The 230,686-nt window shown below is 42.5% G+C and carries 198 protein-coding genes, 8 tRNA genes and 3 rRNA genes (1 of these 209 cut by a window edge); 146 read left to right on the forward strand and 63 right to left on the reverse strand.

The window, feature by feature from the left end; genetic code table 11:
* From ileS to JMY05_RS00015, 3 genes are all read right to left on the reverse strand, one after another.
* Nucleotides 1–2,830 (reverse strand): isoleucine--tRNA ligase (gene ileS / locus JMY05_RS00005; protein WP_201613853.1); only part of this gene is annotated, 2,830 nt, incomplete at its 3' end.
* A 425-nt stretch (nucleotides 2,831–3,255) separates the two neighbouring features.
* Nucleotides 3,256–3,807, reverse strand: a complete 552-nt coding sequence (locus tag JMY05_RS00010; RefSeq protein WP_045443663.1) for a protein disulfide oxidoreductase — start codon at nucleotides 3,805–3,807, stop codon at nucleotides 3,256–3,258.
* Nucleotides 3,808–3,927: 120 nt separating this feature from the next.
* The gene (locus JMY05_RS00015) at nucleotides 3,928–5,565 is read right to left on the reverse strand and encodes a carbon-nitrogen hydrolase family protein (RefSeq protein WP_045443666.1); all 1,638 of its coding nucleotides are present in this window, start codon (nucleotides 5,563–5,565) and stop codon (nucleotides 3,928–3,930) included.
* Between the two features lie 582 nt (nucleotides 5,566–6,147).
* On the opposite strand from JMY05_RS00015, the gene JMY05_RS00020 reads away from it, so the two are divergent.
* Entirely contained in the window at nucleotides 6,148–6,777 is a 630-nt protein-coding gene (locus tag JMY05_RS00020) for a BLUF domain-containing protein (RefSeq protein WP_045443668.1), read from the forward strand.
* 95 nt (nucleotides 6,778–6,872) lie between these two features.
* On the opposite strand, the gene JMY05_RS00025 is transcribed toward JMY05_RS00020, so the two are convergent.
* Nucleotides 6,873–8,243, reverse strand: coding sequence for an FAD-binding oxidoreductase (locus JMY05_RS00025; RefSeq protein WP_227678198.1), 1,371 nt, complete (start codon nucleotides 8,241–8,243; stop codon nucleotides 6,873–6,875).
* Between the two features lie 556 nt (nucleotides 8,244–8,799).
* Here JMY05_RS00025 and serA point away from each other — a divergent pair.
* On the forward strand, nucleotides 8,800–10,026 hold the full coding sequence (gene serA / locus JMY05_RS00030; protein ID WP_109591030.1) for a phosphoglycerate dehydrogenase: 1,227 nt from the start codon (nucleotides 8,800–8,802) through the stop codon (nucleotides 10,024–10,026).
* Nucleotides 10,027–10,434: 408 nt separating this feature from the next.
* Nucleotides 10,435–10,866, forward strand: coding sequence for a hydroxyisourate hydrolase (gene uraH, locus JMY05_RS00035; RefSeq protein WP_201539760.1), 432 nt, complete (start codon nucleotides 10,435–10,437; stop codon nucleotides 10,864–10,866).
* Between the two features lie 109 nt (nucleotides 10,867–10,975).
* Here uraH and JMY05_RS00040 read toward each other — a convergent pair whose 3' ends face one another.
* Complete coding sequence (locus tag JMY05_RS00040) at nucleotides 10,976–12,061, reverse strand: rhodanese-related sulfurtransferase (RefSeq protein ID WP_201613855.1); 1,086 nt, start codon at nucleotides 12,059–12,061, stop codon at nucleotides 10,976–10,978.
* Between the two features lie 619 nt (nucleotides 12,062–12,680).
* Here JMY05_RS00040 and JMY05_RS00045 point away from each other — a divergent pair.
* Both JMY05_RS00045 and JMY05_RS00050 read left to right on the forward strand, forming a co-directional pair.
* Entirely contained in the window at nucleotides 12,681–13,061 is a 381-nt protein-coding gene (locus JMY05_RS00045; protein ID WP_201613856.1) for a hypothetical protein, read from the forward strand.
* 144 nt (nucleotides 13,062–13,205) lie between these two features.
* Nucleotides 13,206–13,562, forward strand: coding sequence for a hypothetical protein (locus tag JMY05_RS00050; protein ID WP_201613857.1), 357 nt, complete (start codon nucleotides 13,206–13,208; stop codon nucleotides 13,560–13,562).
* 111 nt (nucleotides 13,563–13,673) lie between these two features.
* On the opposite strand, the gene JMY05_RS00055 is transcribed toward JMY05_RS00050, so the two are convergent.
* The 3 genes from JMY05_RS00055 to metX form a co-directional block, all read right to left on the reverse strand.
* Nucleotides 13,674–14,255 (reverse strand): tetratricopeptide repeat protein, encoded by a 582-nt coding sequence (locus JMY05_RS00055; protein ID WP_045443681.1) that lies wholly within the window; start codon nucleotides 14,253–14,255, stop codon nucleotides 13,674–13,676.
* A gap of 561 nt (nucleotides 14,256–14,816) precedes the next feature.
* Nucleotides 14,817–15,434 carry a methionine biosynthesis protein MetW gene (metW, locus tag JMY05_RS00060; RefSeq protein ID WP_045443684.1) on the reverse strand — a complete coding sequence of 206 codons (618 nt, stop codon included), beginning with the start codon at nucleotides 15,432–15,434 and terminating at the stop codon, nucleotides 14,817–14,819.
* Nucleotides 15,431–16,789, reverse strand: coding sequence for a homoserine O-acetyltransferase MetX (metX, locus tag JMY05_RS00065; RefSeq protein ID WP_045443687.1), 1,359 nt, complete (start codon nucleotides 16,787–16,789; stop codon nucleotides 15,431–15,433). The genes metW and metX overlap by 4 nt, the downstream gene beginning before the upstream one ends.
* Before the next feature lie 488 nt (nucleotides 16,790–17,277).
* On the opposite strand from metX, the gene hemH reads away from it, so the two are divergent.
* Nucleotides 17,278–18,297: a ferrochelatase gene (hemH, locus tag JMY05_RS00070; RefSeq protein ID WP_060490449.1), complete on the forward strand. Its 1,020-nt coding sequence runs from the start codon at nucleotides 17,278–17,280 to the stop codon at nucleotides 18,295–18,297.
* A 199-nt stretch (nucleotides 18,298–18,496) separates the two neighbouring features.
* Nucleotides 18,497–19,336 (forward strand): BPSS1780 family membrane protein, encoded by an 840-nt coding sequence (locus JMY05_RS00075; RefSeq protein WP_045443692.1) that lies wholly within the window; start codon nucleotides 18,497–18,499, stop codon nucleotides 19,334–19,336.
* A 90-nt stretch (nucleotides 19,337–19,426) separates the two neighbouring features.
* Here the strand turns inward: JMY05_RS00075 and JMY05_RS00080 are convergent, their stop codons facing one another.
* Entirely contained in the window at nucleotides 19,427–19,762 is a 336-nt protein-coding gene (locus tag JMY05_RS00080; RefSeq protein WP_227678055.1) for a hypothetical protein, read from the reverse strand.
* A gap of 187 nt (nucleotides 19,763–19,949) precedes the next feature.
* Between JMY05_RS00080 and JMY05_RS00085 the strand changes: the two genes are divergently transcribed.
* Complete coding sequence (locus JMY05_RS00085; protein WP_201613858.1) at nucleotides 19,950–21,251, forward strand: right-handed parallel beta-helix repeat-containing protein; 1,302 nt, start codon at nucleotides 19,950–19,952, stop codon at nucleotides 21,249–21,251.
* A gap of 65 nt (nucleotides 21,252–21,316) precedes the next feature.
* On the opposite strand, the gene JMY05_RS00090 is transcribed toward JMY05_RS00085, so the two are convergent.
* The 5 genes from JMY05_RS00090 to JMY05_RS00110 all read right to left on the reverse strand — a co-directional run bounded on the left by JMY05_RS00090 (nucleotide 21,317) and on the right by JMY05_RS00110 (nucleotide 28,131).
* A complete protein-coding gene (locus JMY05_RS00090) occupies nucleotides 21,317–22,102 on the reverse strand; it encodes an SDR family NAD(P)-dependent oxidoreductase (RefSeq protein ID WP_201613860.1) in 786 nt (261 codons plus the stop codon).
* A 294-nt stretch (nucleotides 22,103–22,396) separates the two neighbouring features.
* On the reverse strand, nucleotides 22,397–22,945 hold the full coding sequence (locus JMY05_RS00095) for a hypothetical protein (RefSeq protein WP_227678056.1): 549 nt from the start codon (nucleotides 22,943–22,945) through the stop codon (nucleotides 22,397–22,399).
* Nucleotides 22,946–23,196: 251 nt separating this feature from the next.
* The gene (locus JMY05_RS00100) at nucleotides 23,197–24,357 is read right to left on the reverse strand and encodes a hypothetical protein (protein ID WP_201613864.1); all 1,161 of its coding nucleotides are present in this window, start codon (nucleotides 24,355–24,357) and stop codon (nucleotides 23,197–23,199) included.
* 172 nt (nucleotides 24,358–24,529) lie between these two features.
* Entirely contained in the window at nucleotides 24,530–27,520 is a 2,991-nt protein-coding gene (gene polA, locus JMY05_RS00105) for a DNA polymerase I (RefSeq protein ID WP_413786565.1), read from the reverse strand.
* A 197-nt stretch (nucleotides 27,521–27,717) separates the two neighbouring features.
* On the reverse strand, nucleotides 27,718–28,131 hold the full coding sequence (locus JMY05_RS00110; protein ID WP_201613866.1) for an organic hydroperoxide resistance protein: 414 nt from the start codon (nucleotides 28,129–28,131) through the stop codon (nucleotides 27,718–27,720).
* Between the two features lie 278 nt (nucleotides 28,132–28,409).
* Here JMY05_RS00110 and JMY05_RS00115 point away from each other — a divergent pair, with 278 nt between their 5' ends.
* From JMY05_RS00115 to rimI, 11 genes are all read left to right on the forward strand, one after another.
* On the forward strand, nucleotides 28,410–29,333 hold the full coding sequence (locus JMY05_RS00115) for a hypothetical protein (protein ID WP_045443704.1): 924 nt from the start codon (nucleotides 28,410–28,412) through the stop codon (nucleotides 29,331–29,333).
* A gap of 188 nt (nucleotides 29,334–29,521) precedes the next feature.
* Nucleotides 29,522–31,117: a peptide chain release factor 3 gene (locus tag JMY05_RS00120; protein ID WP_045453786.1), complete on the forward strand. Its 1,596-nt coding sequence runs from the start codon at nucleotides 29,522–29,524 to the stop codon at nucleotides 31,115–31,117.
* Between the two features lie 213 nt (nucleotides 31,118–31,330).
* Nucleotides 31,331–32,185 (forward strand): RsiV family protein, encoded by an 855-nt coding sequence (locus JMY05_RS00125; protein WP_201613868.1) that lies wholly within the window; start codon nucleotides 31,331–31,333, stop codon nucleotides 32,183–32,185.
* 123 nt (nucleotides 32,186–32,308) lie between these two features.
* Complete coding sequence (locus tag JMY05_RS00130; RefSeq protein WP_201613869.1) at nucleotides 32,309–33,475, forward strand: FHA domain-containing protein; 1,167 nt, start codon at nucleotides 32,309–32,311, stop codon at nucleotides 33,473–33,475.
* Between the two features lie 214 nt (nucleotides 33,476–33,689).
* Nucleotides 33,690–35,186 (forward strand): anthranilate synthase component I family protein, encoded by a 1,497-nt coding sequence (locus JMY05_RS00135; RefSeq protein WP_201613870.1) that lies wholly within the window; start codon nucleotides 33,690–33,692, stop codon nucleotides 35,184–35,186.
* Between the two features lie 182 nt (nucleotides 35,187–35,368).
* Nucleotides 35,369–35,444: transfer RNA gene (locus tag JMY05_RS00140), tRNA-Thr, on the forward strand.
* A 67-nt stretch (nucleotides 35,445–35,511) separates the two neighbouring features.
* Nucleotides 35,512–35,595 (forward strand) — tRNA-Tyr (locus JMY05_RS00145).
* A gap of 83 nt (nucleotides 35,596–35,678) precedes the next feature.
* Nucleotides 35,679–35,752 (forward strand) — tRNA-Gly (locus tag JMY05_RS00150).
* 119 nt (nucleotides 35,753–35,871) lie between these two features.
* A tRNA-Thr gene (locus tag JMY05_RS00155) sits at nucleotides 35,872–35,946 on the forward strand.
* Nucleotides 35,947–36,469: 523 nt separating this feature from the next.
* Nucleotides 36,470–37,660, forward strand: coding sequence for an elongation factor Tu (tuf, locus tag JMY05_RS00160; protein ID WP_055124836.1), 1,191 nt, complete (start codon nucleotides 36,470–36,472; stop codon nucleotides 37,658–37,660).
* Between the two features lie 180 nt (nucleotides 37,661–37,840).
* Entirely contained in the window at nucleotides 37,841–38,338 is a 498-nt protein-coding gene (gene rimI / locus JMY05_RS00165; protein WP_045447673.1) for a ribosomal protein S18-alanine N-acetyltransferase, read from the forward strand.
* Nucleotides 38,339–38,401: 63 nt separating this feature from the next.
* On the opposite strand, the gene JMY05_RS00170 is transcribed toward rimI, so the two are convergent.
* The 3 genes from JMY05_RS00170 to trxB form a co-directional block, all read right to left on the reverse strand.
* Nucleotides 38,402–38,836 carry a MerR family transcriptional regulator gene (locus tag JMY05_RS00170; protein ID WP_045447676.1) on the reverse strand — a complete coding sequence of 145 codons (435 nt, stop codon included), beginning with the start codon at nucleotides 38,834–38,836 and terminating at the stop codon, nucleotides 38,402–38,404.
* 96 nt (nucleotides 38,837–38,932) lie between these two features.
* Nucleotides 38,933–39,742, reverse strand: coding sequence for a leucyl/phenylalanyl-tRNA--protein transferase (gene aat / locus JMY05_RS00175; protein WP_045447679.1), 810 nt, complete (start codon nucleotides 39,740–39,742; stop codon nucleotides 38,933–38,935).
* Nucleotides 39,743–40,765: a thioredoxin-disulfide reductase gene (trxB, locus tag JMY05_RS00180; protein ID WP_045456114.1), complete on the reverse strand. Its 1,023-nt coding sequence runs from the start codon at nucleotides 40,763–40,765 to the stop codon at nucleotides 39,743–39,745.
* A gap of 589 nt (nucleotides 40,766–41,354) precedes the next feature.
* Here trxB and JMY05_RS00185 point away from each other — a divergent pair.
* Nucleotides 41,355–44,735, forward strand: a complete 3,381-nt coding sequence (locus tag JMY05_RS00185) for a DNA translocase FtsK (RefSeq protein WP_201613871.1) — start codon at nucleotides 41,355–41,357, stop codon at nucleotides 44,733–44,735.
* A 216-nt stretch (nucleotides 44,736–44,951) separates the two neighbouring features.
* Nucleotides 44,952–46,445: an amidase gene (locus JMY05_RS00190; RefSeq protein ID WP_201613872.1), complete on the forward strand. Its 1,494-nt coding sequence runs from the start codon at nucleotides 44,952–44,954 to the stop codon at nucleotides 46,443–46,445.
* A gap of 31 nt (nucleotides 46,446–46,476) precedes the next feature.
* Here JMY05_RS00190 and JMY05_RS00195 read toward each other — a convergent pair whose 3' ends face one another.
* The 8 genes from JMY05_RS00195 to dapC form a co-directional block, all read right to left on the reverse strand.
* Nucleotides 46,477–47,370: a DODA-type extradiol aromatic ring-opening family dioxygenase gene (locus tag JMY05_RS00195; RefSeq protein ID WP_201613873.1), complete on the reverse strand. Its 894-nt coding sequence runs from the start codon at nucleotides 47,368–47,370 to the stop codon at nucleotides 46,477–46,479.
* Between the two features lie 128 nt (nucleotides 47,371–47,498).
* A complete protein-coding gene (rlmH, locus tag JMY05_RS00200) occupies nucleotides 47,499–47,987 on the reverse strand; it encodes a 23S rRNA (pseudouridine(1915)-N(3))-methyltransferase RlmH (protein ID WP_045447690.1) in 489 nt (162 codons plus the stop codon).
* A gap of 301 nt (nucleotides 47,988–48,288) precedes the next feature.
* Entirely contained in the window at nucleotides 48,289–48,837 is a 549-nt protein-coding gene (locus JMY05_RS00205) for a DUF421 domain-containing protein (RefSeq protein ID WP_201613874.1), read from the reverse strand.
* Between the two features lie 147 nt (nucleotides 48,838–48,984).
* A complete protein-coding gene (locus JMY05_RS00210; RefSeq protein WP_045447693.1) occupies nucleotides 48,985–49,500 on the reverse strand; it encodes an ABZJ_00895 family protein in 516 nt (171 codons plus the stop codon).
* A gap of 43 nt (nucleotides 49,501–49,543) precedes the next feature.
* The gene (gene dacB / locus JMY05_RS00215; protein ID WP_227678057.1) at nucleotides 49,544–51,550 is read right to left on the reverse strand and encodes a D-alanyl-D-alanine carboxypeptidase/D-alanyl-D-alanine-endopeptidase; all 2,007 of its coding nucleotides are present in this window, start codon (nucleotides 51,548–51,550) and stop codon (nucleotides 49,544–49,546) included.
* A 119-nt stretch (nucleotides 51,551–51,669) separates the two neighbouring features.
* Nucleotides 51,670–52,275: a 3'-5' exonuclease gene (locus JMY05_RS00220; RefSeq protein ID WP_045447696.1), complete on the reverse strand. Its 606-nt coding sequence runs from the start codon at nucleotides 52,273–52,275 to the stop codon at nucleotides 51,670–51,672.
* Nucleotides 52,276–52,309: 34 nt separating this feature from the next.
* Entirely contained in the window at nucleotides 52,310–54,250 is a 1,941-nt protein-coding gene (locus tag JMY05_RS00225) for a DUF294 nucleotidyltransferase-like domain-containing protein (RefSeq protein ID WP_045447698.1), read from the reverse strand.
* 158 nt (nucleotides 54,251–54,408) lie between these two features.
* A complete protein-coding gene (gene dapC, locus JMY05_RS00230; RefSeq protein ID WP_060490472.1) occupies nucleotides 54,409–55,665 on the reverse strand; it encodes a succinyldiaminopimelate transaminase in 1,257 nt (418 codons plus the stop codon).
* Between the two features lie 257 nt (nucleotides 55,666–55,922).
* Here dapC and JMY05_RS00235 point away from each other — a divergent pair, with 257 nt between their 5' ends.
* Nucleotides 55,923–56,594, forward strand: coding sequence for a DUF1097 domain-containing protein (locus JMY05_RS00235; protein WP_045447700.1), 672 nt, complete (start codon nucleotides 55,923–55,925; stop codon nucleotides 56,592–56,594).
* A gap of 106 nt (nucleotides 56,595–56,700) precedes the next feature.
* Here the strand turns inward: JMY05_RS00235 and glnD are convergent, their stop codons facing one another.
* Both glnD and map read right to left on the reverse strand, forming a co-directional pair.
* Nucleotides 56,701–59,463, reverse strand: a complete 2,763-nt coding sequence (gene glnD / locus JMY05_RS00240; protein WP_201613875.1) for a [protein-PII] uridylyltransferase — start codon at nucleotides 59,461–59,463, stop codon at nucleotides 56,701–56,703.
* A gap of 216 nt (nucleotides 59,464–59,679) precedes the next feature.
* Nucleotides 59,680–60,471: a type I methionyl aminopeptidase gene (gene map / locus JMY05_RS00245; protein ID WP_372815769.1), complete on the reverse strand. Its 792-nt coding sequence runs from the start codon at nucleotides 60,469–60,471 to the stop codon at nucleotides 59,680–59,682.
* A gap of 297 nt (nucleotides 60,472–60,768) precedes the next feature.
* On the opposite strand from map, the gene JMY05_RS00250 reads away from it, so the two are divergent.
* The 12 genes from JMY05_RS00250 to JMY05_RS00305 all read left to right on the forward strand — a co-directional run bounded on the left by JMY05_RS00250 (nucleotide 60,769) and on the right by JMY05_RS00305 (nucleotide 78,245).
* Nucleotides 60,769–61,845: an esterase/lipase family protein gene (locus JMY05_RS00250; protein ID WP_201613876.1), complete on the forward strand. Its 1,077-nt coding sequence runs from the start codon at nucleotides 60,769–60,771 to the stop codon at nucleotides 61,843–61,845.
* Nucleotides 61,846–61,919: 74 nt separating this feature from the next.
* On the forward strand, nucleotides 61,920–63,032 hold the full coding sequence (locus tag JMY05_RS00255; RefSeq protein ID WP_201613877.1) for a lipase secretion chaperone: 1,113 nt from the start codon (nucleotides 61,920–61,922) through the stop codon (nucleotides 63,030–63,032).
* A 312-nt stretch (nucleotides 63,033–63,344) separates the two neighbouring features.
* On the forward strand, nucleotides 63,345–63,833 hold the full coding sequence (locus JMY05_RS00260; protein WP_055125201.1) for an META domain-containing protein: 489 nt from the start codon (nucleotides 63,345–63,347) through the stop codon (nucleotides 63,831–63,833).
* Between the two features lie 286 nt (nucleotides 63,834–64,119).
* Complete coding sequence (locus JMY05_RS00265) at nucleotides 64,120–65,124, forward strand: PD40 domain-containing protein (RefSeq protein WP_201613878.1); 1,005 nt, start codon at nucleotides 64,120–64,122, stop codon at nucleotides 65,122–65,124.
* Between the two features lie 182 nt (nucleotides 65,125–65,306).
* Nucleotides 65,307–65,972 (forward strand): hypothetical protein, encoded by a 666-nt coding sequence (locus tag JMY05_RS00270; RefSeq protein WP_045447704.1) that lies wholly within the window; start codon nucleotides 65,307–65,309, stop codon nucleotides 65,970–65,972.
* Nucleotides 65,973–66,222: 250 nt separating this feature from the next.
* Nucleotides 66,223–68,235 carry a flotillin family protein gene (locus JMY05_RS00275; RefSeq protein WP_045447706.1) on the forward strand — a complete coding sequence of 671 codons (2,013 nt, stop codon included), beginning with the start codon at nucleotides 66,223–66,225 and terminating at the stop codon, nucleotides 68,233–68,235.
* A 287-nt stretch (nucleotides 68,236–68,522) separates the two neighbouring features.
* Nucleotides 68,523–74,705 (forward strand): DNA repair ATPase, encoded by a 6,183-nt coding sequence (locus JMY05_RS00280; RefSeq protein WP_201613879.1) that lies wholly within the window; start codon nucleotides 68,523–68,525, stop codon nucleotides 74,703–74,705.
* A 249-nt stretch (nucleotides 74,706–74,954) separates the two neighbouring features.
* Nucleotides 74,955–75,125: a DUF2256 domain-containing protein gene (locus JMY05_RS00285; RefSeq protein WP_010196547.1), complete on the forward strand. Its 171-nt coding sequence runs from the start codon at nucleotides 74,955–74,957 to the stop codon at nucleotides 75,123–75,125.
* A gap of 45 nt (nucleotides 75,126–75,170) precedes the next feature.
* Complete coding sequence (locus JMY05_RS00290; RefSeq protein WP_201613880.1) at nucleotides 75,171–75,317, forward strand: DUF2256 domain-containing protein; 147 nt, start codon at nucleotides 75,171–75,173, stop codon at nucleotides 75,315–75,317.
* A gap of 95 nt (nucleotides 75,318–75,412) precedes the next feature.
* Nucleotides 75,413–76,186 carry an SIR2 family protein gene (locus tag JMY05_RS00295; protein WP_201613881.1) on the forward strand — a complete coding sequence of 258 codons (774 nt, stop codon included), beginning with the start codon at nucleotides 75,413–75,415 and terminating at the stop codon, nucleotides 76,184–76,186.
* A gap of 245 nt (nucleotides 76,187–76,431) precedes the next feature.
* Complete coding sequence (locus JMY05_RS00300) at nucleotides 76,432–77,955, forward strand: hypothetical protein (RefSeq protein WP_201613883.1); 1,524 nt, start codon at nucleotides 76,432–76,434, stop codon at nucleotides 77,953–77,955.
* Between the two features lie 71 nt (nucleotides 77,956–78,026).
* A complete protein-coding gene (locus JMY05_RS00305; protein ID WP_201613885.1) occupies nucleotides 78,027–78,245 on the forward strand; it encodes a hypothetical protein in 219 nt (72 codons plus the stop codon).
* A 173-nt stretch (nucleotides 78,246–78,418) separates the two neighbouring features.
* Here the strand turns inward: JMY05_RS00305 and JMY05_RS00310 are convergent, their stop codons facing one another.
* Together JMY05_RS00310 and metH are read right to left on the reverse strand one after the other, a co-directional pair.
* Nucleotides 78,419–79,348 (reverse strand): bile acid:sodium symporter family protein, encoded by a 930-nt coding sequence (locus tag JMY05_RS00310; RefSeq protein WP_201613886.1) that lies wholly within the window; start codon nucleotides 79,346–79,348, stop codon nucleotides 78,419–78,421.
* 208 nt (nucleotides 79,349–79,556) lie between these two features.
* Nucleotides 79,557–83,345, reverse strand: coding sequence for a methionine synthase (gene metH, locus JMY05_RS00315; RefSeq protein ID WP_201613887.1), 3,789 nt, complete (start codon nucleotides 83,343–83,345; stop codon nucleotides 79,557–79,559).
* A 566-nt stretch (nucleotides 83,346–83,911) separates the two neighbouring features.
* Here metH and JMY05_RS00320 point away from each other — a divergent pair.
* The 3 genes from JMY05_RS00320 (at nucleotide 83,912) to JMY05_RS00330 (ending at nucleotide 86,547) form a co-directional block, all read left to right on the forward strand.
* Complete coding sequence (locus tag JMY05_RS00320) at nucleotides 83,912–84,466, forward strand: fasciclin domain-containing protein (protein ID WP_045447723.1); 555 nt, start codon at nucleotides 83,912–83,914, stop codon at nucleotides 84,464–84,466.
* Between the two features lie 341 nt (nucleotides 84,467–84,807).
* Complete coding sequence (locus JMY05_RS00325) at nucleotides 84,808–85,758, forward strand: fasciclin domain-containing protein (protein ID WP_045447726.1); 951 nt, start codon at nucleotides 84,808–84,810, stop codon at nucleotides 85,756–85,758.
* 183 nt (nucleotides 85,759–85,941) lie between these two features.
* Complete coding sequence (locus tag JMY05_RS00330) at nucleotides 85,942–86,547, forward strand: fasciclin domain-containing protein (protein WP_087814347.1); 606 nt, start codon at nucleotides 85,942–85,944, stop codon at nucleotides 86,545–86,547.
* A gap of 359 nt (nucleotides 86,548–86,906) precedes the next feature.
* On the opposite strand, the gene JMY05_RS00335 is transcribed toward JMY05_RS00330, so the two are convergent.
* Nucleotides 86,907–88,454, reverse strand: coding sequence for an alanine/glycine:cation symporter family protein (locus tag JMY05_RS00335; protein WP_055125213.1), 1,548 nt, complete (start codon nucleotides 88,452–88,454; stop codon nucleotides 86,907–86,909).
* Nucleotides 88,455–89,654: 1,200 nt separating this feature from the next.
* Between JMY05_RS00335 and JMY05_RS00340 the strand changes: the two genes are divergently transcribed.
* The 4 genes from JMY05_RS00340 to JMY05_RS00355 all read left to right on the forward strand — a co-directional run bounded on the left by JMY05_RS00340 (nucleotide 89,655) and on the right by JMY05_RS00355 (nucleotide 93,536).
* Nucleotides 89,655–90,287 (forward strand): LemA family protein, encoded by a 633-nt coding sequence (locus JMY05_RS00340; protein ID WP_045447744.1) that lies wholly within the window; start codon nucleotides 89,655–89,657, stop codon nucleotides 90,285–90,287.
* Nucleotides 90,288–90,548: 261 nt separating this feature from the next.
* Nucleotides 90,549–91,727, forward strand: coding sequence for a TPM domain-containing protein (locus JMY05_RS00345; RefSeq protein ID WP_045447728.1), 1,179 nt, complete (start codon nucleotides 90,549–90,551; stop codon nucleotides 91,725–91,727).
* A 74-nt stretch (nucleotides 91,728–91,801) separates the two neighbouring features.
* The gene (locus tag JMY05_RS00350; protein WP_045456157.1) at nucleotides 91,802–92,326 is read left to right on the forward strand and encodes a TPM domain-containing protein; all 525 of its coding nucleotides are present in this window, start codon (nucleotides 91,802–91,804) and stop codon (nucleotides 92,324–92,326) included.
* 211 nt (nucleotides 92,327–92,537) lie between these two features.
* Nucleotides 92,538–93,536 (forward strand): adenosine deaminase, encoded by a 999-nt coding sequence (locus JMY05_RS00355; RefSeq protein WP_045447730.1) that lies wholly within the window; start codon nucleotides 92,538–92,540, stop codon nucleotides 93,534–93,536.
* A gap of 128 nt (nucleotides 93,537–93,664) precedes the next feature.
* Here JMY05_RS00355 and JMY05_RS00360 read toward each other — a convergent pair whose 3' ends face one another.
* A complete protein-coding gene (locus tag JMY05_RS00360) occupies nucleotides 93,665–94,465 on the reverse strand; it encodes an SIR2 family NAD-dependent protein deacylase (RefSeq protein WP_045447732.1) in 801 nt (266 codons plus the stop codon).
* A gap of 35 nt (nucleotides 94,466–94,500) precedes the next feature.
* Here JMY05_RS00360 and JMY05_RS00365 point away from each other — a divergent pair, with 35 nt between their 5' ends.
* Nucleotides 94,501–94,869, forward strand: a complete 369-nt coding sequence (locus JMY05_RS00365; RefSeq protein ID WP_045447735.1) for a hypothetical protein — start codon at nucleotides 94,501–94,503, stop codon at nucleotides 94,867–94,869.
* 340 nt (nucleotides 94,870–95,209) lie between these two features.
* Here the strand turns inward: JMY05_RS00365 and JMY05_RS00370 are convergent, their stop codons facing one another.
* Nucleotides 95,210–95,599 carry a contact-dependent growth inhibition system immunity protein gene (locus JMY05_RS00370; RefSeq protein ID WP_201613888.1) on the reverse strand — a complete coding sequence of 130 codons (390 nt, stop codon included), beginning with the start codon at nucleotides 95,597–95,599 and terminating at the stop codon, nucleotides 95,210–95,212.
* A gap of 468 nt (nucleotides 95,600–96,067) precedes the next feature.
* Here JMY05_RS00370 and JMY05_RS00375 point away from each other — a divergent pair, with 468 nt between their 5' ends.
* From JMY05_RS00375 to JMY05_RS00420, 11 genes are all read left to right on the forward strand, one after another.
* Entirely contained in the window at nucleotides 96,068–98,428 is a 2,361-nt protein-coding gene (locus tag JMY05_RS00375; RefSeq protein ID WP_201613889.1) for a type I restriction-modification system subunit M, read from the forward strand.
* Complete coding sequence (locus JMY05_RS00380) at nucleotides 98,428–99,774, forward strand: restriction endonuclease subunit S (RefSeq protein ID WP_201613890.1); 1,347 nt, start codon at nucleotides 98,428–98,430, stop codon at nucleotides 99,772–99,774. Before JMY05_RS00375 ends, JMY05_RS00380 begins: the two co-directional genes overlap by 1 nt.
* A 118-nt stretch (nucleotides 99,775–99,892) precedes the next feature.
* Nucleotides 99,893–100,504: a tetratricopeptide repeat protein gene (locus JMY05_RS00385; RefSeq protein ID WP_201613891.1), complete on the forward strand. Its 612-nt coding sequence runs from the start codon at nucleotides 99,893–99,895 to the stop codon at nucleotides 100,502–100,504.
* A gap of 424 nt (nucleotides 100,505–100,928) precedes the next feature.
* Nucleotides 100,929–101,660 (forward strand): hypothetical protein, encoded by a 732-nt coding sequence (locus JMY05_RS00390; protein ID WP_201613893.1) that lies wholly within the window; start codon nucleotides 100,929–100,931, stop codon nucleotides 101,658–101,660.
* Nucleotides 101,661–102,171: 511 nt separating this feature from the next.
* Entirely contained in the window at nucleotides 102,172–102,924 is a 753-nt protein-coding gene (locus JMY05_RS00395) for a hypothetical protein (RefSeq protein ID WP_045446524.1), read from the forward strand.
* A 125-nt stretch (nucleotides 102,925–103,049) separates the two neighbouring features.
* Nucleotides 103,050–103,808 (forward strand): hypothetical protein, encoded by a 759-nt coding sequence (locus JMY05_RS00400; RefSeq protein WP_045446527.1) that lies wholly within the window; start codon nucleotides 103,050–103,052, stop codon nucleotides 103,806–103,808.
* Nucleotides 103,809–103,843: 35 nt separating this feature from the next.
* Nucleotides 103,844–104,464, forward strand: coding sequence for a hypothetical protein (locus JMY05_RS00405; RefSeq protein ID WP_060490496.1), 621 nt, complete (start codon nucleotides 103,844–103,846; stop codon nucleotides 104,462–104,464).
* Between the two features lie 34 nt (nucleotides 104,465–104,498).
* Nucleotides 104,499–104,621, forward strand: a complete 123-nt coding sequence (locus JMY05_RS13940) for a hypothetical protein (protein ID WP_265089044.1) — start codon at nucleotides 104,499–104,501, stop codon at nucleotides 104,619–104,621.
* A gap of 141 nt (nucleotides 104,622–104,762) precedes the next feature.
* Nucleotides 104,763–106,073 carry a tetratricopeptide repeat protein gene (locus JMY05_RS00410; RefSeq protein ID WP_201613894.1) on the forward strand — a complete coding sequence of 437 codons (1,311 nt, stop codon included), beginning with the start codon at nucleotides 104,763–104,765 and terminating at the stop codon, nucleotides 106,071–106,073.
* A 452-nt stretch (nucleotides 106,074–106,525) separates the two neighbouring features.
* Nucleotides 106,526–109,801 carry a type I restriction endonuclease subunit R gene (locus JMY05_RS00415; protein WP_045446533.1) on the forward strand — a complete coding sequence of 1,092 codons (3,276 nt, stop codon included), beginning with the start codon at nucleotides 106,526–106,528 and terminating at the stop codon, nucleotides 109,799–109,801.
* A 40-nt stretch (nucleotides 109,802–109,841) separates the two neighbouring features.
* Nucleotides 109,842–111,092 carry a hypothetical protein gene (locus tag JMY05_RS00420; protein ID WP_045446536.1) on the forward strand — a complete coding sequence of 417 codons (1,251 nt, stop codon included), beginning with the start codon at nucleotides 109,842–109,844 and terminating at the stop codon, nucleotides 111,090–111,092.
* A gap of 1,026 nt (nucleotides 111,093–112,118) precedes the next feature.
* On the opposite strand, the gene JMY05_RS00425 is transcribed toward JMY05_RS00420, so the two are convergent.
* The 6 genes from JMY05_RS00425 to JMY05_RS00450 form a co-directional block, all read right to left on the reverse strand.
* Complete coding sequence (locus tag JMY05_RS00425; RefSeq protein WP_201613895.1) at nucleotides 112,119–114,605, reverse strand: DUF927 domain-containing protein; 2,487 nt, start codon at nucleotides 114,603–114,605, stop codon at nucleotides 112,119–112,121.
* The gene (locus tag JMY05_RS00430) at nucleotides 114,606–114,917 is read right to left on the reverse strand and encodes a helix-turn-helix domain-containing protein (RefSeq protein ID WP_201605500.1); all 312 of its coding nucleotides are present in this window, start codon (nucleotides 114,915–114,917) and stop codon (nucleotides 114,606–114,608) included.
* A gap of 3 nt (nucleotides 114,918–114,920) precedes the next feature.
* The gene (locus JMY05_RS14035) at nucleotides 114,921–115,160 is read right to left on the reverse strand and encodes an AlpA family phage regulatory protein (RefSeq protein ID WP_201615303.1); all 240 of its coding nucleotides are present in this window, start codon (nucleotides 115,158–115,160) and stop codon (nucleotides 114,921–114,923) included.
* Complete coding sequence (locus tag JMY05_RS00440; protein WP_045446542.1) at nucleotides 115,054–115,830, reverse strand: coiled-coil domain-containing protein; 777 nt, start codon at nucleotides 115,828–115,830, stop codon at nucleotides 115,054–115,056. Before JMY05_RS00440 ends, JMY05_RS14035 begins: the two co-directional genes overlap by 107 nt.
* A gap of 153 nt (nucleotides 115,831–115,983) precedes the next feature.
* A complete protein-coding gene (locus tag JMY05_RS00445; RefSeq protein WP_045446545.1) occupies nucleotides 115,984–117,447 on the reverse strand; it encodes a tyrosine-type recombinase/integrase in 1,464 nt (487 codons plus the stop codon).
* A 172-nt stretch (nucleotides 117,448–117,619) separates the two neighbouring features.
* Nucleotides 117,620–117,696 (reverse strand) — tRNA-Arg (locus tag JMY05_RS00450).
* Between the two features lie 358 nt (nucleotides 117,697–118,054).
* Here JMY05_RS00450 and JMY05_RS00455 point away from each other — a divergent pair.
* From JMY05_RS00455 to JMY05_RS00480, 6 genes are all read left to right on the forward strand, one after another.
* Nucleotides 118,055–118,687 carry a c-type cytochrome gene (locus JMY05_RS00455; protein ID WP_109591522.1) on the forward strand — a complete coding sequence of 211 codons (633 nt, stop codon included), beginning with the start codon at nucleotides 118,055–118,057 and terminating at the stop codon, nucleotides 118,685–118,687.
* 232 nt (nucleotides 118,688–118,919) lie between these two features.
* Entirely contained in the window at nucleotides 118,920–119,882 is a 963-nt protein-coding gene (locus tag JMY05_RS00460; RefSeq protein WP_201613896.1) for an ABC transporter ATP-binding protein, read from the forward strand.
* A 29-nt stretch (nucleotides 119,883–119,911) separates the two neighbouring features.
* Nucleotides 119,912–120,685, forward strand: a complete 774-nt coding sequence (locus JMY05_RS00465) for an ABC transporter permease (RefSeq protein ID WP_045446727.1) — start codon at nucleotides 119,912–119,914, stop codon at nucleotides 120,683–120,685.
* Between the two features lie 63 nt (nucleotides 120,686–120,748).
* On the forward strand, nucleotides 120,749–121,573 hold the full coding sequence (locus tag JMY05_RS00470; protein WP_045446548.1) for a hypothetical protein: 825 nt from the start codon (nucleotides 120,749–120,751) through the stop codon (nucleotides 121,571–121,573).
* A 63-nt stretch (nucleotides 121,574–121,636) separates the two neighbouring features.
* Nucleotides 121,637–122,521 (forward strand): NADPH-dependent 7-cyano-7-deazaguanine reductase QueF, encoded by an 885-nt coding sequence (gene queF / locus JMY05_RS00475; protein WP_201613897.1) that lies wholly within the window; start codon nucleotides 121,637–121,639, stop codon nucleotides 122,519–122,521.
* 82 nt (nucleotides 122,522–122,603) lie between these two features.
* The gene (locus JMY05_RS00480; RefSeq protein ID WP_045446550.1) at nucleotides 122,604–123,005 is read left to right on the forward strand and encodes a lysozyme inhibitor LprI family protein; all 402 of its coding nucleotides are present in this window, start codon (nucleotides 122,604–122,606) and stop codon (nucleotides 123,003–123,005) included.
* Between the two features lie 87 nt (nucleotides 123,006–123,092).
* On the opposite strand, the gene JMY05_RS00485 is transcribed toward JMY05_RS00480, so the two are convergent.
* Nucleotides 123,093–124,811, reverse strand: a complete 1,719-nt coding sequence (locus JMY05_RS00485; RefSeq protein WP_045446553.1) for a proline--tRNA ligase — start codon at nucleotides 124,809–124,811, stop codon at nucleotides 123,093–123,095.
* A gap of 569 nt (nucleotides 124,812–125,380) precedes the next feature.
* Between JMY05_RS00485 and JMY05_RS00490 the strand changes: the two genes are divergently transcribed.
* Entirely contained in the window at nucleotides 125,381–126,118 is a 738-nt protein-coding gene (locus JMY05_RS00490) for a DUF4230 domain-containing protein (protein WP_045446556.1), read from the forward strand.
* A gap of 170 nt (nucleotides 126,119–126,288) precedes the next feature.
* Entirely contained in the window at nucleotides 126,289–126,450 is a 162-nt protein-coding gene (locus JMY05_RS00495) for a hypothetical protein (protein ID WP_201613898.1), read from the forward strand.
* Between the two features lie 96 nt (nucleotides 126,451–126,546).
* Here JMY05_RS00495 and JMY05_RS00500 read toward each other — a convergent pair whose 3' ends face one another.
* Nucleotides 126,547–128,229: a cryptochrome/photolyase family protein gene (locus tag JMY05_RS00500; RefSeq protein WP_201613899.1), complete on the reverse strand. Its 1,683-nt coding sequence runs from the start codon at nucleotides 128,227–128,229 to the stop codon at nucleotides 126,547–126,549.
* A 210-nt stretch (nucleotides 128,230–128,439) separates the two neighbouring features.
* Here JMY05_RS00500 and JMY05_RS00505 point away from each other — a divergent pair, with 210 nt between their 5' ends.
* The 9 genes from JMY05_RS00505 to JMY05_RS00545 all read left to right on the forward strand — a co-directional run bounded on the left by JMY05_RS00505 (nucleotide 128,440) and on the right by JMY05_RS00545 (nucleotide 139,682).
* Entirely contained in the window at nucleotides 128,440–129,123 is a 684-nt protein-coding gene (locus JMY05_RS00505; protein ID WP_045446559.1) for a phosphoribosylanthranilate isomerase, read from the forward strand.
* Nucleotides 129,124–129,224: 101 nt separating this feature from the next.
* Nucleotides 129,225–130,499, forward strand: a complete 1,275-nt coding sequence (gene trpB, locus JMY05_RS00510) for a tryptophan synthase subunit beta (protein WP_227678058.1) — start codon at nucleotides 129,225–129,227, stop codon at nucleotides 130,497–130,499.
* Nucleotides 130,500–130,628: 129 nt separating this feature from the next.
* Nucleotides 130,629–131,453: a tryptophan synthase subunit alpha gene (gene trpA, locus JMY05_RS00515; protein ID WP_201613901.1), complete on the forward strand. Its 825-nt coding sequence runs from the start codon at nucleotides 130,629–130,631 to the stop codon at nucleotides 131,451–131,453.
* Between the two features lie 269 nt (nucleotides 131,454–131,722).
* Nucleotides 131,723–132,685: an acetyl-CoA carboxylase, carboxyltransferase subunit beta gene (gene accD / locus JMY05_RS00520; RefSeq protein WP_201615304.1), complete on the forward strand. Its 963-nt coding sequence runs from the start codon at nucleotides 131,723–131,725 to the stop codon at nucleotides 132,683–132,685.
* Nucleotides 132,686–132,919: 234 nt separating this feature from the next.
* Nucleotides 132,920–134,323, forward strand: a complete 1,404-nt coding sequence (gene folC, locus JMY05_RS00525) for a bifunctional tetrahydrofolate synthase/dihydrofolate synthase (RefSeq protein ID WP_045446565.1) — start codon at nucleotides 132,920–132,922, stop codon at nucleotides 134,321–134,323.
* Nucleotides 134,324–134,581: 258 nt separating this feature from the next.
* Complete coding sequence (locus JMY05_RS00530; protein WP_201613903.1) at nucleotides 134,582–135,772, forward strand: SPOR and LysM peptidoglycan-binding domain-containing protein; 1,191 nt, start codon at nucleotides 134,582–134,584, stop codon at nucleotides 135,770–135,772.
* Between the two features lie 298 nt (nucleotides 135,773–136,070).
* A complete protein-coding gene (locus tag JMY05_RS00535) occupies nucleotides 136,071–136,601 on the forward strand; it encodes a DUF2726 domain-containing protein (protein WP_045446569.1) in 531 nt (176 codons plus the stop codon).
* A gap of 243 nt (nucleotides 136,602–136,844) precedes the next feature.
* Nucleotides 136,845–138,302, forward strand: a complete 1,458-nt coding sequence (locus tag JMY05_RS00540) for a hypothetical protein (RefSeq protein ID WP_201613905.1) — start codon at nucleotides 136,845–136,847, stop codon at nucleotides 138,300–138,302.
* A gap of 117 nt (nucleotides 138,303–138,419) precedes the next feature.
* Nucleotides 138,420–139,682 (forward strand): DUF5723 family protein, encoded by a 1,263-nt coding sequence (locus tag JMY05_RS00545; protein WP_201613906.1) that lies wholly within the window; start codon nucleotides 138,420–138,422, stop codon nucleotides 139,680–139,682.
* Nucleotides 139,683–139,750: 68 nt separating this feature from the next.
* Here JMY05_RS00545 and JMY05_RS00550 read toward each other — a convergent pair whose 3' ends face one another.
* The 7 genes from JMY05_RS00550 to gatC all read right to left on the reverse strand — a co-directional run bounded on the left by JMY05_RS00550 (nucleotide 139,751) and on the right by gatC (nucleotide 145,706).
* Entirely contained in the window at nucleotides 139,751–140,707 is a 957-nt protein-coding gene (locus JMY05_RS00550; RefSeq protein ID WP_045446579.1) for a DUF1853 family protein, read from the reverse strand.
* 101 nt (nucleotides 140,708–140,808) lie between these two features.
* Nucleotides 140,809–140,988 carry a hypothetical protein gene (locus JMY05_RS00555; protein WP_045446582.1) on the reverse strand — a complete coding sequence of 60 codons (180 nt, stop codon included), beginning with the start codon at nucleotides 140,986–140,988 and terminating at the stop codon, nucleotides 140,809–140,811.
* A 133-nt stretch (nucleotides 140,989–141,121) separates the two neighbouring features.
* Nucleotides 141,122–141,895 carry a hypothetical protein gene (locus JMY05_RS00560; protein ID WP_045446585.1) on the reverse strand — a complete coding sequence of 258 codons (774 nt, stop codon included), beginning with the start codon at nucleotides 141,893–141,895 and terminating at the stop codon, nucleotides 141,122–141,124.
* Between the two features lie 214 nt (nucleotides 141,896–142,109).
* Nucleotides 142,110–142,186 (reverse strand) — tRNA-Pro (locus JMY05_RS00565).
* A gap of 114 nt (nucleotides 142,187–142,300) precedes the next feature.
* Nucleotides 142,301–143,827 (reverse strand): Asp-tRNA(Asn)/Glu-tRNA(Gln) amidotransferase subunit GatB, encoded by a 1,527-nt coding sequence (gene gatB / locus JMY05_RS00570; RefSeq protein ID WP_045446588.1) that lies wholly within the window; start codon nucleotides 143,825–143,827, stop codon nucleotides 142,301–142,303.
* Nucleotides 143,827–145,323: an Asp-tRNA(Asn)/Glu-tRNA(Gln) amidotransferase subunit GatA gene (gene gatA / locus JMY05_RS00575; protein ID WP_045446591.1), complete on the reverse strand. Its 1,497-nt coding sequence runs from the start codon at nucleotides 145,321–145,323 to the stop codon at nucleotides 143,827–143,829. Before gatA ends, gatB begins: the two co-directional genes overlap by 1 nt.
* 68 nt (nucleotides 145,324–145,391) lie before the next feature.
* On the reverse strand, nucleotides 145,392–145,706 hold the full coding sequence (gatC, locus tag JMY05_RS00580) for an Asp-tRNA(Asn)/Glu-tRNA(Gln) amidotransferase subunit GatC (RefSeq protein ID WP_045446594.1): 315 nt from the start codon (nucleotides 145,704–145,706) through the stop codon (nucleotides 145,392–145,394).
* Between the two features lie 642 nt (nucleotides 145,707–146,348).
* Here gatC and JMY05_RS00585 point away from each other — a divergent pair.
* From JMY05_RS00585 to rplQ, 34 genes are all read left to right on the forward strand, one after another.
* Entirely contained in the window at nucleotides 146,349–147,377 is a 1,029-nt protein-coding gene (locus JMY05_RS00585) for a rod shape-determining protein (RefSeq protein WP_083475748.1), read from the forward strand.
* Between the two features lie 189 nt (nucleotides 147,378–147,566).
* Entirely contained in the window at nucleotides 147,567–148,427 is an 861-nt protein-coding gene (mreC, locus tag JMY05_RS00590; RefSeq protein ID WP_087814671.1) for a rod shape-determining protein MreC, read from the forward strand.
* Entirely contained in the window at nucleotides 148,417–148,602 is a 186-nt protein-coding gene (locus JMY05_RS00595) for a hypothetical protein (RefSeq protein ID WP_045446597.1), read from the forward strand. Before mreC ends, JMY05_RS00595 begins: the two co-directional genes overlap by 11 nt.
* Nucleotides 148,589–149,074: a rod shape-determining protein MreD gene (mreD, locus tag JMY05_RS00600; RefSeq protein WP_045446600.1), complete on the forward strand. Its 486-nt coding sequence runs from the start codon at nucleotides 148,589–148,591 to the stop codon at nucleotides 149,072–149,074. The genes JMY05_RS00595 and mreD overlap by 14 nt, the downstream gene beginning before the upstream one ends.
* Nucleotides 149,075–149,205: 131 nt before the next feature.
* Entirely contained in the window at nucleotides 149,206–149,871 is a 666-nt protein-coding gene (locus JMY05_RS00605; protein WP_045446603.1) for a Maf family protein, read from the forward strand.
* Between the two features lie 178 nt (nucleotides 149,872–150,049).
* Nucleotides 150,050–151,660: an Rne/Rng family ribonuclease gene (locus tag JMY05_RS00610; protein WP_045446606.1), complete on the forward strand. Its 1,611-nt coding sequence runs from the start codon at nucleotides 150,050–150,052 to the stop codon at nucleotides 151,658–151,660.
* Nucleotides 151,661–152,115: 455 nt separating this feature from the next.
* Nucleotides 152,116–152,427 carry a 30S ribosomal protein S10 gene (rpsJ, locus tag JMY05_RS00615; RefSeq protein WP_010196670.1) on the forward strand — a complete coding sequence of 104 codons (312 nt, stop codon included), beginning with the start codon at nucleotides 152,116–152,118 and terminating at the stop codon, nucleotides 152,425–152,427.
* 48 nt (nucleotides 152,428–152,475) lie between these two features.
* Nucleotides 152,476–153,114 carry a 50S ribosomal protein L3 gene (gene rplC, locus JMY05_RS00620; RefSeq protein ID WP_055125271.1) on the forward strand — a complete coding sequence of 213 codons (639 nt, stop codon included), beginning with the start codon at nucleotides 152,476–152,478 and terminating at the stop codon, nucleotides 153,112–153,114.
* A gap of 14 nt (nucleotides 153,115–153,128) precedes the next feature.
* Nucleotides 153,129–153,731 carry a 50S ribosomal protein L4 gene (gene rplD / locus JMY05_RS00625; protein WP_045446611.1) on the forward strand — a complete coding sequence of 201 codons (603 nt, stop codon included), beginning with the start codon at nucleotides 153,129–153,131 and terminating at the stop codon, nucleotides 153,729–153,731.
* Nucleotides 153,728–154,078 carry a 50S ribosomal protein L23 gene (gene rplW / locus JMY05_RS00630; RefSeq protein WP_010196677.1) on the forward strand — a complete coding sequence of 117 codons (351 nt, stop codon included), beginning with the start codon at nucleotides 153,728–153,730 and terminating at the stop codon, nucleotides 154,076–154,078. Before rplD ends, rplW begins: the two co-directional genes overlap by 4 nt.
* A gap of 11 nt (nucleotides 154,079–154,089) precedes the next feature.
* Nucleotides 154,090–154,917, forward strand: coding sequence for a 50S ribosomal protein L2 (rplB, locus tag JMY05_RS00635; RefSeq protein ID WP_055125272.1), 828 nt, complete (start codon nucleotides 154,090–154,092; stop codon nucleotides 154,915–154,917).
* Between the two features lie 12 nt (nucleotides 154,918–154,929).
* Nucleotides 154,930–155,205 (forward strand): 30S ribosomal protein S19, encoded by a 276-nt coding sequence (gene rpsS / locus JMY05_RS00640; protein ID WP_010196682.1) that lies wholly within the window; start codon nucleotides 154,930–154,932, stop codon nucleotides 155,203–155,205.
* A gap of 10 nt (nucleotides 155,206–155,215) precedes the next feature.
* The gene (gene rplV, locus JMY05_RS00645; RefSeq protein WP_045446615.1) at nucleotides 155,216–155,545 is read left to right on the forward strand and encodes a 50S ribosomal protein L22; all 330 of its coding nucleotides are present in this window, start codon (nucleotides 155,216–155,218) and stop codon (nucleotides 155,543–155,545) included.
* 3 nt (nucleotides 155,546–155,548) lie between these two features.
* On the forward strand, nucleotides 155,549–156,277 hold the full coding sequence (rpsC, locus tag JMY05_RS00650) for a 30S ribosomal protein S3 (RefSeq protein WP_045446618.1): 729 nt from the start codon (nucleotides 155,549–155,551) through the stop codon (nucleotides 156,275–156,277).
* A gap of 3 nt (nucleotides 156,278–156,280) precedes the next feature.
* The gene (gene rplP / locus JMY05_RS00655; protein WP_055125273.1) at nucleotides 156,281–156,694 is read left to right on the forward strand and encodes a 50S ribosomal protein L16; all 414 of its coding nucleotides are present in this window, start codon (nucleotides 156,281–156,283) and stop codon (nucleotides 156,692–156,694) included.
* On the forward strand, nucleotides 156,694–156,891 hold the full coding sequence (gene rpmC, locus JMY05_RS00660) for a 50S ribosomal protein L29 (protein WP_011279794.1): 198 nt from the start codon (nucleotides 156,694–156,696) through the stop codon (nucleotides 156,889–156,891). Before rplP ends, rpmC begins: the two co-directional genes overlap by 1 nt.
* Entirely contained in the window at nucleotides 156,888–157,160 is a 273-nt protein-coding gene (gene rpsQ / locus JMY05_RS00665) for a 30S ribosomal protein S17 (protein WP_045446623.1), read from the forward strand. The genes rpmC and rpsQ overlap by 4 nt, the downstream gene beginning before the upstream one ends.
* A 181-nt stretch (nucleotides 157,161–157,341) precedes the next feature.
* A complete protein-coding gene (gene rplN / locus JMY05_RS00670) occupies nucleotides 157,342–157,710 on the forward strand; it encodes a 50S ribosomal protein L14 (RefSeq protein WP_010196702.1) in 369 nt (122 codons plus the stop codon).
* Between the two features lie 8 nt (nucleotides 157,711–157,718).
* Nucleotides 157,719–158,036 carry a 50S ribosomal protein L24 gene (gene rplX, locus JMY05_RS00675; protein WP_045446626.1) on the forward strand — a complete coding sequence of 106 codons (318 nt, stop codon included), beginning with the start codon at nucleotides 157,719–157,721 and terminating at the stop codon, nucleotides 158,034–158,036.
* Between the two features lie 21 nt (nucleotides 158,037–158,057).
* Nucleotides 158,058–158,594, forward strand: coding sequence for a 50S ribosomal protein L5 (rplE, locus tag JMY05_RS00680; protein ID WP_011512858.1), 537 nt, complete (start codon nucleotides 158,058–158,060; stop codon nucleotides 158,592–158,594).
* Nucleotides 158,595–158,606: 12 nt separating this feature from the next.
* On the forward strand, nucleotides 158,607–158,912 hold the full coding sequence (gene rpsN, locus JMY05_RS00685) for a 30S ribosomal protein S14 (RefSeq protein ID WP_021813378.1): 306 nt from the start codon (nucleotides 158,607–158,609) through the stop codon (nucleotides 158,910–158,912).
* Nucleotides 158,913–158,923: 11 nt separating this feature from the next.
* The gene (gene rpsH / locus JMY05_RS00690; RefSeq protein ID WP_045446631.1) at nucleotides 158,924–159,322 is read left to right on the forward strand and encodes a 30S ribosomal protein S8; all 399 of its coding nucleotides are present in this window, start codon (nucleotides 158,924–158,926) and stop codon (nucleotides 159,320–159,322) included.
* Nucleotides 159,323–159,497: 175 nt separating this feature from the next.
* Nucleotides 159,498–160,031 (forward strand): 50S ribosomal protein L6, encoded by a 534-nt coding sequence (rplF, locus tag JMY05_RS00695; protein WP_045446634.1) that lies wholly within the window; start codon nucleotides 159,498–159,500, stop codon nucleotides 160,029–160,031.
* Between the two features lie 11 nt (nucleotides 160,032–160,042).
* A complete protein-coding gene (rplR, locus tag JMY05_RS00700) occupies nucleotides 160,043–160,393 on the forward strand; it encodes a 50S ribosomal protein L18 (protein ID WP_021813381.1) in 351 nt (116 codons plus the stop codon).
* Nucleotides 160,394–160,395: 2 nt separating this feature from the next.
* Complete coding sequence (rpsE, locus tag JMY05_RS00705) at nucleotides 160,396–160,911, forward strand: 30S ribosomal protein S5 (RefSeq protein WP_010196711.1); 516 nt, start codon at nucleotides 160,396–160,398, stop codon at nucleotides 160,909–160,911.
* A gap of 20 nt (nucleotides 160,912–160,931) precedes the next feature.
* Complete coding sequence (gene rpmD / locus JMY05_RS00710) at nucleotides 160,932–161,111, forward strand: 50S ribosomal protein L30 (protein WP_010196714.1); 180 nt, start codon at nucleotides 160,932–160,934, stop codon at nucleotides 161,109–161,111.
* Nucleotides 161,111–161,551, forward strand: a complete 441-nt coding sequence (gene rplO, locus JMY05_RS00715) for a 50S ribosomal protein L15 (RefSeq protein WP_045446637.1) — start codon at nucleotides 161,111–161,113, stop codon at nucleotides 161,549–161,551. Before rpmD ends, rplO begins: the two co-directional genes overlap by 1 nt.
* Nucleotides 161,552–161,570: 19 nt before the next feature.
* Nucleotides 161,571–162,902 carry a preprotein translocase subunit SecY gene (gene secY, locus JMY05_RS00720; protein WP_173936727.1) on the forward strand — a complete coding sequence of 444 codons (1,332 nt, stop codon included), beginning with the start codon at nucleotides 161,571–161,573 and terminating at the stop codon, nucleotides 162,900–162,902.
* 32 nt (nucleotides 162,903–162,934) lie between these two features.
* Nucleotides 162,935–163,051 carry a 50S ribosomal protein L36 gene (gene rpmJ / locus JMY05_RS00725; protein WP_010196721.1) on the forward strand — a complete coding sequence of 39 codons (117 nt, stop codon included), beginning with the start codon at nucleotides 162,935–162,937 and terminating at the stop codon, nucleotides 163,049–163,051.
* Nucleotides 163,052–163,304: 253 nt separating this feature from the next.
* Nucleotides 163,305–163,661 (forward strand): 30S ribosomal protein S13, encoded by a 357-nt coding sequence (gene rpsM / locus JMY05_RS00730; RefSeq protein WP_021813384.1) that lies wholly within the window; start codon nucleotides 163,305–163,307, stop codon nucleotides 163,659–163,661.
* Between the two features lie 20 nt (nucleotides 163,662–163,681).
* Nucleotides 163,682–164,071, forward strand: a complete 390-nt coding sequence (rpsK, locus tag JMY05_RS00735; RefSeq protein ID WP_045454458.1) for a 30S ribosomal protein S11 — start codon at nucleotides 163,682–163,684, stop codon at nucleotides 164,069–164,071.
* A 48-nt stretch (nucleotides 164,072–164,119) separates the two neighbouring features.
* Nucleotides 164,120–164,761, forward strand: a complete 642-nt coding sequence (gene rpsD, locus JMY05_RS00740) for a 30S ribosomal protein S4 (RefSeq protein WP_010196731.1) — start codon at nucleotides 164,120–164,122, stop codon at nucleotides 164,759–164,761.
* 80 nt (nucleotides 164,762–164,841) lie between these two features.
* Nucleotides 164,842–165,849: a DNA-directed RNA polymerase subunit alpha gene (locus tag JMY05_RS00745; protein ID WP_045446643.1), complete on the forward strand. Its 1,008-nt coding sequence runs from the start codon at nucleotides 164,842–164,844 to the stop codon at nucleotides 165,847–165,849.
* A 19-nt stretch (nucleotides 165,850–165,868) separates the two neighbouring features.
* A complete protein-coding gene (gene rplQ / locus JMY05_RS00750) occupies nucleotides 165,869–166,228 on the forward strand; it encodes a 50S ribosomal protein L17 (protein WP_021813387.1) in 360 nt (119 codons plus the stop codon).
* 78 nt (nucleotides 166,229–166,306) lie between these two features.
* On the opposite strand, the gene JMY05_RS00755 is transcribed toward rplQ, so the two are convergent.
* Together JMY05_RS00755 and JMY05_RS00760 are read right to left on the reverse strand one after the other, a co-directional pair.
* Nucleotides 166,307–166,927 carry an L-threonylcarbamoyladenylate synthase gene (locus JMY05_RS00755; RefSeq protein ID WP_045446647.1) on the reverse strand — a complete coding sequence of 207 codons (621 nt, stop codon included), beginning with the start codon at nucleotides 166,925–166,927 and terminating at the stop codon, nucleotides 166,307–166,309.
* Nucleotides 166,928–167,145: 218 nt separating this feature from the next.
* Entirely contained in the window at nucleotides 167,146–167,886 is a 741-nt protein-coding gene (locus tag JMY05_RS00760; protein WP_045446733.1) for an elongation factor P hydroxylase, read from the reverse strand.
* A 185-nt stretch (nucleotides 167,887–168,071) separates the two neighbouring features.
* Here JMY05_RS00760 and JMY05_RS00765 point away from each other — a divergent pair, with 185 nt between their 5' ends.
* The 6 genes from JMY05_RS00765 (at nucleotide 168,072) to lysM (ending at nucleotide 172,647) form a co-directional block, all read left to right on the forward strand.
* Nucleotides 168,072–168,665: a YceD family protein gene (locus JMY05_RS00765; RefSeq protein WP_045446650.1), complete on the forward strand. Its 594-nt coding sequence runs from the start codon at nucleotides 168,072–168,074 to the stop codon at nucleotides 168,663–168,665.
* A gap of 337 nt (nucleotides 168,666–169,002) precedes the next feature.
* Nucleotides 169,003–169,185, forward strand: a complete 183-nt coding sequence (gene rpmF / locus JMY05_RS00770) for a 50S ribosomal protein L32 (protein WP_011512869.1) — start codon at nucleotides 169,003–169,005, stop codon at nucleotides 169,183–169,185.
* A 437-nt stretch (nucleotides 169,186–169,622) separates the two neighbouring features.
* A complete protein-coding gene (fabD, locus tag JMY05_RS00775; RefSeq protein WP_201613908.1) occupies nucleotides 169,623–170,591 on the forward strand; it encodes an ACP S-malonyltransferase in 969 nt (322 codons plus the stop codon).
* Complete coding sequence (gene fabG, locus JMY05_RS00780) at nucleotides 170,588–171,316, forward strand: 3-oxoacyl-ACP reductase FabG (RefSeq protein ID WP_045454442.1); 729 nt, start codon at nucleotides 170,588–170,590, stop codon at nucleotides 171,314–171,316. The genes fabD and fabG overlap by 4 nt, the downstream gene beginning before the upstream one ends.
* 282 nt (nucleotides 171,317–171,598) lie before the next feature.
* On the forward strand, nucleotides 171,599–171,835 hold the full coding sequence (acpP, locus tag JMY05_RS00785) for an acyl carrier protein (RefSeq protein ID WP_025652201.1): 237 nt from the start codon (nucleotides 171,599–171,601) through the stop codon (nucleotides 171,833–171,835).
* A 302-nt stretch (nucleotides 171,836–172,137) separates the two neighbouring features.
* Nucleotides 172,138–172,647: a peptidoglycan-binding protein LysM gene (gene lysM / locus JMY05_RS00790; RefSeq protein ID WP_201613909.1), complete on the forward strand. Its 510-nt coding sequence runs from the start codon at nucleotides 172,138–172,140 to the stop codon at nucleotides 172,645–172,647.
* A gap of 108 nt (nucleotides 172,648–172,755) precedes the next feature.
* Here the strand turns inward: lysM and queG are convergent, their stop codons facing one another.
* Complete coding sequence (queG, locus tag JMY05_RS00795; RefSeq protein ID WP_045446739.1) at nucleotides 172,756–173,985, reverse strand: tRNA epoxyqueuosine(34) reductase QueG; 1,230 nt, start codon at nucleotides 173,983–173,985, stop codon at nucleotides 172,756–172,758.
* 192 nt (nucleotides 173,986–174,177) lie between these two features.
* On the opposite strand from queG, the gene JMY05_RS00800 reads away from it, so the two are divergent.
* Nucleotides 174,178–175,917: an NAD(P)H-hydrate dehydratase gene (locus JMY05_RS00800; RefSeq protein WP_201613910.1), complete on the forward strand. Its 1,740-nt coding sequence runs from the start codon at nucleotides 174,178–174,180 to the stop codon at nucleotides 175,915–175,917.
* An 8-nt stretch (nucleotides 175,918–175,925) separates the two neighbouring features.
* Here the strand turns inward: JMY05_RS00800 and JMY05_RS00805 are convergent, their stop codons facing one another.
* Nucleotides 175,926–176,423: a DUF4124 domain-containing protein gene (locus JMY05_RS00805; RefSeq protein WP_045446657.1), complete on the reverse strand. Its 498-nt coding sequence runs from the start codon at nucleotides 176,421–176,423 to the stop codon at nucleotides 175,926–175,928.
* Between the two features lie 982 nt (nucleotides 176,424–177,405).
* On the opposite strand from JMY05_RS00805, the gene JMY05_RS00810 reads away from it, so the two are divergent.
* The 8 genes from JMY05_RS00810 to JMY05_RS00845 all read left to right on the forward strand — a co-directional run bounded on the left by JMY05_RS00810 (nucleotide 177,406) and on the right by JMY05_RS00845 (nucleotide 185,185).
* Entirely contained in the window at nucleotides 177,406–179,118 is a 1,713-nt protein-coding gene (locus tag JMY05_RS00810; RefSeq protein ID WP_201615305.1) for an acetolactate synthase 3 large subunit, read from the forward strand.
* Entirely contained in the window at nucleotides 179,118–179,615 is a 498-nt protein-coding gene (ilvN, locus tag JMY05_RS00815) for an acetolactate synthase small subunit (RefSeq protein WP_087814659.1), read from the forward strand. The genes JMY05_RS00810 and ilvN overlap by 1 nt, the downstream gene beginning before the upstream one ends.
* A gap of 147 nt (nucleotides 179,616–179,762) precedes the next feature.
* Nucleotides 179,763–180,779, forward strand: coding sequence for a ketol-acid reductoisomerase (ilvC, locus tag JMY05_RS00820; protein WP_045446660.1), 1,017 nt, complete (start codon nucleotides 179,763–179,765; stop codon nucleotides 180,777–180,779).
* 270 nt (nucleotides 180,780–181,049) lie between these two features.
* Entirely contained in the window at nucleotides 181,050–181,475 is a 426-nt protein-coding gene (locus JMY05_RS00825) for a hypothetical protein (RefSeq protein ID WP_045446663.1), read from the forward strand.
* Nucleotides 181,476–181,855: 380 nt separating this feature from the next.
* A complete protein-coding gene (locus JMY05_RS00830; protein WP_010196799.1) occupies nucleotides 181,856–182,068 on the forward strand; it encodes a cold-shock protein in 213 nt (70 codons plus the stop codon).
* A 253-nt stretch (nucleotides 182,069–182,321) separates the two neighbouring features.
* Nucleotides 182,322–182,885, forward strand: a complete 564-nt coding sequence (locus tag JMY05_RS00835) for a DUF421 domain-containing protein (RefSeq protein ID WP_045446667.1) — start codon at nucleotides 182,322–182,324, stop codon at nucleotides 182,883–182,885.
* A gap of 466 nt (nucleotides 182,886–183,351) precedes the next feature.
* On the forward strand, nucleotides 183,352–184,101 hold the full coding sequence (locus JMY05_RS00840) for an electron transfer flavoprotein subunit beta/FixA family protein (protein ID WP_045446670.1): 750 nt from the start codon (nucleotides 183,352–183,354) through the stop codon (nucleotides 184,099–184,101).
* 151 nt (nucleotides 184,102–184,252) lie between these two features.
* Entirely contained in the window at nucleotides 184,253–185,185 is a 933-nt protein-coding gene (locus tag JMY05_RS00845; RefSeq protein ID WP_045446673.1) for an electron transfer flavoprotein subunit alpha/FixB family protein, read from the forward strand.
* A 96-nt stretch (nucleotides 185,186–185,281) separates the two neighbouring features.
* Here the strand turns inward: JMY05_RS00845 and JMY05_RS00850 are convergent, their stop codons facing one another.
* Both JMY05_RS00850 and JMY05_RS00855 read right to left on the reverse strand, forming a co-directional pair.
* Nucleotides 185,282–186,076 (reverse strand): TrmH family RNA methyltransferase, encoded by a 795-nt coding sequence (locus JMY05_RS00850; RefSeq protein ID WP_045446676.1) that lies wholly within the window; start codon nucleotides 186,074–186,076, stop codon nucleotides 185,282–185,284.
* A gap of 103 nt (nucleotides 186,077–186,179) precedes the next feature.
* A complete protein-coding gene (locus tag JMY05_RS00855) occupies nucleotides 186,180–187,163 on the reverse strand; it encodes a class 1 fructose-bisphosphatase (RefSeq protein ID WP_045446677.1) in 984 nt (327 codons plus the stop codon).
* Between the two features lie 416 nt (nucleotides 187,164–187,579).
* Between JMY05_RS00855 and JMY05_RS00860 the strand changes: the two genes are divergently transcribed.
* The 3 genes from JMY05_RS00860 to JMY05_RS00870 are packed head-to-tail and all read left to right on the forward strand — an operon-like array spanning nucleotide 187,580 to nucleotide 190,466.
* Nucleotides 187,580–188,653: an aspartate carbamoyltransferase catalytic subunit gene (locus JMY05_RS00860; protein ID WP_045446679.1), complete on the forward strand. Its 1,074-nt coding sequence runs from the start codon at nucleotides 187,580–187,582 to the stop codon at nucleotides 188,651–188,653.
* A gap of 60 nt (nucleotides 188,654–188,713) precedes the next feature.
* The gene (locus JMY05_RS00865) at nucleotides 188,714–189,925 is read left to right on the forward strand and encodes a dihydroorotase (protein WP_201613911.1); all 1,212 of its coding nucleotides are present in this window, start codon (nucleotides 188,714–188,716) and stop codon (nucleotides 189,923–189,925) included.
* Nucleotides 189,918–190,466 (forward strand): DUF2127 domain-containing protein, encoded by a 549-nt coding sequence (locus tag JMY05_RS00870; protein ID WP_227678060.1) that lies wholly within the window; start codon nucleotides 189,918–189,920, stop codon nucleotides 190,464–190,466. Before JMY05_RS00865 ends, JMY05_RS00870 begins: the two co-directional genes overlap by 8 nt.
* A 118-nt stretch (nucleotides 190,467–190,584) precedes the next feature.
* Here JMY05_RS00870 and JMY05_RS00875 read toward each other — a convergent pair whose 3' ends face one another.
* The 4 genes from JMY05_RS00875 to JMY05_RS00890 form a co-directional block, all read right to left on the reverse strand.
* Nucleotides 190,585–191,859, reverse strand: a complete 1,275-nt coding sequence (locus JMY05_RS00875; RefSeq protein ID WP_045446746.1) for a cation:proton antiporter — start codon at nucleotides 191,857–191,859, stop codon at nucleotides 190,585–190,587.
* Between the two features lie 99 nt (nucleotides 191,860–191,958).
* Nucleotides 191,959–193,566: a DUF2254 domain-containing protein gene (locus JMY05_RS00880; protein WP_227678061.1), complete on the reverse strand. Its 1,608-nt coding sequence runs from the start codon at nucleotides 193,564–193,566 to the stop codon at nucleotides 191,959–191,961.
* Nucleotides 193,567–193,751: 185 nt separating this feature from the next.
* Complete coding sequence (locus JMY05_RS00885; RefSeq protein WP_413786577.1) at nucleotides 193,752–196,871, reverse strand: M66 family metalloprotease; 3,120 nt, start codon at nucleotides 196,869–196,871, stop codon at nucleotides 193,752–193,754.
* A 165-nt stretch (nucleotides 196,872–197,036) separates the two neighbouring features.
* Entirely contained in the window at nucleotides 197,037–198,578 is a 1,542-nt protein-coding gene (locus JMY05_RS00890; RefSeq protein ID WP_045446753.1) for a YihY family inner membrane protein, read from the reverse strand.
* 424 nt (nucleotides 198,579–199,002) lie between these two features.
* On the opposite strand from JMY05_RS00890, the gene wrbA reads away from it, so the two are divergent.
* Both wrbA and JMY05_RS00900 read left to right on the forward strand, forming a co-directional pair.
* Nucleotides 199,003–199,620: an NAD(P)H:quinone oxidoreductase gene (wrbA, locus tag JMY05_RS00895; protein ID WP_045446682.1), complete on the forward strand. Its 618-nt coding sequence runs from the start codon at nucleotides 199,003–199,005 to the stop codon at nucleotides 199,618–199,620.
* Nucleotides 199,621–199,682: 62 nt separating this feature from the next.
* Nucleotides 199,683–200,159, forward strand: a complete 477-nt coding sequence (locus JMY05_RS00900; RefSeq protein ID WP_201613913.1) for a hypothetical protein — start codon at nucleotides 199,683–199,685, stop codon at nucleotides 200,157–200,159.
* An 88-nt stretch (nucleotides 200,160–200,247) separates the two neighbouring features.
* On the opposite strand, the gene JMY05_RS00905 is transcribed toward JMY05_RS00900, so the two are convergent.
* Entirely contained in the window at nucleotides 200,248–201,018 is a 771-nt protein-coding gene (locus JMY05_RS00905; protein ID WP_045446684.1) for a DUF3108 domain-containing protein, read from the reverse strand.
* A 538-nt stretch (nucleotides 201,019–201,556) separates the two neighbouring features.
* Between JMY05_RS00905 and JMY05_RS00910 the strand changes: the two genes are divergently transcribed.
* The 4 genes from JMY05_RS00910 to JMY05_RS00925 all read left to right on the forward strand — a co-directional run bounded on the left by JMY05_RS00910 (nucleotide 201,557) and on the right by JMY05_RS00925 (nucleotide 206,483).
* Entirely contained in the window at nucleotides 201,557–201,850 is a 294-nt protein-coding gene (locus JMY05_RS00910) for a co-chaperone GroES (RefSeq protein ID WP_041757514.1), read from the forward strand.
* A gap of 104 nt (nucleotides 201,851–201,954) precedes the next feature.
* On the forward strand, nucleotides 201,955–203,604 hold the full coding sequence (gene groL / locus JMY05_RS00915; RefSeq protein WP_109591437.1) for a chaperonin GroEL: 1,650 nt from the start codon (nucleotides 201,955–201,957) through the stop codon (nucleotides 203,602–203,604).
* A 551-nt stretch (nucleotides 203,605–204,155) separates the two neighbouring features.
* Nucleotides 204,156–205,814, forward strand: a complete 1,659-nt coding sequence (locus JMY05_RS00920; protein WP_201613914.1) for a hypothetical protein — start codon at nucleotides 204,156–204,158, stop codon at nucleotides 205,812–205,814.
* 366 nt (nucleotides 205,815–206,180) lie between these two features.
* Entirely contained in the window at nucleotides 206,181–206,483 is a 303-nt protein-coding gene (locus JMY05_RS00925) for a hypothetical protein (RefSeq protein WP_201613916.1), read from the forward strand.
* A gap of 60 nt (nucleotides 206,484–206,543) precedes the next feature.
* Here JMY05_RS00925 and yaaA read toward each other — a convergent pair whose 3' ends face one another.
* Nucleotides 206,544–207,344 (reverse strand): peroxide stress protein YaaA, encoded by an 801-nt coding sequence (gene yaaA, locus JMY05_RS00930; RefSeq protein ID WP_045446694.1) that lies wholly within the window; start codon nucleotides 207,342–207,344, stop codon nucleotides 206,544–206,546.
* A 483-nt stretch (nucleotides 207,345–207,827) separates the two neighbouring features.
* Between yaaA and JMY05_RS00935 the strand changes: the two genes are divergently transcribed.
* From JMY05_RS00935 to JMY05_RS00965, 7 genes are all read left to right on the forward strand, one after another.
* Nucleotides 207,828–208,979 (forward strand): Re/Si-specific NAD(P)(+) transhydrogenase subunit alpha, encoded by a 1,152-nt coding sequence (locus JMY05_RS00935; RefSeq protein ID WP_045446697.1) that lies wholly within the window; start codon nucleotides 207,828–207,830, stop codon nucleotides 208,977–208,979.
* Between the two features lie 128 nt (nucleotides 208,980–209,107).
* The gene (locus JMY05_RS00940; protein ID WP_201540922.1) at nucleotides 209,108–209,446 is read left to right on the forward strand and encodes a proton-translocating transhydrogenase family protein; all 339 of its coding nucleotides are present in this window, start codon (nucleotides 209,108–209,110) and stop codon (nucleotides 209,444–209,446) included.
* On the forward strand, nucleotides 209,443–210,843 hold the full coding sequence (locus tag JMY05_RS00945; RefSeq protein ID WP_045446703.1) for an NAD(P)(+) transhydrogenase (Re/Si-specific) subunit beta: 1,401 nt from the start codon (nucleotides 209,443–209,445) through the stop codon (nucleotides 210,841–210,843). The genes JMY05_RS00940 and JMY05_RS00945 overlap by 4 nt, the downstream gene beginning before the upstream one ends.
* A 169-nt stretch (nucleotides 210,844–211,012) precedes the next feature.
* Nucleotides 211,013–211,576, forward strand: coding sequence for an acyl-CoA thioesterase (locus JMY05_RS00950; RefSeq protein WP_045446706.1), 564 nt, complete (start codon nucleotides 211,013–211,015; stop codon nucleotides 211,574–211,576).
* 130 nt (nucleotides 211,577–211,706) lie between these two features.
* Nucleotides 211,707–211,916, forward strand: a complete 210-nt coding sequence (gene iscX, locus JMY05_RS00955) for a Fe-S cluster assembly protein IscX (RefSeq protein ID WP_021812734.1) — start codon at nucleotides 211,707–211,709, stop codon at nucleotides 211,914–211,916.
* Between the two features lie 74 nt (nucleotides 211,917–211,990).
* Entirely contained in the window at nucleotides 211,991–212,491 is a 501-nt protein-coding gene (locus JMY05_RS00960; protein WP_045446712.1) for a GyrI-like domain-containing protein, read from the forward strand.
* A 232-nt stretch (nucleotides 212,492–212,723) separates the two neighbouring features.
* A complete protein-coding gene (locus tag JMY05_RS00965) occupies nucleotides 212,724–213,866 on the forward strand; it encodes an HNH endonuclease (protein ID WP_201613918.1) in 1,143 nt (380 codons plus the stop codon).
* Nucleotides 213,867–213,950: 84 nt separating this feature from the next.
* On the opposite strand, the gene dapE is transcribed toward JMY05_RS00965, so the two are convergent.
* Both dapE and JMY05_RS00975 read right to left on the reverse strand, forming a co-directional pair.
* Nucleotides 213,951–215,165 (reverse strand): succinyl-diaminopimelate desuccinylase, encoded by a 1,215-nt coding sequence (dapE, locus tag JMY05_RS00970; protein ID WP_201613920.1) that lies wholly within the window; start codon nucleotides 215,163–215,165, stop codon nucleotides 213,951–213,953.
* 98 nt (nucleotides 215,166–215,263) lie between these two features.
* Entirely contained in the window at nucleotides 215,264–216,019 is a 756-nt protein-coding gene (locus tag JMY05_RS00975) for a 2OG-Fe(II) oxygenase (protein ID WP_045446716.1), read from the reverse strand.
* Between the two features lie 140 nt (nucleotides 216,020–216,159).
* Here JMY05_RS00975 and JMY05_RS00980 point away from each other — a divergent pair, with 140 nt between their 5' ends.
* The 11 genes from JMY05_RS00980 to JMY05_RS01030 all read left to right on the forward strand — a co-directional run bounded on the left by JMY05_RS00980 (nucleotide 216,160) and on the right by JMY05_RS01030 (nucleotide 227,268).
* Nucleotides 216,160–217,035 (forward strand): 23S rRNA (adenine(2030)-N(6))-methyltransferase RlmJ, encoded by an 876-nt coding sequence (locus JMY05_RS00980; protein WP_045446718.1) that lies wholly within the window; start codon nucleotides 216,160–216,162, stop codon nucleotides 217,033–217,035.
* A 42-nt stretch (nucleotides 217,036–217,077) separates the two neighbouring features.
* A complete protein-coding gene (gene pssA, locus JMY05_RS00985; RefSeq protein ID WP_227678062.1) occupies nucleotides 217,078–217,980 on the forward strand; it encodes a CDP-diacylglycerol--serine O-phosphatidyltransferase in 903 nt (300 codons plus the stop codon).
* Nucleotides 217,981–218,769: 789 nt separating this feature from the next.
* Nucleotides 218,770–220,308 (forward strand): 16S ribosomal RNA (locus JMY05_RS00990).
* Nucleotides 220,309–220,383: 75 nt separating this feature from the next.
* Nucleotides 220,384–220,460: transfer RNA gene (locus JMY05_RS00995), tRNA-Ile, on the forward strand.
* 9 nt (nucleotides 220,461–220,469) lie between these two features.
* Nucleotides 220,470–220,545, forward strand: a tRNA-Ala gene (locus JMY05_RS01000).
* Nucleotides 220,546–220,891: 346 nt separating this feature from the next.
* Nucleotides 220,892–223,753, forward strand: a 23S ribosomal RNA gene (locus JMY05_RS01005).
* Between the two features lie 191 nt (nucleotides 223,754–223,944).
* Nucleotides 223,945–224,059 (forward strand): 5S ribosomal RNA (rrf, locus tag JMY05_RS01010).
* The 16S, 23S and 5S rRNA genes sit together here with 2 tRNA genes alongside, the layout of an rRNA operon.
* Before the next feature lie 170 nt (nucleotides 224,060–224,229).
* A complete protein-coding gene (locus tag JMY05_RS01015) occupies nucleotides 224,230–225,600 on the forward strand; it encodes a hypothetical protein (protein WP_201613921.1) in 1,371 nt (456 codons plus the stop codon).
* 102 nt (nucleotides 225,601–225,702) lie between these two features.
* Nucleotides 225,703–226,113, forward strand: coding sequence for an OsmC family protein (locus tag JMY05_RS01020; protein ID WP_201613922.1), 411 nt, complete (start codon nucleotides 225,703–225,705; stop codon nucleotides 226,111–226,113).
* Nucleotides 226,114–226,149: 36 nt separating this feature from the next.
* A complete protein-coding gene (locus tag JMY05_RS01025; protein WP_201613923.1) occupies nucleotides 226,150–226,614 on the forward strand; it encodes a flavodoxin family protein in 465 nt (154 codons plus the stop codon).
* Nucleotides 226,615–226,626: 12 nt separating this feature from the next.
* Nucleotides 226,627–227,268, forward strand: coding sequence for a DUF938 domain-containing protein (locus JMY05_RS01030; RefSeq protein ID WP_201613924.1), 642 nt, complete (start codon nucleotides 226,627–226,629; stop codon nucleotides 227,266–227,268).
* 94 nt (nucleotides 227,269–227,362) lie between these two features.
* On the opposite strand, the gene ppc is transcribed toward JMY05_RS01030, so the two are convergent.
* Both ppc and JMY05_RS01040 read right to left on the reverse strand, forming a co-directional pair.
* A complete protein-coding gene (gene ppc / locus JMY05_RS01035; protein ID WP_201613925.1) occupies nucleotides 227,363–230,152 on the reverse strand; it encodes a phosphoenolpyruvate carboxylase in 2,790 nt (929 codons plus the stop codon).
* Between the two features lie 94 nt (nucleotides 230,153–230,246).
* A protein-coding gene (locus tag JMY05_RS01040) for a dienelactone hydrolase family protein (RefSeq protein WP_201613926.1) crosses the window boundary here: on the reverse strand, nucleotides 230,247–230,686 show its 3' portion. Its footprint extends 352 nt past the window's final position; only the last 440 of its 792 coding nucleotides appear in the window; its start codon lies off the right edge, out of view; its stop codon occupies nucleotides 230,247–230,249.

Below are 230,686 nucleotides of genomic sequence, written 5' to 3' on the forward strand. Positions count from 1 at the left end.
CCTCACCATCACCGCTGACGTTAGTCACGCAGCGTGCGCATAGTTCTGGATGTGCACTATCGGTACCGATATCATCACGGATATGCCAGCAGCGTACGCACTTGGTGCCAGTTGCGGCGCTCACCTTGACCACTAAGTCTACTGATTCATCCGTGCTGGCGTCAGTTTGCTCATCTGTGTTTGTTTTATCGGCAGGAGCGTCGCTCATTGGTTTCAAAGTTGCGCTACTAGTGATTAGTACAAAGCGCAGCTCTTCGCCCAGCTTGGCCAAGCTTTCATGCATTGCACCGTCAGCATATAGATTAACATCGGCAGACAAGTTAGCGTTGATGATTTTTTCACCACGTGCGGTCTCGATATGTTTATTGACCATATCCTTTGCCAACATGATACGTTGCCAGTCATCGTTGCTGATCGCACTTAGCTCAAATTCTGGAAATTTGTACCATTCTTCAGTAAATACATAACTGTCAGCGCCATGCAATACTTCCCACGCTTCTTGTGCCGTGAATGACAAAATCGGCGTAATCCAGCGAATGAGTGCCTGAACGATATGGTAAATCGCCGTTTGCGCAGAGCGACGCGGTTGTCCATCAGTCTGAGTCGTATACTGACGATCTTTGATAATATCTAAATAGAAACTGCCCAAATCTTGCGAACAGAACGCAGTAATATGCTGGGTGACTTGGTGAAAATCCATCGCATCATAAGCACTGATGATTTGTGCTTGCACGGTTTGCGCGCGCTCAATGATGAATTTATCAAGGCTGACCAGCTCATTGATATCGACGCTGTTGGTCGCAGGATCAAAGTCATCGGTATTGGCAAGTAAGAAACGCAGGGTGTTACGGATACGGCGATACATATCGATTGCGCCTTTAAAGACCGTTTTACCCGCGCTCATCTCATAACGATAGTCGCTTGATGCAATCCACAAACGCAGCATGTCCGCGCCTGTTTTGTTGATCTCTTCCTGCGGCGTGATGATATTGCCAAGTGACTTACTCATCTTGCGACCGTTTTCATCAACCACAAAACCATGCGTCAGTACTTGCTTAAATGGTGGGCGACCGTACATGGCTTCTGAGGTCAATAATGAAGTCTGGAACCAACCGCGATGTTGGTCAGAGCCTTCCAAGTAGATATCAGCTGGATTGGTCAATTCATCGCGTTGTTCAAGTACGGCAAAATGCGTCGTGCCAGAGTCAAACCAAACGTCTAAGGTGTCGGTTGCTTTGTCATAGTCCGCGGCTTCCGCCCCTAAGAAATCTTCACAGCTGGCATCAAACCAAGCTTCCACACCGCCCGCATCGATTTTTTGTGCAGCGACTTCCATCAGCTCAAGCGTGTTTGGATGCAGCTCGCCTGTTTCTTTATGGGTAAAGAAAGTAATCGGCACGCCCCATGTACGCTGACGTGAGATACACCAATCTGGTCGACCCGTCATCATGGCTTCGATACGGTTTTGTCCCCATGCTGGTGTCCAGCTTACTGCTGGGATATCAGCAAGTGCACGCTCACGCAGACCTTTGGTTTCCATATTGATAAACCACTGCGGCGTTGCGCGGAAAATAATCGGTGACTTATGACGCCAGCAATGCGGATAGCTGTGCTCAATCTTGGTATGACTGATTAGATGTCCATTGTCATGCAGTGCGGCGATGATTTTTGGATTGGCCTTATAAATGTGCTCGCCCGCAAATACCGCTGCGCTGTCCAGATAAACGCCCGTACCACTGACTGGGTTTTCAACGGGTAAGTTATATTTAAGACCTACGATATAATCGTCAAGACCGTGACCGGGTGCTGTATGGACGAGGCCAGTACCACTATCTGTGGTTACGTGATCGCCTAGGATTAATGGCACTTGACGGTCTGCAATCAGTGGATGCTGAGCACGCAAGCCTTCAAGCTCGCGCCCAGATACGGTAGCTAACACACCCTGATTGCTAAGTTTAAGTTCAGTTAATGCTGTTTCAACCAAATCCGCGGCTAGTAGTAAATTACCTTTTTCAGTCGCCACCACACTATAGTTATGCTCAGGATGTACAGAGATGGCTTGGTTAGCAGGTAGCGTCCAAGGGGTCGTCGTCCAAATAACAGCGGCGATATTGCCTGCTACGTCAGCCAACGAGGCAACCTTATCGGTATCCAAAACATCGAAGCTCACATAGATAGCATCAGACACTTTATCTTGGTATTCCACTTCCGCCTCAGCCAGCGCAGAGCTACAGTCTAAGCACCAGTTGACCGGCTTCATACCGCGAGTCACATGACCATTGTCATAAATTTTGGCCAATGCGCGCACGATGTTGGCTTCTTGGTGGAAGTTCATCGTTAGATAAGGATTGTCCCAATCGCCAAATACGCCTAGACGTTTAAAATCCGCCTTTTGCAATTCAATCTGGGTACTCGCATACTCGCGGCACAGGCCACGGAATTCAGTGGCGGAGACTTTTTGACCAACCTTGCCGACTTTGGCTTCGACCTTTTGCTCGATAGGCAGACCATGACAGTCCCAACCAGGGACATAAGGCGCATCAAAGCCGGATAGCGTTTTTGACTTCACGATAATGTCTTTGAGTACTTTATTAACCGCGTGACCCAAGTGAATCTGACCGTTAGCGTAAGGAGGGCCATCGTGCAAAATGTATTTGGTCGCCCCAGCACGTGCCTGACGAATTTTGCCGTACACATCATCCGCTTCCCAAGCAGCAAGCCAATCTGGCTCGCGCTTGGCAAGGTTGGCACGCATCGCAAATGGCGTATCGGCAAGGTTTAGCGTGTCTTTATAATCCTGGCTTGGCGTATCAGTACTTTTATCAGTCATAGAAGGTGTCTTTTTAGAAAATGGATTAAAAATCGATGTAAAGTCAGATGTGACATTTAGGGTAATGCTTAGCTGGCTGCTTAACCGTTGATGATCGCTTTCTCACTTATAATATATCGCTGTGCATCAACGTCATAAATATGCTCACGTCAATAATAAATGCTATCGAGACGAATGCAACATAAAATATGCTTATGGATAATAAAATACCGTGATAGCAATAAACTAAAAAGAGGCAATGAGATTGGCAGCTATTATATGACAAAAAAGCTAGGGTAAAAAGAGCTGGTCAGTATTGTCCTTATTTTAGCCAAAACCAATTATTTATATGAGTGATGCATCACCTATTGAATCATACGGATGGCAAGTGCCATTGTCTACCGACTGGACTCTAAATAATTGGACTCTAAACAGCAGGCTAAGCATTAAAAAACGGATGATAACCATAAGCGCAATTTAAGCGACCATAAGGGTTGAATGCCCGTCAAACCTTGAGTCATCTCGCCATTCTTTAAGATGACATACGAAGGCGTCACTTGTCCTTGCCAATCAGCGAAGATGCTGCCTTCTTGATCATTTATCGTCGTAAAGCGATAGCTATTTTCATTAAGGTAGCGGTGCAGCTCTTGGTCAGTGCCTGATTTAATGGCAATCGTAACGACCGGATAATCATTTGCGGCGGCAAGTTTGTCTATGGTCGGCGAGGTGATACTACAAATGGGACACCACGTGCCCCAAAAATACACCAGCGTTGGTTGTTCATTGCTCAGCGCCGCTAAGTCAACAACTTGCCCTTGATGATCGGTCAGTTGCAATTGCGGGTTGGCTGGCATGATAGGTTGTCGCCACCAATTAATAGCGGTATAAATAACAGCAAATACCAAGCCATATATGAGGAGATTTTTAGCGATAGACAACCCCTTTTGCTTGGGCGTTTTCTTTGGCTTTTTAATGGATTTTTCAGTATCAGTTGTCATAGTGGCTACTTTTCTACTCTACATATTTTTGATAGATAAAAATAAACGGCTGAAATGTCAGCCGTATTACTCATAAATTTTATTAAACCGTGTTCAGTGTTGGTATTTTAAAGTGACTGATTAAGGTTTTTGCGCACGGTTTTGTAATGGGTCACCGAGCAGGACACTACCAGAGTTTTCGAGGCGCTCATCATCGCTTAGCTTACTGGCTGATACTTTAGATTTTCTTTTCCATTTCAAACTATACAAGTCATCACGGCGATCAAGCAGATTATGTACCGAGCCTTCGTTACGGACATGAATAAGCTTGTCTAAGTTCACATCTGAGAAGAATACCATCTCAGTGTTGGCAGTGGTTTCTGCCATAATCGCATCATGCGGGAAAGCAAAATCTGATGGCGAGAAGATAGAGGACTGCGCATATTGAATATCGAGACTTTCAACCTGTGGTAAGTTACCAACCGAACCACAAATCATCACATAGCATTCGTTTTCAATTGCACGTGCTTGGGCGCAGTGGCGCACGCGTAGATAGCCGTTTTGCGTATCTGTCCAAAAAGGCACGAACAAGATGTCCATGTCATCAAGTGCCATGAGGCGGGCAAGCTCAGGGAATTCAACGTCATAACAGACCAAAATACCAATACGACCGGCATCGGTATCAAACACCTTAACCTCGTCACCGCCTTCGATGACCCAAGCGCTACGCTCATGCGGGGTAATATGGATTTTGCGCTGCTCTTCGACCGTACCATCGCGGCGGCACAAGTAACTGACATTATATAACGTATCGTTCTCGTCCAAGTACGGCATCGAGCCTGTAATGACGTTGACGTTGTAGCTGACCGCTAAATGCGATATCTCATTTTTAAACCATTCGGTATAACCGGCTAAAAATCGAATAGCGACGTTTTGATCCGTCGATTCACACAGACCCATCAGCGGTGCGTTAAAGAACTCTGGTAAACAAGCAAAGTCAGAGTTGTAATCAGCCATAATATCGACAAAGAATTCGACTTGTTGCAGCAGCTCTTCAGGTGACTCGACTTCACGCATTTGCCATTGGATACCACCAATACGCACCTCAGACTTACGAGTGTTTGGCTTATAGTCTTGCGGCTCGTAATAAATATTTGCCCACTCAAGTAGAGTAGCAAAACCTTTAGATTGTTTATCATCAGGCAGATAAGCCGTTAAGATACGCTTGACGATAAAGCCATTTGAGAGTTGGAAAGACAATGCAGAATCATGAATTTCACGAGCCGCGACGGCTTCAATATATTCGCCAGGTGTGAGATCTTGATGGTTATGATAGTTCGGGATACGACCACCAGCCAAAATAGCTCGGAAGTTTAACTGGCGACACAGCTCTTTACGGGCATCGTATAATCGACGTCCTAGGCGATAACCACGGTATTCAGGGTCGATCAGCGCATCTAGACCGTAAATAGCATCGCCTTCAGGGTTGTCTCTGATAATCTCTTTATGACCAATCAAGTCGTCGTAGGTGTGCGGGTTAGAAAACGTGGCATAATCAACACGCATAGATAATACGATACCAATCAATTGATCATGATCAAATAAAGCGATCTGACCTTCAGGGAAGGCATCGATTAAGGTATTGATAGTGTTCTTTGACCATGCACCGCCCAAGTTGACATAGACACGATCCATCAGTGCTTTTAATTGTGGATAGTCTTTTTTCTTGATTTCAGCGATGGTTAGATGAAAGTCGTCTAGTTTTTCTATTTTGCTCATAATGTTCCTGTTTTGGATCTTTATTAATTTTAGTGATATCAAATAGCATGCGTTGCCACAATTTGGTTGGCAATTTTTTGTGTAAAAAAAGTGATAAAAATATTCCAATCATAAAATATTACCGTTACAATCAATTATCATTGTATTTACAATAAGTTATGAAGATAATTTATCTTATAACTTCTGTCAGCTTTGGCGTTACTGACATGTTTTTTGAACCTCATATCATTTTAAAGTAGCTATAAATTTAAATTAAAGTGACTATAAATTGAAGTGACTATAAAATTTTTCATAATGTTCACAAACATTCGTTGGGGTTAATACAAGCCAAGTGTTTGGTACAGCTTCTAACCTGAGGGTGTCAGTACAGATATTCTGTTAGCTTAACATTATTTTTAAATAGCATATCTTAGGGCGCTTCGTTTTGGTCTATTTGTTTTGCTCGTTATCATAACAAGCTACTCAAGTAATGACAGTTTAACGTGGTAACTATTTGCTACGTTTTTGTGAGTCGCTGTCTTTTTTCATTGGGGCATCGTTTTGTTTAGCCGTATTTAATCGGTTTTTTAGGATTTTTTTATTATGCCCTCAAGTCACAACAATAGAGTCAGTAGCTGGGATGAGATAGAAGACTCAGCGCTGGTTCAATTGGTGTATGTTAGTAGTTTGACGCTTGTTTCACGTTTAAGCGCCTCTATATTTGATGAAGTAGAATGTCATGCGCGTAACTATAATCAACAGCATGGCATTACAGGTACTCTATGTTATGGTAGTGGTCATTTTTTGCAATGCATCGAGGGTGAGAAAGCGCACGTATTTGCCTTAAAGCAACGCATATTTGCGGATAAGCGCCATAAGAATACTGAAATATTGCTGTTGCAGACGATAGAACATCGCCGTTTTGCGGATTGGCGTATGCGCTTATTATTTTTAGAGCGTTGGTTATGGTCACCAGCGAGCAAAAAGCAAGCCGCACAGTTATCGCCATATTTGCCATTTGCGCCGCATAATTGGTCGCCTGATGGTACCGAGAATTTTTTACAAATCATCAAAACCTTTGATACGCCGCCACATATCAAAGCGGCCGGTATTACCTACAATGCACTGGGCAACATGTTTCGTCATATCGCCGCCCCGCATCAAGCATTTTTAATCGTTCAAGGTGTTTTAAGTGTGTTATTAGTGGTAGCGCTAGTGTTGTTATTTTTATAAATAATCGCTTTTATAAGCCAAAAAAAGACGCTAAACCATCACGTTTAGCGTCTTTTTCATACTCTTATTTATTACTTTAATTATTAAATAAGCACTTACATATCAAAAATCTTTCCACGGTTCATAATATTATTTGGATCAAAGACCTTTTTGACCTCGCGCAAATATTCAATCTCAATCTCGCTGCGGCTATATTGTAAATAAGGCTTTTTAGTCATACCGACGCCATGCTCAGCCGAAACCGAACCGCCATATTTTTGCACGGTTTCAAACACATACTTATTAACAACCTGACATTCAGCAAAGAAATCATCTTTGCTCATGTTTTCAGGCTTTAGAATATTAAGGTGCAAGTTACCATCACCGATATGCCCGAACCAGCAAACCTCAAAGTCAGGGTAGTTGCTGCTGACGATGTGATCAATATCGGTGATAAACTCAGGGACATAGCTTATCAGTACAGATACATCGTTTTTATAAGGCGTAAATACTGAGATGGTCTCGGAGATGTATTCGCGCAATTTCCACAGCTCTTCAGCCTGTGCCAAGCTCTGGCTCATGACACCATCGACGACCCAGCCTTGCTCCATACAATGCTCAAATATCGCCATGGCTTTATCCATGATCGGCTCGTACGGCGCTTCGAACTCTAATAGCGTATAGAACTTGGTGCGCGACTCAAAGGGCTCTTGTACTTGACCATGTGCCATCAGCTTATCAATAGCCACATCATCAAAGAATTCAAAAGCGGTCAAATCAATCTTCGCTTGAAAGGCTGATAGCACATTCATCACATCGTTAAAGCTGTCCATGCCCAGCACCATGACATTTAAGTCTTGTGGCTGACGCTCAAGCTTGATTTGCGCATGGGTGACAAGCCCAAGCGTGCCTTCGCTACCGATAAATAATTGGCGCAAGTCATAACCAGTAGCGTTTTTGACCATACCGCGATTGAGCTGCAAGATATCGCCTTTACCAGTGACCACTGTCAGCCCCATGATCCATTGACGAGTCATGCCGTAGCGTATGACTTTGATACCGCCTGCATTGGTGCCAATATTGCCACCGATTTGACTTGAGCCAGCTGAGGCAAAGTCAACAGGATAATAAAGGTCTTTCGATTCAGCAAATTGCTGCAACTGCTGCGTGATGACGCCTGCTTCGACTTCAACTATTCGATCGGCTGGATAAAACTGTCCGATATGGTTCATCTTATCCATACTGACGACAATCTCGCCATTGGCGGCGACAGCACCAGCAGATAGACCAGTACGACCGCCACTTGGCGTTAACACCACATTGTGCTCATTGGCAAGCAATACAATCGCTTGTACTTGCTCAGTAGTCTTCGGAAAGACGATGGCAGCAGCAGCAGGCGCAAAATGCTTAGTCCAGTCTTTGCCCCAATGCTCTAAGCTCTCAGGGTCGGTTTTGATTTGGCTGGCGTCAAACTGATGGGCATCCATCAAAGTGCTCAAAATAGTTTGAACAGCAGCTGTTGTATGGGTTGCAGAGGTGCTTTGGCTAGATAAAGAAGTCATGGTCAAATCTCGGTATAAACGTAAGCGCTATGCCTAAAGGGGATTATTATATCGCTAAATGGATATAAACATAGCCACATAGGTATGTTTATATAGTACGTATTTATATGATTATAAGTGAGCCAGTAAAGCAATGATAGAAAGATGTCATGTTGCGTGCTTATATGGCGGTAAATGGTAAAAAATAGTTTAATAAACGTCGAACAGCGTGATTTACTATAGCATAAAAAGTTTTCAGGCTTGATAACCAATAATTCATCTAATCTGCTAACATCGCCGCCCAATTTTGTGTAAGATATCCAGACTGTTTTCGTTTCACCCACCCTATAGTTAAAGCATTGGTAAGTGGTTACGACGTTAACCTCATTTAATGTACTCAGTGTATGGTTTGCGCTTGGTTACTTTGTACCTACTTTAAACGGCTTCGACTACAGATTATCCCTCAGATAATTTCACAAGACAATTATAGGACAGTTCTCATATGGCGTTATCACTACAAAAAGACAAAATCCGGTTTTTATTGCTTGAAGGTCTACATGACAATGCTTTAAAAGTATTGGAAGGAGCTGGTTATCATAATATCGAGAATATCAGTCACGCATTAGATCAAGATGAGCTGATCGAAAAGATTAAAGACGCTCACTTTATCGGTATCCGTTCGCGTACGCAATTGACACGTGAAGTACTTGAGCACGCGCACAAGCTCATCGGTATTGGCTGCTTTTGTATCGGTACTAACCAAGTAGACTTAGACGCTGCACGTGATTTGGGTATTCCCGTCTTTAACGCGCCATACTCAAATACCCGTTCGGTGGCTGAATTGGTATTGGCTGAAGCCATCATGCTATATCGCGGCATTCCTGAAAAGAACGCGACCGTACATCGTGGCGGTTGGGGCAAGTCTGCGACCAATTCACATGAAGTACGTGGTAAGACTATCGGTATCGTCGGTTATGGTTCTATCGGTTCGCAACTGTCTGTCTTAGCAGAAAGCTTTGGCATGAAAGTCATTTATCATGATGCTGTGACCAAATTGCCACTAGGTAATGCGGTACAAGTAAGTAACCTAGAAGAGCTACTATCAACGGCTGACATCGTGACTTTGCATGTACCTGATGTGCCAAGTACTCGCTATATGATGAAAGCAGAGCAGTTCGCCCATATGAAAGACGGCAGTTACTTTATCAATGCCGCTCGTGGTACTTGCGTAGAGATTGATGATTTAGCCGCTGTGCTTGAATCTGGTAAAATCTTGGGCGCAGCGATTGACGTGTTCCCGAAAGAGCCAAAATCAGCTGATGAAGAGTTTGAATCACCACTGCGTAAATTTGATAACGTCATCTTGACGCCGCATATCGGTGGTTCAACTCAAGAAGCACAGGCCAATATCGGACTTGAAGTCGCTGATAAGTTTGTTAGATACTCTGACCAAGGTGACACAGCGACAGCCGTGAACTTCCCAGAAGTTTCTATTCCATTCAAAGAAAATTCGCATCGTCTATTACATATCCATAGAAACGTGCCAGGCGTGCTATCTCAGATCAACCGTCTGTTTGCAGAAGCAGGAATTAACATCCTAGCACAGAGCCTAATGACAGAAGGCGATGTCGGTTATTTGGTCATGGATGTTGATTATAATGATTCAACAGCCGCGCTAGATCAGTTAAAAGACGTAGAAGAGACGATTCGCGTGCGTATTTTGTTTTAAATAATATTTGCATGCAAACATAATTTTTAGCATAGCAATAGCAGACCATCATTCAGATAGTCTGCTATTTTTTTGTCTTAAATCAAGCAATTGCAATGTTCAATCATGGCATTGATGCTTTTTATTTATAAGTAACCCAAATTATAGCGAATGTAAGTTTTACATTCACTATACTCATTTTTATATAAGTTAACATTATCTTAATTATAAGGTCTTATTAACAATATAAACTACACCAGTACATTAAGCCTATAATGATGAATATATTTTTAATGAACAACATGATTGATTATGTTTTTGAGGTAAATCACGGTTATTTTCTGCGGATAAGCATATTTAAAAATGGTAAATAGCTTGCTGAAGAAGGTAATTTATTTAACACATACAATTGACTGAATAGGATGATTCATGAAAAACAACTTACTCAAGGCAGCTGCATTTGGTAGCGTATTAGCTATGACTGCAACGGCTAGCCATGCTGCTGGTGATCAAGATAAATATCAATTATCTAGTCATATTTTAGATATTAGTACGGGCAAACCAGCACCAAACGTCAATGTAAAACTGATGATGCAAGAGAAAACTGGTAGCTGGAAATTGCTTAATGCGCAAAAGACTGATAATAATGGTCGTATCGGCAACTTCTTACCGAATCAAGACGGTGTTGAGCATGACGGTACTTATAAGTTGATTTTTGAGACGACTCCTTATTTCCGAAATCAAGGTCTAGAGTCTTTCTATCCATATGTTGAAGTCAATTTCAATATCGAAGGCGATAATCATTACCATGTGCCAATCACTTTATCTCCATACGGCTATAGCACTTACCGCGGTAGCTAAGCCATATTACGTACTAAGTAAGTCATAAGTTAGTACTAATAAAGCAGAAAAGGACGCCCCAATCAAATATTTGATTGGGGCGTCCTTTTTGCTTTTATCAAGCTTAAATTTATTCAGCGTTAGCTTTATTGGCTTCTTCTGCTTGACGACGTGCTTCAATTTTAGCGGCTTTGCGTTTCTCAATCACATCAATCACATCGCTACCAATATGCGCTTCGCCACGTTTCTTTGCCAGCTGCATTTGATGCTCGCGCTCACGAAAGCGTGCTTTTTGCTCGTCGGTCGCTTTATCAATGCAGTGTGGGCATGACTCGCCTTTGATGTAAGCGAGGCTTTGCATGTCATCGACAGTAATGGGCATACGGCAGGCGAAGCATTGCTCATAGTTGCCTTTTTCTAAGTTATGATTGACCGACACGCGGTTATCAAAAACGAAGCAATCGCCTTGCCACATAGAGTCGCTGGCTGGAATTTCTTCTAGATACTTCAAGATGCCACCTTCTAAATGATAAACCTCTTCAAAGCCTTGCTCACGCATATAAGCAGTAGACTTCTCACAGCGTATACCACCGGTACAGAACATCGCGACTTTTTTATGTTTGGCTGGATCCATCTCTTTTGCCACGTACTCTGGGAACTCGCGGAACGTTTCGGTATTTGGATTGACGGCATTTTGGAACGTACCGATTTTAACTTCATAATCATTACGGGTGTCGATAAGAATGACGTCAGGGTCTGAGATTAACGCATTCCATTCGCTTGGTTTTACATAGCGTCCAACTGATTGCAATGGGTCGATATTTTCAACGCCCATGGTAACGATTTCTTTTTTGAGCTTCACTTTGGTACGATAAAAAGGCTGAGCATCGGTATAAGATTCTTTAAAGGTAAAGCTGCCAATCGCTTCGATACTGCGCAGATACTCAAGGACGTTATCAATACCTTGGCGTGTGCCAGAAATCGTACCATTAATGCCTTCATTAGCAATCAATAACGTGCCTTTGACATCATTATCGAGCATATTATTTAAAATTGGCTCGCGGTATTGCTCGAAATCGCTAAAACGCGTGAACTTATATAGAGCGGCAATGACGATGTTATTGGTGACACTATCATAGGCTGGGGCTGATTTGTTGTCGGTGACAGTGCTGTTTTGGATATTGCTATCTGTATTGTGGTCTTGAATGGTACTCATGTTTTTCTCCTGCTGGCTAGGTCGCAAACCTAGTGCGTTGGGTTTAAGGTGCTTTTTAAAATTAACGGTTGAAACTAATTGATAAGATTCATAACAATAGCGCGATTGTGGAATTGGCTAATGCGGGCGTAGTGTAGCAAATTTTAGGGAAGTTTTGGAGGTTTTATGAAGAAGAAGAATATGAAAGCCTGTGAGTTTATATCAGTTACGATGGTTTCTTGATCAAAAAATGCTATTAGAACAAGTAGTCTTTTATTCTTTACAGAGTTACTTATTAGTTAGGATGCAAGAATAAAGCATGGTATTAAGCGGAGCATAAAAGAATATATTACTACCTTACTCAAAAAACTCCCCAATGCTGAGAGTTATTCAAGAAACAGGTTGTATAACACGTATAATATGCGATTATAATCACTAAAAAAATTACTGCTATTGTTTTGGTTTGTTGAATATAATATCAGCTATAACAAACATGCAGTGAATGCAAGATTTTATATTATGGTGCGTAAAACGTAGAGATCTTCGTTTTCGTCAAGAAAAAATCAGTAGCTTTAAAGTTCGTTTTTATCTAAGCTATAAGTATAGCCTATCTAACCTACAGAGAAGTAAGAAACACCTAATGCATAATAATGAAGATTTTGAAATGCTAAGAGATGATACTAAAGTAAGATTTCCATCTAGAGCTAAATGGATAACTGTAATATGGTTATTTCTCTGTTTGATAGGCTATTTTATTTGGTTAAGTTTCTTATACAATGCTGATTTTAATTCAATTTCACTAGGTGACCTTGGTGCATTTCTATCAGGGATATTTTCTTTTTTAGCTTTTTACTGGTTTGTAGAGGCCTATTTAATTCAAAGCCAAGAGCTTAGATTGCAGCGGTTTGAGCTGAAAAGGTCTATTAAATCACAACAAGGTTCAGAGCAGGCATTAAAAGAACAGTCAAAAGCGTTGCAAGCTCAACTTGAAATTACTCAGATGCAGTATGAAGACTATTAAAAACAAATTGAAGATAATAAACCTAAATTTGAAATAAGTTCAAAGCTCGAGACAATATTAACTTTTCTTTCAGTAAGTGAGAATTTTAATATTTCGCTTTTATTGATTAATAAAAAAGGAAAAGCCGATATTACAGATGTGTATTTGGAACTGCCTGAATATAGTAATAATGAAATGATAAAATATATGATAAATAAGTGTGACTTTAAAGATTATTATGTTTCTACTGAAAGTAATATCCATCGTATTGAAATGTTTTCAAAATTGAAGTTTACGGTAGTGCTTGATTGTTTTCATAATCAAGGTTGGATAAATATAAGTGAAGAATATGGATACGGAGTTGCAAAGAAAGATTTGATCATATCTCTTTTAAATGTCTGTAATTTAATTATTTATTATGATTCTCTTCGGTCAGGTATGAATGCTGATACTTATAAATTTGACTTTAGTAAGAGTAATATCCGACTAGTAAGACAGAAAAAGGAATCTCAAAAAGATTAATATGAAATTAAAACATAAATAATAAAATTTCGAGTAATGCAAAGAAACACAAAAAATCCAGCGCAAAGGCTGGATTTTTATTTTTAAACTAAAACTGTATATTGCTAAATATTATTTACTCTGGAACCAAGTATCCGCTTTGCTGCGGGCGCTAGCGATATCTGAGCTTGATAAGTTCAATGCCAACTGACCGATTTTACCGCGTGCTTTATTACGTACTTTTTCATCAAGCATGCCATCACGGGCAGCCAAATCGTACCATTTATAAGCATCGACTAGATTTTTTTGCTTTTCATCGAGCAATGCAAGCGTATAGCTGGCACGGTTATCGCCGCGCATTGCGGCTTTTTCTAACCAAACTTTCGCTTGTTGCAAATTAGGCTGCACACCTTCACCGCGCAAGTACATGATGGCAAGATTCAACTGAGCAGGGGCAACGCCTTGCTGAGCCGCTTTGGTATACCACTGGATAGCTTGCTGGGTATTCTTTGCAATGCCTTCACCCTTCTGTAAGCGCTTGGCTAAATAAAACTGAGCGTGATCGTTACCTTGGGCAGCGCGGTTAGACAGTTCACTAACTGGCATTAGCTCAAAACGTGACGTATCAAGTGGTACGTTTGATATTAACTCAGCGTTTGCTAGACCTGCACAAGAAAATAAGGCAGTAAACAACGCAGCTTTTAATAATTTCATAGCAGCTCCAAAATTAGGCAGTTAATAAGCAAAAAAAGTTGCACCGCTAAAAGGGTTTAGACGGCGATAACAATTAGGTGAAATCTTGCGATACCAACTTACCTAATCATTAGCAATATAATTAATCGATGTAGTGTGGCAAATGCCTTTAATCGAACCGATAAACGGTCAGAATCAGGGTGCGATTGACACTATTTTGCTAGCTTAACACCCAAACTTACGAAACTCAAATACTAATTACATGATTTAATGCTTATTCATACCTCATTGTCCTCAATAAAATCATAGAGTTACTTAAGCGTAAGAACAAATTAATAAGTTATTAAGGTTGAAATTTATATTTATGAGCCGTGCTACCGCTTTCAACCAATGCCTAAGGCATGTCCTCAATTCAATCGATTATCCTCTAAATGGGCAAAAAATGGTTAAATTTTGCCAAACATCGTCAAATAGCTTAGCAATATTTCAATATTATTTGCGCTATTTTCCTTATTTGACGGCAATTTATCTCATTTTTATCACCATTTTAAAATAAAGATACGCCCCAAGTAGATAAACCTATTATTCAGGTTTTTGTTTGGTGACACGATAGATAGCGACGTCTGCCAATAGGTTGGGTGCTTGGCGTATCAATGCTTTCATAAGTGGCGTATGACCTTTTTCAGAATCGCTGACGGCAAAGCGGTTGACGATATGAATATCATGCTGTGCACAAAGCTGCTCAAAATCTTTAAACGTACACAGATGAATGTTTGGGGTGTTATACCACTCATAAGGCAATGCCTCTGAGACAGGCATCATCCCTTTAAGTCCTAAATGAATGCGGTTTTGCCAATGAGCAAAATTGGGAAAGGTGATGACGGCTTCGCGAGCAACACGTAGCATGTCAAGTAAGAGCACATCAGGCGATTTCACCGCTTGCAGCGCCCGTGCCATGACGACGGTGTCAAAACTGTTATCAGCAAAACGTGCCAGACCATCATTCAAGTCTTGCTCGATGATAGATAAGCCTTTGGCGATACCATCGTTGATTTTTTCTTCGTCAATCTCAAGTCCGTAGCCAGTGACGCCGCGATTTTGTTGTAAATGCGCGAGTAGCTCACCATTGCCGCAGCCCAAGTCCAGTACATGTGAGTGCGGCGCAATCCAGCGCTCAGCCAATTGATGATCCATTCTCATGAGCGTGCTCCTGATTTTTGCTGGCTGCTTTGATTTGTGCTTTGTGCTAGTTGTTTTGATTTGCTGTCGGTGATAAATGGCGCAGTCAAAAATCCTCGGACGGCACCCATATAACGGGGAATATCAAATAAGAAAGAATCATGACCATGCGGCGCATCAACATTGATGTAGCTAACTGGTTTGCCAGTCGCCATCAGTGCATCGACAATCTCTTGTGAGCGCTCCGGTGCAAAGCGCCAATCCGTGGTAAATGAGACCACTAGATATTGGCATTGCGTATGGGCAAAGGCGGCTTTGAGCGCAGACAGCTCTTGCTGACGATTCTGTTCACTCTCATCTATTGTTGCCACCGTATTTTCTAACGCAGGTTGCGTGCTTTGTTTACTAGATTCGACTGATGTGGTGATTGAGTCCTTAAGCTGCGCCGCTGATTCTGTCGCATCTGTTGCCATGGCTGATGGATAGTCACGTGTTGGATCAAAATAATCTAAGGCTTTGGTCATGAGCAAATAAGTATTGGCATCGAAATTTTCGCTAAAGCGCTCACCTTGATAGCGTAAATAGCTCTCCACTTGGAACTCAACATCGTAGCCATACATAAATTTGCCAGACTTTAAATCACGACCAAATTTCGCCTTCATCGCGTCATCGGTTAAGTAAGTGATATGCCCAACCATCCGAGCCAATATTAGCCCGCGACGAGGGTAGGTGCCTGCTTGTAAATAGCGTCCCTCTTTGAAGTCAGGGTCAGACAATATCGACTGCCGCGCCACTTCGTTAAAGGCGATATTCTGTGCTGAGAGCTTTGGCGTGCTGGCAATGACCACGCAGCGTTTCAACCGATTTGGATAATCAACTGACCATTGCAGCGCCTGCATACCACCCATAGAACCACCAACAATGGCATGCCAAACGTCAATACCGAGACGATCTGAGAGCATCGCTTGGGTTTTTACCCAGTCCTTAATAGTGACGAGTGGAAAGTCAGGACCATAAACTTGCGGTTCATTGCTATTTGGATTAATGGTCGTTGGACCGGTAGAGCCGAAACAGCTGCCGATGTTGTTGACACATACGACATAAAACCGATTGGTGTCGATCGCTTTATTAGGGCCAATCATATTGTCCCACCAGCCGGCTTTTTTATCATCATCGCTATGAAAACCGGCGGCGTGATGACTGCCTGATAGCGCATGGCAAATAAGTACCGCGTTTGATTTGTCGCTATTTAGCGTGCCATAAGTTTCGATGATTAAATCAAACGATGGCAAAGTACGGTTACATTCTAACGTCAACGGCTCAGCGAAATAAAAAATCTGAGGCGTGATAATGCCGACTGAACCGACTGTGTCCATGGGATTAACTAAGCTGGCCGAATGAAGCGTATCTGTCGGGGACTGGTCACTGGTATTATTAGGGCGTGCGTTCAAAGCTACCTCGCAAGACAACAATCATCAATAAAATAAAAAGGGCAAACTGTCGATAGGCAGTGTTGCCAATACTGCTTTGCCGACACTGTTTTCTAAATGTTTTTCTTACAATGTGCTTGCCTATTGTATGGTGATGCGCGTAGGAGTACAACCGTCGAGCAAGTCTTTTGAGCATAGTCTTTTAAGCATGGTTTTTAGGGGCGATGGGTAGTAGGCAGAGAAGGGTTGGAATGAGTCGATGATTGATGACTAGCAATAAATAGCAGCTAAGTATCAAATTGTATAAGTGTGCTTTTACCATGCGTTATTAATGGATAAAATGCTACACTAATAAAGCATTCAATCAATCATGACTTAATAATCTTTTATCGCATATTCTTCTTTAACTAACCTAATAATAAAATAGTGCTGCTATGAAACCTGAACTGCCTCCCCGTATTGCCGTCCTATTAGTGAACCTAGGTACGCCAGATGAGCCAACAGCGCCTGCCGTACGTCGTTACTTAAAACAGTTTTTGTCTGACCCCCGTGTCATCGAGATTCCGAAATTCTTGTGGGCGATTATTCTCAATTTGTTTGTATTGCCAAGCCGCCCTAAACGTGTGGCAAAAGCCTATGCCAGTATTTGGGAAGGCGACTCACCGATTCGTAAGATACTAAAGAGCCAAGTGGAGCTATTGGAACCACGGCTTGCAAATAGTGCCGCACCATTTCGGGTTTCTGTCCATCCGGCGATGAGCTATGGCAATCCTGGTTTGCCTGATGTGATGGATACCTTGCGCGGTGAAGGCGTTGATCACTTTGTTATCTTGCCATTATTTCCACAGTATTCCGCTTCCTCTGGTGGTGCTGTTTATGATGCGTTGACAAAGTGGACGCTCAAGCAGCGCAATTTGCCGAACTATACTATTGTCAAAGATTACTTTGCGCATCCGCTGTACATTCAAGCATTGGCTGATTCGATTCGCCGCTTTCAAGCAGAGCATGGCAAGCCTGACAAGCTGATGTTTAGCTTCCACGGTATCCCGCAGCCTTATGCTGATAAAGGTGATCCGTATCCTAAGCGTTGTAAATGTACCGCTGCACAAGTGGCTCACGCGCTTGGTCTAAAGGATGACGAATGGATTATCAGTTTTCAATCACGCTTTGGCAAGCAAGAATGGGTCAAGCCCTATACCGATGTGGTACTAGAAGATTGGGGCAAGTCAGGTGTGCGCTCGGTACAAGTCATTAGTCCGGCTTTTTCTGCTGATTGTCTGGAAACGCTAGAAGAGCTGGCCATCGAAAATCGTGAAAACTTTCTCCACGCGGGTGGACAAGAATATCACTATATTCCCGCATTGAACTTGGATGAGGCGCACATTGATTTGCTCGAAGCGCTCAGTGCGCCATTGGTTAAAGGCTGGGCGGGAACGCTAGATGGTTGGGCTTGATTGACTATATTTGTAAATCATAAAAAATACCGGACATGATGTTCGGTATTTTTTTGACTAAATGATTTTAATGAATTTTATTAAAATAGAATAAAGTTGGGATTTTTTGTGACTGATATGTAAGACTATGCCAAATAAACTTTTGTTTTATTGTCATTGTTAATTTTACGTTTGCTTAACTTTATTTTTAAGGATAAACATGTCCAACCCTAATAGTCCATACGCCAATGTGTCATTACAAAAATCAGATGGTCAGCCACCCGTTTTGCCGCCAACCGATGAGTATGGCAGTGCATTACCGCAGTTGCTAACCAGTCCACGTAAGTGTGATGCAGCGGCTGGCATGAGCTGGATTATCAAAGCCTTTGGATTGTTTAAAAATCAGCCGTTATTATGGTTTGGTATCAGTGTGACATTCTTAGTAATTGTTGGTATTGCGTCTTCAGTGCCTCTACTTAACGTCCTTATCATACCCACTATATTTATGTTTATTGCGGGTATTATCAAAGGAGCAGCTGCGCAATCACAAGGAACTGAGCTACGTTTTGATCACTTGTTTTCAGCGTTTAAAAGTCATTGGCAGCCACTACTCATCCTTGGCTTACTATATTTAGTCGGTATCATTATTGCTATGATTCCGCTATTTATCGCTATGGGCAGTATGATGTTTTCTATGATGTCAGGTGACATGGGCAATAATTATGGGGCGATGAATGATATCTCCTTAGGCGGTATTTTCTTCGGTTACCTGTTGACTATGCTGCTCATGATACCGCTCTATATGGCACTTTGGTTTGCCCCAGCGCTGATTGTTTTGCACAATCTTGAGCCTATCGCTGCCATGAAAAAAAGCTTTGAAGCAGGTAAGGTAAACATCGTTCCTATCTTAGTTTATGGCTTAGTTTGTTCGTTGTTATTGCCTATTTTAATCATCTTAACGTTGGGACTGGGTGCATTTTTAGTGCTGCCTGTTATGTTGCTCACTTACTACACCAGTTATCGTGACGTCTGGACTGACCAGCCGTTGTCAGTAATGTAATCAATATTTTATAGTACAAAAAAAGCACGCCCATTATATCGAGCGTGCTTTTTTATTGTTTGAGAGCTTTTTTATCATGAGAGAGCTTAGTTAAAAGTCGTCATCATTACTACGTTCCGCCGCGTCTCTATCAGCGATATCGATAATATCTGGATAATCGCTATCATCCAAATTATCGTCCACTAATACTTCATCGATTCGCGATTCGTCTATATTTTGATGATGCATAGGGGTTAGCCCTTGAGTCGCATCACTGCCGGCTTGCGAGTTGTCAAATCCTGCGCTATTGTCAATCACATCATCATTATCAATGGTATGCAACATAGGATCAGCCAAATCAATTTCTTGGCTGTTATTATTGACGTCCGTATCACCTTCAATGTGATCCATGGCTTCTGGTAATGGGCTTTTTGAATGGTCCATCATGGTTTCCTTATTATTGATAGTTATCATTAGGGAGTTAGCAATCGTTATTGTTGATTTTATTTATTAAGATTCATTTATCAAAGTCAGTGTGACGCGTTATGATGTTCACCGATAGTAGTAAGGTGTCACAGGATGTTCAAAAAATGTAAGACAAGTACAAGATAGACATAAAAATAGGAAATATACGATGGTATCAAGTAGTAGGTTGTTCGTCACAATATCCTTAATCAATGCCACAATAGGTTTGACGGCTTGTGAAGGTGTACTTTTTTCTGGTAGCAGCGCCCATAGCAGCTTGGATAATGCTGATTTAAAACAGCCGTTAATTATCGATGCCAAACTGCCAAAAGCCACGACAACCATAGACTGCGCACAATTAACACCGAAGCAAATATTTAAGGTAAAAGGTCACAGCGTACTCAGTGCAAGCTGTGATTTGACAGCCAAGTCGATACGCTTTGAGTTGAATGATTCGCATAGTTCACTTGATTGTCAAGGCACACTACTCAGTACTCGCGCTGATGATGCATCAAAGGTTAGCGCCATTATAATTAAGCCCAAAACAGATAGCGCTATCGAAGATATTACCGTTGCCAATTGTCATGTGGATGGCTATGGTCATGCGCTACATATTCGCCAATATAGCCAGCCCAATCAGCGTTATGCGCGCGGCTTGATAGACCCTGCTGCCAATCGTGCGCTTGCACCAAGCGATATTCGTGTGATTAATGTGAGTAGTCAAAACAGTATCAATAGTGGCATGTTTGTCGGTGATCATGTGCATGGCGTGAGCTTTGATAAAGTCCGTATTCAAAATGCAGGCACTGTGGGGCTATATCTGGAATTTGGTAGCCGCGATAATGTGATTCAAAATTCGGTGTTTGTCGGTAATGGTTTCCGTACCTTTAAGCCCAATCGTGAGGCCATTGCCGTGGATTCGTCGAGCAATAACCGTATCGAAAACAATCAATTTATCCATAATGGGGCAGGCAGTATTTTGCTGTATCGCAATTGCTTTGAGCATGCCGATGACAGTACGCGGGGCAATCATTTTAAGCGTACCGAGTCGAGCCGTGACAATATGATTCGTGGCAATACTTTTAACGACGAGCCAGTCGGGGTTTGGGTAGCGTCAAGACAGTCGCGCAATCTCAAAGGTTTTGAATGCGGTGCTTATTTACTGAAACAAACGCCATTTGCCAGCTACCATTTAGACAGTGCTAAGGACAATCAGATCATCGATAATCGTTTTGAGCAAGTCGAGCAGGGCATTATCGTGGAGGACGATGGCACGCTAATAGCTGGTAATCAATTCGCTGCTGATGTGAATTTACCGATTAGCGTTGGTTCTGAGATTCGAGAAGAAAGTGCGGCAGGGGCAATAAAAAATACCGTTATTAAAAACAATATTTTTACTGGTAAAACTGTTGAGCAAGCGATAAAGGTTCGAGCGGCAAGCAAAACGGCTACTCATATTGAGCAGCCGTAAGTGTGGCTTTATATTAAATAAGCGTTATCGGTAAACAACAGTATAACGAATAGGTGATATTGCTATTAAGCACCAACCTTGGTATTGACCCAGCGGATTACAGAATCTGGCGTGACTTGTGAGACTGCTTGAAAGAGTTTTGCTGGCATGCCCACAGAGTAATGCGTACTTTTGAGTTTACGATTGGGACTGGTCGTCAATTTACACAATGTTTTGGCGACATCGTTGACCGTTAGATGGATGCCCAAGCGATCCATACTGGTCACTTCGATATCGGCAGTCATGTCAGATTTGACCCACAGCGGCATCACATCGATAACCTTGATACCCAATTTTTCGTACTCAATATTAAGGCCTTCTGTGAGACCTCGCACAAAAAACTTGCTGGCCGCATAAGTCGCAACTTCGGGTTGACCATAGATAGCAGAAGCAGAGGACACATTGATAATTTTGCCGTCTTTGCTATCAGTCAGATAAGGCGCCAGTTTATGACAGCCAATCAAAACACCTTTACAGTTGACGTCAATTAAAGCCAGTTGCTCATCCAAGTTGGTCGTTGGTAATGCGCCACTGACCAGCACCCCAGCATTATTAATGAGTGCATCAATACCACCGAAATGTTCAATCATTTGATTGATCGCATTGTCCCACGAGTCAGGCTGGGTGGCATCCAGCTGACCTGTAATAATACGCTGTTGTTTGACGGCTTTCTTAAAAGATTTGTCTTTAATGGCGCTTTCAAGTGTGGCAGTATTGGTCGCAAATAACCCAATATTGTGGCCTTTTTCCGCCAGCTTTTTGGCGGTGGCCAAGCCGATACCACGTGATGCGCCTGTAATCAATATATTCATAATAAGTGACTTAATCGTTATTAATCATGAGTAAATCGAGGTCGTATATTAGGATGCTTATCCCTCGGACTTATTATTATAGCCATTCCACTATAATAATATTACTGCGTTAGCCTCGCTTGAGGTATTAAATATACATCTACACTCGGTTGCCTTGTACTATTTTTAAATTGAACCGACTATAGTATAACAAATTCGTCTAAATGTATTTTGCTAGAGAGTATAACTATTGATGTAGAGCGCATGGTGATTAATATAACAAGTAGTTATCACTGTTAGCAGAGACACTCTGCGTTAGTGTGAAGCCGTTTGACAATGCAGCTCGCTCGTCTCTTCTACTTGACAGTCGTACTCGTTTAAGTTTAAGCGCCACAAATAAATCAAGGCAATGCCATAAATAGCAGTCTCTGACAGCTCTTCTGTAATGACGCCCAAAGCTTCGGGAATCATAATGGCGTTTTCGCCCATATATTCTAATAATGCCAAGGCGGCGACGCTAAAATACAAAGAAACGGGTACTTTTTTTAATATTGCCCAAAGATAACGCCATGAATAAGCCAATAAACCAACGATCAGCACATAAACGATGGTCAGGACGAGGTCTTCCCACCAGTCATAAGAATGGCTGAACAACACAAAGTCAGTGGGAACCAATAAGTCTGGTAGATAATTTAACTCACGGCGTATCACAGCAAAGAATACCAGCACCGCTGCCAACCAAAAAGCTCGAATCTGTTTAAATGTATTTGTGGCAGAGCTCTGTAGTAAATACTGCACGCAACGTAGCAGACAGGCGAATAAAATAATAATGCCAGGGATTTCGATGATGCCATCTGAACTCAAAATAAAAACCTCCTGATTTTTTAAAATAAAAAAAGTGAGCACAAAGGCTCACTTTAGACCGAACATTATCCAATGACATATAACGCAATAAGCTGCTATTATAACGCCAATGTCAGCGCTATAACGTTATTTAATATAACTAATGAGTCATATGTCATTGTTAATACTAGCAAACAAATGCTCTTTCTTGTGCACATTGCTATCGGCTATTTATACCTATGATGATACAACCAATTCAATAGATGGCAGGGTTAAAATAACGCTTCCATCCGCAATAATGCCGACGGATAGTGGTCCTTATTTGCTGTTTTATCATTGTAGTAATTTAGCTCTGTTTGTACATAAAGCCACTCTCGCCAAACGGGTTGGCGGTAGCTTATAGCAGGGCCATAGCTGTTTAATGTTGATTTGTCATGGTCAAAGTAACCGCCAGTAGAGACACCATAAGCCAGCTGTTTTTCATTGCCCAAGTAGTGTACTTGTCTGAGATCATTGCTCCAGTCTGTGCTTTCTACATTGTCTTGATTGCGATAACGGATGGCGGTACGATTATTGATGAACCGCTCAGCATTTGTACCATATTGCAGATTTAGCCCGCCTTTTGCATAGTGCTCACTATCGAGTCCATAACGATAGTAACTATCACTAGTGAGAGTCCATTTTTTGTTGTCATACCAGTCTTTATCGACGCTCACTTTTACGTATAAGTCATCGAGCGAGCGAACCCCGACATCGATATCTGTTTTGACCCCTAACTGCTGCTCAACCTCATAACTAAAACGTGACCAACGAAGGGCGATAGAACCATTGTCTTCCCGCGTTTTTCTTCTGTTGACGAGTCCATCTTGGTTATTGGTACTTGCTTGGTAAGTATCGCCCTTCACATTCTGTTTTAAGAAAGTATCCTCATCCAAATCCTCATCACCGATAATCAGGCTCAACCTTTTTTCTAATACTGGCAATCGTAAGCGGCCGCGAATCCTAGGTTCAACGCTCACGTCACTGCCTGATTGTGGATCGTTGACCCAGCGGGTATCTAGTACAACTCGTAAACTGGCTTTGGCGGGTTTTTTGGGATCTGGTTCGCCGAACCAACCGTCCATTTTGTGTGCCCATTCATGCAGCTGCTCTTGGACATCTTCACGGCGTTCGTCCGTCCAGTTTTGTGCTCCTTGTACTGATGGAGCAGACTGCTCGGCAGATGTTTCGGTAGATTGAGGTAGATAGCCAAATTGATTGAGGTTTTCATCTCGATTAGAGTTAGCATCATGAGATAACGAAGCCGTGTCAGATTTTAGCGGTTCGACTTTCGGCTCTGTGGTGGGCGTAGTATCCGCCCATGCTTGCGTGCATAAACTTAAGCTGGCAAGTATGTAAAGGGTAATGGTGTTGAGATTTGCTGGTTTAATCATGGAGAGCTTCAATTACTTTGGGTAGCTAAAAAGGACAAACAAAAGTATTATGCCATAGGTCGTTAAGCATAAGAAGGTCGTGATGTGAGATGCTTTAAATCTACTAATAATAAAAAGGCTAGACATTGTGCCTAGCCTTTTTCAATCTCATTTATTCATCATTCGCAATACTTTAATGCGCCTCATCCCAATTCTCGCCAGCACCCGTCTCAACCAATAAAGGCACGGCAAAATCCACGTTCCAGCCTTTTTCAACAGCAGTGGTCGTTAAGACGTCTTGCATTGCATGAGTAATGAGTTGGCTAATCTCATCTACCTTGTCACTATCCACTTCAAACACCAGTTCATCATGGACCTGTAGCAGCATTTTGGCTTGCGCTTTTGGCAGTACTTTATCGACGGCAATCATAGCCAGCTTAATTAGATCTGCCGCTGAGCCTTGTAGTGGTGCGTTAATCGCAGCACGTTCAGCGCCTTGTTTGACCATGCGGTTGCTGTGAGTAATATCAGGCGTGTAGAGCTTACGACCCAATATCGTCTCGACATAGCCTTGCTCGTGAGCACTGGCGCGAGTATTGATCATATAGTTTTTGACACCCGGGTAGCGATCAAAATACATATCGATATAATCTTGTGCCTCATTGCGACTCATTTGTAGCTGCTTGGCAAGTCCAAAGGCGCTCATACCGTATAGCAAACCAAAATTAATGGCTTTGGCATTACGGCGCTCGGTCGAGGTTACGTCGGCAACATCTTTGCCAAGTACTTCAGCGGCAGTCGCAGCGTGAATATCTAACCCTTCGTTGAAGGCGTCAGTTAAGTTTTTATCGCCTGAGAAATGTGCCATGAGACGCAATTCAATTTGTGAATAATCCGCCGCCAAAATAACGCGACCTTCTGGGGCGATAAAGGCTTGGCGAATCAAGCGGCCAGTCGCAGTACGAATAGGAATATTTTGTAAATTGGGATCAGTCGAAGACAAACGCCCAGTACTGGTCAGTGCTTGATGATAGCTGGTATGGACGCGATCAGTTTCGCTATCTGCGACATTATCAAGCGCATCGGTATAAGTGCTTTTGAGCTTAGATAGACCGCGATATTCTAAGGTAATATCGACCAATGGATGATCGATTTTTGACAGCACGGCCTCACCAGTAGAGTATTGACCTGATTTGGTCTTTTTGCCACCCGGAACGCCGAGTTTTTCAAATAGCATCTCACCGAGCTGCTTAGGTGAGCCGAGGTTAAACTCTTCTCCTGCCACTTCATAAGCGCGTTTTTCTAGCGCGATAATTTCTTCATCGAAGCGTTTCGATAGCTCATTTAAAAATGGGCGCTTAATAAGAATGCCGCTTGCTTCCATTTGACAAAGTATTTCGGCGGTTGGTATTTCTAGCTCGTGTAGCAATTTGGCATTATTGGCATCGTTCGCCAGCTCGACGCTGAACACCTCAAATAGCTGATAAGTAATGTCAGCATCTTCACAAGCATAGTCGCTAGCAATATCGATGGCGACTTGGTCAAAGGTGACTTGCTTAGCGCCTTTGCCAGCAACGTCTTCATAGCTGATGGTTTGCGTTTGTAGGTAATGGCGTGCCAAATCATCCATGCCATGACGGGTAATCGCGGCATTAATCACGTAGCTGGCAAGCATGGTATCCATCGCCCAATTATTGGGACGAGCATGAATGCTGCCCAATAAATCGATATCATAATGACTGAGAATATGGGCGTCGTACTTTAAATGCTGGCCAATTTTACCGATATTTGGGTTTTCCAAAATAGGCTTTAGACGTGTTAAAACGGTATCGCGGTCGAGCTGTTTAGCCGTCAGCTCGTCACCCTCTAGCGCATGAGTCAGTGGTATATAATAGGCTTCTTGCGCTTGTACCGCAAAAGACAAACCGACGATTTGTGCTTGACGCCAATGTATGCTAGTGGTTTCGGTATCAATGACAAAATGCGGCGCAGACTCTAATAATTCAATCAAACTGTCAAACGCATGCTCATCTAAAACGGTGTGCCACGCTCTATCATGCTGTTTGCCGTTTTGGACATTCTCAATACTGCTTGATTGTAGCGACTTAGCGATTTGTGCTTGTGATTCAGCATCTGCTTGGCTACTTGCAACACTTTGTACGCCGTTCCCATTACCATTGGCTGGATGGTTTGGGTGGTCAAGAGAAGCAAGCTCATTTCTAAACTCAAGCTCGCTATACAGCTCGCGCAATTCATCTATATGGGCACAAGGATTGGTATCGATTTTCAAATCATTCCAGTCTTGACCGATATCTAAGTCTGTGACGATAGTGGCCAGTTTGGCATTGAATGGAATTTCCTCTGCATGCTCAATCAAGCCTTTAGCGCCGCGTCCTTTAATAAAACCGATGTGCTTTAACATATTGTCGATATCACCGTACTCAACGAGCAAGTCTTTCGCCGTCTTTTTACCGATACCGGGCACGCCTTTAATACCGTCAGAAGCATCACCCATTAAGGTCAAAAAATCAATCATTTGGTTTGGATTAATACCGAATTTTTCGATGACCGCTTGGGTGTCTGTCACTTTACCCGTGAAGCTGTCTTCCAATATGACGCAGTCATTGACCAGTTGCATCATGTCTTTATCGCCGGTTGAGATAACCACATGATGACCTTGCTCGACCGAACGGTGCGCCAGTGTGCCGATAATGTCATCCGCTTCTGCACCTTCGATGCGTAACAATGGAATGCCCAAAGCGGTTACCAAGCGATGGATATAAGGAATTTGCTCCACCAGCTCTATGTCGATGGGCGGACGAGCCGCCTTATAATCAGCAGACATATGATGGCGAAAAGTAGGTGACTTGGTATCAAAACAGACCGCCATATGGGTGGGATGATATCGACGCATCAATTTTAATAGCGCATTGAGCGTGCCACGGATGGCATTCGTTATCAGCCCTTGCGAGTTTTGCATGGTCTTTGGCAAGGCGTGATAAGTGCGAAACAGATAATAAGAGCCATCAACCAAAATAAAAGGTGGCTGATTTTTGTCCACGTGACTGGTGTCCATAGTCGCTACGTTGGGCATGGTATCAAAATTTGGTAAGGCTTTAGGGTCAAGCGCTTGATGCGAGTTGTGGTTATTGTCTACGGAGGAGTCGGTCATATGGTCAGTCATAAAAGTCACTTATTATTAGGTATCAGATAGAGTCAATATCAGATAAAACGATGCTTCCATTATAACGATAAAATCAGACCTTGCCGAACTTCTCGATAGTTATGATATTTCTACTGCTGATAGATGCTCATAAAAAAAGAACCCAGTATTCACTGAGCTCTCTTATAGATAAAGCCGATATTGTTATTGTTAAAAATCTATCTCACTTCTGAAGTCATTTCACTATCGATATTACCGTGAGTCGCTTTAGAATATGGGCAAACTTTATTGGCTTTTTCGACCAACTTTTGGAACTCATCCGCTGATAGCTCTGTGTTTTCAGCAGTGACATGAATTTTCACGGCTAATTGAAAATCTAAGCCTTCACCTTTCATTAAATCTACTGATACTTCAGTAGTAGAATCAAACTTTGCTTTTTCTGCCCCTTTGACCGCAGCAAGTGCGCCATCAAAGCAAGCTGCATAGCCCATCGCAAATAACTGCTCTGGATTATTACCGTCTTTATCAGAGCCGGGTGCGACCATATTAATCGTCAAATCACTGTCTTGCAGACTGGCATTACCTGTACGACCGCCAGTGACTGTTGCTTTGGTGGAATATAGTGTTTTCATAACATATCCTTTGTTGTGAGTTTTTATGTTTAAGCAATAAATTTTGATAGGGATTCAGCATAACAAACCAGTGCATGAGCAATATAGGTCAGTCGTAAGTATATACTGTGGATTTGTAAGTGAACTGTTAGTAGAATCTTTAGCTGCATTTAACTATCGCAGAAAAAGCTTAATCGCTATAAGTAACAGAAGTATTAATGTAATATAGGAATATAGCTATAAAAAATAAAGTTATCAAAATAGATGATAAAAAATCTAACCAATAAAGGTCTTATTCGATGAATAAATCAATGGTGTTACCTATTGCACTTTCTTTGCTAACATTTACCCTTGCTGGCTGCGGTGGGGAGGATGATGGTATTTATGGTTCGGGTAATAATAAGATTACGCTGACCAGCTTTGACAATAGCTATGATAAGCAAGCGAAAGATAGTGCCATTGCACGCATCGATGAGACCTACCGTACTGGTGAGCGTGAAATCAAAATAAAAAATATCGTTAATAATTATAGTAATCAAGGTTTGAATACTTTGGACAGAACGGTATTGGCAGACAACTTTGAAGGGCGACTGGAAAACAAAAACATTGAGGTTGATGGCCGCACTGTCAAACGTCCTATTTATGAAAAAAACAGTAATAACAAGCTAGACTATGAAACCAATTATAAGACGCTTAATCTATCAGGCTTGCAGGCAAACAGTTATAGTGCGGGTACTAATATAAATAACAGTCGCGGTATTCTCACGGATTTAAATAATTATCCTAAGATTCCAGCCAATGCAGAGTTTCCGATAGGTTCTGTTTGCTATATTCCAGTAGTCGAGAGCGAACGCTCGTTTTTAGCCTTTAACGACAAAAACAAGACGGGATATACATCGCTCGATAAGTGGATTGATGCAGCTGAAGACCGCTTTAGCGATGATAGAGGCTACAGAACTTCTGAGTTTGGTGTAGGCATAGGTAATAAGCAAAAAGCGGCACAAGTGACGTTCTTTGAATACCTGAATCAGCCTGCTTATCAGTACAATGGTGTCGAATATAATGATGGCACGAATGATAAAAATGCTATTTATGAAGCAAATTATGTTACCAAAGGTGTGATAAATCCGAATACCAACAGTATTCGCGGTGTGGTGGATTGTACGATAGTCAATGAAGTCGCAGGAGATTTCTTGGCCGCACAAATCAAACGCTACTATTAATCATAAAAACGCATCATGTTAAAAAATTGACCAACACTCTCTATTTGACTATCTAGGGAGTGTTTTTTTATGCGCTAATTCTGCACCTTGACGCTAAATCCGCTACAATACGCTCATTATTTATTCTATTTAGTTAGATTACTGTCTAAAAGACAGCCTTTTTGAAGTTAAGGTTGAAGCCAAAAATTATGAGCGTAGATCCAAAGAAATTAAACAAAGAAGTGGCTAAACGCCGTACTTTTGCCATTATCTCGCATCCCGATGCAGGTAAAACCACCATGACTGAAAAGTTACTGTTATGGGGTCAGGCAATTCAGGTAGTAGGCGAGGTCAAAGGCCGCAAAACTGATCGCCATGCGACATCAGATTGGATGAGTATGGAGCAAGAGCGTGGTATCTCGATCACCACTTCTGTCATGCAGTTTCCTTATCAAGACCATGTGGTCAACCTATTGGATACACCGGGTCACGCCGATTTTAGTGAAGATACCTATCGTACCTTGACCGCTGTCGATAGCGCACTGATGATGGTCGATGGGGCTAAAGGGGTTGAAGAGCGAACCATCAAGCTGATGGAAGTCTGCCGCATGCGCGACACGCCAATCATCTCATTTGTCAACAAGCTGGATCGTCAAATTCGTGAGCCGCTTGAGCTGCTTAGCGAGATTGAGGCAGTGTTAAAAATTAAATGTATTCCAGTGACTTGGCCTATCGGTATGGGACAAGATTTCGTTGGTGTCTACCATCTGACCGAAAATAAGACCTACCTTTATGAAAAAGGTAATGGCGGCAAGATGACAGTCTCTGAGACCCGCGCGGGCTATGATTATCCAGATATTCGTGAGCGTTTGGGTCAATTGATGTTTGATGCTTTCGAAGAGTCACTTGAGCTGGTACAAATGGCGTTAGAAGAATTTAGCGTTGAGGCGTTCTTAGCGGGCGAGATGACGCCAGTATTGTTCGGTACAGCATTGGGCAACTTTGGCGTAAATATGGTACTTGATACCTTGATCAAATATGCACCGCCACCCAAGTCGCATCCGACCAATGAGCGTGAAGTAGCGGCAACAGAGACGGATTTTAGTGGTTTTGTCTTTAAGATTCAGGCCAATATGGACCCACGCCATCGTGATCGCATTGCATTTTTACGCGTGTGTTCAGGCAAGTATGAAAAAGGCATGAAACTAAAGCATGTGCGTTTGGGTAAAGACGTACGCATTGCCGATGCACTGACCTTTTTGGCAGGTGATCGCGAAGCGTTAGAAGAAGCGTATCCGGGTGATATCATCGGTTTGCATAATCATGGCACTATCTCTATCGGTGACAGTTTTACCGAAGGCGAGGAGCTGAACTTTACGGGTATTCCGCATTTCGCGCCTGAATTGTTCCGCCGTGTCATTCTAAAAGATCCGCTCAAATCGAAAGCCTTGCAAAAAGGGCTACAGCAGCTAAGCGAAGAGGGCGCGACACAGGTCTTTATGCCGCAGATTAATAACGATTTAATCTTGGGTGCAGTTGGTGTATTACAGTTTGAAGTGGTCGCGCATCGTCTCAAAGAAGAGTACAAAGTACAGTGTATCTTTGAGCCAGTATCGATTGCGACCGTGCGCTGGATTCATTGTGATGATGAAGTGGCATTAGCGAAATTCAAACGCAAAGCCCATGACCAGTTGTCGCTAGATGGCGGTGGTTATTTAACGTATCTTGCCCCATCACGGGTCAACTTGCAGCTGATGCAAGATCGCTATCCAGAAGTCACTTTTAGCAATACTCGTGAGCATTAAAATCCATCATTTCACGAGTTAGTTTATCTTTTAAGACACGCCAGCCGTGTCTTTTTTATTAGCTTAGATTTAGGCATTAAACGAGAGAGGGTAGGTAGCTATTCGTTAGCAGGAGACAGCAAAATCCTAAAAACACAAACAGTGTTCCTACAATACATCGTCATTGTTACGGTAGAATATCAAGTAACATCTTATGTTTATAAAAGAGGATATATGAACGCTGCGAATCAAATTGATATCAATCAGCCAACAATGAATCCGCATTTATCGATGACAGCAAGTCGTAGTTGTCTGCTGAGACTGCTTGCCGGCAGTTTACTGCTAGGTAGCATCGCGATGCCTGCAAATGCAGGTAATCTCATCAGTAGCACGGATTATCTAGAATATGAGCTGCCTAAAAAAGTGCAAGCACAGTGTGTTGAGCGCGATAACTGTCCAGAGATTGACATCAAATATCTGAAGACCAATCACGGTTGGATCAATGATATCGCCAATGCGCGTATTAATAATTTAGTCGTCAATAGTAAACCGACTGAATCTGCGCCTATCAAAACGAACGTCAATCAGACAATGGTGAAAGCCGCCATTGATGACTTTGCTAGCTCACAGTTTATAGATATGCCAGAGGGCAGTTCATGGGCTTATAGCCTAATGGTAACGCCTGAGTATTTGGGTCATGTCAGTGATTTTGAACTGTTTGAAATCAATACTTATGTCTTTACTGGTGGCGCTCATGGCATGCCTTATAGCGAATACTTGATATTTGACCTTGGCACCAAAAAACAAATCACGCTTGAGGATATGCTTCAATCAGGCAAGGAATCACGTTTTAAAACGCTTGCTTATGATGCTTATAAAACTTGGGTCAAAACGGTTGACGACGATGTCAGCAGTTATGAGAAAAACTGGCCATTTACCTTAAGTGATAATGTGACACTAACGGACAAAGGCATCGATATTCGTTATCAGCATTATGCTATCGGCCCATATGCCTACGGTATGCCGGTACTTAGTATTCCGTACAGTAAGCTCGACGGTGTCATAAAGCCGCACTTTATACCTAAATAGTTCGGATGGTCATTGCATAACTTATTACGGTTTATATTAAAAAAATCGTAAAATCTCTTAAAAAATTGGCAATGATTTATCTAAAACCATTTGAAATTTAATAAAAGAATAAGGAGTTACCGCATGACGAACAATACAGATAGTATGAAGGCGACAGTCGACACAGAGACTTGGCAACTTAATGCCTTAACAGAAGCGCTTGGTGACCTAACGTTGACGGTCAATGACAGCCTGTCTGTTGGTCGTGGCAGCGACAATGACGTGGTACTTGGTAGCAAGCAAGTATCGCGTAATCATGCGGTGTTAAGCATCTTAGATGGTCGATTGTATGTCAAAGATTTAGACTCATCGAACGGCACATTTATCAACGAGCAGCGTATCGAAGGCAATACATCGAGCCTTTTACAGGTAGATGATACCATTGGATTTGCCAGTTTCATCTTTCAGGTAAACGCGCCACTTGCTGCTACAGATACTGATGTATTAGCGCCCGTAGCAGTAGAGGATTCAGTGGCTGAGACTGAGACAGTGGTTGCTGAAACGACTGCCGAAACAAAGGCTGTCGAAGACTTGACGGTGAGTGAACCTGTTGTGCATGAATCAGTAGCAAAAGAGCCGATTGTTAAGCAAACGGGCGTCGAAGCTATACTGCCTGTGACAGCTGATGTGAAGGCAGTACCTGTTGATACAGCCTCGGATAGAGTAGCAGACTCAGTAGGGGTAGCTGAGACCAGTGTTAATGAAACAGTTGAACCAGTCTTACAGGAGCCGATTCAGGAGCCGATTGTGAAACAAACGGGTATCGATGAAGTCTTAACGGCTATAGATAATACCGTGTCCGACACAACTGACGCGGCACCAGTCGCTGCTGCAACTGTAGCAGATGCACAACCTGCTGTAAGTCAGCCAGAAGCCGTCACAGCGACAGAGGCGGCACCGACAGCACCTGCTCATGATACGTTATTAGTAGAGCAGTCAGCTGTACATGAAAAGCCAGCAGTTGAATCAGAGCATGACAAAACGACTAAAACTGCTCTACAAGAAGAAGCAGATCCCGATATTCTACGAGCTAAGCAGGCGGCAACCGCACAATTTTCTGGCACTGCCAATTTAGGTCAATCTCGTGATCTTGGGACAGAAGGTAATAATGCGATGGATCAGGCTATCAGTAATTCAGCCAATGCAGGACAGGCAGAGAAAAAACCAAGCGGTGGTTGGTTTATTTGGGTGTTTATTGCCATCATCATTATTGCGTTAGCATTGTGGTTATTTAACATGGGCGGTGCGTAACCAAGTACTGACCAGTGCGTTTGAGATACTCTAATCCAATCGAGCTTTGGTATAATTATTAGCCAATTGTTAGCTACTATCGGCTAATAGTCCAGTAACTCTTACGAATATGCCACTTTGATAGCGTCAACATTCAATAGAGTGTTGACGCTATATTTTATTTAACAGTCTGCTGTTTTATCTTTTGCCAATATTTTGTTAAGAGAGCATTATTATGATGAACTTTGAAGAGTATCAAGCTTTTAAAGACCGTGGCTTTAGTCATGCCCCACTGATAAAAAAACGTCTAATGGACGCACAGACACCAGTATCTGTATTTTCTAAAGTACGTGATTTAAGCGGCTCTGCATATTTATTTGAGTCTGTCGTAGGCGGGGAGCGTTGGGCACGATATTCGATGATTGGTTTAGGTAGTGATCTCATTTTGCAGTATGCCGATGGTAATATGACCGTCAAAAAAAATGACCATACCGATGTCGATGCAGTCGCTGACCCGTTTGACTATATCCGTCAGCTAATGGCGCAATATAAGATGCCAACAGTCGAGGATATTGCAACGCTACCGAGCTTTAGCGGCGGCTTAGTAGGTTACTTTGGCTATGACATGGTGAGGGTTATCGAGCCAAGCGTGGGTTTATCAGATGCCCCCAATTCGATGACAATGCCGGATATGTGGCTGATGCTATCAATGAGCGTGATTGTTTTTGACAGTTTAGAAAATACGTTATCTATCATCGTTTATGCTGATTGTCACACTGAAGATGGCTATAGCAATGCCATCCGCGAGCTAGAAAAAATTGAAGAAAAACTGGCAGAAATGCCAAATCTGAGCGCACCCGTAATGCCGACGCCGACATTTACCTCACAAACAGGCGCGCAGAAATATTGTCATGATGTCAATAAAATAAAGGATTACATTTTAGCAGGCGATGTCATGCAAGTCGTTCCTGCGCAGCGTTTGACGGCCGATTATACTGGCGACTCATTAGCAGTTTATCGTGCCCTACGATTCTTAAATCCATCGCCTTATTTATTCTTGGTGCATGGTTACACCCTCGATGATCACAAGCGTTTCGACATTATTGGAGCATCCCCTGAGATATTATCACGTATCGAAAATGGCAAAGTGACGGTACGACCATTGGCGGGTACTCGTAGACGCGGACAAAATGAAGCGGAAGATTTAGCGCTTGAAGAAGAGCTGCTGAGTGATAAAAAAGAGATCGCCGAGCACTTGATGCTTATCGATTTGGGTCGTAATGATATTGGCCGCGTTTGTGAATATGGCAGTGTCAAAGTCACCGAAAAGATGTTTGTCGAGCGTTATTCGCAAGTGATGCACATTGCTTCTAATGTTGAAGGGACGATATTGCCCAATAAGGATGCGTTGGATGTTTTTTGTGCGACGTTCCCCGCTGGTACGCTATCAGGTGCGCCCAAAATACGCGCCATGCAAATCATTGACGAGATAGAGCCAGTCCGCCGAGCGGTATTTGGCGGCTCAGTCGGTTATCTGGGCTGGCATGGCAACATGGATACCGCCATTGCTATTCGTACTGCCGTGATGCGCCGCGGCAAGATACATATCCAAGCGGGTGCTGGGGTTGTTGCTGATTCTATTCCAGAAGCAGAGTGGGAAGAGACCAACAAAAAAGCATTGGCATTGGTAAAAGCGGTAAAAATGGCGTGTAATGGTTTACGGATTCGCTAGGGACTCCAGTCATAAAAACACAGTACGCGGTTATTGTGGAAAAACCGCCTATTTTTTTATTTAAAAAACATCATTATAATCAATCAGTTATATTTTTTTATTGAAATAATCATAAAAAAGGCAAAAAAGGGCTTGCGTCTTTCAAAAAATTTGATAGAATAGCCACCACTTTAAGAGAACAAGCCGACTTAGCTCAGTTGGTAGAGCAACTGACTTGTAATCAGTAGGTCGCCAGTTCGATCCCGGCAGTCGGCACCATCTCTCTTAAAGTAGCTTTTTATGAATCTGTCTTAAACTAAAGCCATTTTTGTTTAAAGCAACCTAAGGTGGGATTGGGGAGCGGTCAAACCCAACAGACTGTAAATCTGTCGCGAAAGCTTCGAAGGTTCGAATCCTTCTCCCACCACCATATTTTTTAAGTTTGTCATAGCGCCAAGCATACTCTTTATACTTCATGACTCTCGATTAGAGTCTTCCTGAATAAGAGTAATTGCGGGTGTGGTATAATGGTAACACCTTAGCCTTCCAAGCTAATGACGCGGGTTCGATTCCCGCCACCCGCTCCATATATACAACATCGCAAAGATTATCAATAAATCATCACGACAGTCAGTTTTAGTATTGCTGTATCGTGATATTTTTTTTAGTAAATCCATAAGTTGTTTTTTGTGGTTATTAGAAACATGCTCATATAGCTCAGCGGTAGAGCACTCCCTTGGTAAGGGAGAGGTCTTGAGTTCAATTCTCAATATGAGCTCCATTTATTGTTTAAACCTCTTGTGTTTGCTTTGCCATCTTTAAACAGTTTGTGTCGATATCGAAATTACAAAATATTGAAAATTATAAATTACAGTGTAGCAAATAATATTTAAGGGTGACACTGAGGTGTTGCCTTTTAGTGCTGTCAATTTATCAAGTTATCAATACATGAGTAATTATCTAAAAGTATCTAAGATGAAATTGTTTAAGATAAAAGTATCTAGGTTCGGCAGGCTCCAATATTATTAATGATTTACACTAAGATAAAGTAGTGCAACAGCGATAATGTATAATATCTTGCAATGTTCACTAGATTGAAAAATACGTATAATGCTTAAACTTATGTGTGCAGCATTGAAATGCATGATCTGAGCACATATATACAGTCGTAAAGTGATCAAACAGTTTTAGTAGATAAGCCATAGCGTCAACGGTTTGATGGTTCTGTATGTATCATGAGCCGTCAAACAGCTATTCACCGATCTTTGATTGATAAAGATTCACCAAAAAAAGAGGAAATACCCATGGCAAAGGCCAAGTTTGAACGCGTAAAGCCACACGTCAACGTCGGTACAATCGGACACGTTGACCACGGTAAAACAACCCTAACAGCTGCCATCGCAACGGTAGCAGCAATCACTTCAGGTGGCGAAGCCAAAGACTACGCGTCTATTGACTCAGCACCAGAAGAAAAAGCACGTGGCATCACCATCAACACCTCACACGTAGAATATGACACCCCAGCACGTCACTACGCTCACGTCGATTGCCCAGGTCACGCCGATTATGTTAAAAACATGATCACCGGTGCCGCTCAGATGGACGGCGCAATCCTAGTCGTATCAGCAACTGACGGCCCAATGCCACAAACCCGTGAGCACATCCTGCTTTCACGTCAGGTTGGCGTACCGTACATCATCGTATTCATGAACAAATGTGATGTTGTTGATGACGAAGAATTGCTAGAACTCGTAGAAATGGAAGTTCGTGAACTTCTTAATGACTACGACTTCCCAGGTGATGATACCCCAATCATCCATGGTTCAGCGACTGAAGCCCTAAAAGGCTCACAAGAAAAATACGGCCAACCAGCGGTTGTAGAACTTCTTAACGTTCTTGACACCTACATCCCAGAGCCAGAGCGTGACGTTGACAAAGCATTCCTAATGCCAATCGAAGACGTATTCTCAATATCAGGCCGTGGTACTGTTGTAACAGGTCGTGTTGAATCTGGTATCGTACGCGTAGGCGACGAAATCGAAATCGTCGGTATCCGTGACACTCAAAAAACCACCTGTACTGGTGTAGAGATGTTCCGTAAACTGCTTGACGAAGGTCGTGCAGGCGAAAACTGTGGCGTACTACTACGTGGTACCAAACGTGAAGATGTACAACGTGGCCAAGTACTTGCTAAGCCAGGTTCAATCACTCCTCACACCAAGTTTGACGCTGAAGTTTATGTGCTTAGCAAAGAAGAGGGTGGTCGTCACACACCATTCCTAAACGGCTATCGTCCACAGTTCTACTTCCGTACCACTGACGTAACTGGCGCAATCCAATTACAAGACGGTACTGAAATGGTCATGCCTGGTGATAACGTTGAGATGGGCGTAGAGCTTATCCACCCAATCGCTATGGACAAAGGTCTTCGCTTCGCTATTCGTGAAGGCGGCCGTACTGTAGGCGCTGGTGTTGTTGCTAACGTACTGAACTAATCTATCCGTCTCAGTAATGAGCTTGTAAGTTAGTCATAAAAAGCCATCCTTGTTTAAGGGTGGCTTTTTTTTGGCTACAAAACAGATAACGGCATAATCAATATTATAATGATAAATATTTGAAATACAGTAAGTATTATTGTATTTGGGTTTGTATAAATAATAATAAGAGGATACATAATGTTGATGATAAAGATTTTACCAACCCATAGTGCAGATTTTGAGCAAGTGCTGCAAGCAGTAGCGGATATTGAAGCCATCGTTCAACCGCAAGATGCCTGGGGCTATCAGACATTGGTGGAATCACTCAAACAAGATAGCATGCATATGCTGATCGTTTATGAGCAAAAAGACAATATTATTATTAATAATACTGTGACAGGCTATTGTCTATATCAAGTGATTTTTGAGCAAGCAGATATTTTACGTATTGGCACGCATCCTGATTATCAACGTCAAGGTATCGCCTCACAAATTTTTGCCAGATTGAATACAGAATTGAGAACGCATCAGGTGGAGAGCCTTTTATTAGAGGTGCGCGCAGATAATACGCCTGCGATAGCCTTATATGAGCAGCAAGAATTTGCTCTCATTCATAAGCGTAAAGGGTATTACCAAACTCCACATCAACCAGCTATTGATGCACTGATTATGCAGCGCCTGTACGTCCGAGAATAATGAATGGCATCGAATAGAACCAAATAAACCCGCAGAATAGTAGATGGGTCGGCACTTTTATCATTATTGAGTGGGTATTTTCTTTTTGCAGATTTCAATATTGAGTTTATAGTCATTATCTACCTTCATACGCTCAAGAACATCGATACGTTCGCTTAATAGCTCTACCATGAGGCTGATATTGGCTTGCTGTTTTTGTATTTGCGCCAATTTTTGCTGAGTAAGCATCAGTTGTAAATCAACATCCAATTGACCATCGTAATAATCATTCAAGCTGTCTCTGATTTCAGTGAGTGTAAAGCCAATCGCTTGCGCACTTTTGATTAGCTCAATACGTTCGATACATTCTGGATGAAACTCGGTATATAAACGGGAGCCTGCCTGACGCTTACGAGATTTTAGCAAGCCCAGTTGGTCATAATGACGAACGGTGTCTTTGGTTGTTTGAGCTTTTGTTGCCAGTGTTCCAATCAGTAAGAACGATGTGTCGGGTGCCATGATAACCTCGTCGGTAGGTAGCAGTTGATAAGGTACGAGTTAATAAAGTAGCGATTAACAAACAGGCATAAGCCATCAATCACTTCGCCATCGTATTTATTTTAATCTAAGCTGCCAAGGTTCTATGGTATCAAGTAATGATACGGCGAGCGATTTGTGAGAGTTATTTTGCCATTTGACAATATTATTAGCCGTCAAGAGATCCAATTGAGTGAGAAATTCAGCACGCGGTAGCGTGGTTGCACCCAAGCTCATCAAATGCTCATTTGGTAGCTGACAGTCGACCAGCGCCACATGGCTTTGTTCACATAAGCGCATTAAACCCCAAAATGCGAACTTTGAGGCGTTAGAGGCGATATGAAACATCGATTCGCCAAAGTAAATGCTACCTATTTTTAGACCATAAAGCCCGCCAATGAGTTGCCCTTTATCATTCCAAACTTCAATGCTATGTGCAAATCCTTGTGCATGCAGTTCGGTATAAGCCTCAATCATTTCTTCATGAATCCAAGTATGTTCGCCCTCGGGCTGTTCATTATTGAGGCGATCACTGCGCGGTAAACTACAGGCATGAATAACGTCATCAAAAGCTTGATTCAGGGTTAATTGCCAACGCTCGCGGATGGCTTGCTTACGCAGCGACTTGCTTGGCTTATAATTGGTTGGCACCATCACACAGCGCGGTTCAGGGCACCACCATGCAATTGGTTCATCTTCATTAAACCAAGGAAACAGACCCTGCGCGTAAGCAGAAATCAATGTTTCGGCTGCCAAATCTCCTCCGATAGCGACGATACCAATGCCGTCAGGATCAACCATCAAAGGGTCAGGAAAGTCATAACGCCCAAGACTTTTTAAGGTCTCAGGCGTGATGTGCTCATTGTTGTATTGAGAGAAATTACCCATTTAGGCTTCTTTATCAGCAGTCAATGTTGACGCATAAGTATGGTCAGCGGCTGTAGCTTCGCCAATCGCATCCAAGTATTTTTCAGCATCTAGCGCAGCCATACAGCCCGTACCAGCAGAAGTGATTGCTTGACGATAGACATGGTCTGCGACATCACCTGCGGCAAATACACCTTCGATGCTGGTTTGTGTGGCATTGCCGTCTAAGCCGCTTTTGACAATAAGATAGCCGTCTTTCATATCCAGCTGACCTTTAAATAAGTCTGTATTCGGCTTATGACCAATCGCGACAAACATGCCAAACACGTCTAACTGTTTGGTGCTGCCATCAATCATAGATTCGATGATTACGCCATTGACGCCCATGTCATCGCCGACGACTTCTTTGACTTTATGATTCCACTCGATTTTAATATTACCGTTTTTGACTTTTTCAAATAATTTATCTTGGAGGATTTTTTCAGAGCGTAAGCTATCACGGCGATGTACCAAGGTCACTTCAGCAGCAATGTTAGATAAGTATAGGGCTTCTTCAACGGCAGTATTACCACCACCGATGACAGCAACTTTTTGATCTTTATAAAAGAAACCATCACAAGTTGCACACGCTGATACGCCTAGGCCACGGAATTTGGTTTCTGACTCCAACCCCAAATACTGTGCTGATGCGCCAGTCGAGATAATAAGCGCATCACAAGTGTAGCTACCATTATTACCCGTCAGCTCAAAAGGGCGCACGTTTAAATTGACTTCATTGATATGGTCATAAACCAATTCAGTACCAAAGCGCTCGGCATGGGCTTTCATGCGGTCCATCAATGCAGGACCTGTTAAGTCATGCGCATCGCCCGGCCAGTTATCGACTTCAGTGGTGGTAGTTAGCTGTCCACCTACTTCCATGCCCGTGACCATAACAGGTTTGAGATTGGCACGTGCTGCATACACAGCCGCTGCATAACCAGCAGGGCCTGAGCCTAGGATAATGAGTTTTTCGTGACGTGGAGCGGTATTGTCAGTTGCCATGAGTTATTCCTTGCTAAATATAAATGTTAAAAATACGAGTGAGCAATATAATAAAAAACAGTCTTCAAAATTGATGCTAATAGGATTTTCTAATCGCTGCGTGATAATAACATAAGGGCATTGGACGAAAAGTACAAGTTTGCTAAAACAAACACAGGTATGATTACAATCAAAGTATATTTTTCTTGAAATATTATGGTTAGAAACCGCTGGTATTTTATAGCCCTTGTCTAATATGACTGTCCTTGTTCTGTTCGTTATATTTTGCAAGTGACATAGGTTTTTGCTTAAACCGTATGATTTTTGCCTAAACCGTATACAGACTGATTTTATTGCACGCTTTCTTTGTAAGACGGTCGCCACTATCCCTATGTATTTGTTATTATAAGAAGTTATGCCAAGTGTGCCAAAGGCAAAAAGAAGGCTGTTGTATATCGCTTTTATAATAGACAATGTTTTCTGTACACTTCGCTAAGTGCGTTTGTATCAGCACTTTATATCCAACCCTTTATCAGCGCTTTATGTCAGCATGATTAGGCTTAGTCATGCATTGGCGACCATTTAGTATTAATAACAAGGCAGATCTTACGTGATATCAGCACCGCTTATTGAGTATTTAAAAAAGGGAATATTTACCCTCCTTGGGTTAATACTGGCCGTCTATCTATTTGTCATTTTGATGACATATACCAGTAATGATCCTAGTTGGTCGCATATCAGTAGCGATATGACCACGATTAATAATGTAGGCGGCGAATCGGGTGCTTGGTTATCTGACTTGCTTTATAGCTTCTTTGGTTTTGGTGCATGGTGGCTGCTGGCGTTTGTGGTTTATGAATCTATCCTTATTTGGTGGGACAACAAGCCAACGTTTTGGCTGATGCGAGTGGTTGCTTATGTGTTTTTATTATTAAGTGCCAGTGCTTTGTTTGCACAATTGGTGGCGTTAGTACAGCAATTGACCAATCCAGGAACGCTAGGACTGGAAAGCGTGGCTGGTGGCATAATTGGGTTTGAATTACAGGCGCGTTTGGCACAGCTTTTATCGCAGTGGGGGAGTGTAATTTTCTTGACAGCATTCGTCATTATTACCGCGACCTTTGCCTTTAATATTCATTGGCTAGCGATTTATGAGAAGGTTAAGGCGCTATCGTGGCTTGGCTCAGGGGTGAAGCGTCAGGGTAGGATGCACGATAGCGTGTCAACCACGCCAGAAAATATCAATGCCAAGCAAAATGATGAAAACATAGCCAAGAGTAACGCGAAAAAAGACGCAGCCGATCACGAGCAGTTACCACTTGAGTTGCAAGTTGCTGGCAATGCTCAAGCCGTAGACAACAGTGGTCGGTTCAGCAATGTGTTGTCAGAGTTCTTGGCAACGTCAGGGTTGGCTGAGAGCGTTAAAGCTTCTGTAGTTGCCGCAACACAAGCGGCGATGCCTAATTCAGCTGCTAAATCTAGTCGTGAGAATAGTGAGCCTGTCCCTGTCTCAGTAGAAACACCTAGCAGTACTGTTCAAAATCTAGCAAGTCATACGAATACATCGACGCCGTCAAGTCCTGCCATGACTGCTATCCGTAAAGTCGAGCCAAGCTTTGCTTGGAACGATGCCAATACTGTCGATGACTTGTTAGCCAGCGAGCAAATGGCTTATCACGCTAATAATATGAACACTTCTGATTCAGCTGCTACTATTTCTGTATCTGCTGATAGCAATACTGAGTCGTTAGAGACAGTGGTGCTAGACTCTACAGCGATATCAGCCGTAGATATGTCCGAAACTCAATCAACAGAGAACTTGCCTTCAATAGCTCAGCCATCAATAAATGAGCTGGTATACGGTGAGACGGCTGACGAAACGGATAATGAGCCTAAATCGTTCGAGTTAGAGGATAAAGTGGAGGCCGTTGATATACTGGCCGATGCATGGTTGGCAGAGCATGCTGATGTCTCAACATCTACAGCTATGCAGTCTGTAGAAACAGGGCAACCTACAGGAACAGTGCAAGCAGCCAATATGACTGAGCTGCCCAGACAAGCAGTAGTCACAGCGCCTGCGACAGACTCATTTAATAGCGAAATGGACGACTTTACTGATAAATGGTTTGATGAAGAGCCTGAACTGTCAGAGGATTTCGAACCTTCTTATATATCTAATGAAGCGAGTGTCGCCAAAGCAGTAGACGTGGTTGAACCAGTTGCGCCAGCCGCTGATATGACGCCGACCAATACGCCACCGTCTAATCCTAAACTGCCGCCTACGGTAGAAACCCGCGTCACAGCGTCAGCTATTGAACCAATAGTCGCGCCTAAACCAACGGTAAGTTTTGCGGTACCTGAGGGCGATAGTAGCAATCATATCACTGACATGATGCCAGAGGATGATAGTGCTGAAGATGTCAATGCGCCCGTTATGCCAGATATTAGTGATGATGCCGCCTTCAGTCAAAAATCACGCTCGATGCAAACAGCTGCCTATCGTAGTAGCCTAACGCCTATTCCAGAGATTTCTATTTTGGATAAGCCAGACCCTGATCGTAAGCCCAGTTATACCGTCGCCGAGCTTGAGCAATTATCAGAGTTACTAGAGATTAAGTTACAAGAATTTAATGTAAAGGCGAATGTGGTCAACGCCATTCCGGGTCCTGTTGTTACCCGCTTTGAAGTGGAGCTTGCTGCTGGAGTAAAAGCCAGTAAGGTTACCGGTATTTCACGTGATTTGGCGCGCTCGTTATCGATGGCGTCTTTACGTGTGGTTGAAGTCATTCCGGGTAAGCCATATATCGGTATCGAAGTACCCAATAAGCAGCGCGAAATGGTACGTTTGATTGAGCTATTGAATACCGAAAAATTCCAAGATCCCAAAGCTCAAATCAGCATGGCGATGGGTAAGGACATCGGTGGTAATGCCATCATTACTGACCTTGCGCGCGCGCCGCATATGTTGGTTGCTGGGACTACAGGTTCGGGTAAATCGGTATTGGTCAACTCGATGCTACTATCGATGCTACTCAAATATACGCCAAATGAGCTGCGTCTCATCTTGATTGATCCAAAGCAGCTCGAGCTTGCCAACTATAATGATATCCCGCATCTGTTAACACCAGTCGTCACCGATATGACTGAAGCGGCCAGTGCTTTATCATGGTGCGTGGCAGAGATGGAACGTCGCTATCAACTGATGAGTTTACTCAAAGTGCGTAAGCTTAATGAGTTTAATAAAAAGGTCATTGCTGCTGAAAAATCGGGCAATCCGATGCTTGATCCTTTGTGGCGACCTAATGACAGCGTGAGTATCAGTCAAGCGCCGAAGCTAAAAACCTTGCCGATGATTGTCATTGTCGCGGATGAGTTTGCCGATATGATTATGCAAGTCGGTAAACAAGCCGAAGAGCTTATCACCCGTCTTGCACAAAAATCGCGGGCAGCTGGGATTCATTTAATGCTGGCTACCCAGCGTCCATCGGTCGATGTCATTACTGGTCTGATTAAAGCCAATATCCCCGTTCGTGCAGCGTTACGTGTGAACTCAAAAGTGGATTCGCGGACGATTCTGGACAGTGGCGGTGCCGAAGACATGCTGGGTAATGGTGACATGCTATTTTTAGGACCTGGGCAAATTGAGCCAGATCGTGTGCATGGTGCCTATGTCGGCGATGAAGAGGTCAACCGTGTTTGTGATGCGTGGCGCGAACGCGGTGCGCCTGATTATATTGACAACATGGCAGGTAACTTTGAACTGTCTAGTCCTAGTAGCGGTGGTAGTACGGCGAATGCATCTGGTGAGGACGACGACCTTTATAACGATGCTGTGGCCTTTATTATGGAGACGCGGAAAGTTTCTGCTTCTAGTATCCAGCGTAAATTTAGCATCGGCTATAACCGTGCCGCACGTATCGTAGATTCTATGGAGGACGCGGGGTTGGTCAGCTCAATGGGCAAAAGCGGTAAGCGTGAGCTATTAATGTAGCATTTAGATTATATTAGACAATAAAAAAGACGAGTCACGAGAGTGGTTCGTCTTTTTTATCGGAAAAATATGATAACGCTCATGTCTGAGTGACCAATCAGTTTTTTTATCAATTATCAGCACTCGTTTTTTATACTAAACTGACCTCTGTTGATAGCATAAATATCACTCAATTTTTAGAAGTCTTAGGTTCATTACTCAGCAAGGAGGCAAGTTATGTTTAAAGAATATACTCAATATGATGCCATAGCATTGGCGGCATTGGTCAATTCAGGTGAAGTCAGTGCTAAAGAGTTGTTAGATGCTGCCGTCTATCAAGCCAATACACTCAATCCCAAATTAAACGCCATCATCCATCGTTTTGATGACCGTGCTTATCATGCTGCACAGGCGGGATTACCCTCAGGTATATTCAATGGTGTGCCTTATTTACTCAAAGATTTGTCATTTGGCTTTGCCGATGAGCCAATCACGATGGGCAGTCGTAGTGTTAATATCATCTCTGAGAGCGACAGTGAAATCGTCAAGCGTATGAAAGCCACAGGTGTGAATACTTTTGGCAAAACCAATACGCCAGAATTTGGTTTGATCATTACCACTGAACCAAAAGCCCATGGTGCGACTCATAACCCTTTCAAAAAAGGTTACAGCTCTGGCGGTTCATCGGGCGGTAGTGCCGCGTCAGTAGCAAGTGGTATCGTACCAATGGCGGGTGCGGGTGATGGTGGTGGCTCGATACGCTTCCCTGCTGCTTGGTGCGGCGCTTTTGGACTTAAACCCAGTCGTGGTCGTAACCCGATAGGCCCTAAATTCGGGGAAGGCTGGGAAGGTGCAGTCGCAGATCACGTGATTACCCGCAGCGTACGTGACAGTGCCGCGATGCTCGACGCTACAAATGGCGCAGAGATTGGTGCGCCTTATGTCATTGCGCCACCTGATGGCACATTTTTGCAAGCAGCGATGCGCGCACCAAGGCAATTAACCATTGCCTTACATCAACAGCCATTGATTGCCAATACTGTGGTGGATAAAGAAGTGTTAGCCGTATTAGAGCAAACGGCTAAGCAGCTGGAAGCCATGGGTCATCGTGTCATACCCGCCGAGCCGAATATCAATATCGAGCAGTTTTGGCATGACTTTATGGTGGTGGTCTGCACCCATACCGCTTTTACCATTGATAATATCGAGCGTGACTTTGGGGCAGAACATATCAAAAACCTAGAGCCGCAAACCTACAATATGGCATTGCTCGGTCGCTCATTATCAGCCGTTGATTTGGCGCATGCTAAGCATGGTTGGCATCACAGTCAGTATCAAACGGGTTTGCTACTTGAAACCTATGACATGATTTTATGTCCGACTGTGCCGACACCTGCAGTTAAGCATGGTGTACTGCCACCAAGTGTTATGGATGAAATGCTCATGCGTAGCGCAGGAGTGCTCAATAAGGGCATCGATATGGGTAAGTATGCCTTTAGCTCAGGTATGATCGAAAAGCTCAGTCAGCCTGTACTGGGCAAAATGGCCTTTACACTACTGGGTAATATCACAGGATTGCCAGCGATGTCATTACCGGTAGGAATGAGTAAAAAAGGTTTGCCAATTGGGATGCAGCTGATTGGGCGTATGAATGATGAAGCGACATTATTCAGTGTGGCAGGGGAGATGGAACGAGCAGGGTTGTTTACCAAGGCAGCCTTTGAGAAGTAGGTTTGCATTCTATCGATTAAGTAATGATTACTTAATCAAATCGATAAATATCCATGCCTAAGCTATGATGCGCCATGCTTTGATGGACAACTGAGACACGCTGACCTGTACCTAAGGCAAAAAACAATGGCAACAGATGCTCGTCACTCGGATGAATATCTTTATAGTCAGGATATTGCTGCCAATCTAAAGCACTAGGAATGTCTGTTTTGAGCTGTTGTAGCAGCCATTGCTTAAATGCTTTAGCCGTTTGGTCAACACTATCTGCTTGCCAGCGTAATGCTTGCAGATTATGGGTAATGTTACCTGAGCCAATGATCAGTATTTGCTCTTCACGTAGGCGTGCTAGCTGCGCACCCAATTGATAACAGGCGATACTGTCATAATGCTGCGGTAGAGAAACCTGTACGATAGGTATCTCAGCCTCTGGATATAAGTGCCTGAGCGGTGCCCACACCCCATGATCGCAAGCCCGCACCGGATTGACGCTACAAGTAATACCGCGTGCAGTGAGCTGCTGGGCAAGGGATTCAGCAAGTGCTGGCTGACCAGATGCAGGGTATTGGAGCTCATATAGCTCAGGCGGAAAACCTGAAAAGTCGTGCCAAGTCTTGGGTTGAGGATTACTGCTTATTTCGAGTTTGGCGGATTGCCAATGCGCTGACATAATCAGGATGGCACGTGGTTTTGGTAAGTTTTGCCCAATACGTGCCAGTGCACTGGTCGTGGCAGATTGTTCAATGGCAAGCGTGGGTGCGCCATGCGAGATAAACAATGCTGGTAGCTTAGCCACATTTGATCCTGAAGCAGGTGCATCTGTCCAAACGCCAGTCGCTGTAATAGGCGTTGGCGAATGAGAGTACGAGTCATCAGGCTGATGAATTGAATGAGGGATGTTAGGTGTCGCATGTTTTGGATATTTCATGTAGCGTTTATTAGGGCGCGCCGCGATTTTTCAATCGCTTCTATCATTGATATTGTTGCCCATAAACTATCAGCACAGCATATCGGCAAAAAATATTAGCACAGAGTATAGCAGTGTTTAATGATTGCTTAATTGCCACGATGATAAGGATGGTTATTATTGATACTCATCGCACGATACAATTGTTCCATTAGTACAACACGTACCAACGGATGCGGTAATGTCAGCGCTGATAGTGACAATTTTACATCAGCTTTGGCTAATACTTCTGGCGATACGCCGTCTGCGCCGCCGATCACCAGTGCAATATCATCGCCTTGCTGCATGCCATCAGCTAATTTATCAGCCAGCCCTTCTGTGGAAATCATTTTACCTTTGACATCCAGTACCCATAGTTGCTCACGCCCTGAAGCATTATGAGCGGCTAATATTGCCTGTCCTTCTTGCTCACGGTATTGTGCCAAATTGGCATCAGAAGGGTTTTTTGCACGCTTTGCGGCAGCAATTTCCACGATTTCTGTGCTGAGCATAGGCTGGATACGCTTAAAATACTCATCGAACCCCGTCTGTACCCATTTAGGCATTTTATTACCGACGGTTAAAATCCTTACTTTCATAGCCAGTACCACTTTAATTTTAGTCATTAGTAAAATGTAACAAAAGAATTTTACGCTGAAGTGAACGTAACAAACAAGATTTTACGAAGCTTTTTTTATGCTTTACTAGGGCATGTCCTCAATTTAATCGGGCATTCTCTAAATGGGCTAAAGATGGCTAAATTTTACCAAACTGCGTCAAATAGCTTATGAATATCTCGATATTATTTGCGCTATTTTCCTTGTTTGGCGGCAATTTATCTCATTTTTATCACCATTTTTAAAATGAGGGTACGCCCTAATCTTCTATAAACAATAGGTCTTACATCAAAGGCTGTATGGTTTGCGAGACAGTATCTTCTGTATTTTGGTCATTATCGCTGGCATCAGTTGGGCTGGGTTTTGGAATAATAGTAAGCTTGGCATCAGACTCAAAAACGATGGCTTCAATATCATCGAAACGATGCACTCCTTCAGAGCGCATCGCACATTCAATCTCTTGACGAGTCAGCCGCTCAGCGCGCATGGCATCTGGCAAAAACTGCCCTTGATAGAAAACAATACGCGGCTCTGACAAAATAAAACTGCTAAATTGCGGTGAGATAGAGGCGTATTTGGTGACTAAAAACTGCAATAAATAAAGTACTAAAATCGATGAAACCCCTTCGACAAAAGGAATGTCTTTGAGCAGAATAGTACTGGCACCAAGTGAACCGATCATCACGGTGACGATCCAATCAAAATTATTGAGCTGCGAGGTGGAGCGTTTACCTGAAATTTTGGTCACCAGTACGATCAACACATAAACCATGACTGTCGTCAAAACGATGCGTCCAAGCTTGTCTATATTGTCAAAAAAAACCATGTCCATGATAAATGCTCCTATTAAAATATAAAACCGTTAATCACCCACAATCATCCAAAAGGTTACTCATTAAAGTTAGCCTAACGGATTTTATGTATTAATAGGGAGAAAAATTTGTAGCACCTTGTAGAGGTTTGGCTGAGACTTCCTCGCTCACATAGTTTTGCGTTTAGGGTCAAGCAGGCGATTGATCGCCCAAAGACTGATGCGAGCACTGACCAGTGTCAGCACCAATATCATCACCAGCGATGAGACCAATGGCAGTGGTTGCTGGACGGCCATCTCTAGTAGGACTTCGCGATTTACCGCATCAAACAACCAAAACCATATGGCTAAGAAGTAGATGACAGTCAGTAGCCAGACCACCGCGACGCCGCCAAACATTAAGCGATTGATTTCACCGCTATTCAATGCGCGCTGCTGATGTTTGACAAATTTACGAACCGCGATATAAGCCCCGATAATGATAGACAATACCGTTACCAGTTGCGAATTCACAGCAAGCTTGGTTTGAATCATCATAAATATTGCGCTGGCAAGCGTATAGCCAATCGCGAAATATCCTACATATTGTGCCAGTTTAGGCTGCGCTGACTCATGGTTTTTCGGCAGCGGCTCGCCACCTGAATGAGTCTTGGATTTATTGAGGTTGGTTGTCTTGCGTGACATAAGTAAACCTTTATAAAGGTGGAAAATAGGATGTGAAAAACACTTAATGCTGCGCCGTCCAATCAAGCATTGCATCTAGCACAGGTCTGGCTGTATAAGCGTTATGTGCTTGCTCACTATTGATGAGTCCAACCACGACATAATCCTGTCCCGACAATCCTTTGACATAGCCTGCCATCGAGGTGACGTTGTTTAAGGTACCTGTTTTTATCCACGCACGACCAATGGCTGCTGATTCTGGTAGGCGTTCACTATGAGCGGTAATGGTGCCACTGACGCCAGCGATACCTAACGAGTTGACGTAAGCGTTAAAACTTGGATGGCTATAAGCATAAGTTAATAGCTCGCTTAGGTTGGCAGCTGTGATGGTACAGTCGCGGCAGAGTCCTGAACCATTGGTCAAATGGGGCGGCGGTGTGCTTAGATTGGTCTGCCACCATTGATTAATAGTATGCAATGCGACAGGATAGCTCGTCGCAGTCGGCGTGCCAAATTGATACAAGCTATGTGAACCATTAATAGCTTTATCGAGTGTTTTATTATCAACTTTGTCATAAACACCAATCGATAACGCCACTTGCTCAGTCATCACATTGTTTGAAAAGTGATTGATATCGTAAATCTGCTGCGTCAAATTCAATGATGGGTAGCTGACAATAGGCAGCGGTGATACAGGAAGTGCTGCCAGACCATGCGTTGATTTGGTGCTTTTCGTTGTAATATAAGGTGCTTCTTGAGTGATGACACTACCACTCAGCGTATTGCCTAGCTCTTGCCATTTTGCGGCAATAACGCGTGCTGCAAAATCTTTGGCATCAGGATAAGCCACATAAAAAGCATGCTCTTGGCAGCTATTTGGCAACTGAGTATTTAACACCAATTGTTTTGTTTGCCACTCAGGTGCGAGACTATAACGCGCTTGCCCACAGGCCGCCGAACGCGTATTTATGATGCTGGGCAAATCATAATTTGCTAATTTTGGTGTATAAGTCAGATTTGCTTGGTCATCGTTTAACGGATAGCTTTTGATACCGATGGTACTAAAATTCACCAAAAAACCATCGGGACTGGCGTTATAAGGACGCAGTGGCGAGTTATCAAAGGCAGCAGGGTCTTTACTGACATTTTTAAAGACGCCACTGTCAATGATAATATCACCGTCAATATGATGGATACCGGACGACTGTATTTTGTAAAGGAGCTGTTTTAAACGCTCGTGGGTCATTTTTGGATCGCCGCTGCCTTGAATAATCAAATCGCCATGCAGACGGTCACCGATAACAAGGCCTGTATGATAGACACGGGTATGCCAGACAAAATCAGCGCCTAGGGTGTCTAAAGCAATAAAGCTGGGAACGAGTTTCATGGTGCTGGCAGGCGTGCGAGCGATATCGGCTTGATGGTTCAGCAACGGCGAAAATGAAATTTTTATGGAGGGGTTATCAGTACTGATGTCATCAGTTTTATCATTATTAGCATTGGTGTTAATGATAGCTGTTTTTGCTTTATCACCCAATATCGTTGGGATGCTTTCTAAGCTTTGATAAGTATAAGGATCATCGGTGTAAGCATGCAGTTTTTTCTCATGCTTTTCAATGGTACGCTGCTCAATAGTAATCAGCGTACTCTGTTGGCGCACATGGTTATTATTGGTTTTGTCATTATTATTTTGCGTGGCTTTTTGAGAGTTACTTTTTATATCAGCATTTATATTGGCAGTCGGTTTTGTCTGAAGAGCGGGTTTAGATGAGCGGTGTGTGCTGCTATCAATAACCTGAATGGGGGCGGGCAGGTGACTGGCATTTTTATCACCGACTGGTGTGACGATAATACTAATATCAGCTTCTGTTAAATCGGCTAGTGATAATGCTGCTTCGATGGCTTTTGGTAGTGCTGCTTGTGCATGGATGGGCAATAGTGTCGCCGTTGCTAATAACGCCATGATAGGTACGTATTTAGCAGGCGGCTGCGACGGTCGCTGATAACGACAGAAAGGGAATAACTTGGCAGTAAAAGCAGAGGAATGACGGAGTTTAGAGGTGGGTCGCATGAGCATCTTTCATCAGGTGGCAAAAACAGCCTATGGTAACATGAGTTGCCGTTTTCGCGTAGATGGCAGGCGTAGATGAAAACCTGTTTTTATCTGAATTTGCAAAATGCGAACGCACGTTAGCGCACATGTAAAAATGCCATGGCGGTCATGATTGCGTCGTTATAAGCATCGTGAGCGCCTAGATCGGGTATATTATAGTGCGCTAAAATATTGGTCAGATGCTGCGCTTGGCTAGATAGCCCTTGGGTTTGACCACTCATGCGCCGACTATATAAATGGCGCAAATCGATGACTTCGTTGGGTAATGCTGTGCCCATATAGCGTTTGACCAGGGGGTTTAAAAACGCTGTGTCTAAACTCGTACAAAACCCCACAATTGGGCGATTACCTATAAATGGCAACAGCAGCGCCAGCATCTCATCGTAGCTCATACCATGCTCAACGTCGGCAGTACGTAGACCGTGAATCACAATGGTGTCACGGTCTGGCATCACAGGTGGTCTGCATACGATATGCATGCCATTGCCAGTGTCGATTGTATTGTCATTGATATGAATCGCGGCGACAGACAATAAATGGTGATTTTTTGGATTGAGTCCCGTCATTTCGCAGTCAATCGCTACCCATTGCTTAGCCACAGGTTTGGTAAACATCGATGCCAATTCTGGGCGCTGTAGCTGCGTTTTTTGCCAAGCGCAGGATAACTGTGTTAGCCAACTCATAGTTGTCGCTCATCCATTTATGCGATTGTTTTACTTATGCGAGTTCTAGTTGATAATGCTGACGTAGCTGATTTTTAAAGCTTTTAACAACGGCCAAACACTCTTTTAATAAGTCGCGCTCAAGCGCGGTCAAGGTCATTGGGTTTACTTGCCGCGCATGTTTATCATCGGTTGATAGAGCGACTGATAGGCGCTGTGCCATAAAAAACTCCAAGGCTTCTAGTAAAGTATCTGCGCGCTCTTGGGTCAAGGCGCGCGCTTGTACCAAAGCTTTAAGACGATTTTTACTACTGGGCAGCTCTAAGATATCGTTTTCTAACGCCAAGGTACGAATGCCATGAACCAGTGGAAAAATACCGGCTTTCTTTAGATCAATGTCTTCTGACCCGGATTTACCACCGAGCAAAGGCACGAATTTTTGCCACCACTGATTGACATCACCGAACTGTAGCGCGGCGCGCGCGAACTGGCGTACAAACATAGGGTCTGACTGCCTGTGGGCAACCTTTAAATGTTGACGCACCTGAGTCAATAATGACTCATCTCCGCAGACATATTCGCCATCGAGTATGGCAGACAAATAAATACCATGCATGGGATCCGTATTTCTAAACCATAAACCAATCTGGGCATTAAACTGTTTTAGCGGCTGTCGCCACATAGGGTTGGTCATCATGATATTACCATCGCACAGTGGATAACCGAGGTCTGCTAAATGCTGATTAAAAGTATCCGCAAATTGTGCCAGATCAGGGTGAGTATAGCCGTCACGTAAGATGAGCGCATTGTCTTGGTCAGTACGCATGATTTGCTCACCGCGCCCCTCGGAGCCCATCACGATCAGGCAGGTATTTGTCATGACCTCATCAGGCACGATAAGTTGCCAGAGCTTGGTAAATACCTGTGCATTCAAGGTCTGTACCATGCGGCTGATATTACCGATTTTGACACCGTTTTGATGTTGTGCGCGAATGTAACGACCGATAAGCTCGACGGCAGTATCTAAGCTCGATAAGTCTTTTGCTTGCTCGATTTGGATACTAATGAGCTGTGAATGATGACCAATATGCGCAAGCATATCGCTTTGTCCCAATATACCGACGACATCCCCATTTTGATCCATCACTGGTAGCCGATGGATGCGATAGCGGGTCATGGTCAATAATGCATCGCCAATCTCATCACTGGCTTTGATGGTACGCAAGTTGAAATTAGCATAGCGCTGGCAGCGGGTAGTGGTTGGATCTTGCTGGTCACTCACGGCGCGGCAAATGTCGGTATCGGTCAAAATACCCAATAGATGACCAGTACCATATTGCACATCTCCCTCGTGTTTTAGGTGGTCTAAGGGTTGCACCAGTACATGTTTTAGCCCCGCTTTCGTCATGATAGACGCGGCTTCGTACAAGCTGTTATTGGCGTTGACGATATGGACTGGCAATAGATTGACATCAATGACGGGCTGCAACATGATTTGCTGCACTTCTTGTTGATCATTGTAGCTGGCAGAGACTATGGATTTATTATTGCGGCGCTGCTGTAATGCTTTTAGCCGTTCGGGCAATTTGTCTGATAGCATTTGGCGCACTAGGTGATTTTGGGCGCTGATTTTATCGACTGTGCTACCAGCGACTTGGAGCAGCAAGGTATCCTCAGCGGCTCGAAACTGATAGGTCTGCAGTGCTTCAGTATTAAGGCTATTTTCAGTCAATGATTCAGGCAGACGACGGCTGTCGAACCAGTCGTTATTATTGAGATGGTCGGAGTGATTACTACCCAAGTAAGAGGCAACAAACTCACCATCAAGCAATTGCTCAATCTGCCCTTTAATGACCACATACAGATATTGCAACTCTTCGGCAGTTAGATTCTCATTTTTGGCAAGGTAGCGGATTTGGGTATTTTTTCTGATGCTTTGACGTTCAGCCAGACTCAATACGTCAAAGGGCGGCTGGGTAAAATCAAGATGGGTCATGGCATCATCCTTGATGGCATATTTGGTAAAAGATAATCGATGATAAAAGACACTTTACTATAGCATTATTAAAGCAAAAAACCTCTAATAACCACAGTAATATTGTGGCTATTAGAGGTTGCTGTTTTTTTTGAAAATTTTACGTATAAAGCGACTGCTTATGCGCCTAGTAATTTTCGAATACGGTTTATCGCTTCGCGGCTTTCATCAACACTCGCAACGAGCGCAATGCGCACATAGCCTTGCCCAGGGTTTTTGCCATCAATATCACGTGACAGATAGCGCCCTGCTAGTGCGTGAATATTGGCCTGCTCGTACAGTGCTTTGACAAACCGCTCATCATCCCCATCGAATGGCTCAGGGACTTTTATCCAAAAGTAGAATCCAGCCTCAGGCATTCGTAACTCTAGTAGCTCACCAAGCTCAGACATCCACAAGGCAAACTTTTCTTGATACAGAGCGCGATTGTGTGCCACATGCTTTTCATCTTGCCATGCAGCGATCGAGGCGAGCTGATGTGGTATCGGCATCGCACAGCCTTGATAAGTACGATATTGCAGATAAGCTTGCAAAATATTGGCATCACCTGCCACAAACCCTGAGCGCAAACCAGGCAGATTTGAACGCTTAGATAAAGAGTGAAAGACAATACAGTTTTTGAAATCATGACGACCGAGGGCAGCGCAGGCTTGCAATAGTCCAATCGGTGCCGTATCAAAATACAGCTCGCTATAGCACTCGTCACTGGCAATAATAAAATCGTACTGATCTGACAGACGAATGAGATATTCCCAATCCTCCATCGTCATGACCGAGCCCGTCGGATTGTTCGGACTACAAACAAACAGCAACTGCGTGCGCGCCCAAACATCTTTTGGTACGGCGCGATAGTTACCTTTAAAGTCATCGTCCAGTGTGCAAGGCACAAAATAAGGCTTGGCTTGCGCCAGTATCGCTGCACCCTCATATATTTGGTAAAAAGGGTTGGGCATGACTATTGTAGGAGCAGCCATAGGAGAAACGGCAGATAACGGGTCAGAGACAGATAGAGGACTACTCTCTGTATCGCTTACTTTATGATCCACGACTGCTTGTACCAGACTAAAAATAGCCTCGCGTGTGCCCATTACTGGCAATACTTGCGTATTGGCATCGACATGGTTCAAAAAGAAGCGTTTTTCTAGCCAATGCGCGATGGTTTGGCGCAGCTCAAACATGCCATTAGTCGTTGGATAACGACTTATTTTGTCCAAATTTTCACGTAGTACGTCCAGCACCAACGCTGGTGGCTCATGTTTTGGTTCACCAATACCGAGCTTGATTTCACTGTAGTCATGGGCTGGCACACTGTTAGCAAGCAATGTCGCCATCTTTGCAAAAGGATAAGGATGCAGGTACGTTAAGTTGTGATTCATAAGTAGGGTAACTATAATAGACAATTAATAATAAAGTTATAAAGAAAAATTACATTTAAGCAGTGTAGCACTTCTCTTATTTTTTGTCTTTTACTTCTCATGCTCAAGCTGCTTAGCTATTTAACCATAAATTATAATAACTAATGAAGCCGTCACAGATTTAAAAATCCTAAAAAAAGCTTATCAATTGATAACTTATAACAATACAAAAAACTGCTGTCAGCCCTAATGATAGATTATGGCGAGGATAATTTGATATGCCTAGTATCTCAAAAACTAATGATCTTAACGCGACAGACATTCAAGATGAAAATTTTGATGATGCGCAACAGCGAGCCAAATTGTACGAGCTATTAAAACAGCGGGAGCAAAGCTGGTGGCAAGCTCGCCAGCAATTAATTAGCCATAAAGAACGAAAAATGTTTTGGTACGGTGAAAACAGCTTGATGATGTGGTTACTGTGGCAACTGGTCAGTTACGTGATCGTTGCGATGGTGCTGATGTTGCTTAGCAATCAGCTCGGTATTTTACTACCCTTATGGCAATATATTGCCTTGTTTGTCGTACAGACAGTAATTTTTGTGGCCATGCTCGCGTCCAAAAGTCGAATGGCAGACAGCTTGCAACGTAAAATTGATAAAGATGAGTTGATGCGCGAAGAGGCACTGAATGAGATGATTATCTTAGCAGAGGACAGCCTTTATCCCGATGTGCATGCCAAATCGCCTATTTCTCTAAGACAAATCTATGAGTGTTTTGGCAGAGATTTTCATTTAGCAAGTTTGCATTGTTTGCTGCAAAAAGAGGTCAACGCTGGGCGTTTAATACTCACGCAAAAACAGATAGAAGCAGAGATTCTGCCACCAGATCTTGCGGATGATGAGCTCAATGAGCATGCTAGCGAAATGATATATAAAAGCACCTTATAAAAGGTGCTTTTGATATTAACGGGTTAAAAAATACAAAGCATGCCATCAATGAATGGATGATACACACTGAATATTTATCTTAGACTTATCTTGTAAGCCCATTTGTTCAATCACATTTGCTGTAAGCAGCAGGCTGCTCTCTTTGCATACTGAGACTGGCCATCAAGGCGGATCGTAGCGCTTCAAGTCTAGCAGCAGATAGCGGTTCATCATTTTGATCGCTGATATAAAACATATCTTCTGCACGTTCACCCAAAGTGGTGATACGCGCCGCATGCACCTCAATTTTCTCCTGCAAAAACACCTGTCCTACTCTTGCCAATAGTCCCGGCTGATCAAGGGTTTCTAAGCTCATAATATGCTGATCAGAAGCCTCATTAAACTCAAAATTAATCACCGTGGTCACTTCAAAATGTCTAAGCTGACGCGGTATACGCTTATTGGTAAGCTTCAGTACTGTCGGGTCTTTAAAGGCATTGATTAGGCGCTGTTTGAGCTCTTGTTGACTGTCCTCATCGACCAATAATGTGCCACTGGGATCAAGCAGTACATAGGAGTCCAAAGCAAAATCGCGGGTAGCAGTAATGATACGGGCGTCTAAAACATCCAAGTTCATTTGATCAAATACAGCCATGGTGACTGCAAACAGGTTCGTCTGATCTTGGGTATAAACAAAGACCTGTACCGCATCAAGGGCCAACTCGCGATGCTCACGTAATACCACCAATGGCGGGCTATCTGCATTAGAAGCAAGACCAATCGGCGGATGGTTCAAAATGGCTTCGGTATGCCATAAGATGTCTTCAGGAATTTCTCTCAAGAAATATTCATCACCCAAATCATCCCATAGCCTCAAGACCTCATCGCGGTTCATGTGTTGATTGTTGACATTATCGAGCATCGCTAAGGCTTGGGTACGAGTGGCACTGATCATATCTTGGCGGTTAGTAGGTGCATCGATATCAGCGCGCAAGATGCGCCGAGTTTGTGAGTATAACTGTTTCATTAATGTGGCACGCCAGCTGTTCCACAACTGTGGATTGGTCGCATTCATATCCGCAACAGTGAGCACATATAAATGATTGAGGTGGGTGACATTACCGACTAAATTGGCAAAAATAGTGACCACTTCTGGATCTGAGATGTCTTTTTTCTGAGCAGTCATTGACATCAATAAATGATAGCGAGTGAGCCAACCGACCAAGTTGGCATCTGCCAGACTCATACCATGTGCCAAACAAAATTCAGTCGACTCGGTTTGACCAAGCTCACTATGGTTGCCACCGCGACCTTTGGCAATATCATGAAACATGGCGGCCAGTACCAAGATTTCCTTGCGCTCGATACGTTGAAAGATAGAGCTGACCAGTGGGAAATCTTCATAAAATCGTGGGTCGGTGAAGCGATGCAAAATCCGAATCAAAAATAAGGTATGCGCATCAACCGTATAACGGTGAAATAAATCATATTGCATCAGACCGGTCACCTGGGCGAACGCAGGAATGTAGCTGCCTAAGACGCCGTAGCGATTCATGGCACGCAGGCGATGAAACAGATAATTCTGCTCTTTTAAATTGGCTAAAAAGAGCGCTTGGTGAGCGGGGTTATCACGGTAGACTTGATCGATGCCACGCGCGGCGATTTTTAGCGCACGCAACGTATGAGTACGCACGTTTTTGATACCGTACTGACCCATCAGTAAAAACATCTCTAGGATAGAGTCAGGATGCTGGGCAAAAACCCGATGATGCGCCATGGCGATTTGGTCACCAACTTGGTTAAAGCGCGCGTTGATTGGCTGCTTTTTCGGACGCTCATCATCAGGTAACTGCGGCTCTATAATCGTTTCATAGTAGTGATTGGTCAGCATCTCAGACAGCGTCGATATCTGCATGGCACAGCGATAATAGTCGCGCATAAAACGCTCGACCGCGGCATTTGGCTGATCGTCTGGCTGCGTCTCATAACCCATCAACTGGGCAATTTCACGCTGATAATCAAACAGCAGCTTGTTTTCGTTGCGACCAGTCAATACATGCAGATAATGACGTATTTGCCATAAATAACCTTCTGCAAAGTTCAGCTCATCGAACTCTTTTTCAGTCAAAAAGTTTTGTTGTACTAAGTCATACAGCTTACCCACTCGAAAATAGCGTTTGGTTACCCAGCCGATGATATGAATGTCGCGTAGACCACCAGGGGCGGTTTTTATATTGGGTTCAAGGTTGTACTCGGTGGCATTGTGCTGTAAGTATCGTGCTTTAGCTTCTGCGATTTTTACTTCAAAAAACTCACGTGGCGACCACTGTTTATTGACAATTTGAACCGGCACATCCTGTAGAGCCTCATTACCAATTAATAGCCGAGCTTCTAGCTGTGCACTGGCAATGGTGTGATCGAGCGACGCTTCTAAAGCATCATTGACACTACGTACCGAGAGAGCAGGCTCTAATCCTATGTCCCACAATAGCGCCACCAACCGATCTATTTTCCCACTGGCATCAGCGCCAATCTCATCAGGGGAGAGCAATAAAATGTCGATGTCTGAATAAAGCGACAGCTCGCCGCGACCATAACCACCTGTGGCAAATAAAGCCAAATCTGTTTTATCCAGCTCAAACCAGTTAAACAAGGCAATCAGTAATTCGTCGATCGCCCCAGAGCGTGCCGCGACCAATTGACGAATATTGACACCGCGTTCAAGTGCACGGTTAATATCGTGATTAATTTGAGTCAACCAGTGAGGAATATCCAGTAGTGACTTTTCAGTGACAGGGGTGTCCGCTAGCAGTGACGCGTTTGTCGCTATATCTTTTGATAATAGAGGTAAAGGTGTCAGATCGATAGAAGCGACATCACAAGTAAACATGAGTGTTATCCCGTTAAGAGTTTAAAAATAAAACGTTTCAGCTGAAAAGCGTAGAATCACCAGTGTGCTGGTAGCTGATAAAAGCCACAAATATAAGTTACCAATATAATTTATTAAGTCATCAGAGTATAAAGATAAAAAGCGGGTGAGCACAATACTCAATATGACCTAATTATTGGCCAAAAAAAAGACCGCCTAGGCGATCTTTTTTTGATATTACTGGGTCAAAAAACTTAAATCTTCTTCAGGGCGAGTGGTAAACACCTCACAGCCATTATCGGTCACGACCATCGTATGCTCCCACTGTGCTGACAGCTTACGGTCTTTAGTAATCGCCGTCCATTCGTCAGGCAAAATCTTGGTTTGCCATGTACCTTGGTTAATCATCGGTTCGATGGTAAAGGTCATGCCTGTTTTTAGCTCAAAGCCCGTGCCTTTTTTGCCATAGTGCATGACTTGTGGCTCATGGTGAAACTCATTACTAATGCCGTGACCACAGAACTCGCGGACGATACTGAAACGTTCAGGCTCGACCACTGCTTGGATAGCAGCACCGACATCACCAAGACGCGCACCGTTTTTGACGACACTCATACCAGCATAAAGGGCGTCTTGTGCCACTTTGCAGATACGCTGTGCCATGATAGAGCCGTTACCAACGATCCACATTTTTGAGGTATCGCCATAGTAGCCATCTTTTATCACGGTCACATCGATATTGATGATGTCACCATCTTTGAGTAGCTTGTTTTCGGCTGGAATACCATGACAAACCACATGGTTAATCGAGGTGCAAATTGATTTTGGGAAGCCATTGTAGTTAAGCGGTGCAGGAATAGCCTGTTGCACATTAACGATATAGTCATGGGCGATTTGGTTAAGTGCCTCGGTACTGATGCCCACTCGAACGTGCTCATCGAGCATGACAAGGACATCACTGGCAAGTTTACCGGCCACGCGCATTTTTTCTATGGCTTCTGGGGACTGGATAAGAGATTTTTTAGTCATCATTATATTACTTATAGTTATGGAATTAATGGCTTAAATTATAACATAAATGAAGACGCCGCTGTTTTACGTTAAGTGATAGTGAACCTATCATTATTATTGATAATAATTGCTTTACAGCGAAGTAGGGACAGTTGTGACCCTCTAGTCACGATAATATATTCATATTTTGACAATTTAGTTGAATGTTACAGAAGATATAAGTAATGTAATTTTGCATGCTAAAGGAATTAGCAGCAATCTTTGCCGATATTATGAGGTAAAGATAATCAAATTAATGATAACAAGGAAGTTATTATGACGCTAAAATCTTCTCTAGCTTCGGCTTTCACGCCCAGCGCATTTCTCCCCTCACTTGGTGTTATCGGTGCCGGTGTACTTTTAATGGCTTTACAAACCACCTCAGCTCAAGCTGCTGGTCAATACTATAATTGTGCCAATTCAACCGGATGCAAGCTGGTCAGCAACAAATACTGGACGTCAAATCATACTGATACAAAATACCCAATTGTTATGGCACATGGTCTTGGCGGCTTCACTAACTTGTTTGGAATTATCGACTACTTCAATGGCATTCCTCAAGAGTTGATGAAAGGCGGCTCAGAGGTATACACCACCAAAACGTCAGCCGTCAATAACAGTGAGATTCGCGGAGAGCAGCTGCTGCAACAAGTCAAAACCATCACTGCCATTTCAGGTGAGGCTAAAGTCAATTTATTTGGACACAGTCAAGGCGGTATAGATATCCGCTATGTTGCTGGCGTCGCGCCAAAATATATCGCATCAGTTACGGCAGTCTCAAGCCCAGAACAAGGGTCAAAAACGGCAGATTTTGTCAAAAACACCCTTGAGCCAAACAACACCACAGGTAATCCATCCAATGTCACAACACAGCTAGTCTCAGGCGTGTTCAATTTGATTGGTGGCTTTACAGACGTTGGTTCAGGTATCAGTTTTAAAGAGATACAAGAGCAAGATGGCTGGCAAGCGCTCGTGGCTCTATCAACCGATGGTGCGGCTAAGTTCAATGCCAAATTTCCTGCGGCAATGCCAAAGAACTATTGTGGTCAGCCGACCAGTACTGCTGTCAATGGCATTAAATACTATTCGTTCAGCGGGGTTGGGCAAATAACAAGCGCACTTGATCCTAGTGATTATTTATTAGCAGCAACGAGCGTGCCGTTTGCAGGCGATTCTAATGATGGGTTGGTGTCTGCTTGCTCAAGTCGTCTTGGTTATGTGATTCGGGATAATTATAGAATGAACCATTTGGATTCAGCCGACCAAGTATTGGGTCTGACGGCATGGGGCGATTCTGAGCCAAAATCTATCTATCGTACTCAGGTCAATCGTCTTAAAAACGCTAACCTTTAATAATGTCAGCTTTTAAGAACATACGCTTTTAAAAACATAAGCCTTTACGCTGACTTATAAAAGAACCCTCATTTATGTCGAATAATCGCCGCCCAGCCTATCTACCAATAGTTATAATCGCCGTGGTTAGCATAGCCATAACGGCGGCGGTGATTATGTGGTTCAAACCTGATAATACACGTATGGCTACAGCGCAACCAGTATCTAGTGCCCTCACTAATGAGGCTGATGCTACTCTATCAACTGCGCTGGATAATGGCCAAGTAGTGCAAACAACTGCCGCCCAAAACCAGTCTCTATTTGTCACTGGGTTGGAGCGTTTGCCGCGCTCATTACAAGGCACGCAAATCGACGGCGAAATCATCATTGATGAAAATAAGCAGTTGGTCGTCACTGAAGGTCTACGGCGTTTATTCGATTATTTTTTGTCGGCGCTGGGTGAAGAAGATGAAGCGGTTATTTATGCCCGTGTTGAAAGCTATATTCGTCACCACACGCCAGAGCCTGCCGCTAGTCAAGCGGTCGCTATATTTGACCAATATATTACCTATCTTAAAGCCATTTCTGAAATAGAACGACGTTACGGTAATCTGCAATTACAAGCGGCAAAAAGCGGTGAGCTGGATCTAAATGTCGTCGCTCAGCAAAAGCAAGATGTAGCCAAGTTGCGTCAGCAGTATTTTACTAAAGAAACCATTACCGCCTTCTTTGGTACAGAAGAGGAGTATGGTAATTATAGTATGGAGATGGTCAGAATTAACCAAAACCAGCAGCTAACGGATGTGCAAAAAGAGGCAGCGCGGCAGAACTACATAAGCCGTATGCCGGATAATGCGCTCAAAGCCGGTATCACCCAGCAAGCCAATCTGAACGAGCTGATGAATCGCACAAAACAGATGCAAGCAAAAGGGGCAACGGCTCAGGAACTGTATAACATGCGTCGTGATCTGGTAGGTGCTCCAGCCGCCGCACGCCTTGCGCAAGTCGATGCAGAAGATGCTAACTTTGCTCAACGTTTCGACCAATATCAAGTCCAAAAACAGCGCTTATTAAGTCAAAGTGCAGATAAAACGCAAGCACAAACCCAAATCAATCAAATCGAACAGCAGTTATTTAGTGAGGCTGAACGCAAACGTTTGGTAGGCTATGCTGCTTTGCAACAACAGAACAGCGCCAATCTAGAGTAATGCCTAGCATAAATGAGTAAAACGGTAATTTTAATGAGAAATTATCGGTTTTTAGAGTATATTCGAGAAGTTATAGAAAAAGTGTTAGCAGTTAATGTAACGTCTAACAATAGAGGTTAGCAAAAAGACTATAGAGCGCAACAAATAACAGGGTAATCATACACTCAATCTATAATGACAGTTAAGCTCCAGTTGTGCATAATGACCGCATTATTGAGAGTAATGAATAAAACAGTAAATTAATCATAATAAAAACGAATGTTTAGGATAAGAGCTATTTTTTATTCTAAAAAAACCACTAGAGGAGTTTATATGAAAAACATGACTAAAATGATGATGGCAGCAACGCTTGCAGTAGGTACATTGGCTGCTGGTTGCCAAACCACCCCTAGCGTAACAGCGCCAGTGACTCAACCAATTACTTCTAATACGCTACAAGCATATGATTGGCAGCTGGTTGACGCCAAACGCAGCAATGGTGATAAGGTTAGCCAATTGTTCTTTGATCCAGCGAAGCCATTGACGCTAAAGTTCTTCAAAGACAGCGGTAGTGACCGTGTGACCTTTATGAACACCTGTAATAACATGGGCGCTGACTACAAGGTTGTGAATGGCAATGTCGTATTAGGCAACGTTTTATCTACTATGATGGCATGCCCTGAGCCACAAGCAAGTTTTGATACTGCGACTTTAGCGACCGTACAAGGTAAATATAGCATCAGTAAAAATGCCAATAACACGCCTATCTTGACCATTACCAATAGCAATCAAGTTGCCCATTTCAAAGCCGTTTCTAAATAATTCAGTCATTACAAATGGTTTTTAAATAGTATTTGCTAAAAGCAATATTCGATAAAAGTAACGTTGAATAAAAGCAGTGTTCTATAAAAGCCAGATGTAGTTTTAAAAATGCCTCACTATCTAGTGGGGTATTTTTTTGTCCAAAATTTGGCATGGTTTACGCTACACTGTCATTTGCTATTAAGTAAAGTCTTTAGGCTAGGATATTTTAATGCACTCAATCTTTTAGCCTTGATTGTCAAGATTCTCAGTACGCAATAATCAATACTTTATTGGACGTTATTTTATGTCAAAAATGCTTGTATCAAAATCATTCGTCAATATACGAATGATAACTAATATCACCGCACTAACGACTTTTATTTTGTTGACGGGTTGTCAGACCTTGCCTAGTACGATGTCTAAAACGATGCAAGCACCTGCTAATAATATGAGTGCGAGCAATCCACTAACGGCGCGAATGTCAGCGATAGATCGGCAAGGGCGCATTGCCTATGTCGAGGAGCAAGGAGTCGGAGCTGAAAAGATGTCGACGCTTTATAGCATTCGTCCTGATGGTAGTGATCGTCAGTTAATCGATCAGCTTAATGGTTATATTTATGCGCCAGCGTGGTCAGCTGATGGGCAACTGCTGGCATATAGTAAACAAGCGCCGCGCCAGCATCCTAAGATTTATATCTATGATCGCAAAAGCAACATCCGCAACCTTGTGGTAAATGCTGAAGGCAGCAATATGTCAGCGTCGTTCTCACCTGATGGGCAAAAACTTCTCTATAGCTCAACTGTCGGCGGCAATGCTGATATCTATGAGATGCGTCTGAGCGATGGTAAGACCACACAGCTCACTACGTTACCGAGCACGGAAGTACAGCCAAGCTACGCCAGTGATGGGCAAAGTTTTGTCTATACCAGTGATAAAGTCCGCGCTGGACGTCCACGTATCTATCGCTATAACTTCGAGACTGCTAGTGCCACGCCGGTGCTAACAAGTGGCTATGTCGCCAGTCCGCAACTGAGCTTGGACGGTCAGCGCATGGCATATCTCAATGGTCGTAAGGCTGCGGTGATGACGCTGGCTACAGGGCAAGTTATCAATCTAGCAGAGACTGGATTGGATGAACCAGCACGTCTGTCACCATCTGCACAGTATGCTGTCTATCCGACAAAGCTTTCACAAGTGGGCGGTCAAAATGGCGGCAGCTTGGTCATTCACTCATTATCTGGTAATACAAGTTATGCGATCGGCAGTAAGGTGGGCGGAGTTGTGCGCTCGCCGATATGGGGACGCTAAAGGCAAAACCTATGTATTATGTAGTGGAATGTATATATAATCCTTGATAAAGCAACATAAGTTGATTTAAAAAATGTAAACTTGGCAGCATTAATTCGAGTGAGCATCATCCACATAATACCAATTTGCATAACCAAGTCATTGAGCTAATAGATTGGGTGAGCAAAAGGAGAATACGCGCAATGCAAGAAGCTTTTTTAGTCTTTATCACTAAAATCAGTTTATATCCCACGATTATTTTTACGGGGCTTGTGATGTTCGTCACCTTATATTGGGTTGTGTCTTTACTCGGCATGACAGATATGGATAGCGTAGACCTTGGTGAGTCAGGCGGTGATGCTGAGGTCTCCACCTTATCATCGACTGGTTTTTTCACCGGTCTCATGCTCAAATTTGGTCTTTACGGTGTTCCTTTAATCATCATACTAAGCTTAATTAGCTTGATCGGTTGGTTGCTTAGCTATTTATATACCAGCTTTTTACACCAATATTTTGATTCTGGCGTTCTGTATTATTTATTCGGTACAGGGGCACTCATTTTCGTATTGGTAGTTTCCATGTGGTTGACAGGTATTATTATTTCGCCGATTCGCAAAAATATCGCCAAAATTCCCAAACGTAATTCGTCTAATAATGTGGGTAAGATCGCTGTTGTGCGTACGCTTAGTGTCACAGATAAGCATGGCGAAGCAGAGCTAAATGATGGCGGTGCAGGATTGATATTAAAGATTCGTTCAGACACCAATGATGGTTTGCTAAAACAAGGTGATAGAGTGATGTTGATAGAGTATTTAGACGAAGCCAATACCTATCGAGTTGCTGTCGTCGAAGATAAAAAAATATTGTAAAAGTATGAATAGAGCTAATTGTTTTAGAAGTAATTGATTGTCAGAAATAGCAAGTTTTTAGAAATAGCACGAATCGTTTTAAATTTGGTTATAGTCGGTTCAATGTAGTTCAGATATCAGAATGGTGCGTGACAGTGCTATAAAGCGCACATGCTATAAACAGTGCTATAAATAGTAGAGTTAGCTGGCTTGATAGCGTATTTGATTTATATTGAATGGATTATGGAATGTTTTAATTAAAGGAATGGATATGGACACACTCATTATCGTCGGCGTGGTTGTAGTGCTGGCGTTTGTTTTTATGATGGTCGCACTATTAATGCTCAAAGCCTTTTACTTTAAGGTCGAGCAGGGCAAAGCACTCATTATTAACGGTGTGAGTAAAATTGCCGTACGTTTTGATGGTGGTTTTGTTTGGCCAGTCATCAACAAAAAAGAATTGATGCGCATATCGCTCATCACGTTAGAAGTGGACAGACGCGGTAAAGAAGGTTTGATTTGCGCAGACAACATGCGTGCTGATATCACCGTGGCATTTTATTTACGCGTCAATGAAACCGAAGAAGATGTGCTAAAAGTCGCCAAATCGGTTGGGGTTGAGCGTGCATCAGATAAAGTCGCTGTCAACGAGCTGTTTAATGCTAAGTTCTCAGAAGCCTTAAAAACAGTTGGTAAACAGATTGATTTCGTCAAACTGTTTGAAAATCGCAGCGAGTTTCGTGACAGCATCGTTCAAGAAATTGGTAACGATCTGAATGGTTATGTCTTAGAAGATGTGGCGATTGATTACTTAGAGCAAACGCCAAAAATATCGTTAGACTCAAGTAATATCTTAGATGCTGAAGGTATCAAAAAGATTACTCAATTAACGGCCTTTCAAAACGTCATCACCAACGAGCTTGAGCGTGATGAAGAGCTGGCTGTTAAGAAAAAGAATGTCGAAACCAGAGAGGCGATGTTAGAGCTTGAGCGTCAGCAAGCCGATGCCGAAGCCAAACAGCAACGTGAAATCTCGTCAGTGATTGCACGCGAAACAGCTGAAACTCGCAAGATTGAAGAAGAAGAGCGTAAAAAGTCTGAAACGGCTGTTATCTCGGTTGAGCAGGATTTGGCCATTCAGCGTGAGAATCAGCAACGTGAAATCGAAGTAGCAGGGCAAAATCGTCTGCGTGCGGTCGTCATTGAAGAAGAGAAAGTGACGCGTGCCCGTGATTTAGAAATCGTCTCTCGTGAGCGTGAAGTTGACTTGCAACGTATCGAAGCTGAACGTGCGATTGAGCTTGAGAAAAAAGAAATAGCCAACGTCATTCGTGAACGTATCGCAGTGGACAAAACCGTTGCGCAAGAAGAAGAGCGTATCAAAGAAGTCCGCGAAATTAGCGAAGCTGAGCGTTCTAAGCAAACACGTGTGCTAGCAGCAGAAGCCGATGCGGAAGAAATCAAAGTACGTCAGGTGAAAAAAGCCGAAGCAGAAGAGCTGTCTGCCAAGCATAAAGCCGTCGAAATCACTACGCTTGCTGCTGCGAATCTTGAAGCATCTGCCAAAGATTCAGAAGCCAAAATTAAAATGGCCGAAGGTATCAAGGCAGAAGAGTCAGCACATGGCTTCGCTGAAGCGGCTATCCAAGAAGTTAAAGCGGCTTCTTTGGAAAAAGAAGGCATTGCGAAAGCCAATGTTATCAAAGCGACTGGACAAGCTGAAGCACAATCAGATCGTGAAAAAGGCATGGCAGATGCTGAGGTTATCGCGGCTCGTGGCGAATCTACCGCTAGAGCTGAGCGTGAAAAAGGCATGGCAGATGCTCAAGTCATCGCGGCTCGCGGTGAGTCAAATGCCAAAGCAGAACGTGAAGTTGGATTGGCAAAAGCCGAAGTTACTCGTGCACATTTCCAAGCCGAAGCAGATGGTCTGGTTGAGAAATTCAATGCCATGGGTAGCATGAGCAAAGAGGCACGTGAGCACGAAGAGTTCCGTATGAGTCTTGAGACAGCCTTGCAAGAAGCATTGGCATCAATTGATGCTGGTAAAGAAATTGCGAAAGAAAATGCTGAAGTATTGGCAGTTGCGTTACAGAAAGCCAAAATCGATATTGTTGGCGGCGAAGCGCATTTCTTTGACAACTTTGCCAAGTCACTGTCTATCGGTAAAGCCATTGATGGCCTAGCGGGTAAGTCAGACACATTGAGCGGTATCATCAATGGTGTGATGGCCAGTCAAGCCATGAAATCAAACCAGAAAAATGATGATAAAACGACTTATTAATAAGGTCTAAATGACTAGCCTTAATAGGTAAGTATTAGTGAGCAAGTTTTTATCTAACAGTATGAATGAGTAATATTTTCTAAAATAAAGAATCTGTCGTGTAGGCGGCAGATTTTTTTGGCTAACTTAAGGTGATTCAGAACGACGAATTATAATGAGTTGGTTAATCTAAAAAAATAGCAGTGACCACTCGTTTTTTTAGATTAGCCAAGTGCTTCTTTACTTTTAATGATTCTTTATTGCCCAAAACTCTCTTATTATGTAAAAACAGAAACGGACGAGCAACGATGGCGGACACGCAAAACTCAACAAATTCAGACAGCAATGATAATGCTAATCAAGCCAACCAAACCGATCAGGCAGTTGCTTCAGGCAATGCTTATGAGCTCATCAAAAAACGTCTGACAGAACAAGGCGGCCGTTTAGAGCAGCAGACACAGACGCTAAATAATGCGCGTCTCGAAGAGTTCGGCAGCACCCAAATGCAAGTCATCGCCCGTACTCGTATTCGTACCGAGTACAACTGTGTGGCGCAAGACATGGTACAGGTTGGTGATTATTTGCTATTTGGCTATAACGTTTTTATGGGGCTTAAACGTGCGAGCAATATTAAGGATGTATTGTCGCTATACCGTCTGAATGAGCCAGTTGGTAATGAAGAAGAGTATCAGCTTGAAGAGGTTGATTTAAAAGGGACTTTTTTGGCTCAAGACGCCTTTGTCCAAGACTTCAATGAGCTGTATCGCTATTACAAACAAACGCGCCTGATTCAAATAACGGTGAAAGACAGCAAATTGCTGTTGGCGTTTCAGATTGGCGAGCGTATCACCGATATTCGAGTGTTCCGTTTTGCGCTAGATTTTAGCCAAGGTACGCCAGAGTCGGCGCAAGTCGCTTATGTGGACAACCGAGGCGAGCGTGATATTGAGCTGCCGCCTGCTTATGATTTTGACTGGATTGATACCACCCGTGATCAAATGGTGAATGGCAAATATCCGCATATGAATATCTTAGACACGATATTTGTGGAAACAGTCGGTGGTGATTTGACCATCAAGATTGAGGACAATACGCAGTCCGGTCAGGGTATTTATAGCGAACCGGTCAATGACCGTACCCAGTCGCTGACGGATGCTGAGATTGCGTATGCCAAAGTGGGCAGTCTAATACTGCTTAAGATATTGCCTTATCGTGAAGAGGATTACCGTTATTTCGTTTATAACACCTTGACCGAAGCGGTGCTGCGTTTGGATGCGATTGGACAGTCGTGTGTTCAGCTACCAGAAGACCACGGCATCATGTTTCCGGGTGGTTACTATCTACAGACGGGTGAGTATAAGCTATTCGAGGCCAATAACGTTGGCGCTACTGACTTACGGTTTAAGCGTAAAATTGTATCGCCGAATGGTGAAGATGTTTTATTCTTATTTTACGACAGAGACTTGGGCGTCACGGGGCTGTTTCCTTATAACTTGATTAAAAAGCAATTGGCAAACCCTATCTATTGCAACGGTATGGCCTTGGCTGAGAATGGCCGTTTGGTGCTGTTTAGTGACCAAAGTGAGCCATCTCGTATTCATCCAATGCAGATATGGCACACGCCTTATGCCTCACACGAGTATGTGAGTGAGTTGCCAGAGAGCACGAGTTTTTATGGCAAAATCGGTAATAAAGAATTGGTGCGCGGTATTTCAGATCTGTATAGCATTACTCGCCTGATTGATAATCAAAGCGTCTCTCAAAAGCTCTATGAAGAGCTTACCAATAATACCAGCCGACTCTTTGATAGCTATTATTGGTTGTCTGAGCCTGAACTGAGCGAAGTCGCCAGTAGTATTAAAGAAGTGACAGCCACGGCTGAGCTGGTGATTGATGAGTTCGCCAAAGTACAAAGTATCCAAAAGCAAACCCAAACTGCGCTAGCCGATACGGATACGCAGCAAAGTGAGATTTTGCGGCAGATACGCGTTACTAGCTTTGAGTCGGCCAGTGATTATGTCGATCAGCTGTCAGCATTAAGACGTCAAAAAGGCCGTTTGGTTAGCTTGGAGGATTTGCGCTATTTAGATGCCGATAAGCTACAAGCATTGCAGACGCAGTTAGAAGAAGCTGAGAGCGAGCTGACTGAAAAGACTGTGCTGTTCTTAAGTGGGGAAGAAGCGCTTTCAAGTTACCAAGGTATATTGGTCGATGTCAGTGAGCGTTTAAATACGGCTGAAACCAATGCTGAACTAAAACCCGTTCTAGAAAAAATCGATGAAACAGCGCAAGGGTTAGATTTATTGACCGAGTTGCTAGGCACGCTAGATGTGGCCGATGCTACGGTACGTACGCAAATCATCGATGACATATCGACCATTTATGCCAGCCTGAATCAAAGCAAAGCCAAGCTCAATCATAAACGCAAAAATCTAGGCTCGGCTGAGGCTGTGGCGCAATTTGGTGCGCAGTTTAAGCTGTTTGGGCAGTCGATTGCCAATGCGTTATCCATTGCCAATACTCCTGAGAAATCAGATGAGCAAATGGCAAAGTTGCTAGTACAGTTAGAAGAATTAGAAAGCCAGTTCGCTGATCCAGAGACCAACAGTGGCGATCAGTTTTTGGCCGATATCATCAGTAAGCGTGAAGAGATTTACGAGACCTTTGAAAATCACAAGCAGCAATTGCTCGATGCTCGTAACCGTAAAGCGCAAAACTTAGGTGATGGCGCGCTGCGAATGCTCGAAAGTATCAAGAAGCGGACACAAAGCACTGGCGTCACAGGCTTTACCGAGGAAGAAGCGCTCAATACGTATTTTGCGGCTGATGGTCTGGTACAAAAAGTCCGTAACATCGCAAAAGAGCTACAAGCGATGGACTTTAGCGTCAAAGCCGATGACATCGACGCGCGCCTAAAAGCCATTCAAATCGAGAGTTATAAGAGTCTAAAAGACAAGTCGGATTTGTTTGAAGATGGCGGTCAGATTATTAAACTGGGCAAGCACCGCTTTTCAGTTAATACTCAGCCACTTGATTTGACTTTATTGAGTCGTCAGCAGTCAGATGGCAATCGTGTTTTAAATCTACATCTAACGGGCACAGATTATTATGAAGTGCTTAATAATGCTGAGCTGAACGCCTTACGCCCGTATTGGGATATGAATATTGCCTCCGAGTCTGACAAGGTATATCGCGCCGAGTACTTAGCCTATAGCATTATCGAAAGTGCTAAGAGCAGTCAAGACGGACTAACCGAAGAACGTTTATATCAATCATACGATGCGACGGTTATTACCCTCGATATTAATGGTGATATTGATAATGACAGCCCATTGTCCAAACTGGTCAAAGCTTACGCCACTCCTCGCTATCAGCTCGGCTATGACAAAGGCATTCATGACCATGATGCTACGTTGTTACTGATGCAAATACTACCAACGCTGCGCGAAGCAGGGCTGCTGATTTATACCCCGCAAGTACGTGCGTTGGCGCAGTTATTTTACTGGCAGCTCAATATCGTACAAGCGCTGGGCTTAGACAGCTTACGCCAGTTTGGTTATGACGCTTGGTTAAATGAATCCGTGCTGACGCGCGCGAGCAACTGGACGGATAGAGCTGCGACCGCCGAGCAACTGCGCCGTGCATTGGGCAGTGATACGGCTAAGTCTTTACTAGTCGAAGATATGAGCCAAGTGATGCTTGACTTTGTCGCCGCTCATAATGATGGCAATATTGGTGGTGATACCGGTGCTAGCATCGATAAAGGTAGTAGCGTTGATAATGGCGCTAATATCTTCAAACCAAGCTATGTCCAGCTTGCTTGCGAGTATTTAGTGAGCGTGATGGGGCAGTCGGCTGAAACTAGTGCAGGCGCAAACAGCACAGTAAACTGGCAAACCAGCCAGCAAGCGCAGCAGTTATGTGAGCAGCTAAGCCAAACGCTAAATAGCGCCTCAGGTAGCATACAAGCAACGGCCAGTTTTGATCAACTACAGTCTTCTATTAGCAAGCTTGGATTCCAACTCAAATCAGCCTATGAGCTATTGGCAACCTGGTTCCATGCATTACTTGAGAAAACTTATGGTGGGAATGAATCGGCTAACGTAGCGACTGATGGTACCAATGAAGCAGGTGAAGCACTCAGCGAAGCTCAGCTTTCTGAGATTGAAGAACAAAACACGCTACGCAAACAGCAGTTAGAAAGTGGCCGTCATTATGTGCCGGAGGCGATAGCCGTTTTACTCACTCAATTGAACGATGCTCAACGTGAAGCTTTGGTGCAACGATTGATTGATTCAGGTGCTAGCTTCAATAAAGGGGCTTTTAATAAAGGGCTAAGTGCTAAAGGATTGGGCAATCAAGGTTTAAACAGTACAGGCGCAAGTGCCACGCCATCTGCCTTATCATTTTCCTCAATTACCTCGTCGGCTACGTCACCGCCTTCATTGACCAGTATCAATAACCCGCTCAATCAAGTGCAAAGCTTTGAGCGTAGCACGGGTAAAGTATCGCTTGAAATACAAGTGAATCATCTACTAGGTGAGCATCCGCGTATTCATCAGCAGACCTTAACCTTTGCCGTTGATGACTTCTTAAATCGTCTGCATCATCATGATACCCAAGTCATCCCTGCCTATAGACGTTATTTGGCCATGCGCTCAGAGATTTTGCATGATTCAAAAGAGACGTTGCGACTGGACGAGTTCATGCCACGTCCATTGTCTTCATTTGTGCGTAATCGTCTGATTAATGAGAGCTACCTGCCACTCATCGGTGACAATCTTGCCAAACAGATGGGTACGGTCGGCGAGGATAAGCGTACCGATTTGATGGGTATTCTCATGATGATATCGCCACCAGGGTATGGTAAGACCACCTTGATGGAGTATGTGGCAAACCGTCTGGGCCTTATCTTTATGAAGATTAACTGTCCGTCACTCGGTCATGATGTGACGTCTTTAGATCCCGAAAAAGCGCCCAATGCCACCGCACGAGAAGAGCTGAATAAAATCAACTTAGCCTTTGAGATGGGCAATAACGTCATGCTCTATCTTGATGATATTCAGCATACGCATGCGGAATTTTTGCAGAAGTTTATCTCATTGGGTGATGGTACACGTCGTATCGATGGCGTCTGGCAAGGTAAAACCAAAACTTATGACATGCGCGGCAAAAAGTTCTGCGTGGTCATGGCGGGTAACCCGTATACCGAGAGCGGCGAAGCTTTTAAAGTGCCAGACATGCTCGCCAACCGTGCCGATATCTACAACTTAGGCGATATCATGAGCGGTATGGAAGAAGTGTTTGCGCTCAGTTATATCGAAAACTCGCTCACTTCTAACACCGTTCTCGCGCCACTCGCCAACCGTGATTTGGCAGATGTGCATCGTCTCATCAAAATGGCGAAAGCGGACAATGCGAATCTTGCCCAAGCCCAAAGCGGTGATTTGACGTATCCGTATAGCACTTCAGAGATTAATGAAATTGTCGCGATCTTGCGTCATATGTTTAGGGTTCAAGAGGTTATTCTAGACGTTAACCAAGCGTATATTGCTTCTGCCTCGCAAGATGACAAGTACCGCGTTGAGCCGATATTTAAGCTGCAAGGCAGTTATCGTAATATGAATAAAATGACCGAAAAGCTGTCGGCGGTCATGAATGAAAGCGAGCTGAACCAGCTGATAGATGATCACTATCTGGGCGAGTCACAGCTACTGACCCAAGGCGCAGAGAGTAATCTGCTCAAGCTTGGTGAGATGCGCGGCGTCTTGACCGAAGAAGAAATGCAGCGTTGGGTGCAAATCAAAGCAGACTTCTTGCGTAACAAAGCCATGGGCGGTGAAGATGGCGATACGGGCGCGCGTATCGTTGCCCAGTTGGTCGACTTGGCCAGTGGTTTCAATGCCATCAGTAGCCAGTTTGAGACATACTTAACCAAAAATGACCCAGAGCAAATCGCTCGCTTACGAGAAGCAGGTCAACAAGCACAACTCGATGCCCAGCTAAACGCTCAATTAGAGTCACAAAAAATACTCGCCGATAGCGTGATCAATAATGCCAAAGTCGTTAGCGATAGTATCGACAATGGCTTTGAGAAAAGTCTGAATCAGCTGATGCAAATATATAAGAATGATCACAATGCTGAAAAGGCAGAAGGCGAGTATCTTAAGCAAAACCAAGACGTACAAAAAGCACTGATGGTGCAGCTGGTCAATGCCGTTGAAGAGCTAGCACAGAAAATGGCGAATAGCTTGTCTAGTAGTCTGACTGAGAGCCTGATTAAAAATGAAGAGCATCAAACCGTAGATAGCGATGCGCCTGACATCACTCAGCAGACCGCACTGATGGCAAACGCATTAAAAGAGGCGCTTGCACCGCTGACGATGCGGATGGATGAGAAGCTGGCGATTGATACCAGCACAGATCAATCTGGTAAGTTAATCGTCAATAGTCTCAATCGCCTAAATAAAATATTTGACGACTATGATTAGTAGCTATGATTAACAACTAATTATTAACGCTTATGAGCAATGCTGATGACTTGCACTTATGAACATCACTTATGAATAGCACTATAAATAGGGCTTATGATTAAGAGACAATGGTAATATAGTCGGCAACAGCTACTTTGGGTACGATGACGGCGAGTAAAGTTGCTACAAACAGTAGGTGAAGCGAGCCTAATACCGTATCCGATGATAGTGAATCGACTATAGATTAAACAAACCAATGAGAAAATTATGGCGCACAAAAAGAAGAACGTCCGCAAAAAACTCTGCCCTGTCTGCGAGCGCGAGTTTAGTTGGACTAAGAAGTTGGATAAAAACTGGGAGAGCATGGTCTATTGCTCCGACCAATGCCGACGGGTAAAAAAATATGAAGGTCTAGATCATCAGAAAGAAGATAAGTAGTCGTTAGTAATGAAGTAGAGCTATATAGACATAAGGGAGTAGACAATGGCACATAAAAAGGTAAACCTACCGCAAAAAACCTGCCCCGTCTGTCAGCGACCGTTTACGTGGCGCAAGAAGTGGGAGAAGGATTGGGAGCAGGTGATTTATTGTTCTGAGCGGTGTCGGCGAGGGAAGGATAAGGCAAATTGAGTTTAGAGTATTCAGCTATTTGGAACAAAGTACTATAATTTGAGTCTGGATTATAGAAGTTATATTTATCTGTATAAACTATAACAGAGGATGATATGCAATTTAATCAAGCACACATAAATACAATTATTAATGCAAGAAATAACGACAATTTAGTTGTTTTTGTAGGTGCAGGGGTTTCTAAATTTTCTGAGACAAATAGCCTGAATTTTCCATTCTGGGGAGATATAATAAATGTCCTAAAAAAAGACCTAGATACAGAAGAAAGCGACTATTTAAAAGTTGCACAATTATACTATTTACAATTCGGTGAGTATTCACTTTATGAGAAATTGAAATCTTTAATTCCACTGCATGCTAGCTCATCTGAGATTCATGAAAGAATATTTGAATTAAATCCTAAATATGTCATCACAACTAACTGGGATAATATCTTAGAGAATACAATAGAACAAAATGGTCATATTTACGACATTATAAAAAGTGATGCTGATTTAGTTAAGTCTATATTACCTAGGAAACTTTTAAAAGTGCATGGTGATTTTTCCAGCCACAACATTGTATTTAAAGAAGATGATTATTTGCAATATAGTGATAATTTTCCTTTGGTAGAAAACTTCTTAAGACATATATTGTCATCTTATACTATATTATTCTTAGGATATTCATATAGTGATTACGATCTAAAAATTATTTCTAAATGGATTGAAAGGCGCTCTAATATAGCTCCGCCAAGGTTTATTTTGTCAATCAGTGAAAATGTTATAGAAAGTATGTATTTGAAGAGTCACGGAATACAATCAGTTTCTCCAATAGCTATAGATAATGAAAAGTTTTTGAATATAGGGATGTATACAAGACATTCTTAGATAAAGTTAACTCTGAATATAATATTCCATATAATCTATTATCTGTAATTGAAGGTAAACATAGTAATAAAGAAATTGAAATTAGTAGCCAAATTAAAATAGAAGTCGTCAACTTTTTATATGAACACCTTAAAGGTTTACTAGAATTTAATGCTTTATTACCTGAGCAAATTACTAATGTACTGTCAAACTGTTCAATTGAATATCATCTTAATTGTTTCAGATTATGGTTCCACGATGGAGCAATGACGACGGACTACGAAGAAAGGCATCGAAAAATATACAAGATGTTCTTTCACATCATTAAGAGCTATGATAATTATAGTGCTCTAAAATACGATAACGATATTTCTATAAAAATGATAGCAATATTTAAAGTTTTTTATCTAGCTAATTGTTTATATCTTACTAATAACGATAAGAAAGATTGGGTAGAAGTTAGAAAATTCTTATCAGAAGCTGATATTTCTGAATTAGAGGCTATAGATTTAAACTATGAGAAGTACTTAACATTCTCCCATCAAAATAAAGAAATGATGGGTGTGATAAAAACAGTTGAGAGTAATATCTCTGAAAATTTAATAATCTATGAAAGTATCATAGATAAATATAACAGTGAGATTCATCGAAATTTAAAGAACAAAGAATTTTATAAAGCAATAATTTCCATGTTTAACGTTGATCTCATAATAAGAAAAATAAGATATAATTTTCAAATCAAACCTGAAGATCAACAAGAATTTGATAATTTAGAAACCAAGTGGAGAAGTAAGCTTGACTTGTACCCTGCAAGCGTTAAGAAACATATAAAAGGTTTATATGAATTTTTAAATTTTGAAGTTATTCATGAATTTTATTACGACGCAAATAAAGAGTTTCTGGATTTAGAAAAAAATTATTTAATTAATGCTAATAAATATCGCTCAAATGATAGAAGCTTGCAGATATTACGTTTTTTTATAATAAATGAAATAATGATTGATGAGTATGGTATTTTCAAAGACTTAATGAGAATATACGTAGAACTAAAGTTCAGATTAATAATTAAAAATAATAAGAGCGAGACTAAATTTTTCCAGTTCCATCTATCAAGCACTCATAGAATAGAGAAACATGACCTATTTATTTTAGTTAAATATTTTGAATTTAAGAAATTGAATGAATTAATTCATAATATTTTAGAGTACTATAAATCTAGTGGTTCTTATATAGATTGTGCTGAACATACTCAGTATTTGCTAACCACATTTGAAAATTTAGTGTCATTGTATGACAATTATCGAACGGGAATTTTTAGTGATATAGTTGGGAAGGCAATAACAAATTTAATCGTTGTAAACTCAATAATAGAATGGAAAAATGAAGATTTAGATAAGTTAGTTAAGCTAATTTCGTTAAGTTTTATGAATAAAAATTTGCCTTCGGATGCGTACAAAGCATTAAATAAGTTTATATACTATAATTTCAAATTATTTAGTATTTCGAGTGAAAAAATAAAAATCCTATTAGACATACCTCTTAGAAAAATTCTATCAGGAGGATTAAATGGTTTGGAGTTTCATTCGGTTAGTAATGATCTAGGTAATTTATTTGGGATATTAGCCGAGACTGACGTTAAATATGAAAATGATATTTTGATTAGTCAGGTAATTGGTTCACTGAAACCTATGGAAGATGTGGATCATCAGCGTAAAATATCCAAAAATATTCTTATTAAGTATTTATATATTGTCAATAAAAAACAGTTAATCAGCTTCATAATTATATAGATTCTATAAGAATAAAAGATTGGTCTAATGCAATTAGTAATGAACTACTATTTGAAGAGCTCACATTCAACATGTTTGGGTTAAAGGTCAATAATAAATTTATAAATTTTTTAGCTCGTAGTATGGAGGATTATAAGAGAGTAACAGAAGAAGTTGGTCCGAGAACTCGAGAACAACAAGAAAATCTATCAAGAATTTTAGATATTCCTATTTTATTTGAGTTTATAAGTGCTTTATCTAATAAAAATATTCCTGAATATATCGAACTTCAAAAGAAAATTCCCTCATAGATAAGGACGCCTATTACATTAATAGGCGTTTTCACTGACTTCCTACAAATTCAAAACTTTGCAGCAGTCTTCGTATTCCGACCTTCATATTTAGTATAACTTCTTAGCTGGTCATAACCGATTTTAACAAAGTTAAAATACTCATAACTAACCCACAAACAATAAAACCACCCCTACTTAGCATCTCTCTTAGCAAAGATATTCGCAACCAACGCACCACTGAAGTTATGCCATACACTAAATATTGCACTAGGTAAGGCAGCGACAGGGTTAAAATAAGTTGCCGCAAGGGCAGCGCCTAGACCAGAATTTTGCATACCCACTTCTATCATGATCGCGCGGCGTTGTCTCTCCGTAAAACCGGACAAGCGGGCGATCAAATACCCCAAGGTATAACCGGTCATATTATGTAAGGCAACTACGATAAACACGATAGCACCGCTATCCAATATAGTCGCTTTAGACACTGCAACCACTGCTGCTATAATGATGGAAATACCCAATACCGATACCATTGGTAATACCTCAGTGACGAACTCAATCTTTTTACCCAAAAATTTATGAAAGATAACACCGAGTAATATGGGCAAGATGACGATTTTTGTAATGGTAATCATCATACTGGCCAAATCGATATCAATCAGTTGACCCGCAAAAATGCTGAGCAGAATAGGGGTCAGAAAAGGCGCAAGTAGGGTAGAGATAGAGGTAATAGCCACACTCAATGCCACATCACCTTTGGCCAAGAATGTAATCACGTTACTAGAGGTACCGCCGGGGCAACAGCCAACCAAGATGACACCGACCGCGATTAAAGGATCAAGGTTGAAAATTACTGTTAATAAGTAAGCAATGAAAGGCATTAGCGTGAACTGCGCTAACAGACCTACCAGTACAGGTTTGGGGCGTTTGATAATCTCTAGAAAATCTTCTGTTTTGAGCGTCATGCCCATCCCAAACATAATGATGCCAAGTATGGGAACGATCAAGAAAGCCAACGAGGCAAAGAATTCAGGAAAAATAAATCCCAAAACAGCACTGACCAGTGCCCAGATTGCAAAGGTTTTGCCAATCCAACTAGAAAGTAATGCAATCTGATTCATAGCCTGTCTCACAATAATAAGAGTAATAGAATGTCTAGTAATTTAGCATGGTTATTATTAGCAAATGATAAAAGTATTTTGTTATTAAGCGAGCAATAAGTTTGCTTATTTAACGCAAATGACTACCCCATAAAAAATGGCTTACCCATATCAAATGAGTAAGCCAAAAAACAACTATTAGGTTTCTATAACTTAATGGGTCAATCTACTATAAGTTCGGATTTAACCACTTCTCAGCAGTCTTCATATCCCAGCCTTTACGCTCAGCATAACTCTCTAACTGGTCGCGGCTTATTTTACCGACGTTGAAGTATTCACTATCAGGATGCGAGTAATAGAATCCGCTGACCGATGACGCAGGCCACATCGCATAGCTTTCGGTCAAGGTCGTACCAATCGCCTCTACCGTACCGAGCCAATCAAACAATTTGCCTTTTTCCGTATGCTCAGGACAAGCAGGGTAGCCAGGTGCAGGGCGGATGCCGACGTATTTCTCTTTAATCATCTCATCATTGGTGAGTGATTCAGTTGGTTGATAGCCCCAGTATTCTTTACGGATGAGCTCATGTAAATGCTCGGCAAACGCTTCAGCTAAGCGATCAGACAATGCCTGTACCATGATGGCATTATAGTCATCACCTGCCGCTTTATATTGCTCAGCCAGTGCTTCTGTACCGACGATAGAAACGGTAAAGCCGCCCAAGTAATCGGTATGCGTCTCTGATGGCGAGATGAAATCCGCCAAGCTAAAGTTTGGCTTGCCGCTAGCTTTATCGCTTTGTTGACGTAAGTGCTCGAATTGATATTCTGCTGCGCCGCCTTTAGTAGCATGGTCATAGACAGTAACGGTATCGGCACCCGTACGGCGAGCTGGCATAAGTTTAAACACCCCTTTGGCGACGATTAATTTTTCATCAATCATCTTTTGCATCAGCTCATTGGCATTATCGAACAAATCGCGTGCCGCTTCGCCCACCACATCATCTTGTAATATCTTTGGATATTTACCGACCAGTCCCCAAGAGATAAAGAATGGTGTCCAGTCGATATAAGGTAGTAGGTTAGCGATTGGATAGTCATCAAATATCACTTGCCCCAGCTTATTGGGGACTGGTGGCACATAGTTTTCCCAATCATACTGAAAACCAATTTTGACCGATTCGGCATACGTGACCTTCGCCGCTTTTGGTTGACGCTTGGCAAGGCGTTCACGTACTTTGACATACTCTTCGCGGGTTTCATCGATAAGCGCTTGACGGTGTTCTTTTGAGAGCAGTTTAGTGACTACACCGACTGAGCGTGAGGCATCTGATACATAGATGACGGCATCATTTTGGTATTGTGGCTCGACTTTGACCGCTGTATGCGCTTTGGAGGTCGTTGCACCGCCAATCATCAAGGGTAGCGTCATGCCGCGCTCTTGCATTTGTTTGGCGACATAGACCATCTCATCGAGACTTGGGGTAATCAGACCTGATAAGCCAATGATATCGACTTCTTCTGCGATAGCGGTATCGAGGATTTTTTCACACGGCACCATGACGCCCAGATCGACGATATCATAGCCATTACAGCCCAGCACCACGCCGACGATGTTTTTACCGATATCATGGACGTCACCTTTGACCGTTGCCATGAGGATTTTGCCTTTCTTTTCACCCTCGACTTTTTCTGCTTCGATATACGGATTTAGCCATGCAACGGATTGTTTCATCACGCGAGCTGATTTCACCACTTGTGGTAAGAACATTTTACCGGCACCAAATAAGTCACCGACGATATTCATCCCGTCCATGAGTGGGCCTTCGATGACTTCTAGCGGCTTGGGGTATTTCTCCCATGCTTCTTTGGTATCCGCTTCGATAAAGGTGGTGATGCCTTTGACCAGTGCATGAGCAATGCGTTCTTCTACCGTGCCTTCGCGCCAGCTCATATCAACGGTGCTGTCTTTTTTCTTGCCACCGTTTTGGTAGTTTTCAGCCACAGTCATCAGACGTTCGGTGGCATCTTGACCGCTCTCACCTTGGTTGCGGTTGAGCATCACATCTTCGATAGCGTCACGAGCTTCCTTTGGAATATCATCGTACAGCTCAAGCATGGCAGGGTTGACGATACCCATCGTCAGACCGTTTTGAATCGCATGATAGAGGAATACGGAGTTGATGGCTTCACGAATTGGGTTACCACGGAAACTAAACGAGACGTTAGAGACACCACCCGATACCATCGCATTGGGCAAGTTATCGGTAATCCATTTGGTCGCGTTGATAAAGTCCGCACCGTAGTTGTTGTGCTCAGTGATACCAGTGGCAACGGCAAAAATGTTCGGGTCAAAAATAATGTCTTCTGATGGGAAACCAACTTCATTGACCAACACATCATAGCTGCGTTGACAAATCTGAATCTTACGCTCGTAAGTATCGGCTTGACCGTCTTCATCAAATGCCATGACGATAACGGCGGCACCGTAGCGCATGCAAAGCTTGGCACGCTCAACGAATTCAGTATGACCTTCTTTTAATGAGATAGAGTTGACGACGGACTTGCCTTGGATACGCTTAAGGCCTTCTTCGATGATGTCCCATTTAGACGAGTCAATCATCAGCGGTACGCGGCTGATATCAGGTTCACCAGACACCAAGTTGACGAAATGAATCATCGCTTGCTTGGAGTCGAGCATGCCTTCGTCCATATTGATATCGACGATTTGCGCGCCGCCTTCGACCTGATCTCGCGCCACATCGAGTGCTTCGGTATAGGCTTCGGTTTTAATCAAGCGTAAAAACTTTTTAGAGCCAGTAACGTTGGTACGTTCACCGACGTTGACAAACAAGCTATCTGCATTAATAGTAAATGGCTCAAGACCTGACAAACGGCAGGCAGGTGGGATATCTGGAATGACGCGCGGTGGATAATTTGCCACCATTTTAGCGATTTGGCGGATATGCTCAGGCGTCGTACCACAACAGCCACCAACGATGTTTAAGATACCCGCTTTGGCAAAACCTTCGAGTAGGGCAGCGGTTTGTTCAGCTGTTTCATCATATTCACCAAACTCGTTGGGCAGACCTGCGTTCGGATGCGCTGACACATAGGTATTAGCAATGTTCGATAGCGTTTGGATATGCGGACGCAGTGCATCAGCGCCTAATGCGCAGTTAAAGCCAACCGATAATGGCTTGGCATGGCGAATTGAGTTATAAAAGGCTTCAGCGGTTTGACCTGATAGCGTTCGACCTGAGGCATCGGTAATCGTTCCCGAAATCATAATTGGTAGCTCAAAACCAATATCATCAAACACGCCTGTGATGGCAAATATCGCTGCCTTGGCATTTAGCGTATCAAATATTGTTTCGATGAGGATGAGATCAACACCACCTTCTATCAGGCATAAAGTTGCTTCACGGTAATTTAGTACCAATTCGTCAAAGGTAATGTTACGAAAAGCTGGGTCATTGACGTCAGGTGATAGCGAGCACGTGCGTGAGGTTGGCCCCACGACACCAGCGACAAAACGCGGTTTCTCAGGCGTTTTTGCCGTAAATTCATCCGCCGCTTGACGGGCAATCTTGGCTGCTGTCTTATTCAGCTCAGGCACTAGATACTGCATATCGTAGTCAGCCATCGACAGACGCGTACCGTTAAAGGTATTGGTCTCGATGATATCGGCACCAGCTAGCAGATGATCGTGATGAATGTCTTTAATCATGTGCGGCTGTGTCAGTACCAATAAATCATTGTTACCGCGTACGTCTTGATTGATATCGGCAAAACGCTCACCACGATAATCCGCTTCTTCTAATTTATAGGTCTGAATCTGTGTACCCATCGCCCCATCTAACATCAAGATGCGTGATGCCATTTGCTCGGTGATACGTGCACGTGCCGTCAGTTGCTGCTCTTTATAAGGAAACACGGCAGGTGGCGTTAAAATAAAGTCATCAGCGGATGATGGACTAGAAGTAGGAGCAGATTGAGAAGTCATCGTTTGAGTCATAGGAGCGCTGCTTATATCGTCAATGTTATAAAAGGGGAAGTAATAAGAATAAGAATAATAAATAGCGTGCAACATTCATAAAAGGCGTGGGCAAATCCGCATTATTCTAGCATGAAAATCATACCTCACGTGGGACAGTACTTATTCCTCTTTGGCAATATGCTAGACAAAAAATCTGCCTGTTGATTGAGTGAGCATGATGTTCAAAGTTTATGCCATTAAGCGATTAGGAACAAATGAATATCATTTCGCTTAAAGATTACATAAAGCTTTGTTTCTGCAAATGAAAGCACAACGATTGTGCTTAAAAGTCAGACAGAGTTTACACCTGTACTACAAAAAGTTGCGTAAAGAGGAATTGATAAAGCTTGGTTATATGTTAATTTAATTTCAGAAGGATTGGCGTTTCATAAGCAATACTTACTAGTAAATGTTAATAGTTGTATTAGTGACATCTAACATTTACCACTATTATTAGCGCTAGTATTTGCTATAAGGGAAGACGATCTAATCTGCAAGACAGTTATAGAACAGTCAATAAATACTCAATCATTAAGGATAATGTTATGAAGCTTACTAAAATTGCTACCATTGGTACATTAGCACTCTCAATCGCTGGTTTAAGTGCTTGTAATAATATGATGCCAAGCAAAAGCGCAGCCATGAAAGCGCCTATGCACAGTCAATCTATGGCAAAAATGAACGTGGTACAAGTTGCCCAAAGTAATCCTGACTTCTCGCTACTGGTCGAAGCCGTCGTAGCGGCAGATTTGGCGGGTGCTTTGTCTAACCCGAATGCAAACTATACAATATTTGCGCCGACCAATGCCGCATTTGTACAAGTCCTGCAAGAAACAGGCATGAGCAAAGCACAACTATTTGCCAACAAGCCACTATTGACTAAAATTTTAGGCTATCACGTGATTAATGGTGCTGCGCCAGTATATGCGAAAGACGTTAAACCGGGCAATATTACTATGTTCAGTAAAGATACTCTGATGGTCACCAATCAGGGCAAATTGATGGATGAAAATGGTCGTACTACCAATATCATAAAAACCGATATTGCTGCTAATAATGGCGTAGTACATGTTATTGATAGAGTATTACTGCCCAAATAAGATTGATTTCAAAATTACAGTTAAAGAATTATATCCCTATTACTTTGTATGATGAAGCTGGTATGAGTACCAGCTACCGTCTTTGATGACATGATTGTTAAATACACGCTATTTTAATTGCCAACTGTCTTAGATGAAGCTCCTTTAGATGACACTGCTGGCATTTAGAATGTTTGAGATATTTTTAAGCGTGTCATCATTATTGTTTAACACTACGACAATAAACGACAGTCATCTTTGTTTCTTGTTGAAAGCTTTGATCATTTAACAATTTCAATCATTCGACGGATGCTACTGAAAAAGTAGATGGTTCATCTGAACTCATACATAAGGATATACTCATGCTAAAAAGAACCCTATTATCTCTGGCGCTTGCCATGACCGTTTTGCCGCTAGCCGCTTGTAATGACGACGACAATGATTTTTCAGTTGTTGTAGAAGCGCCAACACAAAATATTGCAGAAATTGCTGCTGAAAATAAAGATTTAACCATTCTTAACGCTGCGCTAAAGGCATCTGGACTTGATAAAGTTTTGATGTCATCAGAGGACGAATTTACTGTATTTGCACCTACTGATGCTGCATTTGCTGAATTATTGGAAGAGCTTGATGTGACATCAGAAGAGTTATTGGCTGACAAAGAGCTATTAACCATGGTCTTAACTTATCATGTTATCCCCAATATGACAGTCAAAGCTGCTGACATTCCTTATGGCGACAGTATCGAAACAGTCAATGGTCAAGCGTTCTCTATTAGTGATGCCAATGTCATTATGGATGCAAGTGGGGATACCTCTAAAATTATCAAAACAGATGTATTGGCCACTAATGGCGTCATTCACCTCATTGACGATGTATTGCTACCTACTGACAAGTCTATAGTCGATCTAGCCGTTGCCACAAAGGATCTCAGTATCCTCAAAGAAGCGGTGGTAGCAGCAGGATTGGCTGACGCCTTGGCTGATGAAGATGCTGATCTTACCGTTTTTGCACCAAACAATGCCGCTTTTGCTAAATTATTAGCTGAACTTGATATAAGTAAAGAACAGCTATTACAAGATAAGCCGCTGTTGACGAAAGTGCTCACCTATCATGTGATTGAAGACGACCGCGTCTTTGCCTCTGAAATTATGGCAGGCAGTCAAGAGATGCTGGAAGGCAGCAGCATCACATTTGACGATAAAAAACAAATTACCGATGGGAGAAATCGTACCTCTAATATCGTGACCGCGAATATACAAGCGAACAATGGAGTTGTACACGTGATCGATACAGTGTTGCTACCTAAGTAAGCATTAATCCGAAATTAATCAGTTAAAATTATAGTTATTGGTATAGCAGAGGCGACATTATTACTATTGTTTAGTTGCTATCATTTGCAACAGATAAGTGGTTCGCTGTTATATACATTAACTGGGTTAAGTTATTTGTCAAACAATTCACTTAACAGACCATCCCTTTATAAGGAAATACTTATGTTGAAGAAAAACTTACTTTCTATTGCTGTCGTTACAGCTGCTATGTCATTAGCCGCTTGTAATGATAAAGAAGCAGTTACTGATCCTGTTGAGCCTGAAGTGACTACTGAAGAAGTGGTTGTAGAGCCCGTTGCCGAAGTTGAGCCAATGACTGAAGCCGATCCAATGGCCGATACTGCTGCGACGCAAAGTATTGCTGAAATAGCCGCTGGCAACGAAAATCTAACGATTCTAACGGCTGCATTACAAGCTGCTGGCTTAGATACAATGATGATGGATGCAGGGACCTATACGGTATTTGCACCAACTGATGATGCATTTGCTCCTGTGTTAGAGAAGCTAGGCGTTACTAAAGAAGAGCTATTAGCCGATACAGATCTACTGAAAAAAGTACTTCCATATCACGTAGTGCCTATGGTTGTTATGGCAGCTGACATTCCTTATGGTACTGATGTTGCTACTGTAAATGGTGCTACTATCAATATTAGCGATGCTAATGTCATCACTGATGCGACTGGTAACACGGCTAATATTACTGGTACAGATATCATGGCAACGAACGGTGTGGTTCACACTATCGATGCAGTATTGATGCCTGAGTAAGTTGTTTTGATAGTCTCTTTATTTATGATTAATTAATTATTTAAATAATGACGTCGAAGAAGCCTAGCTATTGAGCTGGGCTTTTTTGCGTTTGGGAGATACCTAATGTTTACCATAGCATTGATATAAGTCAGTCGCATGAAAACGGTTCAATGTAGTGGAGAGTAAGATAAATGAGCCTCTCATTGGTTCACACTAATGCAAGTTTAAAGAGTAATGATGACTTATGTAAGATATCTATTGAAGGCTTATGAATGCAAAGGTTTGAAACAGAAAAGCCCGAAACGACTGTTTCGGGCTTTTGCTTTGGAAGTTTGAATAACAATTATGTTAAAGAATAATAGCTACGTTATAGAATATTACTTATGCTCTTTGCGTAGTGGATCTGCTGCCATTCTTTGTTGCTCTTTTAGATGACGCTCTTCCCAATAAGGGGCGTTTTTGATGCCGAATTTTGCAGGATCAAAACTGTAGCGCTCAACACCTGCTTTACGCTGTGCTTCATAGTCTTTTAGCATAGTAAGTGTTGGACGAGCCACAATGAAGATGACCAAAATACCAACGATGTTCAACCAAGCCATAAGCCCAACACCAATATCACCAATAGCCCAAATGTAGCCAGCTGAGTTTAGGCCGCCGTAAGCAACCATCACCATGATTAAGATTTTGACTAAGAATAGACCAGTCTTGTTGGCACTGCGACCGACAAAGCGCGTTAGATAAGCAACGTTCACTTCAGCGATGTAGTAGTAAGCCAAGATAGTGGTAAAGGCAAAGAAGAAGACAGCAATAGCGATAAAGGTGTTACCAAAACCACCATAAACAGATTCCATCGCCATTTGCGTGAATGCAGGGGCGTTGATTTCAGTGGTAGCAGCGACGTTCTGTACGATGAACTGACCGTCTGGTAACGTTCCTTGAATGTTGTAAGTACCCATGGTTAGGATCATGAAGGCAGTAGCAGAACATACTAATAGGGTATCGACATATACTGAGAATGCCTGAACTAAACCCTGCTGTGATGGATGCTCAACTTCAGCAGCAGCAGCAGCATGAGGACCTGTACCTTGACCTGCTTCATTTGAGTAAATACCACGTTTTACACCCCAACCAATCGCTGCACCAAAACCTGCTTGAGCAGTAAATGCGTCGCTAACGATTAGACCGAATACTTGTGGAATCATATCAAAGTTGGTAAACATGATGATCAGTGCAAGAACGATATAGCCCAATGCCATAAAAGGAACGGCATACTCGGTAAACGTTGCGATACGCTTGATACCACCAAAAATGATAATACCTAATACCACAAGGATAATGGCTAAGGCTACTAGACGCATTGAGCCAACTTCTAAGGCGCCAATGCTCATAACAGACCCTTCGCCCATTACCTGTGCGAAAGCATTGATAACGCCGTTTGCCTGTACACCTGGTAAAAATATACCACAAGCGAGGATAGATGAGATTGCAAAGAGGATGCCATACCATTTTTGGCCAAGTGCGCGTTCAAAATAGTAAGCTGGGCCACCGCGATATTCGCCAGTGATGACATCTTTTTCTTTATAAATCTGTGCGAGCGTAGACTCAACATAAGCAGTAGATGCGCCTAAGAAGGCCACGACCCACATCCAAAATACGGCACCTGGGCCACCGAAGCCGATAGCCGCAGCTACCCCAGCGATGTTACCCATACCCACGCGTCCTGCGAGTGATACGGCAAGTGCCTGAAATGATGAAATACCTTGATCACTAGATTTACCAGTAAAAAGTAACTTGATCATTTCACCGAACAGACGCACTTGTACGAAGCGCGTCATAATGGAATAAAATAGGCCCGCGCCCAAGCAAAGATAGATCAGTGCGGGGCTCCAGATAATTCCGTTTACTAAGTTAACTAAACCTTCCATATGTATATTCCTAGTACTGTCTCAAAGTGGCTCTGTATGCTAGGAGTAAGCTAACTGCTTAACTTACTTATTTAAGTTAAGCAGTTAAATTATCTACATCGACTCATGTATATCCGTTAAGTCTCATACGCGCTTAGCCACTAAGAATGGACTGTAGTTGTCTGTCGTTATCCGCTTGGTTTATCAGTAATATTGACAGTTTGCTTATGCTTATTACCGATGATATGTGTATCAGCATAGTTGCAAGGCGTAAGCTGTCTCAATTACTGCGACATTTATCTTATCAATTAATATCTGAGATGAATGTTCAGTAGACCGGTGGATAAAACAGGCGGTTATAATATTAAATACTTATCATGCCGATAGCATTCAACTTTTTGTGAGCGGTATCGATTGACTACAGGGTTGGTGTGGCTGATTGAAACTATTAAGCGAATCTCTAATAACTGAGTAATATTTTACATAGAAATCAACAACTCACTAATACTAATCAAGCCATAAGTCCACTACCAAATGTATTCAAACCGTACGGCTACGTAACTGCAATTTGCCATATTTTTGTAGTAATTACTAGAATTTTCTTTGTACAGAAGCATATATATTCATATTGAGTCAGGAAGATATGACTACAAATAACGATAAAATATCGCATGTTTTGACCGTTGTTAGATGTCGAATCAATAGATAAAGCCACATCGACTACACAAAAACAGAGCGGTCATTCATCGCTTATCTGTCACTCCTCTATACTGGACAAGGTATGGAGTAAAGATAATGCCAGTGGTTCGATGATATTTGTGAGGTAGATGTTATCAATGACAGGTAATAAAAACGAGCAATAGTCATGGGATAGCAGTGTGGTTTTGCGGTTGTGTTTTGGTAACGGCTAATTGTAAAAATACCGAGATAGCGCCATCATTGTGTAAGATATCTTATCCTATAGGTTCGTTTCGTTGATAAGACGAGACTCTAGTAGAGCGGCATACGATTGCTATCGTACTCATTAACTGCTGTTTTTATGTTTAGTGTGGCTTTAATATAAGTGATGTGCCTTTAATTATAAAAAATATACGGCTCTAATACTTAAATAGACATACATTTGCATGACCTCATGTATCAGCTTCAAAATACAAGCTTTAAAAAATTATTAAAAAAGTGTTACTGGTTATTTATTATTTACCATTATTAGGAGAAACAATGATGACGCGTCAATCAATTGTAAAACCCATATTGCTCGCAGCCGTGTTAGCGACGTCTACCGTTGGTCTAAGCGGTTGTGGCTACAACAACCTGCAAGCTCAAGATGAGCAAGTTACCGCGTCGTGGTCAGAAGTGGTGAACCAATATCAACGCCGCGCTGATTTGGTACCAAACTTAGTCAAAGTCGTGCAGCAGTACGCTGAGCAAGAACAAGAAGTGTTTACTCAAGTAGCTGAGGCACGCTCTCGTGCTGGTAGCATTACTGTGACGCCAGAAGTACTGAATGATCCAGAAGCGATGGAGCGTTATGCAGCTGCACAGGAACAGATGACAGGTGCATTATCACGTTTGATGGCTGTCTCTGAACGTTATCCTGAGCTAAAGTCAGATGCTTTGTTCCAAGACTTACAAGTCCAGCTCGAAGGCACTGAAAACCGTATTGCCGTTGCTCGTAACCGTTATATTCAAGAAGTGCAAAGCTATAATACAACGGTGCGCCAGTTCCCAACCAACATTACAGCAAAAGTATTTGGTATGAATGCCAAGCCAAACTTTAGCGTGGCGAATGAAGACGCTATTTCAACCGCACCAAGTGTTGACTTCGGTGATGATAAGTCAGCGACAGCTGAGTAGTGGTGATTAAATAGAGATGAAAACAGAGCGGGATTTGTCGCTCTGTTTGTTTACATTTTTATCGTTTAGCTTAGTTAGCCACTAGTTTGCTTAGCCACATTTTTAAAGGTATTGATGGATATAAATGCCTATTAAATGAATATCAAATCCAAAAAGTACGATTAGCTATGTCAAATTTGGTTTCTTTGCTATGCTAATTTTTGTGAATGGTATCACGTAGATTCACTCAGTACAGATGTCACTTGAGGTGGTATAGATTAGATGAACAATTCAAAAGCAATCCTATCAGTATTACTGTTCACACTCAGCGTCAGTAGTGCGCCTGTGTTGTATGCTGCGCCTAATGAAGCCATTGATAGCACCTCAGACATGCAAAGTCGTAGTGTTGAGGATTTGGTAGTGATTGCCAAAGCGGGCGAGTCTAATGAAGCGATCAATGACGCTGTATTGGGTAATGATGCAATCAATGATGCCATTTTAGGCAATGAGGCGATCAACCCTAATGCCGCTAATAATGAGGCAACAGTTGGGTCAACAGCCGCAAATCCTTCTCCTATACAGTCAAATGTACCCAGTGTCGATGCCGATAAGCTCATATTAAATAATCCTGTGGTAGATCAGGCCAATATTCTAAATCCGCAAGAAAAACAGCGTCTAGAGGCGCAGCTTAGAAATATTTATCAGCAAGGTCTTGCCCAAGCAGCGGTGGTTATCGTGCCTACGACCAATGGCGTCCCTATCTTTGACTATGCTCTACAAGTAGCTGAGAAGTGGCAGCTGGGCAATAAAGACATCGATGATGGCTTACTCATGGTAGTCGCCGTCAATGACCGTGATATGTATATTTTGACGGGTTATGGACTAGAGGGTGTCTTACCAGATGCTGCCGTCAATCGTATTATTCGTGAAGATATCACGCCGTTATTTAAGCAAAATAACTATGGCGCTGGAATAATAGCTGGCGTTGACGCACTCAAAACGCGGCTGACTGCTGATCCTGAGGTATTGGCTCGTGCTGATGCGCAAGCAGCCGAGCGTAGTGCACAACAAGGTTCAGACGAGCTACCATCGCCCATATTTTTATTCATTATGGCAATGATATTTGGAAGCTTTATTACCAGTATTTTTGGTCGTGTATTTGGTTCTATTATTACTGCTGGTGGGTTTTTTGCGGGATCGTTAGCCTTAGGCGGTGGGTTTTTTATGACCGTTATCATGGCTATCTTCTTATGGCTATTTTTGATTTCACGAGGTGGCGGCGGTGGTGGTAAAGGTGGGTCTGGCGGCGGTCGTAGAGGCGGCGGTATGATATTCCTACCTGGTATGGGCGGTGGCGGCGGCTCTGGCGGTGGTGGTTTTGGCGGTGGTGGTTTTGGCGGCGGTGGCTTCGGTGGTGGCGGCGGTGGTTTTGGCGGCGGCGGTGCTGGTGGCTCGTGGTAGACGCTTGGTAGATGCTTAAGTAAAAACGGATACTAAACGACCGTCAGCAATGACGTATTTGAGGAAATAGTAAAATGTCAGAAAACAACGCGTCAAATCCCAGTTTTGCCCGCTGGTGGCGTCAAGTCTTATTTATTCCTATATTGCATAGTAAATGGTTAACAGCAGCAGCCAAAGCACGTTTGACAGACGAGGTGACCCGTGCAGAGCGAGGGCATCGGGGTGAGGTGTTTTTGATTGTAGAAAACCATCTGCCGATTCAAGAGGCGTACTATATTGGCTGTCGCGAACGTGCGATTGAGCTGTTTAGTGAGTATCGAGTTTGGGATACTGAAGAGAATACGGGCGTCTTGGTGTATGTCAATATTTGCGAGCATCAGTTAGAGATCGTAGCTGATCGTGGTATCAGTGCTCATGTCAGCCCCACCGTTTGGCGGGCGATGTGTGATAAGGCCGTATCAGGTATTGCCAATCAAAAAACCGAAGAAAGCTTGGCTGAATTGTTAGATGAAGTTGGGCAAGTGCTGCGTCAGTATTATCATTTGGAGCAGGATCCAGCGGGTAACGAGTTGTCTGATACTGTGGTGTTTCTGAAGTAGCGTTGATGAGGGAATCTGATGGCTTGTTATTTTGCTAGCATCGTGTTCTTTTATGGGGTTTTGGCATTAATTACAATATAATAGTGCCTCTAGAAATCGAGGGTGACTGATATATTTCTCAAGCGTCTATACAGGCTTTGCATTTATAAAGGCACTTCTCAAAAGCATTTCTCAAAAGTACTCTACTACAAAAAGCCGTCACTGGAATCCTATGATTGATTTAATAAAGAAATTACCAAAAGCTGAGCTGCATTTACATATTGAAGGCTCACTAGAACCTGAGCTGATGTTTAGATTGGCCAAAAAGAACCAGATAGAGATTCCTTATAAAAACATAGAAGATGTGCGCAACGCCTACAACTTCACCAACTTGCAAACCTTTTTAGATATCTACTATGCAGGCGCAAATGTCCTGATCACTAAAGACGATTTTTATGATTTAACGTGGGAATATATACTTAAGTGTGTTGAAGATAACGTCATTCACACAGAGATATTTTTTGACCCGCAGACGCATACTGAACGAGGTATACCTTTTGAAGTGGTGATAACAGGCATCAAAGAAGCGCTTGCAGATGCCAAAGAAAAATATGGTATCACCTCTTGTATTATCATGTGTTTCCTAAGGCATTTATCACAAGAAGAAGCGTTTGAGACCTTAGAGCAAGCACTGGTATTCAAAGATGACATCATCGGTGTCGGTCTTGATTCGTCAGAGCTGGGCAATCCACCATCGAAATTCAAAGATGTCTTCAAAAAAGCTAAAGAAGCAGGTTTTAAGCTGGTCGCCCATGCTGGTGAAGAGGCAGATTTTTCGTACATTTACGAAGCACTGGACTTATTGAATATCAATAGAGTCGATCATGGTGTGCAATCGATAAAAAGCCCAGAGTTGATGCAAAGACTAAAAGATGAGCAAATGCCGCTGACCGTTTGCCCGAACTCAAATATTGAGCTAAAAGTCTTTGATAATTACAAAGAACACAATATCAAAGAGCTGCTAGATTATGGTCTAAATATCACCATAAACTCAGACGACCCAGCCTATTTCAAAGGTTATATGAATCAGAACTTTATAAATATATGCGAAAATTTACCGCTGACAGAAGATGATGTTGTTACTTTGGTAAAGAATTCCTTTAATGCCTCATTTATTAGTGATGAATTAAAAGCAGTATATTTGGCGAAAGTTGATCTGGCACTAAAGTAAATTAACTATGATTAGGTTTTAGTACCCGAGGCTTAACGGTTGATATCAATCGTTAAGCCTTTTCTTTTTTACACGGTATGCTTTTTAGGTTCAAGCGACTTAGGTGCAAGTAACTTAGGTTCAGGCGACTAGAGCGCAGTGATTTTCTGGATTAATAACGGCATAATCACACCAGCTTTTTCTGCTAAGGTGATATCCACAATAGTATTCGGCGTTGGATTGGGATTTATCTCAATAATTTTGGCACCATTTTGCTTCGCTAACTGTGCGAGTCCAGCGGCAGGATAGACGAGACTGGAGGTGCCAATACTGATAAATACCTCACAATTTGCCGCCGCGTCTTCTGCTGTTTGCCATGCTTGTACTGGTAATGCTTCGCCAAACCAAACGATATCTGGTCTGATATAGCCATCGCAATGGCGACAGGTCATCAGTGTGTCATCAAAATTGATTGTATCCTCGCTATGATACGAACCCCTCGATTGACTTTGGTAGACTGTCTCGCATTGACTACAGCGGTTATGCCACAGATTGCCATGCAAATGAGTTACCGTACTGCCAGCTTGCTCATGTAAATCATCAACATTTTGAGTGATAAGCGTTAATGATTGATTGGACGACTGAGTATGGTATTGCCACTGCGCTAAGGCAAAATGTGCAGGATTCGGTTTTTTATCTGCGACCAATTGCCTGCGCCATTGATACCATGACCACACCAGTTTTGGATCACGAGTGAAAGCCTCAGGTGTTGCCAAGTCTTCCACACCATAGTTTTCCCACAAGCCTGTTTGCTTATCTCGAAAAGTTGGAATGCCACTTTCGGCTGAAATCCCTGCACCCGTTAAGATGCAAATATGCTGTTTGGATGTCAATAATTTAGCAGCAAGTTCTACTTCTGCTATTAACGCTGGTGATAATTCTGCTAACATGAGCCAACCCTTGCTAATAATGGATATCTCTTCTAATGATAGATGGAATTTGGTGGCTTGTCATATTGTTTGCCGTTATTGCCGCTTTATGGTTGTTGGCAAAGTCACGCGGCGTAAAAGTGGGTGAGTCAATTCACAATAAATCGTCTAAAAGCGTGAAAAAACCTATTAATGACGACCTGCAAAAAACATCCGTGCTGATCAAACAGTATTTTCCTGATTATCGAGTCACACGCAAGACCAATCATTTATTGCTCAGTAAACAAGATAAAAAAATTGCAATGATTACGATGGATAAGAAAATTGCTTCAGGTCAGCGCCTGTTGGGTAACGTGCCCGTGATTAATTACCATCGTGTGCCTAACCGTGCCCAGCTAGCAGCTAATTTGCAGCAAGCAGAGTAGGCGAGTGTTATAAGCGAAATGCCTATCATATAAGAAAACTGTCTATCAATAGACGAGCACGCACGGCGAAATCCGCAAATATTTTGAGCACGGAGTTGATAGATATTCAAGATTTAGGGTAATGCTAAGGAAGGATAAAACAAATATTATAAATACGATGATTGGTGCGCTCGGCGGGAGTCAATCATTTATGGTAAGTATTTGATATTAAATAGTTTTAAGTAAATTATTAATTATATGTACAACGTTATGTACAACATTTTAATATCGTTACTCTCGGCTTATAACTTGGAAGCTTACTCATAGCTACTTACAAAATAATTATGCTGATGAAAGTCAATTATCTAATTTCAGCCATTAGCGTCTTATAAGCTGACTCAATCCATGCTTGCTCACTAGCATAACCATTTAATAATGGATCGAAATCAAAAGTATTGTTTTCAAAAACTTTTTTTGCTAAATCATTGGCCAATATATACTCGAGGTCTTGAACTAAGCTATTTAAGATATCTAGATTTTCCTTACTCGCAAAATGAATGAGAACATCTGCGTCATTCACTTTAGGATCAGAATACTCTGCCCACCAATTTTGATACAAGTAGGCATTCATCAGATATATAAATGTATTAATCACAATATTTCCCAGTACATAACATTCATGAGTGTAAGCAGTCGCATTTTTACTTTGAAAGGCGTTGGGTTTCAATCTCCAATAGCTATCTAGTTGCATTTATAGGTCGGTCACTGTGAGTAAATCTGGATTCCTTTCTAGTGTACTATCCTACATTTAAAGCCGCTACTGTAGAATGTTAATTATTCCACTTTCTGCTTCCTGAGAATTTTTCCGCTTCCAACGTCAGCTATTTATTTTATTAGCTTAGAGGTGGTTTTCCACTTTGAAATAAAGGTATAAAAAAGCGCATTTTTATTCCTGTTTTACTTGCTTCCTCATTTTCTTGCTTCCAAAAGCACTATCCAGACATTAAAAGAATTCTTTTATTTAAATAAGAATACTTTTATCCAATAAAAGCCTTAATTGCGTTTGCAAACTAGCGTTCATATCCTCTACTATCATACAATAATTTTTATAGACCGTCATAAGTCGATATATTCCATCGCAGTACGTGTTAGCCAATTTTTAAGCCTGTCATATCATCCAAAGTATTTATCCTTGCTCAACAAACAATAAGACGAACCTATGACCAAAAACTTCTCTCAAACAGCGGCTTTCATCTGGTCTGTCGCTGATCTATTACGTGGTGACTTTAAGCAATCTCAATACGGCCGCATCATCCTGCCATTTACACTACTGCGCCGCCTAGAGTGCGTATTAGCAGACACCAAAGCTGCTGTGGTGGCTGAGAGTGAGCGTATCGCTGAAAAAGGTCTGCCAGAGGAAGCACAAGAGAAGTTCATCATTCGTGCCAGCAAGCATGCGTTTTATAATACCTCGCCCATGGATTTGAGCAAGATGGGTCAAAGCGATATCAAAGATAACCTTAATACCTACGTGCAATCCTTCTCAAAAGACGCGCGTGAGATATTCGAGCACTTCAAGTTTGAAGAGTTTGTCGGTCAGCTAGCTGATGCCAACCTGCTATATAAAGTGGTGCAGAAGTTCGCCAATACCGATCTTAGCCCTGAGGCTATCTCTAATCATGAAATGGGCTTTGTCTTTGAAGAGCTGATTCGCCGCTTTGCTGAAAGCTCAAACGAAACCGCAGGGGAGCATTTTACGCCGCGCGATATCGTGCGCTTAACTACCTCGCTGGTATTTATGGAAGATGATGACGCGCTGACCAAAGATGGCATCATTCGCACCATTTATGACCCCACAGCAGGTACGGGCGGCTTCCTATCCTCTGGTATGGAATACGTGCTAGAACTGAACCCTGATGCGGTCATGCGTACCTATGGGCAAGAGCTCAACCCTGAGTCTTATGCCATCTGTAAAGCTGACATGCTGATCAAAGGGCAAGAGGTGAATAATATTAAGCTGGGCAATACTTTGTCTAGTGATCAGTTGGTCGCTGAGAAATTCGACTACATGCTGTCTAACCCGCCATTTGGGGTAGATTGGAAAAAGATATCAGGTGAGATCAAAGACGAGCACGAGCAAAAAGGCTTTGATGGTCGTTTTGGCGCTGGCTTGCCACGCGTATCTGATGGCTCGCTATTGTTCCTCATGCATCTGATTAGCAAGATGCGTCCGATTACTGATAATGCTAAAGATGCAGATAACAGCAGCAATCAGGGCAGTCGTATCGGTATTATCTTAAATGGGTCACCGCTATTCACGGGCGGCGCAGGGAGTGGAGAGAGTGAGATTCGCCGTTACATCCTTGAGGCTGATTTACTAGAGGCCATTATCGCTCTGCCTACCGATATGTTCTACAACACGGGGATCGCTACCTATGTATGGGTATTAAGCAATAAGAAAGCCGCTGAGCGTAAAGGTCACGTGCAATTGATCGATGGCAGTAACCTATACGGCAAGATGCGTAAATCACTTGGCTCTAAGCGTAATGAGATGAGCGATGATGATATCAAGACCATTATTTGTAGTTTTGGCGACTTTGAAGTGGTTGATGCGCGTGTGCTAGATAAGCCTGAAGAGATGAAGTCTAACCGTGGCCGTCAGTCTGCCAATCCTAAAGCTGAGCCTGCCAAGACCTTTGCCAGTAAGATATTTGCTACTCATGAGTTTGGCTATCGCCGTATCACCATTGAGCGTCCGCTACGTCTATCCGCTCAGCTATCTGACGATTCCATCGAAACCTTACGTTATGCCTCTAAACCGTTTGATATGGTCATGCCAGCGCTGTATGAGGCATTTGGTCGTAACTGGACGACTGACAGCTATGGCGACTTATCAGCGGTCACCTTAGAAGCGCGTGCAATGATTAAAGCCGACTTCTCTGAGCTAAAAGAAAAGCAAATTAAAGATGTGCTCGATGCCAATCTTTGGCAAGATCAGCTTGAGATCATGAATAAAACTAAAGCCTTGCAAACGGCTATTGGTAACGGTCAATTCGATGATTTCAATGAGTTTGAAAAGGTGCTCAAGCAAGCGTTAAAAGATGCTGATGCCAGTGATGATATGAGCCTTGATGCCAAAGAGAAAAAGCAGCTACTAGACGCGATCACTTGGAAAAACCCTGAGGCAGAACCCGTCATCAAAAAAGCAGTCAAGGTTGCCAATCCGCTCTATGGTGCATTTAGTTATACTGATCCTGCCAGCAAGACCAAAATAGTTGAGTTCCAAACAGACAGCGATTTACGTGATTATGAAAACGTACCGCTAAATCCTGAGGTGACCACCACTGAGTTGATTGAAAGTTACTTCGCCCGCGAAGTGCAGCCGCATGTGCCTGATGCGTGGATTAATAGCGACAAGAAAGATGCTATAGATGAAGAGATTGGCATCGTGGGCTTTGAGATACCGTTTAACCGTCATTTCTATGTGTATGAGCCACCGCGCGCGCTTGCTGATATCGATGCAGACTTGGATGCTGTTAGCAGCGAAATCATGCAGTTATTGGGTGAGGTGCATTCGTAATGGCGAAGTATCAACAATATGCAGAATATAAGGATTCAGGGGTTGAGTGGTTGGGAGAGATTCCTAAAGATTGGGGCGTTACTCATTTGAAGTTTGTAGCTTCTATAGTTGGTAGGATTGGATTTCGTGGTTATACAGTTGATGACATAGTTAATGAAGGACAAGGAGCTATAGTCTTAAGCCCTTCTAATGTACGTGATGACCAGTTTTCTTTAGAGAAAAAATCTTATCTAAGCTGGGCTAAGTATTTTGAGTCTCCTGAGATTATGGTGGAAGAGAATGATATTTTACTAGTTAAAACTGGTTCTACTTTTGGAAAATCAACAATTGTTAGAGAGGTTGGAGAACCTATGACAATCAATCCACAAATGGTGTTAATAAAGAAATCTAGTATAGATTCTAGATTCCTGAGCTATTTGTTTAATTCTTCTTTAATTAAAGCAAAAATTGAAGTAAGTAATACTGGCAGTGGAATGCCTACCATGACGCAGGAAAATATAAATAACTTTCCAATTCCTTTGCCTGCTACAAAAAGTGATATCAAAATCGCCAACTTCCTCGACCATGAAACCGCGCAAATCGATACCCTAATCGAAAAACAGCAAACTCTAATTCAACTGTTAAAAGAAAAGCGCCAAGCGGTGATCAGTCATGCCGTGACCAAAGGTTTAAACCCCGATGCCCCGATGAAAGATTCGGGCGTTGAATGGTTGGGGGAAGTGCCTGAGCATTGGGAGGTAGGTAGAGTTGGCTATTACGGACAGGTTCTTAATGGTTCAACACCAAGTAAAGCGAACTTATCTTATTGGCATCCCAAAGAAGTTGCATGGTTATCTTCTGGAGAGGTTAATCAATACTATATTGAAAGTCCAACGGATTATATTTCTTATAAAGCTCTAAAAGAGTGCTCCGTAACCTTATTGCCAGTCGGTACGTTGGTGATGGGTATGATTGGTCAAGGTAAAACACGTGGAACGTCTGCTGTGACAAAAATTGAAGCTACAATAAATCAAAACCTTGCAGCTGTTATACCCAATGAAAATTTATACTCAAACTATGCTCATCTTTTTTTTCAGGCTGCTTATAAAGAATTAAGAGAAGATGCTAGAGGTGGGAATCAAGCGGCTCTCAATTGTGAAATAATTAGAGATTTTAAAATAACGATACCTCCAATAAATGAACAAAAAGCAATATTTATTGAAGTCAATAAAATTTCAGACAAGTTCGACATCCTAATGATAAAGGCAGAACAAGCCATTCAACTTATGCAAGAACGCCGCACCGCTTTAATATCTGCTGCTGTTACGGGCAAAATTGATGTGCGGGGTTGGCGGGTGCCAGATTAGCTGTAAATAGAGATTAAACGCATATTGTATTTGATAAAAGGTTTAGCTTAAGCTTAGGAGGATAGAGAGTTTGGGATTGACCATCATTAGCGATAATTGAAAGGTAGTCAGTAAGTTTATGAGAAAGTTAATGTTAATATTATCAATATTTGGAATAAGTACAGCCCAAGTGAATGGTGCTGTCGAAAATACCTTTCAACCAAATAACACTTTGACCCACACGACTAGCAATGATTCTACTTCTGCAAGTTATGGTTCTAGTCGCAATCTCTATCGCACTAAGAGCGGTGATCATATATATACTAATGAAGAAATCAGTAAAGCGATTGATAATTTAAGTGCTCATGCAAAGCAACAAAAATATCAACTTGCCTCGCTAAATAGCCATGTATCTTATGAGAATAAATACTCTGATGCTAAGGATAGTTTGGCTGATATGAAAAAATGGGCAAACCAAGGTAATGAAGAGTACCAAGTTAAGGTTGGTATAATATATTACAAAGGTGAAGGTGTTCGTCAAGATCTTGTGCTGGCAAGAAAAATGTTTCAAAAGGCAGCAAAACAAGGAAGCATACAAGGTCAAGGGATGCTTGGATACTTTTATGAAGAAGGTTTTGGTGGTCTTAAGAGAAACCGATCTACAGCAAAGGAATGGTATGGGAAAACCTGTGATCAGGGTTTCCAAGCGGGCTGTGATGAATATAGAAGATTAAATGAGCGCGGTTATTAATGGACGCCCACACACAATAGCAGAAGTGAATAAAGTGTGGTTGATTAAAGTAAAGCAATGAGACACAACATATTCTATGGTAAGCACATAGCGTTAGATAATCGACCCAAAAGGTAGGATGATTTTTTATTATTAATGTACAATTGTTTTGTTTTTATGCTAGCATCGTCCAGCATGCTTTTATACTAAAGATGCTATAGCAAATAACATAGTATTGGTTATTTAAAAAAATAGACTGTATAAAAAGGCTAGGGCGTGTCCTCATTTTAAAAATGGGGGTAAAAATGAGATAAATTGCCGTCAAACAAGGAAAGTAGCGCAAATAATATCGAGATATTAATAAGCTAGTTGACGATGTTTGGCAAAATTTAGCCATTTTTAGTCCATTTAGATAATAATCGATTGAATTGAGGACACGCCCTAGATGATGTTTGGGTTTTTAAAATCTAAATCTGCCAAAATGGCAGGAAATGTTCAAAAACTTTTTCTTAAAAATAGTTATCATGAGGCCATTGAACTGGCTGATAACCTATATTGTCAATACATTGATAGCGAAGATTCACAAGAGCGCACCCATGCCAAAGCTGCTTTAACATGGAAAACAACAAGCCTTATTATGCTTGAAGAATATCAAGATGCTATATCAGTTTGTGAAAAAATTATTGATATTTATACTCATGGAAATCTTCCTGAAGATATTCATGATGGCTATAATAAAAAAATTATAAGAGCGGCATATACTGATAAAGCCAGAGCACTATATGGATTGAAAGAATACAATAAATCTTTAAAAATTATAGACTCAGTAGTGGATGAAGGGATTGATTGTACCGATGAATTGACAGAGGTTGCAGTAATTGAAGCATTATTATTAAAGTATGAGATTTTTAAAGAAACGGATGCGAATATTCCTGATAAATTGACAGTACTAAATAAAATATCTTTTCGTTTTCAGCTGAGTGATAACCCTAAGATTTTGGAGCAAGTTATTCCTGTCGTTAAAGACATGATGCTTATATTTATAGCACTTAAGGATATTAAAAACCTACATATTGTTCGTCGTATTCTTGAAAATATTAGTATCAGATCAAAATCTGAAGAAGTTCAAATTTATCTGTCATACATAGATAAATTTGAAGAATCGTTTAAAGAATAGAAATAGCAGTTATCGGCTATATATAATATATGGAACATACAAAAAACTTTGCCAGCACTAGCTGTATATTGCTGATATTTTGTCTGCTATATTTATATACCGTTTAACAAAAGTAAAAATAAGAAAATGCCATGAGCCGCGACGTCACTTACGAATCTGTCTTCCAAACTGATGATGTCTGTTATACCGCGCAAGGCTAGCAGTTGAATCAGTTCTCAAAAGATATTTCACGCGCTACCAATATTAAATTTAGCGGATAGAAAGGCCTAATCTTATCAATCATGATGAGATTAGGCCTTTTTTGCTTAATAACTAAGGATAGCTTTCTATGTATCTCGTCAATTGTGTATTATTTTGATACTATTGCCAAAACTAATTTTATATCAACTATAGTTAGGAAAATAATATTTTTCTAGTGCTCAATTGCTGATGCAGTCATTTGAAGCGTTCTGTGATTTATAAAGGACGACCTATATTCTAACGAATGTTTCTATACCCATAAGGATAAATAATGTTTTGGTCTGCAAAATCTAAAGCTTTAAGAATGGCAAAAAAATTATTAAAACTAAATAGACTTGGTAAGCTTGAAGCTGCTATTGAAGTAGCTGATAAGCTGTATAGCCAATATATTAATAGTGAAGATCAACAAGAACGTAGTCATGCTAGACTTGCTCTAGTAGGAAAAACGCCAGGTTTGTTCTTGCTTGGTAGATACAGAGAAGTCATAGTACACGCTGACCACACTATCAAAGTTTTTACAGATAGCAAACTATCTGAAGATATAGAAGGAGAGGTTGTATCTGATTATTATATTAGAGAGCTCAACAGAAGTAAGATAAAAGCACTCCATGCTTTAGAAGAATATGATAAAGCACTCTTACTTATAGACTCAGTTTTAGATGACTTTATTACTCACACACAGCATGGTTCAGAGTATATAACTTCTGAGATTCTATTATTAAAAGCCGATATCTTTAAAACAAAAAAATATGATATCAATGATAGGCTAGCTGTGTTTAATCAAATTATTGATCGCTATCGTAAAAGCAAAGACTTTAATGTTTTAGAAAATGTTCTACATGCTCTTACCGAGATTCTGATTGTATGTGTTGAACTTGATGACCATGAAACGGCGCTTACTATTAGTCAAACAGCTAAAGAACTTGATAGTAGGGCTGATCAAGTCAAAGTCCAAAGGATATTAACGAGTGTGGAACAGTTTGAAATGTTATTAGAGGCGAATAAAAAAGGACTAATGACCTAAGTTTTAGCATTGTAATCAGTGATGACGGGTAATAATTTGCAAGGCTGACAAGTATCTAAGTCGTCATAAATCGAGATTAATCGCATTACTTCATGTTTGAGGAAATTGACAAAAGGGCTTACTTTATGAAAGCAATGACCATAGCTGCCATCTTTGTCTCAATGACAGTCACCACTATCGCCCAAGCCGAAGTCTACAAATGGCAAGATGATTTATGCGATATGCAAGGCGAGTTCGATAATAAAAAGTATAGCGCCAAGCAAATCAAAAATTCCCATCTCGTATTGGATCGTTTAACCAGATTAAATCTGGAAAGCTTCTCTTCACCCATGAGTGTTGATGCGCTAGATAAACTATCTATGAAAGACTTAGATGTCTCGACCGAAGAGTATAAGCAAGTAAAGCGTGATACTGAGCGTCTTGATGTTGTACCTGAAGCGAAAGGCTATAAACGAAACTTACTCAAAACGATTGACGCAGAGTATGAAAAAGATCGATTAGTCATTTTAGGCTATCTAAACCCTAGTGAAGCCCTCAAACAAAGCCCTCAGATGTGTAAAAACTATATTGAACCTTTCATGCAGAACGAAGCGGCGGTGCAAAATAGATGGAAACAGTTTGTTGAAGAGCAAATTCTGGAAACAAGCGAGTATGGGGCTGATGAACTAGAACGATATCGTAAAATTGCGACCCAGCGCTATCAGGAAGAAAAGGTAAGTAACTCTGCTAAGTATGCCAGAATAAACTTGATAACTTTTGGCTTTGGTAATTGCGTGAATGATCAGGTTTATCATGCTGACTCTGAAAAAGTCTTTAAAGACTCTCAAGCGCTGAATAAGACGTTATTTGGTAAGAGCCTGACGATGGTGTGTGAGGAACCGTAGAGTTGGTTTAAGCGTATCAAAAAATAGAGTGAGCTATGAAAAATAATGTCATAAAATATCGCAAAATAAGAGGCCTGAACCGCCGTAAGCGCGCTATTGAAAAATGGGGCGAAGCTAATAAAGTTCTTGATGTTGATCTGTTAAATCAAGAAAAGCGAGATTACGTTAAGTTTTTGGTAGCTCCATGGTCACGCTTGTCTTTGATTAATAGTATCTATCCTGAGCCAATGGGCGACTGTGAATATCTATTGATTAAAAATGTGCAAAATATCTATCAGTCATGGAAAGATTCGCTAGAAAAGTTGCAAACCCCGTATTATTTACAAATCTGGTTATTTGAAACGTACATCAGTCGCTCACAAGTAGTTTGTGCGATAGAGGATTACAAAGACTTTTATCAAAATACGTTTGAGCCAATAGATGAGCAGCCCGAAAATGGTATTCAAAGCTCTATTCACTATAATTCAAAAACCGCTGAATACTTAGATCATTTTGAATGGAAACTTTATCGAAGGCTTGACTATTATGATATGGCTGATGAAGAAGATGTAGAGATGTTGCAAGACATTGACCCTATTAGATTTTTAAGAAAAGAAAGCATTGAAGGGCAGGAGCAACAGATCGTTGAAATCGATAAAGTGTGGTTGATCTCATAAGCCCAATTCATAACTTAATAATAAGAATCTCACCATGACTCAGACAAGTACTGCTATTAACGCGCATAACATCACTTACGAATCTGTCTTTCAAGCCGATATTGTCAGCCAAATGCAGGCGCAAGGTTGGCAGTTGAGTCATGCCAGCGGTTTATGACTATAGTATTAAGCAACGGGAATGCCCTTATACAATAACTTGATATAAATAAAATACCCTATATCCATTCCGCCCTAATATGTAGAGGACAAAATGAAAGTGTCAATCGTACCGCTAAGAATCAGACACAAAGTAATAGCTTTGAGCGCTGCTTTAGCGCTATCGTTATCCGCGCATGCAACCAGTTTTAGCAGTACCAAAGCGCTGGCGGAACAAGGTCATGCCGCCGCTCAATATAGCATGGGCGCGATGTATGAGATGGGCGATGGTGTGCCCCAAGACCCTAATAAAGCGGTAGCGTGGTATAAAAAAGCCGCTGATCAGGGCGTGGCGGCAGCGCAATACGATATGGGCGCGATATATATGACAGGCGAGTATGTGCCGCAGGATTATGCTACCGGCGCAGAATGGTTCCAAAAGGCTGCCAATCAAGGCGACAGCATAGCGCAATATAATCTTGGCGCGATGTATCAAGAAGGCTTAGGGGTAGAGCAAGATTATGCCAAGTCGCTCGCATGGTTCGAGAAATCTGCCAATCAAGAGGAGCCATTCGCGCAATATAGCATGGGCGCGGTGTACCAAGAAGGACTGGGCGTGACGCCTGACTATGCCAAAGCGGTCGAGTGGTATCAACGCGCCGCCGCACAAGATAATGTGATGGCGCAGTACAGTTTGGGCTTGTTGTATCAAAGCGGCATTGGGGTCGATCAGGATTTTACCAAAGCCTATGACTGGTATCAAAAAGCCATTGAGCAAGGAGATCTTGACGCTCACAATAACATCGGCGTGATGTATGAAGCAGGCTTAGGCGTGACGCAAGACTATAGCGAAGCAGCCAAATGGTATCAAAAGGCTGCCGATCAAGGACATGCAATTGCCCAAAACAATATTGGACAGTTTTATATAAAAGGCTTAGGTGTGACGCAGGATTATACCAAAGCACTGTATTGGCTACGAAAAGCCGCCGCGCAAGGTGAGGATTTGGCGCAAAATAATTTAGGCTATATGTATGAGAACGGTAATGGGGTTGCGCGTGATTATGCCGAGGCTTTTAAATGGTATGAAAAGTCTGCCAACCATGGCAATGCATTGGGTATGGGCGGTTTGGGCTGGGCATACTATAGTGGTCAAGGCGTTGAGCAAAACTATGTTAAAGCCTTTGAGTGGTCACAACAATCTGCCAATCAAGGTGAAGCTGCTGGTCTAAACAACCTTGCTGTGATGTACTTAGAGGGCAATGGCGTACCGAAAAATTATGCCCGCGCCATGACGTTATTTAAACAAGCTGCCGCCCAAAATCATCCGTTCGCCCCGCGTAATCTGGGGCTGATGTATATGAAGGCGCAAGGGGTAAAGCAAGACAACGTGCAGGCTAAGGAATGGTTTGATAAAGGCTGTGGCAATGGCGACTTGCAATCATGTCTTGGCTCTAAACTGTTAAATATGCCTTAAAATGACTTCCGCATATTAATAGATATAATTATGAATCATCCCGATCCAATTACTAAGTGCTACAAGCAGCTATTCTGGGCGCTCATTTATAGCCCTATTATTGCTTATCTAATAAATGCTTACTTAACTTACAGCGGGTACAAAAAGCACGACTCGAATTATACTGTTTCTTTAGAGTTTTTTAGTAGTACCGCTAAGTATATGCTGGACGATATTACCATTACTTTAATGTTCCTTTGGATTCCCTATGTTTGGATTGTAATTATTCCTTATCTGTTTATTTCTTATAAGGCACTTACTTCCAAAAGAGCAGTCGCTGAGAAATATAGAACGCTACTATTAACGTTTCTGCTAGTGCTGCTTTTTATATTTGCTAGAGAGTATTCAGACCTTATAGCGCTTTCGACCTAATTATTTTAAGCAAAATAATAATAAAACTAAACGGACTTAACATGACCAACGCCCACGATATCGCTTACGAATCTGTCTTCCAAGCCGATATCATCGACCAGATGCAGGCACATGGCTGGCAATTGGGTCATGCCAGCGGCTATCAGGCAGAGACTGCGCTGTATGAGCAAGATGTGCTGGACTTTGTGCAGACGACCCAGCCACAAGAGTGGGAGAAGTTCTGCCGCACTTTTCCTATCGACTCTGAACGCCACTTTATCACAGCATTGGTTAAGCAGCTGAATAAAGCGGATGAGAATGCAACTGATAAAGCCTCGCGCACCTATGGCACCTTAGGCGTATTGCGTCATGATCTCAAGATCCGTAACGCGCGCTTCTCTTTATGCCAGTTTAAGCCTGAGCATAGCCTCAATCCTGAAATTATGGCACGCTATGAGGCCAATATCTGCCGTGTCGTTCCTGAGGTGGTGTATAGCCCGCATGCTAGTTTAAAAGACAGCACTGACGGCAAGGTCGCTAAGCGTAACCGTATTGACGTGGTTTTATTCGTCAATGGCTTACCCGTGACGACGATGGAGCTAAAGTCTGAGTTTAAGCAATCGGTACAAAACGCTATTAGCCAGTATAAGAAGACACGCCTGCCAAAAGACCCTGATACTAAAAAACCTGAGCCGTTGCTAATGTTTAAGCGTGGCGCATTGGTGCACTTTGCCGTCAGTCAGTATGAAGTCTATATGACAACCAAGCTGGCAGGTAACAGCACCTACTTTTTACCCTTTAATAAAGGCACTAAAGATGGCGGCGCGGGCAATGATACGCCTAGCGATAGCAGCCGTTATGCCACCGATTACCTCTGGAACGAGGTGCTCACGCCAGAGAACTTGCTATCGATCCTTGGGCATTTTATGCACTTGCAGATAGAGGAAGAAGAAGACGCAATTGGTCGTAAGTCTAAAAAAGAAACTATGATGTTTCCGCGCTATCATCAGTGGGATGTGGTGACCAAATTGGTCAATGCGGCCATTACTGAGGGCGCTGGGCAAAAGTATTTGATTCAGCATAGTGCAGGGTCAGGCAAGTCCAACTCTATCGCATGGACAGCGCATCAGCTATCGACCCTATATAACAGTGACGGTGATAAGCAGTTTCATTCAGTGATTGTTATTACTGACCGTACCGTACTTGATGACCAGCTTCAAGAGACCATCTATCAGTTTGAACATGCCGATGGCGTGGTGGGCAAGATTAATAGAAAAGAGGGTGATGGCTCAAAGTCTGAACAGCTAGCTAGCGCACTGGTGAACTCACAGCCAATTATCATTGTGACTATTCAAACCTTTCCCTTCGTGCTCAAAGCGATTGAAGATTCAAGTGTGCTCAAGTCACGCCGTTATGCCATCATTGCCGATGAAGCGCATTCCTCACAGACAGGCTCAACGGCACGCCAGCTCAAAGAAGTACTGATCTCTGGTGAGATAGAGATTGATACCGAGAAGCAAGCAGATGATGAAAAGCCGCTCTCTAGTGAAGATATGCTCGATAACGTCATTGCCGCACGCCGCAGCAGTCCTAATCTCAGCTACTATGCCTTTACTGCCACGCCTAAGCCGAAAACCATCGAGCTGTTTGGACGTCTGCCTAATCCTGATTTGCCAGCCTCAAAAGATAACCTGCCAGCCGCTTATCATGTCTATTCCATGCGCCAAGCCATTGAAGAAAGCTTTATCCTAGATGTGCTAAAAAACTACACCAACTATAAAGTGGTCTATCAGCTCAAGCAAAAGCTTGCCGCTGCTGATGACGAAGTCGATGCTCGCCGCGCCAAGATTAAGCTCAATAATTGGGTACGCTTGCATGAGCATAATATCGCCCAGAAAGTGAAGATCATCATTGAGCACTTTAATGACAACATCAAAGGCTTACTTGGTGGCCAAGCCAAAGCGATGGTGGTGACCGGTTCACGTAAAGAGGCGGTACGCTACAAGCTCGTCTTTGATAACTATATCGCTGAGTACGGCTATAGAAACATCAATGCCATGGTCGCGTTCTCAGGGGAAGTGACCTTCAATGACAATGACCCTGACAGCGGCGCATTACTTGGTGAGAAGTTTACTGAGCACAATATGAATATTGGCCTAAAAGGCCGCGACCTACGTAAAGCTTTTGACAGTGATGACTATCAGGTGATGTTAGTGGCTAATAAGTTCCAGACAGGCTTTGATCAGCCCAAGCTATGCGCCATGTACGTTGATAAGAAGCTAACGGGTGTGGACTGCGTACAGACCTTATCGCGCTTAAACCGTACTTATAAAGGTAAAGCTGAGAGTGGCACGTTTGTGCTCGACTTCTTTAATGACCCACAAGATATTTTAGAGGCCTTCCAGCCATATTATGAGACTGCAACCTTAGCGGATGTGTCTGACCCTGATCAGGTGTTTGACCTTTATGAGAAATTGCGAGCATCTCAAATTTTCTTATGGCACGAGGTCGAGCAATTCGTTGAGGCCTTCTACAGCAAGAACAAGTCTAACGCCGCCATCAGTAATATCTGCAAGCCAGCGGTTGAGCGTTGGCAGAAGCGCTACAGCCAAGCACGTGAACAAGCACAGCATGCCAAAGTGATGCTAGAGCGTACCAAGGCCACGGGCGATGTGGTACTGATGACTAATGCTGAGAATGACTACAAAGGTTTTAGGGCCGATCAAGACGCGCTGGAAATATTTAAAAAGGACTTAGGCACCTTTACCCGCCAATATGAGTTTATGTCGCAGATTGTGGACTATGACGACAAAGAGCTAGAGAAATTGAGCCTATACGCGCGTAACTTACAGCCGCTATTACGTGAAAGCGTGGACAACGAAGATGAGGTTGATCTAAGTAACATCGTTATGAGTCATTACCGCGTCTCAAAGCTGCATCAGCAAGACTTAAAGCTACAAGAGGGCAAGTCTGAGTATCAACTAGATGGTGGCAGTGGAGCGGGCACGGCCACGCCTAAAGACAAACAAGAAGCACTGCTATCACAGATTATTGATAGATTAAACGAGGTTTTTGCTGGTGAGGATTTTACCGATAAGGACAAAGTGAACTTTATGAATACTATTTGGAATAAGGTCACTGAGAATGAGCTCGTGGTCAAACAGTTTACCAATAATAGTGTTGATCAGATTATGCTGGGTGGTTATCCAAACGCTGCCGAGGACGCTATGTTTGATGCAAAGGGTACGTTTGAAGACATGACTATGCATCTACTGTCTAACCCGAATCAGTTTAAGCAGTTTATTCGATTGATGCTCGATACGAAGCTGGGTGCTTAAGTTTTAGGATAGGTTATACAGAGAGTAAAGGGTACATAGTATGACGGATAAGAATATTAACCTTTGTGATACTGAAGATGAGAAATTGCGTTATAACATCAGTATGCTACCGTCCTCGCTTCTTTTGAAGAAAGGTATGCCTGAAGGCAAAGCTTTAATGAGGAAGTTGACAAAAGAGCTGTCTAAAATACCTAGAAAGCAGAAAGTTCAGGTTGCAGATATATTTAATAACTTAGCTACGACGCAGGAAAAAGGAAGTATTAAACCAGAAGATATAAGCTTAGAAGAAGGAGAGCTATCCAAACATCCTTATGAGTCATTAGTACGTACGCTGCTTGGTGCTGAAGAATCAACCCACTTACTTGAGCATGCCAAGATTGTAGATGACAGTTTGAGTCAGAAATTTAATAGTAAGCTTATTATAAATTTTAAGACTTACTTATTTAAGACTTTTAACTATGAAGATGAGGCGCTTAATATAAACATGCCAATAGGGGATTTCTATTCGTTTATAGTGCTTAGCTTTATCGCTAATCTTGATGCTCTAGTTCATGCAGCTTTTTATTCAAAAGATATTAGGCCGATTAGTCTGGGCTGGTTGTTTATGCATAAACGAGATCCAGATAAATGGGAATATGACACAGTAACTTCAAAATACAAGCTAACTAACAAAAATGGTAATCCTTTCACTTGCACCTCACGATCGTTCATACACTTTATATTAACAGATCTTTATTTTTATAGTAGCGAGAAAACTAAACAAGTCCGTAAAAAAACAAAGCCCAAAGAAATGCCAAAAGGTCATTATGGTCTTCGAAATGAGATTAATTGGAGAACGGATGATGAAGATGGTCAGTTGTATAGTTTTTTAGATAGAAAAAGCGAACGTGATAGTAAGAAAAACTGGATTAGTCTTGAAGAGTTTTATTGGTTGTTGGGTATGGAAGAGTCTCTAGAAGATGAGCCTGACAAAGCATTAGTTAGTTTCCAGAAATCGTTTGTAAGATATATAAAAAATGAAGATATAAATGAACTTGGTGGACTTCCTCCTACTGCTGAAGGTATGACTTGGTTCATATATGCTTTCTTTCAAAGTATTTATGAGCACACGGATAAACTCAACAAGCAGACCAAAAAACAACATTGTGTTATCTGTGATGAGTATTATGGATTGTGGGAATCAATGACGGCCAAGTACGAGAAGATGATCAGTGAGCATGTAAACAATCCACGGGTCGAATGGCCGGATTATTTGAAGAAACAAGCCACACATATTGAACGTATGGCTTGAATATAACTGGTAATTACCAGCTAGCTACCTATTTGCTTGATGGGTTATTGTCACGGCCGCCACCTGATGGGTTGCCTGTTGTGCTCGGCCAGCCTGCGCCTTGACCACCATTGTTCATATGAATTTTCATAGTTGTTACTCCGTTAAGTGTTTAGGTTATATAGTCAGTTGCTTACTGCCTACAACCAATATATTAACGGTTCACAAAAATTGAATCTCCCCCAAAAATAAGGATTTTGGTCAAAAGTTATACAGTTGGTTAAATACTATTAAAAATGGGTAGGATCACATAAAAAATGATACTGCTCTCACTGCCAAATCCGAATCGCTATTTGAAATTAAATAGACTTATGTTTTATATTAAGTTAGGTGTTTGGACGTGAATCAGGTTTTTTGACGAGGCTTTTAGGCGTTGTGCAAGATGATGAATAAATCGATTTTCCCAAAATTTTTTGTTTCCGTTTCCTCTGATTTTTCCATCTTTGTTTCCATAAAGGGGCTTGATTTATTTGGTCTAAGAGTCAATTTTTCTTGTTTCCATTTTACTTGGAGATAGGGCATCTTGTTTCCATTTTTTCCTGTTTACTGCGTTTTGTTTCCAAGTCTGTTTCCATATATTTGGTAAAATTCTTAAGAGAAACAGAGAGAAAATAACAATTTTGTACTTATGTATTTGATATTTTAGCTAAAAAAAGTTGGGTTTAATGGCATGTAACTCTTGGGTTTAGAATACAGTTCAGCCATCTCACAACCTATAATGATAATCTAAAAAATTTACCATATTACTTAGTAGAGGGGTTTTGTTATCAGAATAGTTTATAAAGCTTCCTGATTTTTCTATGCTTCGCTATTTTACTTGGGACAAACGGGACAAACGGGACAGACGGGACAGCGCTTAATTGGTATAGCTTACAGCCGTCCCGTCCCGATTTTTAGCAATGGGACAGACGGGACAGAAAAGCCAAAATATAAAATCCTGTCCCGTTCGACCCGTTATGGTTTCTAGCAGTGGGACAGCGAAATCCTTTAATACATATGGCCTGTCCCGTTCCTCCCGTCTGTCCCGTTCTTTTTCATAGGTTCACAAGAAAGTATGTTAGCAGTAACCGCGTAAACAGACGGGCGATGCTTACCATTAAATAAAGTATCAGGCGTTTTATAGATTTTACGATCACCTTGATTGAGCAGTAGTAGGTCGGCTTCCTCTAATACTTGTAATACTTTCTTTTTACTAAAAGGCGCACATACGCTATCAAAAGTTTCTTTAGAAAAATAATAATCCCCCGTGTCCATATTGCGATAGCCTATACGGTTTGGTGTCCTCTCTTCAAAGTTTAAGCGCGTGTTTTTATAGCAAGGCTGAAAGCGACTTGATCCATGCTGTTCAATAAATGCCTTGATATGCTCTATGATTTGGCGCTGCTCATGCTCACCATCACGCCCATAGTTATCAAGCCAATTATCTAAACATGTCATCACGGCTGTGGTTGCTTGTCCTACTTGCCAGCCTGTTATACCTGCACTTGTGGCCAGCTCTCCAGCTGCGCTTACGATAGCGAACCGTTTAGCCACTCTATGCGCCTGTGCTTTCAAGTCGCTGTACTGACTCATAAAGTCACTGATAAGCTGTTTAGCGGTGGCGGTGGTCGCTGTTTTGTCAGTGGTGATATGTTCTAGCCATGCGATACCTGCTACACCATGATAAGCGTGTGATAACTCGTTGATCTTGTCGGCTTGGGCTTCGCTGGTGTCTGCCAGTACCAAACTGTCAAAGGTTTTCAACCCCTTGCCAGCATCAGCATCAATATGCGCCACTCGAACCTCAATACCTGCATTGGTTTTCTGCCCTGCTTGTGCCATGAAGTTCTGTAGCGACTCCTCACCATTAGATAAAAAGATAATGCGCCACTCTTTGGCTTTTCGGTTATGTCCTGTGGTAGTGCTTCTACCTTTACCGTGACCATTAGCCAGCATGTAAACGGTTTTGCCTACTATTTTTGGGTCACATTCGCTGATCTCATCAAGTGGCAGAAAACTGTCGTTGTGCTCGCTTGCTGTGCCCTCTAGGGCGTTATCAGTGCTGCGCCATGTTTTAACATACCTGTCAGGGTTGCCCCATACACTAGCAGCCAATTTAAGCGATAATGACTTGCCCATGCTTGATGAACCTAAGAGGTGAAAACCGCCCCCGTCATACTCTAATAACTCCAGTAATTGACCAGCGAACGCGCAAGCAATAGAGAAAACGAATCGGCTTTGTTCGGCTAGTGGTTTGCATAAGTTATCACGCCACTGGGCTAACGCGCCTTGCTGGGTTAGGGTGCTGTTAATACTGTTTGCAGACTGATAGACGATTAACTGCTTACCATCGCTACCTATGGCTCTGTCAGGTAATATATATTGCTTATCGTGCCAGCCCAGCTTATCCACGCATAACGCCCGTTTGTGAATAGGGTAGTTTTGAATATAGGTGTCTAAGTAATTGCGCTGTTTGGGGTTGGTGGTAATGTTCAAGCCTTGACTGGCTAACTCTTTGCGGTATTCACGGGCATCACCTTGCAGTAGTGCTAAAGGCATTGACCACGTATGGGGCACACCATCATCATCACGCCATTGTAATAACCGCCCCCATGTGGTGCTACCTGTGTCCCTTGTCTTAGCGATAACCTCTATCGGTGAACAAACAAACGCCTTAGACTTGAACGTAATATTTGCTGGGTCATCATCATTATATTTCACGAAAAATAACCCATCGTGGTATAGCTCAAAACGCCCATCACTATAGATCATCGGTTCATTCAGCTGGGGATCATCACGCCATTCAGGATAGTAGGCAGTATCTTGCAAATTGATAAGCTGGGTGTCACTGTCTGCCAGTATCGCTTCATAGCTGTCATGTTGTAGCATCGTGACGATATGAGCCACCGTAACCAATGCTTGAGCCTTTACACCTGCCAGCTGGTTCATCAAGCCTTTATCGTCAAGTGTCATCGGTACAGTGACTTGTGATCCACTGCTCCAGTGCTGCACCATCTTTTTAAGGCATTGCTTTGTTTTGTGAGGGCTAATGATGATCGTCTTATCACTAGCCATTAGGTGCATATAAACATCAATACCGCTATCAGCGTCATTAAAGGCTATCACCTCATTGGCTTTGTTTGGCTCACCAATGACGATAGCGCCATAACCTGTAGGATCAATGACAATAGGCTTTGCTTTGCTGTTTGGTGTGTAGAATACCGCGCCTACTGTATCGCCTTGCTTGTCGGTGATTGCTATGGCTATCGTGTTGGCTGTGGGTTCGGTTTTGCCAATTTGTTCACCATGATATATAGTGGTGTCGTCTGTAGAAAATAGCAGCCGTTCAGGTTCTAATATGTCACAGATTTTGATTAAAAAAGTATCGCCTACCAGTTGCTCCTGCGTGGCTGGTTTGCAGCCTTGTAATATAGTGTCAGCGCCCGTGTTCACAGCACGGGTTTTTTCATGTATATCTGTTAAGGTAGTATTCATCTAGTCCCCCTCGTAGACGATTGGGCATAAAGGGGTATCACCTGCCTTGAGTGTGCCTTGCGTATTGTGGTCATTATTAGTTATGGTGACGGTTTGTTCTATCCAATACGATTTGTATCGCTTACCATTTTTTTTAATCATTTCATCTTGAATGACTATACCTTTGGCTCGTAATTCACTAATGCGTTTCAAGCAACAAGTCATGCCGTACTGGTCATAAGCCTCCATATTTGAAAGCCTTTTACCTGCCAGCAAATGATTAAGTATTATTTGGCTATAAGTTTTCTTGGTAGATTGCTTTGAGGTGGTCATAGTTTATACCTCGCCGCTATTAGTAGTGTTGTGGCTATCTAGCCAGCTATTTATATCAGACAAGCGCCATAGGCTGGCACGCCCAATTTTGATCGGAGCGGGGAATTTATTTTCATTAATCAGATGATAGATATGCTTAGCAGAAAAACCAGTGATACCGCGTGTGGCGGCTTTGGAGGTGATAGCACGTTGCTGACCTGATCTGGTCGTAATTGGTATTAGTTGGCCTATCTGCTTGGTTATTTAATTGGTCATTGAGTTTATTTATGTCTTGCTCTTGCTGTTTGATCAGGCTATTAGCGATTGCGAGTTCTTCAAGCTGCTGTGTCAGGCTAGCGTTTTCAGACTTTAGTTTTTCGTTCTCGGACTCTAATTTTTCGATTTTAGACTCTGCTGCTTCCATTTTGATTTCATTCTCCATAGTCTTAGTCCGCTTTTTATTTAAATGCTCTTCTAAGTCTACCTTGAGCACACCGAATTTATTACTCTCAACCTCTATACGAGCGTGATAGCCGAACAGTGGTGAACGTCCACCAGTTTTAAATGAAATGATATCACCCTCTTTAGGTTCGAGATTATCAATTGGATTACTATCTATATCGAGTGGGTTCAAACGATAAATTCTAGCTCTCTCTATTACTATCTTCTCTAGAAAACCTTTAAAAATTAAAATGGCTTCGACGTTGTTTTCGATACTAAAGTAACCTTGTAATTGTTTGTGGTGCGGCTGATATTTGCCTTCACTTCTAAATTCCCATGTTACCCATCCTTTATATTCAAAAACTATTGGTATATTTCTTTCCTCTATAAATTTGATGACTTTACCTTGATTGAAGTTTCTTTCTGTCTTTTTATTTAAATACTCAACCACTTCGTCAATATCCATTAAATGACTATATTCGTCCATAACCATGCCTCTACACCTATAAATAAGAAAGACGCAAAGCATTAACAGCTAAGAGTACGGTTGCTATCATTCGGATTGTTAATCCTAGCCTTGCGATTTGATATGACAGCGATTGAGGCTATCAAGTCCGACTTTTCAGTCTAATACTGAACATACTAATTATATTTGTTTGGCAAGCTGCGCCAATAACTCAGGTGATACGCCTTGCGCTTTCAAACTATTTATCAAAATATCTTTATCTTGCAGTGCAATGTCAGTCGCTTGCTGGTTCCTACTATTCATTTCTTTAGTGACTTCGTCAGGTGTTAATAAGTCAAAGCTAATCCCTTTGTCAGCTCGTAAATCATCTAGATAATTTGCCCATTTATTCATCATCATTTGACGCTGTGCTAAATGTGCTGACAGATCATAACGCTTTTTGACGCTCGATTGCTCAAGGTGCGCTAACTGTATTTCGATGATGCTTTCGGAGAATTGCAGTTCGTATAATCCAGTGCTGGCAAGCTGTCTAAATCCATGACCTGTCATTTTAGGGTAGGGATCACCACTATAGCCCATTCTATTCAACGCCTGATTGAACCATGCTTCACTATATGGCTTGTTTGACTCAAAGTTATAGAAAACATAGCCAGTACTTTCTGTTAGTGGCCTTAAGCTTTCAATAATTGCCATTGCTTGGGATGACAACGGGATAATGTGATCTTGACGCATTTTCATTTTATGAGCTGGTACACGCCAAACGCTTTTATGATAATCAATCTCTGACCACTCAAAAAACCTCAATTCTTTAGTCCTAACAAAACATAGCGTCATTAGCTGTAAGCCAGCGACAGTTTGTTGATGACCGTTTGGATGATTTTCTATATAGCTGTCAATATTTCGAAGTAGTTCAGGGAATTGGTGCTGCTCAACGGCTTTCATGCGCTCAGCTTTATGAGGTCGTAATGCTTTATTACGTCCGCTGGCAATGTTAACAATGTCATAGCCTAGCGTGTTGATAGCATAGTCAAATATGGAGCTGATAAGTCCCATGCATTTATGAGCGGTTTCAGAGGTATGTTTGCCTTGCTGCTCAAAAGTAGCTTGAATGGCAAGTCCTGTCTTAATAATATCTTGCGCGGTGATTGCACCAACAGGATATTCACCTATATGCTTTAAAATATGGTTATCTAGAAACCCTTGCAGCTTTTGCACGTTCTTTGATGTAGTTTTTGATTTTTCTGACATATAGCTTTTAGCTATGACTTCGAATAAATCTTTTTGTTCGTAGCTGTTTTTATGTCTGTTCTTATGCTCGTTGGGATCGATACCATCATTAATTAGTTTTTTGGCACTATCACGCTCAAGCCTTGCTTGTTTCAAAGAAACTTCGGGCTTAAAATTAGTATCTATCACTTGCGAGGAAAACTTGTAAGTACCTATATGATAAGTTTTTTGCTTTGGCTCAATATCTTTGTCAGATTGGTAGCGATAAGACATTACCCAATAAAGCGAACCTTTAGGATCATGAATTAAGGAGAGGCTGTCACCGTCACTATGTCTGGTGCGTTTAGTAGGTGCTGACTGTTTGGCTATTGCTTTTACACCATTGTCAGTTAGTAGATAGTTTTTGCGCTTATTCATCATCACACCTCTAAGAGTCATAGAATAGCAATGTTGTGTATGTACAACACTATGTACAACATTCTATAGGTGCTACTAGGTAATGACAAGTTATATCAAAAGACATAAAGCGACTAATATAAAGGGGTTTAAAGGTTTTTGGTAATACTAGGGAAGGCTGTAATATGATGATTGGTGCGCTCGGCGGGAATCGAACCCACGACCCTCGGCTTCGGAGACCGATACTCTATCCAACTGAGCTACGAGCGCATAATAACAACGGCGTACGGTATTATCAACATCATGCCTAAACGAGCGTTATGAGCAGTAAAGATGTTGAAAAATAAAGACCGCTTAGTCTAACAAATAAAATCCATAAAGCCAATGAATGAAGACAGTGATTGATGTTTTTTAAGAAAAAACAGGATAGTCATTAAACAGGCATGGCAATCTACCTGCCTTTTCCCTTATAATGACAGGGAGAATTCATATTTATAATCACCGATTACAAGTGTGCTAGTACGCGGGATGGCTGTTTGCTATTGATAACTATTTGGTTGTCAAAGGAGGACAAGCAGAATGTCTGAGCCGTATAAGCCTTTGTATATGTAATAAGAGAACGTGACGAATGAGAAAAGTAGTTATGTTATCGGCAGCTGCCATTCTAGGAATCGCTAGTATCGCGGTGAGCCAAGCTGAAAGTGTTGTAGATACTCCTGTAACTGTTTCTGATGTAGCAGCAGCGCAGGAAGTGGTAGCAAATGCGCCTGAGCAGTTGGGTGATGATACCCAAGCTGCTGCAGATACGACTGATGGCGAGGCACCTGCCGCAGAAACTGCCGCTGCCGCACCTGCAGTTGATGAAGAGCCTATTCCGCAAGATACGCCGCAAGTGCAAAAGCTGATTGCTTTGTATCCTAACTTAATTGCTCGCATTCAGCCAGTTGCTAAAGTGTGCTTTGAAGACGATGAAGTTTGTGATGTGACGGCACGCGCCGCTGGCCCAGCAGCGGGTGACGGCCCTCGTGATGGCAAAGCAGTATACAACGCGGTATGTCAGACTTGTCATGCGGCAGGTCTACTTGGCTCGCCAATCTTAGGTGACGCTGGTGCATGGGGACCACGTATCTCCAAGGGTAAAGAAACATTATATACTCATGCTATCAATGGTTTTAACGCCATGCCTGCTAAAGGTGGTGCTGATATCCCTGATGAGGAAGTTCAAAACGCTGTCGATTATATGGTTGGTGAAGCAAGCTAATTGTATTGAATATCTGGCTAAGCCTTTTACCCTATATATCAGTGGAGCGCCTATTTCATTAAATGAGATAGGCGCTTTTTTAATGATGAGTATTATCAATACGGTACTTCTAAGGCATTACAGTTGAAATCCACCGACACTAGCCTCACTTTATGACATTACACAGTCTCTTCTGTCTATTTATATTCTAAAAACGATTTTACATAAATTTATAACCAATAAAGAGGTTTTCATGTCTGAGGTACCAGCACTTGCTATCCAGAATTTATCCAAAACCTATAGTAATGGGTTTTCGGCACTCAAAGATGTCAGTTTAACCGTCCCGCAAGGAGGTTTTTTTGCGTTGCTGGGGCCAAATGGTGCTGGTAAATCAACCATGATTGGTATTATTAGCTCGCTTTTTAAACCAACCACTGGCAGCGTAAAGATCTTTGGCACCGACTTACTAGAGAATCCGTCTGTTGCTAAACAGTATCTTGGTATCGTCCCACAAGAGTTTAATTTTAATATGTTCGAAAAAGTCGAAGATATTTTGATTACACAGGCCGGTTACTTTGGTATTCCTGCCAAAGAAGCACGCCCACGGGCAAAACGATTATTAATGGCGCTAGGTCTGTGGGAGAAGCGCAATAGCAAGTCACGTGAGCTATCAGGTGGTATGAAGCGCCGGTTGATGATTGCAAGGGCGCTGATTCATAAGCCAAAATTATTGATTTTGGATGAGCCAACCGCTGGGGTAGATATCGAGTTACGCCGCTCTATGTGGGAGTTTATGCAGCAGATTAATATCGAAGAAAACACCACGATTATTCTGACGACTCATTATCTTGAAGAAGCGGAGCAGCTGTGCAAACGCATTGCAATTTTGGATCATGGTGAAATTCGTATTAATACTGAGATGAAGGACTTGCTAGCGCAGCTATCGGTTGAGACTTTTGTTTTTGATTTGGAGACACCGCTTACGCGTCAATTGGTTTTGACAGGAGTGACAGACACATCGCAGCCTGATGATCAGACGCTTGAAGTCACACTGACTGAAGGCGAATCGTTGAATGGTGTTTTTGACCAGTTATCGGCGCAAGGTATCACGGTAGCCAGTATGCGTAATAAAGCAAATCGACTGGAAGAGCTATTTATGCGTTTAGTAGACAAAAATATCCAAAGTGCAGACAGCATGAAGGAGGCAGGATTGTGAGTCAAGAAATGATAGATCCTAATAAAACCATGTCATGGAATAAAAAGTGGATTGCTTTTCGCACCATTTTATTAAAAGAGGTTCGCCGAATTCTGCGTATTTGGCCACAGACCTTGCTGCCACCAGTTATTACGATGAGTCTCTATTTTGTCATCTTCGGTAAGATGATTGGCTCGCGTGTGGGTGAAATGGGCGGCGTACCATACATGCAGTTTATCGTGCCTGGCCTCATTATGATGTCGATTATTACCAACAGTTACTCCAATGTGGTATCGAGCTTCTTTAGTGCCAAGTTCACCTCCAGTATCGAGGAGTTGTTGGTTTCGCCAGTTTCCAAACATGCGATTTTAATGGGTTATATCAGTGGGGGTATCTTTCGTGGACTGGCCATTGGTATCATCGTCTCAATAGTCGCACTATTCTTTACTGACCTTGGCATTGAGCATTTATTTGTGACGGTATTTACCGTACTGGGTACGTCTATCTTATTTTCACTTGGTGGCTTTATCAACGCCGTGTTTGCTCGCTCATTTGATGATATTTCTATCATTCCAAGTTTTGTGCTTACGCCATTGACTTATCTAGGTGGTGTGTTCTACTCGATGGAAAACTTGTCACCATTTTGGCAAAATATTTCGCTATTAAATCCTATCGTTTATATGGTGAACTCGTTCCGTTACGGTATTCTCGGTTATTCTGATGTGAATGTCTGGTATTCGATGGCCGCTATTTTTGTCTTCTGTGCGGTATTCTATACCATCGCCTATCGTTTACTCAGTAATGGCTCACGTGTGCGCTTGTAGATTAGTTTGTAAAATGTAGCTTGTCACCTTATTATAAGAGTCCAACATTGTTGGGCTTTTTTTATGCAAAAAATTTCAATAAGGCATAAGCTTTTGATAATAGCGGTATTAAGTGGCTTTTCCAATGCTGCTATTGCGGCATCGTTTGCTAATATGGATGATTATGTTTGGGAGACTATAGAAGCGCCTATTTATCCTAACTGGGGTAAGGATTGCAATAGTGAGGATGAGCGGATTTATCAAGATTGCTTAGATAAAAGCTTGATGATTTATAATCAAGACCTCATCGAAAAACTACAACTATCAAAATATATTTCTCGTCAGCTAAACCAGACCACTATTACGATACCCAGTCATGAATCTCCCATCATATTGACCGATAAGCCTGTACAAGACGAAAACGGGGATGGCCTTAGATATGTTTATCTTATAAATAGCTATGATAAAAATAAAAACTGGCTTTATCTATCTGGACAAGTCTATGAAACTAATAACACAGTATTGGTTGATCTAAACACGGGTGTTATACAAGAGTTTGAAGGATCGCATTTGACATTTTCACCAGACATGACTTATGCAGCTACGGTTAAAGTTGAGTTTCCAGAAGAAGAAGAGGTTATCATTTGGAGGAAGGACAAGTACGGTAGCTATCAGTATGATAAAAACAATATGGATTATGGAAATTTTCGGCAACATTTCAAGTTTTATGACAGTCGGAAGTATAGTCCAATGCCTTATAGTGCAAAGCTTGAATGGGTTACCAATGATAGCTTATTGGTAGATTTTTATTTTAATATGAATGAGCATGACACTATTGCTTATCGAGTACGATTTAATTATGTGAAGACAGAGCCCACATCAGACTGGCAAATGATTCCCATAAAATAGCCCATTGCTGTAAAATGACTGGTTTTTATTTCATTATATTTAAGCATGAAAGGTAAGTAACTTATGAGTATTCACGGTATTTTGGGTGAAAAAACCACTGACTATCCAACCGAGTATAGTCCAGAGACCTTGTATCCTATCGCTCGCAGTATGGGTCGCGATGTCATTGGCTGGCAAGACGATAAGTTAATGGTTGGCATCGATTGGTGGCAGGCATTTGAGATGTCTTGGTTAAATCAACAGGGTATCTCGCAGGTTGCGATAGCACGCTTTGGTATTCCGGCCAGCTCGCCATTTATCGTTGAATCAAAGTCACTTAAGCTTTATCTAAACAGTATCAACTTTACTGAATTCGCTAGTTGGGCAGAAGTACACAGGCTGATTGCTAAAGACTTATCAGCCTGTGTACAAGCAGAAGTACAAGTTGAGTTGTTTGGCTTAAATGACGACTTGCATAATAAGACATCAGGGTTATTGGTGGCTCAACCTGAGGGTGTTTGTATTGATGACGCGCTTGCTAATACTAGCGAAAAAGTCGCATTGTGTGAGCATCCTGATGCGTCATTGCTAAGTATTGATAAAGATTTAAACAGTAGCTCTATTTTAGAGAATACTGGCACTGAGCCTTATACTTTTTATTCTAATTTGCTGCGTAGTAACTGTCCGGTGACCAATCAACCAGATTGGGGAACGTTGGCAGTATCGATTATGACGGATAAGCCCATTAATACGGCTAATATACTGCGTTATATTTTAAGTTTCCGTCAGCACAATGGTTTTCATGAGCAATGTGTCGAGCAGATATTTGCTGATCTGAGTCGATATTATGAGCCAAGTGAGCTGATGGTTCGCGCTTGGTATACACGCCGAGGCGGTATCGATATCAACCCTTGCCGTGTGAGTGATATAACCTTGCTACCTAAACCAAGTCGTTTGATTCGCCAGTAGATTTGGTGCTTGCTCATACTCATCAAATGCGTTTATATACTCATATAGGTAGATGTTATTTTGCTTTGACTCGGAGGTATATATGAAAGGCGCCACTGGTTTTTTGACGGTGCTAGCGGCAGCTGCTTTGTCTATTTCTCTCATGCAATCGGCACAAGCGGAGTTTATTGAAAATCAATATAACTGTGAAAATGCTTATATGGAAGTGGCTTATGATTGTGGTAACGATGCGATTGTAGTCGAAAAAAATCGCCTTAATAAAATTTATATGAGTGCTTATCGTACTTTGAATACGACACAACAACAGCGCTTGGATAAAGAACAGCGTATATGGTTAAAGGATCGTAATGATAAGTGTGACTTTGAATATGACGGTCCAATGAATAATTCTGTGGTATACGCCCAGATTAGCGCTAATGTTTGCACCGCTAATGAGACACAGAAACGCAGTAAGGTCATTGCTAAAAGATATAATATTAAGTAGTTTTTTTTAGCTATATTACACGCGAAAAAGCGCCTATCTCATTTAATGAGACAGGCGCTTTTTATGGCACAGTTTTAACGAGTAAAACTATTTGCCGCTTACTATTGCAATGACTTCTTCACGGCTTAGCATTTGCTTTTCTGTCTCACGGCGATTGACGTATTCGTACTTGCCTTCAGCCAAGTTACGGTCTGAAACCACGATACGATGTGGAATACCAATCAATTCTAGATCAGCAAACTTAACACCTGGACGCTCGTTACGATCATCAAGAAGCACATTGATGCCTTGTGCTTTTAACTCTTCATAGAGTGCCGTCGCTGTCTGCATGACGGTCTCTTCTTTTGACTTCATCGGGATGATAGCGACTTCAAAAGGAGCGATTGAATCATTAACCGTTGGCGTTTGTGGCCACATGATACCGTTTTCGTCGTTGTTCTGTTCGATAGCAGCGGCAATGATACGGCTCACACCAATACCGTAGCAGCCCATCATTAGGGTCACAGGCTTACCATCTTCACCAGATACGGTAGCATTTAACGCTTGCGAGTACTTATCACCCAACTGGAAGATATGACCGACCTCGATACCACGTTTGATTTTTAGGCTGCCTTTACCATCAGGAGAAGGGTCGCCTTCCTGCACATTGCGTACATCAACGACACGAGTAATGCTCGCATCACGCGCCCAGTTCATACCAGTGGTGTGTTTATTGACTTCATTGGCACCGCATACAAAGTCTGACAAAGTTGCTGCCGAACGATCAACGAAGACAGGCATATCCAAATTAACGCCAATATAGCCTTTATGCAGACCAGCAGCTTTCAGTTCTTCATCAGAAGCCATTGTCAGCGGTACATTGGCCTCTTCGATTTTCTCAGCTTTGATCGTATTTAGCTGATGATCACCGCGTAATACGATAGCAATAAGCTGTGGCTCATCATTTTCGGTATGACCATGGACGATTAATGTTTTGACCGTCGTTTCTAATGGTAAGCCTAAATGTTCAGCAACCATTTTACAGCTGGTCATATTTTCCGTCAGGACGTCTTCGCGTTCCATTTTCGGTGGCTGACGCTCAGCTGTGCTCACTGATTCGGCAAGCTCAACGTTGGCTGCATAATCAGAAGAATCAGAGAAGGCAATATCATCTTCGCCGCTGTCTGCTAAGACATGAAATTCGTGTGAAGCAAAACCACCAATAGAACCAGTATCCGCTTGTACCGCACGGAAATCTAAACCCAAACGGGTAAAGATACGCGTATAAGCGTCATACATATCATGGTAAGTCTTGGCGAGTGAGGCTTGGTCAACGTGGAACGAATAAGCATCTTTCATGGTAAATTCGCGTGCGCGCATCACACCAAAACGTGGACGAATCTCATCACGGAATTTGTTCTGAATTTGGAAAAAGGTGATTGGTAATTGTTTATAACTACGCAGCTCGCCTTGCGCCAGATTGGTGATGACTTCTTCATGCGTCGGACCAAGCACAAAGTCGCGATCATGACGATCTTTGAAGCGCAACAGCTCAGGACCATAATCGTTAAAGCGTCCGGTCGTTTGCCAAAGCTCGGCAGGCTGGGTCATCGGCATGAGCACTTCTTGCGCACCAACTTCTTGCATCTCTTCACGAACAATACGTTCGACTTTTTGCAAGATACGTAGCCCCATGGGCAACCAAATATATAACCCAGAAGCAATCTTTCGAATAAGACCGGCACGCACCATCAATTGGCTTGAGGCGATATCGGCATCACTTGGGGTTTCTTTTAGAGTGGCAAATAAAAATTGACTGGCTTTCATAAATAAAGCGTAACCTTATCAACGATAAAATAAATAAGAAATAGTAGGATATTGAGCGTGTGCTTTGATGGCCGACGCAAGCTTACCTTTGTATCACTTGGTAATAGTCTAGGACATGCCTAGCTAAAAAGTACTGCGACAAACAGTACATGAATAGAAAGTGCGTTCATAAAACGCCTTACAAAAAGGCTGGAACTTTTCATTTTGTATTAAAACGTTGATGTTGGCAGCGTCATACTTTACGCATAAAGACCAGAAAAATAGATGTACGCCAACATTTTGCTTATACAATCTGACTATGTTAGGTAAAGTTAGCCTAAGACGCAATGACTTTTTGTTTTTTCAGACAGAACGTGACTTAAACGTGACTTAAACGAGCAAATGAGGTCAATACAACTCGATTATTTACCAGTTTTTAGAGTATTTATAGTAAATGGTAGCGCTAGTCATTATGTAGCGTATTGGTAGTTATTACTTGAAGTTGCTGCTCAAAAGTAGCATTTATCATTTAGACAGTTATTTGTTATACGTTTAATAAAAATAAATGATAAAACTCTGAGGGTGTTTATATGAATAATCCTGACAATCGATCTCCTGTTAATAATGATGCGACTCACTCACAAGCGAAAAAACCCATTGCGATGATGTCGTGGATGATATTGCTCATCGGTTTAGCAGCTATCGTTTTTGCTATTTATAGTGTGCAGAATATAACCAAGGAAGAGCCGATAGAAACCATTACTCGTGAAGGCGTGGTCACACAAATTCAAAAGTTAAATCGTTTGGAAACGGTGGCGTTCAGTGTCGATACCGTCATTACCAGTCAACGTCCTGGCAGTTGGATGAAGCTGTGGCAAGACGAGCAAAAGGGTTTGTTTATCGCGCGCGGACGAGTGGAGGCGGGGATTGATTTAAGTGCACTTACCCCTGAGATGGTACAAGTGGTGCAGCCTGATAATAATATAAATGAGGTACAAGAAGCGGGTGCTAATACGCCAGTCTCAATGATGCCGCAAATTAATATTACCATCCCACCATCAGAGATATTTTCAGTTTATCTAGACGATATCGAGATTTATGATTGGCAGACGGGTGCTTTTGGCATGATGCAAGTCGATCCAAAAATATTGCAACAAGCCCAAAGTATGGCAAAAAAAGAAGTGCTCGAACGCGCTTGTCGCGGTGATGTCATGAATATGGCACTAGAAAATGCGCAAACCCAACTGCAACAGCTATTTTCGTTAACTGGCGCAGTTGTGACGGTAACGACTCAAGGTGCAGGCGCGTGCCAGATGCCAGTAAAATAATGCATACATAATTTTATTAGAGCCATAGACTAGATAATCATACGTTAGCTTATTAATTGGAAACACTTAAAGTAACGCCATTTATATTGTATAGTAGAGCTTATCTATTATTCATAATGAACTTATGAATTATCGTTGGTAATATAACCCTACATAAAAAGGTGGCGTATATGACAACTCTTAATAATAAACCGTCTTCTGACTCTGAACGTCAGCTTAATAAGCGTCCTAAAACGAAAGAATCGCTTTCTTTTGCGACATGGGTGTTATTAATTATAAGCTTCACTTTATTAGCCTATGCCTTATACATTATCCAAACTCGTATCTTGTAAACTCTAGCTGATACTAGGAAGGGTAGATAATGTGATTAAAATACAATAGCTGACACTTTTAGTAAATTGAGGTTTTAGTGTTGATGTAATGCGTCGCTATTTTTTAAATTCAGCAATCGCTAATTGGCGAGCCGCTTTATGTTCGACCATCGGTAATGGGTAATCAATATCAGCAAACTTACCGCCCTTTGCCAGTGCTTGACGCATTTTATCCTCGCTATGCAAGATGGTGGTAGGAATGGCTTTTAGCTCAGGCAGCCACGTCTTGATAAATTCGCCATCGGTATCGTGGGTTTTGGCTTGGCTAAAAGGGTTCATAATGCGAAAGTAAGGTGCAGAGTCGGTGCCAGTCGACGCGCTCCATTGCCAACCCCCATTATTAGACGCAAAGTCACCATCTATCAGCTGCTGTATAAAATAACGCTCACCTAAGCGCCAATCAATCAATAAATCCTTGGTCAAAAACATCGCCGTGACCATCCGTAAGCGATTGTGCATAAAGCCCGTCGCATTCAGGCAGCGCATTGCCGCATCGACTAACGGCAGGCCAGTTTTACCTATGCACCATGCCTCAAAATCGTCTTGATTATATGACCAGTTAATTTTGACATCAGTCTCATGTTTATAAGCTTGATGGCGAATCAGCTCGGGCTTATAGTCTAAAACATGGCGATAGAAATCTCGCCAAGCCAGCTCACTTATCCAGCGGTTAATGTCGTTATTATCAGTGTTGTTAAAGCTATCCCCGCTGTCTAAGTTGTCACCGTCATTCCCATGTAATTCTCCCAGTGCTTTGCTTAATTGTAGGGTAGCTTGTAAGTAGCAAAGTCTGGGGCTGATTGCGCCAATAGTCAGGTAGGCAGATAGGTGACTGGTCGCGTGTAAGCTTGGCACATCGCGACTGATATCGTAGTTATCAATATCCTCAGCGATGAAGTCCTCTAAACGCTGGCAAGTTGCATCTTCGCCAGCAGGGTAGGCTGCCCGAGCGTGTTCAAGCTGTACGTCTATATCAATGTGCTCTAATAAACCAGCATTTTGCAGTGCCTTTTGATAATCTTCGACTACTTCTTTACTTACTCTTTCTATATCTTCGATAGTAGCACTGGCGTTTGAGACTTCTAATTTGACTTTAGTGTTGCCATTTATGGCGGATGCCTCATGCATTTGTATGGTGCTAATATCCAAGGTATGCCGCCATTTTTTATAAAATGGGGTAAACACCTGATACATGCTGTCATCGTTCGTGGTGATGGTTTGTGGTGGCAAGATACATTGATCATGCCAGCGGATAAATTCTATATCGTTGTTTGCAAGCTGTTTGGTTAATTGCTCATCACGCTTAATCTCATTGCCTTCGTACTCGTGATTTGCCATAACAGTGCTGATCTGGTTCTCGCTACAGATATCTAGAATCGCCTCAACACAGTCAGAAAAGCTTGGACAGAGCTGTACTGTTAAGTGGATATTTAATTGCGTTTGCAGAGATTTGGCTAGAATAGGCAAGGTGCGTGCGATATGGTCGAGCTGTGTCAGCGACATATCATGTGCTTGCCATTGTTCAGGCGTCACGAAGTAAATAGCGCTTACTGAGGCGTTATCCGCATTTGCCTGCTCGCAAAGCGCAGCTAGCGCGGTATTATCATGAACTCGCAGGTCACGACGAAACCACATTAAATAATGTGCTGGATTTACGCTAGTGGCATCGTCGTTATTGTTGACACTGCTTGTTTCGGTGCTATCTGTGCTATGAGACGTTTCCGCCGCCGTTTTAGACATTCAACTATCCCTCTATTAATCAATCGCAATCATAAACAAAACTGGTAATAAAAGTATGCTAGGATAAGTTTTTGGATGCAATGGATTTACCATTCAATTAACAAATCCTCATATTTACGCTTTAGCGTTGGCAATTGACGTTTACTTGCCGTCAATGTAGCGAAGACAGTCTAATAATGTCGTACTGAGTATTATATCTAAGGTCACATCATGCACGTTAAGTTTTGCGGATTTACCCAGCCTAATGATATTAAACTTGCCGCCCAGTTGGGTGTTGATGCGGTTGGCTTGGTATTTTATCCGCCCAGTCCACGCGCTGTTACTATCGAGCAGGCGCAATCGTTAAGTGCGTCTTTGCCAGCTTTTATAAGTATAGTGGCTCTAGTGGTGAATATGCCGCGCGCAGAGCTGATAGAATTAGCGAATCAGGTCGCTTTTGATATCATTCAATTCCATGGTGATGAAACACCAGAGCAATGTGCGCAGCTGGCCAGTGCGGTCAATAAACGCTGGATAAAAGCGCTGCGTATCAATGCTGACCAACACACCGCTGCTAGCGTAAGTGCCGAGATTAATGAGTTTGCCGCCGCTGGCGCGAACAGTATCTTATTGGATGCTTATCATCCCCATAAATATGGCGGCACAGGGGCACGTTTTGATTGGAGTCTGCTACCGCAAGACAGCTCGCCACCTATTATTTTAGCGGGCGGACTGGATGCCGATAATGTCGCTGCCACTTTAGACTTGCCTATTTATGCGGTCGATGTCAGCGGTGGGATTGAGTCTGACAAAGGCAAAAAAGACGCTGCCAAAATGCGTGCCTTTATGAAAGCGGTAAAACGCGACCGATGGCAAAATGAGACGCTTGGCGAACCTTCGAATATCAGTAACTAGTTTTTTATCCGTGAATTTTTATCCGTTAAATAGCTAATTACTTGGAAAAATTTCCCCCTTATTTATCTTAAAAAATACCACTTATTATAGTAGGAATTATCATGAGTCATGTCGCGAGCAAAGATCTATCTACCACTGCAAAAGCCATCAACACCTTTACCAATCCGACAAACGTTCAAGACTTTAACCAATACCCTGATGCGCGCGGACATTTTGGTGTCCACGGTGGTCGTTTCGTCTCTGAAACGCTGATGGCCGCATTGGAAGAGCTTGAAACCTTATATACCAAAGTAAAAGCTGACCCTGCATTTTGGGAAGAATATCATAATGACTTGGTCAATTATGTCGGTCGTCCAACCCCGCTTTATCATGCCAAGCGTCTCAGTGATGAGATTGGTGGCGCACAAATTTACTTTAAGCGTGAGGATTTGAACCATACTGGCGCCCATAAAGTGAATAACACCATTGGGCAGGCACTACTTGCCAAAATGTGTGGTAAGAAGCGTATTATCGCTGAGACCGGTGCAGGTCAACATGGTGTTGCGACGGCAACGATTGCCGCGCGCCTAGGTTTAGAATGTATTGTTTATATGGGCGCTGATGATGTCGAGCGCCAAAAGATGAACGTTTATCGTATGCGTTTGCTAGGTGCGACCGTTGTACCAGTGACTTCAGGTTCGCGCACGCTTAAGGACGCGATGAACGAAGCAATGCGTGATTGGGTCACCAATGTCGATAGCACTTATTATATTATCGGTACGGTTGCAGGCCCGCATCCTTATCCGCTACTGGTGCGTGATTTCCAAGCGATTATCGGTAAAGAAGCGCGTATCCAGCATTTAGAAAAAACGGGCAAATTACCAGATGCCTTGGTTGCTTGTGTTGGCGGTGGTTCAAACGCGATTGGTCTATTCTTTGATTTCCTAAACGATACTGAAGTCAAAATGTATGGCGTTGAAGCAACGGGTGACGGCATTGAAACCGGTCGTCATTCTGCACCACTAGCCGCTGGTCGTATAGGTGTCTTACATGGTAACCGTACCTATCTGATGGCAGACGATGAGGGTCAAATTCAAGAGACGCACTCTATCTCAGCGGGACTTGATTATCCTGGCGTCGGTCCTGAGCATAGCTTCTTAAAAGATATGAAGCGCGTTGAATATGTGGGTTGTACCGATAAAGAGTCGTTGGCAGCCTTCCATGAGGCCACGCGTAAAGAAGGTATTATCCCTGCGCTTGAATCTGCTCATGCCGTTGCTTATGCGCTTAAACTGGCTAAAACGATGACTCCTGAGCAAACCATTATCGTCAATATGTCAGGGCGTGGTGACAAAGATTTGCATTCAGTGATGAAAGCTGAAGGGATTGAGTTGTAGTGGCCTCTATTTTTATAAGCTATTTTACGATTTATCCATTATAAGAAAAATTGCTTAACACCCTTTGTTTAATATTGATTCTTAAATAAAGGGTTAACTAGGCCAGTTTATAATAATCAAGAGAACACTATGACCAGAATTGAAAGCACTTTTGAAACCCTAAAAGCCCAAAATAAAAAAGCCCTGATTCCTTATGTAATGGCAGGCGATCCTAATCCAAGTAACTTCGTTGGCTTGCTACATGACCTAGTGAAGCACGGCGCGGATATGATCGAAGTAGGCTTACCGTTCTCCGACCCGATGGCAGATGGCCCAGTCGTCGCTTTAGCTGGAGAGCGTGCATTAGCCGCAGGTACGAGTACACGTGATGCCCTAAAAATGGTTGCAGAGTTCCGTCAGCAAGACACGCAGACGCCGATTATCCTCATGGGTTACCTCAATCCTGTTGAAATCATCGGTTATGATAACTTTGTCGCGCTATGTGAGCAGTCAGGTGTCGATGGTATTTTGATGGTTGATTTACCACCAAGCGAGGCGGGCAGTTTTACCCAGCATTTGACTGACCATGCGATGAATGAAATTTTCTTATTGTCACCAACCACTTTACCTGAGCGCTGTGAGCAAGTATTGACCCATTGCGGTGGTTATATTTATTATGTGTCATTAAAAGGCGTGACGGGTTCGGCAACGCTTGATACTGATGATGTTGCGACTCAAGTGCAAGCGATTAAAGCAGCGACTGATTTGCCAGTATGTGTGGGTTTTGGTATTCGTGATGCGGCTTCTGCCAAAGCGATTGGAGCGCATGCCGATGGTATTATCGTCGGTAGTGCCTTAGTTCAAAATTTTGCTGACATAGATGCAAATGATAGCACTGCGGTTGCCGCCGCTCAGCAAAAAATCATGGCAAAAATGGATGAGCTACGCGGTGCACTTGATAGTTTAAGTGTCTGAGTTAAATAAAGTTAAATTATCGTCACTTAAATCGTCATGGCAATACGAATAACAATGTTTATAAAGACAGGGTTAAATGACTTTGCTAAAGTTAGTTTACGTGTGTAAACTAACATCACATATAAATTGTTACAGTTTCACGTAAGCGTGCCTTATAACTGCGCTTTATAGCTGCGAAAGTTATGAGAATATGTGACGATTAAACTGATCCTTATAAATCGATTCTTAGGGACAAGCGCATGAGCCAGCTTGTCGATAAGCCTTTGATAATGGCGAATAATATGACTGATACGATAATAAAACCTGATATGACGACTCCGAACCATACTGAAAAAAGTAACGCTGAGCCAAACGGTAATACTGCTGGGCAATCGTGGTTTAATCGCCCGATACCGGGTATTAAACAGCAACTGACAGCGCCTTTGACGGCAGTAGAGACCGAACCGTCAACCAAGTGCAGTAATTGTCATTCGATGATTACCAATACGGCGCTTATTTTTAACTGCTATGTTTGCCCGCATTGTGATCATCATTTACCGATGAGTGCTCGTGAGCGCTTAAACTGGTTGCTCGATCAAGTAGACGGTGAGCTTGGACAACAATTTACTGCCAAAGATCCGCTAAGGTTTGTGGATAGTAAGCCGTATCCGCAGCGTATGATAGAAGCACAAGATAAGACAGGCGAGTCTGAGGCGCTGATTGTACTGTATGGCAAGCTGCGCAATCTTGATGTAGTGACTTGTGCCTTTGACTTCCGCTTTATGGGCGGTTCTATGGGCTCAGTGGTTGGCGATCGTTTTGTCCAAGCAGCTGAGAAAGCACTGGCAGACAAAGTGCCTTTAGTTTGCTTTGCTGCCTCCGGCGGCGCACGTATGCAAGAAGGTTTACTGTCTTTAATGCAGATGGCTCGTACTGCTGCAGCGATTGAGCGTTTGAGAATTGCTGGCGTGCCGTATATCGTGATATTGACCAATCCTGTTTATGGCGGTGTGACTGCGTCGCTCGCTATGTTAGGTGATATTCATTTAGCAGAACCAAAAGCCATGATTGGCTTTGCTGGTAAGCGCGTGATTGAGCAAACGGTTCGTGAGACGCTAGAAGAGCCGTTCCAGCGTGCCGAGTTCTTGTTAGAGCACGGTGTGGTCGATGAAGTGGTGCATCGTCATCAAATGATTGATACTATTTATCGCCTGCTGGCAAAGTTAAGCCGCATGCCTAATGTTGATGCCTAACTTGCTCATCAGCTTGACTAATGGATAACTGAGTTTAATATTCCGTACGACTTATGCTTAGTAGCATGCTCAATTTTGCTTACAGAGTAAAACCAATCAATAGCATTTATCGTCAACAGCGGTAAATGCTATTTTTGCTTTTTGGACAGGTAGTTATATACTGTCTGTACTTTCTTAATGAATGCTTTCTCATTGACCATTTTTTATTCAAATATTTCAATATAGGCTGTGTCCATGTCCGACTCTCTACTTTTTAACCCTAACACTCCCAAAAAGCATTCTAGCTTGACCGAATGGCTCGATTATATGCAGCAGATTCATGTATCGGCAATAGACATGGGGTTGTCGCGAGTTTTGCCAATTGCCGAGGCGTTAGGCGTGGTACAGTCAGCCAAAGACGATGCTTATGTATTTACGGTGGCAGGCACCAATGGTAAAGGCTCAACGACGGCTGTCATCGCGCAGATGTGCCAAGCAGCAGGCTATAAAACGGCTCTGTATCAATCACCGCATCTAAGTTTATTTAATGAGCGCGTGCGTATCAATGGCGAGATGGTCAGTGACGAGACGTTAATTGAAGCCTTTAATAAAGTAGAAGCCGCACGATTAAAATGTGATTTAACCTTGTCCTTTTTTGAGATGACCACACTTGCCGCATTATTAATATTTGCCGAAGCGGATTGTGATGTTTGGGTGTTAGAAGTCGGTCTGGGTGGGCGCTTAGATGTGGTCAATATCATCGATGCTGATATGGCAGTGATTACCAATATCGCTATCGATCATGTCGATTGGCTGGGTGACAATGTCGAAGATATTGGCCGTGAGAAAGCAGGTATCTTACGTGATGGTATCAGCGTGGTTTATGGTGCTACCGCGATGCCAGTCAGTGTGCAGCAAGCGATTGATAAGCATCAAGCAACTTGTTATCAAGTTGGGCAAGATTTTGATTATCGTGAAGTGGATGCAAGCGCTTGGCAATATAGCAATGCTGCGGTCACCATGCAATTACCGCGCCCAGCACTATCATTGACCAATACTGCCACTGCGTTATCAGCAGTGCTCGCAAGTTCGTTAAATGTCGATAGCACTGCTATCGAGCAAGCATTACAAACGGTAAGGCTCGCTGGTCGCTTTGATTATCGTGAGACCCACAATCGGCATTGGCTGTTTGATGTCGCGCATAACGAGCAAGGCGTTGAGTTTTTATTGGCGCAACTATTACCGCTTTGGCAACAGCATTCAGCCAATCAAAATAGCTCTGAGGCTCTCAATCAAAGCAGTAATCCAAATAGTAGCCAAAAAAATCAAACTACAGGAAAACCTGCCAGCATTAAAATGCTGTTTTCTATGTTGGGTGATAAAGATATCAATAAAGTCGTGCAGCATTTGACGATAGCGGGCTTACCGATTAGCGATTGGTATATCGCTGAGATTGATTATCCACGTGCCGCGAGCACCGAGCACTTGCAAGGTATCTTATCGAGCTATGTCGATGATGCTCAAATACACGAATTTAAACGTTTATCAGAAGCGACCGATGCGGTTATCAATGCCAGTCAGCCGCAAGACCTTATCGTGGTATGTGGCTCCTTTCATACGATCGGCGAGGCACTGGCAGCACTGGCGGTTGATAATTAACATTAAAATGGTACTTATTTAATGTTAATCTTAGCAGTAGCATGATGGCAGACAGTATGAAAAATATGCTTTATAATCAAAGTGATTTGGCAAGTTGCTTTATAATGGCATTAAACGCTTGGCATAACATTTAAAAACGGATGGACGCAACTGGTGGCAATGACACCTATCAAGGCTATTAAAACTATCTAAACACAGTTTTGAGACGACAGTTGCGCCGCTCAATCAACCTTATTACCAACTAAGAGACGTAAACGGATGAACTTTTCGAGACAAGCCTTATTGGGCATTGGGATGATTATCGGCGGTAGCGTGATGCTATACGCCATGGTGCAACAGATTGGTGATAGTAATGAACCACAACCAGCGTCAGCAATGGTAGATAAGCCAAGCCCTGAGCAAGAGTCTCCTCAGCCGCTGACGACGGATATCGAGACTGAAAAACGTATCTTGGCAGAAAAACAAAAAGAGCGTGCTGCTCGTGTGGCTGAACAAGAAAAACGTGCCCAGCAGTTCTTAACCGAACAAGAAGCCGCTGAGGCGGAAGCATTGGCAAAAGCCCGTGCAGAAAGTCAGCAGTATATGGCCAGTAGTGCGGCAGCTGCTGAAGAGAGTGATAAATCAGACGCGGAAAAAAATGATGCTACAGCACCAATAAAAAAGACTAGCGCTGCTGAGTCAGCTGAAAGTGAGACAAATACTGGCAACCAGCAAAAAGCTGCCCAAGCGCAACAAGAAGCTCAAAGGCAAGCGGCGATTAAAGAGCAGGCTGCCGCAAAGAAACTAGCAGACAGTAAAAAAGAAGCGGAAGCAAAAAGACAAGCGGAAGTTAAGAAACAAGCGGATGCTGCGGCTGAGAAAAAACAAGCGGCAGCAGAAGCGGCTAAGAATGAGCCACCAAAATCGCCTTCTGATTATCAAGTTAAAAGAGGAGATGGGCTGATTAAACTGGCGCGGCAATACAATATGCCAGTAGAAGTATTGGCACAAGCGAATAATCTGTCACCGTCGACATCGCTACAACTGGGTCAAAACATCACCATTCCATCACGTAAGCAGGTCGAGCGATTAGCACGTGAAGCGGCAGCGGCTGAGCAGGCACGTGAAGACAAGCGTCAGAAAGAAGAGGCTTTAGCCAAAAAATCAGCGGATGCTAAGCGTGAAGCACAGCAGAAACTCAGCGAAGCCCGTAAAGAAGTCAAAGAAACCGACGCCAAAGGCAGCTTTGGGGTGCAAGTAGCATTGGCAAACGATCAAGCCAAAGCGGATGAGCTGGCAAAGAAATTTAAATCCGCAGGCTACCAAGTTAAGACTAGCCCTACCAGCCGCGGGGTTCGCGTCATCGTCGGTCCTGAGCGCGGTAAAGTAGCGGCGTTAGCGTTAAAAGATAAAATCAATAGCGATCCCAAGGTCAATACGACCAGTGCTTGGGTTTTATACTGGCGCTAAAATAGTGTAAAAATCACTATAATCGGATGACTGTTATTGCTAAATAAACAGCAGAGTCTTGGTTAGATTTTATTGTTTTATCTGAGTTTTATTCAAACACGACATTTATTGTCGTGTTTTTTGTTTTAGTGTTTGCTGATTGGCGCAAGCTTAGCTACGATGTGCGCCGATTGCCCCTGATTTTTTCTGTATAACGGGTCAGCCTATAAGGGCTGCCCTGTCGCAGTTGAGTATGTATGTCACTTTATGGAAGTCGTCATACATATTTGGCTGCCTTAATCATGTATAAGGTAAAACCATGTCATTTGGTGTTATATTTTTAATATTGGCCGTTGGGTTTTTAGGGCTGATTACCGTACCAAAGCTGTTGAAAAGACCCCCAGTTGTTGAGCCTGATCCAAAGCCAGTACGCGGTGATGAGTTGGCTATTTGGCCGTTTGCGCCGATGCCGATTATGACGGATACGGAAGTCATTTTCTTTAATAAGCTAAAAAGTGCGTTGCCGGAATATCATATTTTCGTTCAAGTTCAACTGTCACGCATTATCGAAGGCAATAGCAGTGAGGCGTCCGAGCGTAGCTTTTGGTTCAATCGTATCTGTCGTCAAAGCGTCGATTATGTGATTGTGGATATTGATGCGCAGACCACGCTGGTTGCTATCGAGCTTGATGATTGGACACACACGAGTAAAGCGCGTCAAAAGGCGGATGACAAAAAAGACAAAGCCCTTGCTAGTGCCGGTATCGCTATTGTGCGCTTTCACGCTGAGCGCATGCCAAGCGCAGATATGCTCAGGTACGAGCTGATGCAAGTGATTGAAAATTATTGATAAAGTATCCTTGGTAGACAGTCAAGATTAGTCGCAACAACAGCATTTATTTTTTTGTGTAACATTGCTGTTATATTCGTTTACTTTATAGATAAGTTGTCTAAATAAGAGTATTATTATTTTAAAGCAAACTTAAGTTTTCTAAATTAAGAGGCGATTGTTTGAATTAAGGCATTATGTGCTTAATTGGATAAAGATTTTGGTGCTTCTCGTTTTTAAAATCACTCTATAAAGGACTGTGTTATGAAATTTTTTAAATTGAGCGCATTAGCGTTAGCCAGCACGTTAGCGTTAGTAGGCTGTGGTGATGACAACAATAATAGCTCTTCTGGTAATGGTACTAATACGCCAGATGTGCCAGTTAAGCCGCCTATCGATAATAGTTTGTCTGAAATCGAGCAAGCGAAAGAGATGATTCGTACCGCCAAGCTATTTGTCAGTGACAATAAAGCGGTTACAGATGCTTACGAAGATGTAAGTGATATCCTTACAGAAAAGCAAGATACACGTCTGGGTTATACCTTCGATATCCCAAGTGATCTAAAATACTATATGGAAGAGAATGATATATCACAGCTCACGGCAGCTGATATCTTAGCATTAGCCAATGATGCAAAATTTGAGGTCGCATTAGGCAATATCACTTTAACGCCCGAAAATGGTTTTGTCGCAACGCTAAGTACTGACGGTAAGTTTACCTTGAATGGTACAACCAAAGTAGATGTTGAAGAATACGATTATGTGTATAACCCACAAACAGGTTTGTACGGACCTGTTGTCGTCAATCAAGACAGTTTTAAGGTAGCATTTGATGGCTTTGAAGATGCGTTAAGCTCAAACACCAGTACAGATAACTTTAACGGCAGCTTGGGTTTCAAGAGTATTAACATTGGCACTGGCACTGATACCGTTACCCTCAACTCAAGTACTAAAGGCGCAACAGTCAGTGGTCAATTCAGTGATAAAGTCGTGGTCAATGATGAGTTTGATATCAATGATGCAAATAGAGAAGGCATCACGCTAGAAAAGGCGGTCATCAAATTAAGCAGCCTGAAGTTGACGGCTAATGATAGCGTGATTGAAGCAAAAGATTTTGAATTTGCCGCACTGGATGTCAGCAGAAAGCTAGCAGATAACAGTCTGGTGGTTAGAACAATCCCTTATAAGTTTGCTATAACGGGCAAGATGACCAAGCAAAAACCGATGACTGATGTAGAGATTACACTGAACGCGACTGCGAATGACGCTGATATAAAGAAATTTATCATAATCGATGAAGTCGGTGATATCGAAGAGGCCGCCAATAAATACGTAGGTATGGAAATAGTATTGGCGATTAAAGGCAAGGTAACGAAAGAGAGTACAACGACGATTCCACTTGATTTCCAAGCCAATCTTAAACGTACTGCTCGTAATGTTATTGAGCTACAAGGTCTGACTGCTAGCGTAGAGGGTAAGAAGCTATTTGTAACAGGTAAGTCAAGCTTAGATAATAACTATGATGTGGTTAGCACCCAGTTTACCGTTGAGCAAAATAAAGCATCGATCAAGTTAAATGTCGATGCCAATGGTGATTTTATCAAAGATAAAATGGGTAAGCTTGGCGATATCATGGTTAACGGTAAAGACTACGGTGATTTGATGGATAATGATGGCAAAGTTACTGCCAAATTTACTGATGACAGTTTAATTATTCTATAATCAAATCATGTGTCACATCGACTCTCAACCGTTGTTAGTAGCGATTGAGGTATAGCAACAAAAAAAGAGACAGATTACTGTCTCTTTTTTATGCTCTCTAATAAACGTGAGAAATTTATGCCATATAACGTTTCAATTCTCTATGGTTTTTTACCTAAAAGCTTAGCATCGCATTTATACAGCCGTACCAAGTTAATCACTACGCCAGCGATTGCCGCTATGATGATATCCAGCGCTGCGGTTGCTGATAGTGCAGATATACCAGCTGCTGATACGAATTTTTACTTCTACCCCCAAGCGACAGGGTTGCTAGACAGTCAGACCAAACAATCAGACGCACAGATAGAGTGGAGTGTGATGGCAACGGCTCATAGCCCAACACAGCCTATCTCAGCATTTTTAGACGATTGGAGTGCCCCTTTGGACTCGGGTGATCATGCTTATGCCCAAGGTCGGACGTCGCTTGAGATTCGTCCTGCGGGCAGTGCGATTAGCTACGGTCTAGGTTGGCGTTATGATTATTTAATGACGTTTAGCAAAGAGACTGCCGAAGTTTATTGGCAGTATGAAAATAAACAGCCCTCAAGTACCAGTCAAGATTATCCGTTATTTTTGGAAGCCAAGCACAATGAAAGATTCGGTGCTAATATTGGTCTGACGCAGCAGCTCATGCCTAACTGGCAATTGACGACTCGTGCCAATCTCTGGCAAGGACTGCATGCATTAGAAGGTAAGATAGTTGGCGATTTAAGCACCAGAGTGTTGCCAAATAATGAGGTGACAGACATACGAGACAGTTTGGATAAAACCAACGCTTACATCGATTATTACTATGATGAACCAGCTTTAGGGGAGGAAAACCTAGACTGGAACCCCGCGAAACCTTCGGGATATGGTTATTCGCTCGATTTGCAGCTCACAGGTCAGTTATCTGATAGTACGCAGTTGTCTCTGAGTGGCTACGATATCCTTGGACGCATGCGCTGGAAAGACATGCCAAGTACTCGTTATGCATTGGATTATGACGTCAACGGCAGACCTCTCTATACGATTGAAGGGCAGCTTAGTACTGACGATGTCACACAGACATTGCCATGGCGAGTGGAAGGTAGCCTTCAGCATCAGCTAGACAGTCAATGGCAGCTCGGTCTACATGGTCAAGTGAATGACATTCAAGACTTATATCAATTATCCGCAGGCTACCAAACGTCCAATGATGCTTTCCCCATTACGGTGACGGGCTTGATAGAGCCGCAAACGCAAGCATTGGGTCTCGCTGTTGACAGTCGTTATGCTGGCATCAAATTGCTGACCGACAGTCTCGATTCAGAAAAAGCCAAACGCAGTGAGATTAGCTTGTATGGACGCTATGCTTGGTAGCTTCATTGCATTGCATTAATAAAATAGATGGCTAAAGCGTCCATGTGCATATAATGCGGTGGACGTTACTAAAATTTGTCATGCGTTTTGTTGCGCTGTTCAGGATAAATGACGATCGGACTATGACCTTCGAAGTATAGTCCTGTCGTAGGTAGTTCGTCGTTTGACCAAGCTACCTGCGGCTGTCGTCCATCATAGCAGTCGCGCCTAGTAAACCATTCGATATAATGGGCAGCTCGTAATGCCCTTATATCAATCTTCGCAAGATTAAGCTTATCATCTTTATCACACCATTCGTGCATCGGAAAGCTTGGTGCTAACCAATATGGATAATTAAAGTTAGTGGTGTTGATTGGCAAAAAGAAGCGTCCTTTAATTATCCCATAACGCTTATCAATTTTAACTTGTCCATGCTTTTCGGTATCTACCCATACGGTACGAAACTGCTTGGTTTGCATATGGGTCATCTTGCGTTGTAGATTGTCATTAGAATTAATCCCAACCCAGTTCTCAGGAGCAAATGGCGCTGACCCCATAAAAAACTTAATCGCCAGCTCCCAATGCTCGACCAGATTTTCTCCATGATTATATAAGATTAAATCTAGCTCACCAGTCGTCTGCTTAGCGTTATACAACTGGACGTTACTGGCTAGCGTTTCATACGGATGTAGCTTGCGCGCAAAGCCATCCTCTAGCCAAAAGGACAGTAACCCTTCAAAGTGAAAACCCAAACGATTGGGGCTAGGACGCATCAGTAAATAGCGGGTCAGCGCCTGATAAGCATTGGTGCTATCTAGCTCTTTTAAACGCTGCTGATACGCTGCAAACTGCTGTTGCCAAAAGTGTGCGCTATGTACCGACACGGTATGTGTATTCTGATGCGGTGCAACATCGAGCCATTCCGTTAGGACGTTAGGGCATGCAAGCACATACGCCAAATCGCGCACATAAGGTCGCTGGTATACGTCCCAAGGTGCGTCATCTATAAGGTAAGTCGAGAGGGGCTGAGCGATAGCCTCAGACATGGGTTGAACCTTCATAAAGTGGTACATTTACCCTAGCTGTTCGCTTGCCAAAAGTCTATAGGATACGAATATCGGCTAGGGTAGTGCTCAGTGTTTTAGCTTTAAAACATGATGTTAATGTGATGGATATGAATGCTGATATCAGGCGACGATAGCAAGTAAGGCAATAGGATACTAATTGTCGCTTTAAGTAAAGAGAGTAGCCATTTTGATAAGTTGCTAGGCGTGTTATGCGGTGACTGCTGTTCTAAATGAGGTGAGGTATGATTTTGCTGTGTCATGTTTAGCTCCATGTTATGCCGTTACACAACGGTGCGTAACGGTTCATGGATTTATGTTATAGGTTGTATGGTTATAGCTAAATACTTATGCATGCATAGCGTGTTGTATGCCTGCATACCACAGTATGATAGGTTATGAAAAATCGCCTTTGTTGGCTTGGCTTAACCATCGTTTGATAGTGTCATAAGATGGTTTTTTATCTGTTTCAATGTGCTGTTTAATATATTCGGCTGTTTCAGCAAAAGTAGTGAAGTTCTGTTGATCCATAATTTCTAGGTATAGTTTCTTTTTTTCAGGTCTGGTTTGATTGTGTTTTGACCATCTTTTATTCGCTTTTGTCTTGTTGGATTTTGATAGTTTTTTTTGAAAATCGTTATCGCCTCTAACTTCATTTGTTCCTGCACCAAAAACATAGCCAACTAAGTTGATACAGTAAAAACTAGCTTCATATTGTTGATTCTCAAAATAAAGTCTAGCAAAAGCTTTTAAATTGATACAGTCACATAGTTTATGAAAGTTCAAGCATTTAAGCTCCTTTGACTCTAAGTAAATATCTTTGTTACTGAGCATAATATGAACAGATAATCCTCTATACATAATAGATTCTTCTTTCTCAAAATCTACACGATAACCCTGTTCTTCTAAAAGTTCTTTGCAGTCTTCAATAGCAATATTATCTATCTTTTCTATTAGCTCATGAATGATTGATATTCTCTTCCTATCTTTATAACCTACGTCAAAAAAATTACGACTTAGTAAGAAGTTAGGTGGGCTATCTAGTAATTCTTTTATAAATACTGTGGGTATAGTTGTTCTATGTTGCAATCTTTCAAACTCTATTCGTTCGGCTTGTTCGAGAATTTTTTGAAGGTCAGCATCTGAAAAACCCTCTCTAGAATTAACCATAATTTACACCTTTACACACCCTTAAATTATGGTAGTTGCAAGGCCGTTCCACCCTAAAAGCGTGTGGCTGGCTGGGTTTTGAGTAATGAATCCTACTCCTGCTCAAATTTTACTATTTCTTTCTTTAATTATCATATAATCATCAGTCAAATTTAGCACAAAAAAAAGCCAACCATTGAAAACAATGATTGGCTTCTCTCTTTACTGCTATGTTTGGTCGGAACGGCAGGATTTGAACCTGCGACCACTACACCCCCAGTGTAGTGCGCTACCAGACTGCGCTACGCCCCGAATGACTGACTATTTTACGCAAAATTATTCATATTGCAAGAGCTATTTATTTTACCCAAAATCTATAACCCCAATTTACGTATCACAGTCAGCATAACCAATCAGCAATTATCCTTAACCGAGTAGCTCTTTTAGGATTTGGTTGACTTGCTGCGGGTTCGCACTACCACGGCTGGCTTTCATGACTTGACCGACCAGACCGTTAAAAGCTTTTTCTTTACCGCCACGATATTCTTCGACCATCGCTTGGTTTTTTGCAATGACGTCTTCAACGATGGCTTTAATAGCGCCCGTATCGGTTTCTTGCTTAAGGCCTTTTTCTTCGATGATTTTATCAGCTGCGTCATCAGCATCGCCGCCTTCGCGCTCGTATAGGGCGCTAAAGACTTTCTTCGCCAATTTGCCAGATAGCGTATCGTCTTTAATTCGGGCTAGCATACCAGCTAATTGCTTGGCGCTGATAGGGGAGTCAGTGATTTCTTTATCGTCTTTATTTATCGCACCAAGCAAATCACCCATGACCCAGTTGCCAGCCATTTTGGCATCTGCTTGCCCAACTTCTGCGACCACAGCTTCAAAGTAATCAGCAATTTGACGACTACCAGTCAAGATACGAGCATCATATTCTGATAGACCAAGCGCTTTTTCAAAACGCGCACGACGAGCAACTGGTAGCTCAGGCATTGCTGCACGAATGCTATCAACCGTATGCTGTTCGATACGCACAGGCAGCAAGTCAGGATCAGGGAAGTAACGATAATCGTTGGCGTCTTCTTTGGTACGCATCACACGAGTTTCGTCGCGCTCTGGATCATAAAGCATCGTTGCCTGCAGTACTTTGCCACCGTCCTCTAAAATATCAATTTGACGCTCGATTTCACGATTGATGGCACGCTCAATAAAGCGGAACGAGTTGAGGTTTTTTAGCTCAGTACGCGTACCCAATTCAGCACCAGGCTTACGGATAGAGACGTTACAATCACAGCGGAATGAGCCTTCTGCCATCACTGCGTCTGAAATACCAAGCCACGTGACCAGCTGATGAATGGCTTTGATATAGGCAAGTGCTTCATGAGCCGAGCGCATATCAGGCTCAGAGACGATTTCGATTAATGGCGTACCAGCACGGTTCAAATCCACACCAGTCATACCATCGACGGCATCGTGGACTGATTTACCCGCATCTTCTTCTAAATGCGCGCGGGTGATGCCCATACGTTTCGGATATTCGTTCTTATCCCCTTCATTGACCACGACATCGATATAGCCTTCACCCACGATAGGGTTTGCCATCTGAGTGATTTGATAGCCTTTAGGCAAATCTGGATAGAAGTAGTTTTTACGGTCAAACGTATTAAATAGACCCAACTCAGCGTTGACGCCGATACCGAATTTTAGCGCACGATCGACCACGCCAGCATTTAGCACTGGCAAGACACCAGGCAGACCCAAATCGACGATACTGGCTTGGCTGTTTGGCTCATGACCAAAGTCAGTCGGCGCACTTGAGAATATTTTACTTTCCGTATTTAGCTGGCAGTGAATCTCAATGCCGATGACCACTTCATAACCATCGACGAATAGCTCTTTACGCACGGCATGCTCGCGCACGGCATTGTTATCAGTAGTAGCTGTACTCATTATACCGTCTCCTTTGCGATGGCAGAGTGTTGTAGATGATGGTCGGTATGCTGCTGGAATAAATGAGCAGTTGTGAGCAATTGGCTCTCTTGCCAATGCTTACCGATTAATTGTAAGCCAATAGGCAAACCTTCTGATGTTAGACCAACAGGTTGGCTAAGCGCGGGCAGACCAGCTAAGTTGACCGCGATGGTATAAACGTCACCCAAGTACATCGTCGCAGGGTCAAGGTTGTCAGTAAGCTTGTAAGCAGCGGTTGGTGCTGTTGGGCTAGCAATCACATCACAGCTAGCAAAGGCTTCATCGAAGTCTTTGACGATTAAGCGGCGGATTTTTTGGGCTTTGGTATAGTACGCATCAAAGTAACCTGCCGAAAGTGCATAAGTGCCGGTCAAGATACGGCGCTGTACTTCAGGACCAAAGCCTTCAGAGCGTGAACGCGTGTATAGATCGAGCAGATCGGTTGGATTCTCACAGCGATAGCCAAAGCGTACACCATCGAAGCGTGACAGGTTTGATGATGCTTCGGCAGGGGCTAGCATGTAGTAAGTGGCAAGGGTAATCTCAGGATCAGTGATATTCACCTCCACAATCGTCGCACCCAGCTCTTCATATTTTTTCAGAGCAGCACGTACGGCCGTTTCTACCTCAGCGTCTAATCCAGCACTAAAGTATTCTTTGGCCACACCGATACGCAAGCCAGCAAATGGTTTATCACCAGCCGCGGCTTCAGCATCATTAATGTCTTGTACGTAGTCAGGCATATCGTATTTGATAGAAGTCGCATCGCGTGGATCGTGACCAATCATTGGCTGTAGCAGATAGGCACAATCTTTAGCGCTGCGTCCCATGCTACCCGCTTGGTCAAGGCTTGAGGCATAGGCAATCATACCAAAGCGAGAGACGCGACCATAGGTTGGCTTGATACCCGTTAAGCCGCAGAATGAGGCAGGCTGACGAATAGAGCCACCAGTATCACTACCTGTAGCAACTGGGACAAAGCCAGCAGCAACAGCAGCAGCACTACCACCTGATGAACCACCAGGGACGCGCTCTAGGTTCCAAGGGTTCTGCACAGTGCCATAGTAAGAGCTACTGTTGTCTGAGCCCATCGCAAACTCATCCATATTGAGCTTGCCTAAACTAATCATGCCTGCTTTGTCGATATTAGAGACGATGGTAGCGTCATAAGGCGAGACGAAGTTATGCAGCATCTTAGAGCCACAAGTCGTCAGTACACCTTGGGTACAAAAGATATCTTTGTGCGCCATCGGTACGCCAAGTAATGGACGTTGATCGCCCTGTGCGCGCATCTCGTCTGCTGCCTTTGCTTGCGCGCGTGCTGTCTCAGAAGTATGAGTGATAAAACTGTTAATCTTGCTGTCTAGCGCGTCTATACGTTTGATGTAGTGTTCTGTCAGCTCAAGGCTGCTAAATTGTTTGTCTTGCAAGCCCGTAATAAGCTGCTGGGTACTTAATAAATGAAGTTCTGACATAAGGTGTCGTCCGTCAAAATGTGAGTAGCATAAAGTAAAATAGGGTAGCGATTAAAGCAGCACGCTGCTTATTCAATCACTTGTGGAACCAAATATAAGCCATCTTCAACAGCTGGGGCGACTGACTGATTGCGCGCGCGGTTGATATCGTGTTTGGCCACATCAGCCCGCAATTCTTGGCAAGCTTCATGAATGTTTGCTAAGGGTTTGATGCCTGTGGTATCCACGTTAGATAGCGTATTCATCAGTTTTAATACTTTACTAATATCGTCGGCATAGCTATCGGCTGTGCTTTCATCGACACCCAAACGTGCAAGGTTGGCAACTTCTAGGATTTCTTCACGGCTGACGTTGCTGTCAGACGTTGCTGGTTGCTGTGACATAGTTTCTCCAGTGAACGACAGTTTTTGTTAGAGTAGAATGCGGCTAAAATAGACAAGCATTAGATATAGATAATTATTAACACAAACTAAAACAAAGGGTTTATCTTAAGATGTATATATAGTGGCTTTATTATAAAGCATCTGGCTTAAGTTTACAGAGCATGACGCTTGATTGATGCACAATATCAACCAAGATGGCGTGATTTGCAAAATTGACCGTATAATTCACGATTGATTCTCAATTGCTTACCCATTACGTTCTGAAATACGTTACAGTATGCACCTGTGCTGCTAAGCAAAATTATCATTTGCCTGTAGAGCCTTGTTAGTTATTGAATTAAATGATGTTTCATTAAGTCGAATGGTGTTTACTGCTATTTTAAACTTTGTAACAACTTTTAGCGTTTAAGACCAAAATCCTGACTTACTGATGCAAATATCTGTGTTTTTTTTGAGCCAAATCGGTATAATTTAGCTCAGTTTTTCCATTGCATCATTATTGCTTAGGTTTGACTTGTTGCGAGGTTCAAATTTCGCCATAAGTAATGTCTAACGACGACCTGCTCAACGCTGACGAGTAACGCCTCAGTCAATCTCATTCGCCTCATTCGCCTCATTTGTAATACGCTGGAAATATTAGTCATGAACCTGTTTGGATTTTTATCAAATAATATCGCTATCGACCTCGGTACTGCGAACACTCTCATTTTTATTCCTAATAAAGGCGTCGTACTTGACGAGCCTACGGTGGTTGCGTTACGAAGTAATCGTACCCAAAACCCTACCGTTGCGGCTGTTGGTATTGATGCCAAGCAGATGCTTGGTCGTACACCTGCTAACATTACAGCGATTCGCCCATTAAAAGACGGCGTGATTGCTGACTTTGAAGTGACGCAAAAAATGCTCAAGCATTTCATAACGAAGGTAAAAGCCAAGCGTTTTATGGCGCAGCCTAACGTGGTGGTTTGTGTGCCTTGTAAGTCTACTCTGGTTGAGCGTAAAGCGATTCGTGAAGCGGTATCTTCAGCAGGTGCGAGTAAAGTACTATTGTTAGAAGAGCCAATGGCAGCTGCCATCGGTGCTGGCTTGCCAGTTCATGAGGCCAGCGGTTCGATGGTGGTTGATATTGGTGGCGGCACGACGGAGATTGCCGTTATCGCTTTATCTGGTTGCGTTTATGCTGAGTCGATTCGTATCGGTGGCGATATGTTTGATGACGCGATTATCACCCACGTACGCCGTACCCATGGTTGCGTGATTGGTGAGACGACAGCTGAGCGTATTAAGCACGAAGTTGGCTCTGCTTTGAATGAAGACAGTCAGCTAGAAGTCGAAGTTCGCGGTCGTAGCATGGCAGAAGGCGTGCCAAAAACCTTTACTGTTAATTCAGAAGAAGTACAAAAAGCCCTGAGTGATCCGCTGAGCGGCATCGTTAGCGCGGTAAAAGCGGCACTTGAACAGACGCCACCTGAGCTGTCATCAGACATCGCAGAGCGTGGTATTGTCTTGACGGGCGGCGGTGCGCTATTACGTGATTTGGACAAATTAATTTCAAGAGAGACAGGTCTACCTGTGACCGTTGCCGAAGATCCGCTGACTTGTGTTAGCCGCGGCGGTGGTATTGCGCTTGACTTTATCAATAACAAAAGCTTGAACATGATTTTTGTTTAGATTGCTTTAGTGAAGCACTGCGGTATTGATAAATCATCTTCGTAGTGCTTGATGATAGCTTGCGTAAAAATAGTGGGTCAAAACAGTATAAAATTAAAGGTAGCCAGTTGCGCTGCCTTTAATTGCATTAATCAACTAGAACCCAGTACTGGCTACTGCTTATTTTATAATTCCTGAGTTAGAAGACTTATGACCCCAAGTATTTTTGCGCGCCAGCCGTTAGCACTTCGTAAGACTGCCATTGTATTAATAGCAGCTCTAATACTGATGTGGTTCGATAGCAAAAATTCAGAATGGTTTAATCCAGTACGTAGTACCAGTCACGCCGCGATGCAGCCTATTTATGAGCTATCACTGTTACCGAGTTATGCCAAGCATTGGGCAGGTGGCAGCTTACAGTCTAAAGAAGCGCTGCGCCGCGAAAACATGCAATTGAAGTCTCAGCTTATCCATGCGCAAGCCAAGTTGCAGCAGCAAGATTATATTTTGGCACAAAATGCGCGGCTGCAAGGTATTTTATCAACGACCAAGCCTGAACAATTTGATCTTAATTTGGCACAGGTAATCGGTACAGACACCAACTTACTCAGACAAATCGTGGTGCTCAATAAAGGCGTTCAAGACGGGGTTCAAGTTGGACAAACAGTGATTGATGAGGACGGTATTTTAGGGCAGATTATTAATGTCTATCCCAATACCAGTCGCCTACTATTGATTACTGATGAGCAGCAATCGGTTGCAGTTACAGTCAAGCGCACAGGTCAACGCGCCATCGTGACAGGGCAAGGTATACCAACCTCATTAAGCCTTGATTATGTGTTCAAAACCTCAGACGTGCGTGTGGGTGATGAGTTGGTGTCATCAGGATTGGGTGGGCGTATTCCAGCAGGGTATCGTGTCGGCCGTATCGCCCATATTAAAGATACTCAAGCCGATAACTTTAGAAGTATAGAAGTGACCCCAGCGGCGAACTTTATCGATAATGCGTATGTATTAGTCTTGCAAGATAAGCTGGTGAATAAAAATAATATGACTCTCAATGACCGTTAAGAAGTTAGGCGCTAAACACGTAAGCACCAATCAGACAATGGCTGGCATCTATTTATTAACTGGTCTGTTTGTCGATACATTTTCAGCCATGGTTTTTACCCCATCAATGCCCACTCATGCTTTAACAGCAGCCATCAATACATTCGTTAAGGTAAGTACCCATGTCGTATCCTGATTCTGAGAATGCAACGGTACTACTGATTGCTACCATCATTCTAAGTTTTGTTATTGCGTCATCGCTCAATGTATATCCGTTAAGTCCTAGTATGGCTACCTTACGCCCTATGGTCATGATCATGGTGCTGATTTTTTGGTTGTTATTTCAGCCACGCTATGTTGGTATTTTTACAGCATTTACCATCGGTCTCATTGCTGACTTACTCATGGATACCCATTTGGGACAGCAAGCCTTTGCCGCCGTGGCAGTCGCCTTCTTCATAAAAATAACCAGTATTTATATTAGGCAACTAAATACCATCAGTGCATGGTTATTAGCGAGCTTAGGATTGGTTGTTTTTCAATTATGTTTATGGATATTGCAGATGTTTATCCAGAATGTCTTTGTCGCACAATCTGCCTTATCACTGTTGATGAGTATCATCAGCTGGCCATTGGTACTACTGGCTTTGCGTAAATTTGCGTCATAAGAAAAATTCTGCTGATAACCAATAAAATTATAGCGCTTGTGTTTATTAATCATGACTAACTAATGTTAATGCACTAACAGGCAGCAGTTTTCGGTAGTAGGTAGATAAATTCAGATATAAAGAGAGTAGCGATGGATATTATTTTAGCTTCTGGTTCGCCGCGCCGTCGTGAACTGTTAGAAAGAGCACAACTAGAATTTAGCACATTGAGTGTAGATGTCGATGAAACAAAGCATGATGATGAGTCACCCACAGACTATATCGAGCGCATGGTCGCCACTAAAGCTGAGGCTGCCATACAGCAACTAGCATCACGCTTGAAAACAGATAAAAGCTGTTTTTCTGACTCACTGATCATTCTAACGTCTGATACCATCGGTGTGCTGGCAGATGGTCAAACAGTGCTGGTCAAGCCAGTCGATCATGAGCACGCTTATAGCATGTGGCAACAGATGTCTGATAATGTCCATGAAGTATGGACAGCGGTTCAAGCAACTTATGTATCATTATCTTCTAAAGCGGCTAACAGCCCAACTCATGAGCCAGTATTTCAAATCATTAATCAGCAACAAATCACTGAGCGTACCGAAGTGACCTTTATAGCGCTCACTGCGGAGATGATGAGTAATTACTGGGAAAGTGGTGAGCCTGCTGATAAAGCGGGTGGTTATGGTATACAAGGTTTGGGTGCTATTTGGGTCAGCCGTATCAATGGTAGCTATACCAATGTCGTGGGTTTACCGCTTCCACAAACGCTGGCGTTAATTAAAAACGTCACAGATATTAGTGTCAAGTAAAATACGAGACAGAACCTGATGGAGATTATTTGTCTCTCAGAGATTGATTGTCACTCTAACCTGCTGCACATAATAACACGTGAGAGTAATGGGCGAGAGCCAGCTGCATTTGTTACACTATAAAGATAATAGACGATGAACGTCTAACAAGAAAGCTGAGAGATAAGAGAAAAAAATTATGTCCGAAGAGCTGCTGATTAATATTAGTCCAATGGAATCCCGTGTCGCAGTCTTAGACAATGGCATCTTGGGCGAAATTTATATTGAACGTCATCATAAATTGGGTCTGGTCGGCAATATCTATCTGGGTACAGTCGTACGCGTTTTACCTGGTATGCAGGCAGCATTCGTTGATATCGGGCAGTCGCGGACAGCATTTTTACATGTCAATGATATGCAGCGTGAGCCGCGTCCAGTAGCAGAAAATAAAAGTAAAGCGGCTGACAATAGCGATAAAAACTCGGATAGCAATATAGAAGATGCTGTGGTAGAAAATAGTACTGATAACTTGGCTGTCACGCCACCAGTGATTAGTATACAAAATACCGAAGTCATCCCTGTTTCTAAAACGTTGATTCAACATCGCTTGCATGAAAGCCAACGTATTTTAGTGCAAGTGACCAAAGATCAGTTGGGCAGTAAAGGCGCTCGCTTGACCACCAATATATCCTTGCCATCTCGCTATTTAGTGTATCTGCCCTCAAGCGAACACATTGGTATCTCTCAGCGCATTGATGGCGAAGAAGAGCGCACTCGTCTGAAGACTGAGCTTAGTAGCCTGATGCAAACGGTCAATCTAAAAGGCGGTCTCATCGCTCGTACCGCCGCTGAACGTGTCCCTGTCGATAAGCTTGAAGAAGACATTTATTATCTATTGCAGCTGTGGCGTACTATCTGCGCGCGTCGCCAAGAGATGAAACAACATCAAAGTTCTGAGCTTATTTATCAAGAGCTATCATTACCGCTGCGATCTATCCGTGATTTGGTACACGCGGATACCGAAAAAGTCATCATTGATAATGCACAAATTTATGAACAAGTCAGATCCTTTGCCAAAGAGTTTGTACCTTTTGTGTATGACCGCATTGTCCATTATACCGCTGAGCCATCTTTGTTTGATGTCCATCGCGTCGAAGATGATTTGCGTGATGCTTTAAAACGTCGCGTAGATTTAAAATCAGGTGGCTATCTCATTATCGACCAAACAGAAGCGATGACCACGATCGATGTCAATACGGGATCATTCGTAGGCGGGCGTTCGTTAGAAGATACGGTTTATAAAACCAATCTTGAGGCAACTCATGCAATCGCCCGTCAGCTGCGTTTGCGTAATCTAGGTGGTATTATCATCCTAGACTTTATTGACATGCTTGAACAGCAGCATAAAGATGATGTGTTAGAGAGCCTGCAATCACAGCTAGTACAAGACTATGCCAAAACTAAGATTACTCAGGTCAGTGAGCTTGGGTTAGTAGAGATGACGCGTAAACGTACGCGTGAGTCGCTCGGACAGCAGCTATGTGAGCCGTGCTCGACCTGTCAAGGACGCGGCTTTGTTAAAACGGCTGAGACAGTGTGCTTTGAGATATTCCGTGAAATCATGCGTTGTGCTCGTACTTATAACTCTCCCAAGAAGTTTACGGTCGTTGCCCATGCCGCAGTCATTGATTTACTTCTCACTTCAGAGTCAGACACAGTGGCAGATTTAGAGTATTTACTTGGTAGGGTGATTACCTTTGATGTCGAAAATCTCTATACTCAAGAGCAATATGACATTGTTTTGGATTAACGGTTCTAGATGGATGTTTCATAGCTTTAGATTAACAGTGCATAATTATCGATTCATATAAGCGTGCTTATTAAGCACAGATACGGTTGTGTACATATTACTGTTTATAAAGGGTAATATCATAAGTCGCTACAGATATTACCCTTGCAATGACTGAAATACTATGTATAATATACACCACTGAATTATATATGCGCCGCCAATCAAACAGCGGGCGCTATGACAGCTAGAGCATCGTTTCTAGCACTATTTCATTATGCCTTTGCTGACATCCTATAATGGAAGGGTCGGCGGGGCTTTAAACTATTTTGCTTTTGGCACGCTACAAGTTCGGATAAAGAACTCATTCTGGTTAAGAACAGAAGGCCGCTTTAAGTGAATATTTAACCAAACGGCTTTTGATCATATCTTTGCAAAGCAAAAATGACAAAAGCACATATTAGGAGCTTGCTGGCATGGCTAACCAGAGAATCCGTATCCGTCTTAAGTCTTTTGATCATCGTCTGATTGATCAATCTGCACAAGAGATTGTTGATACTGCAAAGCGCACCGGTGCGCAAGTTTGTGGTCCTGTACCGTTGCCGACTCGCATTGAGCGCTTCAACGTTCTAACTTCACCACACGTAAACAAAGACGCTCGTGATCAGTACGAAATCCGTACTCATAAGCGTATGGTTGACATCGTTCAACCTACCGACAAAACTGTGGATGCGCTAATGAAGCTTGACTTGGCGGCGGGTGTTGACGTTCAAATTGCTTTGGGTTAATGCACATAAACACCCAACCCATTAATATAAGATATAAAGAGGTCTAAAATGGCGATCGGTTTAGTCGGTAAAAAATGCGGCATGACCCGTGTCTTCACTGAAGCAGGCGCATCTATCCCTGTAACAGTGGTTGAGATCAGTGCTAATCGCATTACTCAAGTAAAAAATACTGATGTAGATGGCTATCAAGCCATCCAAGTTACCACAGGTACCCGTCGTGACAGCCGCGTAGCAGCAGCTCAAAAAGGTCACTTCGCTAAAGCTGGCGTTGCCGCTGGTCGTGGTGTTTGGGAATTTCGTGCCAATGATAGCGATCTTGAAGGTCGTGAAATTGGTGGTGAGATCCTAGCTGACTTGTTCGAACAAGGTCAGATGGTTGATGTCACAGGTAACAGTAAAGGTAAAGGCTTTCAAGGCGGCGTGAAGCGTCACAACTTCAGCATGCAAGATGCCACTCATGGTAACTCAGTATCTCACCGTGCCATTGGTTCAACTGGTCAAAACCAGTCACCAGGTAAAGTCTTCAAAGGCAAAAAAATGCCAGGTCAGATGGGTAACAAACGCGTTACCGTTCAGGGCCTAGAAGTGATATCGGTTGATGTTGAAAAAGGGTTACTTGTCATCAAGGGTGCTATCCCAGGTGCCACCGGTGGCGATGTCATCGTACGTCCGTCAGTCAAAGCCTAAGCAAGGGGATTAACGTGGATTTAAAAACAGTTACAGGGGCGGCAGTTGAGCTTTCTGATACGGCTTTCGGTCGTGAATTCAACGAAGCACTAGTGCATCAAGTCGTCACCGCATATCTTGCTGGTGCTCGTCAAGGTACACGCGCTCAAAAAACCCGTGCCGAAGTTTCTGGTGGTGGCATTAAGCCATGGCGCCAAAAAGGTACTGGTCGCGCTCGTGCAGGTTCTATTCGTAGCCCAATCTGGCGTGGGGGCGGTCGTGCATTCGCGGCTAAACCACAAGATTGGTCACAGAAAGTTAACCGTAAAATGTATCGCGGTGCTATGCAGTGTATCTTAGCCGAATTGATTCGCCAAGAGCGTTTGATTTTGGTCGAAGAACTAAGCGTTTCTGGACCTAAGACTAAAGAGTTGATTGCAAAGTTAGGTGAGTTAAATGCATCACGTGCATTAATCGTCACTAAAGAAGTTGACGAAAACTTATACTTAGCTGCTCGTAACATCCCACATGTCAATGTACTTGATACAAGTGAAGTGGATCCAGTGAGCTTGATCGCTTTTGATAAAGTGATCATGACAGTCGAAGCTGCGAAACAATTTGAGGAAGCACTAGCATGAATAACGCAAGACTTTATCAGATCCTAAGAGGACCTGTATTCTCAGAGAAATCTCAAATGCTTGGCGACTCACTTGGTGTGCAGGTATTTAAAATTGACTCTAACGCTACTAAGCTTGAAGTCAAAAAAGCGGTTGAGATGATGTTTGAAGGTGTTGAAGTTTTAAAAGTAAACACTTTGAATGTTAAAGGTAAGACAAAGCGTTTTGGTAAAAGTATCGGCCGTCGTAATGACTACAAAAAAGCCTACGTTACCTTAAAAGCTGGTCAAGATGTACAAATGGCTGATGCTGGTGAAGAGGTCGCGAATACGACTGCTTCTACTAGTGAAACAGCGAACAACGAATAAGGATTACACTCATGCCTATCGTAAAAGCAAAGCCAACATCACCAGGCCGTCGTTTTGTTGAAAAAGTGGTGCATCCACACCTTTATAAAGGTCGTCCGTTTGCAGCGCTTCTCGAATCAAAAAGTAAAACTGGTGGTCGTAACAATAATGGTCGCATAACGACTCGTCATATTGGCGGTGGTCATAAGCAGCATTATCGTATTATCGATTTCAAACGTACTAAAGACAATATCCCAGCAACGGTAGAGCGTATTGAATACGATCCCAACCGTACTGCGCACATTGCTTTACTTAAGTACGCTGATGGCGAACGTCGCTATATCATTGCTGCTAAAAAACAAGCAGTTGGCGATACAGTAATGTCAGGTGAGCTATCACCAATTCGTCCAGGTAACTGTTTACCGCTGAAAAACATCCCATTGGGTACTGTGATCCATAATATCGAACTTAAAATCGGTAAAGGCGCACAGATGGCTCGTTCTGCGGGTGCCAGCGTTCAGTTGTTAGGTCGTGAAGGTATTTATGCTATTCTACGTATGCGCTCTGGCGAAACGCGCCGTGTACACGTGAACTGCCGTGCCGTTATTGGTGAAGTTTCTAACACTGAAAACAACTTGAAATCACTTGGTAAAGCCGGTGCTTCACGTTGGCGTGGTGTTCGTCCTTCTGTTCGTGGTGTTGCTATGAACCCGGTTGATCACCCACATGGTGGTGGTGAAGGTCGTAATAAAGGTCGCCATCCAACCAGCCCTTGGGGTCAGAAGTCTAAAGGACTTAAAACGCGTAGTAATAAGCGTACTGACAATATGATCATCCGCCGTCGCGCCAAGAAGAAATAAAGGAAGAATTTCATGCCTCGTTCATTGAAAAAAGGTCCATTCATAGACGCGCATTTGTTTGCCAAAGTTGAGAATGCATTAGACACCAACTCACGCAAGCCAATTAAGACTTGGTCGCGCCGCTCGATGATCCTACCACAAATGGTTGGCTTAACCTTGTCTGTTCACAATGGCCGTACTCATGTACCGGTTATCGTGAGTGAACAGATGGTTGGTCATAAACTAGGTGAATTTGCCCCGACTCGTACGTATCGTGGTCATGGCATTGACAAAAAAGCTAAGAGATAAGGTGCTTACCATGGAAGTAACTGCAAAATTACGCGGTGCCGCCATATCGGCACAAAAAGTTAGACTCGTTGCCGATGAAGTTCGTGGCAAATCTATCGAGCGTGCTTTGGATATCCTAACGTATAGTAATAAAAAAGGCGCTGTATTTGTTAAGAAATGTCTTAACTCAGCCATCGCCAATGCCGAACACAACAACGGTCTAGATATTGATACCCTTAAAGTATCAACCATCTACGTTGATGAAGGCATTACGCTAAAACGTATCCTACCACGTGCTAAAGGTCGCGCTGATCGTATCAGTAAGCGTACCTGTCACATCACTATAAAGGTAGGAGAATAAGTTATGGGTCAAAAAGTACATCCAATCGGAATTCGTCTTGGTGTTGTAAAGAAGCATAACGCAAACTGGTATGCTAACCCTAAACAATACTCAGAATACCTAATCAACGACATTCAAGTTCGTGAATATCTGCGCAAAAAGCTTGATAGTGCTATGATTAGCAAAATCATGATTGAGCGTCCTACCGGTGCTGCTAAGATTACCATCGCCACTGCGCGTCCTGGTATCGTTATCGGTAAGAAAGGCGAAGACATCGAAAGACTTCAAAAAGAATTGACCAAAATTATGGGCGTACCTGCTCAGGTCAACATTGAAGAAATCACCTCGCCTGATCTTGATGCTCATTTAGTAGCGGAAGGTATCGCAAGTCAGCTTGAGCGTCGTGTTATGTTCCGCCGTGCTATGAAGCGCGCCGTACAGAACAGCATGCGTTCTGGTGCTAAAGGTATTAAAGTTGAGCTGTCTGGCCGTCTTGGCGGTGCTGAGATTGCTCGTACTGAATGGTACCGTGAAGGTCGTGTGCCATTGCATACACTACGCGCTGATATCGACTATTCGTCAGTACGTGCGGAAACTACTTACGGCACCATCGGTGTAAAAGTTTGGATCTTCCGTGGCGAAATCCTTGACGGTATGAACAGTGTATACAATCCCGTTAAAGAAGAGCAGACTCGTGCGCCAAAACGCCGTGGTCGTGGAAACGGAAACCGTCGAAACACAGACAGAGGTTAAACTATGTTACAGCCAAAACGTACCAAGTTTCGTAAAATGCACAAAGGTCGTAACACTGGGCTAGCTCATCGTGGAAGCACCGTTGCATTCGGACAAATTGGTCTAAAATCGTTGACTCGTGGTCGTATGACTGCCCGTCAAATTGAAGCAGCACGTCGTACCATCACTCGTAAAATTAAGCGTGGTGGTAAGATTTGGATTCGTGTATTCCCAGACAAACCAATTACCAATAAACCACTAGAAGTACGTATGGGTAAAGGTAAAGGTCCTGTAGAATATTGGGTATGCGAAATCAAACCTGGTAAAGTGCTATATGAACTCGAAGGGGTTTCAGAAGAACTTGCTCGCGAAGCGTTCACGCTTGCTGCAGCAAAACTGCCCTTTAAAACTACCATTGTTAAGCGGACGATAATGTAATGAAGATCAGTGAATTACGTGATAAATCATTAGAAGAACTGACTCAGTTACTTGATGAAAAGCAACTTGATGCTTTCCGTATTCGTATGGCTAAAGCAACTGGTCAGTTGGGTAATACCCATGAAGTACGTGTTAATCGTCGTGCGATTGCTCAGCTTCAGACTTTGATTAACGAGAAACAACGAGGCGACTCATGAGCGATAACAATCAAACAGCTAATGCTAGCGTATTGACAGGACGAGTTGTCAGTGACAAGATGGACAAGTCCATCACAGTTTTGATTGAGCGTCTGGTTCGTCATCCTTTGTATGGCAAGCAGCTTCGTCGTTCTACAAAAATCAAAGCCCATGATGAGAATAATGTTTGCCAACAAGGCGACCTTGTCCGCATCAAAGAAACGCGTCCAATCTCTAAAACCAAGTCTTGGACTTTGGTTGAAGTGGTTGAAAAAGTAGAAAAAATCTAAGTAAATTGCATTAAAAGCCAGAAGCTGTTAAAATAGCCGCCTTTTTAAGGATGCTGATTGCGCCGAGCGTATATCACTCACATTAAGAGTAGCAGCGGTTATTATTATTAAAATGCCGACTACTCATACTGTGCTAGCGGCAGCAACTGGTTTTTATTGCTCATACGTGTGGAGTAACGCTATGATTCAGGTTGAATCGATGCTGGAAGTTGCAGATAATAGCGGTGCAAGACGAGTTCAGTGCATTAAAGTACTGGGTGGCTCTCATCGTCGTTATGCATCAGTTGGCGACATTATTAAAGTAACGGTTAAAGAAGCCATTCCTCGCGGTCGTGTTAAAAAAGGCGACGTGATGAATGCTGTAGTTGTACGTACCAAAAAAGGCGTTCGTCGTCCTGATGGTTCTGTTCTGCGTTTTGACGACAATGCTGCGGTATTGTTGAACCAAAATAAAGCACCGATTGCAACTCGTATTTTTGGACCGGTAACTCGTGAACTACGTGGTGATCAGTTTATGAAAATTGTATCACTAGCACCAGAAGTATTGTGAGGTAATCCATGTCAAAATTACGTAAAGGCGATACAGTTATCGTGATTGCTGGGAAAGACAAAGGCAAGCAAGGTACTGTACAAGCTGTAAAAAATGATCGTATTAAAGTTGAAGGCATTAATATTGTCACTAAACATCAGAAGCCAAATCAGGCAACTGGCGTTGAAGGTGGCATTCTTAAGAAAGAAGCTTTTCTACATATCTCAAATGTCGCAATATTAAATGCGCAAACCCAAAAAGCTGATCGTATTACTTATCAGTTCGGCGAAGACGGCAAGAAACAACGCGTCTATCGTTCGAACGGTGAAGTAGTGGCGACTGCGTAAGACACTAAGGGTGTAATGGTAATGGCAAGATTAAAATCTTTATATAACGAAGAATTAAAGCAGCAAATCAAAGAAGAGCTTGGTTTGGCTAATGTGATGCAAGTGCCTAAAATCACTAAAATCACACTTAACATGGGTGTAGGCGGCGCGTCTCAAGACAAGAAATTGCTTGAAGGTGCAGTAGCTGACATGACCGCTATCGCTGGTCAAAAACCTGTCGTCACCAAAGCGCGTAAATCAGTTGCTGGCTTCAAAATTCGTGAAGAATGGCCAATTGGCTGCAAAGTAACGCTACGCGGTGAGCAAATGTACGAATTTTTAGATCGTCTCATTGCCATTGCAATTCCTCGTATTCGTGATTTCCGCGGTTTTTCACCTAAAGCCTTTGACGGACGTGGTAACTACTCATTGGGTATCAAAGAACAGATCGTATTCCCAGAAGTAGATTTTGACAAGATTGATCGTATCCGCGGTATGGATGTGACAATCACCACGTCAGCTCAATCTGATGAAGAAGGTCGCGCGTTGCTTAAAGCATTCGGCTTCCCATTTAAATAAGGTAAAGACGTTATGGCAAAGAAGAGCATGATTAACCGCGAATTAAAGCGCGAAAAAATGGTTGCTAAGTACGCTGATAAGCGTATCAAGCTAAAAGAAACTATCAGTGATATGACTGCAAGTGACGAAACTCGTATGGAAGCGATGCTAGAGCTACAAGCTCTTCCACGCAATTCATCGCCAGTACGTCTGCGCAATCGTTGTGCTATCACCGGTCGTCCTCACGGTTACTTCCGCAAGTTTGGCTTATCACGCAATATGCTGCGTGAGCGTGTCATGCAAGGCGATGTGCCTGGTGTTCGTAAAGCAAGCTGGTAAGGGGTAACTATATGAGTATGCAAGATACCGTTGGGGATATGCTAACCCGTATTCGTAACGCACAAATGGCTAACAAAGTATCGGTAGCAATGCCGAGCTCTAAATTACGTAAATCAATTGCTGATTTGCTAGTTAGCGAAGGTTATGTGGCGAGCGCTGTTGTTACTGAAGAAGCAAACAATAAAGCAACCCTATCTATCGAATTGAAATACTTCGAAGGCCGCGCTGTCATCGAAACGATTCAACGTTTTAGCCGTCCTGGTTTACGCCAGTTCCGCGGTAAAGACGCTATCCCTACTGTTAAGCAAGGTATGGGTGTTGCTATCGTATCAACTAGCCAAGGCATCATGAGTGATCGTGCTGCACGCGCTGCTGGTATCGGTGGTGAAATCGTCGCATTTGTAGCGTAAGCTACACGACGATAAAGTCTATTTGATGGTTGTTAGACTTCTATTGATTGAGTAATAATGAATTATTTCAAATTGATAGGTGTCTAACGCAGTCAACTATGCTAAACTAACACGCTTTTTAGCCTGTTAGTTTTTTCGCTAATATAAAGAAGTTAATTTTTTAAGGAATATTCCTATGTCTCGTGTGGCTAAAGCCCCAGTGACACTGCCAAACGGCGTAAGTGTTACTTTGAACGATCGGCAGGTCGAAGTGAAAGGCAAGAACGGCATTTTGTCTTTACGCCTGCATGAATTGGTCGAGCTGAAACAGGAAGATGATGCGATCATTTTCTCACCTACAGTCGATTCAAAAGAAGCCATGATGCACACTGGCACCATGCGCGCTCTTGTTAACAACTATGTTAAAGGCGTGAATGAAGGCTTTGAAAAGCGTCTTCAGTTAATTGGTGTTGGTTATCGCGCACAAGTTGCTGGTAACAAGGTAACTTTGAACGTTGGTTACTCTCATCCAGTAGAATATACGTTGCCTGAAGGTGTGTCAGCTGAAACCCCAACGCAAACTGAAATTGTTTTGAAATCAAACAATAAACAGCAGCTTGGTCAAGCAGCGGCTAATATCCGCGGTTTCCGCCCACCTGAGCCTTATAAAGGTAAAGGTATTCGTTATAGTGACGAGCATGTGATTCGCAAAGAAGCCAAGAAAAAATAAGGTGAGTTGAAATGTTTGATAAAAAAGCAGCTCGTCTGCGTCGAGCTAAGAAAACCCGCGCGCATATCCGTTTCTTAGGCGTTCATCGCTTAACGGTTACTCGCACGCCAAAACATATTTATGCCCAGATTATCTCTCCTACCGGTGGTGAAGTGATTGCTCAGGCATCTACCTTAGACGGCAGCTTGCGCTCAGGCGCGACTGGCAATGCTGATGCAGCAACGTCTGTGGGCCAAATGATCGCAGAACGCGCAAAAGCAGCTGGTATCACTAAAGTTGCCTTTGACCGTAGTGGTTTTAAATATCATGGTCGAGTTAAAGCTTTAGCTGAAGCAGCTCGCGAAAACGGATTGGAGTTTTAATCATGGCTAGAAATGATAAAAATGATAAAAATGAACAGACTGACGGTCTAGTAGAACGCTTAGTTACCGTTGATCGCGTTGCAAAAGTTGTTAAAGGTGGTCGTATTTTCTCTTTCACTGCATTGACTGTAGTGGGCGATGGCAATGGTCGTGTTGGTTTTGGTCGCGGTAAAGCACGTGAAGTGCCAGCTGCTATCCAAAAAGCACTAGAAGCTGCCAAACGTAATATGATTACTGTTGAGCTTAATGATGCAACTTTGTATCATCCGATCAAAGCACGTCATGGTGCTAGTAAAGTTTATATGCAACCTGCATCTGAAGGTACTGGCGTAATCGCTGGTGGCGCAATGCGTGCTGTATTAGAAGTTGCTGGTGTCAAAGATGTTTTGACTAAATGTTATGGTTCTACCAATACTGCTAACGTTGTTCGCGCAACGTTTAACGGTTTACGTGATATGTCAACTCCAGAGAAGATGGCAGCAAAACGTGGTAAATCTGTAGACGAAATCTTGGGTTAACTTAGACTAGGTGAGTTACGATGAAAAAAATGAAAGTCACTCAATTTAAATCGGGTGCCCATCGCCTAAAGAGCCACAAAGCGAGCTTGAAAGGATTGGGTTTACGCCGTATTAATCATACTGTTGAAGTAGAAGATACACCTTCAACACGTGGTATGGTCAATCGCGTTAACTACATGGTAAAAGTGGAGGAAGCGTAATGGGTCTTAGATTAAATGAATTATCACCAGGTGTTGGCGCAAAGAAAACTGCCCAACGTCGTGGTCGTGGTATCGGTTCAGGTCTTGGTAAGACTGGTGGTCGTGGTGTAAAAGGTCAGAAATCTCGTTCAGGTTCTAGCATACGCTCAGGATTTGAAGGTGGTCAAATGCCTTTATATCGTCGTCTACCGAAATTTGGTTTTACCAGTAAAATGGCAATGAAGACGGCTGAAGTACGTCTTTCTGAACTAAATAAAATTGATGGCGATGTGGTTAGCCTTGAAACACTTAAAGCTGCTAACCTAATCCGTCACGACATGAAGCGTGCCCGTATTATGTTGTCAGGCGAAGTCACTAAGGCTTATACCTTTAAAGGTATCAAAGTGACTAAAGGCGCTAAGCTAGCAATCGAAGCTGCTGGTGGTAGCATCGAGGAGTAGTAACGTGTCAAAACAATCAATGTCATCGACTGGTATACCGCTCAATCCATTTGCATTCATACGCAAGTATGATGAATTATGGACGCGTTTATTATTCTTAATCGGCGCATTGGTTGTTTATCGTTTAGGGTCACATATTCCAGTACCGGGTATCAATCCGGTCAACTTGGCTGATCTGTTTTCGCGCAACGAAAACACCATTTTGAGTATGTTTAATATGTTCTCAGGTGGTGCACTAGAGCGTATGTCCATTATGGCGCTCGGTATTATGCCATATATTTCAGCATCGATTATTGTACAAATGATGTCTGCAGTATTGCCATCGCTTGAAGCCCTCAAAAAAGAAGGTGAAGCGGGACGACGTAAGTTGAACAAGTATACCCGTCAAGGGACACTTGCTTTAGCCCTAGTACAGTCATTAGGAATGTGTGCTGGCTTAATCAGTCAAAATCTTACTTTATCTTCTGGTCTGACCTTTTATATTCCAGCGGTTACCTCATTGGTAGCGGGCGCTATGTTCTTGATGTGGCTTGGTGAGCAGATTACAGAGCGCGGCGTAGGTAATGGTATTTCAATGCTCATTTTTGCGAGTATTGTGGCTGGTACTCCAGGTATGATTTCGCAGTCTATTGAACAGGTCAATCAAGGACAAATGAACTTGATTGTACTGTTTATTTTTGTGCTACTAGGCATCGCGGTTACTGCTGGTATCGTTTATATTGAACGTGCTCAGCGCCGTGTTCCAGTGAACTATGCACAGAAGCAGCAACAAGGTCGCAAAATATATGCTCAGCAGCAGTCACATTTGCCGCTGAAGCTTAACATGGCAGGGGTTATCCCAGCCATTTTTGCCAGCTCGTTGTTGTTGTTTCCAGCAAGTTTGGGGCAGTGGGTCGGTCAATCAACTGATCCTACCCTTACACAAAAGATACTACAGAATATGGCATTGGTGTTGTCTCCAGGACAGCCGCTATATTTGGTTCTGTTTGGCGCGATGATTATTTTCTTCTGTTACTTCTATACGGCATTGGTATTTAGCCCACGTGAAGTAGCTGAAAACCTTAAACGTAGTGGTGCGTATATCCCAGGTATTCGCCCCGGACAACAAACTCAGCGTTACCTAGATCATGTATTAAACCGACTGACCTTTATTGGCGCGATGTATATGACGGTTATTTGTTTAATGCCAATGGTCGTCCAGTCATCGTTTGGTGTACCGTTTCAACTCGGTGGTACGTCTTTACTGATTATGGTGGTTGTGGTAATGGACTTCATTTCGCAAATCCAAGCGCATTTGATGACCCATCAATATCATGATCAGACGTTAATTCAATCGCCCACTCAACCTTAAATGAGCGGTACGATATCTCAAAGGAGCATGCTATGAAAGTTCAAGCATCAGTTAAAAAGATTTGTGGTAGCTGTAAAGTTGTGCGCCGTAAAGGCCGTGTACATATCATCTGTACAGCAGAACCTCGCCACAAGCAACGTCAAGGTTAATATTTAGTATTATAAAGTCTTAGACTTTTGTTACTATCTCAATTAACACTTGAAAAATGACGGCGGATGGGATATCATCCGCCACTTGCCGTAGTTTATGCAAAAACTTTTATAAGACCGTCAATGAATAGGCTTGTAACCAAGTCAAAGCAGCGATAATAATTATAAAAGCTTTAGTATTGACAGCAACAAATCTGAAAAATAAAGCCTTATTGATAAATAACGCTTATTTTTCTTTAATGGAGAGAAATCAATGGCTCGTATTGCCGGCGTAAACATTCCGGATAATAAGCATGCTGTTATTTCACTAACTTACATCTTTGGTGTAGGTCGTACCACTGCTCAGAAAATCTTAGAAGCAGTTGGCATTGCCCCTACTACTAAAGTTAGTCAGTTAGATGATACACAGTTAGATGCTATCCGTGCACAAGTTGCAAATTACATGACTGAAGGTGATCTTCGTCGTGAAGTGTCAATGAATATCAAGCGTTTAGTTGATCTTGGTTGTTACCGTGGCATCCGTCATCGTCGTAACCTACCAGTTAGAGGTCAGAATACTAAGAACAACGCTCGTACTCGTAAGGGTCCGACACGCCCTCTCAAAAGATAATTAACTTAGGAAGCTAAAAGATGGCTAAAGACACTCGTAGTCGCAAGAAAGTGACTCGTCGTTCAGTATCGGAGGGCATTGCCCATATCCATGCGTCTTTTAATAACACCATTGTTACGATTACCGATCGTCAAGGTAATGCACTGGCTTGGGCCACTTCAGGTGGACAAGGCTTCCGTGGTTCACGTAAATCTACACCATTTGCAGCTCAGGTTGCAGCTGAAGTCGCTGGTAAAGCGGCTCAAGAATATGGTGTTAAGAATATCGACGTTTTGGTCAAAGGACCAGGACCGGGTCGTGAGTCTGCGGTAAGAGCACTAGGTGCATTGGGTTATAAAGTTAACAGCATCTCTGATGTAACCCCAATCCCACACAATGGTTGCCGTGCGCCGAAAAAGCGCCGCGTCTAATATTAAAGACGAAGCTTTTTATCCCAAAAGCTTATAGGAGACATAACAATGGCCCGCTATATTGGACCAAAACTCAAATTATCACGTCGTGAAGGCACGGACTTAGGTCTTAAGTCTGGCGTTAAACCATACGACGTAAAAACGAAAAAAGCTGGTCGTCCACCAGGTCAACACGGTGTAAGCCGTAACAAGACCTCAGAATATGCTTTACAGCTGCGTGAAAAGCAGAAAGTGAAGCGTATCTATGGTGTACTAGAGCGTCAGTTTGCTAATTACTATAAAGAAGCTGCTCGTAAGCGCGGTGCTACTGGTGAAAACCTGTTAGCCATGCTTGAGAGCCGTCTAGATAACGTTGTTTATCGCATGGGCTTTGGCTCAACTCGCGCCGAAGCACGTCAGCTAGTCAGTCATCGTACTGTTATGGTAAAAAAAGCTGGCCGTGATGAGTTTGTTCGTGTGAACATTCCATCAATTCAGTTGCAAGATGGTGATGTCATCGCTATCCAAGAGAAGTCTCGCGAGCAATTACGTATTAAAAACGCAATTGAGCTGGCTACCCAACGTGGTATTCCAGAATGGCTAGATGTTGACCACAGCAAATTACAAGGCACGTTCAAACAAGCGCCTGATCGTATTGATCTACCTGCTGAAATCAACGAAAGCTTGATCGTTGAGCTATACTCTAAGTAATGACGTACTGCTCGATGTCGTGAAAACGGCATTGAGCAATCAACGTTAATTAAACCAGTTTAATAAATCGAGGTGACATCATGATGCTAAATGCAACTGAGTTTCTAACGCCGAATGCCATTAATGTGGATACGGTTAATGAAACGATTGCGAAAGTCACGCTCGAACCGTTAGAACGCGGCTTTGGGCATACCCTTGGTAATGCCTTACGTCGCATCTTGTTATCTTCATTACCTGGTGCTGCAGTCATTGAAGCTGAGATTGATGGTGTTGACCATGAATACTCAACGCTTGAAGGGCTACAAGAAGATGTACTTGACTTGCTTTTGAACCTAAAAGGCTTGGCTATTACCCTTCATGACCAAAATGAAGTATTTTTGACCTTGGATAAACAAGGTCCAGGCACTATTACTGCTGCAGACATCGCGTTACCGCATAATGTAGACATCGTCAATCCAGAATTGGTGTTGGGTACATTGAGTGATCGTGGTCATCTTAAGATGCGTTTGCGTGTAGTAATGGGTCGTGGATATGAGCCAGCAAACCAGCGCCGTGAAGATGGTGATACTAAAGCAATCGGACGTTTAAAGCTTGATGCAAGTTTTAGTCCTGTGCTTCGTGTTGCTTATCAGGTTGAGAACGCTCGTGTAGAGCAGCGTACTGATCTTGATCGTCTTATCATTGAGCTTGAAACTAATGGCACTATAGATCCAGAAGAAGCAATTCGTAAAGCAGCCACTATTTTACAACAACAGATTTCTATCTTTGTTGACCTAGAAGCTGAAGAAGCGCCTGAGCCTGTGAAAGAGAAAGAAGAGGTTGATCCGGTGCTATTACGCCCTGTGGACGATCTTGAACTAACGGTTCGCTCAGCCAACTGCTTGAAAGCTGAAAACATTTACTATATCGGTGATTTGGTACAACGTTCAGAGACTGAACTTCTAAAAACCCCAAATCTTGGTAAGAAATCATTAACGGAAATCAAAGACGTACTAGCGTCTAAAGATTTAGAGCTCGGTATGCGCCTAGATAACTGGCCACCAGCTGACCTTCGTGTTGATGATCGCTTTTCTTATCGTAGCCGTTAAACTTTAAGGATTTTTGACTATGCGCCATCGTAAGAGTGGAGTCAAGCTGGGTCGTACCGGCAGTCATCGTAAGGCAATGTTTCAGAACATGACTAACTCATTATTTGAGCATGAACTGATCAAAACAACTTTACCAAAAGCAAAAGAGTTACGTCGCGTTGCCGAGCCATTAATCACTATGGCTAAAGAAGACAGCGTTGCTAACCGTCGTTTGGCATTTAGCCGTATGCGTAGCAAAGCTATGGTAGGTAAACTATTTGGCACGTTAGGTCCTCGTTACCAGACCCGTCCAGGTGGATATTTGCGTATCGTAAAATGTGGTTACCGTGATGGTGACAATGCGCCAATGGCATATGTAGAATTGGTTGATCGCGACTAATTTTACAATAAGCAAAAGATGTATATAAAAAAGCTCCAATTGAATTGGAGCTTTTTTTGTGTCTGATACTTGAGTCTATTACCGTAGTAGTGAATCTACATCCGCGGCACCTTGTCTGATAATTTCAGGCTGGCTACCAGTCATATCAACAATCGTAGTGAGCTTAGTGGTTTTTATACCTGCATTTATCAAACCGTCGATTTGATTGCCTAATAAATCCTCAATCTCAAAGGGATCATCTAGTATGTCATCACGGTTAGGCAGTATTAATGAACTGGTTAAGATAGGTTCATCCATGGCCTCTAAAAGCGCTTGCGCAATAGGGTTGCTAGGTACTCGAATACCGATGGTTTTTTTCTTCGCATGTGCCAATTTTTTTGGTACGTCTTTTGTGGCATTGAGGATAAAGGTGATGGGCGCAGGAGTAAGTGCTTTAAGCTGTTTAAATTGTATATTGTCTACTGCAGCATAGTTGGCAATTTCGCTTAAGTCACGGCACAGCAAGGTAAACTGGTGTTTATCATCAAGCTCACGAATTTGTTTGAGCTTATCGAGTGCATCCTTTGCTCCTAAGCGACAACCAAAAGCATAGCTGGTATCGGTAGGGTAGATAATGAGCTGGTCTTTACGTAACATATCCGCCACTTGCTCAATCAGACGTGGCTGTGGATTTTCTGGATGAATATAAAATACTTGCATAGCAGTTCCTTATTTTATAGTTATGGGCTTTTAAATGTGAAGTTTTTGACTAAGTAGAACATTTGTGGCGCGTATGCTTCTTTCACTAAGTATACTAAAAAAGCATCACTGCCTTCTTAGTATAGCGCAAAGCCAATATAAGTTTGATTGCAAGCCGTTACTATGCGTAGACAATCGTTAACGCAAAAATGCCACACCTTTATGCTGACATGCTGCTGTTACTCTAGATCAGCTATAGAGACACTGAGTAAGGCGTGTAATAAAGTTTTAGCATCAGGTGGCAATATATCAGGCTTAGCGATGTATTGTTGCACTTGTCGGTAGACGTCATTTGCGAATGTACTATTGCTTGTATCAAAGTCAGCAAACAGGTTGTCTTGTGAGACTTGAAACTGCCGTTCACAAGCGAGAGTAAATAAACACTCTAACGCTTGCGGCTTAATCTCTACGCGTTCAAATGCTTGCTGCTGAGCGGCGGTACGACCATCTGGTGCGTACCAGTAGCCAAAGTCAGGCAAACGTCTACGAGCCTCTCCAGCCACACACCAATGGCTAAGCTCATGCAACGCACTAGCAAAAAATCCATGAGCGAATTCAATTTTTGCGGGTTCGTTATTTTGTGCCTGAAAGTACTCTGGTTCTCCTTGTCCACGAACCAATGTAACGTTTTGATGAGTGAATAAATTATTGAATAATTGGATGAGCCAATCAGTAGCCGCTTGCTCGTATTTATTAACCAATGATGGAGTGCCATCTAAGCCTTTGATAGCAGCTAACCTTTCTAACCTTTGCCATTCACTTTTTACATCCTCTAAGCACTGATTGTTGTTAAGGTTCCACGAGTCAGTGGAAGAGGTATTCACACTACTGGTTAAAGTAGTGAGACGTTGCAATAGTATCTTTGCTTCAAGTGGAGAAAGTAGGTTCGAGAAGTCAGGTTTATCATTAAACACATTCATAGGTAAAACACTGGTCAAATAAAAGATAAAAAGAAGAACTATCTTTGAATATAAATAGGAGAAATAAAGAGATGAAAATAGAGTTCATATCAAATAAATTTAACATACTAGCGCTAGCGTCGCTCAATACTTTCCGTTAGTATGGCAGGCAATATTATACACCGTTTTGATGAATGAGGTCGCGCATGTCAAGCACTCCAGAAAGTAAACCGTCAGCAGGTTATGCTGATAATAAAAAAGCGCCTTTATCTACTAGTATGCCTGAATCTATTTCTTTGGATAAATGGGCAGATACTGGATATGAATGGACAGGAGAGGTAGAGCCAAGCGCTTTCAAACGTCTTGCTGCTACCTTAGCCACCGAACATGAACAAGCAAACATCTCGCTTAATGCCAATCTGTATCGACGCAATAATGTCTTACATTTGGCATTCACACTGACGGGTGAAGTTTGGTTAACCTGTCAGCGTTGCCTACAGCCAGTAGCTATCGATTTGTCTGATGATTATAATATTGCGCTACTAGAAGATGAGAGCCAAGCACGTTCAATCAATGATGAACAAGACTATTTATTACTTGATGAAATTATTACTGAGCCTGCACCAGAGCTTTTATTGCCATTCAAAAAATTGGTAGAAGATGAGATATTACTGAAGACGCCAATGTCGCCAAAACATGACGACTGTGAAATGACGGTAGAGCAATTTGGTGAGATTCCAGAAGAGGAAGAAAGCGAAAATCCTTTTGCTGCTTTAGCCTCGCTAAAAGGCAAGTTGTAATCTTATTAAGAGACAAGTCATATATCAATGTACTACTTAATAAATTTATGATACCTTTCATCAGCTTTCTACCAAAGAGTGAGAAGCAGGGCTTTATTAATCCGCTAAACATGCGTATAATGTCCCGTTTATTGCATTCTAGCAATCTGCTACTGGCAGATAGATGCTGATCTTGCAGACTAACTATAGATTTTAGACGTAATCAACACTTTACTACGTGGCAATCTATTTAACTAATGATGCGTAAGACTTAGGTTGTTGTGATTATATAGCCTCTGTCAGTGTCGATTAAAGCTGAATTTCAAGCTTATCCCCTTTTAAGTATAGGAGCTATATCATGGCCGTTCAAAAAAGTCGTAAAAGTCGTTCTCGTCGTGACATGCGCCGTTCACATCATCGTATGGAAATCGCTGAGATAAGCGTAGATGCTACCACTGGTGAAAAACATCGTCGTCATCACATGACTAAAGATGGTTTCTACCGTGGTCGCCAGTTGTTTAAAGTTAGTCAAGACGCTTAAATTATTGGCTATTCAATAGCTGATTGTAAAAATAATGATAGTACTGGTGACTGTCATTATTTTTGCAACGCTGTTATTAGGTAATATGCTTTGAGCTGAAGAAAGCCAAGTTATTTCGCTATCATATATTATGTGGCTAGATAACTTGGCTTTTTGCTATTGGCTTTTATGGTAGGTATTTGAACAACCTTTTACCATGCGCCTTTAGAAAATATGAAAATGAACCGATATACTCTACCATTTTAATTTGAGTAGTATCTTTTACTATACGTGTTTCAGTAGCATCCGCTATGATAATAGTGTGCGTCAGTGTATAGTTTATCGATAATCCGTTTTTTTAGACAAATACTAAAGCAACGGCTTTATATCGCCTCTAATAATATAATAAACCCCAATTGTTTTTAGGGATATTTCCAATTAAATAAGGAATATTGGTTATGGCCTCTGTACCCGATATGGTAAAAAAGCCGCCGACACGTATTGCGGTAATTTTTCCTGGTCAAGGATCGCAAGTAGTCGGGATGACTAGTGAGCTTGCTGAAATCTATCCAGAGATTCTCGATACCTTTACTGAAGCTAGCGCCGCGCTTGGTGAAGACTTATGGGCAATCTGTCAAAATGAAGAAAAACTCAATCAAACACAATATACTCAGCCTGCATTACTGACGGCCAGCATCGCCATTTGGCGTATCTTAAAACAAAAAATAACCACAGCGCCTTGTTATTTAGCGGGTCATTCTCTAGGTGAGTACAGTGCGCTTTGTGCGGCTGAAGTCATAACGCTTGCTGATGCGGTTAAATTGGTACATAAGCGCGGTCAATTGATGCAAGAAGCCGTTGTAGGTGTCGATACTGCTATGGCAGCAGTGTTAGGGCTTGAGGATAATCGAGTAGAAAATTTGTGTGAGCAAGCGACTGAACATGTCGAAGGTGCCATTGTAGGTGCAGCCAACTTTAATAGTCCAGGACAAGTGGTGATATCGGGTAATGCTGCTGGTGTGAATGCCGTTATTGATAAAGTGCAAAACACCGGCAAAAAATCTATCCCGCTAAAGGTCAGCGTACCATCACATTGCGCGCTTATGGAGCCAGCCAGTAGTGCATTGGCTGAGATTCTGGCAGAAATAAAATTTGATCAAGCGACGATTCCTGTTATCCAAAATCGACATGCGCGTGTTGAGAGCAGTGCGGTCGGTATCAAGCATGCATTAACAGAGCAATTAAGCCAACCAGTGTTATGGTCAAAAACCATGCAAGAGCTGGCTGACAAACAAATTAATATTTTAATCGAATGCGGCAGTGGTAATGTATTGAGCAACTTGGCGAAGCGTCAAGCACAGCCAATTACGAGCTATCCTACTGACAAGCCCGCTCGTCTTGATAAATTAATGGAGGTGTTATCATGAGTCGTACGATTACTCTAGTGACAGGTGCTAGCCGTGGTATTGGTAAAGCCGTTGCCAAACGTTTCGCCAAAGAAGGACATTTTGTTATTGGTACAGCGACTACGGAAAAAGGTGCTGAACTGATTGATGGTTATCTCCACGATAGTGGCGGTATTGGACGTGTTTTAGACGTACGCGATACCGCACAAATTGATAAGCTGTTTGAAGAGATTGAGAGCGTCTACGGCGCAGTACAAGTCTTGGTCAATAATGCAGGTATCACCCAAGATGGTCTGCTGATGCGTATGAAAGATGACGACTGGGAAAATGTTATCGATACCAATTTGACGTCGGTATACCGCATGAGTAAACGTGCTGTGCGCGGTATGATGAAAGCACGCCGTGGTCGCATCATCAATATAACCTCTGTCGTTGCTCAAATGGGTAATGCAGGTCAGTCTAATTATGCGGCGACCAAAGCGGGCGTCGAAGGGTTCAGCCGTACGCTCGCGCGTGAAATTGGCTCACGACAGGTGACGATCAATTGCGTAGCCCCTGGTTTGATCGAAACGGATATGACGGACGAGCTTGATGAGCGCCTATTGAACTCTATGCTAGACGCTGTACCTATCAGCCGCCTTGGACAGCCAGAAGACATTGCCGCCGCCGTACATTTCTTAGCCAGCGATGAGGCCAGTTATATCACAGGCGCTGTTATTCCTGTCAATGGTGGTATGTATATGTAGGTGATAAATAAGTGTTGCACAGTTATAATAAAAAACTCTGTGCACGAGTGTAAACTATAATAAAGGGTGTTATAATGACGGATACTTTTATGTCAAAGCCCTGTATTATAGCAGGGCTTTACTAGACATCTGTCAAAACGTATAACCAGCTATAAAACAAGTTACAAAGTACTCAGATAGCTGTGCTAATCTGAAGATATGATTTTATATACAATGCTGTAGAGCCTAATGATAGGCCTATGGTGACTTGCCAAAATAATAGATCAAAAAGGAGAAATCTACATGAGTAATGATACCGAGCTAAGAGTTAAAGCTGCAGTAGCTGAGCAATTGGGTATGAATGTTGAAGATATCAACAATGATGCATCATTTATGGAAGACTTAGGTGCAGATTCGTTAGACCTAGTCGAATTAGTCATGTCATTTGAAAGTGACTTTGGCATTACCATTCCTGATGAAGATTCAGCAGAATTAACGACTGTTCAAAAAGCGATTGATTATGTACAAGCGCAGCTATAATTAGCTAGTGGCTTAGCGAGTTATTTTAGCCGCCTATCTGTAGAGATAGGCGGCTTTTTTATGTTCTTAATTTACCATAGCAACAGGTAGTTATGTGACTAATCAATACGTTAACATAAGCTACGCCAAATCAACATTACTCAACATACTATTACTATCTACATCACCTATCTTTGTCTATACTCATAATGGTAAGCAGTAACAAAGTGTAGTTATATATAAAGTGTGGTTATATACGAATGTATATGCCATTAAAAGAATAATGATCAATAATAAATAACAATATTTAAAGGAGTATGTAAATGGGTATGTTCAGTTTCGCAAAAGATATCGGTGATAAAATTTTCAATCGTGATGACGCCAAACACGATGCCAAGTCAGAAACAAAAGCAGACGCTAATACGCCAGTACAGAGTAGTGAACCTTCTGCGCAATCAGTTGCCAATATTTTACTTCGTCGTATTCAACAGCAGAATCTTAATATTAGCGATTTGAAAATCAAGTATAACGGCTCAACAGATACTGCAGAAATCAGCGGTAAAGCTAAAACGCAAGCAGACCGCGAAAAAGCGATTATCGCCATTGGTAATGTACAAAACGTAGCTAAGGTAATCGATAATATTGATATCGAAGAAGATGCGCCTGAGTCAACGATGTATACAGTGAAATCTGGTGATAGCTTGTCTAAGATCGCAAAAGAGGTTTATGGTTCAGCGGATGATTACATGAAAATCTTTGACGCCAATAAGCCGATGCTATCTAGCCCTGATAAGATTTATCCTGGTCAAGTACTGCGTATTCCTAAGCCATAAGCCATAATATGGTTTTGAACTGTCAGCGATATGTGTGAATAAAATAAAAAATGCCTCTTACTATAATAAGAGGCATTTTTTTAGCGTATATAAATATAAACTTAAGATTTAGAGGTCTTTTAACTTCTCATACTGTTCAGTTATGGCCCAATTGATATGTACATCGAGCATTTCGTTATGTACGCCCAACTTTGATTGTAACTGAGTAATGGTTTCTTCATTACCATTAGCATTTCCAAGACCAATCGCGATATTACGCAAAAAGTTCACATAGCCTGTGCGTCTAAGCGGGCTGCCTTCAGTTTTTTTCATAAATTCAGCTTCTTGCCATTGCCACAGCTCAAGCAGACTGCTGCTATCAAGGTTATGCCGTGGTGCGAAGTCCTCTACAGGTGTAAGATTGGCGTAGCGATTCCAAGGACAGATAAGTTGACAGTCGTCACAGCCAAAGATGCGATTACCAATCGCGCGGCGGTATTTTGTATCAATAATACCGTCGTGCTCGATAGTGAGGTAGGAGATACAAGCTGCAGCATTGAGCTTATAGGGCGCGACAATCGCTTGAGTGGGACAGATATTGATACAAGCGCTACAACTGCCGCAATGCTCTTTGACGGGTTTGTCATCAGGTAACTCAAGGCTAATAAATAGCTCACCCAATACAAAAAATGAACCTGCTTGCTTGTTGATTAATAAGGTGTGCTTTCCTGTCCAGCCAAGACCAGCAGCATCGGCAATGGGTCGCTCGAAAATAGGAGCAGAGTCGCTAAAAGGCCTAAAAATAAAATCTTGCTCTGAACCTATATTGAGGTGTTGCCACTCAGGAAGCATGGCTTCTATCTTTAGTGCCAATTGCTTCAGACGACTGCGCATCGTTTTATGATAGTCGCGTCCTCTGGCATAACGAGCAATGATACCTTGATTGGGGTAGTCATTGTCAGTAATCGTACGTGGAGTTGGTGCTTGAGTTAGATAGTCCATACGGACACTGATGATGGTTTTTGCCCCTTCTACCAGTTGGTCAGGATTTGCCCGCAGTTCATGATTGTTATGCATAAACTGCAGTTGCCCCTCATAGCCTTTTTCGAGCCATTGTTGCAATTGTACAATCTGCTTAGCAAATAAAGGGTGATGCACCGATAAAAACCCACAGTCGGCAAACCCTAAAGCCTGTGCTTGGTCTTTAATCCATTGTTTGACATCTGCTGTGGTGGTAAATGTTGGGCTATTATTCACATTAATCTTTTTTTCGGACGCAGGCTTAGGTTCAGTAGAGATTTGCTTAGCTGATTTCTGCTGGGTTGAAGAGATAGGCTTTACTTTAGGAAGATTATTCATGTGTGACAGTAGGCGATAAAGTGAATACCGATATAATAAGCCAGTGAGCTGAGAGCGCAAGTATAAAAGCAAATAATTTCACATTCATATTGATACATACGTTGATGTAAGCGTTTGCTAAGCTGATGCTAAATGATAGTAATCATATCTCAATAAAATAAAAAATCAGCAAAAAATACTCAAGGATTAGTTATGAAAAATCAGATCAATTTATCACCTATAAAAAGTACAAAACCTATCCCGTTATATAGCAGTGAACAACTCTATGCGATGGAACAAGCATGGTTTGTAGAGGGTCATGATAGTTTTGGGTTAATGAAGCAAGCAGCCTGGCAAATGGCGCAACACATAGAACAATTATATGAACAAAAACAATTAAATATCTCTTCATCAGCCACTACTTATATTCCTCTTCGTCATATGCGTCAGCATCGAGTGAGCATTTGGGTTGGAAAGGGTAATAATGGTGGCGACGGTTGGCTCATTGCTTATTATTTACAGCAAATGGGTTGGCAGGTACAAGTGGTAACAGTGGGTTTTGAGAGTGATGATTTTGATACCAATGACACAACAGTATTTTCCGATGCACAAAAAGCCCTAAAAGAGGCGCTATTGGCCAATTGCCCTTATCAACGCTTTGAAAATAGTGCTTGTGAGCTAGAAGAAGGAGTAGATGGTAATCTGCAAGCCGATGTCTATATTGATGCACTGTTTGGTATTGGACTGGATCGTGCGCCTATAGGTATTTATAAAACAGCCATTAGCACTTTTAATAAGTTATCTGAACGAAATAGTACCTTGGCCATTGCGGTTGATATTCCAAGTGGCTTGGTGGCTTCGACTGGCGAGGTGTTTGAGCATGTGGCTATACAAGCTGATATAACGCTATGTTTAATTGCACGGAAATTCGGTTTGCATACCAAAGATGGTATGGATTGTAGCGGCAAGGTAATTGATATACCGCTGCTACCTTACCCAATAAATGACAAAAGTTTCATGCCAGTAGCAACACTAATTACTACTGCATATGGTCTAAGTCCTCGCCGTCAAAATAGCTACAAAGGGAGCTATGGTCATGTACTGATTATTGGCGGTAATCGTATCGATGGCTCACAAGGTATGGGCGGCGCTGCGATATTGTCTGCTTCGAGTTCGATGGCGGCAGGAGCGGGTAAAACTACGGTTGCTTGCCATGAGGCTTTTCATAGCGCCCTATTAACTTCACTACCAGATGCAATGACGATCAATTTGCATGATGTGGATGGAGTGCAGGAGTTAATCAAGTCAGCCACTGTGATTGCGATTGGTATGGGGCTTGGTCGTGATGAAAAAGCAAAAGTGTTATTTATAAAGTATCTACAAACTGCGATGACAGCTAAAAAGGCAATAGTGATTGATGCTGATGGACTTTATCATTTGGCATCATTGCAATTAGAGCATCATGAATTGGTCAGTCAGCTGCGAGAATATAGCGTTAATCATCAAGTTTGTTTGACACCGCACAGTGGCGAAACTGCTAGATTACTGAATAAGAGAATCAGTGAAGTGGAAAGCAATAGACTACAAGCGATAAAACAGTGCGCTACAACTTATGGTGGTGAATGGGTGCTAAAAGGCGCAGGTTCTTTGATATTAGAGCAGGGCTTAGATGAGCACCACGTTTATGTTTGTGCTGCCGGTAATGCGGGTATGGCGACGGCTGGCATGGGTGATGTGTTGTCCGGTGTCATTGCTGGTCTGCTAGCACAACAAGATTTATCGTCAAGAATGCGAAGCTTGCATCAAGCGGTTGTTATACATGGATTAGCAGGGGATACGCTGGTCAATCAAAGTAATAATACGTTGGTGGTTGGACAACGAGGACTACAAGCTCAGGATATGCCAGCAGCCATTCGTCATGTGATGCAGCTATTGATTAACGTCTATAATTAGCATTAAGCCTAGGTAGTTGAGTTGCCACAATACTGATCAATTGCCTGCTGTACGCGTTCACGTTTGAGCTCAATTTCACGACCGTCTAAATATTGACGCTTGCCATTTGCATCCATCTCATAAATACGTCCGCCGACATTCAAGTTGGTCAAATTATTGCGGAGTGACTGGCACCGCTGTGCATTGGCTTGTGCTTCTTGTTCTTTAATCCGTGCTTCAAGCGCTGCAACTCTTTGCTCTTCTACGCTTTGAGTATTAGTACTTTGATTGGCATCTGTTTTGCCAGCCAATTGTCCTGCATTGCTTTGTCTGCCATCACTACGAAATTCAATCAGCTCAATGTTTTTACCATTTTGAGGCGCATGTTGGCTGTATTTGACTTCACCATGTGCACCGACAGATTTATAAACTTGAATAGCATGACTGGCATTCATCGACAGCATTAGCACATACGCAGTACTCATAAGCAGTTTGGTAGCAGTATTTATTTTAGACGCATATGCCATAGTAGCAATCCTCTCAAGGGGTAAAAAACAGATGTGTATATATGTGTCAATATAACATTTAAGTGTTGGAATGGTACTAAAAATGTACCAGCTTTCGATTCTAACAAATAATCCTTATGAATGTATATTATTTAATAACTAATAGTTAGGGATGGGCTTTAGAAGTTTTTCTTGACAATAGCTCACAAACCATCGAATATAATAGCAGTTGATTGGTCAGTGAGCGGCTTTTATGATATTGCCGTGGCACTTGAAAATGAGGACGATAGGTTACTTATCAGTGGCTTACGCAGTTTTCGTTTCTTTGTGACAATGATATTGCAAAGATAGTAATCATAACGATTGTTATCGATGACTTTATGTATTGTCTCCGGACTTATCTGTCTACAATGACTAAGATAAACTTATTATTTGAAATGCGCTAAGCGTGACTCTAGCGGTTGTATTAAACATGGAAAAATATTCAGCAATTAAATTTTTTTAATAAGCCTGTCGTAAAATCTAACCATTTTACAAATTAGTATTGGCTGTGAGAGTGATTTAAATTGTGAATATCAATGCCTCTGTATAAATCAATCTGTTGTAAATGCTGTCTGCTATTTATCAATAATAAGCTTCTTTTATAGATGCACACGCATCTTGTCACTGTACATCGATAGACTCCTGCCATAAAACTGACCCTACATATATTGCTGTGTTTGAGTAGCCTGCTGTCTTATAAAACAGCGTTACTTAGAGATAGTGGGCACACATTCTTGATATGGATAAGGATTTGCAGCCATTTCTATAAGACGAACCATCTTGTGTAAATAGCATGGTTTTCTCTTATAAATGAACGCCAATTCTTGACAAAAAAAAGGTGATGACAGTGACGCAAACCACGCAAAGTCCGAATATGACGGGACATACCCAAACGGGGAATGCCGCCAAAAATTTTGAAGAAAAGCAACAACGCCTCGCTGAGGGTAGTGAGCAACCTATAATGCTATCTGGTGCTGAGATGTTGGTGCAATCACTGACTGATGAGGGCGTCAAATATATTTTTGGCTATCCAGGTGGTGCAGTTCTTCATATCTATGATGCTTTGTTTCAACAAGAAAATATCGAGCATATTTTGGTACGTCATGAGCAAGCAGCCGGTCACATGGCAGATGCTTATTCACGAGTCACAGGGCAGACAGGTGTAGTATTAGCGACGTCAGGTCCAGGTGCTACTAATACCGTAACGGCTATCGCAACAGCGTTTATGGATTCTGTGCCGATGGTGGTCATCGCAGGTCAGGTACCTAGCAGCCTAATTGGGGAAGATGCCTTCCAAGAAACAGATATGGTCGGTGTATCACGTCCTATCGTGAAGCATAGCTTTCAAGTGCGCCACGCTAGCGAAATCCCAATGATTGTCAAAAAAGCCTTTTATATTGCTCAGTCTGGACGCCCAGGTCCTGTAGTGATTGATGTACCAAAAGATATGACCGCGCCAAGTGAAAAGTTTGCTTACGCTTATCCAGAAGACGTGTTTATACGTTCGTATCAGCCGTCATTAAAAGGCCATAGTGGTCAGATTAAAAAAGCGGTTGAAACGCTGCTTGCTGCAAAGCGTCCGATTGTTTACTCTGGTGGTGGTGTTGTGTTAGGCAATGCGCATAAAGAGCTTACTAATCTTGCGCACCGTTTAAATTTACCAGTAACCAATACCTTAATGGGCTTGGGTGCGTTCCCTGGTTCTGATAGTCAGTTCTTGGGTATGCTCGGTATGCATGGCACTTATGAAGCCAATATGACCATGCATCATGCCGACGTCATCTTGGCAGTTGGTGCGCGTTTTGATGACCGTGTCACTAATAATGTCAAAAAATTCTGTCCAAATGCGACGATTATTCATATTGATATTGATCCTACCTCTATTTCAAAAACGATTAATGCGCATATTCCGATCGTGGGTGATGTCAAATCTGTCCTGACCGATATACTAGAGATTATCGGTGAAGATAAAGAGTTAGATCAACCAGCATTGTTGGATTGGTGGTCACAGATTAATGAGTGGCGTAAGCGTCATGGCCTGCGTTATGACACCAGCACCGATAACGGCATTAAGCCCCAAGCGGTCGTTCAAGCTTTAGATAAAGTGACGAATAGTAACGCTATTATCACCAGTGACGTCGGTCAGCATCAGATGTTTGCAGCGCTTTATTATACCTATAATGAGCCGCGTCAATGGCTAAACTCAGGTGGTTTAGGGACGATGGGTGTTGGCTTGCCGTATGCGATGGCAGCCAAACTTGCTAACCCTGAGCGTGACGTGGTTTGTATCACGGGTGAAGGCTCTATTCAGATGAATATTCAAGAGCTCTCAACCTGCTTACAATATAATTTGCCGGTTAAAATCCTAAACCTAAATAACGCCCAATTAGGTATGGTGAAGCAGTGGCAAGATATGCTGTATGAAGGTCGTCATGCCCATTCTTATATGAATTCACTACCAGACTTTGTCAAACTCGCTGAAAGCTATGGTCACGTCGGTATCAAGATTACTGATCCTGCGACCATGGAAGCGCAATTGGCGGAAGCCATGGCAATAACAGATAGATTGGTATTTATTGACGTTTATGTCGATCGTAACGAGCATGTATATCCAATGCAAATCGCTGGGCAAGCGATGCGTGATATGTGGTTAACAAAAGGGGAGCGTACCTAATGCAACAACAACATCTGATTTCGGTATTGATGGAAAACGAAGCGGGTTCATTGTCGCGAGTGGTCGGTTTGTTCTCTCAACGTGGCTACAACATCGAAACTTTGAACGTTGCGCCAACAGACGATTCGAGCATATCTCGCTTAACATTAACCACTATTACGTCACCTGAAAAAATAGAACAAATCACCAAGCAATTGCATAAATTGATTGAAGTGGTTAAAGTGCTTAATCTATCAGATACTATACACGTCGAACGTGAGTTGATGCTCATAAAAGTACGGGCAACGGGCGGCGTACGTGAAGAGATTAAACGCAGTGCCGATATTTTCCGCGCACAAATCGTTGATGTAAACGCCAATCTATATACCATTCAAATCGTTGGTGACAAAGCCAAACTTGACGGCTTTATTGATGTGATTGGTCGTGAACGTATCATGGAAGTGGTGCGTTCGGGTGTGATTGGTATTGCACGCGGCGAAAAAACGCTCAGTTTATAATGGGTGCTTACTGTACCTATTGTAGGTCAAATTATTTATTCAAACATTAACATAGCGCTTATCTCACCCATCACTTCGATAAGGTGATTATAATTTAAGTGTTTATTTATCCATGGCAAGCCATGATTTAGGAAAAGGACTCTGTTTATGAACGTTTATTATGATAAAGATTGTGATCTATCAATCATCCAAGGTAAAAAAGTTGCCATCATTGGTTATGGTTCACAAGGCCATGCACACGCGCTTAACCTACAAGATTCAGACGTTGATGTGACCGTTGGTCTACGTGCTAACTCTGGCTCATGGAAAAAAGCGGAAAACGCAGGCTTGAAAGTCGCAGAAGTAGAAGAAGCGGTAAAAGCAGCTGATGTCATCATGATTTTGACGCCTGATGAGTTCCAAAAAGAGCTTTATAACGACGTGATTGAGCCTAACATCAAAGAGGGCGCGACCCTAGCCTTTGCTCATGGTTTTGCGATTCATTATAACCAAGTCGTACCACGTGGTGATCTTGATGTCATTATGGTTGCACCAAAAGCACCAGGTCATACGGTACGTTCAGAGTTTGCAAAAGGCGGCGGTATCCCTGATCTTATCGCTATCTACCAAGATGCCTCAGGTCAAGCCAAACAATTGGCATTGTCATATGCTGCTGGCGTTGGTGGTGGTCGTTCAGGTATTATCGAAACAACCTTTAAAGATGAAACTGAGACTGATCTATTTGGTGAGCAAGCGGTACTTTGCGGCGGTGCAGTAGAGCTGGTTAAAATGGGCTTTGAAACCCTAACTGAAGCTGGCTATGCCCCAGAAATGGCTTACTTTGAGTGCTTACATGAGTTAAAGCTTATTGTAGACCTCATGTATGAAGGCGGTATCGCTGACATGAACTATTCAATCAGTAACAACGCTGAATATGGCGAATACGTAACTGGTCCTGAAGTTATCAATGAGCAATCACGTGAAGCTATGCGTAATGCCCTAAAACGCATTCAGTCTGGTGAGTACGCGAAGATGTTTATCTCTGAAGGCGCAACCAACTATCCATCAATGACGGCTCGTCGTCGTAACAATGCAGAGCATCAAATCGAAATCACTGGCGCTAAGCTACGTGGCATGATGCCTTGGATCGGTGGTAACAAAATCATCGATAAAGAAAAAAACTAATTCAGTATTAGGCTATTAAGAGATTAATCGCTGATATAGAACTAAGAGCCCATGCTATTACTTAATAGTGTGGGCTTTTTTAGTTTGCACTACTTTAGTGAAATTTTAACCACAATCGCTTTGGTGTTGGTTGAAAACGACCAATCGATGCCTCATATATCTAGCCTTCATTGATTTTTTTGAATATTCTTAGTGCAACCAATTGCTGGTTAATTATCAAGACGATTGAGTTTCGCGTTCTCATTTTTTATAGATTATAGGTTGTGTGTTGTGCAAATATCTTATCCAGACTGGCTAACGCCGCAATTCGTATATATTACTCTTAGCGCTGTGGTAGCTGTTTTAATATGGATAGAAGGGGAGATGCTCAAAAAAACCGATGGCAAATTGCCTAAGTCTAAGTTTTTTCAAATCAGCTCAATTTTAGATACTTTGTGGTTCTTTATTTCCGTTGTCATATTATATGTGATTGACTTGACGCCACTAGCCATTACAGTACCTGCTGCTTATGGCATCTATACTACCTTTGGATGGATATACGGGACGCGTTTATTAAAACGTAAAGGTATTCCTGATTCTCCTAAAGACTTGGTGATACCTGCTAAATACATCGCCTATAGTCAGTCATTTTCGCTAATATTTTTTGCACTTTGTTTATTAGTATTAAGTTCACCGTGGTTACCGATATCTCAATAAAGCATATGCTGACTTATCACCTATTTATTATTTGAGATAATGCTGTCACCAACTTAAATGACACCTTTACGTTAGAATGATAGATAGTAAATGATATAAAATATCTTTCTTATCAATGTATTAGATAGTATTTAATTGGCTTTCGTGACTTTTCAAAACGGATTATCGTTATTTACAAAAATCATCAATTTAACCTGTTGCGATTATAAAAAGCTGCTATAATCAGCCTGTACTCAAAAGATTTTAGGTCGTAATTTCAAGCTATCTAACGATATTTTGATCATATTGACTGTTGCATTTAGCAAAAAATAGTTTGGGTATATATCAATTAATCGGTGACGACACACGTCTCGCCAACAGTTAAAGAGTTAGGAAAATTTATGTCAGATAAAGTTGAAGGCACTGTAAAGTGGTTTAATGAAGCTAAAGGTTTTGGTTTTATCGCTCAAGACAATGGCGGACAAGACGTATTCGCTCACTACAGCGCTATCCAAGGTGGTGGTTTCAAAACTCTAGCCGAAGGCCAAAAAGTGTCTTTCATCTTAGGTGATGGCAAAAAAGGCCCACAAGCCGAGCAAATCGAAGCTATCTAATCTCATTTGACATCTAGTAAGCTGATTAGTCAGTAAGCTTGATGACAGTAAGATTATCAATATGCATTGATGCCTTTGTTTGTTAAAACAATAAAAATACTGTTTCAACTCTAAAAAAAAGCAACCTCTTATCAGGTTGCTTTTTTTATGCCATTTTTCTCGCTATAAACGTAAAATCATCAAAAGCATACTGATATTAGCTGTCAGTCATCAGCACTGACTCAAAAAAGATCTAACAAAATAAGGTTGTTTTATGAAGTGGGAGGCATGGTTTTCAATCGATTGGCAGCAAGTTTTGGGTATTTCTCTATCTGCAATTGGTTTTTATTTAGGATTAATGTTGTTCACAAGATTGATGGGATTGCGAAGTTTCTCCAAGCTCTCAAGCCATGATTTTGCGATGACTGTCGGTATTGGCAGTATACTCGCTTCAACGGTGCTATCAGACACACCGTCATTAATGCAAGGGCTGTTTGCTGTCGCAGTATTGTTTGTGATTCAAGGTGTTATCTCATTTATCAGGCGTAAATTCAAACCCTTAAAATCTCTGATAGACAATCGAGCCATTATATTAATGGCGCATGGCGAGTATTTTAGTGGAAATTTAAAAGAGGCCAATCTCAGTACCAGTGATGTTCAACAGGTTTTACGCAAGAATGGGATCAAGTCTAAAACGGAAGTATTTGCTGTCATTATGGAAACCACAGGGGATATGAGTGTCATCAAAAATAATGCAGTTACGCCTGACTGGTCATTATTCGATGATATACGCGACAGTGAGTTGCTGATTGGTTCCAGTAAAAACAGCAAATCGTAGATTTTGAGTTTTTGATTGTTGTTCTCGATAGTTGTTCTCAATTGATGCCAATGACATAGATCACAACAATCCATTAAGTAACTATCGTGTTGACAGTGCTAAAAATAGGTGAAATATTGAGAATGTAGGTTAAAGAAGACTGTAAAATTGTGCACTTATAAACTATTTATTATAGAATGGTGACAAATTTATGACGCATTATTCACGGCGTTGTCTTGACCTTATGCCTGTGGTCACGCAAGATACAGGGGTCTGATAATAACGGTTGGCTTAGCTTTAGCAGATTTTATCAATGAGTAGTGTGATACTAATACCATTTTCGGTATTGTTTCTTCTTGCTTAATTAACTACTATCTGTTGACGCAGTAATAACCCTAAGTAGTATTTTGAACGACAGTTTAAAAAAATGAACCTTTGGTTCTTAACTGACAATTTTTAATTCATAACATTAATAAACGAGGAACGTATGAAAGCATTAGTAGCGGTCAAGCGTGTCATTGATTACAACGTAAAAGTTCGTGTAAAAGCTGACAACTCTGGCGTTGATTTATCAAACACTAAGATGTCAATCAACCCTTTTGATGAGATTGCAGTAGAAGAGGCGGTTCGTCTAAAAGAAGCGGGTGTGATTGATGAAATCATTGTTGCTTCCATCGGTCCAAAAGAATCACAAGAGCAAATTCGTGCAGCTTTGGCATTGGGCGCTGATCGTGGTGTTTTAGTGTTGACTGACGACAAGCCGTATCCATTACAAATTGCTAAGATCCTCAAAAATATCGCCGAGAGTGAAGGCACTGATATTATCTTATTGGGTAAGCAAGCCATTGATGATGATAACAACCAGACTGGGCAGATGCTAGCGGCATTGATGGGTATCGGTCAGGGTACGTTTGCATCAGAAGTGAAGGTTGAAGGCGATAAAGTAAACGTGACTCGTGAAATCGACGGTGGTTTACAGACGCTAGCACTTGAGCTACCAGCGGTTATTACCACTGATTTACGTTTGAATGAGCCTCGTTATGCTAAATTGCCTAACATCATGAAAGCGAAGAAAAAGCCACTTGACGAAAAAACGCCTGCTGATTTTGGTGTTGATATGGCCTCTAAGCAAGAGATCATTAAAGTTGTGCCACCTGCTGAACGTAAAGCTGGCATCAAAGTGGGTTCAGTGGATGAGTTGGTCGATAAGCTAAGAAACGAAGCAAAAGTCATTTAATGTTTCAATGATTGGATACTTCGCTACGGCATATCCTGTACAAGGCTATAGATTTAACTGATTTATTTTATATAAAATAATAGTTGCTCAAACAGCTTTGTACACAAACAACCGCATGAATAGATGATATGAACAAAAAAGGATTAAAATCATGGCAATTTTGGTATATGCAGAACATGACAATGCCAGTCTAAAAAAGGCAACTTTGAATACCATCGCTGCTGCTAAGCAAATGGGTGATGATATCCATGTGTTGGTTGCAGGTAGTGGTGCTCAAGCTGTCGCTGACCAAGCAGCTAAAGCAGAAGGCGTGACTAAAGTATTATTAGCAGACAACGCTGCCTATGAGCATCAATTAGCGGGTAACGTTGCGCTATTGGTTGCTGATATCGCTGGTGATTACAGCCATATCCTTGCACCAGCAACAACCACTGGTAAAAACTTTATGCCACGCGTTGCCGCTTTACTTGACGTAAGCATGCTATCAGAAATCTCTGCCGTCGTAGATGCGCAAACGTTTGAGCGCCCTATCTATGCTGGTAACGCCACAGCAACTGTTAAGACCACAGAAGATAAAGTTGTCATGACAGTACGTACCACGGCTTTTGACCCAGTAGCAAGCGAAGGTGGTTCAGCTACTGTTGAGACAATCGACAACGTGCAAGAAACTGGCAAAGCAAGCTTCGTTAATGAAGAGATGGCGAAATCTGATCGTCCTGAATTGACTTCAGCAGGCATTGTGGTTTCTGGTGGTCGTGCCTTAGCAAATGGTGAAAACTTCACCAAATATATCGAACCATTGGCTGATAAACTTGGCGCTGCCGTTGGTGCATCACGTGCCGCTGTTGATGCAGGTTACGTACCAAACGATATGCAGGTCGGTCAAACGGGTAAAATCGTTGCACCAGACTTATATATCGCAGCGGGCATTTCAGGCGCGATTCAGCATTTAGCGGGTATGAAAGATTCTAAAGTTATTGTTGCTATTAACAATGACCCGGAAGCACCTATCGCTAGCGTTGCTGATTACTTCTTAGAAGCGGATTTATTTACAGCATTGCCTGAGCTTACTAGCAAGGTTTAATCGTTATTTAGTGATTAGTTAAGTATAAAAACCCGCTATTATTTATAGCGGGTTTTTAGTATTTGAGAGGTATGTTTTTGATTCAGTCAAACAACATTAGTTATAATTTCTTTGACGTAGTGTTTCATATAAGCATAATGAGCCTGCAATGGCGACATTCAGACTTTCTTGACCATTGGGCTGTGGTAGAGCGATAGGGGTAGCACACTGCATCAGCTCGTCACAAACCCCTTGTCCTTCATGACCCATAATCCAAGCAATAGGTTTTTTTAAGTCATGTTTATAAATTATCGTATCAGTATGTGAACTGGTCGCAAATAGCGGTGTTTGCACATGGTCTAAAATATCTTGCACACTTAGATCTTCATAAATAGTCAGGGCAAACTGAGCGCCCATGCCTGCTCGTAATGTCTTAGGGGACCACGCTTGTGCCGTCGCACTGGTACAGAGTATGTTCTTGATGCCAACCGCTGCTGCGGTGCGTAATAGGGTGCCCACATTGCCGCTGTCTTGCACATCATTTAAAATCAAGCAGTCATTATCAATCATCGATAAACGAGGCATTGGTACTTTAATGATTGCCATGATATCGATACCAGTACCTAAGCTACGAATGCTCTCATACAGCGAATTTGATAACGTTAAAATAGGCGTATAAGTAGGCAAGCGCGTCAAAATTTGCTGAACCTCAGGATGGTTGTGCGCAGACTCTGCGAGTAGGATTTGGGCAAACGGGTAGTCGCTACGCAGCGCTGCATCGATGAGATGCACGCCCTCAATCACCGTTTGACCTTGCTTCTTCCGCTGCCGCGCTTGCGTTAACAAGGATTTGACAAGTTTAACGGTCGTATTTTTATCTGAGGTAATAAGCTCGGTGGGATTTGCTACCATAGTGGATCGCTTAGAAAAAAATATAAAAAAATTAAACAATCAGTATAAATCTTATAAATGTTTTGACTTTATACTGACTGTTATCAAAGTAAAGGCAAAGTGCTTATTTATCAGCGTAAGTTACATGCAAATTTTTAACATAATAGACTTCATTTTTGCTGCCAAGTACCACTGGGACGCGTTGGTGAATGTCATTCGGTTCTATGTCTAAAATACGATTGACTGCATCGGTAGCAGCGCCACCAGCGCGTTCAATCAATAAGCTCATTGGATTGGCTTCATACATCAAGCGTAATTTGCCTGCTTTATTGGCATATTTGGTATCGAACGGATAAGTGAAGAGACCACCGCGACATAAAATACGATGCACATCACCGACCATGGCGGCCACCCAGCGTGTATTGAAATCGCGACCACGGACACCCGTTTCGCCAGCAATTAACTCATCGATATACTGCTGCATGGGTGCGCGCCAGTAGCGGTAGTTTGAAGCATTGATGGCATATTCGCTGGTATCGGCATCGATTTGCACGTTTTCTTGTATGAGTACATAATCGTTAGTGTCAGGATCTAGGCTAAACATCACGACATGATCGGCGATAGTTAGCGCTAGTACGGTAGAGGTGCCATATAATAAATAGCCTGCTGCTAGCTGTTGATTACCTGCTTGCAAGAAGTCGCTATTTTCACTGACTTGACCTTGGCGCTGGTACGGTAAAATAGAAAAGATAGTGCCAACGGCCATATTAATATCGATGTTTGATGAACCATCAAGCGGATCGAACAATACCAACAAACTGCCATCTGCATTGGCAGGGGTAGCATCGTCAAGCTCTTCTGAGGCAACGCCTGCACAATATGTATTTTTCGCTAATGCATCTAACAATAAGTCATTGGCCAGTACGTCCAGTTTCTTTTGGTCTTCACCTTGGACGTTTTGGTTACCAGCTTCGCCTAGAATGTCTGCTAGTGCCCCTTTTCTCAATAATTGTGAGATGGTTTTACCCACGTCAGTGACAGTCGTAATAACGTCACTCAGTGCAGGATTTGGTGAATAATCATTGAGATAGTCTGTAAGAGTTGTCATAAGGCTTCCTAATAAATGCTGTTAAAATAAAGGCTACTGAAACTAAGGATTAAATAAGGGGTTGGAAAGTCGGTTGGGTCGCACGTTACAGACCTAAATCTGGCAAATTTTTAAATACCTCGCACGGCATCTTTGTCCTGACCACAAAATCAGCTACACTATCACTATTATTATTTATTTATCGTTTGGCTAAGCGGATTTTTAATGATGGTTTTGACAGGTCTATGGCTACTGCCCAAGAGGATGACGATGGCTGTTTTTTACAGCGCTATGTCTCTCACTGTCACTGGGGTAAATTGTAGCAAATAAGTGCCAAAATGTCCTTGTCTCTGTGCTTATCGTCGACTATAAATCGCCAAAAAACGCATAAATAATGATTATTAAATCATATAAACCAACAATAAAGACCTGCCACTATGCCAAATTCTATCGATAGCCGCTCAACTCAGACAGTCTCGCCAACGGATTATGCCAAATTCGACCCTGATACCATTCATGAGAAACTTGATGCGTCGTTAAGTCGTCCGCAGCTTAATAGCGATGGCAGTATTCGCCATTTTTTGGGGGTGGAAGGTCTTAATAAAGCGCAATTACAAGCAATTATTGCCAAAGCAGAGACATTCTTTGATGAAAACGGGCAGCTGATTAACCGTCCTGAGCTTGAAGGCTATACGGTGATGAATTTGTTTTTTGAACCATCGACGCGTACCCGTACGACTTTTGAAGTAGCTGAAAAGCGTCTCGGTGCCAATGTGCTCAATATCGATATCGAGCGCTCTAGTACCAAAAAAGGTGAAAGCTTGCGCGATACGCTGTGGAATCTACAAGCCATGACGGCAGATATTTTTGTGGTACGGCATTCAGCATCAGGTGCTGCCCATTTTATGGCAACAGAGGTGACACCCGATATTGCTATTATTAATGGCGGTGATGGCTGGCATGCGCATCCAACCCAAGGGATGCTCGATATGCTGACCATTCACCGTGAAGCGCCGCGCCCATTTGAAGAATTGTCAGTGGCTATCGTTGGTGATATTAAGCATTCACGGGTCGCACGCTCTGATATCAGTGCCCTACAAACGTTAGGCGTTAAAGACATTCGCGTCTGCGCGCCGCGTACCCTGTTACCTAAAGGCATTGAGCGTTTTGGGGTACAAGTCTATGAAGATATGAATGAATGTGTCACGGACTGTGATGTCATTATGGGATTAAGAATACAAAACGAACGTATCGGCTCGCCGCTGCTAGCATCATCGAGTGAATACTATAAGCATTATGGTATTACACCAGAGCGCATGGCATTGGCTAAGCCCGATGCGTTGGTCATGCATCCAGGGCCGATGAACCGCGGTGTTGAGATTGCATCAAGCGTTGCCGATGGCGACCAGTCAGTGATTTTAAAACAGGTGAATAATGGCATCGCTATTCGTATGGCAGTACTGTCATTAGCTATGGAAGGTCAGCGCGCTCACCAAGCCGCGAGTAAATAATCCTCTGCCTCGCTGTTTTATATTTATTTATCCCATTTTATTGATACGGTAATAACGCTCATGACAACTATGTTAAATACGGATGCAACGATAATTAACCATCTTCCTCAATCATTTAAAGACTCACTATCAAGTGCTGCGACAGATAAGTTGGCATCACTCGAAGCTGGTCGTGAAATGTGGCTCCTGCCGCCTTTAGTTGATTTGTGCGCCCGCCTACGTGAACCAGGTCAACAACAACATGGCACTTTGGAATCAGAAGGACGCGCTGCTCGTGGCAATGGTTTCTTGCATGTGGTCATTCCTCCTGATACCAATCCTATCTTAGAGAACGGTTCATTATTAAAAGGCTTACGTGAGCGCGCGCTTGGTGATGGCGGCATATATTTGCATATTTTAGGTGCGTTGACTGCTGGTTTAGAAGGCGAGCGTCCATCAAATATCGCTGGGCTTAAAAAAGGCGGTTGTATAGCCGTTTCTAATGCGCGCCGTCCTTTTCGCAATGATTTAGTATTACTGCGTACACTGGAATACGCCGCGACTTTTAATATGAAAGTATTCTTTTATCCTGATGAACCAAGTCTATCTGGTGATGGCGTGGCGCATGAAGGTTATATCGCGTCATATCACGGCTTGCAAGGGATTCCTTGGATCGCTGAAACGGTTGCCTTATCAACGCAGTTGCTAATGGTTGAAGAAACGGGCATCGCCGCTCACTTTAGTCAACTATCCTGTAAATCTTCAATCGAATTGATGCGCTGGGCAAAAGATAAAGGCTTGCCCGTGACTTGTGATGTGGCGATGCATCAGTTGTATTTGACCGATGACAATTTAGAGGGTTTTAACGCTCAAGCCTACGTATTACCGCCCCTGCGTAGCAATACCGATCAGCAAGCCATCCGCCGTGGTTTGAAAGATGGCACCATTGATGCGATATGTAGCCATCATGAACCCTTGAACAGTACCGCCAAAAAAGCCCCATTTGCTGAGAGTACACCAGGCATCTCAAATTTTGATACCTTTATGGCGCTGGCTTGTCAGCTAGTAAATGATGAGGTATTAACCTTAGAGCAACTTGTCGATAAAATCTGTCTCAATCCGGCGAAAATCGCTGGTATTAGTGAGCAATATGAAAAAATCGGCGGCGCAGTACTGGTGGATCCTAATTTGGAATGGCAAGTGACCGCCCAATCCATGCTGTCCAATGGTAAAAACACGCCATTCTTTAATCAGCAGTTGCAAGGCCGCGTTGTGGAGACTTTCTTTGGCTAATTTGCCTAGGCAGGATGATAGTCTGCAACCATCCTCGAAGGATAGCGATCATCACTTGCACAACCAAACCATCAAGTCGCACAGTACTGCTAGTGAATCTATCAAAGCGGTGGCAATCTATGAGGTGGTTAAAGGGGTCGGTGCGCTATTAGGGGCAGGGGCTTTATGGTCATGGCATACTGACCTTGAGCATTGGCTGACGACGGCGACTGATTCTTGGCAACAGACTTTTGGACAGCTACTGGCACCGCAAGTTGACAGTGCAGTACGGATTGCCCAGCAGGCAAGTAAAAACTGGTCATTATTCTTGTTATTAATCTTTGCTTACGCCAGTCTGCGTTTCCTTGAGGCTTATGGCTTATGGCAAGATAAAACATGGGCGTATTGGTTTGGTGTGCTGGGTTATGGGGTGTTTATTCCTATTGAGCTTTACTATCTAATCGTTAGCCCATTTGATTGGTTTAAGCTTGGGATATTAGTCTCGAATCTTCTTATTGTGGTCGTGGTCTATCGTAATATGAAGCGAAAGGGTCTGATATAAAAAGGGCTTATTATAGCGCCTATCAAAAAAACTGAATGTGTATGAAAAAGCCAGCGTAAGATACTATCTTATGCTGGCTTTCTTTTGCTAAAACGATTGGCTTAAAACTGGTTATAAATTATGGCTTTGCTGTACTCTTATCAGTGCGAATGCTTTTGGCGACTTTGCCAATACTCAAACCTTGCACCAAGATAGAGAATATCACGACTGCATAAGTGAGCGCCAACAAGATATCGCGTTCGGTTCCCAGCGGCAGCTGCAACACTAAGGCAACCGAAATACCCCCACGTAATCCGCCCCATGTCAGCACTTTCCATGCACCAGTCGGCAAATCGAGCTGACGATGAAAGGTTTTGGTCGTCATACCTACAACGATAAAACGCGCAAGTAGGGCAATGACAATCGTCAAGCCAGCGGCGATAAATAAATTACCCGAATAAGCAATCATCACTACTTCTAAACCGATGAGTACGAATAAAATAGCATTGAGAATTTCATCGATTAATTCCCAAAATAAATCAATATAATGCCGCGTTTTATCGCTCATCGCCAATGCTCGTCCGCGATTACCAACCATTAATCCCATCATCACCATGGCGAGTGGTCCTGATAAATGCCAATGACTGGCGAGTGCATAACCACCTATCACACCAGCAAGCGTTAACAACACTTCTTCTTGATAGCTATCGATACTTTTCAGCATGTAATACAAAATCGACCCAAGTACCAACCCAAAAATAATGCCGCCACCGGCTTCGACCGCTAGAGTATGCGCCACATAATTGGCGGTTGGGATATCACCACTGGATAAAATACCTAGCAGCAATACAAAGATGACGACGCCGATACCATCATTAAATAAAGACTCGCCCGCGATGACCGTTTCTATACTTTTTGGCGCGCCAGCCGATGCCAAAATACCCATTACGGCAATGGGGTCGGTCGGTGATATTAGAGCACCGAATAGCAAACACCAAAGAAACGGCAAACCGAAACCAAGCAGCGGCAGCATAAAATAAAGCGCCGTGGCGATAAGCATCGCAGAGACGATGGTACCGACGCAAGCAAGGATGCCAATAGGCAGCTTATAACGTTTTAAATCGCTGATATTGACGTGCAGCGCCCCTGCAAATAACAGCATAGAGAGCATGCCGTCTAATAAAACTTCGGTAAAATCAAGCTGCTCTAACAAGCTTACTTCATAATCAATCAGCTGATCAAATCCCAAAAATCCCAAAAATATCGCGCCAATAGATAATAAAATGGAGATAACCATCACGCCAATCGTCGTCGGTAGGCCAATAAAACGATGGTTAACGTAAGTTAATAGGGCTGTGATTGATAAGAATATCGCGCTGATTTCAAGTATGGTTAGGCTACTGGTAGGGGCCATGAAAAAATTCTCAAGTGAGTTTAAAATTGTCATAAGCTTAGCGCTTACAAACACTAAATAGGTTTGATTTTAGTTTAGTTATCGCTTGTCTTTTTATTTTTATTGCGTTTGTAATGCTTGGCGAATATGGGTGTCAAACGCGCTAACATAGTTAAAATACTGATGATGAGCATCGTTGCTAAGTATGAACTGTTGGGCTTGTTGGCACATCGCGCTCAAGTCATCTATCAGCTCTTGATAGCTTAGGTTTTCTTCTCCTGCGCGCTCAATCAGTTTTATCTCATGCAATAGGGTTTGCTGCTGTGCGTTATTTACGCGAGCATAACTTAGATTGACCATCGCCTGACATAGCGCTTTTAAGACCATCAAATCTGCTGCTGCATACCGACGTATCTCGCCTAGTGATGTATTGATAAAATCAGATATTTTGGGAGTATGAGTAACTATGGCTAATATCGCCAAGCGTCGCTGTTTAACTTCGGCTTTCGATGAATCATCGTTTTGTGCCGGTGTATAAAAATGATAGGGGCTGGGCGGCTGGCGACGCATCATAATACTTAAGCAACTGGTCAGTGATTGTACGCAGTTGACCGCTGTTTTTGGATCATTGATACCTGGAGACAATGCTCGTACGGCGATTTCAGTCATTTGTCCCAAGCTATAAGCAATATCGTTAGAATGAGCCAGTCGTTGTTCGATACGTATACAGCCTGCAAAGCGCTGCCAAAAAAGTCCGTCAGGGGCACGCGGTACAACAGCTAAAGATGGCGTCGCTGTTTTTTGTCGATTGTTTGGATGACCTGCTGGACGCTGGTAAAAGTAACCGATAACATTTTTGTCAGTGACATAATCACCAAGATTAATACGCATTTGCACCACTCCGCCATAGTCTTGTGTCAGTGTAATCAGTGACTCAAGGTAAAATTGTTGAACATAACCTGAGCTTGGTGGATAGATGGGCATCGCTGACCAGTGATGAAACTGTTCAATGTCATGATGTTCTATATCGCGTTGATGCTGGATATCGCAATGATCACGATACCAATAGTGAATATTATTAATCGCATCATTGCTGGCGTTTTGAATCACATGTGAGGCTTGAATGGCATGTACCATATGCTGTACAAAGTACACCAGCAACAGCGCACATATAATTGCCATGATAATCGCAAAAGTCACTGCGAGCTGTGGCACACCAAAAGCCACGTCATATTTATGGATGGATTTTAACACCAATAAACTATAACTAAAGGTGCCAATGAACGCCCCCAATACAAACTGGTTAGGCGTATCGGTCAAAAAATTGCGCAACAGCCGTGGGCCAAATTGCGAAGAGGCCATCGACAGTACCGCGATCGTAATAGAAAATGTCGTACCTGCTACGCCTAATACTGCGCCTGCGATGGCAGTCATGATGGCGCGCGCCGCATCGTCGTCACCGGTAAAAGCAAAGGTAATCTCTCTGACGGTTTCGCGGTCAAAGTGTTGATCAATAGTGACTAATAAAGGCGCAAGCAATATTCCAACGATGACGCAAGCCGTTGGGATAAACCAATAAGAGCCGATAAGCTGCTGCCATAGGTTTCTTAGTCTATCGGGTAAATCCAGTAGCGTCTGTAGCGACCAGAGCTGGGCAAATTGCTTTAACCTATGCATGATGGTGAGCAATAGCGACTTAAGCCAGCCACTTTTAGGGTGTTTATCCAATATAATGTGCTCCAAAAACGACCTAAAAATCAAGCAAGTTTTATTGATAAAAGCTGTGCTGTTGCACCACTGAATAAAGAGACTTAAAGAGAATTACCTTACCATATAAATAGGATCGTTTAAAAATTTAGTAAAAAATAAGCCCCTATCATAGGGGCTTATTTTTAGCATAATGGATTGTTTTGTTAATTGACTAGATTGTCAATCCAAGTGCTTATCGCAGTGCTTACTTTTGCTAGCACTGATGGCTCTTCTTTACTGTCCATACTTAATGAACGCGTTTGCATATCATCCGTCGATACTGGCTGTTTTTGCAGACTATCTACGATTAACGGTAGATTATTACCAGCGGTTGCTAAGATAAAGCTTGGGTTTTTGGTTAACGTTGTCCACTTTTGATTCCAGCCACCACTACAATTGTAAGTAATTAAGCTTCCGCGATTATCTACTAAATTACCAGTACGCAAATCAAAGCATTTGCCACCTTGTTTGATTTGGTCAGTACCGTTCATCTCCCAAACTTGCGCTGGCGAGTCCAAGCTACAAGTGCCTAAAACGACCCAAGAACCTTGTTCCGTTAAACACTGATCTAATGCCATTTTGCTGTGAATTTTACCTTTAAGATCGTAAATCCACTGTTCAGAGTCATCACCAGTACAGCCACTTGGGCCGCTAATAAAGCTATTTAACTTACCATCTTCTAGAGTTTCAACTTTAAGGCAGTTGTTGCCATTACGGATAGTAGTCACATTATCTAAAGGTTTGTCATCTTGTAGCTCTAAATCTACAACAAACTTTTGAAATTCGGTAAGTGCTTCAGACTCTTTTTTGATTAAATCCGTACGATAGACATTGACCCAGCGGTTTAGACGATTTAGAGTTTCTTGCTGCTTCTCATAACGCTCTAATGTTTGGAGTGCTAAAGGGCTAAGCTCATCACGATACTCTTTGTAAGAATCATATAACAACTGACCATTGGCGTCTAAACTAATAGTCGAATTTTCTGCTTGAGCAAGAAGTTTCTGCTCTAAGATTGGCAATTCTACCTTTCTTAGTGCCGTATAGCCCTGTTCTTTACCAAAGGTAACCGCAGGTTTAATCGCCTCACTATATTGACGAATATCAATGGTTGAGAGCTGTACTTGTGCTTCATTGACCTTTTTACAGTACAAATCCACTTTTTTCGGATCTTCAGCGATGGCTAAATTGATATGGAATTTATTGGCATTACCATTCATTCGATTAGGAGCCAACGCAATATCATTAATCGTGTTATTACTATAAGTGACGCTTAACCAGCAGCTTGCTGATTCAAGTGAGTTATTCGGTGTCGGTAACTCAAAGACGTTGCCCCAGTTACCACGTGCTTCTGGATAAATGATGCCTTTTTGCGCGACAGGGTCATAACCGCCTAAAATGGTAAATACTGGCACGCCTTGTAAGCGTGGTTTTAAGTAATTACCGTTGGCACTGTTGTACCAAACGTTTTTGGATTCTTTCCACACTTTAGGCTGGATGACTTCCATCTTTCTAAGCTCAGCATTCCATTTCTTATAGCCAGTTGGTGAGTCAGCGTCAAATACTGCTTTATCAAATGCTGGCTGTATCTTAATTTTTGTACTATAACCCGTATAGTGAGTATAGTTTGAATAAGCGCCACTCTGTGATCCACCAGACATCGCATCGCGACCATAGCCATAGGTGGCTAAGAAAAGAGGTTTACCAGTGAGACCATCACCCTCGACCTGTCGTGGCCAGTCTAAGTTGCTGCGCATTTTGTTTCTGACGCCATTATAGCCCCAGCCACTATTAGCATGATGCTCGGCCCAAAAGAAATCGCCGTTCTGTTCACCAGGATAATGACTCAAGCCATAATGATGACCGATTTCGTGGCTGAACTCATTACCTTGAGAGTCGATTAGGGTCAACATACCATTACCGCCGCTTAAGCCGTGGTTATATTCACCATTCTTATATTTACCGCGAGCGTGATGCGCATTGACGTTTTGGGTCAATTGCGGTTGCTCTTGACTTTGCATTGAAGCACTGGTGACGCCCCAATTGGCTAAATTAATGCCAACACCAAAGGTTGATTTCGCGGTGTTTTCGCGCATATCACCAGCATAAACGCCAGCATCATTTGAGTCACTGATTGAATCATAAATAGTGCCATTGGCGACCATTACTCGTTCGAGCTTCATGTCATCATAGCTAGCAACGGTCATTTGTGCTGCTGGAATGGTTTGGAAGTAGTCTGAACCCGCTCTTTCTGGATCGCGTAGCATATAATGACCCCAAGATTGAGGTGCATCCGTTAACATGCCCAGACGGATATTGGTCAATACCAACTCACCAGGGGCGGCAAAATCTATGTTATCTTCTGACAATTCACCGCTACGATTTTGGTCATCCACAATGCGAATTTTGAGACCACCTTGTACCTCATCCCAGTTGAGTTTGGTTGACCAAGCACGCTTACTGTAAGCAACGCGTGCGCGCTGATCAGTGTTAGTCTGATCCGTGTCTGGGATTTGAGTCGGATCGGCTAAATTGACAGTTCGTAATAAAACCCCGTCTTTGTAAATTTCAGCCGCTAATTTATTAATGTCACCCATTTCAAGCGTAGGCGTCACTAATAACAGCGCCTCTTTTTCTGCCGTCAGGCGCGGCATGTTTTTTGCTTCGTTACCCTGTGGATCAACGGTATGATTCTGCCCAAACTGTATCATCGCTTGAAAGTCGCCAACCAAGTCTGGACGAATAGCACGAATTTCTCCCGCTCTACCATCGTGGTCAAAAAACCCTAATAAATAAAAATCAGCAATATCCTTTTTTGGTTCTGGATATTTAATAGGCGTACTTGGTTCAAGTGGCGTAGCAGGAATACTCGTTACCGGTGGCTTAACAGGCGTACTTGGCCCAATTGGCGTAGCAGGAATGCTCGTTACTGGTGGCTTAATAGGCGTACTTGGTTCAAGTGGCGTAGCAGGAATACTCGTTGCTGGCGGCTTAATAGGCGTATTTGGCCCAATTGGTGTAGCAGGAATGCTCGTTATTGGTGGTTTAACAGGCGTACTTGGTTCAAGCGGCGTAGCAGGAATACTCGTTATTGGCGGCTTAACAGGCGTGCTTGGTTCAAGTGGCGTAGCAGGAATGCTCGTTACTGGCGGCTTAACAGGCGGCGTTTCTACTGGTAGATTAACGGTTGGTGGTACAAGTGATGATGTGCTGTCATCACCTTCACCACAAGCAGAAAGCATAATGGATACGACACAAATGCTTAGCGCTTTTGCTGAGAATGGTATTGTATTTTTCAATTTATTACCCTAATAATAGTTTAAGGCAATATAACAGCTGTGTTAACATCTCGTACGACTTTTGTTCAATTCATAATAATAAGTTCTATTACAACCTCTAGTGAAAACTAATTTTTATTATTCAGTCTGCCTCACTCATTACTAACGCTTTTTTTAATTCGTTTTTGGGTTATCTGATTCAGTAATGATATCGTCTTTATAATTAAAGAGATTACCATTGGTTTTAATTTGAGAGTCATTCAAATCTTTAGGAATAAGAATCTCATTGTCCCGCTCATCGCATTCAATATCACTGTCTTTATCATAAGCTATTGGGTCAAAGTGTGGGGTGTCTTTGATCGGCTCATTCTTGTCTAATGCTGCAGTGGTCGCCGAGGTTTTTCTAAATAAATTTGATTGACCGCCTTTGATGCCTTTTCCATTAGAATCAGCTTTCTTACGTGGCTCACTATTGGCAAAAATAGCATTTAACGGTAGATCTAACTGTTGCTTGGCATAAGCTTCCGTATTTTCAAAACGATTGACTAGCAAGCTAAGCCAAGGTTTTTGATCCTCTGGCCCCATCTCATCTAGCTCATCTTTGATAGGCAAGGGGTAAGGTAGGGTGCGATAAAAATCCCATAATGTCATTTTGCTCAAATCTCTCTTAAGCACATAATCATTATCTTCAGTCATGGTGATTAGATTGCTGTCTTGCAGATAATTAATATAGGTATACCATTTTGGTAGCTCTTTGCGTCCTAGCACGTTACGTAGCGCTTGTTCGCTTACCGCTTCCCCTTTTAAATGATGGGTATAAACGAGGTTTAGCATATCGAGCAAACTTAGCAGAGGATGGCGTGGATAGACCTCTTCAGTCTCAAAAATCGTCAAGGTATAGCTAATCTCAACACCTAATAGAATTAAATTCCAAGACAAATATATCCATAATAAGAAGATGGGCAGTGCCGCAAAAGCCCCGTAAATCGCTTCATAACTGGTGAAGTTTGCCATTACTGTACCAAACAAGTGCTTCATCAGCTCGAATACGATAGCGACGAAGAGACCAGCAATGGCTGCATTTTTCGCGGGTACACGTGCTTTTGGGATGAACCAGTACATACCAATAAAGCCTGCGACAGTGATACCAATGGATACGGCTTGTACCCAAAAAGACCAGTCAATGCCATAACCAGCGATTTGTCGATTTAAAAAACTCAAACTTTGTACCGCGCTTGAAGCAAGAAATGCCGTACCCAGTACTAACGGTCCTAACGTGACGATGGTCCAATAGCGCAGCATACTTTTCATACCGCCAGAGCGATTTTCTACCCGCCAGATTTGGTTAAAAGCGCGTTCGATGGTTGTTAACGTCATAATGGTCGTAAAAAATAACACCATTGCCCCAATGATGGTTAGATTTGAGGATTTTTCAGCGAAGCTATTGATATACTCACTGACCTGCATACTTGATTGTGGTAGCAAGTTACTATAAATCACTTCATATATCTGTGCTCTAACGGACGCAAGTGCGGGTACAGAAGATAGGATCATCAATAGGACGGTTAGGACGGGTACAATTGATAACATAGTCGTGTAGGTCAGCGATGCCGCTTTTTGCTGGCAATTGTCTTCAAAAAAGTGCCGAGTCAAGAATCGTGAGAATTGAAACCAGCGTTGATGTAAAAACGGGATTTTTTTTGATAAATTTTCCATATCGACCATTTAGCAGGTGTTTGAGTGACAGTAGTGTAACAAAGATATGCTGTTACCATCTGCGGTTTAATTGTGTCAAAATGCACAGCAGCAACCTCTCTAGCAGGTTATTAGAGACAATGTGTACCAAGGCTGTTTGCATGTCGGTGAATGACTGGGGCATAATATATGCCTATATTGCGGTATCTGTCACAGATTATGTATATAGTCATTCCACTATAAAATTATTACAGCGTTAACCTCGCTTGAAGTATTAAATATACATCTACACTCGGTTGCCTTGTACTAGTACTATTTTTAAATTGAATCGACTATAGCTACATAATCAGTAAGGTTTTATGCTAAAGAAATAGACTGCATAGAAGCTGTTGTAGATGATTAGAATCAACAATAACATTAATGGTTTTATGAGGAAGTATTGCTAATGAGTCAGACCGCCCCTTATGTTTTGGTGCTCTATTATTCAAATTACGGTACGACTAAGACATTGGCTTATGCTATCGCTCAAGGTATTGAGGATGCTGGTATGACAGCCCGTATCCGTACTGTACCAACGGTTGCACCCGAGACCACGTCGAGCAAGCCTGCGATACCTGATGAAGGTGACTTATATTGCACTATGGACGATCTAAGAGACTGTATGGGTTTGGCGCTTGGTAGCCCGACGCACTTCGGTAATATGGCTGCTCCCATGAAATATTTTTGGGACAATACGGTCACTATTTGGCTGGCAGGTAATTTACAGAACAAACCTGCTGCTGTATTTACTGCGACCGGCTCGATGCACGGCGGGCAGGAGACGACATTGCTGACCATGATGTTGCCGTTGCTGCATCACGGCATGATCCTTGTTGGTGTGCCTTATGCTGAGCCTGCGCTTAATCGTACTCATCGTGGTGGCTCGCCTTATGGTGCCAGCCACGTGAGTGGGGCGTTACATGATCAACCCGTCTCAGCTGATGAGCGCGAGTTGGCTATCGCCCAAGGTCGGCGCTTGGCTATTAGTGCTACTGCATTGGCGCAAGCTAACTGGACTCGCTAAGCGGATTTTTATAGCATGCAACGTCTTATATAACGCTATTAATTAGGAAGTAAATATATCTAATGGTCACAAACCGCTCCGATAGTGAGATAAGCGCACCAGCCAAAAAATCTGCCAAACCTGCTAAGCTTAAAAAGCCAATTACGCCCATTCGTCAGCGCTTGATGATGACTTGGCTGATTTGGTTGGTTTATAGACTGCTTGGGCTACCTATTTTTATCAATGTTTTTAATCCCAGTAGTCCTGATATCATTGGCGGTATCGCCTGGCAAGCATTATGGCTAGTGCCAGCATTTATTTTGACGCCCGCGATACTACGGGGTCGTTCGCCATATGTGCTATTGATAGGCAGTATGCTGACCTTGGTTTATTTGGGGGCGAGTGGTGTGGTGCTGTTTACCCGCGTTTACGGCAGCAGCTGGGCAGAGATAGTGGTTTATCTGCTTGATTTTGTCTTATTACTGGCAATCAATATTTGGTTATTTATTCTACTAAAGCGTCTTCCTTCAATGAACAACGTCGTTAAGCAGCCGCGTTAGTTGATTTAGCGAAGTTTAAGACAAAAAAAGCGGCGCTCTATTTAGAGCGCCGCTTTTTTATGCTATTTCTGTGTATTTAATAAAAAGCTTAATTTACTTTGGTTAATTCTAAATCCATCTTTTTGCCATCATTAATTTGGCTAACTTTTACTGGTAGGTAATCTAAGCTTGGTGCCAGCCAAAAACTGGTAGAACGACTATTGTCATCGTGGATACGGTCGACACGTACGGTATCAAATGTGCCAGCTGGAACGGTAATCTTGGTGTTACCAGATTTTTTGAAAGGGGTTTTCTCTATCTTGTCTTTTTTCGCCATGTAATAGTTGCCAGAGAATTTACCGTTCAATAAATCTTGGCGAATTTGCACTTCCAAACTTAAATCATCAAAAGCTTGTTGTGCCATGTTCATGGTCGTCGATTTGCCTTTATAGTTACTCACCACCTTTTTACTGCTTGGATTGAAGTCTAATTTGTGCGTGCGACCAACGCCTAATAGCTTATAAGTAGTGCTGGCTTGAGTCGGAATGACATTATTACCGTTGATGGTAAAAGTGCTGTTTTGCGAAGCACTTGCAACACCTGCCACCCGAGCATTGACATTGTATTTCCAAGTATTGCCTGATTTGTTAAGCGTGCGAGTAGCCGTACCTTTATATTTGTCTTCAACCGTAAAGCTGTAGTTGGCGCTTGAAGGTTCGATATTCTTTGCGCTGGCAAGGGTTGGTGCAGTCATACTTATCGCTCCAATCGTAGCAATACTGGCCCCAGTGGTTAGGGCGGTTAAAAACTTAGACTTGCTTCGTTTAGTATTATTAGTATCGGTTGTTAATGACTTTTGATCGTTTGATAAAAAACTCATGGACATTCCTTAATCGCTATTTATGGTATTGCTTATAACTATTGTTGTTTTCTCAAGAACTATAATGGTCATGTCCTGCTATCTTTTCAAGAGTGCCAGCTGTCCCTGTGGTGTTGCTATTGTAGTCAAGGTTGCTGGCATCGAGCGCGATATCATCAGGCGTCACTTACTGTAACTTGAGTAAGCAGGAGTAAGTTAATCGGTCAGTTGTAAATGATATGCGGTAACTTATCGGTGTTGAAGTTTAGCACTCATATGGCTGCTTTTAAAATCTTGCTAAGGCCTTTAATACGGTGCAATCCAATCAAATGACTGTTCATAAACGTCATTACCAACTAAATAATCCACGATATGCAAAATTCTTGTAAATTTTTGGGCTTTACACTTGAAGCTAACTCACTTTGCCCCCACTTTTTGATACAAGCTCAAAGCTTATCTTTAGAATGCTGTTTTAGGCAGTAATGCCTATAGATATTGGTATTGAGACCATTAATTCAAATAAACCCTTACTGCAAATAACCAAATTATTGGAGACATATTGATGAATATTCGTCCTTTACATGATCGCATCGTTGTCCGCCGCATAGAAGAAGAAACAAAAACGGCTGGTGGTATCTTGCTTCCTGGTTCTGCTCAAGAAAAACCTTCACAAGGTGAAGTGCTAGCAACTGGTAACGGTCAGATTCGTGACAACGGCGAAACTCGCGCGTTAGATGTAAAAACTGGCGACAAAGTCTTGTTCGGTCAATATGCTGGTCAAACCGTGAAAGTTGACGGCGAAGAACTATTGATTATGAAAGAATCTGATGTATTGGGTGTGTTAGAAGGCTAGACCTTTTTGAGTATTTTATACTCAGCGCATTTTGACAACATTATTGAAAAATCATTGAAACCTTTAATTGCATTCTCATACTTATAATAGTGGAGTAATTTAACATGGCAAAAGACGTAAAATTCGGCATTGATGCCCGTAAACAAATGATGGATGGCGTAAACATCCTAGCAAACGCAGTACGAGTAACACTAGGCCCTAAAGGTCGTAATGTGGTTATCGATAAATCATTTGGCGCGCCTACCATCACTAAAGATGGTGTTTCGGTTGCCAAAGAAATCGAGCTTGAAAACAAATTCGAAAACATGGGCGCTCAATTGGTCCGTGAAGTGGCTAGCCGCACCAACGATGTTGCTGGTGATGGTACAACGACTGCTACCGTATTGGCTCAGTCAATCTTGCAAGAAGGCATGAAGTCTGTTGCTGCTGGCATGAACCCAATGGATCTAAAGCGCGGTATCGATAAAGCGGTTCGTGCAGCTGTTGAGCAGATTCATTTGCTAGCTACACCAGCTGACGATTCAAAAGCGATTGCCCAAGTTGGTTCTATCTCTGCCAACTCAGACACCAAAATCGGTGAGCTAATTGCTCAAGCGATGGAAAAAGTCGGTAAGCAAGGCGTTATCACCGTTGAAGAGGGTTCAAGCTTCGAAGATACCTTAGAAGTTGTCGAAGGTATGCAGTTTGACCGTGGGTATATCAGCCCGTACTTTGCGAACAAGCAAGACAGCTTAACCGCTGAATTTGAAAACCCATATATCTTGTTGGTTGATAAAAAAATCAGCAATATTCGTGAAATCGTGCCATTACTTGAGCAAGTGATGCAGCAAAGCAAGCCATTGCTAATCATTGCTGAAGACGTTGAAAACGAAGCATTGGCAACATTGGTTGTCAACAACATGCGTGGCGGCTTGAAAACTTGTGCGGTTAAAGCACCAGGTTTCGGCGATCGTCGTAAAGCCATGCTTGAAGATATCGCAACGCTAACTGGCGGTACTGTGATTTCTGAAGAGATTGGTCTAAGTTTAGAGACTGCTACTCTTGAGCAACTGGGTACGGCTAAAAAAGTTACTGTCGGTAAAGAAAACACCGTGATCGTTGATGGCGCTGGTAACTCTGCTGACATCGAAAATCGCGTTGAATCTATTAAACGTCAAGTTGAAGAATCAACGTCTGACTACGACAAAGAAAAGCTTCAAGAGCGTATGGCTAAACTTGCTGGCGGCGTTGCCGTTATCAAAGTTGGCGCTGCGACTGAAACTGAAATGAAAGAGAAGAAAGACCGTGTTGACGATGCGCTACATGCGACTCGTGCAGCGGTTGAAGAAGGCGTTGTACCTGGTGGTGGTGTTGCCTTAGTTCGTGCAATGAATGCATTGTCTGAGCTACGTGGCGATAACGATGACCAAAACGCGGGTATCAATATCTTACGTCGCGCAATGGAAGCACCATTACGTCAAATCGTAACCAACGCTGGCGAAGAAGCATCAGTAGTAGTGAACGAAGTGAAGAGTGGCAGCGGTAACTACGGTTACAACGCAGCTTCTAGCGAATACGGTGATATGCTAGAGATGGGTATTCTTGATCCAGCTAAAGTAGCTCGTTCAGCGCTAGAAAATGCAGCATCTGTAGCTGGCTTAATGCTAACGACCGAAGTCATGATTACTGATTTGCCACAAGGTGATGACGGTATGGCTGGCATGGGCGGTGCTGGTGGAATGGGCGGTATGGGTGGAATGGGCGGCATGATGTAATATATGCCTCGACTAAGTTTGTACGACGTTGTTAACCTCGCTCGATGTACTATTAGTACAATCTTCACTTGGTCGCCTAGTCGTACTGCTTTAGTCAATCCATAAAGCGCTTTTCGCTAGAAGTATGATTTTGTCATAAAGTTTATTTGATCATTAGAAGCTCTGTTATCGGAAGATAGCAGGGCTTTTTTTTACCTAATTTTTAAAGCGCTACTCATTGGTATATGAGGTAATCACGGTTTTATATACATTCATTCGATAGTGCTGGATAAGTGTTTTATGCTTGGGAAGGTTGCCAATTGACAGACATAGCGAGAGCGTTGCTATTTCCCAGACTCAGTGGTGACACTCTATCTATTATTTACTCATGATCTTTGATGTATTTCTAAAAACTTCAACAAGTAAAATACCCATTAGATCAACAAAATCGACCTGACATTATCAAAAGTATTGAATATATAAAGTTTTTCTATATATGTTATTATTTAAATATAATTAATAAATGTAATCAATGGACTGATACTTTATCAAAGGATAATTGGATATGTGTTATGGCTGCCCAGCCACAAACTCTTGTGCAATTCAAGGTGATGATGATGAAAAAAATTAGGCTTGGGATTCTTGTAGAAGAGGAAACATTGGCATGGTATAAGTTCAAACCATTAAAATCTCTCGTCGATGAAGGCAAGGTTGAGGTTTGTATTGCTGTCCAACGAGATAAAAAACAAGCGTCTCACATGTTTCGTCTATCCAAAGTTATTCCTTCCATTAATCAAAAGTTATTTTCTTTTCTTTCTCGAAATAAGAGTAATACCAAGCGTTATTCTATTCATGACTTGGTGGCTAATGGTACGATGCCCATCGTAATATCAGTCGCAAATCAGGATAAGATTTATGATGAGATTGAGGATTCAGTAATTGAGAAACTTGAAGCCGCCAATCTAGATTATCTGGTCAAATTTGGCTTTCGAACCTTAGCAGGGAGAATTCTGAGTGTTTCAAAAAAAGGTATTCTCTTATTTCGTTACGGCGATGAAACCAAACAAAAACACGGATCAGCATTGTATTGGCAGTTTGCCGAACAATGGGAGAATAGCGTAGTCACGCTACATCTGTTAAATGAGCGTCTTAATGGTGATAAAGTCGTTGGGAGAGGGTATGGTTCTTTATTTTACTGGGACTATAATTTAACCGAGCATAAATTAAATGGTGTCACAGCATCGATATTGTATTGGTATTTCCATAAAAATAAAATTGGCGTTAAAAATGGAAATTTGACGAATTTAATGCTTGACGATGCAATTTATCAAGAACCCCAGCAACTGACTGCCTTACGGCATTTGATAAGTTTTTTTAAAAACTATATGATAAAGACTTTCTATAAGAGTCTTTATCACAATAACTGGAGTATTTTGATTGGTTCTATTGATCAGTCGATGCAAACATACACTGAGCTATTGCCTGAAAAAGGATGTTTTTGGGCTGACCCTTTTTATATTGAGCGAGATTCAAGGCGTTATATATTTTTTGAGAGCTTAAATTATAAAGAAGGTATCGGCCGTATAGAGTGGGTGGAACTGGATGAGCACCATCAAGTTATCAATTCTGGACCAGTCGATTTAGGTATTAGCTCTCATTTAAGCTTTCCTAATGTATTCGAGCATGAGAACGCTGTATATATGATTCCAGAAGCCGCCAAGACCAATTGTATCAACCTATTAAAAGCGACGGATTTTCCGCAGAAGTGGAAAAAAGTTCATGAGTTGGTGTCTGGGGTTCAGGCAGCAGATAGTGCCGTTATTGAGCACAATGGCTTATGGTATCTTTTTACCACGCATGGTTCAATTTCAGTTCTTACGATGGATTTGGAATTGCATATTTATACGTCTGATAAGTTGGAGTCAGATAACTGGAGCATTCATCCCTCGGCGCCTTTAAAAATTGATGTGCGTGGATCACGATTAGCAGGTGCATTATTCCGAAAAAATGGTCAGCTGTTTCGTACGGCTCAAGATGGCACTATTAGGTATGGACGTAGAGTGGCTTTGTATCTGGTAGAAGAGTTGACACCGACATCTTACAAAGAAACCTTTGTGCGTTATATCGAACCCAATTGGGAAAACGAGATCGATCGTCTTCATACCTATAACGTATATGATCAAACTGTCGTACTTGATGTTTCAAGAGATAAATTGCGCTTTACCGTATGATCATTGAGAATTTTTACGGCAACTGGTGATGATATGCTGTCGAAAAACCCCGATAGGCTGAACTTATCTTGGTTTTTCTTATCAATAATTTAATGGATTTCCGTATTACTCATATAGGGTTTAGAGATATAGATGAACAATGGCTTACGGTATCTTTTTACCACGCACGTCAATTTTTAAAGGCGCCGATTTTTTACATATTGTAATAATTTAGAAACTATATTATTATTTTCTTTCTTCGTTAATGATGAAATATATAAGTAACTGAAAGGAATACTCATTGAAGAAAAACTATCTATTGTGTTTTTAGCTCTAACTACTGTTTCTATGTTGAGTGGCTGTGCTAGTAAGTCTACTAATATCCCCATGACTTATGTATCTCCAAATGAATATGCAAGTCTTAGCTGTTCCACTTTGGAAAATGAAATGAGAGACATATCACAAAGAGTAGCTACAATTACTGGTCAAGTAGATAAAAAGGCATCAGCTGACGCATGGCAAATGGGTGTTGGCTTAGTACTATTCTGGCCAGTACTTTTCTTTTTAGAGGGAGGTGATGGCGCACTTCAATCTGACTATGCTCTTTTGAAAGGTAAGTATGAAGCAGCTTCAAAACAGTATAATCGCAAAGGATGTCCTGATATGAATACAGAGACCTCTAAAATATAAATAAACCCCGATAGGCTGAGCTTATCGGGGTTTATTTATACAAATTAGATTTTTTAAAAATTACTGACTGGCTGCATCCCGACGAAAAGTCCAAGTCTTATCATCAGAAGCCTCTTCACAGTAATAATATCCCGCCAAATCAAACTGCTTTAGCTGCTCAGCATTGGTCAGCTTATTATCAGCAGCATACTTCACCATCAGTCCGCGTGCTTTTTTGGCATAGAAGCTAATTACTTTGTATTGACCATTCTTTTCATCTTCAAATCGTGGCGTGATAACTTCCGCATTCAGCGCTTTCTTCTTGACCACTTTGAAATATTCATTTGACGCCAGATTAATCAAAATCTTATCATCACTATCTGCCATACGTGCATTAATAATGGCAGTTACTTCCTCGCCCCAAAACTCATAAAGGTTATCACCACGTTCATTTTTCAGTTTGGTACCCATCTCTAAACGATAGGGCTGCATCAAATCGAGCGGTTTTAGTACGCCATATAATCCAGACAAGATACCCAGATGCTTATTGACGTAAATGGCGGTGTCTTTATCCATATGATACATATCAAGTCCAGTGTAAACATCGCCATCGAATAAATAACCTGCAGGTTTGGCATTGTCTAAAGTAAATGGCTTATCGTTGCTCCAACGCCACTCTTGATTGCGCTTGGCATTGAGCTGTGCCAAATCATCAGAGATGCCCATCAGTTCTTGTAAATCAATCGGTTCTTTTGATTTTAAGTTTTTCATCAATGCTTGCGCATGTTCGATGAGCTCTGGTTGACTATAATATTTGTCTAAGTTCACTGGCACCGCATCTTTCTCATTTAAAGATTTGGCAGGGGAAAGTAAAAAATACATCGTCATTCCTTATTATAGTTAGTCAATGGGTATTCTATTTATGTATCAAGTTTTCTTATTATACGATATGCAGCATTGTATCTTGACCTACCCGTCGTTGTTTCGTTTTTTTTAACGTTACCCTTAAAAAGGACAGATATTTGAGTGATATAAGCCGATAGTTTGTCAAGTCTAGCGTTTAATTGAAAAGGAAAAATTTTTAATATAACAATAAAAGTTATGCAGATGGTGTAAATGCCTAACTTTTTATTTTACTTGTGGGTCATCATTAGGCAATGAAAGTTGACAGATGATGTCTCTATAATAAAAAGGCATGATGGCAAAGTCGCTATCATTTATTAAATTGATAATCTTTGGTCAGGATGTTGAACCAACCATGACCAAAGGTTTTTTTGTCCCCTGTGCTTTTTAAATGTGCGTTGAGGGTGTTAAAGGTAGTCGTGAGACGTAAGTATAGTCATTAGACGTAAGTAAGGAGACGGTATGAAAATCGGTGTAATCAGTGCAGATATCGCGAGCGAGAGCCGTGTAGCGATAACCCCAGACGCAGTCAAAAAATTGCGTAAGCTTGGGTTTGAAGTCGTCATACAGTCAGGTGCAGGTAAAGCAGCGTACTATGCGGATGAGTTGTATCAGGCTGCAGGTGCCGATATTGCCAGCAGCAGCGCCGAGGTAATCGCACAGTCTCGAATTATTACCACCGTCAATGACTTGCCTGCTGCAGCTATTGAAGGCTTAACGTCAGGTCAGATTGTCATTGGCATGCTTGACCCATATCGTAATACTCAGCTTGACACTTATGCGACCAAAGGTGTCACTGCCTTTGCGATGGAGTTATTGCCTCGCACATTGTCACGCGCACAGAATATGGACGTACTGTCATCACAGGCCAACCTTGCAGGTTATAAAGCCGTGCTGCTGGCGGCCAATGAGTATTCGCGTCCATTTCCGATGTTTATGACCTCAGCCGGTACGGTTAAGCCTGCCAAAGTCGTCATCCTCGGTGTGGGTGTGGCAGGTCTGCAAGCGATTGCGACGGCTAAGCGTTTAGGCGCTGTCGTTGAAGCCAGTGATTTACGTCCGACCGCTCGCGAGCAAGTGGAATCACTCGGTGGTAAATGGCTGGATGTGCCGATGAGTGCAGAGGAGGCTGAGACAGCTAAGTCTACAGGTGGTTATGCTTGGACGCCATCAGAGCAATATGTCAAAGATCAAGCTGCTGTTGTAGATAAAGCCTTGAGCAATGCGGACATTGTCATTACTACAGCGCAGATCCCTGGTCGTAACGCACCGCGCTTGGTGCACGGAGCAACCCTTGCCAAAATGAAAGCAGGCTCAGTACTGATCGATATGGCTGCTGGAACGGGTGGTAACGTCGAAGGCAGTGTGCCTAACGAAACCATCACTACAGACAACGGTGTACGTATCGTTGGTGCTGCCAATATCCCATCGATGCTCGCCGCGCAGTCTTCAGATTTGTATGCCAACAATTTGGTTAACTTTATCACCACATTAATTGCGCCTGCTAGCGATGACGCATCAGCTAATTTGGCACTTAAATTAGACATGGAAGACGAGATTCAGGGCGCACTGGCAGTGACACATGACAGTCAGGTACGACTAGCCAAACGCTAGTTTGACGGGCTAAGTTTTTACAGCCTGTCATCACAACATTGTCACTACACATTTGCCAGACATGAATAAATTTTTAGGAGGATTAGATGATTGCCACTATTTTAGCGGCAGCGCCAGCTGGTGCGGCCATGAGTAGCACACCATTTGTAGCGATTTTTACCGTATTTGTACTCGCTATTTTTGTCGGATATTACGTGGTTTGGGGCGTCACGCCTGCACTGCACACACCATTGATGGCCGTCACCAACGCACTATCAAGTATCGTCATCGTTGGTGCCATGCTACAGACCGTCACGATTGATGGTTCTGTCTTTACACCGACCAGTATCCTTGGCGCTTTTGCCGTATTTTTAGCCAGTATCAATATCTTCGGTGGCTTTGCCGTGACTGAGCGTATGCTTGCGATGTTTAAACCGAAAGTGAAAAAAGCACCTGTAGCAACCACTGATGTCGGAGGTGACGCATGAATGATTTCTCAGCAATGATTGCGGCAAATGCAGATTGGTTCTATCTGGTCGGCGCGATTCTTTTCGTTTTAACCTTACGTGGTTTATCCAGTCCTAAGACGGCTATTCGTGGTAACCGCTTCGGTATGGTCGCCATGGCGATTGCAGTCGTCACGACATTTTTCTTAGCAGAAGGCCCTGTCCTTTGGTTAATTATCGGTGCGATGATTTTGGGTGCCCTCGTCGGCATGTGGAAGGCAAAGACGGTTGCGATGACACAAATGCCAGAAACCGTTGCTTTGATGCATTCGTTCGTCGGTTTGGCAGCGGTCGCCATTGCACTGGCAACCGTATTGCATACTGAACAGCAACATGGTGCCGTTGCTCGTGTCGAACTATTTATCGGTTGCTTCATCGGTGCGATTACGTTCTCAGCTTCGGTCTTTGCCTTTGGTAAATTGGCAGCGAAGAGCTGGGCGAAAACATTGGTTGGGGGTTGGGTAAAACCCGTCCAAGCGTTACTGTTCATTGCGATGATTGCTTTCGGTGGCGTGTATTTCGTCACTGACTCATTACCTGCGTTTTATGCAATGGCTGTGATTGCCGTTATCTTTGGTTGGATGTGGATTGCGCCAATCGGCGGCGGTGACATGCCAGTGGTGGTCTCACTATTGAACTCGTTTTCTGGTTGGGCGGCGGCAGGCATTGGTTTCACCCTCGGCAATTCGATGTTGATTATCGCAGGGTCGCTCGTCGGTTCATCAGGTGCGATTTTGTCTTATATCATGTGTAAAGCTATGAACCGCTCATTACTCAACGTCTTATTTGGCGGTATGGGTACAGGAGCTGTAGCAGCAGGCGCTGATGATGGTGCACCTAAAAACTACAAGGCTGGTTCAGCAGAAGATGCTGGGTTCTTAATGGCCAATGCAAGTAGTGTGGTTATTGTTCCGGGTTATGGTATGGCGCAAGGTCGTGCACAGAACGCGGTAAAAGAGCTGTATGAGTTGCTAAAAGAAGAAGGCGTTAACGTGCGTTTTGCCATTCATCCAGTCGCTGGTCGTATGCCAGGTCACATGAACGTGCTATTGGCTGAAGCTGACGTACCTTATGATGATATTTTAGAAATGGATGAGATCAACTCAGACTTCGCGAGTACGGATGTGGTCTTGGTTATCGGTGCAAATGATGTGGTAAACCCCTCTGCAAAAGATGATCCATCGTCGCCAATCTTTGGTATGCCGATTCTAGAAGTCACTAAAGCTCAAACCGTTATGGTCATCAAGCGCTCAATGAATACAGGTTATGCAGGGCTTGATAATAGTCTGTTCTACATGGATAAAACCATGATGATCTTTGGTGATGCCAAGAAAATGGTCGAAGAGATGGTACGTAGTATCAATGGTGCAGGTCATTAATCTTTAAAGTTAGTTTTTAAATATAATTAAATATCCGCTTTTAAATAAAAAAGTCACTTAGGTGGCTTTTTTGCGTTAAGGTACGCTGCATTTATAGCCAGTCGCTGTTTTATATACAATAATTTATACCCAATAAGTTTACACAAAATAAGCGTTAAGAGAGTCATTTATGAATATGTTGATACGTTTTTTTATTATGGTCAGTTTGCTAAAACAACAACTTAAGCAGCAATCAATAAGCGAGCGCCTTAGTACTGAGCTCTTGATTGCACCGACGGTTCGTCATTATCGAGTGTTGCCGCATGATATGGGCTTTCGGAACCATCTGCCTAATTATCGTTATTTGTCTTTTATCGAGCTAAACATTACTCGCTGGCTGATGGCGTGCTGTCATCAAAAAGGTATTAAACCATTAAATTGGGTTATCGCCATGCAAGAAATGGTTTATCTGAAAGAAATTAAATTTTTAGATAAAATGACGGTGAGTAGCACGCTTGCGGGCTGGGATAAAAAATACGTTTATTTTGAAACGCGCTTTTTTGTAAAAAACCAGCTGATGGGCGTTGGTATGACTAAGTTTGTATTGACCAATAAAAAAGGCAAATGTGCGCCAGAGATATTGGATATGATAGGCGAGCGGTTGAACGAGGTCATTGATTCTTGGAATCAGCATCAAGTGGCGATTAAATCTGCCAAATCTGCTGAAACAAGTAAAACAACAAATGCTGCATAACGAACTTGTCTATAATCAGCAGGCGAATTTTGGTAGGATAGCGGTTATTAAGTTGCCAATCAAATCATCAGTCAAATTGACCACTGATTTGATGACGTGTCTAAAAATGATTAAAAGTTAAGGAGCCACCATGACCCCGCAAAAATTAAAATGGACAGACAGCTTAGATATCGCTATTGAGCTGTATGAGAAGTTTCCAGAGACCGATCCGCAGTACATCCGTTTTACTGATTTACATCGCTGGGTGACTGAGCTTGAAGGTTTTGATGATGATCCACAAAAATCAAACGAAGGCATCTTAGAAGCCATTCAGATGAATTGGATTGATGAAGCAGATTAGATTTATACCCTGAAGCGCTATTTTTAATACTATCTTAAATAGAAAACTGAATAAATATATAGGACTTACAGATCATGACTTCACAAATTAAAGAGCTACCTGAAGCAATAACTTGTAAAGGTATTAGCGTTCGTACGACCAATAACGCTGAGATTAGCGAAGACACGGCGAAACTGGGTCGTTTATGGCAAAAATTTTACCAAAACCATGCTAGTGATCTGCCTAAAGGCGAAGACATTTATGGTGTCTATCATAACTATGAGAGCGATGATTTGGTCGGCGCTTTTGATGTGGTTGCCAGTTGGAAAGTAGCCAGCGAGCAAGAGCCATCAGACAGTGAAAATATGTCTAAGGCTGCAAACCTAGTAACAGTAGATATTCCTGCAGGAAAGTATTTGGTATTCTCTGAGCAGGGTAGAATGCCATACACGGTGATGAATGCTTGGGAAAAGGCTTGGACCTATTTTAATGATCGCAGCTGTGAGCATACCCGAACTTTTGATGTCGATTTTGAGCATTATATCGGTGGTAATCTAGAGTATGGTCAAGTTGATCTCTATATTGGTATTGAGTGAAGCGACTAGAGTAATAAATAGTAAATGTTAATAGGGTAATCAATACTTTAAAGCGAGTTTTGAAGAAAAAAATTATGCAGTTGAGGTTTATGGATTAGAAGATTAATAGGTCTCTTGCAAAAGTACCAGTTCATTGACTTCCACTAGCGGAGTTACGAGGGCTAGCGATGACTAATGCAAGAGGTCTAATATTCTATAGTTTATCGAACAGCAGACTATGTAAGGAGAAAAAATGACTTCTTCAAAATGTGCACTTTGTGATGTAGAAATCACTAAAAACAATGATACTAAAGAACATATCATTCCTAATGCTATCGGGGGAAGGAAAAAGATAAAGGGATTTATTTGCAGAGCTTGTAATAGTACTTCTGGTGATAGTTGGGACAAAGAGTTAGCAAAACAACTTAACCCTTTAAGTCTGTTTTTTGGAATTAAACGTGAGCGTCGAGATGTGCCATCGCAATTATTTGAAACTACATCTGGAGATAAGCTAAAGCTTCATGCAAATGGTAGCATGGCTGACGAGAACCCTGTCTTTTTAGAGACTGCATTAGACGATGGTATTAGTACGAGAATTAATATTCAAGCCCGTGACATAAAAGAGGCTAAGAATATGCTTAAAGGAGTAAAAAAGAAGTATCCTAAATTTGATATTGAAGATGCCTTTAGTAAGTTAAAAATTCAATCATTATATTGTTCCGATATGCTTAGAACGGATTTCTCTATGGGAGGTCCTGAGGCAGGCCGTTCTATCGTAAAGTCTGCTTTAGCTTTGGCAGTTTATTCTGGTATTCCTACTGAATCATGCATTGAAGCAACAAATTATCTAAATAATGAAGACTCTGAAGCTTGTTTTGGCTATTTTTACGAGTTAGATTTAGTAAAAAATCGTCCCCAAGATACTCCTATTCATTGTGTCTCAGTGAAAGGATGTGACAAGAGTAATCAAGTAATCGCTTATGTCGAATATTTTGGCGTACAACGAATGGTGTTATGTCTGGGTAGTAATTATACAGGTGAAGCGATATCGAATACATATTCTATAAATCCTATAACTGGCAAAGGGCTTGAACTTGCCGTAGAGTTAAATCTTACAAACGATGAGATACGCGAAGCATATCAATACAAAAAGATTCCAAGTGGCTCAGTTGAAGAAGCATTTGAAAAAGTAATCCCTGCGGGTATGAAAGCTGCTTATAAAAAAGAACAAAATCGAGTTGTCAATAAAGCTATACATAAAGCGTTTGGAAATTGTGGAGCGAAAGAGGGTGAAATGTTGATGCCTGAAAACATTGAGAAAATAATAAGTATATTTATGGAAGAGATTGAACCATTCATAATGCATAATATGTCTCAATCATACTCCAGAGATTAACTTATCTCTTTAGTAATAAAAGGATAGTACTGACAAAAAGCACCATCTATTATAGATGGCGCTTTTTGCTATTAGAAAATGAAATTAATCTAACAGTAAATTCTCTAAAATCCCTTCATAAATCTGCGCAAGTTTACCTAGGTCATCGACTTCTACCTTTTCATCAACCTGATGAATCGTGGCATTACGCACACCCAACTCAACCACTTGTGCACCAGTCGGCGCGATAAAGCGTCCGTCAGAAGTACCACCTGATGTAGATAGTGTCGTGTCAGTATCAGTTACCTTTTTGATCGCTTTTTGACAGGCAGAAACCAACTTACCTTCAGGGGTCAAAAACGGCTGACCAGATAATTTCCAATGGATATCATAACTGGCCTTACTATTAGTAAAATGCTTGTCAAAGATAGCATGCGTTTTTGCTTTTAGCTCATCTTCAGTCGTTTCCGTAGAAAAGCGGAAATTGAAGATAACTCTTAACGTCTCAGGAATGACGTTGGTGGCGCCTGTACCGCTATTGATATTAGAGATTTGCAGGGAAGTCGCAGGGAAGTAGTCATTGCCATTATCCCAAGTAGCGGCAGTCAGTTCTGCCAAAGCTGCCATCGTTGCATGAATAGGGTTGCAAGCTAAATGCGGGTAAGCAACATGACCTTGTTTGCCAGTGACCGTAAGTTCCGCACCCAATGAGCCGCGGCGACCGTTTTTAATGATATCGCCGAGCGTATCTGTGCTCGATGGTTCGCCAACCAAGCAATAGGTGATTTTTTCGTTACGGGCTTCTAAAGTCTCGATCACTTTGACCGTACCATTGATGGAAGGACCTTCTTCATCGGAAGTGATTAAAAAGGCAATAGAGCCATTGTGCTCAGGGTGATTTTTGACAAAACGTTCAGATGCGATGGTAAAGGCGGCAATACCTGTTTTCATGTCAGCTGCACCGCGAGCCCATAGGTAACCATCAGCGATGGTTGCCGTAAATGGCGGATACGTCCAATTGTTTTCATCGCCTGTTGGCACGACGTCGGTATGACCAGCAAAACAAATAACTGGATCAGTGGTACCGCGGCGAGCCCATAAGTTTTTGACTTCAGCGTGTTCACCTTTTGCCTGTCTATCACCATAGTACATAAACTCACAGTCAAAGCCCGCTCGCTCTAAGCGCTCTGACAGTATATCTTGGCAGCCATCATCATCTGGGGTGACGGAGGGACGTTCAAGTAGCGCAATACTTAAATCTAGCGTTTGCTGCTGATGGTTTTGTTGTTGATGGATGGTTTGTTTATTAAAGTCCGACATGAATAAACCTTTTTATTATAAATTAAGATGATAAATTTTTAAGATTGGCAGCCACGATACAATACAATCAGTCGTTGCTTGTTACTTGCTAATGTGTTTTAAATATTGTCTTCAACAAAAGGCACCAAACCATCACGGCGCATCCACGTCGCGATAGAGTAACGCTGACGATGGGCAATTTGTACTTGATGTTGTAGGTCACTGTCAAATATCACCAATCTATTGGCGACAGGCATGACGTTATGATGAACGCCATGTTTATCAATGATTTCTAGTGCGCCGCCGTCAGTTGGTTCCCATTCATCATTGAGATAAAACACCGCAGAGATAACGCGTTCATCACGCCCAGCTGGATTGTCACTATGCCATTGGTAGCCAAACCCCAGCGGATAGCAAGCATAATGCGCCTCACTGTGGCGAATACCGGCAAATAAACTGCGATTAAATAAGCTAGCAAGCGCATTGATAGTTTGCAAATAATAAAACCCAGCAAAGAAATTTTCCGTAATCCAGCGGATGCGATCACCGCGAATATCACTGACACGAATCCCAGCTGTCAGCTCTGCATCACGATAGTCAATAAAACCACTCTCTGCTTGCAAGGCTAACAGTGCTTTCGTTTCAAAGACCTCATCAATAATAATCCAACCATTATCAACGAATGTATCTAGTTGTGTATCAGTCAGCTTATCTTGCCAACTGATATCAAAATCAGACTGTTGTAATACGTGCTGAGTCAGTGGTTTTTGGCTTGGGTCGTCGCTATGAGGAAATAATAATGGTGGATTATCTTCTCCTATCGGATGATCAATCACCAACTTTGTCACATCAAGATTGCTAATAATCTCTGTCATTTCGTCTCGCCGTTATCAGTAAACAGTCAATTCGCTTGCAATACAGCGTCAATCAATGCCTTTTTACCAAAACCATCGTTATCTTTTACTCTGCCTATGCTACCATAGATGTAATTTTTCTTATTTAAACTTTTGAGATTATGAACTATAAACACGCCTACCACGCTGGTAACTTTGCTGATGTGGTTAAACACATTTTATTGGTACAACTCCTTAATCAATTGGGGCAAAAAAACAAACCTTTTTATGTGCTTGATGCTTATGGTGGTCGCGGACTGTATTCACTGAGCAGTGAAGAAGCGCGCAAGACAGGTGAGGCCAAAGGTGGTATTCAAGCGTTACTAAATGCCAATACTGACAAGGCACCCGCTGCTGTCAAAGATTATATGGAAGGCATTAAGCAAGCCCGCTTCACTTATGACAATAAAGTCTATCCTGGTTCTCCTTGGTGGGTTGCCCATCATATCGAGAAAAATCCAGATGCAGGCGTGCGCGGTGAAGCTTTTGAAGCCAAAGCTAGCGAATATGATGCGCTAAATTATCAGTTGCACAAGTTACCCATCGGTATACAGCATCGTGATGCCTTTGAAGGTATTACTGCCGTTATTCCACCAAAAGAAAAGCGCGGTCTGATTTTTCTTGATCCGCCTTATGAGCAAGAGCACAAAGATTTTACACGCCTTATAAATCTACTCGTTGCTGCTTATAATAAATGGCCACAAGGCACTTATGCGCTTTGGTTCCCTATTAAGAACGTTGAAGCAGTTGAATTGTTTTACAAAAAACTGAAGCGTACCGAAATGCGCCGCCAGTTGGTTTGTGAGCTGAATATTTATCCAAATGATGTGGCGGTTGGTCTTAACGGTACAGGTTTACTGGTGATCAATCCACCTTGGCAATTTGATAATCATGCACGTGAGATATTACGCTTCTTACAGCCTGCATTAAAAGTGGCTGATGCTCCAGATTTAACGCCTGATAGCGCAACCAATGTACGCTGGCTAGTCGGCGAATAACCATGTTAGTGAATAACTATGCCGGCAAATAAGGATATTGAGATGACTAACGTGCAATCACCTAAAGACGAATCAAATCATCCGCCTCTAAATGATGGATTGTTACAAGACAGCGCAGCCGCCCAGCCGCCCTTTGTTGATGAGCATGATTTCAATATTCGCTTAGCGGATAATGAGAGTTATGATGGCTTGACCTTTGAAGTGATTGAAGCAGAAGTTGCTGAAGGGCAGCGAGTAGTCAGTCGCGGTGTCTATTTAGCGCCAAACCTAATTACAACCTTGTCACTGCTATCTGGCTTTTACTCGATTTTGGCCAGTACGCAAGGCGAGTTCTACAAAGCTTCTTTAGCCATCTTTTTGTCCGCTATTCTCGACGGTGCAGATGGGCGAGTGGCGCGTATGCTTAATGCGCAAAGCCCGTTTGGCGAGCAATATGATTCGCTTGCCGATATGCTGGCTTTTGGTGTTGCACCAGCGATCTTAGTTTATAGTTTTGCGCTGCAGCCGTTAGGTCGCATTGGCTTGGGCTGTGCGTTTGTCTTTACTGCCTGTGCTGCCTTCCGTTTGGCACGTTTTAACGTTCAGGTCGGTATTGTTGATAAAAAATACTTTGTCGGTTTGGCCAGTCCACTTGCTGCTATATTAGTAACGGCAGCAGTTATGGTCGCTGTCGACCATAATGAATGGGTCGGGCAGTACGATACGGCAGTCATGTTCTTATTCGCCGCTTGGGTGGTGATTTGTGGTTTACTGATGGTTAGCAACGTCAAATACTATAGCTTTAAAGAATTTGATAAAAAGAAAGTACCTTTTGTGGTTTTAATAATCGGTGTGTTGGTTATGAGTATTGTGCTCTATGACATACCTGTCGGTATTTTAGCCATTGGTATTATCTATGCGTTGTCGGGTATTGTTACGACGATTAAAGCAAAAGCAAATTTTTAGAATTGACTGTTCGTGTCATATTAAGGAATTTACCGTAGGGTAAGTTCCTTTTTTTATGCGCTTTATATATCAAAATGGCTATCAGTGTATTCATCACGACAAGATAAAGAAGGACCACTCATTTTTTAGATAATGATCATTGATAACTACTTGTTAAAGAAACCCACATGATTGAGATGAAATAAGCATGCTTATTTACGAGCTTACCTCAGCCCAGCCTCAAGACCCCATACACTGCCATCCAGTTAAAGCAAAAGTAGCGTAGTCATTCTGCCAATTTAGTCTAATCACCAAGTTTATTTGAATAAAGATAAAATAGCCCTTGACTAAAGATTCAGAATCTATATAATACGCCCCACAGCAAAGGAAGCTAAGCAGTAAGTTAACCAACTTATCACTTAGATTACCAAGCTAAGACAAAACATAAAAAAGCTTGACAAATCAAATCATTATGATAAGATAGTCGGCTCGCTAGATAGCTTGACCCGCAAGGGTTTGAGACTAAACAGCAAGAGAATTACCCTATATATCAGTTACTGGACGACAGTGATTGAGCACTATTTAAAAGCATAACTAAAGAACAACTTGTGTGGATTTTTGCTGATTCAGAATGCTAAAAAATAAAGTTGGTTTTAACTTCTTTTCGGAGTTCATTCTAACTATAAAAATTATCATTTAAGACAGCAGAAAAACTCAAAGTTAATTCATTACGAACATAATTTTTAGCGATTTTGCCAGATTAGATGAGCCAAGTTTAGAAGTCTCTTTAAAGGACTTCATAGCAAGATTAAACTGAAGAGTTTGATCATGGCTCAGATTGAACGCTGGCGGCAGGCTTAACACATGCAAGTCGAGCGGTAACAGGAGAAGCTTGCTTCTCGCTGACGAGCGGCGGACGGGTGAGTAATACTTAGGAATCTACCTAGTAGTGGGGGATAGCACGGGGAAACTCGTATTAATACCGCATACGACCTACGGGAGAAAGGGGGCAGTTTACTGCTCTCGCTATTAGATGAGCCTAAGTCGGATTAGCTAGATGGTGGGGTAAAGGCCTACCATGGCGACGATCTGTAGCTGGTCTGAGAGGATGATCAGCCACACCGGGACTGAGACACGGCCCGGACTCCTACGGGAGGCAGCAGTGGGGAATATTGGACAATGGGGGAAACCCTGATCCAGCCATGCCGCGTGTGTGAAGAAGGCCTTTTGGTTGTAAAGCACTTTAAGCAGTGAAGAAGACTCCATGGTTAATACCCATGGACGATGACATTAGCTGCAGAATAAGCACCGGCTAACTCTGTGCCAGCAGCCGCGGTAATACAGAGGGTGCAAGCGTTAATCGGAATTACTGGGCGTAAAGGGAGCGTAGGTGGCTCTATAAGTCAGATGTGAAATCCCCGGGCTTAACCTGGGAACTGCATCTGAAACTGTAGAGCTAGAGTATGTGAGAGGAAGGTAGAATTCCAGGTGTAGCGGTGAAATGCGTAGAGATCTGGAGGAATACCGATGGCGAAGGCAGCCTTCTGGCATAATACTGACACTGAGGCTCGAAAGCGTGGGTAGCAAACAGGATTAGATACCCTGGTAGTCCACGCCGTAAACGATGTCTACTAGTCGTTGGGTCCCTTGAGGACTTAGTGACGCAGCTAACGCAATAAGTAGACCGCCTGGGGAGTACGGCCGCAAGGTTAAAACTCAAATGAATTGACGGGGGCCCGCACAAGCGGTGGAGCATGTGGTTTAATTCGATGCAACGCGAAGAACCTTACCTGGTCTTGACATATCTAGAATCCTGCAGAGATGCGGGAGTGCCTTCGGGAATTAGAATACAGGTGCTGCATGGCTGTCGTCAGCTCGTGTCGTGAGATGTTGGGTTAAGTCCCGCAACGAGCGCAACCCTTGTCCTTAGTTACCAGCGGGTTAAGCCGGGAACTCTAAGGATACTGCCAGTGACAAACTGGAGGAAGGCGGGGACGACGTCAAGTCATCATGGCCCTTACGACCAGGGCTACACACGTGCTACAATGGTAGGTACAGAGGGCAGCTACACAGCGATGTGATGCGAATCTCAAAAAGCCTATCGTAGTCCAGATTGGAGTCTGCAACTCGACTCCATGAAGTAGGAATCGCTAGTAATCGCGGATCAGAATGCCGCGGTGAATACGTTCCCGGGCCTTGTACACACCGCCCGTCACACCATGGGAGTTGATTGCACCAGAAGTGGATAGCTTAACCTTCGGGGGAGCGTTCACCACGGTGTGGTTGATGACTGGGGTGAAGTCGTAACAAGGTAGCCGTAGGGGAACCTGCGGCTGGATCACCTCCTTATAGATGGCATTCGGTCAGCAAGAATTCACAACAAGTTGTTCTTTAGTTTAAGCTTACGTTTTAACAAGCGTAATTGGGTCTGTAGCTCAGCTGGTTAGAGCACCGTGTTGATAACGCGGGGGTCAGTGGTTCAAGTCCACTTAGACCCACCATTTTATAATGGGGCCATAGCTCAGTTGGTAGAGCGCCTGCCTTGCACGCAGGAGGTCAACGGTTCGACTCCGTTTGGCTCCACCACTATAGACGAATAAGCTTTAAGTGCTAATAGTATAAATAGAAACAAGTGATTTATCTTTGAATAAAGACACGATTACTTCTTTCTGTTTTATACAGAATCTGTGACTCGACGAGAGCATAGAGACTATTTAAAAACATAGATATGAGTCTGGGTTAGGAGGAGCGTGTTCACGCGCACCTCTTAACCTTAATCACTCACCTCTTAACGACATCAGTTGTTATCCCAGGGATGAGTGATTAAAAAAAGTAATAAGAGAACTGAATCAAGCGTATAAACATAGGTGATATCGTTATCATAATTAGACTTTATAACACTTAGCAGTCGAAAGACTACTTGGGGTTGTATGGTCAAGTAATGAAGCGCACATGGTGGATGCCTTGGCAGTCAGAGGCGATGAAAGACGTGACAGCCTGCGATAAGCTTCGGGGAGGCGGCAATATCCTGTGATCCGGAGATTTCTGAATGGGGAAACCCACCTACCATAAGGTAGGTATCTTGTACTTGTACAAGAAGCGAACGAGGGGAAGTGAAACATCTCAGTACCCTTAGGAATAGACATCAAATGAGATTCCCCTAGTAGCGGCGAGCGAACGGGGAGAAGCCGATTAATGCTAATGTAGAAGAACAGCGTGGGAAAGCTGACCGTAGTAGGTGATAGTCCTGTATTCGAAACATTAGCGTTAACATATTAAGTAGAGCGGGGCACGAGAAATCCTGTTTGAAGATGGGGGGACCATCCTCCAAGGCTAAATACTCCTGACTGACCGATAGTGAACCAGTACCGTGAGGGAAAGGCGAAAAGAACCCCTGTGAGGGGAGTGAAATAGAACCTGAAACCGTGTGCGTACAAGCAGTGGGAGCCTTAATTTATTGGGGTGACCGCGTACCTTTTGTATAATGGGTCAGCGACTTATATTCTGTAGCAAGGTTAACCGTTTAGGGGAGCCGTAGGGAAACCGAGTCTTAATAGGGCGTTTAGTTGCAGGGTATAGACCCGAAACCGAGTGATCTATCCATGAGCAGGTTGAAAGTGCCGTAACAGGCACCGGAGGACCGAACCCACTGTCGTTGAAAAGCCAGGGGATGACTTGTGGATAGGGGTGAAAGGCTAATCAAACTCGGTGATAGCTGGTTCTCCCCGAAAGCTATTTAGGTAGCGCCTCGGACGAACACCATTGGGGGTAGAGCACTGTTTCGGCTAGGGGGTCATACCGACTTACCAAACCGATGCAAACTCCGAATACCGATGAGTGATATCCGGGAGACACACAGTGGGTGCTAACGTCCATTGTGGAGAGGGAAACAACCCAGACCGCCAGCTAAGGCCCCAAATTCCTAGTTAAGTGGGAAACGAGGTGGGAAGGCATAGACAGCTAGGAGGTTGGCTTAGAAGCAGCCATCCTTTAAAGAAAGCGTAATAGCTCACTAGTCGAGTCGGCCCGCGCGGAAGATGTAACGGGGCTCAAACTAGGAGCCGAAGCTGCGGATTTGAATTTGTTTTCAAGTGGTAGGGGAGCGTTGTGTAAGCCTGTGAAGGTGTGTCGTAAGGCATGCTGGAGGTATCACAAGAGCGAATGCTGACGTGAGTAACGATAATGCGAGTGAAAAGCTCGCACGCCGGAAGATCAAGGGTTCCAGTCCAACGTTAATCGGGGCTGGGTGAGTCGACCCCTAAGGCGAGGCCGAAAGGCGTAGTCGATGGGAAATCGGTTAATATTCCGATACTTGTTTATAATGCGATGGAGGGACGGAGAAGGTTATGTCAGCCTGGCGTTGGTTGTCCAGGTGAAAGGATGTAGGCTTGTGGCTTAGGTAAATCCGGGCTACAACATGGCTGAGATCTGATAGCAAGCTGTACTTGTACAGTGAAGTGGCAAATACCATGCTTCCAGGAAAAGCTTCTAAGCAATAGTTATAAACGAATCGTACCCTAAACCGACACAGGTGATCAGGTAGAGAATACCAAGGCGCTTGAGAGAACTCTGCTGAAGGAACTAGGCAAAATGGTACCGTAACTTCGGGAGAAGGTACGCTGCTGATGGTGATAGGACACGCTCCTTGAGCTGTTGGCAGTCGCAGATACCAGGCTGCTGCAACTGTTTATTAAAAACACAGCACTCTGCAAACACGAAAGTGGACGTATAGGGTGTGATGTCTGCCCGGTGCTGGAAGGTTAATTGATGGGGTTAGCGTAAGCGAAGCTCTTGATCGAAGCCCCAGTAAACGGCGGCCGTAACTATAACGGTCCTAAGGTAGCGAAATTCCTTGTCGGGTAAGTTCCGACCTGCACGAATGACATAATGATGGCAGCGCTGTCTCCAGCAGAGACTCAGTGAAATCGAAATCGCAGTGAAGATGCTGTGTACCCGCGGCTAGACGGAAAGACCCCGTGAACCTTTACTACAGCTTTACATTGAACTTTGACCTGACTTGTGCAGGATAGGTGGGAGGCTTTGAAGCCGAGACGCTAGTCTCGGTGGAGCCAATCTTGAAATACCACCCTGGTCATGTTGGGGTTCTAACTCAGGTATAACAATACCGAGGACAATGTATGGTGGGTAGTTTGACTGGGGCGGTCTCCTCCTAAAGAGTAACGGAGGAGTACGAAGGTGCGCTCAGACCGGTCGGAAATCGGTCGTAGAGTATAAAGGCAAAAGCGCGCTTAACTGCGAGACCCACAAGTCGAGCAGGTACGAAAGTAGGTCTTAGTGATCCGGTGGTTCTGTATGGAAGGGCCATCGCTCAACGGATAAAAGGTACTCTGGGGATAACAGGCTGATACCGCCCAAGAGTTCATATCGACGGCGGTGTTTGGCACCTCGATGTCGGCTCATCTCATCCTAGGGCTGAAGCAGGTCCTAAGGGTATGGCTGTTCGCCATTTAAAGAGGTACGCGAGCTGGGTTTAGAACGTCGTGAGACAGTTCGGTCCCTATCTACCGTGGGCGTTGGAAATTTGAGAGGATCTGCTCCTAGTACGAGAGGACCAGAGTGGACGAACCTCTGGTGTTCGGGTTGTCACGCCAGTGGCATTGCCCGGTAGCTACGTTCGGATGGGATAACCGCTGAAAGCATCTAAGCGGGAAGCCCACCTCAAGATTAGATTTCCCTAAAGAGCCGTTGAAGACTACGACGTTGATAGGCAGGGTGTGGAAGTGCAGCGATGCATGTAGCTAACCTGTACTAATTGCTCGTTTGGCTTGACCATACAACACCCAAGTGGTTTGTATGAAAGCTCTAATTAATCTATCTTGTATAAGCGAAAGCTTATAGAATAAAAGAAAGAATATTTCGATATCACCTTTAACCTTGATTCAGTTAGGTTACAAGTTGATCGACCATAAACTAAACACTTATAGTCAAACAATAAAAATAACAGACTCATATCTAACCCCCTTTGCTGACGACAATAGCATGATGGCACCACCTGATCCCTTCCCGAACTCAGAAGTGAAACATCATTGCGCCAATGGTAGTGTGGATTCGTCCATGTGAGAGTAGGTCATCGTCAGCTCTCTATTCAAAGATAAACCCCCTCCGCGAAAGCGGAGGGGGTTTATCTTTGCGTGGGGTTTATGGTTTTTTTGTTCTCATATTAATTCAGTTACTTAATTTTCTTAACCATAATTAGTCTCAATCAGATATGATAGAAAACTTAACCTATAAATTTTACAGATAAATATCATGCCAATTAAAAATTCAACATCTTCCAGCTTACATCCCAGTATTATGTCAAAAGGTCAACATGAGGTTTTAGGTGACTATGATTTTTCCACAACAATAGTAAGTCTTTACTCATCTGATAGTAAAGGTTGGGTAAAAGTAAAAAAATGTTTGATTTCTTTGCAAGACTGTATCTCTAGAAAAGAATCTATGTCCCATGATGTTTATGATACCTTGTCTAAAGCTATACCTTTAATCTTTCATGAGTATACTCATTTCTATGATTGTTCCTCAACTATTTGGGGTGCAAAATATTTAAGTATGATGGCGCAAGCGTATACAGCTGATAATCTGACTCATGGTGGAAAAGAAAAAGACTTCCATCACGCTAAAAAATTCCATGATTTAATCAGATTCTCTCTTTTACCAAAATATTACACGGATAAAACGAAAATTACAGATGATAGTCGACCTTGGGATTATCGTGAATCTATAGGTAATAGGTTTTCTAGTTCTGGTGAAGTAGCTGATCATCCGATAGTATTTACCTGGTTTTTAAATAAAAATGGAGAGGCTTTAGTACGATCACCAATATCTACAATTTCTTTATTAGAGTGCGCTGCCATGGCACAGGAGATAAATAAGAATATTGGACTAATCAGCCTTTTAGAAAAAGATCAAAGGACTATTGAACTTAAGTTATATACAAATAAAATTCTTGATTATATCTATAATAAAGATATCACCGAGTATTCAGTTTGTGCTCATCTTGTAGCAAATAAATGTAAGGAGCCAGATGTATTTTTAGCTTATAAAGTTTCCGCGATACTCTGTCGTCTTGTATTAAACACTCCATCTAAAATATATTTACAAATAGCTGAAGAGTGTGATTTTGAAAGTATATTCGGTTCTACACAAGTAGCAAGTGAATATATAGAAAAAGTTAAAAAAGGGTTAAGGTATTTAGAGCCAGGTTTTTTATATTATCTCATATGCCGTGCGATGTCAGATGGGGAGCTTAATAAATTAGATGAAGGTTTCTCATTAATTTGTGCTAGCCTACAAAAACTTGGAGTTGATTATGCGGATCTAAAAGATGAATCAAGAAAAGAGTTTCTAGAGTATTCTGAAATAGCAGCTTCTTCGAAAATAGAAAGCATTTCTATGATAGCAAAAGCTGGTCAAAGAAATTATGAGTTAAATAACTGGAGTAATTTTAAGATGGACTTTCATCATCTAAGTTTACCACCAGTTCGTCTTAATGATTTTAGTCAAGTAGATTTGTTTTTAGCAGAGGCTAATTCTTTGAAATCAGTCTGTTTAACTAGAATAGAGGAAGAGCTTTCAGAAGGAGATACCTGGGTTAAAAGGTTTGTAGATGCATGTGCCTGAAAAAAAATTGAGTTTAAAGACTAAGACTTAAATTTTTAAAAAATCATAAATATTTCAATATCTAATGTCCACACAATATTGCCTACTACTATAGGAAATCCTATGACAACCTCAAAAGTAACCTATCAAGGCGATCTACGCACTAGCGCCATTCATTTGCAATCAAACAATGAAATCATTACTGATGCGCCAATTGATAATCAAGGCAAAGGCGAAGCGTTTTCACCGACTGATTTACTAGCCACTAGCTTAGCCAGTTGTATGTTGACGATTATTGGTATTAAAGCGCGTGATATGGAGATTGATATCGCAGGTACTACGAGCGAGGTGAACAAAATAATGGCTGCTGATCCAAGACGCGTCAGCGAAGTGCACATTACGATTACTTTTAATCAAGAGTTAGATGACAAAACGCAAAAGATATTCTATAACACTGCGCTCACGTGTCCGGTTGCGAAAAGCATCCATCCTGATATTATTCAAAAAGTGACTATTCATTCTAATAGTTATTGATTCCAAGAACTATTAACCTCTATAACGGTGATTAATATGGCTACCAAAACCTTGCTTATCGTCGCTCATGCGCCATCACCGAATACCAAAAAATTAGCACAAGCGGCTTATAACGGTGCTAATCATCCTGACTTAGATATCAATGTCATATTAAAGTCCCCACAGGACACCCAGCCTGAAGATGTATTGGCAGCAGATGCGCTATTACTAGGGACGACTGAGAATTTGGCCTATATGGCAGGACTGACCAAAGATTTCTTTGATCGCTGTTATTATCCGGTTTTAGAGAAAAAGCAGGGTATGCCGTTTGCACTATATATTCGCGCAGGTCATGATGGTACGGGTACCAAGCTTGCTATAAAAACTATTACCACTGGATTGCGTTGGGAATGGATTCAAGGAGCGCTGATTTTACAAGGTGATTGGCAAAAGGTGTTTACTGAGCAAGTCGAAGAGCTGGCAATGACATTGGCAGCTGGCTTAGAAGCGGGCATTTATTAATAAGGTGTTTTTATGGTTAAGGATAACTTAGGTAATATAGTTTCTAATCTACCATTTTCTCAAGCATGTGAAAATAATCAGCAGCCGATTTTAGACGTTTTACAGCAAGAATTGCAAGACGCTACTCATGTATTAGAAGTCGGATCTGGAACGGGGCAGCATAGTATCTATTTTGCGCCGCGTTTGACGCATTTACACTGGCAAACCAGTGATGTGTACGCCAATCATGCCATTATTAACGCTTGGCATGTTGCTTATCCTGCGCCTAATTTATATGCGCCGCTAAGCTTTGACGTATCGTCTGATTCAATACCGATAAATAAGACTATCAATGCGCCTTACGATGCGGTATTCACCGCCAATACTCTGCATATTATGTCATGGTCTTTAGTGAGCAAGTTATTTGAATTGGTCGGCGATATTCTACCTTTAAAGGGTAAATTCATCGTTTATGGACCCTTTAACGAAAATGGCAGTTATAGCAGCGCAAGCAATCGTCAGTTTGACCATAGCTTACGGCAGCGTGATGCTAACAGCGGCATCCGTCATTTAGAAGACGTTATAGATTTGGCAAATACACATCATTTAACGTTAAATACGCGTTATGAGATGCCATCTAACAATCAAATATTAGTATTTGAAAAACTCTATTAACGTAAAAAGCTGAGTTGATTCACTGTGATAGCACCATGAATCAACTCAGCTTTATGCAAGTTCGAATCTGTAAAGACCAACCTATTTATAAATACTAACCTGTATTGCGTAGCCCTGCTGCCAAAGCATTGATACTACGAATCAATGCATCTTCGACAGCAGGTCTATCGTCATTTTCCAGATTGTCATTGTCAGTGTTATCGGATTGGCGCATACGCTTGAGTAGCTCAATCTGGATGTAGTTGATGGGGTCTAAATAGGCGTTACGCCATTCTAATGAATGAGCCAAGTCTTGTTGGTTTGAGAGTAAAGACGCTTGTGCTAGCAAGGAGTTGAGACCTGCGTGCGTCAGTTCATGCTCATCAATCACTGCCTGCATGACTTGCTCACGTAAGCTTTCGTCTTTACACAGTTGACTGTATGCACGGGCGATATTCATCTCGGCTTTGGTAAAAGCCATTTCAATATTACTGATAAAGACATTGAAAAATGGCCAGTTTTTATTCATCTCTTTCATTAACGCTTCGTCTTTTTTGACGCTATCTAAAGCACTGCCCACGCCATACCAAGCGGGAAGGGTAAAGCGCGCCAATGACCAGCCAAATACCCACGGTATCGCCCGAATCGTCGATTTGCTCGGCAGTCCTTTTTTACGGTGAGCAGGACGCGAGCCAATATTGAGCAATGAAATCTCTTGTACTGGCGTGGCCTCAGAATAAAACTGATAGAAGCCTTCTGTATTATCCGTCAGCTCTCGATATTGCTGTTCGCCTGCATCTGCCAAATCAGCAAATAACGCTTCATAGCTATCTAGCTGTTTGGGTTGTTCGACAAATCGTGACGAGCTGGCTTTGAGCGCCCCCGTGATTCCCATGGTTAATTCAAACACGGCAGTATCTGGATTGGCATACTTGGCGTAAAGTACTTCGCCTTGTTCGGTGAACTTGATCTGTCCATGTAAAGTGCCAGCAGGCTGAGCAGCGATGGCTTGATGGGTTGAGCCACCACCACGACTGACGGAACCACCACGACCATGGAACAGGCGGGTGGTGATACCATATTGATTGGCGATATCGGCGATGGTTTGCTGGGCACTATATAACTGCCAAGCGGAGGTAATAATGCCGCCATCTTTAGAAGAGTCTGAGTAGCCAAGCATAATCTCTTGAATGTTTCCTGAGTGCTCAAGTAACTCCCGATATAGCGGATTGTCCAACACCATTGGCATAATCTTATCGATATTTTTTAAATCTTCGATGGTTTCAAACAGTGGCGCAACTGGTAGGGCAGAAAATAAATGCCCGTTCTTATCAATACCCGATAAACCTGCAAAACGCATCAGTAGCAGCACTTCTAATAGCTGACTGGCGTTATTGGTCATCGAAATTACATAGCTACCAAAAGTATCGTCGCCGACCAGTTTGCGCAGTTTAGCGACTGAATTCATCAGAGCAAGCTGTTCGTGTGTTTGCGCGCTTAAGTTGTCGGTATAAATCAGCGGTGCACCTGGCTTTTCTAGCAAACGGGTTAGCCATTCTTGGCGCTCTGTTTCGCTGAGGGTGCGATAGTCGGGCAGATTCGAGGCGCTAGCAAAAATATCTGCAATGACTTCGCCGTGATATCCTGAATCTTGGCGAATATCTAGCGAGGCTAAATGGAATCCACAGGTTTTGACTAGGCGAATAGTATCAAGCAGTAAGCCTTCGCCATGCGCTTTGTCATGAGTATTGACGCTTTTGCGAATAAGGCGTAAATCATCTAACAACGCAGTCGGTGTTGAATAAGCCTCTTGTGCAGCCTCTTTATCTGTGCCTTGACTTTGGATATGCTGGTTGGTCGCTTTTATTTTAGCCAGAATAATGGACAGCAATCTTCGGTACGGCTCATTATTGTAATCATCAGGATTGTAGCAAAAGACTTTTTGATCGAGTGTGTTGTAGTCTTTGATACGGGTATAAATCTCTGGCGCGATATCGACGATAGTATCGCTATGAATCAGCTCACGACGCAATTTTCTGACCAATACTTGGTAATGGCGTAGCACGGTATTGGCATGCATCAATACCGCCATTTCAGTGGTTTCGTGGGTGACGAATGGATTGCCATCTCTATCGCCGCCAATCCAAGAGCCAAAACTGACAAAGGCGGGTAAAGGGTAGTCGATTAACTCAGGATAGATATCGACGATAGCGTCTTTTATATTACGATATACTTTGGGAATGGCAGTGAATAAGCTGGCATCAAAATAGTGTAAGCCGTTGTTTATTTCATCATAAACCAACGGTTTTCGGCTGCGAACTTCGTCTGACGACCATAGCAAATCAATAGTTTCAGCCGTCTTTTGCTTAGCTTGCATAAAGGCTAGGCTGCCTTCGGGATAGTCGCTCATGGCATCGGTATGCTCATAGAGGGTTTGCAAGATATTCATGGTGGTGCGTCTACGGGCTTCGGTAGGATGAGCCGTAAAAACAGGAATAAATTTAAGGTGATCAATAAGCTCTTTGATTTGCGCAGGTTCGATTTGCCGCTCACGGCATTCTAACAAGGTGCGGCGAAAGGATCCTTCCCAGCTTTGATTGGACTGAGCACGCATAGTACGGCGTTGCTCACGCAGATAGTTTTCTTCCGTTAAATTGGCGAGGAAAAAGTAAATAGAGAATGCCCGAATGACGTTTTTTAAGGTTTGATTGTCTAATGAGGCAATAAGATCGATCAGCTGCTGTTTGTGTGCTGGATTATGCTCACGGCGCTCCTGAATAAAGCCTTTGCGTAATGTTTCAATAGTACGTAGGGTGTCCTCCCCAGATTGGCGAGAAATGGCCTCACCTAAAAATGCGCCTAACAATCTAACACGCGCACGCAATACGTCGTTCTTCAATAACATAATTGGCTTCCTTGGCTTTTAATCGACTCATTTATCAATGAGATAGGCTGGTTAATAATTAAGGGTCGCTGTTCCTATAAAATATAAATTAAAGTTATTTATATTCATTTGCTAAAAAATCCAAATAGCGTTTCCATGAGCGCTCATCTGCACGTGCATCATATCTATCACTGCCGAACACGCTAAAGGCATGTGGTGCACCACTGTATGTCACCATTTCATGCGGTACGTTGGCGGCTTCTAGCGTCTTACCCAAAGTTGCGAAGCTCTCTAGAGAGACAGATTCATCAGCAGAGCCATGGAATACTAAGATTTCTCCAGTTGTCTTGTCATAACTTTGACCCGTTGGAATATCAAAGGCACCATGGAAGGGTACAAATGCTTTTTGCTCAAATCCTGAGCGCGCCAGCTCCAGAGCAGCGGTACCGCCAAAACAATATCCCATGGTAGTGCCTTTACGCACATCATTACCTTGTAGTCTTCCAGCATTCAACGCACCTTGAAGTATGCGGCGCATTTTATTGCGATCATCGT

This window comes from Psychrobacter sp. JCM 18902, assembly GCF_904846615.1.
Classification (GTDB): Bacteria; Pseudomonadota; Gammaproteobacteria; order Pseudomonadales; family Moraxellaceae; genus Psychrobacter.

Bases quoted from the DNA above. Each gene is read 5' to 3' on its own strand.
- JMY05_RS00010 (WP_045443663.1), bottom strand. From the start codon at position 3,807: ATGACAACTGATACTGAAAAATCCATTAAAAAGCCAAAGAAAACGCCC.
- JMY05_RS00015 (WP_045443666.1), bottom strand. From the start codon at position 5,565: ATGAGCAAAATAGAAAAACTAGACGACTTTCATCTAACCATCGCTGAA.
- JMY05_RS00020 (WP_045443668.1), top strand. From the start codon at position 6,148: ATGCCCTCAAGTCACAACAATAGAGTCAGTAGCTGGGATGAGATAGAA.
- JMY05_RS00025 (WP_227678198.1), bottom strand. From the start codon at position 8,243: ATGGATGCCCATCAGTTTGACGCCAGCCAAATCAAAACCGACCCTGAG.
- serA (WP_109591030.1), top strand. From the start codon at position 8,800: ATGGCGTTATCACTACAAAAAGACAAAATCCGGTTTTTATTGCTTGAA.
- uraH (WP_201539760.1), top strand. From the start codon at position 10,435: ATGAAAAACAACTTACTCAAGGCAGCTGCATTTGGTAGCGTATTAGCT.
- JMY05_RS00040 (WP_201613855.1), bottom strand. From the start codon at position 12,061: ATGAGTACCATTCAAGACCACAATACAGATAGCAATATCCAAAACAGC.
- JMY05_RS00045 (WP_201613856.1), top strand. From the start codon at position 12,681: ATGCATAATAATGAAGATTTTGAAATGCTAAGAGATGATACTAAAGTA.
- JMY05_RS00055 (WP_045443681.1), bottom strand. From the start codon at position 14,255: ATGAAATTATTAAAAGCTGCGTTGTTTACTGCCTTATTTTCTTGTGCA.
- metW (WP_045443684.1), bottom strand. From the start codon at position 15,434: ATGAGAATGGATCATCAATTGGCTGAGCGCTGGATTGCGCCGCACTCA.
- metX (WP_045443687.1), bottom strand. From the start codon at position 16,789: ATGGACACAGTCGGTTCAGTCGGCATTATCACGCCTCAGATTTTTTAT.
- hemH (WP_060490449.1), top strand. From the start codon at position 17,278: ATGAAACCTGAACTGCCTCCCCGTATTGCCGTCCTATTAGTGAACCTA.
- JMY05_RS00075 (WP_045443692.1), top strand. From the start codon at position 18,497: ATGTCCAACCCTAATAGTCCATACGCCAATGTGTCATTACAAAAATCA.
- JMY05_RS00080 (WP_227678055.1), bottom strand. From the start codon at position 19,762: ATGATGGACCATTCAAAAAGCCCATTACCAGAAGCCATGGATCACATT.
- JMY05_RS00085 (WP_201613858.1), top strand. From the start codon at position 19,950: ATGGTATCAAGTAGTAGGTTGTTCGTCACAATATCCTTAATCAATGCC.
- JMY05_RS00090 (WP_201613860.1), bottom strand. From the start codon at position 22,102: ATGAATATATTGATTACAGGCGCATCACGTGGTATCGGCTTGGCCACC.
- JMY05_RS00100 (WP_201613864.1), bottom strand. From the start codon at position 24,357: ATGATTAAACCAGCAAATCTCAACACCATTACCCTTTACATACTTGCC.
- polA (WP_413786565.1), bottom strand. From the start codon at position 27,520: ATGACTGACCATATGACCGACTCCTCCGTAGACAATAACCACAACTCG.
- JMY05_RS00110 (WP_201613866.1), bottom strand. From the start codon at position 28,131: ATGAAAACACTATATTCCACCAAAGCAACAGTCACTGGCGGTCGTACA.
- JMY05_RS00115 (WP_045443704.1), top strand. From the start codon at position 28,410: ATGAATAAATCAATGGTGTTACCTATTGCACTTTCTTTGCTAACATTT.
- JMY05_RS00120 (WP_045453786.1), top strand. From the start codon at position 29,522: ATGAGCGTAGATCCAAAGAAATTAAACAAAGAAGTGGCTAAACGCCGT.
- JMY05_RS00125 (WP_201613868.1), top strand. From the start codon at position 31,331: ATGAACGCTGCGAATCAAATTGATATCAATCAGCCAACAATGAATCCG.
- JMY05_RS00130 (WP_201613869.1), top strand. From the start codon at position 32,309: ATGACGAACAATACAGATAGTATGAAGGCGACAGTCGACACAGAGACT.
- JMY05_RS00135 (WP_201613870.1), top strand. From the start codon at position 33,690: ATGATGAACTTTGAAGAGTATCAAGCTTTTAAAGACCGTGGCTTTAGT.
- tuf (WP_055124836.1), top strand. From the start codon at position 36,470: ATGGCAAAGGCCAAGTTTGAACGCGTAAAGCCACACGTCAACGTCGGT.
- rimI (WP_045447673.1), top strand. From the start codon at position 37,841: ATGTTGATGATAAAGATTTTACCAACCCATAGTGCAGATTTTGAGCAA.
- JMY05_RS00170 (WP_045447676.1), bottom strand. From the start codon at position 38,836: ATGGCACCCGACACATCGTTCTTACTGATTGGAACACTGGCAACAAAA.
- aat (WP_045447679.1), bottom strand. From the start codon at position 39,742: ATGGGTAATTTCTCTCAATACAACAATGAGCACATCACGCCTGAGACC.
- trxB (WP_045456114.1), bottom strand. From the start codon at position 40,765: ATGGCAACTGACAATACCGCTCCACGTCACGAAAAACTCATTATCCTA.
- JMY05_RS00190 (WP_201613872.1), top strand. From the start codon at position 44,952: ATGTTTAAAGAATATACTCAATATGATGCCATAGCATTGGCGGCATTG.
- JMY05_RS00195 (WP_201613873.1), bottom strand. From the start codon at position 47,370: ATGAAATATCCAAAACATGCGACACCTAACATCCCTCATTCAATTCAT.
- rlmH (WP_045447690.1), bottom strand. From the start codon at position 47,987: ATGAAAGTAAGGATTTTAACCGTCGGTAATAAAATGCCTAAATGGGTA.
- JMY05_RS00205 (WP_201613874.1), bottom strand. From the start codon at position 48,837: ATGGACATGGTTTTTTTTGACAATATAGACAAGCTTGGACGCATCGTT.
- JMY05_RS00210 (WP_045447693.1), bottom strand. From the start codon at position 49,500: ATGTCACGCAAGACAACCAACCTCAATAAATCCAAGACTCATTCAGGT.
- dacB (WP_227678057.1), bottom strand. From the start codon at position 51,550: ATGCGACCCACCTCTAAACTCCGTCATTCCTCTGCTTTTACTGCCAAG.
- JMY05_RS00220 (WP_045447696.1), bottom strand. From the start codon at position 52,275: ATGAGTTGGCTAACACAGTTATCCTGCGCTTGGCAAAAAACGCAGCTA.
- JMY05_RS00225 (WP_045447698.1), bottom strand. From the start codon at position 54,250: ATGACCCATCTTGATTTTACCCAGCCGCCCTTTGACGTATTGAGTCTG.
- dapC (WP_060490472.1), bottom strand. From the start codon at position 55,665: ATGAATCACAACTTAACGTACCTGCATCCTTATCCTTTTGCAAAGATG.
- JMY05_RS00235 (WP_045447700.1), top strand. From the start codon at position 55,923: ATGCCTAGTATCTCAAAAACTAATGATCTTAACGCGACAGACATTCAA.
- glnD (WP_201613875.1), bottom strand. From the start codon at position 59,463: ATGTTTACTTGTGATGTCGCTTCTATCGATCTGACACCTTTACCTCTA.
- map (WP_372815769.1), bottom strand. From the start codon at position 60,471: ATGACTAAAAAATCTCTTATCCAGTCCCCAGAAGCCATAGAAAAAATG.
- JMY05_RS00250 (WP_201613876.1), top strand. From the start codon at position 60,769: ATGACGCTAAAATCTTCTCTAGCTTCGGCTTTCACGCCCAGCGCATTT.
- JMY05_RS00255 (WP_201613877.1), top strand. From the start codon at position 61,920: ATGTCGAATAATCGCCGCCCAGCCTATCTACCAATAGTTATAATCGCC.
- JMY05_RS00260 (WP_055125201.1), top strand. From the start codon at position 63,345: ATGAAAAACATGACTAAAATGATGATGGCAGCAACGCTTGCAGTAGGT.
- JMY05_RS00265 (WP_201613878.1), top strand. From the start codon at position 64,120: ATGTCAAAAATGCTTGTATCAAAATCATTCGTCAATATACGAATGATA.
- JMY05_RS00270 (WP_045447704.1), top strand. From the start codon at position 65,307: ATGCAAGAAGCTTTTTTAGTCTTTATCACTAAAATCAGTTTATATCCC.
- JMY05_RS00275 (WP_045447706.1), top strand. From the start codon at position 66,223: ATGGACACACTCATTATCGTCGGCGTGGTTGTAGTGCTGGCGTTTGTT.
- JMY05_RS00280 (WP_201613879.1), top strand. From the start codon at position 68,523: ATGGCGGACACGCAAAACTCAACAAATTCAGACAGCAATGATAATGCT.
- JMY05_RS00285 (WP_010196547.1), top strand. From the start codon at position 74,955: ATGGCGCACAAAAAGAAGAACGTCCGCAAAAAACTCTGCCCTGTCTGC.
- JMY05_RS00290 (WP_201613880.1), top strand. From the start codon at position 75,171: ATGGCACATAAAAAGGTAAACCTACCGCAAAAAACCTGCCCCGTCTGT.
- JMY05_RS00295 (WP_201613881.1), top strand. From the start codon at position 75,413: ATGCAATTTAATCAAGCACACATAAATACAATTATTAATGCAAGAAAT.
- JMY05_RS00300 (WP_201613883.1), top strand. From the start codon at position 76,432: ATGACGACGGACTACGAAGAAAGGCATCGAAAAATATACAAGATGTTC.
- JMY05_RS00305 (WP_201613885.1), top strand. From the start codon at position 78,027: ATGTTTGGGTTAAAGGTCAATAATAAATTTATAAATTTTTTAGCTCGT.
- JMY05_RS00310 (WP_201613886.1), bottom strand. From the start codon at position 79,348: ATGAATCAGATTGCATTACTTTCTAGTTGGATTGGCAAAACCTTTGCA.
- metH (WP_201613887.1), bottom strand. From the start codon at position 83,345: ATGACTCAAACGATGACTTCTCAATCTGCTCCTACTTCTAGTCCATCA.
- JMY05_RS00320 (WP_045447723.1), top strand. From the start codon at position 83,912: ATGAAGCTTACTAAAATTGCTACCATTGGTACATTAGCACTCTCAATC.
- JMY05_RS00325 (WP_045447726.1), top strand. From the start codon at position 84,808: ATGCTAAAAAGAACCCTATTATCTCTGGCGCTTGCCATGACCGTTTTG.
- JMY05_RS00330 (WP_087814347.1), top strand. From the start codon at position 85,942: ATGTTGAAGAAAAACTTACTTTCTATTGCTGTCGTTACAGCTGCTATG.
- JMY05_RS00335 (WP_055125213.1), bottom strand. From the start codon at position 88,454: ATGGAAGGTTTAGTTAACTTAGTAAACGGAATTATCTGGAGCCCCGCA.
- JMY05_RS00340 (WP_045447744.1), top strand. From the start codon at position 89,655: ATGACGCGTCAATCAATTGTAAAACCCATATTGCTCGCAGCCGTGTTA.
- JMY05_RS00345 (WP_045447728.1), top strand. From the start codon at position 90,549: ATGAACAATTCAAAAGCAATCCTATCAGTATTACTGTTCACACTCAGC.
- JMY05_RS00350 (WP_045456157.1), top strand. From the start codon at position 91,802: ATGTCAGAAAACAACGCGTCAAATCCCAGTTTTGCCCGCTGGTGGCGT.
- JMY05_RS00355 (WP_045447730.1), top strand. From the start codon at position 92,538: ATGATTGATTTAATAAAGAAATTACCAAAAGCTGAGCTGCATTTACAT.
- JMY05_RS00360 (WP_045447732.1), bottom strand. From the start codon at position 94,465: ATGTTAGCAGAATTATCACCAGCGTTAATAGCAGAAGTAGAACTTGCT.
- JMY05_RS00365 (WP_045447735.1), top strand. From the start codon at position 94,501: ATGATAGATGGAATTTGGTGGCTTGTCATATTGTTTGCCGTTATTGCC.
- JMY05_RS00370 (WP_201613888.1), bottom strand. From the start codon at position 95,599: ATGCAACTAGATAGCTATTGGAGATTGAAACCCAACGCCTTTCAAAGT.
- JMY05_RS00375 (WP_201613889.1), top strand. From the start codon at position 96,068: ATGACCAAAAACTTCTCTCAAACAGCGGCTTTCATCTGGTCTGTCGCT.
- JMY05_RS00380 (WP_201613890.1), top strand. From the start codon at position 98,428: ATGGCGAAGTATCAACAATATGCAGAATATAAGGATTCAGGGGTTGAG.
- JMY05_RS00385 (WP_201613891.1), top strand. From the start codon at position 99,893: ATGAGAAAGTTAATGTTAATATTATCAATATTTGGAATAAGTACAGCC.
- JMY05_RS00390 (WP_201613893.1), top strand. From the start codon at position 100,929: ATGATGTTTGGGTTTTTAAAATCTAAATCTGCCAAAATGGCAGGAAAT.
- JMY05_RS00395 (WP_045446524.1), top strand. From the start codon at position 102,172: ATGTTTTGGTCTGCAAAATCTAAAGCTTTAAGAATGGCAAAAAAATTA.
- JMY05_RS00400 (WP_045446527.1), top strand. From the start codon at position 103,050: ATGAAAGCAATGACCATAGCTGCCATCTTTGTCTCAATGACAGTCACC.
- JMY05_RS00405 (WP_060490496.1), top strand. From the start codon at position 103,844: ATGAAAAATAATGTCATAAAATATCGCAAAATAAGAGGCCTGAACCGC.
- JMY05_RS13940 (WP_265089044.1), top strand. From the start codon at position 104,499: ATGACTCAGACAAGTACTGCTATTAACGCGCATAACATCACTTACGAA.
- JMY05_RS00415 (WP_045446533.1), top strand. From the start codon at position 106,526: ATGACCAACGCCCACGATATCGCTTACGAATCTGTCTTCCAAGCCGAT.
- JMY05_RS00420 (WP_045446536.1), top strand. From the start codon at position 109,842: ATGACGGATAAGAATATTAACCTTTGTGATACTGAAGATGAGAAATTG.
- JMY05_RS00425 (WP_201613895.1), bottom strand. From the start codon at position 114,605: ATGAATACTACCTTAACAGATATACATGAAAAAACCCGTGCTGTGAAC.
- JMY05_RS00430 (WP_201605500.1), bottom strand. From the start codon at position 114,917: ATGACCACCTCAAAGCAATCTACCAAGAAAACTTATAGCCAAATAATA.
- JMY05_RS00440 (WP_045446542.1), bottom strand. From the start codon at position 115,830: ATGGTTATGGACGAATATAGTCATTTAATGGATATTGACGAAGTGGTT.
- JMY05_RS00445 (WP_045446545.1), bottom strand. From the start codon at position 117,447: ATGAATAAGCGCAAAAACTATCTACTAACTGACAATGGTGTAAAAGCA.
- JMY05_RS00455 (WP_109591522.1), top strand. From the start codon at position 118,055: ATGAGAAAAGTAGTTATGTTATCGGCAGCTGCCATTCTAGGAATCGCT.
- JMY05_RS00460 (WP_201613896.1), top strand. From the start codon at position 118,920: ATGTCTGAGGTACCAGCACTTGCTATCCAGAATTTATCCAAAACCTAT.
- JMY05_RS00465 (WP_045446727.1), top strand. From the start codon at position 119,912: ATGTCATGGAATAAAAAGTGGATTGCTTTTCGCACCATTTTATTAAAA.
- JMY05_RS00470 (WP_045446548.1), top strand. From the start codon at position 120,749: ATGCAAAAAATTTCAATAAGGCATAAGCTTTTGATAATAGCGGTATTA.
- queF (WP_201613897.1), top strand. From the start codon at position 121,637: ATGAGTATTCACGGTATTTTGGGTGAAAAAACCACTGACTATCCAACC.
- JMY05_RS00480 (WP_045446550.1), top strand. From the start codon at position 122,604: ATGAAAGGCGCCACTGGTTTTTTGACGGTGCTAGCGGCAGCTGCTTTG.
- JMY05_RS00485 (WP_045446553.1), bottom strand. From the start codon at position 124,811: ATGAAAGCCAGTCAATTTTTATTTGCCACTCTAAAAGAAACCCCAAGT.
- JMY05_RS00490 (WP_045446556.1), top strand. From the start codon at position 125,381: ATGAATAATCCTGACAATCGATCTCCTGTTAATAATGATGCGACTCAC.
- JMY05_RS00495 (WP_201613898.1), top strand. From the start codon at position 126,289: ATGACAACTCTTAATAATAAACCGTCTTCTGACTCTGAACGTCAGCTT.
- JMY05_RS00500 (WP_201613899.1), bottom strand. From the start codon at position 128,229: ATGTCTAAAACGGCGGCGGAAACGTCTCATAGCACAGATAGCACCGAA.
- JMY05_RS00505 (WP_045446559.1), top strand. From the start codon at position 128,440: ATGCACGTTAAGTTTTGCGGATTTACCCAGCCTAATGATATTAAACTT.
- trpB (WP_227678058.1), top strand. From the start codon at position 129,225: ATGAGTCATGTCGCGAGCAAAGATCTATCTACCACTGCAAAAGCCATC.
- trpA (WP_201613901.1), top strand. From the start codon at position 130,629: ATGACCAGAATTGAAAGCACTTTTGAAACCCTAAAAGCCCAAAATAAA.
- accD (WP_201615304.1), top strand. From the start codon at position 131,723: ATGGCGAATAATATGACTGATACGATAATAAAACCTGATATGACGACT.
- folC (WP_045446565.1), top strand. From the start codon at position 132,920: ATGTCCGACTCTCTACTTTTTAACCCTAACACTCCCAAAAAGCATTCT.
- JMY05_RS00530 (WP_201613903.1), top strand. From the start codon at position 134,582: ATGAACTTTTCGAGACAAGCCTTATTGGGCATTGGGATGATTATCGGC.
- JMY05_RS00535 (WP_045446569.1), top strand. From the start codon at position 136,071: ATGTCATTTGGTGTTATATTTTTAATATTGGCCGTTGGGTTTTTAGGG.
- JMY05_RS00540 (WP_201613905.1), top strand. From the start codon at position 136,845: ATGAAATTTTTTAAATTGAGCGCATTAGCGTTAGCCAGCACGTTAGCG.
- JMY05_RS00545 (WP_201613906.1), top strand. From the start codon at position 138,420: ATGCCATATAACGTTTCAATTCTCTATGGTTTTTTACCTAAAAGCTTA.
- JMY05_RS00550 (WP_045446579.1), bottom strand. From the start codon at position 140,707: ATGTCTGAGGCTATCGCTCAGCCCCTCTCGACTTACCTTATAGATGAC.
- JMY05_RS00555 (WP_045446582.1), bottom strand. From the start codon at position 140,988: ATGACACAGCAAAATCATACCTCACCTCATTTAGAACAGCAGTCACCG.
- JMY05_RS00560 (WP_045446585.1), bottom strand. From the start codon at position 141,895: ATGGTTAATTCTAGAGAGGGTTTTTCAGATGCTGACCTTCAAAAAATT.
- gatB (WP_045446588.1), bottom strand. From the start codon at position 143,827: ATGAGTACAGCTACTACTGATAACAATGCCGTGCGCGAGCATGCCGTG.
- gatA (WP_045446591.1), bottom strand. From the start codon at position 145,323: ATGTCAGAACTTCATTTATTAAGTACCCAGCAGCTTATTACGGGCTTG.
- gatC (WP_045446594.1), bottom strand. From the start codon at position 145,706: ATGTCACAGCAACCAGCAACGTCTGACAGCAACGTCAGCCGTGAAGAA.
- JMY05_RS00585 (WP_083475748.1), top strand. From the start codon at position 146,349: ATGAACCTGTTTGGATTTTTATCAAATAATATCGCTATCGACCTCGGT.
- mreC (WP_087814671.1), top strand. From the start codon at position 147,567: ATGACCCCAAGTATTTTTGCGCGCCAGCCGTTAGCACTTCGTAAGACT.
- JMY05_RS00595 (WP_045446597.1), top strand. From the start codon at position 148,417: ATGACCGTTAAGAAGTTAGGCGCTAAACACGTAAGCACCAATCAGACA.
- mreD (WP_045446600.1), top strand. From the start codon at position 148,589: ATGTCGTATCCTGATTCTGAGAATGCAACGGTACTACTGATTGCTACC.
- JMY05_RS00605 (WP_045446603.1), top strand. From the start codon at position 149,206: ATGGATATTATTTTAGCTTCTGGTTCGCCGCGCCGTCGTGAACTGTTA.
- JMY05_RS00610 (WP_045446606.1), top strand. From the start codon at position 150,050: ATGTCCGAAGAGCTGCTGATTAATATTAGTCCAATGGAATCCCGTGTC.
- rpsJ (WP_010196670.1), top strand. From the start codon at position 152,116: ATGGCTAACCAGAGAATCCGTATCCGTCTTAAGTCTTTTGATCATCGT.
- rplC (WP_055125271.1), top strand. From the start codon at position 152,476: ATGGCGATCGGTTTAGTCGGTAAAAAATGCGGCATGACCCGTGTCTTC.
- rplW (WP_010196677.1), top strand. From the start codon at position 153,728: ATGAATAACGCAAGACTTTATCAGATCCTAAGAGGACCTGTATTCTCA.
- rplB (WP_055125272.1), top strand. From the start codon at position 154,090: ATGCCTATCGTAAAAGCAAAGCCAACATCACCAGGCCGTCGTTTTGTT.
- rpsS (WP_010196682.1), top strand. From the start codon at position 154,930: ATGCCTCGTTCATTGAAAAAAGGTCCATTCATAGACGCGCATTTGTTT.
- rplV (WP_045446615.1), top strand. From the start codon at position 155,216: ATGGAAGTAACTGCAAAATTACGCGGTGCCGCCATATCGGCACAAAAA.
- rpsC (WP_045446618.1), top strand. From the start codon at position 155,549: ATGGGTCAAAAAGTACATCCAATCGGAATTCGTCTTGGTGTTGTAAAG.
- rplP (WP_055125273.1), top strand. From the start codon at position 156,281: ATGTTACAGCCAAAACGTACCAAGTTTCGTAAAATGCACAAAGGTCGT.
- rpmC (WP_011279794.1), top strand. From the start codon at position 156,694: ATGAAGATCAGTGAATTACGTGATAAATCATTAGAAGAACTGACTCAG.
- rpsQ (WP_045446623.1), top strand. From the start codon at position 156,888: ATGAGCGATAACAATCAAACAGCTAATGCTAGCGTATTGACAGGACGA.
- rplN (WP_010196702.1), top strand. From the start codon at position 157,342: ATGATTCAGGTTGAATCGATGCTGGAAGTTGCAGATAATAGCGGTGCA.
- rplX (WP_045446626.1), top strand. From the start codon at position 157,719: ATGTCAAAATTACGTAAAGGCGATACAGTTATCGTGATTGCTGGGAAA.
- rplE (WP_011512858.1), top strand. From the start codon at position 158,058: ATGGCAAGATTAAAATCTTTATATAACGAAGAATTAAAGCAGCAAATC.
- rpsN (WP_021813378.1), top strand. From the start codon at position 158,607: ATGGCAAAGAAGAGCATGATTAACCGCGAATTAAAGCGCGAAAAAATG.
- rpsH (WP_045446631.1), top strand. From the start codon at position 158,924: ATGAGTATGCAAGATACCGTTGGGGATATGCTAACCCGTATTCGTAAC.
- rplF (WP_045446634.1), top strand. From the start codon at position 159,498: ATGTCTCGTGTGGCTAAAGCCCCAGTGACACTGCCAAACGGCGTAAGT.
- rplR (WP_021813381.1), top strand. From the start codon at position 160,043: ATGTTTGATAAAAAAGCAGCTCGTCTGCGTCGAGCTAAGAAAACCCGC.
- rpsE (WP_010196711.1), top strand. From the start codon at position 160,396: ATGGCTAGAAATGATAAAAATGATAAAAATGAACAGACTGACGGTCTA.
- rpmD (WP_010196714.1), top strand. From the start codon at position 160,932: ATGAAAAAAATGAAAGTCACTCAATTTAAATCGGGTGCCCATCGCCTA.
- rplO (WP_045446637.1), top strand. From the start codon at position 161,111: ATGGGTCTTAGATTAAATGAATTATCACCAGGTGTTGGCGCAAAGAAA.
- secY (WP_173936727.1), top strand. From the start codon at position 161,571: ATGTCATCGACTGGTATACCGCTCAATCCATTTGCATTCATACGCAAG.
- rpmJ (WP_010196721.1), top strand. From the start codon at position 162,935: ATGAAAGTTCAAGCATCAGTTAAAAAGATTTGTGGTAGCTGTAAAGTT.
- rpsM (WP_021813384.1), top strand. From the start codon at position 163,305: ATGGCTCGTATTGCCGGCGTAAACATTCCGGATAATAAGCATGCTGTT.
- rpsK (WP_045454458.1), top strand. From the start codon at position 163,682: ATGGCTAAAGACACTCGTAGTCGCAAGAAAGTGACTCGTCGTTCAGTA.
- rpsD (WP_010196731.1), top strand. From the start codon at position 164,120: ATGGCCCGCTATATTGGACCAAAACTCAAATTATCACGTCGTGAAGGC.
- JMY05_RS00745 (WP_045446643.1), top strand. From the start codon at position 164,842: ATGATGCTAAATGCAACTGAGTTTCTAACGCCGAATGCCATTAATGTG.
- rplQ (WP_021813387.1), top strand. From the start codon at position 165,869: ATGCGCCATCGTAAGAGTGGAGTCAAGCTGGGTCGTACCGGCAGTCAT.
- JMY05_RS00755 (WP_045446647.1), bottom strand. From the start codon at position 166,927: ATGCAAGTATTTTATATTCATCCAGAAAATCCACAGCCACGTCTGATT.
- JMY05_RS00760 (WP_045446733.1), bottom strand. From the start codon at position 167,886: ATGAATGTGTTTAATGATAAACCTGACTTCTCGAACCTACTTTCTCCA.
- JMY05_RS00765 (WP_045446650.1), top strand. From the start codon at position 168,072: ATGTCAAGCACTCCAGAAAGTAAACCGTCAGCAGGTTATGCTGATAAT.
- rpmF (WP_011512869.1), top strand. From the start codon at position 169,003: ATGGCCGTTCAAAAAAGTCGTAAAAGTCGTTCTCGTCGTGACATGCGC.
- fabD (WP_201613908.1), top strand. From the start codon at position 169,623: ATGGCCTCTGTACCCGATATGGTAAAAAAGCCGCCGACACGTATTGCG.
- fabG (WP_045454442.1), top strand. From the start codon at position 170,588: ATGAGTCGTACGATTACTCTAGTGACAGGTGCTAGCCGTGGTATTGGT.
- acpP (WP_025652201.1), top strand. From the start codon at position 171,599: ATGAGTAATGATACCGAGCTAAGAGTTAAAGCTGCAGTAGCTGAGCAA.
- lysM (WP_201613909.1), top strand. From the start codon at position 172,138: ATGGGTATGTTCAGTTTCGCAAAAGATATCGGTGATAAAATTTTCAAT.
- queG (WP_045446739.1), bottom strand. From the start codon at position 173,985: ATGAATAATCTTCCTAAAGTAAAGCCTATCTCTTCAACCCAGCAGAAA.
- JMY05_RS00800 (WP_201613910.1), top strand. From the start codon at position 174,178: ATGAAAAATCAGATCAATTTATCACCTATAAAAAGTACAAAACCTATC.
- JMY05_RS00805 (WP_045446657.1), bottom strand. From the start codon at position 176,423: ATGGCATATGCGTCTAAAATAAATACTGCTACCAAACTGCTTATGAGT.
- JMY05_RS00810 (WP_201615305.1), top strand. From the start codon at position 177,406: ATGCTATCTGGTGCTGAGATGTTGGTGCAATCACTGACTGATGAGGGC.
- ilvN (WP_087814659.1), top strand. From the start codon at position 179,118: ATGCAACAACAACATCTGATTTCGGTATTGATGGAAAACGAAGCGGGT.
- ilvC (WP_045446660.1), top strand. From the start codon at position 179,763: ATGAACGTTTATTATGATAAAGATTGTGATCTATCAATCATCCAAGGT.
- JMY05_RS00830 (WP_010196799.1), top strand. From the start codon at position 181,856: ATGTCAGATAAAGTTGAAGGCACTGTAAAGTGGTTTAATGAAGCTAAA.
- JMY05_RS00835 (WP_045446667.1), top strand. From the start codon at position 182,322: ATGAAGTGGGAGGCATGGTTTTCAATCGATTGGCAGCAAGTTTTGGGT.
- JMY05_RS00840 (WP_045446670.1), top strand. From the start codon at position 183,352: ATGAAAGCATTAGTAGCGGTCAAGCGTGTCATTGATTACAACGTAAAA.
- JMY05_RS00845 (WP_045446673.1), top strand. From the start codon at position 184,253: ATGGCAATTTTGGTATATGCAGAACATGACAATGCCAGTCTAAAAAAG.
- JMY05_RS00850 (WP_045446676.1), bottom strand. From the start codon at position 186,076: ATGGTAGCAAATCCCACCGAGCTTATTACCTCAGATAAAAATACGACC.
- JMY05_RS00855 (WP_045446677.1), bottom strand. From the start codon at position 187,163: ATGACAACTCTTACAGACTATCTCAATGATTATTCACCAAATCCTGCA.
- JMY05_RS00860 (WP_045446679.1), top strand. From the start codon at position 187,580: ATGCCAAATTCTATCGATAGCCGCTCAACTCAGACAGTCTCGCCAACG.
- JMY05_RS00865 (WP_201613911.1), top strand. From the start codon at position 188,714: ATGACAACTATGTTAAATACGGATGCAACGATAATTAACCATCTTCCT.
- JMY05_RS00875 (WP_045446746.1), bottom strand. From the start codon at position 191,859: ATGGCCCCTACCAGTAGCCTAACCATACTTGAAATCAGCGCGATATTC.
- JMY05_RS00890 (WP_045446753.1), bottom strand. From the start codon at position 198,578: ATGGAAAATTTATCAAAAAAAATCCCGTTTTTACATCAACGCTGGTTT.
- wrbA (WP_045446682.1), top strand. From the start codon at position 199,003: ATGAGTCAGACCGCCCCTTATGTTTTGGTGCTCTATTATTCAAATTAC.
- JMY05_RS00900 (WP_201613913.1), top strand. From the start codon at position 199,683: ATGGTCACAAACCGCTCCGATAGTGAGATAAGCGCACCAGCCAAAAAA.
- JMY05_RS00905 (WP_045446684.1), bottom strand. From the start codon at position 201,018: ATGAGTTTTTTATCAAACGATCAAAAGTCATTAACAACCGATACTAAT.
- groL (WP_109591437.1), top strand. From the start codon at position 201,955: ATGGCAAAAGACGTAAAATTCGGCATTGATGCCCGTAAACAAATGATG.
- JMY05_RS00920 (WP_201613914.1), top strand. From the start codon at position 204,156: ATGGCTGCCCAGCCACAAACTCTTGTGCAATTCAAGGTGATGATGATG.
- JMY05_RS00925 (WP_201613916.1), top strand. From the start codon at position 206,181: ATGACTTATGTATCTCCAAATGAATATGCAAGTCTTAGCTGTTCCACT.
- yaaA (WP_045446694.1), bottom strand. From the start codon at position 207,344: ATGTATTTTTTACTTTCCCCTGCCAAATCTTTAAATGAGAAAGATGCG.
- JMY05_RS00935 (WP_045446697.1), top strand. From the start codon at position 207,828: ATGAAAATCGGTGTAATCAGTGCAGATATCGCGAGCGAGAGCCGTGTA.
- JMY05_RS00940 (WP_201540922.1), top strand. From the start codon at position 209,108: ATGAGTAGCACACCATTTGTAGCGATTTTTACCGTATTTGTACTCGCT.
- JMY05_RS00945 (WP_045446703.1), top strand. From the start codon at position 209,443: ATGAATGATTTCTCAGCAATGATTGCGGCAAATGCAGATTGGTTCTAT.
- JMY05_RS00950 (WP_045446706.1), top strand. From the start codon at position 211,013: ATGAATATGTTGATACGTTTTTTTATTATGGTCAGTTTGCTAAAACAA.
- iscX (WP_021812734.1), top strand. From the start codon at position 211,707: ATGACCCCGCAAAAATTAAAATGGACAGACAGCTTAGATATCGCTATT.
- JMY05_RS00960 (WP_045446712.1), top strand. From the start codon at position 211,991: ATGACTTCACAAATTAAAGAGCTACCTGAAGCAATAACTTGTAAAGGT.
- JMY05_RS00965 (WP_201613918.1), top strand. From the start codon at position 212,724: ATGACTTCTTCAAAATGTGCACTTTGTGATGTAGAAATCACTAAAAAC.
- dapE (WP_201613920.1), bottom strand. From the start codon at position 215,165: ATGTCGGACTTTAATAAACAAACCATCCATCAACAACAAAACCATCAG.
- JMY05_RS00975 (WP_045446716.1), bottom strand. From the start codon at position 216,019: ATGACAGAGATTATTAGCAATCTTGATGTGACAAAGTTGGTGATTGAT.
- JMY05_RS00980 (WP_045446718.1), top strand. From the start codon at position 216,160: ATGAACTATAAACACGCCTACCACGCTGGTAACTTTGCTGATGTGGTT.
- pssA (WP_227678062.1), top strand. From the start codon at position 217,078: ATGACTAACGTGCAATCACCTAAAGACGAATCAAATCATCCGCCTCTA.
- JMY05_RS01015 (WP_201613921.1), top strand. From the start codon at position 224,230: ATGCCAATTAAAAATTCAACATCTTCCAGCTTACATCCCAGTATTATG.
- JMY05_RS01020 (WP_201613922.1), top strand. From the start codon at position 225,703: ATGACAACCTCAAAAGTAACCTATCAAGGCGATCTACGCACTAGCGCC.
- JMY05_RS01025 (WP_201613923.1), top strand. From the start codon at position 226,150: ATGGCTACCAAAACCTTGCTTATCGTCGCTCATGCGCCATCACCGAAT.
- JMY05_RS01030 (WP_201613924.1), top strand. From the start codon at position 226,627: ATGGTTAAGGATAACTTAGGTAATATAGTTTCTAATCTACCATTTTCT.
- ppc (WP_201613925.1), bottom strand. From the start codon at position 230,152: ATGTTATTGAAGAACGACGTATTGCGTGCGCGTGTTAGATTGTTAGGC.